General features: G+C 43.8%; 190 protein-coding genes, 3 pseudogenes and 1 riboswitch. Of the genes and pseudogenes, 30 read left to right on the forward strand and 163 right to left on the reverse strand.

Going from position 1 to position 230,686, the window contains the following annotated elements:
* Positions 1 to 209 precede the first annotated feature (209 nt).
* From GC097_RS05050 to GC097_RS05185, 29 genes are all read right to left on the reverse strand, one after another.
* Positions 210 to 422, reverse strand: a complete 213-nt coding sequence (locus tag GC097_RS05050) for a hypothetical protein (protein ID WP_171682265.1) — start codon at positions 420 to 422, stop codon at positions 210 to 212.
* A 29-nt stretch (positions 423 to 451) separates the two neighbouring features.
* The gene (locus GC097_RS05055; protein WP_171682266.1) at positions 452 to 1,198 is read right to left on the reverse strand and encodes a YwmB family TATA-box binding protein; all 747 of its coding nucleotides are present in this window, start codon (positions 1,196 to 1,198) and stop codon (positions 452 to 454) included.
* A gap of 86 nt (positions 1,199 to 1,284) precedes the next feature.
* A complete protein-coding gene (locus GC097_RS05060) occupies positions 1,285 to 2,808 on the reverse strand; it encodes an amino acid permease (RefSeq protein WP_171682267.1) in 1,524 nt (507 codons plus the stop codon).
* Between the two features lie 45 nt (positions 2,809 to 2,853).
* Positions 2,854 to 2,982 (reverse strand): hypothetical protein, encoded by a 129-nt coding sequence (locus GC097_RS34625; protein ID WP_281364241.1) that lies wholly within the window; start codon positions 2,980 to 2,982, stop codon positions 2,854 to 2,856.
* A gap of 35 nt (positions 2,983 to 3,017) precedes the next feature.
* The gene (gene eutC, locus GC097_RS05065; RefSeq protein WP_171682268.1) at positions 3,018 to 3,878 is read right to left on the reverse strand and encodes an ethanolamine ammonia-lyase subunit EutC; all 861 of its coding nucleotides are present in this window, start codon (positions 3,876 to 3,878) and stop codon (positions 3,018 to 3,020) included.
* A gap of 13 nt (positions 3,879 to 3,891) precedes the next feature.
* Entirely contained in the window at positions 3,892 to 5,253 is a 1,362-nt protein-coding gene (locus tag GC097_RS05070) for an ethanolamine ammonia-lyase subunit EutB (RefSeq protein ID WP_171682269.1), read from the reverse strand.
* On the reverse strand, positions 5,250 to 6,734 hold the full coding sequence (locus GC097_RS05075) for an ethanolamine ammonia-lyase reactivating factor EutA (RefSeq protein WP_171682270.1): 1,485 nt from the start codon (positions 6,732 to 6,734) through the stop codon (positions 5,250 to 5,252). The genes GC097_RS05070 and GC097_RS05075 overlap by 4 nt, the downstream gene beginning before the upstream one ends.
* 7 nt (positions 6,735 to 6,741) lie before the next feature.
* Positions 6,742 to 7,335, reverse strand: coding sequence for an ANTAR domain-containing response regulator (locus GC097_RS05080; protein ID WP_171682271.1), 594 nt, complete (start codon positions 7,333 to 7,335; stop codon positions 6,742 to 6,744).
* Positions 7,332 to 8,777 carry a GAF domain-containing sensor histidine kinase gene (locus tag GC097_RS05085; RefSeq protein ID WP_171682272.1) on the reverse strand — a complete coding sequence of 482 codons (1,446 nt, stop codon included), beginning with the start codon at positions 8,775 to 8,777 and terminating at the stop codon, positions 7,332 to 7,334. Before GC097_RS05085 ends, GC097_RS05080 begins: the two co-directional genes overlap by 4 nt.
* 26 nt (positions 8,778 to 8,803) lie before the next feature.
* Positions 8,804 to 9,232, reverse strand: coding sequence for a EutP/PduV family microcompartment system protein (locus tag GC097_RS05090; protein ID WP_446686393.1), 429 nt, complete (start codon positions 9,230 to 9,232; stop codon positions 8,804 to 8,806).
* Between the two features lie 16 nt (positions 9,233 to 9,248).
* Entirely contained in the window at positions 9,249 to 9,590 is a 342-nt protein-coding gene (locus tag GC097_RS05095; protein ID WP_171682274.1) for a BMC domain-containing protein, read from the reverse strand.
* Entirely contained in the window at positions 9,566 to 9,874 is a 309-nt protein-coding gene (locus GC097_RS05100) for a EutN/CcmL family microcompartment protein (protein WP_171682275.1), read from the reverse strand. The genes GC097_RS05095 and GC097_RS05100 overlap by 25 nt, the downstream gene beginning before the upstream one ends.
* 6 nt (positions 9,875 to 9,880) lie before the next feature.
* Positions 9,881 to 10,693, reverse strand: a complete 813-nt coding sequence (locus tag GC097_RS05105; protein ID WP_171682276.1) for a hypothetical protein — start codon at positions 10,691 to 10,693, stop codon at positions 9,881 to 9,883.
* Positions 10,694 to 11,488 carry a phosphate propanoyltransferase gene (pduL, locus tag GC097_RS05110; protein WP_171682277.1) on the reverse strand — a complete coding sequence of 265 codons (795 nt, stop codon included), beginning with the start codon at positions 11,486 to 11,488 and terminating at the stop codon, positions 10,694 to 10,696.
* A gap of 3 nt (positions 11,489 to 11,491) precedes the next feature.
* Positions 11,492 to 11,779: a BMC domain-containing protein gene (locus GC097_RS05115; RefSeq protein ID WP_145668697.1), complete on the reverse strand. Its 288-nt coding sequence runs from the start codon at positions 11,777 to 11,779 to the stop codon at positions 11,492 to 11,494.
* An 18-nt stretch (positions 11,780 to 11,797) separates the two neighbouring features.
* A complete protein-coding gene (locus GC097_RS05120) occupies positions 11,798 to 13,324 on the reverse strand; it encodes an acetaldehyde dehydrogenase (acetylating) (RefSeq protein WP_171682278.1) in 1,527 nt (508 codons plus the stop codon).
* A complete protein-coding gene (locus GC097_RS34630; RefSeq protein WP_216625651.1) occupies positions 13,321 to 13,818 on the reverse strand; it encodes a BMC domain-containing protein in 498 nt (165 codons plus the stop codon). Before GC097_RS34630 ends, GC097_RS05120 begins: the two co-directional genes overlap by 4 nt.
* A gap of 17 nt (positions 13,819 to 13,835) precedes the next feature.
* Positions 13,836 to 14,510, reverse strand: a complete 675-nt coding sequence (gene eutL, locus GC097_RS05130; protein ID WP_312875615.1) for an ethanolamine utilization microcompartment protein EutL — start codon at positions 14,508 to 14,510, stop codon at positions 13,836 to 13,838.
* Positions 14,511 to 14,653: 143 nt separating this feature from the next.
* Positions 14,654 to 18,802 carry an S-layer homology domain-containing protein gene (locus GC097_RS05135; RefSeq protein WP_171682279.1) on the reverse strand — a complete coding sequence of 1,383 codons (4,149 nt, stop codon included), beginning with the start codon at positions 18,800 to 18,802 and terminating at the stop codon, positions 14,654 to 14,656.
* Between the two features lie 80 nt (positions 18,803 to 18,882).
* Positions 18,883 to 20,226, reverse strand: a complete 1,344-nt coding sequence (locus GC097_RS05140; RefSeq protein WP_171682280.1) for an O-antigen ligase family protein — start codon at positions 20,224 to 20,226, stop codon at positions 18,883 to 18,885.
* 196 nt (positions 20,227 to 20,422) lie between these two features.
* Positions 20,423 to 20,980, reverse strand: coding sequence for a DUF6155 family protein (locus tag GC097_RS05145; protein WP_171682281.1), 558 nt, complete (start codon positions 20,978 to 20,980; stop codon positions 20,423 to 20,425).
* Between the two features lie 42 nt (positions 20,981 to 21,022).
* Positions 21,023 to 23,455, reverse strand: coding sequence for a TOTE conflict system archaeo-eukaryotic primase domain-containing protein (locus GC097_RS05150; protein WP_171682282.1), 2,433 nt, complete (start codon positions 23,453 to 23,455; stop codon positions 21,023 to 21,025).
* A gap of 728 nt (positions 23,456 to 24,183) precedes the next feature.
* On the reverse strand, positions 24,184 to 24,330 hold the full coding sequence (locus GC097_RS05155) for a hypothetical protein (protein ID WP_171682283.1): 147 nt from the start codon (positions 24,328 to 24,330) through the stop codon (positions 24,184 to 24,186).
* Between the two features lie 34 nt (positions 24,331 to 24,364).
* Positions 24,365 to 24,757 carry an iron chaperone gene (locus GC097_RS05160; RefSeq protein WP_171682284.1) on the reverse strand — a complete coding sequence of 131 codons (393 nt, stop codon included), beginning with the start codon at positions 24,755 to 24,757 and terminating at the stop codon, positions 24,365 to 24,367.
* Between the two features lie 118 nt (positions 24,758 to 24,875).
* Positions 24,876 to 25,745: an NAD-dependent epimerase/dehydratase family protein gene (locus GC097_RS05165; protein ID WP_171682285.1), complete on the reverse strand. Its 870-nt coding sequence runs from the start codon at positions 25,743 to 25,745 to the stop codon at positions 24,876 to 24,878.
* Between the two features lie 135 nt (positions 25,746 to 25,880).
* Positions 25,881 to 26,972 (reverse strand): Ger(x)C family spore germination protein, encoded by a 1,092-nt coding sequence (locus GC097_RS05170; RefSeq protein ID WP_281364242.1) that lies wholly within the window; start codon positions 26,970 to 26,972, stop codon positions 25,881 to 25,883.
* Positions 26,969 to 28,075 carry a GerAB/ArcD/ProY family transporter gene (locus tag GC097_RS05175; protein ID WP_171682287.1) on the reverse strand — a complete coding sequence of 369 codons (1,107 nt, stop codon included), beginning with the start codon at positions 28,073 to 28,075 and terminating at the stop codon, positions 26,969 to 26,971. Before GC097_RS05175 ends, GC097_RS05170 begins: the two co-directional genes overlap by 4 nt.
* 27 nt (positions 28,076 to 28,102) lie before the next feature.
* Positions 28,103 to 29,485: a spore germination protein gene (locus GC097_RS05180; RefSeq protein ID WP_171682288.1), complete on the reverse strand. Its 1,383-nt coding sequence runs from the start codon at positions 29,483 to 29,485 to the stop codon at positions 28,103 to 28,105.
* Between the two features lie 172 nt (positions 29,486 to 29,657).
* Entirely contained in the window at positions 29,658 to 31,556 is a 1,899-nt protein-coding gene (locus tag GC097_RS05185) for a leucine-rich repeat domain-containing protein (RefSeq protein ID WP_171682289.1), read from the reverse strand.
* Between the two features lie 111 nt (positions 31,557 to 31,667).
* Between GC097_RS05185 and GC097_RS05190 the strand changes: the two genes are divergently transcribed.
* Positions 31,668 to 32,351: a YHYH domain-containing protein gene (locus GC097_RS05190; RefSeq protein ID WP_171682290.1), complete on the forward strand. Its 684-nt coding sequence runs from the start codon at positions 31,668 to 31,670 to the stop codon at positions 32,349 to 32,351.
* 75 nt (positions 32,352 to 32,426) lie between these two features.
* Here GC097_RS05190 and GC097_RS05195 read toward each other — a convergent pair whose 3' ends face one another.
* The 12 genes from GC097_RS05195 to isdC form a co-directional block, all read right to left on the reverse strand.
* Complete coding sequence (locus GC097_RS05195; RefSeq protein WP_171682291.1) at positions 32,427 to 32,777, reverse strand: DUF805 domain-containing protein; 351 nt, start codon at positions 32,775 to 32,777, stop codon at positions 32,427 to 32,429.
* A gap of 149 nt (positions 32,778 to 32,926) precedes the next feature.
* The gene (locus GC097_RS05200) at positions 32,927 to 35,512 is read right to left on the reverse strand and encodes a metallophosphoesterase (RefSeq protein ID WP_171682292.1); all 2,586 of its coding nucleotides are present in this window, start codon (positions 35,510 to 35,512) and stop codon (positions 32,927 to 32,929) included.
* A 3-nt stretch (positions 35,513 to 35,515) separates the two neighbouring features.
* Entirely contained in the window at positions 35,516 to 36,781 is a 1,266-nt protein-coding gene (locus GC097_RS05205; protein WP_171682293.1) for a class I SAM-dependent methyltransferase, read from the reverse strand.
* Between the two features lie 304 nt (positions 36,782 to 37,085).
* A complete protein-coding gene (locus GC097_RS05210; protein ID WP_171682294.1) occupies positions 37,086 to 39,173 on the reverse strand; it encodes a TerD family protein in 2,088 nt (695 codons plus the stop codon).
* A 352-nt stretch (positions 39,174 to 39,525) separates the two neighbouring features.
* Positions 39,526 to 39,867, reverse strand: coding sequence for a DUF805 domain-containing protein (locus GC097_RS05215; RefSeq protein ID WP_171682295.1), 342 nt, complete (start codon positions 39,865 to 39,867; stop codon positions 39,526 to 39,528).
* A 435-nt stretch (positions 39,868 to 40,302) separates the two neighbouring features.
* Positions 40,303 to 46,575, reverse strand: a complete 6,273-nt coding sequence (locus GC097_RS05220) for an alpha-amylase family glycosyl hydrolase (RefSeq protein ID WP_171682296.1) — start codon at positions 46,573 to 46,575, stop codon at positions 40,303 to 40,305.
* A gap of 444 nt (positions 46,576 to 47,019) precedes the next feature.
* Positions 47,020 to 47,832 carry a class B sortase gene (gene srtB, locus GC097_RS05225; protein ID WP_171682450.1) on the reverse strand — a complete coding sequence of 271 codons (813 nt, stop codon included), beginning with the start codon at positions 47,830 to 47,832 and terminating at the stop codon, positions 47,020 to 47,022.
* Positions 47,798 to 48,568 (reverse strand): ABC transporter ATP-binding protein, encoded by a 771-nt coding sequence (locus tag GC097_RS05230; protein ID WP_171682297.1) that lies wholly within the window; start codon positions 48,566 to 48,568, stop codon positions 47,798 to 47,800. The genes srtB and GC097_RS05230 overlap by 35 nt, the downstream gene beginning before the upstream one ends.
* A complete protein-coding gene (locus tag GC097_RS05235; RefSeq protein WP_171682298.1) occupies positions 48,558 to 49,541 on the reverse strand; it encodes a FecCD family ABC transporter permease in 984 nt (327 codons plus the stop codon). The genes GC097_RS05230 and GC097_RS05235 overlap by 11 nt, the downstream gene beginning before the upstream one ends.
* A 28-nt stretch (positions 49,542 to 49,569) precedes the next feature.
* Positions 49,570 to 50,469 (reverse strand): heme ABC transporter substrate-binding protein IsdE, encoded by a 900-nt coding sequence (gene isdE, locus GC097_RS05240; protein ID WP_171682299.1) that lies wholly within the window; start codon positions 50,467 to 50,469, stop codon positions 49,570 to 49,572.
* 77 nt (positions 50,470 to 50,546) lie between these two features.
* The gene (locus GC097_RS05245; protein WP_171682300.1) at positions 50,547 to 54,734 is read right to left on the reverse strand and encodes an NEAT domain-containing protein; all 4,188 of its coding nucleotides are present in this window, start codon (positions 54,732 to 54,734) and stop codon (positions 50,547 to 50,549) included.
* A gap of 41 nt (positions 54,735 to 54,775) precedes the next feature.
* A complete protein-coding gene (gene isdC, locus GC097_RS05250) occupies positions 54,776 to 55,462 on the reverse strand; it encodes a heme uptake protein IsdC (RefSeq protein WP_171682301.1) in 687 nt (228 codons plus the stop codon).
* Positions 55,463 to 55,823: 361 nt separating this feature from the next.
* Here isdC and GC097_RS05255 point away from each other — a divergent pair, with 361 nt between their 5' ends.
* Genes GC097_RS05255 through GC097_RS05265 form a run of 3 tightly spaced genes read left to right on the forward strand, consistent with a single transcriptional unit; the run spans position 55,824 to position 58,552 of the window.
* Entirely contained in the window at positions 55,824 to 56,777 is a 954-nt protein-coding gene (locus GC097_RS05255; protein WP_171682302.1) for an ABC transporter substrate-binding protein, read from the forward strand.
* A 3-nt stretch (positions 56,778 to 56,780) separates the two neighbouring features.
* Positions 56,781 to 57,776 (forward strand): FecCD family ABC transporter permease, encoded by a 996-nt coding sequence (locus GC097_RS05260; protein ID WP_171682303.1) that lies wholly within the window; start codon positions 56,781 to 56,783, stop codon positions 57,774 to 57,776.
* Entirely contained in the window at positions 57,776 to 58,552 is a 777-nt protein-coding gene (locus tag GC097_RS05265; RefSeq protein ID WP_171682304.1) for an ABC transporter ATP-binding protein, read from the forward strand. The genes GC097_RS05260 and GC097_RS05265 overlap by 1 nt, the downstream gene beginning before the upstream one ends.
* A gap of 28 nt (positions 58,553 to 58,580) precedes the next feature.
* Here the strand turns inward: GC097_RS05265 and GC097_RS05270 are convergent, their stop codons facing one another.
* The 12 genes from GC097_RS05270 to GC097_RS05325 form a co-directional block, all read right to left on the reverse strand.
* A complete protein-coding gene (locus GC097_RS05270; protein WP_171682305.1) occupies positions 58,581 to 60,014 on the reverse strand; it encodes a sensor histidine kinase in 1,434 nt (477 codons plus the stop codon).
* Positions 60,005 to 60,706, reverse strand: a complete 702-nt coding sequence (locus GC097_RS05275) for a response regulator transcription factor (RefSeq protein ID WP_171682306.1) — start codon at positions 60,704 to 60,706, stop codon at positions 60,005 to 60,007. The genes GC097_RS05270 and GC097_RS05275 overlap by 10 nt, the downstream gene beginning before the upstream one ends.
* A 546-nt stretch (positions 60,707 to 61,252) precedes the next feature.
* A complete protein-coding gene (locus tag GC097_RS05280) occupies positions 61,253 to 62,125 on the reverse strand; it encodes a hypothetical protein (RefSeq protein ID WP_246293968.1) in 873 nt (290 codons plus the stop codon).
* Between the two features lie 5 nt (positions 62,126 to 62,130).
* Positions 62,131 to 63,342: a copper amine oxidase N-terminal domain-containing protein gene (locus GC097_RS05285; RefSeq protein WP_246293969.1), complete on the reverse strand. Its 1,212-nt coding sequence runs from the start codon at positions 63,340 to 63,342 to the stop codon at positions 62,131 to 62,133.
* A gap of 55 nt (positions 63,343 to 63,397) precedes the next feature.
* Complete coding sequence (glmM, locus tag GC097_RS05290) at positions 63,398 to 64,756, reverse strand: phosphoglucosamine mutase (RefSeq protein ID WP_171682309.1); 1,359 nt, start codon at positions 64,754 to 64,756, stop codon at positions 63,398 to 63,400.
* A 24-nt stretch (positions 64,757 to 64,780) separates the two neighbouring features.
* Positions 64,781 to 65,542 (reverse strand): sugar phosphate nucleotidyltransferase, encoded by a 762-nt coding sequence (locus GC097_RS05295; protein WP_171682310.1) that lies wholly within the window; start codon positions 65,540 to 65,542, stop codon positions 64,781 to 64,783.
* 22 nt (positions 65,543 to 65,564) lie between these two features.
* On the reverse strand, positions 65,565 to 67,394 hold the full coding sequence (glmS, locus tag GC097_RS05300; protein ID WP_171682311.1) for a glutamine--fructose-6-phosphate transaminase (isomerizing): 1,830 nt from the start codon (positions 67,392 to 67,394) through the stop codon (positions 65,565 to 65,567).
* Between the two features lie 37 nt (positions 67,395 to 67,431).
* On the reverse strand, positions 67,432 to 68,787 hold the full coding sequence (locus tag GC097_RS05305) for a nucleotide sugar dehydrogenase (RefSeq protein ID WP_171682312.1): 1,356 nt from the start codon (positions 68,785 to 68,787) through the stop codon (positions 67,432 to 67,434).
* Positions 68,788 to 68,824: 37 nt separating this feature from the next.
* Entirely contained in the window at positions 68,825 to 69,640 is an 816-nt protein-coding gene (locus GC097_RS05310; protein ID WP_171682313.1) for a response regulator transcription factor, read from the reverse strand.
* Positions 69,641 to 69,664: 24 nt separating this feature from the next.
* A complete protein-coding gene (locus tag GC097_RS05315) occupies positions 69,665 to 71,113 on the reverse strand; it encodes a glycosyltransferase family 2 protein (protein ID WP_171682314.1) in 1,449 nt (482 codons plus the stop codon).
* A 15-nt stretch (positions 71,114 to 71,128) separates the two neighbouring features.
* The gene (locus GC097_RS05320) at positions 71,129 to 72,298 is read right to left on the reverse strand and encodes a HEAT repeat domain-containing protein (protein ID WP_171682315.1); all 1,170 of its coding nucleotides are present in this window, start codon (positions 72,296 to 72,298) and stop codon (positions 71,129 to 71,131) included.
* A gap of 21 nt (positions 72,299 to 72,319) precedes the next feature.
* Positions 72,320 to 74,548 (reverse strand): hypothetical protein, encoded by a 2,229-nt coding sequence (locus GC097_RS05325; RefSeq protein WP_171682316.1) that lies wholly within the window; start codon positions 74,546 to 74,548, stop codon positions 72,320 to 72,322.
* A gap of 336 nt (positions 74,549 to 74,884) precedes the next feature.
* Between GC097_RS05325 and GC097_RS05330 the strand changes: the two genes are divergently transcribed.
* Positions 74,885 to 75,106: a helix-turn-helix domain-containing protein gene (locus tag GC097_RS05330; protein WP_171682317.1), complete on the forward strand. Its 222-nt coding sequence runs from the start codon at positions 74,885 to 74,887 to the stop codon at positions 75,104 to 75,106.
* Positions 75,107 to 75,196: 90 nt separating this feature from the next.
* Here GC097_RS05330 and GC097_RS05335 read toward each other — a convergent pair whose 3' ends face one another.
* Positions 75,197 to 75,379 carry a DUF4083 family protein gene (locus GC097_RS05335; RefSeq protein WP_171682318.1) on the reverse strand — a complete coding sequence of 61 codons (183 nt, stop codon included), beginning with the start codon at positions 75,377 to 75,379 and terminating at the stop codon, positions 75,197 to 75,199.
* Positions 75,380 to 75,669: 290 nt separating this feature from the next.
* Here GC097_RS05335 and GC097_RS34090 point away from each other — a divergent pair, with 290 nt between their 5' ends.
* Positions 75,670 to 75,825 (forward strand): hypothetical protein, encoded by a 156-nt coding sequence (locus GC097_RS34090; RefSeq protein WP_246293970.1) that lies wholly within the window; start codon positions 75,670 to 75,672, stop codon positions 75,823 to 75,825.
* Positions 75,826 to 76,037: 212 nt separating this feature from the next.
* On the opposite strand, the gene GC097_RS05345 is transcribed toward GC097_RS34090, so the two are convergent.
* The 7 genes from GC097_RS05345 to cysD all read right to left on the reverse strand — a co-directional run bounded on the left by GC097_RS05345 (position 76,038) and on the right by cysD (position 87,295).
* Positions 76,038 to 77,141: a slipin family protein gene (locus GC097_RS05345; RefSeq protein WP_171682319.1), complete on the reverse strand. Its 1,104-nt coding sequence runs from the start codon at positions 77,139 to 77,141 to the stop codon at positions 76,038 to 76,040.
* 325 nt (positions 77,142 to 77,466) lie between these two features.
* Positions 77,467 to 77,622 carry a hypothetical protein gene (locus GC097_RS05350; RefSeq protein WP_171682320.1) on the reverse strand — a complete coding sequence of 52 codons (156 nt, stop codon included), beginning with the start codon at positions 77,620 to 77,622 and terminating at the stop codon, positions 77,467 to 77,469.
* 173 nt (positions 77,623 to 77,795) lie between these two features.
* Complete coding sequence (locus GC097_RS05355; protein WP_171682321.1) at positions 77,796 to 82,691, reverse strand: S-layer homology domain-containing protein; 4,896 nt, start codon at positions 82,689 to 82,691, stop codon at positions 77,796 to 77,798.
* A 555-nt stretch (positions 82,692 to 83,246) separates the two neighbouring features.
* Positions 83,247 to 83,636 (reverse strand): hypothetical protein, encoded by a 390-nt coding sequence (locus tag GC097_RS05360; protein WP_171682322.1) that lies wholly within the window; start codon positions 83,634 to 83,636, stop codon positions 83,247 to 83,249.
* Between the two features lie 12 nt (positions 83,637 to 83,648).
* Complete coding sequence (locus tag GC097_RS05365; RefSeq protein WP_171682323.1) at positions 83,649 to 84,464, reverse strand: copper amine oxidase N-terminal domain-containing protein; 816 nt, start codon at positions 84,462 to 84,464, stop codon at positions 83,649 to 83,651.
* A gap of 247 nt (positions 84,465 to 84,711) precedes the next feature.
* A complete protein-coding gene (locus tag GC097_RS05370; RefSeq protein ID WP_171682324.1) occupies positions 84,712 to 86,370 on the reverse strand; it encodes a GTP-binding protein in 1,659 nt (552 codons plus the stop codon).
* Between the two features lies 1 nt (position 86,371).
* On the reverse strand, positions 86,372 to 87,295 hold the full coding sequence (gene cysD / locus GC097_RS05375) for a sulfate adenylyltransferase subunit CysD (RefSeq protein ID WP_171682325.1): 924 nt from the start codon (positions 87,293 to 87,295) through the stop codon (positions 86,372 to 86,374).
* A gap of 551 nt (positions 87,296 to 87,846) precedes the next feature.
* Here cysD and GC097_RS05380 point away from each other — a divergent pair.
* On the forward strand, positions 87,847 to 88,218 hold the full coding sequence (locus GC097_RS05380) for a hypothetical protein (protein ID WP_171682264.1): 372 nt from the start codon (positions 87,847 to 87,849) through the stop codon (positions 88,216 to 88,218).
* Here the strand turns inward: GC097_RS05380 and GC097_RS35205 are convergent.
* From GC097_RS35205 to GC097_RS05425, 9 genes are all read right to left on the reverse strand, one after another.
* Entirely contained in the window at positions 88,147 to 88,902 is a 756-nt protein-coding gene (locus tag GC097_RS35205; RefSeq protein WP_171682326.1) for a DMT family transporter, read from the reverse strand. The two genes, GC097_RS05380 and GC097_RS35205, sit on opposite strands and share 72 nt — an antisense overlap.
* The gene (locus GC097_RS05390) at positions 88,893 to 89,345 is read right to left on the reverse strand and encodes a hypothetical protein (protein ID WP_171682327.1); all 453 of its coding nucleotides are present in this window, start codon (positions 89,343 to 89,345) and stop codon (positions 88,893 to 88,895) included. Before GC097_RS05390 ends, GC097_RS35205 begins: the two co-directional genes overlap by 10 nt.
* A 32-nt stretch (positions 89,346 to 89,377) precedes the next feature.
* Positions 89,378 to 89,941, reverse strand: a complete 564-nt coding sequence (locus GC097_RS05395) for a radical SAM protein (protein WP_171682328.1) — start codon at positions 89,939 to 89,941, stop codon at positions 89,378 to 89,380.
* A 95-nt stretch (positions 89,942 to 90,036) separates the two neighbouring features.
* Positions 90,037 to 90,405, reverse strand: coding sequence for a hypothetical protein (locus tag GC097_RS05400; RefSeq protein WP_171682329.1), 369 nt, complete (start codon positions 90,403 to 90,405; stop codon positions 90,037 to 90,039).
* 47 nt (positions 90,406 to 90,452) lie between these two features.
* Positions 90,453 to 90,695, reverse strand: coding sequence for a hypothetical protein (locus GC097_RS05405; RefSeq protein WP_171682330.1), 243 nt, complete (start codon positions 90,693 to 90,695; stop codon positions 90,453 to 90,455).
* 135 nt (positions 90,696 to 90,830) lie between these two features.
* Entirely contained in the window at positions 90,831 to 91,115 is a 285-nt protein-coding gene (locus GC097_RS05410) for a hypothetical protein (protein ID WP_171682331.1), read from the reverse strand.
* Between the two features lie 338 nt (positions 91,116 to 91,453).
* Positions 91,454 to 92,590, reverse strand: coding sequence for an MORN repeat-containing protein (locus tag GC097_RS05415; protein ID WP_171682332.1), 1,137 nt, complete (start codon positions 92,588 to 92,590; stop codon positions 91,454 to 91,456).
* Positions 92,591 to 92,820: 230 nt separating this feature from the next.
* Positions 92,821 to 93,465 carry a DUF7986 domain-containing protein gene (locus GC097_RS05420; protein WP_171682333.1) on the reverse strand — a complete coding sequence of 215 codons (645 nt, stop codon included), beginning with the start codon at positions 93,463 to 93,465 and terminating at the stop codon, positions 92,821 to 92,823.
* Positions 93,466 to 93,814: 349 nt separating this feature from the next.
* Positions 93,815 to 94,096, reverse strand: coding sequence for a hypothetical protein (locus tag GC097_RS05425; RefSeq protein WP_171682334.1), 282 nt, complete (start codon positions 94,094 to 94,096; stop codon positions 93,815 to 93,817).
* Between the two features lie 254 nt (positions 94,097 to 94,350).
* Here GC097_RS05425 and GC097_RS35210 point away from each other — a divergent pair, with 254 nt between their 5' ends.
* Positions 94,351 to 94,689, forward strand: a complete 339-nt coding sequence (locus tag GC097_RS35210) for a helix-turn-helix domain-containing protein (protein ID WP_171682335.1) — start codon at positions 94,351 to 94,353, stop codon at positions 94,687 to 94,689.
* Between the two features lie 247 nt (positions 94,690 to 94,936).
* Here GC097_RS35210 and GC097_RS05435 read toward each other — a convergent pair whose 3' ends face one another.
* The 3 genes from GC097_RS05435 to GC097_RS05445 form a co-directional block, all read right to left on the reverse strand.
* Complete coding sequence (locus GC097_RS05435; RefSeq protein WP_171682336.1) at positions 94,937 to 95,524, reverse strand: ATPase; 588 nt, start codon at positions 95,522 to 95,524, stop codon at positions 94,937 to 94,939.
* Positions 95,517 to 95,693, reverse strand: coding sequence for a hypothetical protein (locus GC097_RS05440; protein WP_171682337.1), 177 nt, complete (start codon positions 95,691 to 95,693; stop codon positions 95,517 to 95,519). The genes GC097_RS05435 and GC097_RS05440 overlap by 8 nt, the downstream gene beginning before the upstream one ends.
* A 252-nt stretch (positions 95,694 to 95,945) precedes the next feature.
* Positions 95,946 to 96,842: a helix-turn-helix domain-containing protein gene (locus GC097_RS05445; RefSeq protein ID WP_171682338.1), complete on the reverse strand. Its 897-nt coding sequence runs from the start codon at positions 96,840 to 96,842 to the stop codon at positions 95,946 to 95,948.
* 163 nt (positions 96,843 to 97,005) lie between these two features.
* Between GC097_RS05445 and GC097_RS05450 the strand changes: the two genes are divergently transcribed.
* Positions 97,006 to 97,497: a nuclear transport factor 2 family protein gene (locus tag GC097_RS05450; protein ID WP_216625652.1), complete on the forward strand. Its 492-nt coding sequence runs from the start codon at positions 97,006 to 97,008 to the stop codon at positions 97,495 to 97,497.
* Between the two features lie 84 nt (positions 97,498 to 97,581).
* Here the strand turns inward: GC097_RS05450 and GC097_RS05455 are convergent, their stop codons facing one another.
* Both GC097_RS05455 and GC097_RS05460 read right to left on the reverse strand, forming a co-directional pair.
* Positions 97,582 to 98,148, reverse strand: a complete 567-nt coding sequence (locus GC097_RS05455; RefSeq protein ID WP_171682339.1) for a YdeI/OmpD-associated family protein — start codon at positions 98,146 to 98,148, stop codon at positions 97,582 to 97,584.
* Between the two features lie 88 nt (positions 98,149 to 98,236).
* Positions 98,237 to 98,701, reverse strand: coding sequence for a VOC family protein (locus GC097_RS05460; protein WP_171682340.1), 465 nt, complete (start codon positions 98,699 to 98,701; stop codon positions 98,237 to 98,239).
* A 100-nt stretch (positions 98,702 to 98,801) separates the two neighbouring features.
* Here GC097_RS05460 and GC097_RS05465 point away from each other — a divergent pair, with 100 nt between their 5' ends.
* Positions 98,802 to 99,713: a helix-turn-helix transcriptional regulator gene (locus tag GC097_RS05465; protein WP_171682452.1), complete on the forward strand. Its 912-nt coding sequence runs from the start codon at positions 98,802 to 98,804 to the stop codon at positions 99,711 to 99,713.
* A gap of 20 nt (positions 99,714 to 99,733) precedes the next feature.
* On the opposite strand, the gene GC097_RS05470 is transcribed toward GC097_RS05465, so the two are convergent.
* The 16 genes from GC097_RS05470 to GC097_RS05550 form a co-directional block, all read right to left on the reverse strand.
* Positions 99,734 to 100,219 (reverse strand): hypothetical protein, encoded by a 486-nt coding sequence (locus GC097_RS05470; protein ID WP_171682341.1) that lies wholly within the window; start codon positions 100,217 to 100,219, stop codon positions 99,734 to 99,736.
* A gap of 672 nt (positions 100,220 to 100,891) precedes the next feature.
* Positions 100,892 to 101,341: an SRPBCC family protein gene (locus GC097_RS05480; RefSeq protein ID WP_171682342.1), complete on the reverse strand. Its 450-nt coding sequence runs from the start codon at positions 101,339 to 101,341 to the stop codon at positions 100,892 to 100,894.
* Between the two features lie 14 nt (positions 101,342 to 101,355).
* Complete coding sequence (locus tag GC097_RS05485) at positions 101,356 to 101,730, reverse strand: ArsR/SmtB family transcription factor (protein ID WP_246293971.1); 375 nt, start codon at positions 101,728 to 101,730, stop codon at positions 101,356 to 101,358.
* A 109-nt stretch (positions 101,731 to 101,839) separates the two neighbouring features.
* Positions 101,840 to 102,481, reverse strand: coding sequence for an NAD(P)H-dependent oxidoreductase (locus GC097_RS05490; RefSeq protein ID WP_171682454.1), 642 nt, complete (start codon positions 102,479 to 102,481; stop codon positions 101,840 to 101,842).
* A 389-nt stretch (positions 102,482 to 102,870) separates the two neighbouring features.
* Positions 102,871 to 103,206, reverse strand: coding sequence for a cupin domain-containing protein (locus GC097_RS05495; protein ID WP_171682343.1), 336 nt, complete (start codon positions 103,204 to 103,206; stop codon positions 102,871 to 102,873).
* Between the two features lie 16 nt (positions 103,207 to 103,222).
* The gene (locus GC097_RS05500; RefSeq protein WP_246293989.1) at positions 103,223 to 104,215 is read right to left on the reverse strand and encodes an ABC transporter ATP-binding protein; all 993 of its coding nucleotides are present in this window, start codon (positions 104,213 to 104,215) and stop codon (positions 103,223 to 103,225) included.
* A complete protein-coding gene (locus GC097_RS05505; RefSeq protein ID WP_171682344.1) occupies positions 104,184 to 105,200 on the reverse strand; it encodes an ABC transporter ATP-binding protein in 1,017 nt (338 codons plus the stop codon). Before GC097_RS05505 ends, GC097_RS05500 begins: the two co-directional genes overlap by 32 nt.
* Before the next feature lie 45 nt (positions 105,201 to 105,245).
* On the reverse strand, positions 105,246 to 106,565 hold the full coding sequence (locus GC097_RS05510; RefSeq protein WP_171682345.1) for an aspartate aminotransferase family protein: 1,320 nt from the start codon (positions 106,563 to 106,565) through the stop codon (positions 105,246 to 105,248).
* A 13-nt stretch (positions 106,566 to 106,578) separates the two neighbouring features.
* Positions 106,579 to 107,766 (reverse strand): hypothetical protein, encoded by a 1,188-nt coding sequence (locus tag GC097_RS05515; protein ID WP_171682346.1) that lies wholly within the window; start codon positions 107,764 to 107,766, stop codon positions 106,579 to 106,581.
* On the reverse strand, positions 107,763 to 108,710 hold the full coding sequence (locus tag GC097_RS05520) for a succinylglutamate desuccinylase/aspartoacylase family protein (RefSeq protein WP_171682347.1): 948 nt from the start codon (positions 108,708 to 108,710) through the stop codon (positions 107,763 to 107,765). The genes GC097_RS05515 and GC097_RS05520 overlap by 4 nt, the downstream gene beginning before the upstream one ends.
* Before the next feature lie 25 nt (positions 108,711 to 108,735).
* The gene (gene nikC, locus GC097_RS34095; RefSeq protein ID WP_171682348.1) at positions 108,736 to 109,590 is read right to left on the reverse strand and encodes a nickel transporter permease; all 855 of its coding nucleotides are present in this window, start codon (positions 109,588 to 109,590) and stop codon (positions 108,736 to 108,738) included.
* A 15-nt stretch (positions 109,591 to 109,605) separates the two neighbouring features.
* Positions 109,606 to 110,595 (reverse strand): ABC transporter permease, encoded by a 990-nt coding sequence (locus GC097_RS05530; protein ID WP_312875621.1) that lies wholly within the window; start codon positions 110,593 to 110,595, stop codon positions 109,606 to 109,608.
* Between the two features lie 67 nt (positions 110,596 to 110,662).
* Complete coding sequence (locus tag GC097_RS05535) at positions 110,663 to 112,282, reverse strand: ABC transporter substrate-binding protein (RefSeq protein ID WP_171682350.1); 1,620 nt, start codon at positions 112,280 to 112,282, stop codon at positions 110,663 to 110,665.
* An 86-nt stretch (positions 112,283 to 112,368) separates the two neighbouring features.
* Positions 112,369 to 113,457 carry a M24 family metallopeptidase gene (locus GC097_RS34930; RefSeq protein WP_171682351.1) on the reverse strand — a complete coding sequence of 363 codons (1,089 nt, stop codon included), beginning with the start codon at positions 113,455 to 113,457 and terminating at the stop codon, positions 112,369 to 112,371.
* A 51-nt stretch (positions 113,458 to 113,508) separates the two neighbouring features.
* Positions 113,509 to 114,699, reverse strand: coding sequence for a M24 family metallopeptidase (locus GC097_RS05545; RefSeq protein WP_171682352.1), 1,191 nt, complete (start codon positions 114,697 to 114,699; stop codon positions 113,509 to 113,511).
* A gap of 258 nt (positions 114,700 to 114,957) precedes the next feature.
* Entirely contained in the window at positions 114,958 to 115,290 is a 333-nt protein-coding gene (locus GC097_RS05550) for a DUF3870 domain-containing protein (protein ID WP_171682353.1), read from the reverse strand.
* 762 nt (positions 115,291 to 116,052) lie between these two features.
* On the opposite strand from GC097_RS05550, the gene GC097_RS05555 reads away from it, so the two are divergent.
* The 3 genes from GC097_RS05555 to GC097_RS34650 all read left to right on the forward strand — a co-directional run bounded on the left by GC097_RS05555 (position 116,053) and on the right by GC097_RS34650 (position 119,576).
* Positions 116,053 to 116,208: a carbon storage regulator gene (locus tag GC097_RS05555; RefSeq protein ID WP_076338376.1), complete on the forward strand. Its 156-nt coding sequence runs from the start codon at positions 116,053 to 116,055 to the stop codon at positions 116,206 to 116,208.
* 645 nt (positions 116,209 to 116,853) lie between these two features.
* Positions 116,854 to 117,054 (forward strand): carbon storage regulator, encoded by a 201-nt coding sequence (locus tag GC097_RS05560; RefSeq protein WP_147947667.1) that lies wholly within the window; start codon positions 116,854 to 116,856, stop codon positions 117,052 to 117,054.
* Positions 117,055 to 117,212: 158 nt separating this feature from the next.
* Positions 117,213 to 119,576 (forward strand): flagellin N-terminal helical domain-containing protein, encoded by a 2,364-nt coding sequence (locus GC097_RS34650; RefSeq protein WP_281364243.1) that lies wholly within the window; start codon positions 117,213 to 117,215, stop codon positions 119,574 to 119,576.
* 88 nt (positions 119,577 to 119,664) lie between these two features.
* Here GC097_RS34650 and GC097_RS05575 read toward each other — a convergent pair whose 3' ends face one another.
* From GC097_RS05575 to GC097_RS05585, 3 genes are all read right to left on the reverse strand, one after another.
* On the reverse strand, positions 119,665 to 120,351 hold the full coding sequence (locus GC097_RS05575; protein ID WP_171682354.1) for a response regulator transcription factor: 687 nt from the start codon (positions 120,349 to 120,351) through the stop codon (positions 119,665 to 119,667).
* 21 nt (positions 120,352 to 120,372) lie between these two features.
* On the reverse strand, positions 120,373 to 122,514 hold the full coding sequence (locus tag GC097_RS05580) for an ATP-binding protein (protein WP_171682355.1): 2,142 nt from the start codon (positions 122,512 to 122,514) through the stop codon (positions 120,373 to 120,375).
* Positions 122,515 to 122,685: 171 nt separating this feature from the next.
* Positions 122,686 to 123,045, reverse strand: a complete 360-nt coding sequence (locus GC097_RS05585; RefSeq protein WP_171682356.1) for a MerR family transcriptional regulator — start codon at positions 123,043 to 123,045, stop codon at positions 122,686 to 122,688.
* Positions 123,046 to 123,164: 119 nt separating this feature from the next.
* Here GC097_RS05585 and GC097_RS05590 point away from each other — a divergent pair, with 119 nt between their 5' ends.
* Positions 123,165 to 123,803, forward strand: a complete 639-nt coding sequence (locus tag GC097_RS05590; protein ID WP_171682357.1) for a nitroreductase family protein — start codon at positions 123,165 to 123,167, stop codon at positions 123,801 to 123,803.
* A gap of 162 nt (positions 123,804 to 123,965) precedes the next feature.
* On the opposite strand, the gene GC097_RS05595 is transcribed toward GC097_RS05590, so the two are convergent.
* Entirely contained in the window at positions 123,966 to 124,556 is a 591-nt protein-coding gene (locus GC097_RS05595; protein ID WP_171682358.1) for a TetR/AcrR family transcriptional regulator, read from the reverse strand.
* A gap of 149 nt (positions 124,557 to 124,705) precedes the next feature.
* On the opposite strand from GC097_RS05595, the gene GC097_RS05600 reads away from it, so the two are divergent.
* The gene (locus GC097_RS05600; protein ID WP_171682359.1) at positions 124,706 to 125,650 is read left to right on the forward strand and encodes a ketopantoate reductase family protein; all 945 of its coding nucleotides are present in this window, start codon (positions 124,706 to 124,708) and stop codon (positions 125,648 to 125,650) included.
* Positions 125,651 to 126,839: 1,189 nt separating this feature from the next.
* Here the strand turns inward: GC097_RS05600 and GC097_RS05605 are convergent.
* From GC097_RS05605 to GC097_RS05625, 5 genes are all read right to left on the reverse strand, one after another.
* Positions 126,840 to 127,433: an ATP-binding protein gene (locus GC097_RS05605; RefSeq protein ID WP_171682360.1), complete on the reverse strand. Its 594-nt coding sequence runs from the start codon at positions 127,431 to 127,433 to the stop codon at positions 126,840 to 126,842.
* A gap of 21 nt (positions 127,434 to 127,454) precedes the next feature.
* Positions 127,455 to 127,874, reverse strand: a complete 420-nt coding sequence (locus GC097_RS05610) for a GNAT family N-acetyltransferase (RefSeq protein ID WP_171682361.1) — start codon at positions 127,872 to 127,874, stop codon at positions 127,455 to 127,457.
* A gap of 28 nt (positions 127,875 to 127,902) precedes the next feature.
* Positions 127,903 to 128,904, reverse strand: a complete 1,002-nt coding sequence (locus tag GC097_RS05615) for a hypothetical protein (RefSeq protein WP_171682362.1) — start codon at positions 128,902 to 128,904, stop codon at positions 127,903 to 127,905.
* Positions 128,905 to 128,988: 84 nt separating this feature from the next.
* Entirely contained in the window at positions 128,989 to 131,070 is a 2,082-nt protein-coding gene (yhhB, locus tag GC097_RS05620) for a cyclophane-forming radical SAM/SPASM peptide maturase YhhB (protein ID WP_171682363.1), read from the reverse strand.
* 81 nt (positions 131,071 to 131,151) lie between these two features.
* Positions 131,152 to 131,334: a hypothetical protein gene (locus GC097_RS05625; protein ID WP_171682364.1), complete on the reverse strand. Its 183-nt coding sequence runs from the start codon at positions 131,332 to 131,334 to the stop codon at positions 131,152 to 131,154.
* Positions 131,335 to 131,578: 244 nt separating this feature from the next.
* Between GC097_RS05625 and GC097_RS05630 the strand changes: the two genes are divergently transcribed.
* Positions 131,579 to 132,157 carry a site-specific integrase gene (locus GC097_RS05630; RefSeq protein WP_171682457.1) on the forward strand — a complete coding sequence of 193 codons (579 nt, stop codon included), beginning with the start codon at positions 131,579 to 131,581 and terminating at the stop codon, positions 132,155 to 132,157.
* Positions 132,158 to 132,494: 337 nt separating this feature from the next.
* Here GC097_RS05630 and GC097_RS05635 read toward each other — a convergent pair whose 3' ends face one another.
* From GC097_RS05635 to GC097_RS05650, 4 genes are all read right to left on the reverse strand, one after another.
* A complete protein-coding gene (locus GC097_RS05635; protein WP_171682365.1) occupies positions 132,495 to 132,833 on the reverse strand; it encodes a hypothetical protein in 339 nt (112 codons plus the stop codon).
* 171 nt (positions 132,834 to 133,004) lie between these two features.
* On the reverse strand, positions 133,005 to 134,474 hold the full coding sequence (locus tag GC097_RS05640; protein ID WP_171682366.1) for a helix-turn-helix transcriptional regulator: 1,470 nt from the start codon (positions 134,472 to 134,474) through the stop codon (positions 133,005 to 133,007).
* A gap of 65 nt (positions 134,475 to 134,539) precedes the next feature.
* Positions 134,540 to 135,520: a hypothetical protein gene (locus GC097_RS34105; RefSeq protein ID WP_246293972.1), complete on the reverse strand. Its 981-nt coding sequence runs from the start codon at positions 135,518 to 135,520 to the stop codon at positions 134,540 to 134,542.
* Positions 135,521 to 135,781: 261 nt separating this feature from the next.
* Positions 135,782 to 136,072 carry a hypothetical protein gene (locus GC097_RS05650; protein WP_171682367.1) on the reverse strand — a complete coding sequence of 97 codons (291 nt, stop codon included), beginning with the start codon at positions 136,070 to 136,072 and terminating at the stop codon, positions 135,782 to 135,784.
* 493 nt (positions 136,073 to 136,565) lie between these two features.
* Between GC097_RS05650 and GC097_RS05655 the strand changes: the two genes are divergently transcribed.
* Positions 136,566 to 137,003, forward strand: a complete 438-nt coding sequence (locus tag GC097_RS05655; protein WP_171682368.1) for a hypothetical protein — start codon at positions 136,566 to 136,568, stop codon at positions 137,001 to 137,003.
* Between the two features lie 4 nt (positions 137,004 to 137,007).
* A complete protein-coding gene (locus tag GC097_RS05660) occupies positions 137,008 to 138,294 on the forward strand; it encodes a DNA sulfur modification protein DndB (RefSeq protein ID WP_171682369.1) in 1,287 nt (428 codons plus the stop codon).
* 616 nt (positions 138,295 to 138,910) lie between these two features.
* Here GC097_RS05660 and GC097_RS34110 read toward each other — a convergent pair.
* The 12 genes from GC097_RS34110 to GC097_RS05720 all read right to left on the reverse strand — a co-directional run bounded on the left by GC097_RS34110 (position 138,911) and on the right by GC097_RS05720 (position 151,395).
* Positions 138,911 to 139,261 (reverse strand): hypothetical protein, encoded by a 351-nt coding sequence (locus GC097_RS34110; protein WP_246293974.1) that lies wholly within the window; start codon positions 139,259 to 139,261, stop codon positions 138,911 to 138,913.
* A 26-nt stretch (positions 139,262 to 139,287) separates the two neighbouring features.
* Entirely contained in the window at positions 139,288 to 139,659 is a 372-nt protein-coding gene (locus tag GC097_RS05670; protein ID WP_171682370.1) for a copper amine oxidase N-terminal domain-containing protein, read from the reverse strand.
* Between the two features lie 673 nt (positions 139,660 to 140,332).
* The gene (locus tag GC097_RS05675) at positions 140,333 to 141,490 is read right to left on the reverse strand and encodes a hypothetical protein (protein ID WP_171682371.1); all 1,158 of its coding nucleotides are present in this window, start codon (positions 141,488 to 141,490) and stop codon (positions 140,333 to 140,335) included.
* On the reverse strand, positions 141,483 to 143,318 hold the full coding sequence (locus GC097_RS05680; protein ID WP_246293992.1) for an AAA family ATPase: 1,836 nt from the start codon (positions 143,316 to 143,318) through the stop codon (positions 141,483 to 141,485). The genes GC097_RS05675 and GC097_RS05680 overlap by 8 nt, the downstream gene beginning before the upstream one ends.
* 404 nt (positions 143,319 to 143,722) lie before the next feature.
* On the reverse strand, positions 143,723 to 144,454 hold the full coding sequence (locus GC097_RS05685; RefSeq protein ID WP_171682373.1) for an MAE_28990/MAE_18760 family HEPN-like nuclease: 732 nt from the start codon (positions 144,452 to 144,454) through the stop codon (positions 143,723 to 143,725).
* 5 nt (positions 144,455 to 144,459) lie between these two features.
* The gene (locus GC097_RS05690) at positions 144,460 to 145,602 is read right to left on the reverse strand and encodes a DUF262 domain-containing protein (protein ID WP_171682374.1); all 1,143 of its coding nucleotides are present in this window, start codon (positions 145,600 to 145,602) and stop codon (positions 144,460 to 144,462) included.
* A gap of 1,031 nt (positions 145,603 to 146,633) precedes the next feature.
* On the reverse strand, positions 146,634 to 147,551 hold the full coding sequence (locus GC097_RS05695; protein WP_171682375.1) for a hypothetical protein: 918 nt from the start codon (positions 147,549 to 147,551) through the stop codon (positions 146,634 to 146,636).
* Between the two features lie 314 nt (positions 147,552 to 147,865).
* Positions 147,866 to 148,519 carry a metallophosphoesterase gene (locus GC097_RS05700; protein WP_171682376.1) on the reverse strand — a complete coding sequence of 218 codons (654 nt, stop codon included), beginning with the start codon at positions 148,517 to 148,519 and terminating at the stop codon, positions 147,866 to 147,868.
* 56 nt (positions 148,520 to 148,575) lie between these two features.
* The gene (locus tag GC097_RS05705) at positions 148,576 to 148,959 is read right to left on the reverse strand and encodes a hypothetical protein (protein ID WP_171682377.1); all 384 of its coding nucleotides are present in this window, start codon (positions 148,957 to 148,959) and stop codon (positions 148,576 to 148,578) included.
* Between the two features lie 173 nt (positions 148,960 to 149,132).
* Positions 149,133 to 150,188: a helix-turn-helix transcriptional regulator gene (locus GC097_RS05710; protein ID WP_171682378.1), complete on the reverse strand. Its 1,056-nt coding sequence runs from the start codon at positions 150,186 to 150,188 to the stop codon at positions 149,133 to 149,135.
* Positions 150,161 to 150,799 carry a leucine-rich repeat protein gene (locus tag GC097_RS05715; RefSeq protein ID WP_171682379.1) on the reverse strand — a complete coding sequence of 213 codons (639 nt, stop codon included), beginning with the start codon at positions 150,797 to 150,799 and terminating at the stop codon, positions 150,161 to 150,163. Before GC097_RS05715 ends, GC097_RS05710 begins: the two co-directional genes overlap by 28 nt.
* Before the next feature lie 17 nt (positions 150,800 to 150,816).
* Positions 150,817 to 151,395, reverse strand: coding sequence for a DUF1281 family ferredoxin-like fold protein (locus GC097_RS05720; protein WP_171682380.1), 579 nt, complete (start codon positions 151,393 to 151,395; stop codon positions 150,817 to 150,819).
* Between the two features lie 743 nt (positions 151,396 to 152,138).
* Between GC097_RS05720 and GC097_RS05725 the strand changes: the two genes are divergently transcribed.
* Positions 152,139 to 152,732, forward strand: coding sequence for a recombinase family protein (locus tag GC097_RS05725; RefSeq protein WP_171682381.1), 594 nt, complete (start codon positions 152,139 to 152,141; stop codon positions 152,730 to 152,732).
* Positions 152,733 to 153,224: 492 nt separating this feature from the next.
* Here the strand turns inward: GC097_RS05725 and GC097_RS05730 are convergent, their stop codons facing one another.
* The 6 genes and pseudogenes from GC097_RS05730 to GC097_RS05750 form a co-directional block, all read right to left on the reverse strand.
* A complete protein-coding gene (locus GC097_RS05730; RefSeq protein WP_171682382.1) occupies positions 153,225 to 156,089 on the reverse strand; it encodes a hypothetical protein in 2,865 nt (954 codons plus the stop codon).
* 351 nt (positions 156,090 to 156,440) lie between these two features.
* A pseudogene (locus GC097_RS05735) lies at positions 156,441 to 157,043 on the reverse strand (recombinase family protein).
* A gap of 717 nt (positions 157,044 to 157,760) precedes the next feature.
* The gene (locus tag GC097_RS35215) at positions 157,761 to 158,003 is read right to left on the reverse strand and encodes a tyrosine-type recombinase/integrase (RefSeq protein WP_376768363.1); all 243 of its coding nucleotides are present in this window, start codon (positions 158,001 to 158,003) and stop codon (positions 157,761 to 157,763) included.
* A gap of 618 nt (positions 158,004 to 158,621) precedes the next feature.
* Entirely contained in the window at positions 158,622 to 159,110 is a 489-nt protein-coding gene (locus GC097_RS05740; RefSeq protein ID WP_171682383.1) for a hypothetical protein, read from the reverse strand.
* A 281-nt stretch (positions 159,111 to 159,391) separates the two neighbouring features.
* A complete protein-coding gene (locus tag GC097_RS05745) occupies positions 159,392 to 159,691 on the reverse strand; it encodes a helix-turn-helix domain-containing protein (RefSeq protein ID WP_312875617.1) in 300 nt (99 codons plus the stop codon).
* Positions 159,692 to 159,791: 100 nt separating this feature from the next.
* Entirely contained in the window at positions 159,792 to 160,412 is a 621-nt protein-coding gene (locus GC097_RS05750) for a hypothetical protein (RefSeq protein ID WP_171682384.1), read from the reverse strand.
* 684 nt (positions 160,413 to 161,096) lie between these two features.
* Here GC097_RS05750 and GC097_RS05755 point away from each other — a divergent pair.
* From GC097_RS05755 to GC097_RS05765, 3 genes are read left to right on the forward strand one after another with little or no spacing between them, the layout of a single operon-like run.
* Entirely contained in the window at positions 161,097 to 162,476 is a 1,380-nt protein-coding gene (locus tag GC097_RS05755; RefSeq protein WP_171682385.1) for a tyrosine-type recombinase/integrase, read from the forward strand.
* Entirely contained in the window at positions 162,466 to 163,587 is a 1,122-nt protein-coding gene (locus tag GC097_RS05760) for a tyrosine-type recombinase/integrase (RefSeq protein WP_171682386.1), read from the forward strand. The genes GC097_RS05755 and GC097_RS05760 overlap by 11 nt, the downstream gene beginning before the upstream one ends.
* Positions 163,568 to 164,533, forward strand: coding sequence for a tyrosine-type recombinase/integrase (locus tag GC097_RS05765; protein ID WP_171682387.1), 966 nt, complete (start codon positions 163,568 to 163,570; stop codon positions 164,531 to 164,533). The genes GC097_RS05760 and GC097_RS05765 overlap by 20 nt, the downstream gene beginning before the upstream one ends.
* Positions 164,534 to 164,773: 240 nt before the next feature.
* Here the strand turns inward: GC097_RS05765 and mutT are convergent, their stop codons facing one another.
* The 8 genes and pseudogenes from mutT to GC097_RS05805 all read right to left on the reverse strand — a co-directional run bounded on the left by mutT (position 164,774) and on the right by GC097_RS05805 (position 179,048).
* Positions 164,774 to 165,160, reverse strand: a complete 387-nt coding sequence (gene mutT, locus GC097_RS05770) for an 8-oxo-dGTP diphosphatase MutT (RefSeq protein WP_171682388.1) — start codon at positions 165,158 to 165,160, stop codon at positions 164,774 to 164,776.
* Positions 165,161 to 165,173: 13 nt separating this feature from the next.
* The gene (locus tag GC097_RS05775; RefSeq protein ID WP_171682389.1) at positions 165,174 to 168,320 is read right to left on the reverse strand and encodes a DEAD/DEAH box helicase; all 3,147 of its coding nucleotides are present in this window, start codon (positions 168,318 to 168,320) and stop codon (positions 165,174 to 165,176) included.
* Positions 168,321 to 168,557: 237 nt separating this feature from the next.
* A complete protein-coding gene (locus tag GC097_RS05780) occupies positions 168,558 to 169,514 on the reverse strand; it encodes a hypothetical protein (RefSeq protein ID WP_171682390.1) in 957 nt (318 codons plus the stop codon).
* Between the two features lie 130 nt (positions 169,515 to 169,644).
* A complete protein-coding gene (locus GC097_RS05785; RefSeq protein ID WP_171682391.1) occupies positions 169,645 to 172,950 on the reverse strand; it encodes a UvrD-helicase domain-containing protein in 3,306 nt (1,101 codons plus the stop codon).
* Positions 172,943 to 175,816: a PD-(D/E)XK nuclease family protein gene (locus GC097_RS05790; RefSeq protein WP_171682392.1), complete on the reverse strand. Its 2,874-nt coding sequence runs from the start codon at positions 175,814 to 175,816 to the stop codon at positions 172,943 to 172,945. Before GC097_RS05790 ends, GC097_RS05785 begins: the two co-directional genes overlap by 8 nt.
* A 138-nt stretch (positions 175,817 to 175,954) precedes the next feature.
* The gene (locus GC097_RS05795) at positions 175,955 to 176,908 is read right to left on the reverse strand and encodes a helix-turn-helix transcriptional regulator (protein WP_171682393.1); all 954 of its coding nucleotides are present in this window, start codon (positions 176,906 to 176,908) and stop codon (positions 175,955 to 175,957) included.
* A gap of 158 nt (positions 176,909 to 177,066) precedes the next feature.
* Positions 177,067 to 177,309 (reverse strand): HIRAN domain-containing protein, encoded by a 243-nt coding sequence (locus GC097_RS05800; protein ID WP_171682394.1) that lies wholly within the window; start codon positions 177,307 to 177,309, stop codon positions 177,067 to 177,069.
* Between the two features lie 473 nt (positions 177,310 to 177,782).
* A pseudogene (locus tag GC097_RS05805) lies at positions 177,783 to 179,048 on the reverse strand (IS110 family RNA-guided transposase).
* A 195-nt stretch (positions 179,049 to 179,243) separates the two neighbouring features.
* Between GC097_RS05805 and GC097_RS05810 the strand changes: the two are divergent.
* Complete coding sequence (locus GC097_RS05810; RefSeq protein ID WP_171682395.1) at positions 179,244 to 179,600, forward strand: hypothetical protein; 357 nt, start codon at positions 179,244 to 179,246, stop codon at positions 179,598 to 179,600.
* A 166-nt stretch (positions 179,601 to 179,766) separates the two neighbouring features.
* Here GC097_RS05810 and GC097_RS33845 read toward each other — a convergent pair whose 3' ends face one another.
* The 10 genes from GC097_RS33845 to GC097_RS05860 all read right to left on the reverse strand — a co-directional run bounded on the left by GC097_RS33845 (position 179,767) and on the right by GC097_RS05860 (position 198,530).
* A complete protein-coding gene (locus GC097_RS33845) occupies positions 179,767 to 181,353 on the reverse strand; it encodes an HNH endonuclease (protein ID WP_216625654.1) in 1,587 nt (528 codons plus the stop codon).
* A gap of 205 nt (positions 181,354 to 181,558) precedes the next feature.
* Positions 181,559 to 181,777, reverse strand: a complete 219-nt coding sequence (locus GC097_RS05820) for a hypothetical protein (RefSeq protein WP_171682396.1) — start codon at positions 181,775 to 181,777, stop codon at positions 181,559 to 181,561.
* Between the two features lie 3 nt (positions 181,778 to 181,780).
* Positions 181,781 to 182,155 (reverse strand): L5-gp82 domain-containing phage-derived protein, encoded by a 375-nt coding sequence (locus GC097_RS05825; protein WP_171682397.1) that lies wholly within the window; start codon positions 182,153 to 182,155, stop codon positions 181,781 to 181,783.
* Between the two features lie 173 nt (positions 182,156 to 182,328).
* Positions 182,329 to 183,129, reverse strand: coding sequence for a hypothetical protein (locus tag GC097_RS05830; RefSeq protein ID WP_246293979.1), 801 nt, complete (start codon positions 183,127 to 183,129; stop codon positions 182,329 to 182,331).
* A gap of 12 nt (positions 183,130 to 183,141) precedes the next feature.
* The gene (locus tag GC097_RS05835) at positions 183,142 to 186,573 is read right to left on the reverse strand and encodes a DUF6079 family protein (protein ID WP_171682398.1); all 3,432 of its coding nucleotides are present in this window, start codon (positions 186,571 to 186,573) and stop codon (positions 183,142 to 183,144) included.
* A 2-nt stretch (positions 186,574 to 186,575) separates the two neighbouring features.
* The gene (locus GC097_RS05840) at positions 186,576 to 187,448 is read right to left on the reverse strand and encodes a DUF4007 family protein (protein ID WP_171682399.1); all 873 of its coding nucleotides are present in this window, start codon (positions 187,446 to 187,448) and stop codon (positions 186,576 to 186,578) included.
* Positions 187,449 to 187,478: 30 nt separating this feature from the next.
* Positions 187,479 to 192,548: an FtsK/SpoIIIE domain-containing protein gene (locus GC097_RS05845; protein WP_171682400.1), complete on the reverse strand. Its 5,070-nt coding sequence runs from the start codon at positions 192,546 to 192,548 to the stop codon at positions 187,479 to 187,481.
* Between the two features lie 3 nt (positions 192,549 to 192,551).
* A complete protein-coding gene (locus GC097_RS05850; RefSeq protein WP_246293980.1) occupies positions 192,552 to 194,120 on the reverse strand; it encodes a hypothetical protein in 1,569 nt (522 codons plus the stop codon).
* A gap of 9 nt (positions 194,121 to 194,129) precedes the next feature.
* A complete protein-coding gene (locus tag GC097_RS05855; protein ID WP_171682401.1) occupies positions 194,130 to 195,779 on the reverse strand; it encodes a hypothetical protein in 1,650 nt (549 codons plus the stop codon).
* Positions 195,780 to 196,238: 459 nt separating this feature from the next.
* Positions 196,239 to 198,530 (reverse strand): HelD family protein, encoded by a 2,292-nt coding sequence (locus GC097_RS05860; RefSeq protein WP_171682402.1) that lies wholly within the window; start codon positions 198,528 to 198,530, stop codon positions 196,239 to 196,241.
* A 243-nt stretch (positions 198,531 to 198,773) separates the two neighbouring features.
* On the opposite strand from GC097_RS05860, the gene GC097_RS05865 reads away from it, so the two are divergent.
* Positions 198,774 to 199,949, forward strand: a complete 1,176-nt coding sequence (locus GC097_RS05865; protein WP_171682403.1) for a site-specific integrase — start codon at positions 198,774 to 198,776, stop codon at positions 199,947 to 199,949.
* 229 nt (positions 199,950 to 200,178) lie between these two features.
* Here GC097_RS05865 and rlmD read toward each other — a convergent pair whose 3' ends face one another.
* From rlmD to GC097_RS05885, 4 genes are all read right to left on the reverse strand, one after another.
* Positions 200,179 to 201,681: a 23S rRNA (uracil(1939)-C(5))-methyltransferase RlmD gene (gene rlmD, locus GC097_RS05870; RefSeq protein ID WP_171682404.1), complete on the reverse strand. Its 1,503-nt coding sequence runs from the start codon at positions 201,679 to 201,681 to the stop codon at positions 200,179 to 200,181.
* Positions 201,682 to 201,755: 74 nt separating this feature from the next.
* Positions 201,756 to 202,742 carry a diacylglycerol kinase gene (locus GC097_RS05875; RefSeq protein WP_171682405.1) on the reverse strand — a complete coding sequence of 329 codons (987 nt, stop codon included), beginning with the start codon at positions 202,740 to 202,742 and terminating at the stop codon, positions 201,756 to 201,758.
* Positions 202,714 to 203,532, reverse strand: a complete 819-nt coding sequence (locus GC097_RS05880) for a sirohydrochlorin chelatase (RefSeq protein WP_171682406.1) — start codon at positions 203,530 to 203,532, stop codon at positions 202,714 to 202,716. Before GC097_RS05880 ends, GC097_RS05875 begins: the two co-directional genes overlap by 29 nt.
* A gap of 144 nt (positions 203,533 to 203,676) precedes the next feature.
* The gene (locus GC097_RS05885) at positions 203,677 to 203,967 is read right to left on the reverse strand and encodes a YerC/YecD family TrpR-related protein (RefSeq protein WP_171682407.1); all 291 of its coding nucleotides are present in this window, start codon (positions 203,965 to 203,967) and stop codon (positions 203,677 to 203,679) included.
* Between the two features lie 235 nt (positions 203,968 to 204,202).
* Here GC097_RS05885 and GC097_RS33850 point away from each other — a divergent pair, with 235 nt between their 5' ends.
* A complete protein-coding gene (locus tag GC097_RS33850) occupies positions 204,203 to 204,865 on the forward strand; it encodes an aminotransferase (RefSeq protein ID WP_216625655.1) in 663 nt (220 codons plus the stop codon).
* Positions 204,866 to 204,957: 92 nt separating this feature from the next.
* Here the strand turns inward: GC097_RS33850 and GC097_RS05900 are convergent, their stop codons facing one another.
* From GC097_RS05900 to GC097_RS05910, 3 genes are all read right to left on the reverse strand, one after another.
* A complete protein-coding gene (locus tag GC097_RS05900; RefSeq protein WP_171682409.1) occupies positions 204,958 to 206,043 on the reverse strand; it encodes a DUF3048 domain-containing protein in 1,086 nt (361 codons plus the stop codon).
* A gap of 430 nt (positions 206,044 to 206,473) precedes the next feature.
* Positions 206,474 to 207,043, reverse strand: coding sequence for a hypothetical protein (locus GC097_RS35420; RefSeq protein ID WP_446686392.1), 570 nt, complete (start codon positions 207,041 to 207,043; stop codon positions 206,474 to 206,476).
* Positions 206,992 to 207,792 carry a DODA-type extradiol aromatic ring-opening family dioxygenase gene (locus tag GC097_RS05910; protein ID WP_171682411.1) on the reverse strand — a complete coding sequence of 267 codons (801 nt, stop codon included), beginning with the start codon at positions 207,790 to 207,792 and terminating at the stop codon, positions 206,992 to 206,994. The genes GC097_RS35420 and GC097_RS05910 overlap by 52 nt, the downstream gene beginning before the upstream one ends.
* 227 nt (positions 207,793 to 208,019) lie before the next feature.
* Between GC097_RS05910 and GC097_RS05915 the strand changes: the two genes are divergently transcribed.
* Positions 208,020 to 208,880 carry an EamA family transporter gene (locus GC097_RS05915; RefSeq protein WP_171682412.1) on the forward strand — a complete coding sequence of 287 codons (861 nt, stop codon included), beginning with the start codon at positions 208,020 to 208,022 and terminating at the stop codon, positions 208,878 to 208,880.
* Between the two features lie 273 nt (positions 208,881 to 209,153).
* On the opposite strand, the pseudogene GC097_RS34655 reads toward GC097_RS05915, so the two are convergent.
* Positions 209,154 to 209,417, reverse strand: a pseudogene (locus tag GC097_RS34655) (phosphoribosylglycinamide synthetase C domain-containing protein); the annotation flags it as partial.
* 108 nt (positions 209,418 to 209,525) lie between these two features.
* Here GC097_RS34655 and GC097_RS05925 point away from each other — a divergent pair.
* Both GC097_RS05925 and GC097_RS05930 read left to right on the forward strand, forming a co-directional pair.
* The gene (locus GC097_RS05925; protein WP_171682414.1) at positions 209,526 to 209,717 is read left to right on the forward strand and encodes a hypothetical protein; all 192 of its coding nucleotides are present in this window, start codon (positions 209,526 to 209,528) and stop codon (positions 209,715 to 209,717) included.
* A 78-nt stretch (positions 209,718 to 209,795) separates the two neighbouring features.
* A complete protein-coding gene (locus tag GC097_RS05930; protein WP_171682415.1) occupies positions 209,796 to 209,996 on the forward strand; it encodes a bacteriocin class II family protein in 201 nt (66 codons plus the stop codon).
* A gap of 574 nt (positions 209,997 to 210,570) precedes the next feature.
* On the opposite strand, the gene purD is transcribed toward GC097_RS05930, so the two are convergent.
* From purD to purE, 12 genes are all read right to left on the reverse strand, one after another.
* Positions 210,571 to 211,830, reverse strand: a complete 1,260-nt coding sequence (gene purD, locus GC097_RS05935; protein ID WP_171682416.1) for a phosphoribosylamine--glycine ligase — start codon at positions 211,828 to 211,830, stop codon at positions 210,571 to 210,573.
* Positions 211,831 to 211,901: 71 nt separating this feature from the next.
* Positions 211,902 to 213,449, reverse strand: a complete 1,548-nt coding sequence (gene purH, locus GC097_RS05940; protein ID WP_171682417.1) for a bifunctional phosphoribosylaminoimidazolecarboxamide formyltransferase/IMP cyclohydrolase — start codon at positions 213,447 to 213,449, stop codon at positions 211,902 to 211,904.
* A gap of 47 nt (positions 213,450 to 213,496) precedes the next feature.
* Positions 213,497 to 214,108, reverse strand: coding sequence for a phosphoribosylglycinamide formyltransferase (gene purN, locus GC097_RS05945; RefSeq protein WP_171682418.1), 612 nt, complete (start codon positions 214,106 to 214,108; stop codon positions 213,497 to 213,499).
* Entirely contained in the window at positions 214,108 to 215,148 is a 1,041-nt protein-coding gene (gene purM / locus GC097_RS05950) for a phosphoribosylformylglycinamidine cyclo-ligase (protein WP_171682419.1), read from the reverse strand. The genes purN and purM overlap by 1 nt, the downstream gene beginning before the upstream one ends.
* Positions 215,149 to 215,215: 67 nt before the next feature.
* Positions 215,216 to 216,748, reverse strand: a complete 1,533-nt coding sequence (purF, locus tag GC097_RS05955) for an amidophosphoribosyltransferase (protein WP_171682420.1) — start codon at positions 216,746 to 216,748, stop codon at positions 215,216 to 215,218.
* Positions 216,733 to 218,976 (reverse strand): phosphoribosylformylglycinamidine synthase subunit PurL, encoded by a 2,244-nt coding sequence (gene purL, locus GC097_RS05960; RefSeq protein ID WP_171682421.1) that lies wholly within the window; start codon positions 218,974 to 218,976, stop codon positions 216,733 to 216,735. The genes purF and purL overlap by 16 nt, the downstream gene beginning before the upstream one ends.
* Entirely contained in the window at positions 218,954 to 219,649 is a 696-nt protein-coding gene (purQ, locus tag GC097_RS05965; protein ID WP_171682422.1) for a phosphoribosylformylglycinamidine synthase subunit PurQ, read from the reverse strand. The genes purL and purQ overlap by 23 nt, the downstream gene beginning before the upstream one ends.
* A gap of 68 nt (positions 219,650 to 219,717) precedes the next feature.
* Positions 219,718 to 219,957, reverse strand: a complete 240-nt coding sequence (purS, locus tag GC097_RS05970) for a phosphoribosylformylglycinamidine synthase subunit PurS (RefSeq protein WP_079414612.1) — start codon at positions 219,955 to 219,957, stop codon at positions 219,718 to 219,720.
* 29 nt (positions 219,958 to 219,986) lie between these two features.
* Positions 219,987 to 220,886: a phosphoribosylaminoimidazolesuccinocarboxamide synthase gene (locus GC097_RS05975; protein WP_376768364.1), complete on the reverse strand. Its 900-nt coding sequence runs from the start codon at positions 220,884 to 220,886 to the stop codon at positions 219,987 to 219,989.
* Between the two features lie 31 nt (positions 220,887 to 220,917).
* Positions 220,918 to 222,213 carry an adenylosuccinate lyase gene (gene purB / locus GC097_RS05980; RefSeq protein ID WP_171682423.1) on the reverse strand — a complete coding sequence of 432 codons (1,296 nt, stop codon included), beginning with the start codon at positions 222,211 to 222,213 and terminating at the stop codon, positions 220,918 to 220,920.
* A 26-nt stretch (positions 222,214 to 222,239) separates the two neighbouring features.
* A complete protein-coding gene (gene purK, locus GC097_RS05985; RefSeq protein WP_171682424.1) occupies positions 222,240 to 223,415 on the reverse strand; it encodes a 5-(carboxyamino)imidazole ribonucleotide synthase in 1,176 nt (391 codons plus the stop codon).
* Positions 223,412 to 223,897, reverse strand: a complete 486-nt coding sequence (purE, locus tag GC097_RS05990) for a 5-(carboxyamino)imidazole ribonucleotide mutase (RefSeq protein WP_171682464.1) — start codon at positions 223,895 to 223,897, stop codon at positions 223,412 to 223,414. The genes purK and purE overlap by 4 nt, the downstream gene beginning before the upstream one ends.
* Positions 223,898 to 224,023: 126 nt before the next feature.
* A riboswitch (purine riboswitch) is annotated at positions 224,024 to 224,125 on the reverse strand.
* Positions 224,126 to 224,436: 311 nt separating this feature from the next.
* Here purE and GC097_RS05995 point away from each other — a divergent pair.
* Together GC097_RS05995 and GC097_RS06000 are read left to right on the forward strand one after the other, a co-directional pair.
* Positions 224,437 to 225,513 carry a stalk domain-containing protein gene (locus GC097_RS05995; RefSeq protein WP_171682425.1) on the forward strand — a complete coding sequence of 359 codons (1,077 nt, stop codon included), beginning with the start codon at positions 224,437 to 224,439 and terminating at the stop codon, positions 225,511 to 225,513.
* 162 nt (positions 225,514 to 225,675) lie between these two features.
* Complete coding sequence (locus tag GC097_RS06000) at positions 225,676 to 226,770, forward strand: stalk domain-containing protein (RefSeq protein ID WP_171682426.1); 1,095 nt, start codon at positions 225,676 to 225,678, stop codon at positions 226,768 to 226,770.
* Between the two features lie 76 nt (positions 226,771 to 226,846).
* On the opposite strand, the gene GC097_RS06005 is transcribed toward GC097_RS06000, so the two are convergent.
* The 3 genes from GC097_RS06005 to GC097_RS34125 form a co-directional block, all read right to left on the reverse strand.
* Positions 226,847 to 227,119 (reverse strand): Fur family transcriptional regulator, encoded by a 273-nt coding sequence (locus GC097_RS06005; RefSeq protein ID WP_171682427.1) that lies wholly within the window; start codon positions 227,117 to 227,119, stop codon positions 226,847 to 226,849.
* Positions 227,120 to 227,195: 76 nt separating this feature from the next.
* Positions 227,196 to 228,665, reverse strand: coding sequence for a catalase (locus GC097_RS06010; protein WP_171682428.1), 1,470 nt, complete (start codon positions 228,663 to 228,665; stop codon positions 227,196 to 227,198).
* A gap of 376 nt (positions 228,666 to 229,041) precedes the next feature.
* Entirely contained in the window at positions 229,042 to 230,685 is a 1,644-nt protein-coding gene (locus GC097_RS34125) for a pectinesterase family protein (RefSeq protein ID WP_246293982.1), read from the reverse strand.
* Position 230,686: the final 1 nt, after the last annotated feature.

Genomic DNA, 230,686 nt, shown 5'->3' on the forward strand with positions numbered 1-230,686 from the left:
AGCAGCGAAAAGTAATATACCATACTGTGTTTCATTGTGCAACTCTTTTTTTAAATTATTTTTTCGAGCTGCTTTTCACCGGCTTGTCCTGCGACTGTCTTGCGGCCGGAATGACAATATAACATGTCCTGCAAGCGGAATGCAACTGTTTTTTTTCATTTGCACAACAAAAAAAACACCTGCCGCTTGAGCAAGTGTTAAGTCATGTTTTATCCATCCTGCACCGTATAGCTGTTGACGATCGCCGCTGCGAACGCAACACGGTTATTTCGAAAAAAGTGGAACAGTATGCGAGCCTCCGGAGATTCGTCATCATACTTGGGAAAGTTAAAGAAATCGTCGTCAGCCCATCCCTCACGTCGCAAGTTCTCAATGGATTCGGCAATAATGCCTGGAATGGCGGGTTTCATTATCGTTGACATGATCTCACTCCTCAGCGTTATTTACAATACTAGTACTCCATCGTGATAATCGGTGTGCCTGCTGTCAGCCGCCATTTCCCTGTGGTTGATTCCTGATGCAGGGCAAGTTGGAGATTCACTGTTTGGCTGCCGCTTTTGACGGATGTTTGAAACTCCCCAGAAGCCAGAGACAAGCTAATCGTCTTTGAATCGCTATAGCTTTCTACGATCTTGCCTTTAAAAGCTTGAGCAATCGCATGTACCAGCTCATCGGCACTATTTTGCCAGGACTGCTCGTTTACATATCCTTGCGCCATCACATTCCATTGCCCTTGGATGCCTAATTTCGCTAGTTGATTGCCCGCCTGCTCCTGCCAGTTCAGCAGATCGGATTGCTCAGCTTGCTCAGAAGCATCCATTCGCAGAACAACGTAACATCCGTTTGGGCCTTCTGGACTTGCTACGGTTAAAGTGACAACCGCACCGGGAGCTCCCTCCGTCTTCGCTGTATACACCGAATGAGAATTGGACTCGCCCAGTTTATCTTCTTGCGGGATTTCGAAGGCTTGAGAAAGTTTCTTTCCAGCCTCCAGTATATTTTGATCGCTACCAGCGCATGTTCCGTAGTAGCCCGTATATTTGAAGGTAATTTGCTGCTGACTCATCATGTACGGTTTAACCGTGTTTAAAAGGTGAAGCGCTTCTTGCCCGTTGCGGGCATCGGCATGACGAACCCAACCAAAAATAAGACCGATAAGAGAGAATAACATAATAGCTCGAACCCAATTTTTCTGCATATAAAAAGGCACCTCTTCACTAGAATCTTCAACTCTAGTAAAAGGATGCCCAAATCTAGCAAATGCTAAACGCTTCGAAGACTAAGCTATTCCAACTCTTTTTCCCGGCGCAAAATCTCTTCCATAGACTTATTAAGCGCGGCCTGCGGGCCTGGGAAGTGATTTTTGTAATAGGCCAAATCCATAATGACCAGGAGGATGAGCATCCCCGCTACGGCGTAACCAGCCATTTGGTTCGGAGGAATGACCATGATGATGCAAATAAAGAAGATCCAGAGCAGCGCAATAACGGAGATCAATGTGCTGTACGTTCCGAGATTCCAAGGCCCGAGATGCTTGGTTTGGAATCTTCCCTCGGCTTTTGCCCTCAGTTTCAGGTAAATCGGAATGCCATAAGCGACATAAAGGCCGACAACACTGACCGCCGTCAAGAACGCAATGGTCGTATACGTCGCATCCGGATTCACTATTTTGATGATATAGTCGATGAAAGCGAGCAGGAAGGACAGGATGATGGCCAGCCAAATGGCTTTGGCCGGGGTGCGGTATTTCTTGGAGATTTGCGCCCATTGCGAGCTGAGCGGCATCCCATTATCCCTGGAGAAAGCGTACATCATGCGGGAAAAAGAGGTAATAGAAGCGAGTCCGCAGAACCACATCGCCGCCGTGACGAGCCACAAAATGACAGAGCCGAACGTGCCGCCCAGCGCTTCACTGATGACATAGATGAACGCATTGCTGGAACCGGCAGCAGCACCGGCATCTTTGATAGACAAGGTAACAAACGCAAGCATAATGAAGCCGATGACAAACGAATAAGCGACGGATGTGAAAATCCCCCAAGGCGCACGTACGCGCGGGTTGATCGTTTCCTCAATGGTATGCGCCGAAGCGTCATAGCCCGTAAAGGTCCACTGCGCTTGCAAAAGCCCGATCAAAAAGGCAAACATATAAGGTTTATCGGAAAAGGTTTCGCCTACTTTGAACAAATACGTGACCGGGTTGAGGCTGCCTTTGGTGAAGAAGGCCAGAGACAAGACCAACACCGCTACCACGGCAATGTGGTACCAAGCGGAGAAGTCGTTAAGTTTCGAAACGATCCGAATGCCGATGTGATTCAAGATCCCGTGCGAAAGCAAAATGACAGTGAAGCAAATCAATACGGTGGTATTGTTGGACTCATAACCGAAGACGCTCGCAATTAGGGGATCGGCGAACAGCGCGACGGAATAATCGATGCCGGCCACAATGCCAATTTGCCCGATAAGATTGATCCAGGCGGTGTACCAGCCCCAGCGTTTATTCTTCAGAATAGCCGCCCAATGGTACAAGGCGCCGGCCGTCGGGATAGCCGAGGCCAGTTCAGCCATCACAGCCGCTACGCACATGACAAAAAATGCGACGATCGGCCACCCGAAGCCCATCATACCCGATCCGCCATAGGTCAATCCGTGGCCGTACAAGGATACTGCGCCAGTCAGAATAGAAATGATGGAGAATGAGATCGCAAAGTTGGAAAATCCGCCCATACTGCGCAGCAGTTCCTGGGCATAGCCGAACTTGTTCAAATCACTTTTGTCTTTGTCTTGATGATTGGAAGATACGCTCATCTTTACTCCTCCTCATCAGATCGTTATACATGTCCCAAACCCGTCTCATTTGCCCAAGAAGCTTTCATGCTTGCTTTCATCGAATTCGCGAATGCTCCGGTTTGCGATTTTAACGATCCACCCTGCAAACAAACACGTGATCACAATGATTACGATGCCAATCGCCAGCGCCATTCCGTCCCCACCTCCTTCGCCGAATGACTTTCTATTCAGATCTCCAGGTTGACGCCGCTCGTCTTTTGTTCAAGCATCTTGTTCACGATGGTGCCGATATGCGCGCCGCCCTCCAATGGAGGCGTACCTCCGCGATGAATGTTGGAAATGACCGTGCGGTCGCTCTCTACTGTGCCCTTGCGTGGTTTATAGCAAATGTAGGCACTTAATGATTTGGACGAAACGAGCCCCGGCCGTTCGCCGATCAACAGCACAAGCACCTCGGGCTGCACGATTTCGCCGATATGATCCATCACGGCAACCCGGCCGCCACGCACGAAAAACGGAGTACCTGTGGATAACTTATATGTACTTAGCGAGTCCAGAAGCGAAGGATAGACATCGCCTAGGTTGGCATCTACCGCATTGGCGCTCAGCCCGTCGGATACGACAATCTGCACCTGCGGATGCATGACGCACCTTTGCTGTATGAGAGCGATTCCCTCTTCGGTGACAATCCGTCCCATGTCAGGGCGTTTTAAGTAGTTTTCCGTGTTCTCATAGCGCGTTTCCACCGTAAACAAACCAAATTGGTCCAAAAGCGCTTGACTGGCTTCGCCATAAATGGAATCGACGGCTGCGGCATGATCTCGGCGAAATTTCAGCACTTCTTTGGTCAGAGCCCTAGTCCCCGTACGCCAAACACCGATTCGCGACGGCGTGCTGGCCAGCAGCTCGCTCATCCCTTCCTCCCATTTGGGATCGGGGACATGGGACTGCGGCTCCTCATCCGCCGGCTCAGCGAAAGACGGCGGAGGCGGGGATTCCTCCTCTTTTGACACAGAAACGGACAGCTTCTTCTCCAGCTCTGCCATTACCCGATCCACCAGAGCGTCGAGGGGGACAGCTTCTTTCATGCTTACACCTCTTTCACATAAATAGAGTCGGGTCCCCCGCCAGCGGCGTAAGCCGGCCGTTTTCCATAATGCCCATCCTCACCAGCCACTGTTCAAAGGCCGGAGCCGGCCGCAGTCTCATCAACTCTCGCAGAGTCGCGATATCGTGATAGCTGGTCGACTGGTAATTGAGCATGCAATCATCGGCCATAGCCACACCGATCAAATAATTGACGCCGGCAGCGGAGAGCAGCACCGCCAAATTGTCCATATCATTCTGATCCGCCTTCATATGGTTGGTATAGCAAACATCCACGCCCATCGGCAGCCCCTGCAGCTTGCCCATGAAATGGTCTTCCAACCCTGCGCGAATAACCTGCTTGCTGTCATAGAGATACTCGGGCCCAATGAAACCAACCACCGTATTGACGATAAACGGTTTATATTGTCGGGCAAGCCCGTAACAGCGCGACTCCAGCGTGACCTGATCGATGCCGTGATGCGCTTCCGCGGACAGCTCCGAGCCTTGACCCGTTTCAAAATACCACAAATTCGGCCCTGTTCCCGTACCTTCCCGAGCGATAAGCTCGTCAGCTTCGTTCAGCAGAGCGACGTCGATGCCAAAAGCTTTATTGCCGTCCTCCGTTCCGGCCAAGCTCTGGAACACCATATCGGCAGGAGCGCCTTGGCGAATCGCGCGCATTTGGGTTTTGATATGCGCCAAAACGCAATTCTGGGTCGGGATTTGCCATTTGTCCATGACCTCTTTGGTCATCTGCAAAATGTGCTTCACACTGTCCGCCGAATCGATCACCGGATTGATGCCGATCACCGCATCGCCGATGCCGTAGCTTAAAGCTTCATAAAGGGCCGCTTTAATGCCCTGTATATTGTCTGTCGGATGATTGGGCTGAGCCCTGCCGGCAAGCACGCCCCTTTGGCCAATCGTGATGTTGCAATGGGACGTGACTTCCATCTTGGAGGCGGCCTGCACCAAATCGAGATTGCTCATTAATTTGGCGGCAGCAGCAACCATCTCGCTCGTTAACCCCCGAGAAAGCCGGCGAATCTCCTGATTCCCCGTTTCTTGCCTCAGCAAATACTCCCGCAGCTCGGCCACCGTCCAATTGCGCACTTCAGCATAGATCTTCTCGTTCACGGCTTTCTCGATGATTCGCGACACCTCATCGGTTTCCGCCGGCAGCAGGGGATTGTTCCGAATATCCGACAGCTTCAAGTCGGCAAGCACCTCCTTGGCAGCGATCCTTTCTTTCGCATCCCTTGCGGCAATGCCGGCGAGCTGGTCGCCCGACTTCTCTTCGTTCGCTTTCGCCATCACTTCCTTTAAATCTTTGAATTGAAAAGTCGTGCCAAGCAGCGTCGTTTTCAAATTCACGGGCTGCTCCCCTCCCCTCTGCTCCTGCCTTGGAAGGCCAACGTTTTGACAACCACCGGAATCATGATGCCGGATAACGGCTCTCCCAGATCGATATAATCCCCGTGCTCGACACGGATCTGATCGATACAAATGATTTTCGGACGCTCTCCGCAGCGCCTCGACAGGGATTGGCCGAGCGCCTTGGCGATATCCGTTTCACAGATGACCACCATAGCTTCGCTATGAGGGAAATGGTGGCTGAAGCTCGCATACAGCCGGTCGGCTATATATTGAAGCGACGAATAAGTCAGGTGATGCGTTCCTGACAAAGCGAGTCCGAACGGAGTCGCATAATGATCTTGAGCGAACAGGCTTGCGCCGCTTCGCATGAGGGCGTCAAGCTGATCGGCAAGCCCTCCGTTCGGAGCCATCAGCTGGGGCGATAATTCAAGCTTGAGGATGGGCAAATTGCGGATCGGCAGCAGTGTCGCATCCAGATGCACCGTAGCGCCGCTGATCTCCGTGCTCTGCATCCCCGCGCCGATGACGGTCGCTCTGACAGTCTGATCGGCAAGGGTATGGCGAACGGGATACTCAGCGGCCAGCTCTTTCCAAGCATGAGCGAGAAGTGGCCCGATATCTTGGTGTGCGGCTGCATCCGCCAAGCTTAGGGGCGGCTTCGCTTCCGCCATGAGCAAACCGATGCCGCCGGATACCATCCATTCTTCTATAGAAGGAATGGATGCTAATGGCGAGCCAAGCATTAAAGAACGCAGCGCCGCTCCTGGATCGCGCCCGGTTAAATAGTCCATCATGCAGCGGCACATGGCTGTGCAAATTTCGCTCAACTGCAGGAGGCTGATTGTATCGCCGGGGTTAACGTTATATCCGCTAGTCATCAACCAGGGACGTATGGACGGCGACACCTCAAGGATCATGCCTGTGGAATCGATCCGGATGAGCCTGCCGCCGACGTGAAAGGTCTCCGTGCCAAGCAGCTTGCCCCTAAGGAAAATCGCCGCATTCGCCGTCCCGCCGCCGATGTCGATATTGGCCACCGCGCCTCGCAGCTGCTGGGAGCGCCGCTCTGCCCCGGCGCCTTTGCCGGCGAGCAGCCCTTCAAGATCTGCGCCGGCTGTCGCGACGACGAAATCCCCTGCGCGTTCGGCGAGTAGATGCAGGATGTGTTTCGCGTTCGTTTTAGTCGCCGTTTCGCCGGTAATGATTACGGCGCCGGATTTGACATCGGCCGGCCCGATGCCGGCCTGCTCGTACTCGCGAGCGACGATATCCCAAATGCGCTCCGCATGGATCTCATCGCCGCTGAGGAGCGGAGTTCCGTAAATGGGGCTGGCGTACAGCAGTTCCCGCTCCGTAATCTCAAAACGGGGCAGGCTTAGCGCCCCCGAGGCGCGCACGATTTTCAGCCGGGAAATGACCATCTTCGTCGTGCTTGTGCCGATATCGAGCCCGACGCTCGTAATCCACTGGTCAGCCATGTGTCGTTCACCCGCCTACGGACAACGTCTGGACACCATCCCGGAGAATGCCAGCAGCCAGCTTGGAAAGCGGGATGCGGGCCGACATGCTCACATCGCGCATTTTGGCGTAAGCCTCTTCCTCATTTAAAGCGTGCGTCTGCATAACGAGGCCTTTCGCTCTTTCAATGAGCTTGCGCTCCTCGATGGATTGCTTCAGGAGCTTGATATCCTGTTTCAGCGAGTCCATCTTCTCTTTCTGACTCAGCGCAATCTCGACTGCCGGCAGCAAATCCTCCTCCGACACCGGCTTGACGAGAAATGCGGCCACTCCCGCCTCCCGCGCTTCCTTCACCAGCTCCTTCTGGCTGTAGGCCGTCAGGAGCAGTACGGAGGTATCCTGCTGCAGCTTGCGGATAATATGGGAGGCTTTGATGCCGTTCATAACAGGCATTTTGATGTCCATAATCGCCAGAGCCGGTTTGACCCGGGCGATAAGTTCTACCGCTTCCTCGCCATTTTTGGCTTCGCCTGCGACGAGGTACCCGCCCTCTTCCAGCATTTCGCGAATATCCATGCGGATGATCGGATCGTCATCGACGACGACGATGGCATTTTTCATGAAGATTCGTCCTCCTTGGGCCGTATTTTGGATATCGGAAAAGTTAGCTGAACGAAAGTTCCCCGCTCATCCGTCATGATGTCGAGAACGCCGCCGAGATTTTCTTCCACCAGTGTCTCCGTAATTCTCAAGCCAAGATGGCCTTTCCTGTCGGAATGGTTCGCCGCTTTAAAGCCGATGCCGTTGTCGGATACACAAACCCGAATGAAGGTGTCGTGCTGCTGCAGAGAAACTTCGATATACCCGGCACGCCTCTCCCCAAAAGCATGCAGCACGCAGTTCTGCACAAGCTCATTGACAACAAGCGCAAGCGTCGTGGCGACATCGGATTGTAAAATAAGCTCATCCCCCGAAATGAGCGGGACGATCGTCTGATCAGGTTTAGACGAGGAGGAAACGATGTTTTTTATGATACGGTCTACCACCTCGTTAAAGTGGATTGTCTCCAATCCTTCATAAGCAAGCATTTCATGAATGACGGCGATTGAATTAATGCGGTTAATGCTGTCGCGATATACGCGCTCCACTTCTTCGAGCTTCGTTCTTCGCATCTGCAGGCGGAGCAGGCTGGATACGGTTTGCAAATTATTTTTCACGCGATGATGAATTTCTTTGATGACGGCGGATTTGATCACGAGCTGTTTTTCCTTCTCTTTCATATCCGAAATGTCGCGCAGCAAAATAATACCGCCGACTTCCCGCTGCTCCCTGCAAATGGACATAGCTTTCAGCTCAAAGGTCACATGCCCGATTTGCAGTTCCTGATGGATGAGCCCAGAACGGCCTAGGACGGCCAATTTCCCATATAACAGCTGGGTTAACGATGAGCCGTTAGCGGTGTCCGTCGTATGGCCGATTTCCTTCAGCATGTCGAGCGCACGCGGATTGGTGTAGGTGACCCGCTCCTTATCGTCAAAAACAATGATGCCTTCGTGCATCAGCGATTGCATACTGCCCTGCGACATCGCCACGGCCAGCAGCGTTTCGCTCAGCTGTTCCGTTGTCTCCATTAATCGGGACACATTCTTCTCCTGCTCAAGCTTCTCCGAAATGTCCTTCTCCATAATCAATGCGCCAATGACTTGGCCGCTTCGGGACCGGATCGGAACGACGTTCTGCTGGATCGCAATCTGCTCCTGGGAGATGCCCCGCGAGCCGATCACGGATTGGCCGGAAAGAAGGCAGAACATGACGGCGGGCTCATTTTGCGCAAAAGCATACTGCCCAACGACCGATGACTTGTACAAGGAGGAGCCTCCAGCTGGATGAGCCTCAGCAACCACGAGCGCCGAGCCTTGATCCGGGAGCGGACAGTCTATGAAGACATCCGATTCTGAAACTTCTGCAATCAGCGGAAGCTGGACCGCCATCTCTTGAATCGTTCGAGCGTCCTCTTCGCTCAAACGCGTATACATTTTGCACAATTCCATAATGGATGCCATGGGAAATCCCTCTTCATTTTTTAAGATCAGGATCGTACGATTTGCATAAGCTCTTCTTTCAGCTTGGCCATACCTTCGTTTGACACTGCGGACGTTAAAAAAATACCGCCTTCCGGCAGCGACTGCCTCAGAAGACCGATGGCCCGGTCTATATCTGCCTGGGGGTGATCGATTTTGGTCACCGCCCCTACAGCCGGGATTGCAAAGCCTTGTTCGAATCCGGGGGGAAAATAGCTCCTGTCCCGCGTGGCGTCCTGCACCAGCAGAACGGCTGCAGCCTCGTGCGAGGTCGCCATTAAAGTGCGGTAATACAGCGGATTCTCGCTGTACTCGCCAGGGGTATCGATCACCCAGTCCCGATAGATGAGGCTTTGCGTCTTGGAGGCGGGCTGGGACTCCCCGAATAAAGCTTTAATTAACGTTGATTTGCCTGCTCCGACGGCACCGATGATCATCACTTTTTTCATAACGTTACGACCTCGTGATCGGTGCCGTCGAAAATTTCAGCTTCTCCAGCAAAAACGCATTCACGGCAGCAATCGCCATCTCCACGGCAGCCACCTCCCCTGTGAGCACAAGCGATCCGGTGAACCGGTCCAAATAGCCGATGCTCACACCCGCCGCCTTGGTCGCCACGTCGGCGGCTATGATCGCCGTTTCGGTCGGCGTCAACGTGAGAATGCCAATAGCATTGCGTTCCTCAAGGCCGAGCTTCGTATACAAAACCGGATCGGGATTGGCAATCACGTGAGCCAGTGTCAGCTGCTTGCCGGGGACATATTCCTGAATCACTCTCTGCTTCTGCTCTTCCATGCTTCCTCCTCGGCTTCCTTCGCGACCTCGAAGCTGTCGACAATGCCGACGATCATCGCGTCGATGGGCACCATTTTATCCGTGAACAAGGTTCGGGCCGGACTCCCCCTGGATACGATCACACGTTCGCCAACCCCCGCTCCAATGCGGTCTGCGGCAATGATGGGCGTGCCGGCTTCGCTCTCTTTGAAATCCATGGGCTGGATCACGAGCAGCTTCAGGTTATCCATGCCCGCTTCTTTTTGCGTCGCCCATACGCTGCCGATGACTTTACCGTAAAACATAGGACCTCACCCTTCGGCCATGTATTCGATCGTGATGCCTCTATCTTTCAGCATGTCTTGCGCCAGCGCGGAGATCATCGTTTTCTTGCCAATCCGCAGCGTGCTTAACGACGGATTGCGGAGCTCCCGAGCGATCCATTCCGCCGAGACCAGTCTTCCTTCGTAGACGCAGGCAGAGGATGCAGGCGGCGTTGGCGATGCAGATGCGGCGGCCTCAATTTTAGGAGACCCTTGAGTTTCCGCACGTATTTTGCTAACGGCCTTTTCAGCAAGCAGCTTGACAGGGGCGAATTCGACGCCGTACATCTGAAGCTCCATTTTGTAATAATCCAAAAGATTGCGATACGGGGCGGGCAGCTCCAGCGTTTGCAGCGTCCGGCGATCCGCCCGTTTCAACCCTGAGATGTCCTCGCCGATGAGCACAAATTTATTTTGAACCAAGGCAGAAAAAATGATTTCCGAGACGATCGTCCCTTTCATGCCAAGGGCTGCTCTTGCCGCATTGTCCAAATCGATCTCCGGGATCACGATACCCTCGTACGAAAGCGGTACCTCTATAGGGGCTGGAGCGAACTCGTCAGAGGCAATCGTTTTGCCTCGGCCTCCGCATTCAATCTTATGCTTCCCCAGCCAGCAGGACGCTTCGCCGTCCAGAAACATAAGATCATGGTCAATGCCGTTAATATTTAATGTGATAAAATGATCGGTAAAAGCTTCATGCGACGTGCTGTCGTAAAACAGGTAGAGCAGCTTCGGCCTTGCAGCCTGCTGTCCCAAAAGCTCGCGAACGATCGCTTCGACCATTTGCTTGATCTCCACCTAAAGCCGCCTCCTTTCGGCATTCGTCATCATAATGTGCTTACGGATCAATTGGACCGTGTCGCCTGAACTTAAGTGGGCCGCATTCGCTTCATCCCTGTCAATATGAAAATCCAGCGAAAACTGCGGGCTCACTCTCACCGTCACATCGGCAAAAATGACCGGCCGCTCCCCCATGGCTTGCAGCATAATGCGGTCCCCGTGTTTAAGCTGCAGCTGCTGAGCCTCTTCCGGCGACGCATGCACGTGATTTTGCGCGATGATCAGCCCTTCGGGCAAGTCGATACTTCCTCTCGGGCCAATCAAGGTCATCCCGGGTGTGCCTGCGAGATCACCGGAGAGACGGACCGGGGGATGGATGCCCAGCTCGAATCCTTCCGTACGCGAGATTTCGGCTTGGGTCACTCCCCGTGCGGGGCCTAAGATGCGGACATGGGCGATGCTGCCTTTCGGCCCCGTGATCATCACCGTTTCGTGAGCGGCAAACTGCCCCTTCTGAGACAACTCGCGCAGGGGTGTCAGCTTGTAGCCGCTGCCGAACAGCGCATCGACATGATCGGAGGCAAGATGCACATGCCGGTTGGAGACGCCAACGGGGATGTGCGTGGTGGGCTCCGCCAAGTTCAAAAGCGTGTGGGCGGCTAGGCTGCGCTCTATACGCTGTAAAGGAATCCCCCGCTCCTTCAGGAAATCGGCGGCTGCCGGGGTCAGCTTATCCCCCTCCGTAACCGGAAACGGGTTCGGCAGCCCTTTGATCAACTGCGCGCGCAGCTGCGTTTCCGTAATAAGCGCCATATTTTACCCTTCAAGCTTGGGAAGAATGAACTCAATATCCGAATGCGGCCGGGGGATCACGTGCACCGAAACCAGCTCTCCCACCTTCTCCGCAGCCGCAGCGCCTGCATCCGTAGCCGCTTTGACCGCGCCGACATCGCCCCTGACCATAACCGTAACCAGTCCGCCGCCAACATGCACTTTCCCGACCAATCTCACATTTGCCGCCTTCACCATCGCATCTGCCGCTTCAATCGAACCAACCAAGCCCCTCGTTTCCACTAAACCTAATGCGGCCAATTCTCCTGCCATTGCGATCTCCTCCTTGGGTTAATTCAGTTGCATCTCGGAAAGGACGTTTCTGATAATCTGCGCAACTTCCTCGCGCGTAATGCCGAGCTGATTGGTGCTGATATTGGTACTGATACTGGTGCTGATCAGGCTGTCCGCCACTTTGTTGGCCAATTGGCTAGGATTGGAATCGGTTACAGATTCCTCTGGCCCGGGCATCTCCTTAATGCCAAAAGCAACCCGCTTCAAGTTCAGCAGATGCTGAGGCCCGATATTGTCCGATGTAATGTTATTGCCGAAGGTTCCGCAGCCTAGTGTCATGGAGGGGAATATTCCCGTCGTGGCACCGATGCCGCCGAACGTTGTGCCTGTGTTAACGACTATGCGCGATGCCGGCTTTTCCAGTCCGAACGCTTCAATGACGGTTAGATCTTCGGCATGTATGCCAAGCGTATGGCCGAGTCCCCCGAGCGTTAGCAGTTGGATGCACCTATGGCAGCCCTCCTGCCAGTCGTTCACCGTATAAAGGGCAAGCACAGGGCAAAGCTTCTCCATGGAAAAAGGGTGCTCGTGCCCGACCTCCGACTCTTCGGCGATTAATATTCGAGCCTCTTCCGGCACGGCGATGCCAGCCTTGCTGGCGATAGCCTGCGGTGAGCGGCCGACGACCTGCGGATTCATCCCTTTGTTGGCCATGAGAATGGAAGCGATCTTTTGTTTCTCTTGTGCATTTAAGAAATAGGCTCCCTGCCGTTTTAATTCTTCGATTAGGGCTGGTTTAATCGCTTGATCCACAACAAGCGCTTGCTCGGAAGCGCAGATCGTGCCGTAGTCAAATGTTTTACTTTGCAAAATGCGGCTCACCGCCCGCGGAATATTCGCACTGCGGTGAACGTACACCGGCACATTGCCGGGTCCGACGCCGTAGGCGGGTTTGCCGGAGCTGTAGGCGGCCTTCACCATGGCCGTTCCGCCCGTTGCCAAGATGAGATCCGTCCACTTGTGCCGCATCAGCTCTCCGCTCACCTCCAAAGACGGATGCGAGAGACAATGAATGAGCCCGGGCGGGGCTCCCGCTCTCTCTGCCGCAGCCCGCATCACAGCAGCCGACTCCTGCGAGCAACGCAGCGCCGACGGATGCGGGGAGATCACGATCGCGTTGCGGGCTTTCAGCGCGATCAGGCATTTGAACAAGACGGTTGAGGTGGGGTTGGTTGAGGGAATGATCGCCGCGATGGTGCCGACGGGCTGGGCGATTTCCCATACTTGCCTGGCCTCATCTTTGCGGATGATACCGACCGTCTGCATGTCCTTTATTGCCGAGTAGACGTCTCTCGCGACGAATAAATTCTTCGCCTTCTTGTCGGCAGCCTTCCCGAAGCCCGTCTCTTCCACGGCCATCGCGCCCAGCCGCTCTGCTTCTTGTTCCGCCGCTTGGGCCATAGCGGTTACGATCGCGTCGATTTGCGGCTGGGTCATTTTTTCCAGGAGCTTCTGGGCTGCCCTTGCCTCTTGAAGGTAGTTACGGACCTCCTGGATCGCCAATAAATCACTGTCCAGACTCATGTCGGCGGCTCTCCTCCTTTGGCAGCCAGCTCCGTGAACAGCCTGACCAATTCTGCCTTGCTAACCAACTGAATATCGCGACCGGAAAGCGGGAACTTTGGCGTGCTATAGGCGAGCTCCCGGAGCTTGGCTACTGTCATTGTGCTCCAGTGCGATGCCGTTACAGGGGGCGCTTCCGGTGCAGAATCAGATGCTTGGGGCTGCTCCTTCTGTTCGACGCCCTGCAGCATCGTATAAACCGAAGGGTCAGGGCGCGGAATCACCTGTGTGCCCAGCAGTTTGCCCACCTTTGCCGCTTGCGCTGCACCCGCATCCACCGCCGCTTTGACCGCTGCCACATCGCCCCATATATAAACCGTTACGATGCCCGCATCTGCCTTCTCGTACATCGTAATCTTCACATCCGCCGTTTTCGCTGCAGCGTCGGCGGCCGCTATCAATGCCGGCAGACCGTAGGTCTCGATCATGCCTAAGGACAACTTTGGTTCCTTCATTACGGGACACCCGCCTTTTAATAGCCTATTCTCTTCGGATCTCCTGCGATGCTTCGAACGGCTTCCGCAAACGCCTCTGCCGCCGCCGTACAAGCCGATTGACTGCCTGTCAGTAATCCTCCCGCAAAATTCGTCTCCGTCGGCGGGCCGTAGAATTTGCATAGTCGTACATCGGCGGCCTTCAGTGCAGCGTCCAGTCCGTAAACGGCTTCCAGCGGCGGAGCAATTAAATAGGCCAGCGGCTCGCCCTCCCCGATTCCCGCTTCTATGGAGAGATACGAGCCCGTGCGTGAAATCACATGCGCATAGTATGCATGCGTTGCCTCCGCATTAAGCGCGTAGAAGCAGGAACCGGTCTCCATCACTTGGATGGCGGCATCCAGCCCGCTTCGCACCTCATCCGGCGAGGCGCCGCCGATGATACCGATGAACTCGCCGGACAGCGGCCCCGACGCATGTCCGGATCCCGCATAAAACGAGCGGGCATACACCACCTCCACCGCTGCCTTCTTCGTCGCTTCATCGATTGCCGTGTAACCAACATCGTCGATGGACGAGGTTAAGAGGCCAAGGCTGCGGAGGCCGGGCTTCAGCTCCAACTGCTGCGCGAGCCCGGCGTCGACGTTCGGGATCATCCGGACGGCGAGCGGGACGGCGCGTATCGGTCTTTCGTTTGGGCGCTCTAGGCTCACTAGGCTCACTCCCTTCCCTTTTCGCCTCGGCGGATAGCAAAAAGGTGCCCCGGTTCGTAGAACGCTCGACGTTCTTGGACCTGAGGCACCTTTGCCTGTTTTATGCTTTTGTTAATGGATATGCGGGTGATGAGACAAATATGTTAGTTTGCCGGCCAAGCCGCGTTTTGAAGCAGTTTATTGATCAACAAGGCGGTTTCTCCGCGAGTTGCAGCGGCATCCTTTTCGAAAGAGAATCCGTTGCTTGCATTTAAAATGTTGCGTTTCAAAGCCAAGGCTGCCGAATCTACTGCCCAGTCATCCACTGAAAGGGATAATTCGCTCATGCGCAATAAATATCGTGCACGCTCCGACTCATCCAATTTCGTCGACGCATTAATAAATTTCAGCGCATTACCGATCATTGTAATTGCTTCTTGATGCGTAATGCTCTGCGCCGGGCGGAATGTTCCATCTTCATAACCACTGAGGAGACCAGAGCTCACTGCCGTATATACGGTTTGACTAAACCAATCTTCCGCGTTCACATCCGAAAACCCTTTATAGGCGCCACTAGTTGGCTTCAAACCCAAGCCTCTGACTAAAAGAGTTGCAAACTCCGCACGAGTCACACTCGCATCGGCACGGAAAGAGCCGTCCTCGAAGCCTTGAATCACGTTACTCGCCGCTAAAGACTCAATATCCGCTTTGGCAAAATAGTCATCTTTCACATCTGCAAACTGTTTTTGCGATTTAAATACGGTATAAATGGAATTGCCTTTTCTCCAAAGTGTTGCATATGCCGGTTTACCGTCTTTATCCAGTGTAAGGGTTAGCGGGACGGAAATCAGCGTTTTGGTTGTAGGATCCCATACAGCTCCGTTCAGCTTCTCGCCTGGATTTAACTTGAAGTCTTTTGGCAAAAGGATCATATGCCCTACAAACTCGGAAAATGAATCGATACTGGCAACGGTTTTATTATTGTCCATAAGAGAGAGTTCATAGGAAAGTGCTTTACCTACACTTGTTCCCCCGTTCGAAGCGATCGTTCTCTCCAGCTCTTGTTGGTTTGCCGTTGACAGCCCGTCAATACTGATCTTCAGACTCATCTTATCCGTTCCGCCGTTTGCTTTCAGTGCCTCTTGCAGCACAGCAAAAGGAATTCTTGCCGTCCCTACTGTCGTATTTACAACCAAGATTGTATCGGCCTGCTTGTCTTGTACGGCGTTAATCGAATCGGTATTGAGTTGGAAGTCGTAGCCTTCCGCATTCGTCTTTAAGTCGATCGGAATCTCACGTTTGCCCGCTTTGACTTGCTCTTCCGCCAGCTTCTTCATTTGATCCGGTTCGATGCTGGATACAATGCGGATGGTGCCGTTTTGATTGACGATGTCCCATTTGAATGACGCAGCAGGGCCCATTGGGCCACCTCCGCCTCCGCCTCCTCCGACAACAGGCTCTTTGTCGTAGGCTTTCTGTACTTTAAGGCTTGGGATTCCGCCGTTGCGTTGAATTGAAAAATACAAGTTGCCGGCTGTAGTACCTAATTGAGGCACACTGAAGGTAATCGAAGTCGCATTGCTTCCCACTGTACCAACTAAGAATTCAGTCAGCGAATCAGCATCACGGTATACACTTACCGTATCATTTGCCTGGAGTCCCGTAATGGTGATGGTGTCTGCCGTATCCGATTTATTGTTTGTGATATTGATCTGGCTAGGCAGCAACGACGGGCTGTAGATTCGATCGTTGATATCGATCGTTGACGGCATACTCTCCCCAGTTGACGTAACCCCATAGATAGCAAGCTTCGTTGCACCATTCGGTACCTTAGTGTTCATAGGAATACTTGTTGAATAGGATCCAAAATTATTCTTTGACAAGCTAATGATGGGCTCGATCTTCTGCAATTGTTCATTAACAAAATAAACATCATAGTGAGTAATTGTTGAATTCAAAGCATAATAATCAGCGTAGAAAAAAAAGTACCCTCCTATTTCTCCCGCTTCACCATCTAAATCCGTAAATATAATCTGTTGTATCCCTAGCAGTTGCCGATCGACAGGTAAGGTACTAGCCGTTTCTGCTGAAATGTTATCTGAGATACTGTATAGCCCCACATGCAATTTTTGGCCATCTGCATTTACCGCTCTAAGTGCAATCACCTTGGCACCCGCTGGAATTTGATTTTCTTGCATAGACACACTATATTGGTGCTTTCCTTTTTCAATCTGCGCAAAGCTAGCCCCAATTGGTTCAAATTGTGCTCCAAGGAATTGCACCTCGTAGCCTTTAATATTCGCTTCATTCAGCATCGGTGTCCAACGCAAGGTACCGTTTATGTGACCAGCGCGATTATCGGCGTCTTCAAAGTAATCATTTCCTAAAGTACCTGCGATTCGATCCCAGAATCCAAAGTAAACGCCCTCTGTGCTTTCCCCTTGAGCGTTCTTGCCAAAAATGCCGATTCTTTGCGCTCCGGCTGGCATAGTAAGGCCATTTGGAAATGTAATTTCATAGCTTGGCAAATCAATAGGCTGATAGGGACGTTTATAATTATTTCGCGGTATTTCCGCTATGGGTTTCAACTTTGAATTATTTGCATCCACAAAATATAGACTGTAAGACGTAGCCGGAGAAGCGCTCGTCGATGCATCATACCAAGAAATAGACCCACCTAAGCTCCAAAGTCTTGTATCTTGATCATCAAATTTCACATCCTGGAAAACTGGAGCCGGAATCGCTGAATTGCCTCCTGTATGAACTGGACTACTCGTTGTGTTATCGAAAATTTGCATACGGTACATCTCTGAACCTGTATGACCGGCTAAATCTTTAGGGTACAAATCAACATATACAGCACCTGCTGGCAATGAACTGCTCGGAATATCGACTTTATATCCAGTGTCTGTTGCTTCCTGCTTCGAAACGTTTATAGCTTGTCCTATTGCTCTGCCATTTATATCAGAAAAGGTTAGTGTATAGCCGGAATAGTTTGGCTCTAAAGACGTCATCCAAGACACTTTAGGATGAATTTGGCCACGAACTGGATCTTGATCCTCCAGAATGTTCCAGAAGTAAAAACCTCCTCCTCCTCCTCCTCCGCCAGTAATGACAGCCATAACCGTGATAGTACTATAAAAATGCTCTCCGTTATGTTTTATTCGAAAAGTTGCTGAACCTGGATTAAGGGCTGTAACTCTTTTAGTGGCGCTATCAAAAGTGAGTGCTTTAAGCCCTGAATCTGAGTAAGTTACCGATACAATTTCGTAATCCGTAACTTCCATAGTGGTTCCATCCGCGAGCTGATTAAATACTCTCAAGTCTTTGGTTTGTCCGACAGACATGATATCAGGACTCATCTTTAACTGTGGAGAAAAATTCCAAATTTGCACATTATCAAAATAAGATCCGGCATGACCTTCAAAATAATAGTCAATTCCGCCTTGATCGTTAAATTGCCCCTTTACACTACCAAGTACAACATCAAAAGAATAGGTTCCTTGTTCAGGCAGTTTAATTTCATTACCGTTACTTGATGAAGATAATCTCAACTCATACTTATGATCCTTTAGTAGTGTTTGAGAGGCTTCTAAGGTAATAACACTATTCAAATAAATCGCAAGCTGTTCATATCCTCTGTTCAGATAGCTTATGTTCAAATCCAATCCTGCGGTGACATCCCGCAAAACAAAGTCTGAAACTGCAATCTGTGTAAAATCTATCGCTGCTATATTATTAGCACTTGGAAGACGAAGCTGAATGGCATTTGAATCGCTAGCTGCGGGAGTAAAGCTCACAAGAGTACTATTGGGAGGAATCTTGGTATTAGCTCTAAAAGTTGATATGTATTGTTCACCTGGAATACGATAATAGCGAAGTTCAGGGATCTCACCGAAATAACGAACATTCCCGTTAAGATCTATTTCCTTGGTGAATTCCTGCGTAGTTTCACCATCGAAAGCTACGATTTTAGTAGGAGCCGTATCTGAGGTATATCCAAATTCATTGAAATTAACATTTTTCAACCTTTGATTCATTTTATCATACGGGAAGAAAGGACTGCCCATATATGACTCTTTCACCTTATCACCATCATAAGTAATGGTTGTTACGGATCCCTTATTCGTTATGTCTACAGACACCTTCGTTGGATCCTTTACGTAAACGTAACCTCTTAATCTCCCATCATCCGCTGTGTACATAAAAAAACCTTGGAAAGCATATGAGGCAGTGGGTAAAACGATTTGGAAAATAAATATTACAACTAAAACTAAACCAATATTTTGGAAAATATTTTTCCAAGACTTCATACTTTCGATCCACCTCTACCTTTTATGAGATAATTAGACAAAAATATTATATCACAAAAGATATAAGCATCTGTTCCATATTATTCCTTAATAAAATATCTTTTTATATCCTCAGATAGCGCAAGATACAGCTCTTCGCTGGGCGCAAGCTGTACAGCATGTTCAATTTGATTCTTAGCATTCAGATAATCATTGCGATCATTAGTTTTGTTTCCCAGCAAGACATATACTTTGGCCATTTCGTAATAAGACGAAGCCGCCCAAGGCATCATTTTTTGCACCCTGGAAAAATTTTTCACTGCCATTTGCAGTTCCCCGATAGCAACGTTGTTTTGACCTCTCACCTGAATGAAATTCCCTACCGTCACCCAACTTGTGAACAATAACATTGCTGCCAAAGAAATGGATACTATTGTTTTTGTAAATATGCCGGGTTGGAACACGATCACAGCTCTGCATGGACTCTCCCCTATAGCGTACTCAATAAGCATCAATAAAAGAGCGAACACTAGCAGGAAACTAAAATCAAAGTCAAAACCAGCATGCAGCAGCAGCACTGTGCCCGCAAGTAAAATACCCTTTATCCATAAGAGGGATGAGTTTGCCTCAGTTGGCTTCAAAGATTTAATAAGAATAAAACTTTTATAATAAAAATACAGGACAATGAAAATAAACAGCAACGATCCGAAAACTCCGATATCCAATGCTAATTGGAGATAATGATTATGGACAAAACGAACAAAATACGCCTCGGATTGATACTTGGATTGCAGCACACTCCACCCGCCACCGCCGGTTCCTAACCACCAATTGTCGGCAATCATAGACAGGCTATCTTTCCAATAAACAAGTCTCATTCGGAACTCAGAGGTTTCTGGCTGAATCGTTTTAAGCCTTGACCAAAAAAAGAGAACGTCTTTCTTTAATAGAGCTGTCACTATAAAACTAATAAGATGAACCCACACGATTTGCAGCCAAATGCTTCGTTTGCGAAACTCTTGAAACATAACTAATGCAATCAGAGACAATAACCATAGTACCCAAACCGCTCTGGAATACGTAAACATGAGTCCTGTCGCTTGAATAATCATAAGGGTAAAATCACTTTTACTAGCTTTCCTTACATAAAACAAGAACGTTATTAGTAAAGAAATCAACAAAAAAATAGCTAGTGCATTCGCATAGCCAATGGTCGATTCCAACCGGTTTTGCCTGTTCATCTGAAAAACAATGCCAACCACGACTAGGAATCCCCCCATATAAGGAAGCCATCGGAATACTTTCATCATCTGCTCTTTAGCGAGGGTAGAGAATAGAATAGAAAATGGAAGCAAGGCGGTTATTTTGATGGCCTCTAAAATGGCTTTTTCCATATCTGCCGCGATAAACACACTTGACCAGTAACCTAGAACGATTAGAAACAAAAATAGATGTACTAGGTGCAAGCGCACTTGTTTTAGCGTAAGGCTGCAGATCAGAAATGAAGCGCCCAGAAAAATATTGGCGAATAAATAATTCAACTCGTATAGATACCCTTGTTTGAGGATGCCAATCCCCAAAAAGAGGATAATGACGATATGGGAAAATTTGTGAATAGTGTTGTCCTCCGTTTAATTCTTGTTATTCAATTTCATCCTCATAATCAGCAGCGAATCCATAATATATCTCACATAGCTGATCATGAAACCCCCAACCCATTCCATCTGTATCATTAACAATTCCTAGCAATCTGTCTCGAAATCTGAAATACAATCCGTTGTCGTCAATTGTTTGAATTTTTTGAAGTGCATTGGCGTAAGTAGATTCCATACTATAATAATAGGATTCGTACATGTCGCCATATTCGTTCGCTAATTCGACACCTAATTCCACATAGTAGATCATCAAATCAATTGTTTTGACTTGGTTATTGCATAGTCTATCAAATTCTGTAATCGCCTTCTTCGCTTCTGCTAATTTCAATTTTGCTTCCCCGCGCTCAGGATAGAACTGGTGTAAAATCTTCTTTTTTGCTTCATCGAACAATTGATTCTCCGTACTTTCCGGATCCAGCAACATATGAATGTACTTTTTGACATCCGGACTGGATTTATAATTATCAACAATAATCGAGATTAAAGTATCCGCTCCATAAGATTTTAGTTCTTTCTTAAGCTGAGGTATTGTAAGCTTGCTCATGAACAATCACTATCCCTTCATTTGTTTGGAAATCTGATAATTCTACAACTCCATGCCGCTATATCCCATAGCCCGATACCCTTTTACCCTCTTCCTGTACATGCCCATAAGAAGCGGCACCTGGATATCAACATAGTCGTATATCTGCACGTCTTGTTTGTTCGCATGCGATCGGTGCAATCTTCCGGCGTACTGCTGCAAGCTCCCTTTCCAGGAGATCGGATGAACTAGAAATAACGTATCCAGCCTTGCATCATCGAATCCTTCTCCAATTAATTTCCCCGTAGCGATAAAGACCCGTTCTTCCGAATCAGGAATGTCAGCTATCCGCTGACGAATCTCCTCACGCTGTTTTTTGCCCATTCCGCCGCGTAGTACGATTACGTTTTTCGCGAACCTTTCTAGTTTTTTTTCAAAATACTCAACATGTGCCGTTCGCTCTGCAAGCAGGATTGGCGACCTACCTTGGTCTAAACATTTTAAAAGATCGTCAAATATTAAATCATTTCTCTTCTCATCCTCAACCAACAATTGGTAGATAGTCTGAATGGATGGGACTGCTTGTAAAGAGGGCAGTTGAAAAGATGTGTACCTTGGTATTACTTTGTGTTCAAACCCCCGTACGAAAGCTTGTGACTTCGCATCAATTCTAGTACGAATAGGACCGCACTGCATAAGTACTATTGGCTGTTGTCCATCTTGCCGAGTTGGCGTTGCCGTTAGGCCTACAACATACTTTGCATTTGCTTTTTTCAAAACCTGCTCAAAGCTGAAAGCTGATACATGATGACATTCATCAACAATTACCTGTCCATACTCTGTTAAATAATCCTTGATCTGGCCCTTATGATTCAAACTTTGAATAACGGCAATATCAATAACACCCGTACGTTTCTCCCTACCGCCACCGATGACACCGATCTCTTTTGCATCCAAATTTAGAAAAGTACTTAATCGTTCCTTCCATTGATCCATCAATTCACGGCGATGCACCAGCACTAGTGTGTTTACTTTTCTAGAAGCGATAATGGAAGCTGCCACCACCGTTTTTCCGAATGCGGTCGTCGCTGATAAAACTCCTGTATCATGGGCTAAAATCGATCTAGCCGCTGCATCCTGCAAAATAGAGAGCTTCCCGGTAAAGTTAACGTCAACCTCCACTCCCTTGTTTCTCTCATCTAAAATGGTTAATTCCGCACCATATTTTTCAAATAAATTGGAAAGCTGATTCAGACAACCTCTAGGGAGGGCCACATACTTACTAAAATCCTCTGCACAACCTATGACGCGAGGCTTCCCGTACGTTGATAAACGCATCGCTTGAGTTTTATAAAAATCAGGATTTGGAAAGGATGCAAGCCGAATTACTTGGTTGATCATCTGTGCGGACAAGCCTTTTTTCTCAATATAAATCATATTAGACAGAGTAATATGCACCTTCGATGGTACTAACATATCAGCTTTAACTTCATCAAAAACAATTTGCTGCGTATCCCATGGTCTATCCTCGTCTATTTCCTCGTCCCAAATTCCGACATTCAGAACATTTGAAGTCCTTGTTATTTCATGAACTTTACTTTCAACCTGAGACAACGTCATTTTTCTTAACCCTGACAAAAAACTCCATTGATCCTCATACGGAACTAAATTCTCGTCTACGAAAACGCTGTTCCCCTCTTTACGAGGAGCTCCTTGCAAGGGAAGGGCGATTAGATTTCCAAAACCTCCTTTTGGAAGCGTATCTTGATTAGGAAATAAACGATCGTAAGAATCCAGTCCAAGCTCATTTCTACTCTCCATCGTTTTGGTTAAAAGCGCACACCCTAATTTCCGAGCCAAGCTAGCTTCAATAGGCTGATCAAAAAATATCCATACATGCCCTCCGTCTCCTGAACGAGATCGCTCCAATGCAGCAGGTACTTGCAGCATCGTGCATGTCTCCATGACAGCAGCCGCATCCTGCTTCCAGTTTCGTTTATCAAAATCGATGGCCACGAACCAACAAGTCTCGTCTTGGAGCATGGGATATATCCCGATAGTATGGTTAATTTTTGCATCAAGATGATCAGATATGATTTCATCCGTAATAGGAATAAATTCTCTATGCGAGCAGTCTGCGCATTTGATTTGAGGCTTTTTACATACAAAAGACCATTCGTTTTTACACGCCGGCGAATATCCCGACTTCCCGGTTTTACTTTGCCATCTATTCGGGTACACATCTTCACGACCACGAAATAGGCTGCGGAATACTTCAATCTTTTCCTTCGGAGAAGAGTAATTGTGGATAGATCCTTTTTCAGCTTCGAACTTGATGACAGCCTCATTAATTACTTCCACAGGAGGATCGACAGAAGCTAGTGCAGAATTTTCTTTTGTCATATCAAAAAGTCTTTGCCTTAATTGAAGATTCTCTTGTTTTAACTGCTCTATCTCTTTCAGGGCAAGGTCGAGTTTTCTTTCCAGGCTCGTCATACTTCCTCCATTTAGAACGTTTGTAAGTCTAGTTTATCATAAAGAATTCATAAAAATTTACGACTAGATAAGAAAAACCCAGCCAGCGGCTAGGTCCTTGTCTAAAGCCATACATTTGAGCATAGGGAGGAATTGGATATTGGGGCTTTCGCTTTTTCATCACCCTTCGGACACAGCGGCCGTTATATTCGCGAAAAGCGTCGTGTCTCTCTGCCGACGGACACCAGTGTCCTTATTTTGCAATTTCGGGAAGAATTCAGTCCCCAAGTGAGCAAGTAACAGCACTGGTGTCCGTTACATGTTCGAAGAGGTTCCTTTCCATTGAACAAGGGCCTCTCAGTCCGCTAGTGAGGACAAAAACTGCTCTAACGCCATTACGTCTGCTGAAAATGACGGAGAAGGAAACATCCTGCGGCTTGCAATAAAAAGCAAACCTTCCCTCTCCACGTGATAACTGCAAAAGTGCAGGTAATTTGAATGCTCTAGTACGATTTCGCTGACTTTGATGTAAAAGTACAGGTAATTTCGGTGAATTGCGCCATTTTGGCCATTTCTAGTGAATTTACCTGTACAAATGCAGTTATTGATTGAACTGCACTTGAAGATGCTGATTTTGATGTACTTTCTACAGTCCGCATTGAAATTCTGACAAAAAAACCGTCCAACTCACAGTAGAGTGAATAGACGGTATTGTAGAAGCATATTTGATCAGAGGGATTCCTAGTTCTTTATTCCTCACGCGATCTGTTTACCTCTTCCAATAGTTCCCTTCCTCTTTCAGGGGACAGTGTCCCGGCTGCTTCAAGAAGATCATCAATGGAGTAATCATCATCTTGTGCTTCAACCGTTTGAGAATCGTTTTTTGGGGGAATCATGTTTATTCCTCCAATATAAAATATAATACGTTTATTATATCAACTTCTTCCCCACGCGTTTCCCCTTCGCCTTCTCCAAATTCCGACCAACCCTATACTTTACAATCCTGCTGATTAATTCATAAGGCATCGGCTTTCCTAAAGGAAATTGCAAAGTCCCTTTCGACGAATGATACTCTGCCACTTCATCCTGGAATTCATGAATCCCGTCCGGTGCAGGATAGAACCCGATATGATTTTTGAAAGCCGCAAAGTGCACCAGATTCCCATGAAGCTCAAAAGTAGGCATCGCATAACTGATCTTTTCCTTAGCATCCGGCGCGGACTCTTTGATTACGGCTCTTAGCGTTTGGAGTATTTCCTGAACCTCCGGCGAACATGCTGAGATATACTCATCGATGGATGTGTACGTAATTTTTTCTTTCATGGGTTCTCCTCCCGCGGATATCTAGATCCTGTTTATCATATTATTACCATAATATCACAGTTCCCCCTCCCCATAACAAAAAAACAGCCAACCCCCTAAAGGATTAGCCGCTCTATCATTACTGCTCCATCAGCTTATATTGAGGCTGCCAGCCTAATAATCTCTTCGCTTTCGCGTTGGAAATCAGCGACGTTCTTCCCTCGAGCGGAGAGCGAATATCTTTAACGCCGGGGAGGTATTTCTCCACCAAATCCCGGGTTAACCGATTCGACGAGCTGTCATCCGCAGCGATGATCAACGCCTCCGCGCCAAGCCCGTCCGCTTCAATGGCTTTGAGACAAGCCGAAGCAACGTCCCTTGCATCGATATAAGACCACAGAATGCGCAAACGGGCATCAGTATCATCGAAGTTGGCTTTCAGCTGCGCATAACTCTCGGGAACAAGAATATTGCCTAAGCGGAAACTAACCACCTGCATCCCCGTACGCCGATTGAACGCCTGTGCGGTTACTTCGTTCACGACCTTGGACAAGCCATAGCTGTCTTCCGGAAGCTGCGGATGCTCTTCGTCGATCGGAATATACTGAGGCTCGAAAAACTCGCTGGCAAAACAAATGCCATAAGACGACTCACTCGAAGCGAGCACGACTTTCCCGATGCCCAAGTTCGCAGCCGCCTCCAAAATATTGTAGGTGCTCATCACATTATTGCGGAAGCATACATCATTCGTGTGCGTATATGCCTGAGGAATAGCGGCAAAATGCACAATACCCGCCACTTCGCGCCGATTCCCGGTGCTAAATTGCGACAAGGCATTATGTACCTGCCCCAAATCATTGAGATCCGTAATGATCGTCCGACAAATCGGCTCCTCCGGAGCCTTCACGTCCAAATTAATAACATCATAATTATTTTCTACAAAATGTTTTAAAATCCACTGGCCCGCTTTGCCGCTGCCGCCAGTTACAATGATTCGTTTTTTCTCCATCAAACTTTAATCCTCCTTATTAGCACGTACCGCTGTTTGTATACCCTGCTATTATACAGGGAATGCAAAAGCCGCATAAGAACTGAAAAAGTTGTCAGTTAGTAACGTTGGCGTAAGTAGGGGTAAGGCCACTCTTCAGTCGAGAAACTCCAATCCTGTGTTTCTCATATCGATATGGAAGTCATAACTAATTTCCGCTGACTTGAACATTTCACTCCAATGTTCGTATTCCGACGGCTGCAGACGACTCCGAAAGCGATTTCCGAAGCCGAAGACGTCGGCTCCTTCTCGCTGGGTCTTCTCGAACATCGATTTGGCATGATCGTTCAAGTTGCCCTCCAACTCGGCAATAATTTCTGATTCATTCAGTTTCCGCTGACGGGAACTATCAATTAAGACCGTAACTAGCGAACAATCGATTTTGATGATTGGCTTCCCGTTCTCCAGCGAAGTAGCTACCCGGGTATGGTTGTGTACAATCCTTACATCCGATTTGCTCATCAACTCGACCTCAGAATCATGAAACCGGTGCGTGAAAATTTCGTACAAAAGCGATTCATCCTTGTCTATTTCCCCAACCATTTTACCGTTGACAATAATCGCATTGCCGCTAAAGCCGAATGAGTTTTTCTCTCCTTCGACTAATACTGGGATCAGATTGGCATGAAACGGATTATATAATTTGGCATAGACTTCCCACAGTTTCGTTTTGTTTTTTCTAGGGATGCCCCCCGCATATGGTTCAAAAAAAAGCTTGGTATAAATGCCTGAGAGTTCCCCCGTCGGGTTGGGACTGCTGAAAATCCGCTCCATATTCCCCCTGACCACGGCAACAACAGCATCTAGGGGAACGGAGCGCTCCCTGATTGCGAATTCCAAATAAGGAATAAGCCCCGATTTAGCCAACGATTCATCCAGCAGCAGCGCACGAGTAGAAGAAGTTTCCAGAGCTTTGGGAAGCTTGTATCTTAACTTGTTCATCGCATCGGGGACGGTAAACCCTTTCTGACTCATCGTAAAGAAATCTTTTTTCGACGTTTCCTGCGATGCCTTGGGAAGAGGAAATCGGAACCATACACGAAGGGCAGACTCCGGCGCTTTCTCCAGCCCTATTACGCCGACCATAAGGCGATTATCAATATCTTTGGAGTCCCAACATCCGGATCCTATTGTCATGGTTAGGAAGCACACGGCAGCTAACTTCCATATACGGTGCTTTCTCCTCATATCTCATTACCCTTTCCACCCCGACGTTGAGCAAAAGCCAGGACAGCCATGCCGAGCAAAGGAAAAACGAACATCATATACAGACGGATGCCAACCGTAATGAATACAATCTGTTCGACCGCTCTCCAAGAAGACAGGTATGTGGCCACTGAATAAACGACAATGAAGATAATTACGTAAATCAGGCCAGTTTTTGCTCGCGGCATTAGAGATTTGATCGTTTCTCCCAGGGCATGCAGTTGCAGAGCCATAATGAGCAGGACATAGAGCATGGTCACGGAGACAAAAATGGCAGTCATATTCTCAAATACGACCCAATAATGGTAGATGGAATCCATTTTAGAAACGAAAGGAAAGGTCAAGCGTTGGCTTAATTCCCTGCCAAAAGTCATAATCGGCAGATACACATAGCCTGCAATAAAGGGAAGAGCACAAAAGAGAGCAATAACGTAGCTTTTCCAGGCGCGCCTTGCTGACTGCATCCTGTAAGATCCGATCAGTGACGTAATCGTAAACCCCATCCACAGAAACGATCCGGCATAAAAGTGCTTGTCGAGGAGAAAATCCCCGTTCGTCCGAAGCAACGGTGTACCTAAAGTCCAGTCAATATCACTAAAACCGAGAATCAGCAGCGCCAATGTGCACGTAAGCGCCAACAGAAAGAAAACCCTCGCTGCCCGCACAATAGGCATCATTCCGGCCAAAGCGAGCGAAGCAGGAGCAAGGAGCATTCCATTCAGAAACGAAATCGGCGTGGTGGGCAGCATCGTCATCGTAATAATTTCCGAGTAGGCCCTCAGCATCACGATGAGCGCTCCGAACAGAAAAAGTAATGCGGGCAAACAAAGAATGCTCGCCCAAATGGTGCCTAGCGACGATCGTATGACCACTATCAGCTTGTTATCTTCCAGCCTGGCCAGCATTCTGCTGTAAAGCCAAGAGCTGAGCAGAGCGCCTGCGATCCATACGGCGATCGGGATCCAGTAAGCTCCTTCCGTACTGCGAATCAGGAAAGTCGGATAGATGAAACCAGCCGCGGCGCCTGAGAACAGCATTTGGATCACAAACATTTCATAGCCATTAATGGCGGAAGCATTTTTCATGAAAAGGCTCCTTTCTCGAAATTATGGCTAGGACGGCCCCAACCTTCTTTTCTTGGACCATAACGATGTGAGGTACGGAGCGCCGAACGATTCAAGACAGCTGAGATAGATGACTAGGCATACGAAGCAGAATACGATACCCAGGAGTCCAGCTATAGTAGCTCCAATCACGACAAAGTACTTTAGAATTCTCTGTACTAGTCCCATTTGGTAATCAACAACGATAAAATTGGTGATAGCCGTAGCCGCCACAACAATGACAAGCAGATGGCTGACGATATTGGCTTGGATGATCGCTTGCCCTAGGACCACACCGCCGACCATCGTAACAGTCGAACTTATCGTTTTAGGTAACCGTACGCCAGCCTCTGTTATGAAATCGATCACAATAAGCATCAGAAGCGTCTCTACAAAAACAGGATAAGGGACACCCTCACGGCTCGCAGCAGCGGCAAGACTAATCTCCAGGCGGTTCACATCAACGTTGACAGAGGTGAGCGCCACATACATAGCCGGAAGAAACAAATTAATGAGCATAGCCAAAAAGCGCAGCGTAAGGAGAAAGTAGGAAACGTATGGATTCACATATCTATCCTCGGGAGAATGCCAAAAATCTGTGTATACGGAAGGTACAATCAATGCGAACGGAGACCCGTCTATCATAATGATAATTTTGCCTGCCAGAAGAGCTGCCGATACACGATCGGGTCGCTCCGTGGAGACGGCCATTGGGAACAGAAACATCTTTTTTCTGGACATCAGCAGTCGCAGCAGTTGTGCGCTGTCCTGAAGGCCATCCGTTTGGATCTTCTCCAGCCTTTCTTTAAGGTGCGACAACAGATCGAGATCGACGGCATTCGAATATGAAAATACCGCAACTCGGGTGAGACTGGCCGTACCGACGATCGTTTCCCACATTTTTAATTGCGACGAACGAATTTGCTGCCTAATTAGTGCCGTATTGACGTCGAGACTTTCATTGAAAGCATTCATCGGGCCTTGAAGAACATTTTCTGTTATCGGCGACTCGACAGATCTATGCTGACTTACCGATAAATTCATAATCAGTCCGGAAGACGACCTTCCTTTGCATATAACGGCTGAACCGTGGCAGATTGCTTGCTCGCATTTTTTAAACGTACCTTCGCCAAGGCCAGTCCCACTGTAACGCTCAAGCCGCGCGGACAAATCTCCGGCGACATTGGTCCCGAGCAGAAAATCCAACTTTTGTGGGGAGCATAAAGATGAGATAAAACATAAATGCAATTCGGCAGCATGCTCGGTTCCGATCAACATCGTCGTATAATCGGCCGATTCCGCAAAAGCTTCATTTAAACGTTCGAATAAGGGCAAATCATCTGGTTGTTCATTTAAACCATAGACGGAAGTAAGAATATCAGACGTGGTCATGACCTCCCCAGCGAACCTAAATATGGTAGTCCAGTATTATTTTGCCCAAGTCCTGCAATATCATGTCATAAATGGCACCTTATATTTCTGGATAAGGGAATGCCAAACAAACCCCACCTGCTTAGGATGGGGTTTGTTATTTGTTGCTGTGATATCGAACAGATGCTTCGGTTTAATCTATTTCAATTGAAACTATTTTCCCAACTTCATCCCAAGTAACCGTCGCTCCCAAAGCTTCACTTACAAATCGAACCGGAACAAGCGTTGTTCCACTTCGAAGTAACGGAGCCGCATCCATTTTAACTTTTTGATCATTTATATATGCTTCAGTTCTATCCATACTTAACTTAATTGTTTTAGCTCCTTTCGTTGCAGTAATTGTACTGTTATCCTCGTCCCAAGATACTTCTGCGCCTAGAGCATTAAAAATACGACGCATAGGTACAAGAACATTACCGTTCTCTATTTGAGGCTTTTCTTCATCCCTAAAATATTGGAGTTCCCCAAGTAACTTGATCATAACTTGAGTGCCATATGTAATGACTACTCCTTGCGCTTGTTTAGTTCGAATGATGTTTAGCGATGTATCATCAAGCGGATTGTTAACTACATCAATTTCCCAAAGACCAGGATGATCTCTCAACGATTCAATATTTATGATGTTGTTATTCTTTAATGACAGTTTATCTAATCTATCCAAATTATATAGAGCAGAAATATCTTTTATCTTATTGAAACTTATATCTAAATCACGAAGTGATGTAAGGCTTTTCAAAGGAGATATGTCATCAATTTGATTGCCATACAAACCTAGAGTAACAAGCCTATCTAATTTACTAAGCGAACTAATATCATTAATTTGGTTATTCCCTAAGTATAGTACATCCAATCTTTTAAGATTCTCAAGAAAATGAATATTCGAAATGTTGTTATTCCCTAAAGTTAAAAAGGATAGTGTTGTCATTCTACTTAAAAGCGAGAAATCTTTAACGGGAACTCTGTCTAAGAAAAGTGTTTCCAGGCCCTTTAAGCCTAATAAAGGTGAAAGATCGCTAATCGGATTATAACCAATCATTAGACTAGTCAGGTCTGGCATGGATGAAATTGGTTTTAAATCTTCTATGTTGTTATTACTAATATCGAGTCTTTTTAAATTTGGCAGCTTTGCCAGCGGTTTTATATCAACTATGCGATTCTGGGATAAATCCAAGTTCGATATACTTTTCATATCTTGTAAAAAAGAAATATCCGTAAGTCCAAAATTACGAAGATCCAACCATTCAACTTTATTTAAATACTTCAATGAGGAGAAATCACTTACGGGATTCCCATCGAAACCAAGAATTCTAAGATTTGGCATATTCTTAACAACGCTAATATCATGGATAAGGTTATTATTTATGGACAAAGAAGTTAATCTCGATAATTTGCTTAATGGACTAATATCTTCTATAGCATTTCTGCCTATGTATAATGACCTTAGATTAGTTAACTCTGCAAGTGAAGAAATGTTTTTAATTTGATTGTCATAAGCCTGGATCGATTCTAGATTTTTTAATCCTTCTAATGGTGAAAGATCAACGACTTTGTTATTAAAAATGGATAAATCACGTAATTTAGATAAATTCCGGATAGGTTCTATGCTAGATATCTTATTGTTATATAGAGTTATATTAGTTAATTCCGTCAACTTGCTTAGCGGTGAAATATCTGTTATTTCATTATGATTGAAATCAATACTCTTGAGCTTCTTTAAATTTGCAATTGGTGCAAGATCATGAAGCTTATTCTCTTGAATGTATAGGGTTGTTAAGTTTGTAGCGTATTCCAAACCTTTTAAGCTCTTGATGCCAAGCCAGCTAGCACCACTAATTGTTTCTAGAGACTGCATGTCCTCTTCAGTAATAAGGCCTTCCAGTTTATTTAGTTGTTTTCTAACAACAGCCTCTAGCGCTGCATCTTCAATTTTCACCTCAATCGTTTCGGCTTTAGCAATCTTTGATTTTCCAACAAGGCTAATGAAACAAATACAGATTATGAGCATGATCAAATATTTTCTGCTTAGAATCACGGTAATCTCTCCTATGTTTATGACTTTGTTTCAAAGCTCATTGAACGCACTTGAAATATCTGGTACTATCACATAGGTATATAATACTATATTTTAGGAGATGAAGGGTGAATGAGGTTTAGACGAATCGGACTACTCTTATTGTCAATTATAGTGACATTGTCTTTATCACAATCCGTTTATGCACATTCAGGTCGAACGGACGCCAATGGAGGACATAATTGTTCAGCTAGCTCCAAGGCAAAAGGATTATGTTCTGGCTATCACTACCACAATGGCGGGTCTTCATCCGGAAGCAGTTCATCGTCATCTGGAGGATCAACATCCAGTATTAAACCAGCAGCCCCAGTAGAAACTATTCCAAGCGGACAGGTCAAAGTTGTAAAACCGACATACAATATTAACGTCAACGGTACCTCCATTCCTAATTCGTCTATTAAATATCCTGTTATCTCATATAAGGACATTACATATTTTCCAATGACATTTAAGTTTACTCAGGCGCTAGCTTTAGAGACGGTATGGGATGCGAACACTGGATTTGTAATTCGAAAGACTTCCAATAAAGCAGGAAGCCTTGAGCTAGACTACGGCTCTACAAGTACAAACCTGTACGCTAGTCAACCAGATTTTAATATCTATGTAAACGATGCGTGGATTGATAATGGTTCTGAGGAGTACCCGCTGTTGGTATTAAACGATGTGACTTATTTCCCAATGACATGGCGTTATGCCGTTGATGAGTTAGGTTTAACAATTAAATTTGACAATAACACTTTCTATATTTCTAAGTAAGGGAATGCCAAACAAACCCCACCTGCTTTAGGATGGGGTTTGTTGCTGTGATATCAGACCAGATGCTTCGTCTGCTTATGTGAATTGTTTGGGATTTGGACCATATTGGTTGTCACCAGGCTCACTGTCCAAGCAGTCAAATACGAGAAGAACAATACTACCGACCACTGGGATTAAACCAATCAAAATCCACCAAGCACTTCTTCCCGTATCATGGAGTCTCCGAAATGAAACAGCTAGCGATGGCAATAGGACAGCCAAAGAATAGATGCCGGTTAAAACGGATTTCAGTCCTAGCATGTACTCCAAAATTGCAAGTATGATTGCAACTATCGCATTGAAGAGCACAAACATCCAATACTCCTTGCGCCGCGCTCTTCCTGAAAATCCTACGTAATCTTTCAACACCTTTAAATACCAATCCATTTACTAGTCTCCCTTCATCCTTCAGAAATACCTATGCAAAACTCTTGTCGTCTTCATTTTACAGAATCTTGGTTGAATGTCGATAAAAAATCGCATAAGTCTCTACAAAGATTTGATAAAGTTCGACATTATTCTGGCTGCATCTCAACCTACAACCGAGGATCCATCTCCCTCTCCCCGGCAACCTCAAACAGCAGATTCGCAACAACTTCCTTATACTTGTCATTATCCGGTGCGATCTCGTCGAACCTGATCGAAAGCATTCGGTTCCCCAGACGATATTCATTCATTGAGGTGCGAAGCTTTTGATTTATATTCTTTTGTTTCATCAGCTTCTTGTATTTGTGCGGGAAACGGTAGTCATAGCCGTAAATGATCGACAAATAATCCTTATTTCGAACCTTCATATAAGGTGCTGCATTGGCTTGGATGACTTCAGGCTTGATCACGACGCCTTCCATATGGTTATCCACAGTTAGCCTGGAAAAGTAACACTCAGCCTTGTCATAGCGATCTGGATCGGCAAGATCTAGCAATAGAAACTCATCTTCCGACAAAAAGCTGTACACCTCCGAAGTCTTCCAATCCGGGACGGATTCCTTGCCATTTTCATAAACAATTTTCAACAAAGCAAAAGGCTTGTAGGCAAGCTCACCGTCTTCCGCATAGATCTCAAGTTGTTTTTTGTAAGTTTTGTACGCTTGAACATGCTGTTCCACTGGAACATACGAGCTCAGAATGTCATGGATATTCTTATAGTTTTGATAGATGTGCGCCCCATACTTGTCACTTAGCGCTGTCTTGGATATGTTGTACTGGTCCTTTTCAAACCCGCTTGCCCGATAATCAGTAGTTAACTTGCCCAATGCTTGCTCAAAGCCATTTTGCTGCAGAAAAACCAGTTCGCTCTCCAAAGCTTTCTCGATCGGCTTAAACTGCCTCTGAATCAGTCCATCACCGATCGCTTTCCACGGCAGCAGCTCACCGTCCAGAACGAGCATCGCGATCAGATTCTCTTCCATGTAACCACCAAACTTATGCAGCAGCTTCTCATAGATTTCCGTCAAATCGACCTGGTTAATGCGATAACCATTACGACTGACCGCAAAACACTGATCTATCTCCTTATTCAAGTAAATATTACAGCGTGAACCCATATACTTCGGCTGCAGTACTACCTGTGAAACGCCCCGCTCCGCAAAATAATCCAAGCCGCGACGCAAAGACTCCAAGTCCTGCGCATCCTCATCCTTATCAGCCGGAGACATCGTCCCTGAGATGAAGTTAACCTTATTCCGGGATACGTAATGCAGTCTGCGAATCTCATCCTCATCCAGATCTTGCAGCGACAATTTTCTCTCTTCGTGGAACAAAATCTGCAGCTCCTCCGTCATCACGGCCTGCTCGGACTTCTGTGATTTCATGAACGGCTTATATGAAATACTGACGGAAGTCAGCATATGACCATGTGCACTTCCTGTATCGATATGAATTTTGTTTTTGATCCGGAACGCATTCTTGGCCGCAACGTGTCCGAAAATGTGATACGGATGATTCTTCACCGCTTCATTTCGGAGAAAAACAAGCTGCTCCTCCAATGGTGCACTACGATCGATGCGGAAATTCCGCTGTTGACGAACCGAGTTCGCATCCAGTTTGCCGATATATTTGTTTTTGCACGGGGCATGTGTCACGTAAAAGGATGGATTATTCAAGCCATTCAATCGATAAAACGGCTTAGCGAGCGCCACCAGTTCATTAAACTTCTCAAGAAGCTCCTCATTCTGCGAAAGTACTTGTGTTGAATCGAAGTAGGTATCAAGCAGTTCTTGATCGACCCCGTTGATATCTCCCCGCATGAACTTATAAACAAAATTCTCATGATTCCCCATGACGAACAAGAAATGCTCCTGATTATCGTGCAGAAACTCAACCATTTCTTTCGTTTTCTTCCCCTTATCAATCCAGTCTCCTACAGAGATGACTTTCGTGTTCCGCACTTTATCTGTAACGACTAACTTGTTGTCCTCGATTTTGTAACCATGGCCCAGAAGAAGCGCTTTAAGTTCATCCACACACTCATGGATATCGCCAATGACAATATACTTCATATTTTGCGGAAGAATCGTTGAAAGGTATTCCTCTTGATCTTCAACAACCACTTGGTAGGCAGGGTTCGCCACACCCTCAGTCGCCAAGTAAAAATCCTTATAACGGACTTTATGAATCTGAGAGTAGCCTTCCCGAGAGAGCGAACCCAGCACTTCTTTTCTCAACCGATTAATGTGGCTTGTAATCAGCTTTTTCGAGCGATCCGAGGCATAGTAATCTTCACGCTTGCGGTAATCAAACAGAATAACTTCCAAGTTGTAGTTGTTGGCTTGCGCAATCTGCCGCACCTTGGCTCGGAATTCCTCGGCCAGCCCCGTCGTATCCACAACCACGAATTCCGCGTTGACCGGGAACGATGTGGCCATCTTTAGCTTCTCAAATAACAGATGGAACGCCTGCTCACTCGCCTCCAGCATCACTTGATCATACTTATCGTAGTCATAGCCCAGAACCTCTTGGCGGAGGCTGTCGGAAGATAAATACTGCACGTTTGCTTTTACATTCCTAGACTCATCAGTGAACTTCAATCCAGGAATCAGTACTTCCTTAGCAAAAGTCGTTTTCCCGCACTCGGTCGACCCGATCAGCATGAAAATCGTATGAACTTTGGTTTGAATCTCCATCTCCTACGCCCCCCTTTTCTTAAGAATAACGCCCTGTGTTGTCTGGATGTGATTGACCCCGTCCCCAATGGACACGAATTCATAGTCAAGCTTGGTTTCACGAATGACATCCATCAACCACTGTTGGAACGCGGATTGCCCCATCTCCCACTTATGATCATCATGCCGGAATCCCGACAGTTCATAGAACACATTAAAATCCGAGTTGGGCGTCGTAATGATAAAATTGTCAAAATCAACCTGCTCACAAATGTGCCGAATCAGCTCCTTGGCCTCATCCTCGCTCATATGTTCAATGACTTCCGTCAAAATAATATCGACCTGCTCACCGTTATAAGCCTCCAAGAAACGATCAATCGAGCTGAACGCAACGATATTGTCGATCTCTTTGGACTTGGCTTTCCGGGCAACCGTTTCGAGCAGCTCTTCATTTATATCAATCGCATAGTAGCTGTCTTCAATCTTCGCCGCGAAAGGAATCGCATAGAACCCTTCCCCACAACCAACGTCTAGGATGGACTTGTTAAAAGGGAGCGCGCGAGCAATATAGTTCCTCCGCTGCAGCCCCGTACCTCCATAGTCAAAACGAATATCGTACCGGCTCGTGCTCTCCAGCTTATTTTTGTAATTTCTGAAGCGATCTTTCGAAGACAGGAAATGACGAACAAACAAGCTGCGAATATAAAATGGCGCGTCGATCACATTGATACTCTTGATATATTTATCCAAAATGCTATCCGAAATATCGATAAATTCATTGCCAAACATGGCTAAAAACAAGCACAGCACACTCACGGCATGTATCAGATGATAGAGGCTTCGCCTCGTTGTAATCGTAAGCGAGTAGCTTTTGTGAGCTTGGTGCACGATTTCAAACGTAAAGTCTTTTAAGTACTTTTGGAAAAATTCCACATATCGCACCATTTCAATATGAATCATATTGATATGAAACGTATGCTCATACCCTTCCACATCCCGTTCGTCCTGTGCCTTAAGCGGAGCCGAGAAAAACTCATTAATTGCATTTAACGGAAATAAAGGCGTGTTATAGCGAGAAACATTAAGATATTCAAAATTCTCTTCTACGTTCTGTTTGTAAGAGATTTCATTATCCGCATCCTTGAAATACACATTGAACGTGGAGGCGTCCGTGTACCAGCCATATGCCATACCCTTCCGAATGGATCGGAGCAGTGCGCCGGATTCCGGATTCTTTTTGATGATAAAAGAAAGCTGCGGGTTGGTCGATCTTACTTGGACAATAGCCATCGTTATCTTCCCCTTGGGTATCAAAGTATAAAAAAAGGCCATGGACTCAAGAGTCCATGACCAGGTAAATACAGCTTACACAGAGAAACTAGCCGAAATGACTAGTTGAATCCGAGCACGCAAATACCAGATGAGCCGATGAGAGATGATTGATATATACAGTTATCCACACTGAAATTACTCTGTTCACTATGCTTGGAATTGAATGACTGGAATAAATTCATCTTCATCGTGCTCCTTTCGTTTTCATATTAGATATTGAAATATTAACTGCAACCCCATATATTGTCAACCAGAAAATCCCTCAAGCAATAAACTCAGCCATAATCCTACTAATATCAAAAGGAGTAATCCCCTCACTCACTGCAAACACCGTCTGCGCACTATCGGCATCTTCCACGATTCGACCTCTGGCCACAGCATGAAGCATAAATAAATCATACAAATTCGGCTTAATTAAGGAGGTCATCGCTTGCCCCATCAAGACCATTCCTTTTTGATTTCCCTCTATATTGTTATAAAAGTGAGGGTGCTTTTGCAGCGCTAAGTCGCACCAAATGATCTCCCGTTTCACCAGGTCCAAAATAACCGGAATCGCAATCCTTGTATCTGCAGCAATATCAATGCGATCCATCACTGTCGAAGGTTCAAAAATCTCTCCGGAATTAGGATACTTACGCATCATCCAGCCAGCAAAACATTCAGGCAAATCACAGTAAGGCTGCTCCGTAAAAGAGTTCAGCGAGGCAACAACATAACGTCCGCCATATTTAACGATAGAGGGAATATCCAAATCTATAAACTCGCATGCCCCAAAGGGTGCCGATGTAATATCCCCGCTATGAGCGGCGTTATATTTATTCGAGCGCAGATTCGTGTAGGAGATATGTTCGACATACTGCCAATGCTCATCATACATCACAGCAGAAAGGTCAATATCAACCCTTCCTGTATGTTTTCCGTTAACGTTCCCTTCTTTCCACCATAAGAAAAAGCGGATCGTGTCGCCTGCAGCCATCTCAATCCGGCTGCCACGAACAATCGTACGAAGCGCCTTACTTGCGGATCTTTGTGAAAATGGCATAACATACTGTCGCAATCTTACATCGACATACACATCTCCAAGTGAGGGAAGCTTGGCAAATCGACTGATTAACGTGTTTTTGCATGTTTGTACAATCGTTTCACACGCTGATCCTTCAATGTCAGGAAGGGTATTCGGGATAGCAACTGCTTTGGCAACATTCCCTTTCGGAAAGAACGTCCGCATGTCATGCCTTTCCTGCCTATGGCTAAAATGTGCCATAACTTGCAGCAGCACTGGCGTCGAGACGTTCATAGCTATTGCAGCAAACTTTTCAACAACTGGGGAGAAATCCTCATTGATTCTTAGCAAATGATCCAGCCGTCTAGCGAACTCTCCTGCACGATTTTTCAATAGGTCCGCAGCCAGACTTGTGTCTTGCATACGAAGCGCATGCTCAACCCTGCCACCAAATGTTTCAAAAGGTTTATTATTTCGAAGAATGTCGAAAGCTTCCTTGCAGCCGTTATATTTACTTTTATATTCAGCAGGGTGCAGGATTTCTCCGAGACGGATCCAGCGATTTTTATAGCGCAGCATATCCTCAACCCGGTTTCCGCATTGCTCGAGCAGTTCCAGCAGCAACCGCCTTTCAGGACGCTTAAACTTCCGAAACTTCGTGTTCGTTGCAAGACTTACATCACCATCCGACAGAGCGACAGCTAACCGCAGTACATCGGTTGCCGTTTTCATATATTTTGCGATGTGTTTGATGTTGGCCTTTTCGTATTTGAGCAGCGCACCAATGACAAACCCCACATTTTCTTTCATAGGGATTTCATCCGGCAGCACAGTACTAAGATCGTCAGACGTTGAGATTACCCATTCAATATCTTCCCTGTCCGATTCGGAGATCGAGCCCTTTGCCTCAATGAGATTACGAATAACTCGATCAAAATCTTCCGAGCTTCCTAAATCGATAACTTCCAAATCGACTTGATCCAATAGCGGAAATCTATCCAAGGCTACATGCTCAGGCAACTGAAACGTTAAATAGTGACACATAGCGTTTATGTAAAGCTCTGCCGTGCTAGCCAGCATTACTTGTTTTGGGAAGTCAGGATACATAGGTTTGAAAATAACATTCGCCCCTACGATTGATTTCAAATCTTTTGCAAGCTGATGATATAGCTCGGTAAACATTTCGATAGATAAGGTCTGAAGAACTTCCATAAGCTCTTTAGAAAAAGTAAATCCTAAGTACTCAATATTTTTCATTGCTGTTGCCATGTATGTTAGAGGAAGGCGGCTATGACCAGGATGTACAATGAGCTTCCTATTCCTTCTTAAATAAATGGTATTTCTCATTGCGGCATAACGCCTCCTCTTGGGATTTTAATAAAATCAGGTAACTTGCATCTCTATATCGACCAATGATTTAGAAGGAAGAGATGCAATAGCCTGATTATCTCTTCAGGAAAGCTGCCGCCCTAGATACCTGGGAAGTTGTAGAAGGAAGGGCGGCAATAGCCTGATGTGAGGTTATCATCCCATATTTTGGAGGGGGTGAACATGGCGAAAGTATTACGACTTTGTTATTTTGATTAACACTTTCAATATTTCTAAATAAGTGAATGCTAAATAAACCCCACCTATTTTAGCATGGGGGTTATTACTGTACCCATTAAATCAGGGCAGCAGCTTCGCTTCCTTATACGAATTACTTGGGATTCGGACCGTATTCGTTCTCATTAGGCTCACTATCTTGGCAGTAAAATACGATAAGAATAATAGCGCCAATCAATGGGATTAAACCAAGCAATATCCACCAACCACTTTTCCCCGTATCATGGAGTCTCCGGAATGCAACGGCCAAAGATGGCAAGAGGACGACCAACGAGTAGATGCCAGTTAAAACGGATTTCAGCCCCAATAAGGATTCCAATATGGCAAGGATGATCGAGACTATCACACTGAAGAGAACAAACATCCAGTACTCCGTGCGCCTTGCTCTTCCTGAAAACCCCACGTAATTGTTCAAAACCTTCAAATACCATCCCATGTTAAGTCCTCCTTTTTTCCGCCAGGAATTCCGCCTTGCCCTTATATGTATTTAAATGGGGGTTGTCTTGATGATTAAAAAAATAGGACCGTCGGGGAATTTTCACCCAGACGGCCCTTTTTGTATATCGGTAATCTTGTATTCATGACCACTTCCAGACGCTCCACTCTTCGGCAAGGTAAGATTCGCCTGATTGAGGGAACTCCATTCCCTTATTTCGGTGAAAAGCCGAAATAAAGGCGTCCGTGGGGAACTACAGGGTCTTATTTCGCCTCAATGCTCTATCGAGCTGATCGGAATGGTGCAATAGCGGACCCTAGTTCCCCTCCCATTGCCGAAGAGGCAGTTTCTAGCAAAATAGCGCCCTGTAGTTCCCCTCTTTTCCAGCGAGCATGGAGAATGAAGACTGGAAACTATCACTCAGCAGTCCCGCCATCATTTCCCAGCATGCAGCAAGTTCAGCAGCACCTGAGCACTCTCAGCCCGGGTGGTGATGCCGGCTGGAGCGAACTCACGCTCGCTGCGTCCTTGCATCAGCTTCAGCTGGAGAGCTGACTGCACGAAACTTCGAGCCCAAGGTGCAATGCCGGCCGCGTCGACAAAGCCAACAAGGCTGCCTGCTGCCGTGGCGTTTGTGCCCTTGTGGACGCCATAGGCACGTACGACCATCGCAGCCATTTCCTGACGGGTAATCGGAGCGTCAGGTGCGAATGTCGTACTGTCGCGACCGCCGACGATGCCGTTGCTGTAAGCGGCTGCTACCGCTGCCGAGTACCAAGCGCTGCTTGGCACATCAGAGAACGGAAGCGATGCTTCTCCTTTGGCGGACAGCTTCAACGCACGTACGAGCATAGCTGAGAATTCAGCTCGCGTCACTTCACGCTCGGGTGCAAACGCTGCAAGGGTGACACCTTCCACGACATGCAATGCGGCAAGTTCCTTCACAGCGTTAGCTGCCCAGTGTGCGGCAGGCAGATCATTGAATGATTTGTTGTATTCCAGTACGGCATATTTGCTGAAATGCGATACTTTTGCTTTCAGAACGCCATTTTCCCAAGTACCGCCAATATACGCGAGCTCTCCTGCATCGCTAACATAGTACACGCCGCTCAGTGGAAGATTGGCTCCATCCTGGACGTGGAATAGCAGCGTGACAGGTTGGTCAAAAGTCGGCAGTTTAAATGTTTTGCCGTCTTTCGTTAGGGCTGACAGGGTGAAATCGTACACGGTGCTAACAGGTTTAATGCTGGCTCCTGCCCTCTCGGCTCCCTGTTTAATCAGCTTTTGAGCGGCTTCGACTTCTACGGGGTTCACCGACAGTGAAAGCCCAGCGCCGTCTGAGCTTCCGTCCGGAATCAGGTTAGCCAGCGCTTGGAGCAAGCTGGATGGTACTTCGAGCGAGATGCCGCCTTGTTTAATCTCCAATATCTTGGAGCCTAACAGTTCAGCCGCATTAACCGGGAGTTTCACCTCACGCTCGCCTGAGCTCAGCTCGATGCTTACTTTGCCGTCCTTGCCGCTCTTTAAAGCAGCTTCATCGATCTGTTTCGTCGCTGTGGGCTTAACAACCGGTGTTGTTGCCGGCGTATCACCATCGCCATCGCTACCGCCTCCACCATTAGATGGAGCCGAAGATATACTCAGTATGAGTTCAACCGACTTCCCTCCGAAAGAAGCTGTAATTTTTGCATTTCCTTGCGCTTTCGCTGTAACTAGTCCTTCGTTCATAACGTCTGCAATAGTCGTATTACTGGAAGTGAATTCAACACCTGTCAGAGTCTTCTTAGAATCGTCCGAATATACACCTATCACCTGAAGTTGGCGTGTATCGCCAACCGTGAGAGCCGTGTTCACTTCACTCCAATGCAATTCATTCAATACCGGCTCCTGAGCGCTTCCACCCGATGTCCGCGTAATGTCCAGCGTAAGGGTCTTCGTAGCCTGACCTGCGCGTCCTTTATCTTCATACCATGGAAGAGCCAACGTTTCCGGTGTCGGTTCTATGTGCAATACGAAATGATTCGGTCCCGGTGAAAGCGGAATGGCATTCAACTCGACATTGCCTGCGGCATCCATGCTGTTCGGAGGAATCGGCTGCCCGTTAATGGAGAAGCTGACGCCGTAAGGCACGACTCCTTTCAACTTGAAGCTGCTTTCTTCCGTCGAATACGCAACGTTGCTGCCGTAAGTAATCCGCGGCATAGTCAGAATCATCGGCATGTCGACCCAGCGCAGCACGTAATCGTTCACGACCATCTGATTGCCGCCTTCATTTTTAATCGTCAGCTTCATATTCGTGACGGTCGAACTGTAAGCCCAGTTGCCGTAATCGGCCGTATCGCCCGGCGTCCGCGTGTGGGACGTGAAAGCTTCCGTCTCCCAAGTCCCGCGGGTATACTTGTATTCGATGGATTTGCCGGCCATCATTTTGAAACTGTACTCCACGACGCCGCGATCGGTTGCACCGCTGGGTACATGTAGTTTCGTCGAACTGGCATTCCAGCCATTAAAGCTGCCGGCAATGTTGATATCGTCGCTCGTCGGCGTGTAATCTGGCAAGTGCAAGCGCATCAGCACATCCACCATCACAAGCTTCGGCGTGACGGACTGCTTTTCCGAGAATGAGCGGTTATACGATTGGTCGAATGCCGCCACCTGGTACGTGTACAGCACATCGTTGCTCACGGCATAATCCGTATAGTCGGTGGCCGCAGCGGCAAGCGTAGCGATTTTCTGATAAGTCGCATCCGTAACCGATTGACGGTAAACGTCGAAGCCCGCGATACTGCTATCTGATGCTGTCCACTTCAAATACGAACGGTTCGATTCGACCGCGATAGGAGAAAGGATAGGTGCGGCAGGTGCCGTTGTATCGTTCGGGTCCCCATATACTTCAAGAGCGACCGTGGCAGATTGGGTATAATGTTCCCCGTTGTCCGTCGAAACTTTGGCAAAATAATGGTAAACGCCGGCTTCCGTCGGCTCAAAAGATCCCCAGTACATCTTGCTGCCTGACTGATCACTGTCATAGCGTAATTTCGTATCCTGAGCGGAAGCAGGGTCGGTACCCTCTCTATAGAAGCCAAGTCTCGCCAGCAAATTCGGCGCTTCCTTGCCAGCTAGAGCAGCATCGTCCGTTAGGCCCGGAATATTCACGTTCACCGTGATTCGCCCTGTCATTTTGCCTACGCCTAAATAAACGTTATCCGTTACTGTGCTTGGCGTTCCCAGAGATGCAATCCGGAATGCCGGCGTTGCGGCGACCATGTCGCTGAGGAAACTTTCGCCTGAACCAATGCGTGCCGTCACTGCGTAGTAATATTTCGTTCCGTTTACCACATTGACATCAAGATAGTTGAGGTCAGCGGTGGATCCGACAAGCTGCACGGCTCCGCCTTCAATGGCAGCACGGTAAATTCGATAAGATTCCGCTCCGTTCACACGGTTCCAGGAAAGATTCACTTTCCCCATATCGGCTTGCGCCTGCACGCCAGTTACCTGCGGTACCGCCTGCAGTTCATCATCCGAAACCATCATATAACCGGTTAGTGCCGGGACAGTCAAAGAGATTTTACCCGAAGCGACAACCGCCTTGGCACTTCCATAAAGTTGGTCAGTCAGAGCGAGCCCATCCGGCAGGAACCCGGCCACATCCGCTTCGATCAACTGCGAGGTCGCTCCCCGATTCACGACGAGCAGAGCTCCGCGGGAATCGTTCTTACGCGCATAAGCGATAACGGTTCCTTGCGAATAGACGGCTTTAAGGTCGCCGGTCCGGAACACGGCATTGTCACCACGGACTTTAGCCGCTTTTTGGTAAACGCTCAAAAGATTCTGGTAATCACCTGTTCCGCTGAACGTACCGTCCCCATTCGCCGCAACCCGTTCCCACGGGAAAAAGCGCCGGGAATCCGGATCTTTCGTACCGGTCAAGCCCACTTCATCCCCATAGTAAATCGTAGGAGCACCAGGGTAGCCCATTTGGAAAATGGCCGTCAGTTCCTGGAGCTTTTTCGCATTCGCGCTCGCTTCAGGGGCGATGACGAGATGCTCTTCCTCCCACTCCGGATGGTCGTATTTGGTAATGGAACGCGTCGTATCATGGGAATCCACGAGGTTCATCAGCGCTTCCCAAGCTTCTTTCGGATAATCTTCGCGGATTGATTCCAGCGCCTGATTGAACGCATCGGCATTGCCGCCTAGAAGGAAGCTTTGCAAAGCCCCGCGGAACCGGTAGTTCATAACGGAGTCAAACTGATCGCCAAGCAGAAACTTCGTGGCAACGCCCCACTCTTCGCCGATAATGACCGGCTCATCTATCGCTGTGCCGTTAACATTCGTGCGGCCTGCGGCCGATTTCACAGCTTCGCGGAACTTGCCCCAAGTGCCCGCCGACACATCCGGCGCCACGTCCAGCCGCCATCCGCTCGTGCCCATCCACAACCAGCGTTGGGAGTTCGCAAATTGCATAGCTTTTTGCGCTTCCGCCTCGGTTAATCCAGTCAGACTATGTCCAATGACATTGTCCCGGTAATGGATATTGTTCCACTCATGCTGCCCGGGAAGGGACAAGGTATCAGCCGGCAAATACTCGGTAGGCATCGTTTGCGGGTCTTTGGCATCCATCACCGGCAGCGAATCATAGCCCCACCAAGCATCATATTTATAATGCAGATTATCGTCGTCGCGGTCCTTCACTTTTTCATTCGTCACTGTAAACCAGGAGACATACCTGAAATCGTCTGGCCACTTGTAATTCTGGCCCGTCATCGGGTTGATCTGGCTCGTGAACGAGGCGCGAACAGCAGTTTCGGCCTGCTCTTGCGTCATGGAAGACGCGTTCATCTTATCGTAAACCGCTGCCCAATATTCGTAAGCGCCTATCTCTGGATATTTGCCGTACCGGTCAAAATAAATCGAATCGTCACCGACGTGATTAAACACACCATCGTTAATCACTTTGATTCCAGCCGTACGGGCCGCTTTCGTGAAGTTCTCGAATACTTGGTCCGAGGCTTCCCGGGTTTTGACGTAATCCAAACCGGAAGCCGGATCACCCGGCGTATTGTAAACCGGTTGTCCGAACATTGGATCCAAATGCTTGTAGTCCGTTGCATCATATTTGTGATTGGACGCCGCCCATGAGACGGGGTTCAAATAAACAGCCGTAATGCCCAGCGATTTCAAATAGCCAAGCTTCTGTTCAATCCCTTGAATGTCGCCGCCGTAAAATTCATTCGTCCAAGCCCCATCCGTTTTCGCATCCGGGTAATACGGTTTGTTCTCCGGTTTGGACCGGTCTGGATTCTCAGGCACAACGGAAGTCCCGCCCCAAACCTGAGCCGGTGTGGGATCGTTCGGCACGCCGCCGTCAAAATACTGGAGCTGCTGGCCATTCTTGCTCGTGCCATATTTGGGATCAAGGACACCGCGCGCGCCGTCTACCGTCTTAGCCCGGTTGTTATCCTTCGATCCATCAAAAAATCTGTCCGGGAATATCTGATACACAACCGCATTTTTCATCCAATCGGGTGTTTGGTAATCCGGTGCGTAAACCGTCAGATCATAAGGAACGGCGCCTTCATCCACAACCGATCCTGAACCGCCCCGGAGGCTGTCGTCGCCGTACTCGGCTTTTGACGGACCGTCGACAACAATGAATTTATAGCCCCAAATCCCAACCTTGTCTGCAAAATCTGCCCCCGGCACCGTAACTTCCCAGTATTCCTTGTCGGCTACCGTAGTGACTTTCTTCATCAGGTAGGCTTTGGATAAGCCATCGGGAGCGCTCAATTCCGCCTTTGCCGTCTGCAGGTCGCCCTTTGCCGCTGCGATACGGAGTGTGAGGTCCTGTCCGCCCGCCGGAATGGCGCCGAATGGCTTTTTGTACGTCACCGAACGACTGTCAAAAAAGAGGCTTTCCTTCTTGATTTGACCGTCAAAAGCACCATCTTGTGGCACATAATCATGAGTAAGCGCTTTCGTTTGAGCGGCATTATCAAAGGTAAAAGTGACATCAGTCTCGTCTACCGTTGCAATCTTCACATTGGATCCCGATGCCGTTCCGTAATTCGGCGCATCCCAATTGGGACCGAACACGATTTTGGCTTCATAGCTGCCGACCGGAATATGGCGCTGCAGCTTATACACCGTATTATTAAAAAGATAATCGACGAACATCTGGTTCGCTCCGCCCGGTGACCATTCGGCTTCTCCGAACAAAGGTTGAATGCTGCCTACAAGGCGTGGCTGCTCGTTCGAACCAAGCGCCGGCGTGTACGGCTGGATCCCAGCCACTCCGGGAAGTGAAATCCGCGCCTCGCCTATCTCATCGTTCACATAAAAACGAACCTCCGTCGTTTCTCCCAAGCTGAAGGCAAAGTTATTGCCGCTGTTTGCGTATCCGTCCCAGGAACCGCTTCTGACAATCTTAAATTCATAAGATCCGGCAGGAAGCTCTTTGGACAAAGCATAAAATTCGCCCGCCAAGTGCTTCATTCGGGTATCCGTCGAAGCGTTGTCCCAGCCTTGAAAGCTGCCTGCAACGACCCATTTGCTTTTTCCTCCAGGCTGCTCCGTGAATGGATCCGCTGCCGCAAGTACACGCGTTGAACCTGCGAACAGTCCAGTAAGCAGCTGCACGGTCAGCAAAAGTGCGGATAGTGCAGACAAAAACCGCGTACCTCGTTTTCGATGCCATAAGCCCATCGTTATGTATCCTCCTTAAATTTGGTAAAAAGAGCGCTTTCTTCAAAATATCATAGCATGCCCCTCTAACTACGTGAGTGTATAATATTGACAACCTGCCCGTATCTATGTGACTTGTTTATTTGAAGGAAACGGATTGTAGAGGCACTCGAGATATAAGAAAAACCGTCAGGGAATTCACCCTAACGGTCCTTTTTTGCGATTCTTTACTTTGCCGTGTGGGAACTCTATTCCCTTATTCCGGAAAAAAGCGGAATTTCGAGCGCCCGTGGGGAACTACAGGGTCTTATTTCACCTCAATGCCCTAACGATCTGCTCGGATTGGTGGAATAGCGGACCCTAGTTCCCTTTCCCTTGCCTTAAGGGCTATTTCTAGCAAAATAACGCCCTGTAGTTCCCCCTCCCTCCAGCGGGGCATGGAGACAAGAGGGGCTCGGATCTGCATCATTCCACCAACGGTGTGAGCTTTCCGTGTATGACTAATCTTCCTTCCGTGGAGTCAAGCGTGTAGTCGCAGGTTGACAGGGTAAGAATGGAATCGCTTGCTGTTAACTCTCCGTCAGTCTCATATAACGAGCGGTTCTGAATCGTATGCAGGAACGATGCATATGCAGCGTCATCGGCAAAATCGGTTTGAATATAGTTGAATTCAGTCGTCGTATAGTAAACTGCAAAAATATCCACCCGATAGGATTGATGCAAGCTTTCATATAAGAACGTCCGGTGTGATTGAAAAAACGCCGGGTCCAAATATTTCTTTAAATTCCCGAACATAGAGCCGTCCTTCATCCGGTGGCCATAAATAATGATGTTGCGTTCGTGTACGCTTGCATGATTCCGGAAATCCATGAATAGGCTTCCGGCAGCCACGGGCTCCCTTTCAAAGTTTCTGCCCAAATAGTAATCATTGTCGGATGCCTGAACGACAGGATAATTAATTTGGGTATCGCTGATTTGCAGCCATCCGACCGTATCCGGATTTCGCACAAGCAAACGATCGAATTTGGAGGGCTCCCGGTTCTGTCCTGACGCCAGCGCAAGCTGAGCCATAGGCCACCAACTTCCGGCCTTATATAGTTCCTGCGCCTCCTTCATAACTCTTGCGTTCTCGGAACTGGCCCACACATAGCCAATTAGCCTGCAGGCGCAGCCAATAAATACGACCAAACAGAGAAGTATCACAAGGTTAGACGACAGACTATGACTATTTTTCCTCAGCTTCCTAAATCCCGATAGGCACCATGTATAAACCCGCATCCTGATCATGTTTTACGATGACGTCAACTCCATAAACCGATTTGATCATAGGCTCCGTCATGATTTCATGTGGAGCGCCTTCCATAAACAATTGACCGTTTTTCATGACGATGAGCCGGTCGCTGTAACGAATCGCCTGATTCATATCGTGCAGCACCATGACTATTGTCAAACCTTGATCGACATTCAACTTTTTGATTAACTCCAAGATTTCGATCTGATAATACATATCCAAAAACGTCGTCGGCTCATCCAGAAATAAAATGGACGTGCGCTGAGCAATCGCCATAGCGATCCAGACACGCTGCCTTTCACCGCCCGACAATTGCTGCAGGGTCTTCGTGCGCTTGTCTTGAAGATTCGTGCAAGTCAGCGCCCACTCAATCGCCTCCTCGTCTTCCTCTCTCTCTTGCGTGAATAAAGTTCTATGAGGCAGCCGCCCAAAGCTTGTTAACTTTTCGACTGTTAAGTCGGAAGGAGCCTCATTGCTCTGGTGGACAACGGCCAGCTTCTTGGCCAGCTCTTTCGTTTTATACAGGTTTAGCTCTTTGCCGTCCAGAACGACCTGGCCGGTATGCGGCGCATAATTGTTCGACATCACCCCAAGAAGCGTTGACTTCCCGCAGCCATTGGGACCGATGATCGTCGTAATTTTGCCCATAGCAATTTCACTCGTCACAGATTTCAATTGATCATTCTTCTTATCGTAGGAAAAAGAGATATTGTTAATTTCCACGAATCTTATCACTCTTTCTCAGCATGAATATTAAAAACGGCCCCCCAATAACTGCCATGATAATGGAAGCAGGAATTTCGGAAGGTGCAAGCACCGTGCGCCCCAGCGTATCGGCGGATAAAACTAATAGCGCCCCGCCCAAAGCCGAGAAAGGAATCAAAATCTTATGATCCGATCCTACCAATAGACGAGCGATATGAGGAACCAGCAAGCCGACGAAAGCAATCATCCCGCCAATAGCGGTCGCTACCGCAGCGAGCAAAACCGCAACTACAGAAATAATTAAACGTGCCCGCGTTACCCTGAGCCCCAAATTTTGCGCCGATTTATCCTGAAGTGAAAGCATATTGCACCAAGCATATAAAAAGAAGGATACGACTAAACCGATTGACCCATAGATAAGCATCACATGGACGTCATTCCATGTCTTCATCGTAAAGATCGAAGTAACAGCCTGATTAATGCTGGTCACGGCATAGCTTCCGCGATAATTAAACGACTGTCCCAATCCCGTGAAGGTGGCATTAATGGCGAGACCTACTAAGATAATGCGGATCGGACTCAGACCGGATTTCCAGGAAAAGGAATAGACCAAGAAGCAGGCCAGCGCTCCTCCAAAAAAAGCAAACACCGGCAGCCAATAAAACAACTGCGGAAACAGCGTAACGAACAGCAGCGAAACGACACCCGCTCCAGAGGATATGCCGATTACCCCGGCGTCAGCGAGCGGGTTTCTCATCACAGCCTGCAGCAGAACGCCGGAAACGGCTAGTGTCGCTCCAACGAATAGAGCCACAATAATTCGCGGCAAGCGCAAATCCTTAATAATCTCTACTTTCTTGTTTGTCCCCATAAAAAGACCTTGTATAAATTCAAGACTGCCAACCTTGATACTACCTGAGGTTACGGACACTAACGTTACGATGAGAAGCAGGAGGATAACGACTACCAAGCTCCATCCGATTTTATTCATGTATTCTCGTCCTTTGTTCATCCCTATTTTATGGATACAGCATCTTCACAAGCTCATCCAAGGCTTCCGTAGCGGCAAGATTGCCCGTTGTTCCGAACAAATCCTCCTGCAAATCATAAACCCGGTTATGCTGAACCGCCTCGAAATGCTTCCATATATCATTTTTCTGGAATTCCTTATCGAACATTTTGATGACTTCATCCGGCAGCCCATGAGCCGCTCGTAAAATAATGTCCGGGTTCGCCTGCTGCAAATATTCGGTGTTCGATGCCAAATATTCAACTTTCTGTCCTTGCACCACATTAATACCGCCTGCCCGCTTAACAAGATCTCCGATATAGGAGTTCTCCGTCGCCACCAGATAGCTTCCCGGCACTCCCAGCAAAATGAGCACGCTTGGCTGCTTCTTGCCAGCAATCTTCTGATCGATTTCCTTTTGCTTGTCATTGTACTTAGCGACGATCGCCTGAGCCTGCTTCTGACGATTGTATTTATCGCCGAGCGTGATAATTTCTTTGTTCATTTTGTCCAGACTTGTGAGATTAAGAAAAGTCGCCTGGACAGCGGCATTTTTGAATACCGGCGCCAAATCATATTCTAATGTCGTCACCGACAGCACTTCTGTCGGATCCAATGATTTCACAACCTCCATATTCGGACTCATCGGATTCCCGACTTTGGGCACCCCGTCATAACGCTTGGGAAGCTCCTTCGAGCTAGTAGGAACGCCAGCCAACTCCATCTCCAAAGCGTCCATTATTTGTGCGGCCGCAACCGTAGTCGCAATAACGCGCTTATCGCTCTGCACGTCGGCAGCCGGAGCTGCTGTCTGAGAGGCAGCAGCGTTGTCCGAAGCCGTTCCCGACGAGCAGCCCGCTGTCATGACCAACATAGCGGCAAGCAGCATCGCTCCCATTCTTTTATTCATGCCCGATTCTACGTCCTTCCCCTTAAAAATTACAGAGGACACCAGTAACCTGGTATCCCCTTTCTTTCTATTCTTGACTACTTGGATTCAGCCTGCTTCAGCATCGCTAGAATCAAAGTAACTGCTTCCGCCCGGCTGGCGCTCAGGTTCGGAGCAAACGTATTGTTCTCACGACCGCTAATCAATCCGAGACGGTATGCTTCCGCTACAGAGGATTGCGCCCACTGCGGGATTTCATCTGCATCCGTAAATGTTAACGGGGCTTTGCCATCTGTGGACAAACCTAATGCGCGAACAATCATAACAACCAATTCAGAACGGTTAATGCTTCGATCGGCGCGGAACGAACCGTCTTCATAGCCATTGATGATCTTCAATCCGGCTACTGCCGCCAAGCTCGGCTTCGCCCAATCAGGAATGCTATCCAGGTCGCTAAATGTCAATGCACTGTCCACTGCTTTCAACTTCAACGCGTTGCTGAGCATCACGGCAAACTCGGCGCGTGTCACTTGACCGTTCGGACGGAACTCGCCGTTCTCATAGCCACTGACAATACCCAGCTCGATCGCTTTCTCAATAGCGGCTTTAGCCCAATGGCCTTGAATATCCGCCCATTTCTTTGCTTCCGGCTTATCGCCTTTGGCTTCATCATCTTTGTTGACGTAAGGTTTGATGTCGTTGCCATTAAAGATCAACTGCACATCGTAATCTCCTGTATAGTGACCGGCCCAGTCCATTCTGACTTGAGCATAGATTTTTGTTTCCGGAGCAAAATCCTTCACAGCAAATCGAATGATTCTGCTGTTCTCTGCTCCATTCGTACTAACGTTCTCTGCATCTGCAAGCGTTCCATCCTCTTGCTGGATTTTAAAGCCCGGCATCTCTTTGCTCTTCGTTAAAGTAAGATAAACGTAGCTTTTGCCATCAATAATCGTCAGCTTAGCAGGCTTCTTCACGAAATCATTCGTGATGGACTTCTGATCACTTCCGCGCAGCATCATATTAAAGTCAACTGCATAGTCGCCAGGCTGGTAGGCTTCACTTAACGGTTTTACAACTACTGGCTTGATTTCGCCAGGTGATTGTACGCGTACAATACTGCTCTTATCAAATGTAAGATCAACATCGTAAGAATGATTATAACCAAGTTCCGGCCAATTCACTTTCACCCAACCGGCTGTTTTGACCGTTAAATCAGCGACAGGGAATTGAATAACGCGCGTATTTTTAGCGTCATCTGAGCTTACAACATCTGTATCGCTTAAGCTGCCATCGTACGCTACTTGGAAACTCGTCGTTTCTTTGCTTTGTTTAAGCGTAAATGATACACGCATATAGCCGTTAGTCACGGTTAACGTACCAGGTGATACGACATAGTCCTGCATAACCGATCTTTCCGTTGTGCCGTGTTTAAGAATTTTATAATTAATACTGTAGGTGCCGTCTGCAATCCCATGGATATTGGTAGGCGGAGGGGAAGTCGGCGTGCCCGGTCCTGATGGGTTACCTGTCCCTGGTCCCGGTGTTCCAGGATCAACAGGATCAACAGGGTCCGTAGGGCCAACTGGGCCGGAGCCTGCGGACGTAGCCTCTTTAAAGCTGATTTGATAACTTGGATTCACCGTCTGACCGTTCTCTGTCACGGACAAAAACAGTTTATATGCCGCTGTTAAATCCGGCAGCTCATATTTTGCTTCTTGGGAAGCCGCCAACACGGTAACAAGGTCCGATCTTTTCATAGCAATCGCAGGCGAAATGTCCACTGTAGATTGATCCGGAAGAACCCGTTGCAGCTTCGTTATCGTTGTTCCGCTTTTCAGCTTAAAGAAGACGACATTCTTTCCGTTCTGAACGCTTAATCTGCTGGTGTCATCAAGATAGGAACTCACCGGCGTTTGAACACCGCCCAGTGCACTACCGTTCAGACTTACATTGTAATTGCCTTCTGAAAGCGGCTGATCGAGAGGGAAAATTCGTGTCACGCTGCTCGCATCAAAAGCAATTTGCAGAGGTTGATCTTCATGAACAACACCTGGAACATCAACCACAACTCTTGCATTCAGCTTCGCCGATACATCGTTAACTTCGAATTGAACGGTTCTCGTATCCTCGGCTTGGTTGGCATTCAGTGTCGTTGTTTCCACCAAAGTCCCGTTCCGTTCCGTCTTGAAGGACGTAATCCAAGAACTTTTCTTCAAAGTGAGGGAAATCGTCTTTTTCCCATTCTGAATCGTTAAGCGTCCGCTCGTTAAATCGGTATAGCTCTCCATCAATGACGATTCATTCGTTCCGTCTTTGAGCAGGCTAAATTTGATTTTGTATGACCCGTCATCAGGCTGCCCGGGCTGTGTTGGCTTTGGATTGTTCGTAATCACGGAAGCATCGAAAGCCGCAACTGCGGTTTGCAGTTTGGTTAAAGCGTCATCGACTTGCTTTTGCGTTGCATCAGCATTATTAGCCGTACTTTGCACTGTCGTAATCGCAGTCTGCAGAGCGCTTATCGCGCTAGCCGGGAATTGGCCGGTATAAACGCCTTCCTCCGCTTTGTCATGCTTATCTTGGGCGCTTGCAAGCGCTTGGTTCAGCTTCGTTGTATTCGCTGGAACGATGGTGATGGAATACGAAACATCATTTACTTTTAACTTGTTGCCCTCGCTGTTCACAAGCTCGATATTCGTCAACGTCACCGGCGCATAGGCCGATTGCGTGACCGACTTGGCTTTGAATTCAAGCATCAGATAGGCGTTGTTGGCATAAAAGCTTTGCCCATTGGCGCCTGTTAAATTCAGCTTGAGCTGCCCGGCAGCTTGATCGGTGTAAGCTAATGAGAAATTGTCAATCAGCGGCTTGGATTTGGCTTTGTCGAGCTCAAGCAGGTTCGAATCGTACGTCAGCGTCATTTCCTGACCATACACCTGTTGATATACAGTTTTGCTCACGCCTGTAACTCTGAAATTCAGATCCAATACTTGCTTCGGCTCCACAGTCGGCGCGCCGATTAACTCTGCGCTTGGCGGCTTTGGCACGATCCCGCTGGTATCGAATTTAAACAAGAAATTATTGCCGGCGTATTGCGGTGGCGCTATGGTGTTATGTACGTAAGCAAGGATATTGGACGAAAGATCCCTCACTTCAAACTCAATTACCCTCGTATTGGCTGCTGCATCTTGGCTTTTCACCACGGCATCAACCATCTGTCCATTCAATTGTGTCTGAATGACATCTGTATCCGTGCTCTTAAGCACCGTCATAATTATTTTTCTTTTCCCCTGCTGAACGGATAAGGTTGCAGGATTGACAAAATAACTTTTCATACTGGATTCTTTGCTTGGGTTCGTTGCGTTCAACGTTTGATAAGGAATGCTGTACACGCCATCTTCGATAAACGGCACGATATTGCCGAATTCGAATTTAAACTGGAAATCGTTTGTAGCGTATTGAGGCGGCGCTATAGTGTTATGCACCCTGGCAGCTATATTTTGAGACAAATCGGTAATCTCAAACTCAACTTCCCTTGTGTTAGCTGCCTTATTGGTGCTGACAACATTCATTTCCACGAACTGCCCGTTCGAGTCCTTCGTCTTCAGCGAGTCCGTATCCGAGCTTTTAAGCACAATAAACCGGATCGTCTTTTTCCCGTTCTCGTCCACCGTCAATTTAGCCGGTTTCACAAAATAAGATTCCATCGAAGACGTCTTCGTCGGGTCCGTTGCACTTAATGCAGAAAAATAAATGTGATACACGCCGGCGCTCACTTCACCCGGCTTTGGAGGCGTAATACCTGCTGTATCAAATCCGATTTGTAAAGGTTGCTCTTCATGAATACCAAACTCAGTGATGTCAACTTTTACTTTGGCGTTTACTCTGGCCGATAAGTCGCTTACTACAAATTGAACCGTTCTCTTATCTTCCGCCTGATTAATGTTAAGTGTAGTTGTCTCAACCAAGGTCCCGTTGAACACAGTCATAAACGATGTAATCCAGGAGCTGTGAATTAATGTGAAGGAAGCCTTCACATCCCCGTCTTTCACAGTTAAACGTCCGCTATTTGGATCGACGTAGCTCTGCATCATCGACAGTTCATTCGCACCATCTTTGTATAGATTAAATTTGACAGGGTAGTCCCCGTCTGGAAGCGCTTGATTACCGGCACTCACACTACTCGCATGAGCTACTGAATCTTGGCTCAGCGGGAAATGTACGGCGCTTAACAGCACAAAAAACATAAGAAAGATCGTTCCGACTTTCCTTAGTCGATTCTTCAAAATGATTACTCTCCTTCGTTCCTAAAATCGTTGTTCATAAATTAAAGCTTTACGAATTTGCGAATTAAAATAAATGATGAGATCAATAGCAGAGCCACCAGCACAGTAACCGGAGTCGTGTCCCCGGTTTGCGGATTCACTGCCACAGCCTTCTTCTGCTCCGCATTGACAGCGGGAGCGGTTGCGGGAGCGGTTGCGGGAGCCGAGCCTTCACTCTTCGTTTTTGGTGTTACGTTTGCTGCCTTGTCGGCCTTCGATTCAGCCGTGCTGAGCGCTTTCATGCTCTTCGCGTCAAAAGCAAACCGAATCGTATAATCATGATCGTAATCGACCGTTTTCACCGTCACATGGATCTTGGCCATGAGCGGATTCGATACATCCTTTACTTTGAACTGAACCACTCGCGTATCCTCTGAACTATCGCTGTTTACCACTTGAGTGTCCGCGAAGCCTCCGCCATTGTCCACTTTAAAAGACGTGACCCATGAACTATGATTCACCTTCATTTGCATGGTCATTTCGCCATTTTTCACGGTAAAAGTCGCTGGCTTCTCCCAATAATCGTTAGCCATGGAAGCAGAGTCATTATCCCCTTGCAGAACCGTATAGCCAATGGAATACGTCCCGTCTGCGAGAGCAGCAGCGGCTTTCGATGCAGGCACGTAAAGAATCACGGCAAAGATCAGCATCATCAGCATGGAAACCGGGATGGTTAGGCATTTTTTCATGTTCTTTTTCCCTCCTTTCGTCGATACAAATGAAAATAAAGATAATGATAATCATTATCATCGTAAAATCAAAAAAAAATAATAGGACCTCTATTCTATTACTTCACACACCTCCGTTTCCTAGTTGCATCCTAAAGATAGCGCAGACAGGGCGACTACAGAGAATGAGAATCATTATTAATTAATGTGTGCGGTTTTATCTTAACTTAGCTGTATGAAAATTGTCAATACATACTAAAACCCTCCTTTTATTCTGAAAAAGTTAGCATTGACATCCGATAATGATTTTCATTATCATTTAGTGGTTGATGTCCTACTCTATCCATTTTGTCATTTCTTCAAATTCCCGGAGGTTTCCTTAATGAAAAATATCCATTGCGTCTTATTAAGCACACTGCTGATCGGGCTGCTCTCAGGATGTGCCGCTTCTCCCCCGCAGAGCCCGGATAACAGCCAACAAGCAAGCAGCGGCTCCCTTTCAGTGACAGATTTTGCCGGCCGCAAAGTTACTTTCTCCAAGGTTCCGACCAAAGTTGCCGCTCTTAGCAATGGTGAAATGGATATTGTCTACGCACTCGGCGGCGAATTAGTGGGCAGACCTACATCCACTGCTCCTCTATCTAACAAGGAAGTGGCTAAAATCGAACAAGTCGGAACGCCTCACGGCATGGACTTGGAGAAAGTAGCGCTCGTCCAGCCGGATGTCATACTCGGCAATAATCCTTTGAACCTGAAAGACGTGCCTGCCATCGAGTCGCTCGGCTCCAAGATGATTTTGACAGACGCGAACAGCGTTGCAGAGATCCAAAAACAAATTGGGCTATTCGGCGAAGTGCTGGGCAAAAAACCGCGCGCCGACGAGCAAATTCTCGCCATTGATAAGAAGATCGGCGAATTACAAAAAAATCTGCCTGAGCAAAAGATACGCGCTTTGCTTGTTTACGGCGCGCCGGGCACCTATATGGCTGCGCTTGGCAACTCGCTAAGCGGTGATATTCTCTCCGTCGCAGGCGGGGAGAACATTGCGGCAGACTATCCAAGCCTGGATAAATACCCGCAGTATGCGCAGCTCAATACAGAGAAAATTATGAAATCGAACCCGCAGGTCATTTTCTTTATGGGGCATGGGGATACAGACAAAGTGAAGGAGGGCTTCTTGAAGGAGATGCAGCAGAACGCGGCATGGAACAGTTTGGACGCCGTTAAAAATAATCGTATTGAAGTGCTGCCGTCAGATTTGTTCGGCTCCAATCCGGGAACCCGCGTGATTGAATCCCTTGAGCTGATGCATAAGCTTCTCCTTTCTTCTAAATAACCTATGAATATACAACAGCGTAATACTAGAAGAAAACTTAGCTTTATTGTCGCTCCCATCCTCGTCGTTCTCGTGTCCTTCTACGGGTTAACTTACGGCTCCGTACATATTTCGCTCAGCGAAATTTGGGCTGTCTTCACAACGGAGGGATCGCCTCTGCACGAGAAAATCATTATGAATCTCAGGTTACCCAGAGTGTTGATCGGCTTGCTCGTCGGCGCATGCCTGGCTGCATCCGGAGCCTTGCTGCAAGGCGCGATGAAAAATCCGCTATCCGATCCAGGCGTAATCGGCGTCTCTGCCGGCGGAGGTCTTGCCGCCGTTGTCACCATGATTGTTTTTCCGCAATACAGCTATTTGCTGCCTATTGCCGCTTTTCTCGGAGCGTTCGTTACCTCCGTCTTTATTTATTTGCTAGCTTGGGATAAGGGCTCTTCACCACTCAAAATTATTTTGGCGGGCGTGGCCATCAACGCTCTTCTAGGGGCTGCGACAAGCGGGGTCATGGTTGTGTTCAGCGACCGTGTTCAAGCCATTTTGCCTTGGTTGGCGGGAGGACTAAGCGGGCGCAGCTGGCACCACTTGGCATTCATGGCTCCCTATGCACTCCTAGGTCTCGGTTTATCTGCTTTAATGATCAAGCCCTCCAATCTACTGCAATTAGGGGACCATACTGCGCAGCTGTTAGGCCAGAAAGTCGAACTTCAGCGGCTGCTTATTATTTTATTATCTTCCTTATTGGCGGGGGCTGCTGTTAGTGTAGCAGGCTTAGTGGGCTTCGTCGGCTTGATTGTTCCTCATGCTATTCGCCTGCTGATTGGGGATGATTATCGCTTTCTGCTTCCGTTATCCATTCTTGGCGGAGCGGCTCTCGTCGTTCTTGCCGATACGGTGGCGCGATCGTGGTTTGATCCGATTGAACTTCCGGTCGGAATTTTGCTTGCGGGGCTGGGTGCGCCGTTCTTTTTATACTTGTTGAAGAAACGGAGAATTATGTAATGTCTGCCATTGAAACGAGTCAGGTCCACCTCCATATTGGCGGTTTTCAACTTAAAAATGTGACTCTTTCTATCCCTTCTGAAAAAATCACAGCCATCGTAGGGCCCAACGGTTCCGGCAAATCAACTTTACTGCAAACGATGACTCGTCTATTGGTACCTGACCAAGGAGAAGTTCTCGTGCAGGATAAGCCTCTGCCTCAATATAAAACCATGGAGTTTGCCAAAACAGTCGCGCTCATGACGCAATCCAAGCACACCATTCCGAATCTAACCGTAGGCGAGCTCGTCGCGTATGGCCGTTCGCCATATAAACGGTTATTTGACCATTCGAATCAAGAAGACAAGGATATTGTTCAATGGGCCATGGAGGTCACGCATACGCTGCGGCATGAGAACCGCATGTTTCACACCCTATCGGGGGGCGAACAGCAGAAGGCGCGGCTTGCTATGGCACTAGCGCAAAAAACGAATATTATTTTACTCGATGAGCCGACTACTTTTCTTGATATTGCCCATCAGTTGGATGTCATGGAAATGCTCGTGAAGATCAATCAAGCTTATCGCATGACGATTATTATGGTGCTTCATGATCTCCAACAAGCCGCCAATTACTGCCATTACCTCGTCGCTATGAAGAAGGGTGAAATCCAGAAAACAGGAAACCCCAAAGAGGTCATAACGGCCGAATTTCTAAAAGATATTTATCAGATCGAGGCCAAGGTGAGGTTGGAAGATGAAGACTACGTCAACATTATGCCTCTTCGCAAATTGTAAAAAGACCGTCTGTCACACAGCATTCACGCTAGGTATAAAGCGGAATTCTCACTTCAAAGGCGCTTCCTTTCCCTATCTCGCTTCGAACGCGGATGCTTCCGTTGTGGAGCTCGACAAGCTCCCTGACGATAGCAAGCCCCAAGCCGGATGAGCCTTTATGCTTTACCGGTCGGCCTCTTTCCACTTTAAAGAAACGTTCCCAGATGAGCCCTTGATCCTCCGGCGATATCCCGATTCCGGTATCGGTTACCGTGATCAGAACGGACTTCTCCGACGGAATCGTGATCGCCTTCAACTCTATCGTTCCATTCTCGGTGAACTTGACCGCATTTTTGATCAAATTGTTCAAAATTTGTTCCAACCGGTCCGGATCGGCGTAAGCCTGCGGCGAATCTTCATCCATATAGCAGTCGATGACCGTCCCTCGGGCTTCGGCTTCCGGATGGAATTTGAAGGCCAGCTTGGACAGCATCGCCTGAACATCGACCGCCATCCATACGAGATCGATTTCTTTATTTTCCAGCTTCATCAAGTCCGTAATATCATCAACCAACCGGTTCATATGTAGGGTTTCGTTATACATAATTTCGTAATACTTCTCTCTCGCGACCTCTTCGATCAAACCATCCTGCAAAGCTTCCAAAAACCCCTGCATCGCCGTAAGAGGAGTACGCAGCTCATGCGAAACATTCGCTAAGAAATCATGCCGCATCTGGTTCAGTTTCCTCTTTTCCAGATCGACGCGTTCAAGCTGCTCCATCATGTCGTTGATCGTCGTCGCCAGCTCCCCGATCTCATCCTTGGAGTCGATTCGAATTCTCTCGCTGTAATCTCCGATGGCAATCTTAGCTGCCGCCTTGTCAATCTGTTGGATGGGTCGGGTAATCGACCAGGATAAATAGAAGGATACACCAAATGAGAAGAAAATACCGAGCAGCGTAACCCAAAGGATGGTTTCTCTAAGCTGAGCGATGGTCTCATTCATGCCTTTAAGAGGCGAATGCAGAACGATACCGCCGTATACGTTGTTGTCTTTTCCCCACGGGACAGCAACCGAAAGCATGCCTTCCTTGAGTCCCTCGAATTGATTCCATTTCGCAGGTTCACCGTTGATAACTTTATTGACCATATCTGTACTGACAACCTTGCCTGCGTTCACCTCATCCTTGGAGGAGGTAATGACGATGTTGCCGTTCTTGTCGAAAATCCAAATGCGCGTGTCAAAGACTTGATCAAAAAAATGCAGCAGCTCCTTAAAGCTGTCGTTCGGATTCATCTGATTTTGGATAGCGAGATTAACCTGCTTGGCCTGACGCATCATCTCGTTACCCTTGGAGTTGATTATGTATTCTTTAGCAAACAATGAAATCACGAGCCCCACCGCACAAAGCCCGAGGAGCACCGTAACGATGGAGCTTGTCAGCATTTTGCCGAGAATGCTTTTATTCGGTTTCAGGTACATGCTTCAACCTCAAATTTGTAGCCCACTCCCCATACCGTATGAATGCATACATTGTGACAGTGGCTTAACTTTTCACGCAGTTTTTTGATGTGAACGTCCACCGTTCTCATATCTCCCAAAAAATCATAGCCCCAAACCTGCTCCAGGAGCTGTTCTCTCTTAAACACGCTTCCCGGCGATTTTGCAAAAAATGCGAGCAGCTCAAACTCCTTGGGGCGCAAGTCGATTTTCGTGCTGTTTGCGATGACTTCCCGACGGGTCACATGAATGACCAAATCATCAAACTCATAGTGGGATGGCGCGTCAACCTCAATGGAGGGTTGTCCCTTCTGCATTCTGCGAAAGATCGCTTTAATGCGCGCCACCAGCTCCCTCGGGCTGAAGGGCTTGGTCATATAATCGTCCGCACCGAGCTCAAGACCGAGCACCCGGTCAAATTCATCGTTCTTCGCCGTCAGCATAATGACGGGTACATCGTAACGTTTTGTGATTTCCCGGCACGTCTCAAAACCGTCGAGTCCGGGCATCATGACATCCAGTATCACGATATCAGGCTTTAATTCCGCAAGCATGGCCAAGGCCGAGACGCCGTCAGGTGCTTCTATCAATTCGATAAGCTGCTGACGGAAATAGAGTCTTACTATTTCTCTCACATTCGGATCATCATCCGCGATCAACACTTTCCAGGGCACAGCGGTTCACACCTTTCTATGATCCTTATATAGGATTCTGACTCCACTTCCATTTTAAGTGGGTAGCCGCTGGATTATTTATACAGCTAGGATGAAATGGATGAACCGGGGATATCAAAGTTGCACTTTCCTATCTACAGCAAAAAGCCCCTTTCCCAAAAGTCATTGTACATGAAAGAGGGGCTTTTTGTATGCCTAAGGGGCTCCACAACCTAGCTCAAGAAGACAGCGATGGATGCCGGCGGCTCACATAATGAAAGGCCATCCCCAGTCATTTCTATGACTTGTGGGACAGCCTTTGTTAGTTATGCTTCTGCGATCAAAATAAGGGAAAAACTTCCCACTAATTGGACTACAGAAGCTTGTCAGACTCATTTAGCTGGAAAACCTCCCTCTATTTGCACCGGATTCGTAAGAATCTACGAAATCCGACCAAATTAACGGGAGGTTTTTCTTCTAAATTCCCTGTGAGGCCAACTTTCGATCCATTTAGCAGGAATTTTTCCAGTTAGCTTCCTTTGGGAAGCTAGCTCTCCGCCCCAACATCTACCACGAGGACAGTGCCGTCCTCTTCCATGTGTTGGGGGCCACACAAACATATACGTACCCGTTGTCCCATGCGATCTCCCCCTCTTGTCCTGGGGAAGAGGATGAGGCCGGCGTCATGGATTTCCGGATGCGGATGCTGTCGTCGCTGATATCAAGCTTTGTCTTGGCATCCGAATTCCCGATGCCAATGTTGCCGCTGCTGCGCATGATGGTTAGCGGATTGTCCAGCGGTTTGCCGTCATCCGCATAGCGGATAATTTGCAGATTGGAGCCAGCATTCCCTCCGGCTTCCTCGGAAGCATCTGCGCGCATCGCCCAGCGCGGAGTCGTTATATTCCCGTCAGCCGATTTAGCCCAAGTCAAATCGCGATTGATGCCCTCGGTTCCGGCAATGCGTAAAATGCCATCCATCACATTGAAGTTTGAGGAATGCGTGCGAATTTCAGCTACATCCTGATCGAACGGAATTTCCAGACGTGTAAACAGCTCGTTCGGGTTTTTACCATCAGGCGACATTGTCGTTTCAAATGACATATGATTATGATCGTGCTGTTCAGGGTCATTCGCCTTGGCATGAGAGACGATGGCCGTCTTATCTTTACCGTTCTCGTCCAGCCAGGATATAGCCGGCTTCGCCCGGTCTTTCGTCCACTGAAGCCGGATGAGATCCGACAAATGGCCTTCTGAGGAAATCCACTGCTTATCCGTAGAAAGGTGGAGCCTATCATTATGGGGGATTTCAATACCTCCCCCAGGTAAGGACGACTCCTTGAAGGTGTTGACCGTATCGCTGCCACTTGCGAGAACCATCCCTGAAATACCGAGAGCCGCACCAGCCAACAGTGAAACAACCAAACCCGGAATTTTCATTGAACTTATCCTCCTTTTTGAAATAATTCGATCCATCTCACGTAATCATGGATAGCGATTCCGGAATAGCTCGGATAGGGAGAGAGCTTCTCCTTGACCACTTGCAATTCCGCCTCCATGTTCATAGGGTTAAGCGCATAGAAGGTCGTATGATCGCCTTCCTTGCTGGGTAACGTATCAACCGCAACGACGGCTTGTTTCTTAAGCGTCGCCGCTTCCAAGATGATTGGTTTGGCCTTGGCGATAATTCCGTTACCGCCCAGAGCATTATTACGATAAGCCATAATGACGACACAGTCCGCCTTCTCCAGCAGCCAAGCGCTAAAGGAGTAGCTGGTTCCCGGAACCAAGTAGCTGTTTATCCAAAAAGGAATATCAAAGGCCATCGTCATGCTGCGATCGGCGCTTCTCACTTCCCTTTCAATGAGCCTGATCGTATCCATCCAACGTTCGAGCACCCAGGTCTGATTCGTTTTCCAAATGTCCAGCGTATACGGTTCAATATCAAAGTGGTATCCTTGGAAACGCTCCTGGGCGTCTACCGAAGCGTTATATTGGGTAACTGCCGCAATCCATTGCCGGATATAGGGATGATTATCGGCATAGATCCAATTCGATTTGCCGGCCAGCGCCTCAACCTTGATGCCCAGATCATTTGCTCTGCGGATAAAATTCCGGTAAACGTCCTGACCCGGATACGTTTTTTCATAGCGCAGATAAAGAGCAGTCAGCTTTTGGTTTGCCGCAAACTGGAGAATGCCATCACCATCCGTCTCAATCATCTTGCTGTCCCAGATCCAAGTTGCTCTTTGCGCTTTGTCAGACGACGTCACAAGCACCAAATTGCGCTCCCTCATCCAATCCACATCGGCACCAAGGCTCTCGCTTACCGCCCTAAGCGGAACCATGGTCCGGTCATTTTTAATGACTGCCGGCGCGTCCAGATCAACCATTTGGCCGTTGACCGAAGCATCGTTACGACCGATCGTTAATACCGCAGATTTGTACTGGTTACGAAGGGTCACCTGCTCCAGCAATCGATCCCATTGTACCTCGGCTCCCAATTTTTCAGCGATCTCTCTTGCCGGAACCATCGCACTGCCCGTCTGCTCATCGATGTACGGCTGCACATCCGCAAAGTCCATCTTTTCGCCGTTCACTTCCACATCAAGTTGGGTGATATGAGAGTATACCGGGATCAACATGGGTACGCTCAATAAAATCAGGAAACTTACTAAACATGCGATCGCCTTTCTCATATGTTCGAACGGATTAAACAACGCTATATTCAAGTTCTTCCTTTACCACCTCTACAATGCCCTCCACGTAGCCGGACAGCTCCCTTTCATCCGGGCCCTCCGCCATCACACGCACCAGAGCCTCCGTGCCCGAAGGCCGCACCAATACACGGCCGCGGCCGGCCATCTCGCTTTCAACATGCCGGATAGCCGCGTCAATTCGCCGGTTGCCTTCCAGCTTGTACTTGTTTTTCACCCGTACATTGACAATCAGCTGGGGAAATTTCACTACGGGCGCGGCGATCTCGGACAAAGGCACGCCTTCCTGAAGCATCGCCTGCATCAGCTGAACGGCGGATAACAGGCCGTCCCCCGTTGTCGAATAATCCAGCATAATGATATGCCCGGATTGTTCGCCGCCCAAGTTGTACCCGCCTTTCCGCATCTCTTCCATCACATGGCGGTCTCCAACTTTGCTTTTCAGCGATTCCAAGCCCCTATTATGCAGCGCTTTATGAAAGCCGAGGTTGCTCATGACCGTGGAAACGACGGTGTTATGACGCAGCTGGCGATGCTTAGCCATCTGAGCAGCAAGAATATATAGGATATGATCTCCGTCTACGATGTCTCCACGCTCATCGACCGCAATCAGCCGGTCTGCATCGCCGTCAAAAGCAAGGCCTGCATGGGCTTGATGCTCCAGTACGGCTTTACGGAGATGCTCCGGGTGCGTCGAGCCGCATTGTTCATTAATGTTCAAGCCATTCGGCTGATGATGAATCAGGACTGTCTCCGCTCCCAATTCGGAGAAAAGACGCGGGGCCAGCGAGGAAGCGGCACCGTTGGCGCAATCGAGCACGACCTTGCATCCTGCCAGCGAGCCGGAAATCGTGGACTTCAAGTAGCTCACATAGTCTAGGGCGCTCTGTGCGTCATCGCGCACGGTCCCAATACCGGACCCGACGGGACGCGAATCCCGGTTCTGCTTGCCCTGCAGGAGGGCCTCTACATCCGCCTCCCATTCATCAGGCATTTTAAAGCCGTCCCTGCCGAAAAATTTGATCCCATTGTCTTCCACCGGATTATGGGACGCCGATATCATCACCCCTGCATCCATCCGCGAATGCCGCGTGATATAAGCTACGCCCGGCGTCGGCAGCACGCCCAGCCTCACGGCATCGGTCCCGGCGGATAACAGTCCGGCGACCAAAGCCGCCTCCAACATGTGGCCGGAAATGCGGGTATCCCGCCCGATAACGACGCTTGGCCGCTTCCTCCCGCAGCTGCGTGACAGCATACTGCCTACGATGAGGCCCAGCTCAAAAGCAAGCTCCGGCGATAATTCGCGGTTCGCCACCCCTCTGATGCCATCCGTACCGAAAATAACTCCCATATCGAATCTCCTCCCCATGACTTATTAGGCAAACATCCCCGTTCGTGCATAGAAGACTCGATTCGCCTCTTCCAATTGTTCCGGCGTATTAATCCCCATAACCTCTTCCGGGTTCTCGAGGACAATCGCTTCAAATCTCTTCGGGCCGCCGGAAATGCCCGTCTGCCTCATCACCTTCACGATATCGGTCAAGTAGAACTCGTTCTGGGCATTGTTATTGGCAATGCCGGGGAGCGCACGAAACAAACTTTCATTATCAAAACAGAATATCCCCGTATTGATCTCGGTAATCCGTTTCTGCTCTGGCGTCGCATCCTTCTCTTCCACGATGTCGATCACCTCGCCGCTCAAAGGATCGCGTATAATTCTGCCATAGCCGGTCGGATCATGGACCATCGCGGTCAATACCACCCCGGAGCACGAGCCCTCCCCCTGGGCAGCAAGCAGCCGTTCGATGGTGGATTGCCTGATGAGCGGCGTGTCCCCCGTAAGCACCAGCGTCGAGCCGCAGCGATTTCTCAGCAGGGGTTCGCACTGAAGAACGGCGTGCGCTGTTCCAAGCTGTTCCGCCTGCTCGGCGTAAATCGTCCGCGTTCCCAAATACTTCTTTACAAGCTCCCCCTTATGCCCGATGACCACCATAATCTGGTTGACGGGCATGCTTTCCAGCTCCTTGACCAAATGTCCGACCATCGGTATGCCACCGACGGGATGAAGCACTTTGGGCAGCTCCGACTTCATCCGTGTGCCTTTCCCCGCAGCTAACAAAATAGCGAAAGCTTCCATGTGGATCACCCCCCAGTATCGTTTATTCGACCGTAACGCTTTTGGCTAAATTGCGAGGTTTATCAATATCGTTGCCCAAGGCCAAAGAGGCGTAATAGGAAATCAATTGCAGCGGCACGACCGCCAAAATAGGCGCCAGCAGCGGAAGCGACGGAGGAATGAAGCAAATTTCATCCACCGCATTAAGCAGACCCACATTGCCTTCAACTGTTATCCCCATGACATGGGCCCCGCGAGCCTTCACTTCTTTAATATTGCTGACCGTTTTTTCGTAAAGATCCATCTGTGTGGCAAGCGCAATAACCGGCGTACCCTTCTCGATCAGAGCCAATGTGCCGTGCTTCAGCTCTCCGGCCGCATAAGCTTCCGAGTGAATATAAGAGATTTCCTTTAATTTGAGAGATCCCTCAAGAGCAATCGCGTAGTCCAGTCCCCTTCCGATAAAAAACAGGCTGTCCGCTTCCTTGATCGATTCGGCAAACAGTTTCACCTCGTTGGCGTTCTCCAGCACCTTCTCCACTTGAACGGGAAGTGCCTTTAATCCTTGAACCAGCTCTGTATGAAGCTCTTTATCCAGCGTCTGTCTTTCCTGCGCCAAATAGATGCTGAACAAATAGAAAGCAAGCAGCTGAGCGGTATACGCTTTGGTTGATGCCACCGCAATTTCCGGACCGGCTTTTGTGGCAATCACATAGTCCGCATCCCGCGCAATAGAGCTGGTCGGCACATTGGTGATGGCCAGTATTTTAGCGCCTTTTCTCCTGCTTTCGTGCAGGGCGGCAAGCGAATCCGCCGTTTCACCGGATTGGCTGACGACGATTACCAGCGTTCTATCCGTTATAATCGGATCACGGTACCTGAACTCCGATGCGATATCAGGCTGGACCGGGATTCGCGTTAATTTCTCAATCATCGTGCTGCCGACGAGTCCAGCATGGTAGGCGGTGCCGCAGGCGACGATGAAGATTTTGTCCACGTCTTTGAACGCACCCGCTCCATGCTCTAATTCCGGGAAGCTGACTTCATCCTGGTCATTGATGCGTCCCAGCATCGTATTTCTAAGCGTTAACGGCTGTTCATGAATTTCCTTCAGCATGAAGTGTTCGAACCGGCCTTTCTCCACCTGCTCGGCGCTCCAATCGATTTGCAGCAGCTTACGGTCCGACGGCTCCCCTGTTTCGGCTTTCGTGATGAAGATGCGGTTACGAGTCATGACCGCTAGATCGCCATCCTCCAATATATACACCTTGCGAGTATGCTCAATTAAGGCTGAGATGTCCGAAGCAAGGAAGTTTTCGCCTAGACCTGCGCCAATGACAAGGGGACTGGACTGTCTGACCGCTACAAGCTTATCCGGCTCATGCTCGGTCATGACACCGAGTGAATAGGCCCCCTGCAGCTTCCGGATCACCATTCGCATAGCGGCCACGAGATCGCCTTGGTAATGTTCGGCGAGTAAATGCGCGATCACCTCGGTGTCGGTCTCGGAAGCAAACGTGACTCCTTTCAGCTCAAGCTCTTTTTTCAGCTCCATATAGTTTTCCACGATGCCGTTATGCACGACGGTAAATTTGCCCGACATATCCGTATGAGGATGTGAGTTCGCGTCCGACGGCTTGCCATGCGTTGCCCAGCGCGTATGACCGATGCCGGCCGACCCCTTCAAGGGCTGCTTGTTCAGCTGCCCCGATAAGTTCGCCAGACGTCCCTCCACCTTGCTAATCTTAATCTGGTCCTGCTCAAGCACCGCTATCCCAGCGGAATCATACCCTCTATACTCCAGCTTGCTTAATCCGTTCAACAGAATCGGCTGCACATCTCGTTGTCCGATATAGCCTACAATGCCACACATCGTTGTTTCTCCCCTCTATGTTGTGATGAGATTAAAATTAAACCCCTACCGCGAGTTTCACTTCTTGTTTATGAATCCCAGTACCCAGCTTATAAATATTATCGGCCTGAATGTCGGCAAACGCATTGCGCGTATCGATGATCGGCACGCCCAACTTCGCCAGCTCCATATTATTGAAGCTGCGGTGATTCGTGATCAGCACCATACAGTCATACTTGGCAAATGCAGTCAGATCATAGTCCACAGAGGGGACCATATGTCCATGCTTATCCAGGAAGGAACCAGCATGCGGGTCATAATAATCCACATGAGCTCCGCTTTCCAGCAGCAACTCGTACAGTTCAAGCCCCGGTGATTCACGGAGATCGTCTACGTCCGGCTTATACGCCATTCCCAGAATAAGAACCTTCGAATTACGGATGGACTTCGCATACATATTAAGCACCTGCGAAGCTTTATAACGGACATACTCCGGCATATTGTCGTTAATCGACTGAGCCAGCTCGATAAACTTGCTGTAGAAACGGAATTCTTTCGCCTTCCACGACAAATACATCGGGTCAAGCGGAATGCAGTGACCGCCGATGCCTGGTCCCGGGTGGAAAGGCATGAAGCCGAACGGCTTTGTCGACGCCGCCTTAATGACCTCCCAGACGTCGATGTCCATTTTGTCGCACATCATGGCCATTTCATTAATGAACGCAATGTTAATACTGCGGAAGGTATTTTCCAGCAGCTTGGACATCTCCGCCACCTTCGGAGAGGATACGGGAACGACATTTTTCACCACATGACTGTATAAGGTAACGCCAAGATCCATGCACGCTTCGGTCGTGCCGCCGATCACCTTCGGCGTATTATAGGTGTTAAAGTTCGGGTTGCCCGGATCGACACGCTCGGGTGAGAAGCAGAGGAAGAAATCCCTGCCCACCTTCAGTCCTTGCGCTTCCAGCTCATACTGAATCAGTTCCTCGGTAGTCCCCGGATAGGTCGTGCTCTCAAGAACGATCAAAGCCCCGCGCTTTAGATTTTTCTTAATTTCCAGGACAACACTCTTAATATAGGAGGTATCCGGATCCTGATTCTCGCTCAGCGGAGTCGGAACGCAGATGCTAATCGCATCCAGCTTTTGAACCGTATGGTAGTCGTCGGTCGGATTAAATCGCCCGGACTCGATCGCTTTCAATACCTCCTCGCTCGGAACGTCTTGAATATACGATTCGCCGTTTTGAAGCGACTGCACCTTGCGGAAATCCAGATCAATGCCATACACCGTAAACCCGCCCTTTACCATCTCCATGCATAGGGGCAGCCCCACATAGCCGAGACCGATCACCCCGACTTTAGCGGTCTTTTCCAGGAATTTAACTTTCAAATTGTTATATACACTCATCATGCTTCCACCCTTCCATTTTTTAATTTCTCGTTTACTACCGCAGACGGGAACCTAGTTTTTTGATCCGCCATTCCAACTCCGAAATGGAGAAAGGCTTCGTCACATAATCGGATGCGCCCAATTCAAAGGCGCGGTCCATACTTTTCGGCAGCTGCTTATCCGTAAGAACAATCACCTTTCCTTCACTGGAATAGTCCCTTTTGATCTTATCGATCAATTGATAGCCATCAAGAATCGGTAAGTTCAATTCCGTGATCACCAAATTTGGCCTCGTTTTCTCGAATTTCTCGAGCGCTTCACTTCCGTCTCTGGCCTCTTCCACCTTGTAACCGTTAATCTCAAGCCGCAGTTTGACAAATTCTCTGCTCACTTCGTCGGGGTCCGCGATCAGAATGGACGAGATTCCCTGCTGAACACCTTGATTCATAAACAAATGAATATCTCTGCTCACCCCTTTCGCTTGAAGTGCTGTGTGGAGCAGCTGCGATAGCGACTGTTCTGTCAGTTCTCCGCTTTCAGGGAAGTTGGCGACAACCATTTGCCCCTGGAGCAAGCCCTGCCGTTCCACAAATTCTTTGAGAACGAGCGATGCATAGTGGGTGTCGATCAGCTTTTGCTCGGCCAGAACGACCCCGAGAAGGCCGTTTGGGTCCAAGTAGAAGCATTGAAGAGGCATCTCCGGCTCAAAGCCGCTCATAAAGGTCTGCAATTGTTCCAACACCTTCTGGTTGACCGCTGAGCACGGAGCCAGAATAATCCCGCATGAGGCACCTTCTTCATATGAGACCTGGACTCGCCGGGCCAACTGGAAAATTGCTTCTTGAATCGGATCATGAACTAATACCGCCATCTTCTCCACTCCTCTTGTTTTCTATTATTTATTAAAATTAGTTCGGACCATCGTTCCCCATGAGTTGTTGTTGCGCAGGAACTGGATATGTCCGTTTAACCTCCACCACACGCCAATCTGCCGGTAACCTGCAAACATCAAGAAGGAATATAAGATCATTTTGTTTAAATCGCTGAGTTTCGGATAACGGCCGAAGGAAGTCTCTTCAATAAACAAGGCCCCCAAACTTAAGGAAAAGCAGGAAAATAAATTCACTAAAGAAAAGATGACCACAGTCTTCCAATCCGTCATGTTCAGCATCCAGTACCCTAAAATAGCCAGCATACCGCTAAGACGGAAGTATGGATTCAGCGTTTCGAAGACAATGTTATAAGGAAGCGTTAGCAGCCCAAAAATTTTATATTTCGGACGCAGCACCATATGTATGCCTTCCTCAATCATATTTTTCAGATTTCCCCGCCCCCAGCGCTTGCGCTGGCTGCTCAAAATCCGATAGGAATCAGGGGCTTGCGTCCAGCAAACGGCATCCGGGCAAAAGGCTACCCGATAAGGGATCTTATTTTCCAGACAATAGCGGTGAAGCTTGATCACAATGTTCATGTCTTCGCCGGGATAGCCTCCCCGGTATCCCCCGACCGCAATCACCTTATCTTTCTGAAACACCCCGAATGCACCTGAGATGATAATGAGACCATTAACGACGCTCCAGCCTATCCTTCCACCCAGAAAAGCTTTCGTATATTCGACGTTTTGCAGCGCCGGCAGTAGCTTGCGGGGAAACCGGACATCCTTGACTATACCGTCTTCTACTGTGCAGCTGTTGACGATGCGGACGTTGCCGCCGACGGCGATCGTTTCTTCGGGATTCTCCATATAGACCCGGGCAATCCTCGTTAAAGCATCCTTTTCCAGCAAAGAATCCGCATCAATGGTTGAGATGAGCCGGTAATGGGAAAGATTGATGCCCGCATTCAGAGAGTCGGCCTTCCCCCCATTTTCCTTATCCACTAAATAGAGATTGGGGTACTCGGGATTATGGTAAACCCCTCTGACCCTCCCTGTCCGAATGCGGCTTGAAAGCACAGGATGAATGAGTTCCATCTCAAACTCGTCGATCATGCGCTGCAAAGTGTTATCCTGCGAACCATCGTTAACGACGATCACTTCATATTCCGCATAATTGAGAGCCAGCAAGGACCTTGCGTTCTCGATAATGGTTAATTCCTCATTATAGGCGGGGACCAATAAGGATACCGGCGGGAGATGACTGGAGCTGGATAGCTTATTCATCCGGTTATACTGGATACCCCGCTTGATTGAGAAAATATGACGGATCGAAAATCCGAATATGAAATAATAAAGCAGTGTTACGAGAACCACATAAAATAGAGCAACATAGCTGTAAAATAATAGGAATTCTCTTAACCGGTCCAAGAATGAATCCGTAACTACTTGATAACCAAAAACCCACATGGATGCGCCTCCCTCCTAAACGACACGATAAATTCGTGTATGTTTGCGAAATATTTTGTCATAGGTGTACATCAATGTGTTATATTGCGTGAGCTTGTCCAAATGGTGCAGCTGCATGGAGAGATGCTTAAGCTCCTCATCGACCAGCCCCTGCAGGAATTCTCCGCGTTCCGTGCTTTGAGCCGCAGCTGCGCTCTCACAAAGCGTAACCATGCCTTCTTCTCCCATTTTGAGCATACCTTTGGCACACGCATAAACCACACGCTGATCGGCGTCTGCCAGACTGGTTTTCATCATTTCCACGTAAGCGGTATTTCCAATGTTCGCCAATGCCTCTAACGTCAATCTGCGAATGTCCAGATTCGGATGGCTCAGCAGCTTGCTAACCACATTCTTTGGAAGCAGGCGGGAGCTTTTCAAATACACATCCACCGCTTTTAATTGAATGTCCTCATGTTTGGAATCCATGAGCCGGAAAACGGCCGAGGCAGCTGCCGGGTCGGTGTAATCGTGCATCCCTATCAGCCCGATTTGGATGTAGGCCGGATTCTCATGGTTCACGTATTTCGTGTACAAGGAAACCGTCTCCAGCTCCGACTCGGCCATGATATCGACGATCAGCTCATAGCATTTCTTATTGTGCCGGAGCAGGAGCTGGACTATAGCTCCAAGGTCCTGCTGATTGCGGGCGCACTTGGCCACAGCCCGGGCCACAACAAACAGCGAGGAATTCAACGGATGCTCCTTTAACAGTTCCAGCAAAGCCGGCACCGCCTCCTTCACCCTCATACACCCCAAATGATAGGCGGCATCCAGCTTCACCGGATAAGAGCGGTGATTGAACCTTGCCAGATGATGCTGCACCAAGCCAAGATCTTCGCAAAGCCGAATCAGCTTGTGCCGCTGCTCGCCCGAGAAGCACTCCATCATATCGTTCAGCTTTTCCTGCATCGCCTCCATTTCCACCTTGTTCATCGTCCATGGAGGGACTCTTAAAGGCTCCACACCGTCAAGATTGGCTTGAACATAGGTCAAGTAATCCTTAAACTTTGTTTGAAACCGGTCGAAGAGCTTCCTCCTTTGGATATTTCTCAGCTTGATCGCATAAATGAATGCCATGCAAACAAGATTAAAAGCAATAATGATATATAACGCTTGTATGGCTACGTTAAGATTTGTATACACTTCATGAACTCCTCTCCTGCTTCAGCTGCCCGATTTATCGGTAACGGGACCGTTAATCTTCTGCATAGCCTCTTTCATGATCGAGTAGCTTTGTTTGGGTCGTTCCACATAATCGACCTTCTCCTCCCATCGCTGCCATGTGTACTTCGGCAGACGGGATACCGGATACGGCTCCGCCGAATCTTCCCGGCCCAGCACTTTATTGTCCTGTACAATCCATGGTACGATGCGAACTCCTTCCACCTGAGTCACCTCGAATTTGTTCCGGCTCGGTTGGTTGTAGTTGATTACGCTCAGAGAACTGGGATCGCTGAATCCAAGCAGCATCCAAGGAATACGCATTTCGAGCACCTGATCGTGAACCTGCCACATCGCCTTGGAGTTATAATCAGGGCGAGACGGATCGCTATAGCCTCTCTCTAGTCCCCCAACCTCCACATCGCCGAACGGATGGTCAAACCGGGAATCCGGATGCTCCAGAAGATAATTCACAGCCAGCTTCCATGGTTTGAAAATCCCCGAATCGTCCTGCTTTTCCTTCGGATCGATATCCGGCAATCCGGAACGCTCATATAATCGAGCATGAAGATCATAATTGGAGGCGATCATCATGCGGCCTTTATTGTCGTCAGACAGCTCAATAAGGGTTTCCAATCCTTCATCCAATGTGACGCCAGGAAGCTGTGGAGCATGACGATTTCCTCCGGCTATCGTATCCACTCCAAGATATACGCTTCGCCGGGATGGATCGAAGGGTTCGGATAGCTTGGCCATCAGGTAAAGATAGCCTTCGTCATGCGTGGCCCAGATCTCTTCAAACCCGGGAACCTGCATATCCAGCCGCTGCTTATCGTCTCCAAGCCGCTCCCAATCCGAGGCGTCTCCGTCAATGGAAATCTTATTATCCTTGCTGGGGAACATCCCTAATACTCCGAAAAAGGACTCATTAGTCAGCGTATTATACCAGTACGCGCGTCGATCCGCTTCATCATAGCGTTGGGTGTTCCACGTCTTTTTGAACCATTCATCCTGCCACGTGAACAGAATCGCCCCCGCATAGCCGGCCCCATGAATTTCCTGCAGTAAATCGGCATCAATCTCACCCTGCTGCTTCTCGTTATGACCGCCTTGATTGCGGCCAAGTGTTCCCAAGTGGGCTACACCCACAGAAGCAGGCACGCCGTATTCGGTGACCATGACCGGCATGTCGGGGTGAGCCTCTTTTAATTTATGCAAATACGTTGTGTAGCTGTCGATTTGTCCCTTACTGTTGGTCATTGTCTGAAAGGTGCTATCAAATGTAAAAAAATCCGGGTAATACGGATACACATGATACGAGGCGAAATATCCCGCCTCCCAATCGCTCGCCGCAATATGGGTAGGATCGGCGCTGACCATATCCTCTTCAACTAGCGGCTCTCCCGGATGCTTCAGCGGATCGGTGGTCACCCAATTGGCGAATGCGATCGGATGCTGCCAGCCGTACTGGATTTCCGTTTGCGCCGCAGTATCCATCATCAAAGCCAGCCACTTTTCAAAGGCCGTCGCTCCCGGTTTATTGCGGAAGTGTTTCCCTTCATAATCGGCGGTATCCGCGTGCAGCTCGTCGGTTCCCTTCACCATTTTGGGCTCCCACTCCGTGCCGACAATCCAACTCATGAGATAAGGGCCTGCATTATATTTGTACACACCTCCAGCTTTTCCCGAATGCGGCTCGGGTGTCAGTGTCGTTTTTCCATAAACCGCCGCAACCGCATCTTTAATTTCCTGCTCGAATTTCTGCTTAACCTGGGGATCATACGCATCCTGCCCTTCAATCAGCTGTTCCTCGGGACTCCATATGCCCTGAATAAAAAACAGCGGATTATTCTGATGCGCCCTATTGTATTTGACCAACGCTTCATAGAATTCGGGCATCATAATCGTATAGATACGGATGACATTCGCCCCCATGTCCTGGATCATTTTGAACCATCGCTCATAATCATCCTCAGAAATGGCCAATTCACCGGGAAAGTGTCCGGGGATGGTCGCCCCCATATTTACCCCTTTGGCGAAATAAGGCTTCCAGGCTTGATCGGCATACTCCTCCATGCCCGTTCCATTAGTCCTAAACTTCACATGTGTGCCGTCGGCAGTCGTCGTGCTTTCTATTTTAATAAAAACAGGACGCAGCCAATAAAAGAGCACACCGGCTATAATCGCAATGACAAAACCGAGCTTTAACGCGTATTTGAACCACTTGCGCATCCTATTCACCTTCGATAGTTTCTGAAAATTATGCTTTCTGGTTGTCATGTTACGGCAATTAGGGCTGTTTGTCTGTTTTCTATCTGTTAAAAATTGTTATCCATTCAAGAAAATTGTGTTCCTTTTTTAAATTTTGTTATCAAAGGTTAAACATTTATTAGAAAAAGACATAGAGTGTTAACTCTATGTCTGGCTTCTTCGTATTTCGTTTGGATTTCTTGCAAGATTACCACCTCGCGTCATTACGCATTCGCGTACCATATTTTAAAATATTAAATGGTACGTTATTGCGTATAGTCAACAACTAAAACTGATTACTCGGAAGGTGATCTGACCATGGCAAAAAAGGTAATCGTTAAAATATCTGAACTTACAAATAAACACAACATTTCCTTGCGCGAATTATCCAGGCTATCAGATGTTAGGCATGCCGCGTTAAGTGAGTTGGCAAATGGGAAACGGGAGAATATTAATTTTAACCATATTGTGAGGATCGCGGAGGCTCTGGAGATTCAGGATATACGGGAGATTGTTGATTTGGTTGAGGTTGATGAATAGACAACTCAAGTGAAATAAACGATGATAAAACCCTAGATGCATTTAAGCTTCTAGGGTTTCTGGTACTTCTCGCTGGACGAACCATCTCATTCACGACTTATCTTTTCCAAGCAATTCAATTACTTTATCAAGCTTCTTCCCCATTTCAACATCGTGTTTCTTCTTCCAATCAAAGTATCTAATGCCACTTATCAACGCAACAACTAACAATACTACCAAAAGTAACGAAATCAGTTGCATTAAACCAGTTACTACCGAAAACGAAAATCCCATCTAATATTCCCCCCTCAACATATAATCTTTGATTAAAAATTATTAATACTTTCGGATGTCTTTTATTATATCACCAGTTTACAAACTCAGGATATTAGTCTAGTCATAGAGGGTAAGTTCTTCCTCGAAGCGGCGTTCGACTTGTGGGCTCGTTTCTTCGGGATAGAGCCTATAAAAGCAAAAAAGAGAAGACCTGAAAACTTGGCCTTCCCGAAGATCACGACTGCTCTATTATTCGTTTTATATGGTATACTTTTAGCAAGAAATACTGTGAGCGAGGTGTATGTCCTATGCAATGGCAAGAAGTTCGCAATATTTATCCTGATCAGTATGTTTTGCTTGAAATCCTGACTTCCCACACAGAGAATAATGTTCAGTACGTTGATGAAGTCGCTTTGGTTAGAGCAATTCAAGACCCACATGAAGCAACTAAAGAATTATTTTAGTGCAGGGACAACAATATCGTCTACCACACCGGTCAAGAGAAGATAACCATTGAAATTAGGCATAACCCATTATATAGGAGTAGACGAAATGCAGATTGAATATGCTTATAATCTACTCCAAACATCTATGACCATTTGCTATAAAGGATGATCTTTGACTATCAACAATTTAGTGATTGATACCGGCGCAGCGCATTCCCCGCATCCCGCTATTATCTAGCTCCCCCAAGAAGTGAATTCAACTGTTCCAGCAGATTGTCTCTGCCCGTGAGCGAGATCGTCCCGATTTTCTCACAAATTTTCTCGAGAAACTCAAGCTCCTTCAAGCGGAATAGGGTCTGATTCTCGTCCATCAACTTAGCTGTGTTCAGCAGACTGCGAGTAGAAGCCGTTTCCTCACGACGGGTAATCAAATTTGCTTGGGCTTTCTTTTCCGCCAGCAGCACAGTATTAAGTATCTCTTTTATATCCCCAGGCAGAATAATATCCTTTACCCCAGCAGAAAAGAATTTGACCCCGTAATCCTCACTCTTTTCGTTCAGACGGGACAGTACAAATGCCGCAATCTCTTGCTTCATCCGCAAAAGGTCATCGAGTTTCAATGTCCCGACGTATTCACGCAGAATAAGCTGCAATAGAATATAAACCTGATCTTCGAAGGCTTTGATTTCCAGTGCACGCAGCGGATTAATAATCTTGTACTGGCAGACGAAGTTTAAGCGAAGCGTTACCTTGTCCTCCGTCATCATTTCCTGACCGGTCATATCCAACTGTTGCTGCCGTAAATCCACGGTTTTTATCGATGCTACCACAGGCCCCTTCCAGAAATAATATTTTCCTGGGGCAAGCTCCTTCTGCATGACGTTGTTATAAAAAAGCATCCCTGTCTCGTGACTGGCCACTTCGGAAACATAAAGATAGCCTGCAACTTTCGCAAATATGGCTCTATCTATTTCTGCACCAACCTCTGGTTGGCGAATATCGACTCGCGTAAAATCATGACGTTTCAGCACATTCCAGAAAGCGTATTTACCGACTGTCATAAGGGATACGAACTTTCCATCCTCATAATGAAGCACATACTCATGATCTTGAATATTGATAACGGTCAGCTCTTCAAGCAATCGTTCATCCTGAAGAAATAAGTTCAAATCCTTCCCCTGTACGGCAAATGGCTTAGTAACATTCAACAACACGATTTCATCGTCTGAAAATGGAGCGAGTCGATAAACACCAGGCTGCAGGTGCTTCACATAACTGCCTTTTTTAAACAGTAATCCTCGTTCGTCAGCTTTAACGATAATTTTCTTAAACATCATTTATCTCCTCATTTCATGGAACTATTGTCGTGTGTTGTGACCTTTATTAGGAAACCCTCCTGATCAAGAAGCGGAGCCAAGCTTAAGGTTGGAGGATCGGTACCTGCGTACGAAACTTTCTGATGGCGAGGCGAACCCCATTTCAGCCCGCGCTCACTCATCTTGCCATTATGCAGCAAAGTACTTTATCTCTGAACCGGTATCCACAGGCTGCAGAGCTGCTTTCTCAGTGCCTACTTGAAGCCAGGATGAGGGTTCCCGCTAACAGGTCTAATTTGTTCATCGCTCGATGGGAAGTCGAGTATTCTACCAGAATCGCTCATTATGCGATTGGGGAATCGAACCCCAAATAGTGGTTTCTTACCGATCCGATCGTACAGGATACCGCAACATACCATGTACGGCACTGCGGGATATCTCGATATCCCCGCCTCGTTACGACCGTCCGAACAAGAAACAATGTATGATTAAACGCCATCTGGCGCTTACCACCTTACTTCATGCCTTACAGGTTCTATCTTCGCTTATTTTCGAAATAACGAACATGGCGGAAGTATTACGACGACGCATAAACTTTTCCATTCCTCCCATCCGAGACTAGAACACCAAACAACCCTACATCATTGATGTAGAGTTATTTGATTTAAAAACTTATTTAACGTCGCTAATTTGTTTCAGCATACGTACGACAACTGTGACCACTTGGGCCCTTGTACTATTTTGAGACGGAGCAAAATGAGTATCATCTACGCCGTTCAGCAATCCGAGCGTTGTAGCCGCTGCAACGTATTGTTTAGCCCACTCACTCATGCTGCTTGCATCTACATAGCCGTTCGGTTGATCAGAAACAATATTGCTCAATTTTTTACCAGTAACGTTCAAATACGCGTTGACTATCATGACAGCCAGCTGCTCTCGCGTAACATTAGCTTCTGGAGAGAAGGTGCTATCGCTAGTTCCTTCTACGATATTCGCAGCATAGGCAGCGTTCACAGCATCCACATACCATGAATCTGCAGCTACATCTTCAAAAGCTTTGGTTGTTGCTTGAGGGGACAGGTTTAGTGCTTTCTTGAGAATTGTAACAAACTGCGCTCTAGTCATATTGCTGTCCGGTTGAAAGGATTGATCGTCCATACCGTCGATAATCTTTTTGCCGACAAGTTGCTCAATGTCTTTTTGTGCCCAGTGTCCTTGCGTATCCGTGAATGTTTTTACGGCCATTTCTATCTTTTCCAACACAGCATACTTCGAGAAGTGTGACAATGTAGCGGTAATTGTACCGTCACCATTTACCTTGCCCCCCATGTAAGTCCAAGTGTTCGTTGTTTCATCCAACCAATACACACCTAGATTCCTAGCGTCCGTTACCTTTGACTGGTCATAGTGGAATGTAGCCTCTATCGGCGTATCAAAAGTTGTTATAGCCTTGTCTTTTTCGCCTAAAGAAAACTCCAATACCGGGGACGCCGTAGCGAAATCGCCAAATATCTGAATATCATTAGATGCGATTGTAAGCTTCACAGTTTCAAATTTGTATGCCCCGCTTAAGGAGCTAACAGGAAATTTGAACTGAACATCGTTAGCCTTGATAACAATAGGCTTGCCTTTATTCGCTGCATTCTGAGCAATGTCTCCCTCGAAGCTAACCGTAGTAATATCGAGATGCTGTTTAACCGTAGCATCAAGTATAAGCTCCTTATTTGCTTCTTTGGCAAGATCGATCAACATATCCACATGAGCCGGTTGGAAGGCATAAGTCATTTTGCCGTTAGCGTCACGCGTAGGTAAGCTTACGCCACCACCGCCGACACCACCGCCACCACCGCCTCCAAGGGCAGCAGGTTCAGCTTTATATGCTTTTGCAATCTTTATACTTGGCAAACCGTCGCCATGCTGCACAGAGAAATACAGACTTCCCTCCCCGGTTCCTAACTGAGGAATGGTAAAGTTCAGTGAAGTGGCATTCGGTGCAACTGCTTGAAGTAAGAATGAGTTAGCTGATGCAGAATCGCGGTACACCCTAACGATATCTCCATAATTCAAGCCTGAAACAGTAATCGTATCAGAGGTTCCGGACTTATTATTCGTAATTTCAATTTGATCAGGCGTCAATGATGGCCCATACGCCCGATCAATTATGCTTGTTGTAACAGGCATGCTCATCCCTGTAGAAGAAACGGCATAAACTGCAATCCGAGTTGCCCCTAATGGAATTTGGGTATTCATAGGGATATTGGCCTCATAAATTCCTATTTCACTTTTTGGCAGACTGCTGATTGCTTTGAGCTTTTTCAGTTGTTCATCGACAAAATAAATATCAAAACGCGTCGTAGAATTGGAGCTCATACTAGAATTAAAGGATATGGTCCCTCCTATTTCCCCTACATCACCATCGTAATCCGTCTGGTTCACTGTCACCATTAAGGGTTGACTTTCCGTCGGCAGGGTAGAAATAGGTTCACTTGCTATATTATCGGTCAAATTATAAAAACCCAATACATACCGGTCATTTGCCGAATTCATTGCCCATAGCATCAGGCGCCATGCACCCGCTGGGATTTGCGTATCTTTAATCGAAAGGCTGTACCGTTGTTGCCCTTTGTTTACCTCCGCAAAAGGAGGGCCTATTGAGTCTAGTCTTGAATCTAAAAAGCTAATAAAATATTTGTTCACGGCCGTTTCATTGACAACAGGAATCCAGTGCAGTACGCCATCAATTTTTCCGGCGCGAGCATCCAGATCTTCAAAGTAATCACTACCAGGATCGGCGTCAATTTTGTCCCAAAATCCAAAATAGAACCCGTTTGGACTCTCACCTTGACTGTTTTTGCCGAAAATCCCGATCCTTACAGCTCCTGATGGAATTGCAGTACCGCTAGGCAATGTAATTTCATAAGACGGATTATTAAACCCTTGATTAAGACGAATGAGATTACTTCTAGTTACTTCAGCGATCGATTGCAGTTTAACATTGTTACCATCGACAAAATAAAGTGCATAGCTTGTTGCCGGGCCTTCTAACGAGGCTTCGTACCAATTAATCCAACCGCCGAAGCTTCCTTGAGATACATCTTCATCCAAACTTCTACCCAATAGAATGTTTGGAGTCGGAATCGCTGGATTCGTTCCTACAATAACCGGACTGCTTGTCGTGTTATCAAAAATCTGCATCCGGTACAATTCGGTTCCAACATTCCCTTTCAGGTCTTTCGGTCTCATATCCATATAAATTGCACCTGCAGGCACAATATTCTCAGCAACATCAACACGATAAGTTATTCCGGGCGATGTATGTTTGGAAACACTATAGACATTGCCAATTTGGGTTCCAGAAGCATTAGAAAATGATAATTGATAGCCAGAATACCTAGTTTCGTTTGGGTTATACCATGAGACCAGCGGATGAATTTTCCCCCTAATTGGGTTCTGATCTTCCAATGTGTAACTAAAGTAGGGGTATGGACCTCCTTCGCCACCGTCGGTTGGAGGAATATCAACATAATCCGAGAGCTCAACAGTAGCGGCGGAAGAGCTTTCTCCAATAGCATTCTTTGCATAAATGCCTAAATATTTTGCTCCCACAAGTATGTCCGTATTTGGAAGGCGGTAGGTATAGTAAGAGCTATTTGCATTATAAGGAACTTCCGTTATTTTATTTCCGATTTTATTTTTATTTTGATCTAAGAAATACACGGTGTAACTGGTTACGATGGAAACACTTGGTGTCGCATGCCAATTGATGTTCCCGCTTATTTCTCCTGGAATGGGATCGTTATCGTAAAAATTAACATCAGAAACTGCAAGCGATGGCGGATTAAATTCTGGTGCACTATCATGTAGAGCCTGCATAGAAGTGAATTTCTGTAATGTTTTCCCATCTTCAGAAACCACAACAATTTGGCCGTTTGGCAAGTTCAACACATTTTTCGCGATGAATGGCAGATGGTATTGCATGGTATACGAATCACGATTCCAAACCGAGTCTTTTGCGAAAATATCAGCTCCTTTAGCAGCAATAATTGCAGCCCCAAAATAACCTTTCCATGCCGGAATCGGGAGAAGCGTATTTTTATCCAAAAGATAACTCGCGTAATATAGATCATTTCCGTTCATCGTGATCACGCCTAGTGCGTTGCTGTAAGCTTGGGAGACTGCCTGTTGTGAAAAATTAGTTAGATCGAACTTAATTGCCGTACTTGTGGAATAATATTCCTCTTTCCCGAAGTATAATGCATTGTCCCCTAGACTAAGGATCATACGACCTGAATTAATGTTTGTAGCGTAATTAGCCCTAGTTCCGGTAACAGTATCAATGACCTTAATTCCCGGATTTGATGCGGTGTAGATCAGCTTTTGATTACCATATACAACTTGACTAACAAAATTGCCGACATCCCATGAATAGACAGCTCCGTTGACGCTTGTCTCAGAAAGTGTATCCACTTTCATAATTTGTGTCGCTGATGCATTGCCAATATATAGCTTGTCATGGTCAATAAATAATGAATTAGGGTTGGATCCTATGGTTCGGGTTTCTTGAACTGTCATGTCGCTTGTTCGAATCCTCATCAACTGATTGCTTTCCGAATAGATGGCAAACAGGTTTGCACCATCACTGCTGTATACGAGATCGGTCACCGACTTATCTAGTACCAGCTTTTGGCCGTCAGTCTGCCAAGATACCGGGGGAGTGGACGGCGCCAGATTCACATTAATAATTTGTATAACATTGGGAATGTTAGGGTTCCAACCATCTGATCCTGTATAAGAATAAACATGATTCTGACTATCCATTAAAATTTTTCTTGATGCCACAGGAAGTTCGGCAATTTGAGTAAATCCTTCCCGATCATAAACATAGCTATGGTCTGGCGCGGCATTTCCGGAATTAAACGAATGACTGGTAAACACCGTGTTGCCATGAACATACATCGCGTCTTCTTGATAGGTACCTTGAATAGAGGTTAAATCTGTATTTTTAAAGCGATAGCCTGCATAAAAAACCTGGTTCCCATCAACAATAACCTTTCTGGCCGGAAAACCAAAACCGTAACCATCACGATAATTAATTTTTGAAAGTGGCTGCAAAGTCGAAGTGCTATAAGAAAAAAGTTTGGAGCCAGTCGAGCCCGACTCGCCAATAAACAGAATATGGTTTACCGTGTCAACAGCGAGATCGGGTTCAGCATAATCCCCCCTTGATCCCGAATCCAGCATTGTCTCCGCTTGCGTTGTTAAATCGTATGATGCCACACCCGACGAGCGATATTCTGTATAGAACAGCTTGTTTCCGTCGATTGCCAGTTCGTAAGGCTTTATAGAAGTATTAATCGAGCCCACTACTTCCTTTTGAGCAATATCTACAATAGCAATAGCCTTTGTTCCTGACAAAGCGACATAAATCTTGCTGCCAGATTGTACTAAATCTGAAGGCGCAATGCCGAGCGTTACTTTCTTCTCTATCTGAAGGTCGCTCATTCGAATAAATAGTAGACTATTAGCCTCACTAGAGACAGCATAGATATATCCATTCGCTTCATCCATAACCCACTCCCTGATAGGATTGGTAAGCGTAAGCGAGGGAGATGTTTCAGTTCCTGCGTATGCTTTATTGACATTTATCCCAGGCAATATGGCAGATGAGAGAATCATAAAGATAGCCAATAGAACTATAGATATTCTTTTGCTTATTAAACTCCTGTACATTCTGGAATGCATGAAATGATCCTCCCATTTTGGACTTTGACAACTTTGATCTAAAGTTACTTTTGTCAGTAATATACTACAAATTATTAATAGAAATTACGAGAATACATCCCCCTATTCATTCAAAATCAAACTTTGCAGTTCGAATCCCTAGATAAGCAGGATTGTCTGCTCTACCAATTCTAATGACTTCGTTACATGAGCCAAATACCCTCTAACTTTGTAAAAATTTAATAATTCACCCCCCCATAAATCGACATTAGAAAATTACCACAATACAGAAAGTATGCGGCACCGTGGACACAAAAAATATCCCTACATCACTATTCACAATGATGCAGGGATACTATTTTTCAGAATATTCCCATTAGCTCTAAATGCCGTACTAGGGGTTTATTGATGAGTCTTTGTTCCCTCTTTCCCTGTATAGGGATTTACGTTTCCAACAGTACTCCAATTGTTATTAAAACTTGAATCTGGATGGGAACGATGATGAGCAGGTACAAACGTTCCATCGCGCTTGACATAACTATTTACAGAAACAACACCACTTGATTTATGCGATGTAGTTGAATAATGCTTGGTGCTGCTATGGCTGCGCACACTGCTCTTGCGACTTGTTGTATGATTTGTGCTTTTTTTGGTAGATTTTGATTTATGACTTGTAGTACTGCTTCGATGACTAGTGCTTGATTTGCTACTGCTTCCCTTAGCTAGTACCGTGTCAGCCATGCTAAACAGTAAGAGTGAAATAATGGAGCAATAAATTACAATTTTCTTCATCAGAGTCTCCTCCTAAAAGTTTTGAATTTTACCGTAAAACTCCCCAAATCTTGCGAATGACGAGTCCATCGTTTGTTTAGCAAGATTAAAGGCATTTGTCTCTTGAGATTGATATGTATCTAAAATAGAATCATCATTTGTTTTTATGTAAGTTGAAATTATCGTATATCCGCTTGAATACATGTTAAGTGCGCTTGTTAAATTATTGAATAATGAATCTACATCCGAAATATCAATTCCTTGGCTTGTTACAGTTTGTTTCAAGGCTAATATATCTTTTTGGGTAGAGGGTATAAGATCGTTTTTAAGGCTGTTTATAGAAGCCTGTGCGTTAGCAAGTAAACTAATTGCGTCTGGTTCTTCAACATTATCAATAACATCACCATACAGATTACTTATATTCATTACTTGCTTAGCTAAATCATTAATCTGCATATAGGCATTACTAATTCGACTGTAAAGTTTTAGTTTTGCAATGTCATCATCATACTTCTTCTGAGATATATTAGCTTGATCAGAAGTTTGCGCATTATTGGGAGCTGAAATAGTTTGCTTTGGAGTGGTTATACTCGCTGTATTAGTTTCACTATTCCATTCAACCTTTGCCCCTAAGGCCTCGGAAACAAAACGAATAGGTACTACTGTCCTTCCGTAAAAGTTTACCGCAGGTACGTCTCCTTGAACTTCTTTACCATCCACATTGACACTCACAACTGTAAAACCATTGTATACTGGTGCAGTTGCTGTAGCAGAAGAAACACATGCCGTTAGTAGCATAACAGTTGATGCTATAACTAATTTAATAATTTTTTTATAATTTTTTTTCATGTTGATGACAAATCCTTTCGAAGTACTATGGATTCTATTATACCTTAAAATGGAAGTTGTTGCATAGATACGACTGAAGAGTTGAGTTACATAAGATTAGATAAAAATTTAGCTTCTCCCCCCTACTGCGGAAAAAAAATATCCCCACATCACTATTCACAATGATGCAGGGATACTATTCTCCTACGTATTAATCAAATATTTCACAACTCGCTTCACAACATCACTCATCCCAGGCTTTTTCACACTATATCGAATAATCCATATCTTTGTTGTTAATCAAATACTTCACAACTCGTTTTACAACATCATTCGCATCCTCTTCAACGGAGGCCTTTCTTGCATCCGCATCTATTTCGATAAACGCATCGCCAAAAAGCTCCCGCGCTCCCGCGTACGCAGCATCCGCTGCTACCAACGCAACAAGCCCCGCGTCGTTCATCAATTTCGCCACTTCCGCCAAACGCTGAGGAGATTCTCCAGCACGGTTCTCGAGTAGCATCGTATGGTAACCTCTCGCAACCAAACGTTTCTCGACTTGCTTCGCAAGTGCTGCTGTCGCCGAAGCTGAGCCGCCAAACCAGATGGTTAGAGGATTTTGACCTTTTTGCTCGGCACGAACATCTCTCGTGACTTCTGCAAGCGGCTGCGTCCCTTTGTCGGAGTTTTGAAGTGCCGCATCGATAACGCCGCAAGCGGAAGTCATATTCGTAACGCGATCGATCAGAATAAAGCCGCCGATGCTTTTATTTAGTTCGAACGAATCGAACACGATATCATCCGAAAGCGAAAATTCGCATTTCGCCAACTCATTTTTAACCAACTGATGGGTTGGAACCGTATTGCCGGTATTAATATCGATTTTATGCTTAATGGCTGTTACCGTACCCGGCAGCACTTTCGTGCCCACTTTGACCAAATAATTTTTCCCCGGCGTCAGCACGGAGTCATCCATCCAAAGAATCGTTGCGCTAAAGCTATCCGCCTCTTGGATTTTACTATCCTTCGTGAAAACACAGCCGCGCGAAACGTCGACTTCCCGATCCAATTGGATGGTTACGGGTTGTCCGGCATACGCATAGTCCCGATCTTGGTCGGTCACGAGGATGCGTTTCACTTTCGCCTTCTCACGACTAGGCAGCGTCGTCAACTCATCGCCGACCGCGATGCTCCCAGCCTCGATCTGGCCTTGGAAGCCGCGGAACGTATGGTCCGGCCGGCATACCCGTTGAACAGGCATCATAAATTCTTTCGCATTGTCGTTCTGGTGGACATCTACATCTTCCAAATACGGTAGCAAAGCCTTGCCCTCGTACCACGGAGAATTCAGCGATTTCTTCGTTATGTTATCCCCTTCCGTTGCCGAAACCGGGATGACCTGAATGCTTTCAAAATGGAACTCTGCCGTTAGCTCGGCGAATTCTTGCTTAATCGCATCGAATTTTTTAGGATCAAAACCGACCAAATCCATTTTGTTGACAGCCAGAACAAGATGTTTAATGCCCATCAGCGCGCAAATCCGAGTGTGCCGCTTGGTTTGGGTAATAACCCCTTTCGTTGCGTCCACAAGAATGATCGCCAAATCCGCAAAAGATGCGCCTACTGCCATGTTGCGTGTATATTCTTCATGCCCCGGCGTGTCCGCGACAATGAAGGAGCGGTGGTCCGTCGTAAAATACCGATAGGCCACATCAATCGTAATCCCTTGCTCACGCTCAGCCAAGAGCCCGTCAAGAAGCAGCGAATAGTCAATTTTGCCGCCGCGGCTACCAAGTCTGCTGTCCAGTTCCAACGCTCTTTCCTGGTCGGCGAACAAAAGCTTTGCCTCATAAAGCATATGTCCAATTAAGGTGGATTTCCCGTCGTCTACACTTCCGCAAGTAATAAATTTAAGCAGACTTTTCATTTTAGAAATACCCCTCCCGTTTACGTCTTTCCATACTTCCCGCCGCCTCTTGGTCAATAACCCGGGTTGTCCGTTCAGATGATACCGCACCAAGCGTTTCCTCGATAATGGCATCCAGCGTATTCGCTTCCGACTCGGCTCCGCCAGTCAGAGGATAGCAGCCTAATGTGCGGAACCGCATCTTCTTCATTTCAATTTTCTCATGCGGCTCCAGCTTCATGCGATCATCGTCCACCAAGATGAGATGTCCGTCGCGTTCGATGACAGGTCTTTCTTGAGCAAAATAGAGCGGCACAATATCAATATTTTCTCTGCGAATATATTGCCAGATATCTTTTTCCGTCCAGTTGGAGATAGGGAAGACGCGGATGCTCTCACCTTTGTTAATTCTTGTGTTGAAAAGCTTCCACATTTCCGGCCGTTGGTTCTTCGGATCCCAGGCATGATTCTTATTCCGGAACGAGAAAATCCGCTCTTTCGCGCGCGACTTCTCCTCGTCACGTCTTCCGCCACCGAACGCAGCCGTAAATCCGTATTTATCCAATCCCTGTTTCAGGGCTTGGGTTTTCATAATATCCGTATATGCGGACCCATGATCGAAAGGGTTAATCCCTTGCTCAATCCCCTCCTGATTGGAGTGAACGATCATGTTGATGCCGAATTCTTTGGCCTTGCGGTCGCGGAACTCAATCATTTCTTTGAACTTCCACGTTGTATCGATATGCATGAAAGGAAATGGCGGCTTCTCAGGATAAAAAGCCTTCAGCGCCAAATGCAGCATCACCGAACTATCCTTCCCGATCGAATACAGCATCACGGGATTTTCACACTCCGCCGCTACTTCCCGGATAATATAAATCGCTTCAGCCTCGAGTTGATCCAGATGCGTCATTTCTTGTATGGAATCAAGAGTCATTTTTTGCATCGAAAGGTGCCTCCTTTTAATTCTTACTAAATCCATCGGTATTTTCTTATATACTATCAGATTCTAGCTTTTATGCAAAGTGGAAGAAAGTGAAAATTTCTATATTTCTATTATATTTCTCGAAATTTGTCGCAGTTTTTTTGAAAGCGTCGCTTTCATGTCGAAATAGTCACTGTATGGCGTTAAAATTCACTTTAATGTGATGGGATGGAAGGGTTCGGAAAAGCGTGGGAGCCCGGCCTCTGTTCATTTTATCCGTGCGAATATTAGATATTCTACCGTAATGAATGAAAGTTTTTTGCATAATTATTATTTTATATCGTTAAGCTTTATGCTTTCCAGTAAACTTTGAATAAAAGCGGCTAACTTCTGCTTCAATTGTTGATTTTCTTCATTCAATCGTTCAATTTTTTTTAGGGACAAAATAAACAACCCTATCTTACCGACAGGTGGTTTTGCGAGAATCCACAATGGCTACAGCTCATTTTGCAATAGGCAGACTCATGGCAAAGAAAGGTCGTAGGGAAGCGGTCGAACATTTGGAGTATTGCATGAAACTCGATGATGCATCGGTGCCCCAGGCCTCTCGACATCTTTTCTTTTATTATATGCATAACGGTAACAAGGCTTATGCAAGCCAAAGTATAGAGAGAGCTGTTGCCGCATCCGAACTGCAAGCTCATAAGAACAGGGAATCTACAACAGTAGGGTCTAAGGATGTACTTGTCGCGGAGCAGCCTAGTGAAGAGGATGTGGCGATAATAAGAAATGAAATGAGTAAACATGCGGCAATTGAGAGGGCACACATACTGAAGAAGAAGACTACGTACACGGTGGATAAAAAAATTTATCTAGTCATTATGGAATTCTCGCTGTTTCCGCATTTCCATCGATATACTCACCCTCTTCTTGCAAAGAAATGAAGAAACGATAGACACTACAGCAATAAATATAAATTCATAAGGAGTAACTTTGAAAAAACGAAAATTATCGATCGATGTTCCAATTAAAATAATAGGCAACAATGAGATTAGCTTAATATAAAATAAAGTGACAGATGGATTTACAGATGAACAGTATTTTTTGGAGATTGCATTTCCAATTGCAAAAAACAAAGTATTGCCTAGTACAAAAAGTATACCTATAAGATTAAAATCTCTAACTTCACTATATACAAACAAGAACCCCCCTACTACTGAGACAAGCATTAGCACCCATTGAGCTATAGAAACTTTTTCTTTGAGAAAAAAGAAAGAGATCATCAGAGCAAAAAGCACGTAGTTTCTTCCAAGCAGCGAAGACATAACAGGGTCAAGTAAATATAAACTAAGGTAGAGACATATCGTAGCAAAAGCATTTATAACTGAAATAACGATAAGTGGTTTCAATTTAGAAGTAGTAAACTTTTGTTTGGATAGTTTTAAAACGACTATTGCAGTAATTAACGAAACAAGAGTCTCAATCGCAGCTGCTTGAATGGGAGAGATTTCTTTCAACCCAATCTTAATAGCCGGGTACCATATTGCTGTTAAAGCGACAGATAGAATTGCAAATAATATGCCCTTTGTATTTGATTGTGAGTTTATCGTCAGTAGGATTACCCCCATTGCTTATTCATGAATAAACGTATCATAAAGATTTTTAACGTTTTCGCTTTCGAAAATATGTACTGCAATATCACTGTATTTTCTACCTTTACGGGTAAGCGTAAAAATACCCCATCTTTAGATTCAATAAGTTCATTTTCTTTCAACGCCTGGAGCTCATCGTTAAATATAACTTCTATGAATTCATTAAAAGTTAATTGATACTGACTTGTGTCTAAGCCAGGGTCTAACAATGAAAGTAGAACAAACTTCCTTTTTTTCTCTTCCTCATTAAATAAAAAGCCATCGTAAACAACATCCTTGAAATCACAAGTAATATAATTTTGTACAATTTCGTTAACGTACTTCCCTTGGACCTTATAAGGCAAACAATAATGGACATCAGGTGCATAGCTTCTAGAACCAACTCCAATACCTAATGTAGGTACTCCTTGAAACTCCATTCTTTGTTGTTGATACGTGGAAGTTTTAGTTTTTACATATCTAACAATTGTCTGGTTTGTACGCCAATACTAACCCTATCAAACCCAATTTCTTTAAGTGCTTTAACGTAATCGTTATTTAATTTATCTGGAGAACATTCTATGCAAGATTCTACATCACTTGACCAGTCTGTAAATTCTTTATGGAGTTTATTTTGTATTTTTTCCAATTGTTTGATTGAAAGAACGTTAGGTGTACCACCACCATAGAATAAGGACTTAATTGTGGGATTTCCTATGTATTCTTTATAATGATCAATTTGCCTGATGACTGCTTCCACATAATTATCAAGAAGATCGCTATCATTTTTACCTACTGCCATTTTAAAAAGATTACAAAACGAACATATTCTCTCACAAAAAGGGATATGAATATAAAGGTTTAATTCAGTAAGTCCTGGCTTCCAAATATCTTGAATTCCAATATGGTTCATAGTTCTGTACGCCTTTTTATGAGGATATCCATGTACATAACCTGGCCAAAAATCATTTTTAATTTGAAACTTAATAGAATTCGAGATAAATTCTTTACGATCAGTTGGTGAAATTGTTTGCATTTATTCGCCCCCATAAATTGATATATTCATCATAAATTGAATAAATTTACATGGGTTATTTTACCAATAATAGATTGACAAGTAAATGATTTTATTTACAATAAATTAATAACATTATAAAAAAGGCACCCGTAAGCTTGCATGCGGTTGCCTTCTTTTATAATCAAGCAATAAACAATCGATTCACACGTTTCGGCTTTAATATCGGGCAGCGTGTTCAGGATCGCTACAGCTTTACCTACATTTCCTTTTGGGAAAAATGTCCGCAGTTCATGCCTTTCATTCCTATGCTGAAAATGTGCCATCACTTGCAGCAGCACTGGCGTTGACACATCCGCGGCAATATCAGTGAACTTCTCAACCATAGGGAGAGCGATCTCACTGATCCTAAGCAAATGATCCAGTCGTCTAGCGAACTCGCCGGCGCGATTCTTCAATAGATCCACAGCTAAGCCTGCATCCATCTGGCGAAGCGCATGCTCAACCTTGTTCCCGCATTACTCTAGCAACTCTAACCGCAACCGCCTCTCTGGGCGCCTGAACTTGCGGGATACATAGGCCGGAACACGACATTCGCCCCTACCAGCGACTTTAGGTCATCCACCAACGGATGATACATGCCTAGAAACTCATCAACCGACAACGTTTGAAGAACGTCAATCAGCCTTTTGGAAAAGGTGAATCCTAAGTACTCTACATTTTTCATTGCTGTTGCGATGCATGTGAGAAGAAGACGGTTATGACCAGGATGCATCATGATCTTCCTATTTTTTCTTAGATAAATGGTATTTGGAGGGGGCGAACATGGTGGAAGTATGGCGACTTTGCTAAAATCGCTTATTTATTAAATGCAAAAAGCGCTGGCACTTCCCTGGCCAACGCTTCTTACTTATTTTCTTCTGTAGAACTTCGCCCAACTTCTAAGCATTTTTTCTTTTGAAAATCTTGACTGAAGTCTTACATTCGTTTCCCACTCGAGAATTGCCTGTTCTTTGGTCTGATAAAACCTGTAATCACATATATCCCAGGAACAAAACAACTTTCTGTAAGATCTCCCATTTTCAATAATCCCGTCATATCGTCTTACCGCTTTAGCTGCTTGTCGTTTGGCCCACCTGGTTCTCGGAGAACTATGATCCGTACAGACTGGTGATTTTTTGTAACTTCTGCTCATTGGTCTAACCTCCTTGGGGGAAGTTAGAGGCCGTCCAATTTCTTCATGTACTCACCTCTTTCATTTTCATGTTTTTAACTATTTATATATACTGGATTACTGTAATAAATGTTGCTGTACAACTTCCAATAATTCAAAAAACCTCCACCGTTTGGTGCGAGGTTGCTGGAGTTTAAAAAAGCTAGAAATCATCCAGTGAGGTTTTTGCACAGCGAACCCACCAACTGGGAAGAAGAAAAAAATCCTATTGCAAACATACCTGATTGTGCCAATTTAAGATAGTCTAAACTATATTCCTTTTCCATTGTTAAAGGATCAGATCAATCCAAGATATTCGTTTACTTCAGTATATCGCCCTTTGTCGGAATACGGACTCCCTGAGGCATATTAAAGGAAGATACACCAGAGGACTGCTGCACGCCAGGATTCCGTATCGTGATGCTGATCTTCAGATTGGTACTTCCCAAGTAGTTTGTTCCGTTGCCCGTTGGTATATTGTCTACAACTTCTCCTTCATACACAAGCTTGCCATTATCGTACATCTTGCCGGTTCCGTTGGCATTTCCATTCACGAAATCACCGTCGTATGCAATCGAGCCATTCATATAAAATTTGCCTTTACCCTGATAAATACCATCCTGATGTTCTCCATCATAATAAAGCGTTCCGTATTCGTAGAACTTGCCTTTCCCTGACATGACTCCAGATGTGAACTGACCTACATACTTATCCCGCTCATCGTCGGAAATAAATGTGCCCGTTCCGTTGTATGTACCGTTCTTGAACGTTCCCGTATATCTTATTTTTCCATTCGAATGGTATTCAGTTCCCGTTCCCTCAGGAATAACCGAATCTGAGGTAACCTGCCCAGCGTATTGCAGATAACCTTCGGGAGCATAAATTTTGGCATCCCCCAATTTATTATTCTCCGGACGTGTCATTTCCGAATACACGCTGCCATCCTCGTTGTAACCTATGTCCTGAATGACTCCATTTACTCTTTTTCCTTCTGAGCGCAGTTTCCCGTCTTCGAAAAACGTTTTGCCGACCAGAATTACTTTCCCATTCACGAATTCGCCTTCATAACGCTTTTGTCCGTTCGGGTAGTACGCTGCCCCTTGTCCATGCGCCACACCATTTACTACCTCACCTATATATTTGTATGTTTTATCGGACATTTTGACCGTCGTTTCTTTCACAGCAGCGCCAGGCTTATCCGCTTTGGCAGGCACTGACGATGCAGTCGCTGGCTTGCTGGCAGTCGCCGCTCCATTCTCTCCAGGCTTGAAGGTGCTGCCCGGCGCCGGTTCATTGGCAAGGACAGGTGAAGCGTTCTGACCAACAGGTATGGAGGCAGATGGTCCAGAGCTTACGTAGACAGGCTGGGCCGTGATTTTCTCATACAGGTTGTAGGCCAATGTTCCACTAATAGCAAGAAGAGAACCTAACAATAAAATAGCGAGCACATTCTTCATGTTGTCACCTCGAAGATTATTTAATTTTGGCTATCATCTACATGACGGAAATACATATATTTCCTACATAGACAATGACCTGTTTTCTACGTTAACATACTAGAGGTGATTTTGAAAGTATCAATGGGACGTTTTCCGTTCAACAGAAAAGCAAAGAAACCTCTCAACTTGAGAGGTTGTGAAGACCCTGTTAATCTCCTACATTGCTAATCAATCCGATTTCCTCTAATTCAATTTACTTTCTCAAACCTCATTAAAATCCCGTCCGAACGATTCAAATGAAAAAAGGTGATAAAGTTGTCCAGCGAGGTATCGCCGCTTTTCAGTTTCTTAATCATTTTCCGGCTTCGATTCAAAATGTAATCTTTATGATCAATGGAAAAAACAAATCCTAAGCCAGATGTCATGCTAAATCCCTCAAGATCGAGCACTCGTGTGTAAAGCAGGGGACTGCTTATTGTGTTATTGCTTAAACTAATATCAATGATTTTAATAGGCTCGTTTAAGTCATTCAAAATGTCATTTAGCATAAGCACTCCTTCCATCTTATCGACGTGTATGACCTCGTATAAGGAAGCTTTTGATTGCAGCATTGCCGCTATCATTTCGTTCTCGATCTGATTCTCTGAGGAATAGTTCTCTGCGAAAAGCGATAATGTACTCTTTCCAGCCCGAAATTTTTCATAAATATTAAAGTCATATAAAGCATCATACTCAGCCTCATGTTCCATAACCACCTTATTCTGGTTGTTAAGGATACCCAGAGTAAGAGCAGCTTGTTTGAAATCAGCTTCAGCAACGTAATCATCCAAAATTTTTGTATGTAGTTCTACTTGTGTTTGTCTATATTGCTTGTACCGCTCAATGTTGTTCAACGTTATTCCCCCATTCTGAATTTAGTTCCTTTTAATAACCGCGATGCTATCTGATCCCCATACTTAAGTAAAGGGGGGAAATCTTAAAGTAAATCTACCTAATAATTTGATTATTGTCCAATCTAACTGTTTAGATTAGAGGTAAATCAAGATGAGGGCTGTTTGACGCTTACGATATTACACCCCCATTATCTGTACTAACCAATTCAACCTTTTTATCCTTTTATTCCGCTGCGACCTGATTTGGTGAGCTTACTACTTCACTTCAGGCTTAAAATAATCTGATTTTCCACGCCCAGCGAACACTAATATGAGCCCTAATTATAAAATTATATAATTATTACTATATTTAACTTTTGTGCAACTCACTTGATTCAGCATTTAAACTTTTTAACTTATTTTCAAGAATTCCCTTCTCCAGTTTTAAATGAAGCAGCTCTGTATCCAAGTCCTGCCCGATTGTATGCACTGCGGTGACAATGTCCTCTGCTGTGAGGATATGAATAGAATCTGCGTTACGGGAGATATACTTTAAAATGATGTCGATGAATTCATGGCAGAGGCTGATTCTTTGAGTTAGGATGGATTCTTCTTGCAGGACCTCTTCGTATTTGGTTTGGATTTCTTGCATGGCTGCCACCTCCGATAAACTTTGGGTTACTTTAAGGACACCTTCTGTGTCTGAGTTAAATGCTAGTTCACTAAACTGTATGAGATACAAAGGCCAAGATAACTGCATTCCCATGAATATCCAGACACATTATGTGTCATATATATTTAATATATCGTATTATCCTTAAATCCTCAAGCATAAATGAAACTTATCGTGTCCATCATAGTAGCAAACGAATTATGTTACTTATAATGGTTTTGAGGTGATAATACGTGTTCGGCAAACGTCTAGCAGAACTTCGAAACAATAAAGGCATTAGTCAATATGAGCTTGCAACACAGATGAACCTATCACGCGGACAAATCGCTAATTATGAACAAGGCACTCGTGAACCTGATTTTGCAACGCTTATTGCATTGGCTGACTTTTTTGAGGTAAGCCTGGATTTACTTCTCAGTAGAGAATTGAAAACCAACGTAGAGCTAGACAATATTGCGTTTCTGACTGGGAGCAAAGAGAACCTAACACCAGAAGAAGCTGACTATTTAAAAGAGAGTCTTAACTTGCTTCGTAAGTATGAGTCGCAATTAGCAAAAAAGAATAAGCAATAAAACCCACCCTACAAAGGTGGGTTTTATTGCTTATTCTCGCCGATCGTTTCAAACTAACAGCGGAATTAAATTTACATGCACGGTATGAGGGAACATATTGCACATGTTGTGATCTGTTACACTTTGTTTCATTTCCAAATATCACCCAATAATTGCCCATAATTAGGCAATATCCATGATTGCAATAATCTATAAAGACGCTCCTTAAAAGAAGAAAAGAACAGCCCTAATTACACGGCTGTTCTTGTTACGGTTCCAGCTTCTGTACAATACACTCAATCCAAGATGGAATAGAATCCAATCGGTGGGTTATTGAACCATCGTCCGCACCTAGAATAATTCTTCCCTCCGATAAACTGTTATCAATCACAATTAAATGATCAATTAAATCAAGATGTGCGAGTAAATTTTGAATCGATGTTTGATGCCGCCTTATGATATCTTCAGAGGGGATATGATGTCCACCATTTTTCACCCGTACTGCCACTCTCTCAAGATTCAAATGATAATCGCCTAAACCGACATAAAACATTGTAACTTCAAATCCATTAGCCTTGGCATCACGCATAAGCCGGATGGCATTACCTCCAGCCAATGTAGTTTCAACTGAAAAATCGCGTCTATTCCGAATACACTCCTTGGCCAGTTTAATGGCTTCTTTCCCTGCAGATATTTTACGACTTTCAGGATGAATCGAATCGATTCCCCGCGCCAGAGCATCGGGATCAATATTCACACTGATTCCGAGCCGATCAACAATGAGGTTTCGAATCGTACTTTTTCCGCTCCCATTATTCCCAGCAAAAATGTACATGATCGGTAAAAGCTCATGCATGCGGGGCATCCTGCTCGGTAACTGGAATAACATGACCGTCATTGTATTCCTTTACAATCTGGCCCTCTACGGTTTTATAAACAATGTATGTCTCATTAGCTTTAGCATCCAACTTAGCGCGATCACCAGTAAGTTTGATAAGCTTTTGAAGATCTTTGATTTGATTCATGTTTTCACCGTCCTATAAGCTAAGTATCAGCATCTTGTTTTAATTATAACATATATAATTTTATAGCTTCTCCTATCTTACGTTAGCTAATAACAAATTGGAACATGGTACGATACCTTCGATCGTTCATCCCGAGTGTGGGATGAACAATAATGCCCTCATCCTTGAGCTCGCTGGCAACCGTCAGCATCCTTATTGGCACAAAAAATAAAAGTCCGCCCCAGCCCAACTCTCAATCAACCCATACTCCCCTTATCCCTGAAAAACAGTATCTTCAGCAGCGCCACGATGCCTCATCACCGAAGGAGAAACCCCATACTTCTTCTTCCAAACCTTCGAGAAGTGCGATACATTCTCAAATCCTGTAGCCAAACAGACCTCCGTTATGGATATTCCGGAATGGGTTAGCAGTTCCTTCGCCTTCTCTAACCGACGGTTGCGAATCCAATGAAATGCAGGTTCATTATAGATCTTCCGAAATTCCCGTTTGAAGGTCGATAAGCTTTTGCCGGACAAATAGGCCAGATCCTGAAGCGATACGGGGTTTAGCAGGTTCTTCTCCACCACCTCAACAATGCTTGTCGGACGCTGCTGCCTCAGCTGCATAATTTGGTTCAATAACCCTTGATCCGCATCCAATATATCAAAAAGAAGCTCCAGCATTTTCAGCTTAATTAATTCGTCTTGAATGCCCTCCGGCTCTGCAAAATAGGGCTTGAGTGAAGCCGTATAGCTTAACAGGCGCTCATTCACCGGATGAACAGCAGCCGCGGCAGGCGATACAGACTCGGAAACAGGTAGACTGGATATTTTCATAAAATCATGAAGTAATTCATCCTTCAAAAAGAACATCATGTAATCCAATATATGCCTCGAATCCGCTTCCCCATACTTCTCATACTCAACGACGATTCCTTTATGCAAGAGCGCCATTTCGTTTTTCCTTACCGTATACTCCTGATCACCGTATCTGACAATGTAGACCCCTTCCAGAACAACTAATAGGACATGCTCCTGCAGATACATTCTCCCAGTCTTGATATCCGAATAGGCGCATGCCCCCATGACCGACAATCCTTTCATCTTCAAAAAGCCAACACTGGCTAGACTCTGAGGCATTTTCACAGCCTTTTTAATTACTGACCCCATTCGTCTCACTCCTTATCTTAATAAAAGATAACATGAAGTCACCATGGCAATCCAATAGGGAGTCGCTGGAATTCGAGGTCCGTTCAAATGAGCCGAATTGACAAACAAAATGAGCTGCATGACAAAGCTTTGATAACTCAGCTCGGTTACTATGAGGATAGACGTGACTATAAAAAAAGGTGATGAAAAAATGGAAAATGTGAAAATACGATCCCTAGAAGAAATTGCTGACCGTGATGCGATACGTGACCTCATTGATGCATATGCCTATTGTGCAGACACGAGGGATGCTGAAGGTCAAATGGCACTATTTACGGAAGATACTCTTTTTAGAGTATTTATGGATGAACGTCAGGCGGAACCCTCCCAAATCGTTACTAGTAGGAAGGAATTAGCGCCTATTTTTGATAACTTAAATACGTATGTCTCCACCATGCATGTTAATGGCCAAAGTAAGATCATCTTGTCTGGTGATACGGCAGTTGGGACAACCTATTGTTTTGCTCATCATTTAACCATTGACGGCGATGGCAAGAAATTAATGGTAGCAGCTATAAGGTATAACGACGAATTCATAAAAATGAATAATCAGTGGTTTTTCAAAAAAAGAGATCTCAAGGTTGCTTGGGTTGAAACTAAACCTCTAAATAGCTAAAAGCCCCTTGCGCCATTTTGGCTTGAGGCTCCGTTGATGTGAAGGAATTGAGGATGGAAAGATTAAACTACTATCTTCCCATCCTTACTCCTCTAGGCGTCCATTATCATTCCATTGACCGTACATTTTGTTCTCTCTCGTATTTGTTATGAATTTGTCCAATCTGCTCTTAAACAATTCTGGCTGATGCTTAATGCTTTGTATCGTGTCGATTCGAACTCTTTTATAAAGATCCGGAAATGCCATGAAATTATCATACACTTGCTTTTCCTCTTTCAGCCTTTGCTCTATCTCTTCATCTATTCTAAAAGAATTGTGATCCATATCAGGAAGAACCCTTCTTCCTGCGTCTCTCATTAACCCCAACTTTTCGAGGCGGCGGACACGTTCTTTATTTAATTCCGTCCACGAACTTTTTTTACTTCTTGGAGACAACCTCTGAGCCAGCTCCGTTTCAGAAATTTTCTTTTTCACTCCATCGATCCATCCAAAGCACAAAGCTTCCTCGACCGCGTCCAAATATAACAACATATTAGGGGTAGGCGTCATACTAACCACGACCCAGCAAGACTTTTTCGTCTTTCCATTTTCCTGCAGCCAAAGCCTCACATCTTCTCTCGATTTTGCTGGAATCAGATTTTCAATTTCCATAGATAAGATACACGTCCTTTCTAAATTTTCTAAGTAAAATATACGTGAAAAAATGGTCTTCAATTGCAAGACCATTTTTGTGATTGAGTTACTTTTTGTTGGAAATGACTTTATCAAGAAACTTATCTGCGTCACTATTGAATTTCCACGAAATCCCGAACTTATCAACCAGCATTCCAAAGCACGAAGACCAAGGAGTATTGGATAACGGCATGATAACATAGCCACCAACCGATACATGATTAAAGTATTCTTCCAGTTTTTGTTTATCATCGATGACTAGACTAATCAGTACATTATTTCCTTTCACCAACTCACCTGTTACCGTCTTCATAGAAGGCAAAATATCCGACATCATGATTTTCCCGCCTGCGAATTCTATGGAAGACTCCATAATCATATTTAACTCATTTTCTGGCAGTGGATAGTTTGGATCTTGTGGGATATCGCTAAATTTAACTTTTTTTACTTCCGTTGCACTTAAAGCCTCCGAATAAAATTCAATCCCTTGTTCTGCATTTCCATCAAAGTTTAAATATACAATAGCTGACATAAAGCAATACCTCCTTTTTGTGATAAATGTAGTATAATCTACAAAAGGTGACAGCTTAATGTCACCATTCTTAAATAAAGTAGAAATAAGAGGAGGACATATGGACAAGGTTGAGAGACTTATTTCTATCATCATGATATTGCTGAAAAAAAATATCGTTTCAGCAACAGAATTCGCCCAATTATTTAACGTTTCCAAAAGAACTATTCTTCGCGATATGGAAACACTGAGCTTATCAAACATCCCGATCTACTCTATCAATGGAGTGCATGGTGGCTACGGTATTATGGATGAATACAAGGTTGATAAACGTCTTTTAAGCAGCTCCGACTTAGAAAATATATTAACTGCGCTCGGCGGATTGGAACAAATTCTAATTAGCGAAGAAGTTGAAATTACGATAAGAAAAATAGAGGCGATGATTAGCCCATTGTCTCTGGAAAATTCAATTCAACTGTCATTTTATGCTTGGGAGGGTCGGTCTGAGATTATTCACACCTTGAAGATCTGTCAAGAATCCATATTAAAGCGAAGGTTAGTTTCATTTGATTATATAGATAAAAATGGCACCACGACGAATCGAATTGTCGAGCCCTATCAGCTTCATTTTAGCGAAACGAGTTGGTATCTGAAAGGATTCTGTTTACATCGTATGAAGTATAGAACGTTTAAATTATCTCGGATCGATAAGCTTAATATGGATGAAAAAACATTTAACCCTAGGGAATTTTTAGTAGAACAAGAACGCGAAGCAAGTTATCAACCGCAACTAGTCGCTATTCAGGCATTGATTTCCCCTAGCATCAAAGATCAATTCATTGAAAGGTACGGTCGAAAAAGTATTGAAACCTATAGTTCTGAATTTTTATTAGCAACAATTCATGTCCCTCAAAACAGTACGGGTTTTCAATTTTTAGCAAGTTTCGGCACAAACCTAAAAATCGTAGAGCCCCAAACCTATGTTGAAGACTTTCGAAATTATTTAAAAGAAATGATGGATAGATATTGCTGAAAAGATCTGATTACCCGCCGTTACTCTGCATGCAGAATCTTCAAAATTTTTGGTTTGTCTAGTACAACCCACTGATTTAATTCATCGTAATCTTTCACTATAGCTCTTACTACATGTCTTGGGCAAAGCCACTCTTTAGGTGTATTCTGACTACATTCGTGATAATCAGCAACTCCAATAGCATTATATTTAAAGATATTCACAATAACACCATGAGGCAAGAAACATTCAATGTACCCCTCAATCTCCTTTCCAATTGGAAGTGCAGTTTTTGTATGCTTCCAATCGTCGTTAAAAGCTTTAAGATAATTAGACCATACTTTTTCAAATTCATCTTCCGTTATTCGTATATAGTGCGGGTCATTGTCATCAATTTCTTTATCTGCTAATGAAAAATGATAGGTTTCATGCTTTCGATTTGAAGCAATGTAACTACCATCATCATTAATAATAATCTGCCTGAAAGCTGTCCCTTCCTCGTCGACCTCAAAATACCATGTATCCATATTCGAGAATGCTTTAAGATATTTCAAATCACTTCTCTCTCCTTCCTTAAAATCGTGCTTTTAATTGTATCGTTCAAGTCTATTTCTTAATTTGGCGATTCCTTTTGCAAGTTCTTCACGATTCTTTCCACTCTTCATCCAGTTAGGAAGCCTACTTGCCAAGCTCTGATTTTTATTTGGAAGTGTTTCACGCAAAGATGAATTGATATACATGTCCAAAAAATCTAAATGATGTTTATTATATGCCCACAGTAATTTTCCACAACAATTCGTCCGTAACCAAAGATTCAAGCCCATAAAAGTTCCATTTCCCCATGTAAATAAATTCTTTCTCCTGCATCTCTAAATCTTGAATGAGTCATAAAATTTACTCCCTCTGCAATCTTTAGAAATCATTCTTTGTTGCTATCTTAGCGGTTCACCAAAAACTACATGAAAGTGCAAATGCTTGGAATCCTGATATTTACCTAGATTAGTAAGCACACGACATGACACGACGTTCGCCAAATTCTGCTGTCACATTATTATATCACCTAATTTACAAATTCAGGATAATAGTCTGGCGAGATTGAATTTGCTATTAACAAAAAAAAGCCCTCTAAAAAGGGCTTTTCAACATCTAGCATAACATCTAGCATTGTTATCGTATCGATACTAATAATTCGGAACACATCAATTAAAATAGCTGTACAAGCCGCCTTCTAAAGAATTTGTCCAACTATTATTGTGTTTTTTCGCTTCTTTCATCGTGGAGAACTCGGAATGCGTAATCACAAGCTCCGTCTTATTGTCCTTACCGACAAAGTCAATCGTAACAAGCGTTTCCTCCGAATCGTCTCCTTCATTCACCCACTTCCAAGTAAACGATAGCTTTTCATGCGGAACGATCTCAACATATCGACCTTCTAAAGTATGAACCTTGCCATTCGGAGCTTTCATATGAAAAAGGTATTTCCCTCCAACTGAAACGTCCATTTGTCCGATTGTCGTCGTAAAGCCTACTAGCCCCCACCATTGCTTTAACTGTTCTTCCTTCGTCCAAGCCAAGAACACTCTTTCCTTGCTCGCGTTGTATACGTGATGAAGCTTAAGGAAAAATTTCTCATCCTGCATTGATATCATGAATAGTGCCTCCGTTAGTCTTCTTTAGATTGATTATCCAAAAAATGTTCAAGGTTAAACACTTGCGCAGTCCAAAACTTCCTCAAGTCCATTAACCACTCGTGAGCATTGTCCACTACATTTGGATTTAGATAATAATACCGATACGTTCCTTCCTTTCGAACTGAAACTAAGCCAGCCTTTTCCAACACCTTCAGGTGTTTAGAAACGGCTGGCAGTGACATCTCAAAAGGCTTAGCCAAATTCATGACTGTCATCTCTCCAACGGCTAAACGTCTTATGATTTCTCTTCTCGTCGGATCAGAAAGCACTTGGAAAACATCATTTAATATCTCATCGTTATATTTAACCATACGTTTAAGTTTATGTAGATTTTTATCTAATGTCAAGCAGATATACCCTCAATTTCCAATTAGGTAGACAGCGCGATGCACGTAAAAAAGAGCCACACGGATCAGGGTTGGATACCTCAATCTCGTTGGCTCTTGTATGTAGCAGTTAGAAGCACAGAGCAACTTCGCGCGCTTGTTGAACTGCATTTTCTTTAATCTCTGAGGCATGATCGGGATTTACAGCCATACCTTCAACGAAGATGCTCTCAAAGCTAGGAACCTCAAAAAACTCCATTATGGCATTCAGGTGGCGATGCCCCATTTCAAAGTCCGCAAGAGCTGAGCCAGGTGATAATACACTTCCACTTGCTTGAATGTGAACCGCCTTTTTATCTCTCAGCAAACCAACTCGACCTATACCCGAAACATATTTGAAGGTTTTACCTGCAACGCAAATAGAGTCAATATATGCTTTCATAACAGGCGGAAATGAATAATTCCATATCGGATTTACAAATATATACTTATCTGCAGCAACGAATTGATCAACCAGTTCAACTAGACGACCTACTTTCGTTTTTTCTGCATCGTTCAATTTATCAAAACCACTGCCCGCCCCAAGCTTGCCCCAACCGCTAAAAACATCGGCATCAAGTTCAGGAATATCCATTTTATATAAATCAAGATGTATAACTTCATCGTATGGATTTGCGGATCGGTAAGCCTGAACGAATTCTTTTCCTACTGCCATGCTATATGATGTTTCATGATCATTCGGATTTGCTGTGATATATAATACGACTGCCATAATTAAATTACCTACCTTCAATTTTTTTAGGGAATAATCGTTAAAAAAACAAAGCCATAAACTTTTGTGACACGTCATAAACATTTTCTCCAAATCGTCTCCTTCATCCCACCAACTTCCCATTAAACGATAGCTTAACAATCAAGAGCACAATCAGTAATTTAATTAAAATATTATTTAACCGTTTGGTTATTTAACTAATAAGTTGAATATATAGCGGTTTTTATTTATTGTCAAGCTGAAACAGATCAAAGAGGAGCATGTCGGTGTTCAAGCTACTATATCGGACATATGTATTACCTTTACATTAAATAAAAAGGAACTGCCGAGGCAGCTCCTTATCTGTGTATACAATATTTTTATTAAGCTATCTATTTGATTCCGATTCACTACCGCCTCACAAGCACCCAAATCAAATGACATTCCTCATCACCCGGATTGTATACGGCATGGGCTTCGCCCGCCGGAATGAAGGCTGCATCTCCCGCACAAAGACTATACGCTTGATCCCCGATTGTGGTCGTCATCTGCCCCTTCACAACAATTGAATATTCATCCTCGTCGTGCGGTACTAAACCGCTTAAAGGCAGCCGAGCTTTTGGAGGCAGAACGAGCTTCCCGAAACGGCTCCTCCCTCCTTCGACAAGGTCAAATGGAAACAAGGTCTTTAGTTCAACGGCGGGAATGGGTTCGGCAGGAATGGAATTGCTGTGAACGATGATCATACTTTCTCACTCCTTTTCAATAAAGATGACACGCCACGTACTGACCAGGCTTCCATTCTTTTAACTCCGGGGATACACTTTGGCATATATCCATGCAGCTCACACAGCGAGTACGAAACGAGCAACCTGAAGGTGGTGCGCTGGGACTAGGCACATCTCCCCGCAAAATGATTCGTTCTCGGCTTGAACTTTCATGAACCTGAGGTACCGCTGACATTAAAGCCATCGTATAGGGGTGTTTCGGACTATCAAATAACGTCTTTTTGTCGCCCAGTTCCACAATTTTGCCTAAATACATAACGGCCACGCGATCTGAAATATGCTCCACTACGGACAAGTCGTGAGAAATAAACATATACGTCAAGGAATATTGCTCCTGCAAATCCTGGAGCAGGTTAATGACCTGGGCTTGGATGGAAATATCTAGCGCAGAAACCGGCTCATCGGCGATAATAAGCTTTGGGTTCAGCACCAAAGCCCGCGCAATGCCAATCCGCTGCCGCTGCCCGCCGCTAAACTCGTGAGGATAGCGGTTCATATAACTTGAGTTCAAGCCTACATTCTCCAGCAGTTCAGTCAATCGATCTTCCCTTTCTCCCTTATTCATCACACCGTTGACCTTCATCGGCTCGAGCAATGTTCGCTTTATCGTCCATTTCGGATTCAATGACGCGTAGGGATCTTGGAAAATCATTTGGATATGTTTGCGCACATCCCTTAGTTCGTTTGAAGAAAGGTTTGTGAGCTCGCGTCCTTCAAAATGAATCGATCCTTCTGTCGCTTGCAGAAGACGGATCACAAGACGGGCCATCGTAGATTTCCCACAGCCACTTTCTCCTACGATTCCAAGCGTTTCTCCTCTTCTGATATGGAAGTCAACACCGTCGACGGCTTTTACAGCCCCAACTTGCCTGGAAAAAACGCCTTTTTTAATCGGGTAATGTTTCTTTAACCCTTTAACCTCTAGAATCCGATCGTCAGGAGATTCCAATCTCATTGCGTTGTGCATCAAGTGAATCCCCTCCCTTCTCAATTAACCAGCATGCGGCCTGATTAGGCGCTCCATTGTCGATCAAAGGAGGGATTTCATGGTGACATCGCTCCATGACCGAAGCGCAGCGGCCTGCAAAACGGCACCCTTTTCCCCATTGACTTGGAGGCGGGACCTGCCCTGGGATGAAATGAAGCCGACGCTCTCCCTTCGCATGCTTCGGAAGGGAAGCCAACAAGCCTCTCGTGTACGGGTGCTGCGGGCGATCGAGAATGTCTCGAACGGGCCCCTGCTCCACAATTCTCCCCGCATACATGACGATAACACGATCGCATACTTCGGATACGACGCCAAGATCATGAGATATGAGCATCATCGACATCCCGTTTGCTTGCTGAAGCTCTCTCATCAGCTCTAGAATTTGCGCTTGGATCGTTACGTCGAGCGCGGTGGTTGGCTCATCGGCGATCAACAGCTCCGGCTTGCAAGCCATGGCCATTGCGATCATGACTCTTTGTCGCATCCCTCCGGACAATTGATGCGGGTGGGCCTTTATGATTTCCTCCATGCGCGGAATGCCAACCATTTGGAGCAGCTCTATCGTCCGCTCGCGAATTTGCTTTTTGTTCATCTTCGTATGGACGGAAAGGGCCTCGCCAATCTGATTGCCGATCGTATAAACGGGATTCAGCGAAGTCATCGGTTCTTGGAATATCATTGAAATTTGATTGCCTCGAATCTGCCTGAGCTGCTTGTTACTCATAGAGAGCAGGTTCGTCCCCTTGAACTTAATCTGTCCATGGCTCACTTTGCCGGGATGTTTGATCAGACCCATAATCGACAAAGACGTAACGCTTTTCCCACAGCCAGACTCTCCTACTACCCCAAGTGTCTCGCCTCTTCTGATCTGGAATGAGATCCCGTCTACAGCATGAAAAGATTGATGATTGGACTGGAATGTAGTCGTTAAACCTTGTACCTCCAGCATAACCTCATGATCCATCTTCCTCTTCCTCTCCGAAGGCTTTCTGTCAGGATGTCCCCATCGTTAGCATTGCAAGGAATCCGTCCGGATCGTCGCCAAACTTTGGTCCATGCAAGTAAGCAGCGTTTCCACTACCGCATCGTCATGTGCCATGGAAATCGCATGATGGAGCAAATAATTTGGCGAGCAGTAAATTCCTTTAGCAGCAAATTCCTTGATGAACTGCGCGTAATGTTCTTTATTCGTCGCCGCCGCTTCCCGATAATTGGTTGGCTGCTTTTCGGAGAAATACCAATGGAAGTGCCCGCCTCTACCTTTAATTACTGCCGGCACACCGTGCTTTTTCGCCAAATGATCAAACTCGCTGATTAAGCTGTTTGTACGTCGCTGTAAGGTCTCAAACACTTGCTGCTCCTCGTATAGCTCCATAAATGCCATGGAAGCGGCAAGAGAGACTTGATGACCGTTAAACGTTCCAATATAGGAGCATGTTCCTTTACCTGGCGTGACCGTATCAAATATTTTCTCTTTGCCGGCTATTGCAGCCAGCATATAACCGTTAGCAATCGCTTTGCCGAACGTAGCGAGGTCTGGGGTTACTCCGTAATACTCTTGCGCACCACCTGGAGCGTCACGGAATCCGGTTAGCAGTTCGTCAAACACTAGAACGATATTCAACTGATCGCACAGACGACGAAGCCCTTGCAGATATTCCTTTTTAGCAGGAATATAACCGATGTCAATCATGGTTGGCTCCAAGATTAGAGCTGCGATTCGATCTTGATTATCTGTCAGCAGCTTTTCGGCAACAGCCAGATCATTGAACGGAATGACAAGCGTGCTTTCCACGACTTCCTTCATCAGCCCTGACGTACCAGGCAGGGATTTCGGCGCTTCGTGCTCACCCGCTTTCATTAGATCCGGCCATGTGCTCACGTAGACGGCATCATGCCAGCCATTATAGGCCCCCTCAATAACGGCAACATGGGGCTTGCCCGTATAAGTCCTCGCCATCAGCATCGTATGCATTGTCGCTTCAGTGCCAGTATTCGTATAGCGGACTCGTTCCGCAGTTTTCACAATGGATAAAAACTTTTCAGCCGCCTGAATGCTCAGCTCGGTTTCCAATCCTGTTACAATGCCGCTAGACATGTAATGGGCCATTCTTTCGTTAAATGCTTGATCATTGTGGCCAAAAATAATGGCGCCGTTCCCCATAATGCAGTCAATGAAACGGTTGCCGTCTACGTCCCATACCATCGCTCCGTCTGCTTTTTTATAGTAAAGCGGGTGCGGGTTGCGAAATCTCGAATTCGAATGCACGCCGCCAGGTACGCTGGAATTAGCTCTTTCGTATAGCTCTTTGGATACTGAATAATTCATATTTGACACCTCTTTATTCAAATTGTTTAACGGTATCGGCGGAGAGCATGTTCGTGTACAGGAATTGATAGAATCGACTTCTTTCAGTCGGTGATACCCGATTGTAGATGTCGGCAACCGCTTCTTGACCTCGCCAATAGCTGTAAATAAAAGGTGCTCTCAATGTATGTGTAATAAATCGGAGACGAGTGGCAATCCAATCGTCATCGCCGAAAGCAAATTGCTTCAGGAAGTCCCTTACGTCCTCTAAAGGTTTGTTCTCACAATGAATCATATGAGCAGCATTGAGGCCGGCGATGGAACGAATCTGCTGATATATTTTGTAACAGAGGTCATCTTTGGTAGCAGCCCAATCAATGAAATGAATACCGTTATCAGCGATTCCCTCGAAAACGGAGCTGCTGGCTGTATTCGTAATAACTAGCGCAGCATCGAGAGGCAGCTCGCCTGCTTGAACACCCAATTCGCGAACTCGTATATGTGTCGTGTGTCCAGGGTAACACTCATGCGTCACCAGGTGCTTCAAGCCCTCGTACGTGTAAGACAAACTGCCATTCAAGTTCATTTTGCCATTTACATAATCGCAGTAAGCGTTATAAGGAACGCCGTAGACGAGTACGGGCGCTACTTCGACATCTTCAATCTGTGGAAACATGGTTTGCACGACCCGTTCCTTGCCAGCGGCCAATAGCTCTTTCAGCACGGACTCAACCTCACCGTTAGGAACGTGACGCGCCATTAACCAAGCACTTACTTTTTCGGACAAAGTCCCCTTGTACCCATTGTCAGCAAGAGCTGCATCCAATTTTCGATGTAAATGGTTCCTCTCTGAGACGGATACGGGATTCTCATTGACGTAAAGAAACCGTCTTACTTTTTCGCGAAAAGGAATTTGTAACCCGGAGCACCAATCGACTAATCCGAGCAAAGAACCGATTTGCTGCTGCATATAATTTCTGCGCGTTTCACTAACGATGCCCGCATACTGTCTGCCAAGGTCATGCAGATCGTCGGTTACTTGACGCCAATCCGAATACGGACGTGCGACCTCTTGGGTAAGATTGATCGGCACCAAGCCTTCGCGGTCGAAGGAAGCTTCCTTGCTATCCCCCTTCTCCGAGCGGTAAAGTTGATCCATCCCGAGCACAATCTGCGCGTAGGACTCAGACAATTTGAGGTCAACCGGGTCCCATTTCATCATAGGGTAGACTCGCCTTCTGCGGTATCCAAGTTGCCAATCATGAAGCCGTAGTCGCCTGGATTTACTTTTTGAACCAAGCCGCGCATTAAAATAACGATGTTTCGCTCAAAAGGAGTATGGATCACCTCTAGCTCTTCAAAGGTTTGAGGGTTATAAGTACGTGATAAAACTTGCTTGCCTTCAATAATGGAACCTACAGCGCTGAAGTCGAATTCAGGCACCATGACGCCCCCTTGGCGAGGTCGAATAATTTTGATTTCGGTTACCACAGTCTGCTTTGGAGGCGCAACAACTGGTTCAGGAATCATTTCCAAATGGCGCATACAATTCAATATGCCTTCAACCCCACGTTCGATATCCTTCTCAAAGTTTGGACCGCCGCCTACCTCAACCGTTACGCTAGGAATTCCTTTCGCTGCCGTATAGGTGACCGTAGTTCCTTCATAAGACTGGGAAGGACGATACAGCAAAGGGAAATTAAACGCTCTGGACAACGCTTCATCATTCTGAATATAGACGTAATCCACAATAGGAACGGCGCCGCCAGCGTGCAAATCAATATAAGCATCCAGCGTGCTAAGGAAATTTTCCACAATCGAATGTGCAAGCTGCTCGGTCACCCAGCCGTCCGGGTCGCCAGGGAATACGCGGTTCAAGTTCGTCATATCGAGAGGTGTATTTCGTGTCAACGATTCAAAGGCAAGCTGGTTAGCGACGGGTAATATTTTTACCGTTCCGGACAACTTTTGCTCATCAATACGCGCTGCAACTCGTCTCAAAATCTCCGCGCCGATAATCTCATCGCCATGAATGACCGCGGACAAGCCTAGAACTGGCCCCGGTTGCTTGCCGTGGATTGTATGGATGGGAAGCGTCACCTTGACCCCATTGGATAGGTGCGTGACAACAACCTCATTGAATTCGCGAGTTCCTGCTTTGCTCATCTCTTAGTTCCTCCTGTATATCCGGCTATTTGTTTTTCAGTTTCGTGTCTGTCAAATCACGCAACCCGTCACCCAGCAAATTAAATCCGAGTACGGTTATCATTATGGCAATACCGGGATAGATCGACATGAAAGGAGCTTCCCCGAAAAATTTCATTCCAAACGACAATGTCCACCCCCAGCTTGACTCCGGCGGCTGGATACCTAAGCCAAGAAAGCTTAGCGTCGCTTCTGCAACAATCGCCTGACCCAGTCCAAGCGTAGCAACGACAATTATCGGCGCCAAGCAGTTCGGCAAGATGTTGAAGAAGATAATGCGGAAATCGCTGGAACCAATCGTTCGAGCGGCTTGAATATACTCTTCTTCCTTAACGATGAGCACGTTGGCGCGCACAATCCGGGCATAGCTGGTCCAATAAATAAGCCCTAGCGCAATAATGACGTTTTTGATTCCCGGACCAAGCGCAGCGACAAAAGCAATGGCTAGCAATAGCACCGGAAAGGATAGCACGATGTCGACGAAGCGCATAATCATCGTGTCGATCCATCCTCCGTAGTAGCCGGAAATCAAGCCTAAAGTCACTCCGATGACGAGGGCAACGACGACTGCGATGAAACCAACCTCCAATGAAACTCTCGCACCGTATATGATTCGGGTATATAAGTCTCTTCCGAATTGGTCCGTTCCTAGCAGATGTCCTCCTTGTAAAGGCTTGACTAGCCGATCTTGGACGACCATTTCATAAGGATCATGGGTAGCAAGCAGAGGAGCGAAGATCGCCGTAAGGATGACAATACTAACGATTATTGCCCCGACTAGGGCTCCTTTGCTTCTTGTTACTGTCGAAAACCATACTCTAGTACTTACTTGTGGATGCACGAGCCTCCCTCCTTATTATTGCTGAATTTTCGGGTTTACGACGGCGTATAAAATATCCACAATAAGGTTGGTTATGGCGAACATGAAGGCGACTACGAATACCGTTCCTTGAATGACGGGAAAATCGCGCTGGCTTATTGCCGTAATAGCAAGGCGTCCGATTCCTGGCCAGGCAAAAATCGTTTCGGTCACAATAGCCCCGCCGAGCATCCCTCCGAACTGCAGACCTACAATGGTGATAACCGGAATTAGCGCATTGCGGAACGCATGCTTCATAATAACTTTAAACGTACTGACTCCCTTAGCTTCAGCCGTCCGCACATAATCCTCCTTCAGCACCTCCAACATGGTGGACCGCACCATTCGGGTGATCAGTGCAGCGCTCGTAATACCTAATGTAAATGCCGGAAGGAGCAGCTTTTTCAAGCTAAACACCAAGTCGTACACGTTCCCGGTCGAGACCGCCGTCTCCAACGCTTCTGTTAGCGGCTCTCCTCGCCCGAATGATGGAAGCCAGTTCAATTGAACAGAGAATGCGATAATGAGCAGCATCCCCATCCAGAACACCGGCATGGATACGCCAATTTGTGCAAAGAACATATTGGCATAGTCCAGCCACGAAAATTGCTTAACCGCCGATAGGATGCCAAGCGGAATGGCAATAAGCAGCGCAATGATCATTGCCGCAATAGCTAATTCCAGCGTGGCCGGCAAATGGGTCATGATTAACTTGGATACCGGTTCATCTTGAAAGATAGAACGGCCTAAATTGCCTGTTGCCAGATGCTTCAAAAAAACGAACAACTGAACATATAGCGGCTCGTTTAAGCCTAGAATATTGCGTAATCGCTCAACTTCACTCGGCGGCGCGTCCTGACCGAGCAAGACTAGCGCTGGATCTCCCGGAATCATATGAAGCAGAAAAAATACAATGACTGAAATGCCTAAGAGTACCGGAATTAGTTGCAGCATTCGCTTGCCTACGTAAGTTGCCAACAAGCCCACTCCTTCCACAAGATTACCTTGAAGAAGGAGAGATTCCACAGTGAAAGGAATCCCTCCTTCCCCGCTTTTACTTCTTGATCACAACGTCCTTCAGACTATACATGCTGCCTTTCGGATGCGCTTTAAACCCTGATACATTGTTATTAAAGACGACGTAGTAGCCTTGATACAGCAGAACGTCGTAAGCAACTTCATCCGTTACGATTTTGGCTGCCTCTTGGTAAATTTTTGTACGCTCGCCCTGATTCAGCGTCGTTCTTCCTTTTTCCAGCAATTCGTCCACTTTCGGGTTCACATATTTCCCATAGTTATTGCCGCTTTTCGAATTGAACTTGTCGTACATCGCTTTATCCGGATCTGTTAGATTCAACCAGCCCAACAAGGCGATATCGAACTTCTGTGCAAGCAGATTGGCGCTTAATGTAGCGAATTCAGTCGTCGATACTTTTGTATCAATTCCCACTTTTTTGAACTCATTTTGCAAGTATTCCACAGCTTGCATCCGGTTCGGATCTTCCGTGTGCGTGGATAAAGTAATCGTCAGCTTTGTACCGTTTTTATCCAAAATACTATCTCCATCCGAGTCCTTCCATCCCGCTTCCGCTAAAAGCGCCTTCGCTTTGGCTGGATCGTATGGATAGCCGGCAATGCTATCCGTATAAGCCCAAGAAGGAGGAATTAGAGGCGATTTACCCGGTTTATCCATACTTTGATACAACTTCTCTGAGATCGTATTTTTGTCAACCAGATAAGCAATCGCCTGACGTACCTTTACATCGGACAAAATCGGATTGGTCGTGTTAAAGTTCAAATATGTAAAACCTAGACCTTCGGTTGAGATGACGGTGAAATCTTTCTTCGACTGCATAGTTTTAATATCCTGAGGCGAAAGCGGCGTATGAACCAAATCAATATCCTTTGCTTGCAGCGCAGATACGCGAGTTGTATTATCGGGAATAATGTAATAAGTCACTTTCTTCGTCTTTGGAGCGCCGCCCCAGTATTTGTCGTTAGCTTCAAAGCTAATTTTGCTGTTCTTATCCCATTTTGTGAACTTATACGGGCCTGTTCCAATCGGCTTCGTAGACAGCGAGTCATCTTTCTTCTCGGCGATATGCTTAGGTACGATTCCAATATCCATGTAGCTCAGAAGAGGTGCATACGGCTGCTTTAGCGTAAATTTAACTGTAGACTCGTTCACTACCTCAACCTTGGAGATTGGCGAAAACAAGCTGGCATTTGGCGCCTTGAAGCTAGGATCGATTAACGTGTCGAATGTATACTTCACATCTTCGGCAGTGAAAGGTGTATTGTCGTGGAACATAACACCCTTGCGCAAAGTAAATATCCATGTGACCGGATCGGGATTTTCCCATTTTTCGGCAAGTGCCGGCTGAGGCTCCAGTTTGCTTGACATCACGATAAGGCCGTCATAAATCAGTTCCGCCGATCTTACAGCAGTAGTGTCCCGAGCCAGCCTTGAATCTAAAGTGCCCGCATCGACGTCCAGCCCTACTCTGATTTCATCAGCGCTGGCCTGTGTCGATTGCGCTGCTTGTGTTGACTGTGCCGATGATGTTGATTGTGCCGAATCCTTCGGCGTCGTCTCTTGATACGTGCATCCAGTCAATGTAAGACCTGCAATTAAAAGCATCGATACGAACGAACCGAACCCTTTTTTAGCCATGACCCACACTTCTCCTCTCATTTGTTCCAGATCTTCTCAGACATTCCATTCGCGCCTTGCTGCAATACCCGTCAAACGTTCCTTGCTCAATGTATATCGAAATAGGTCACCTCTTTCGGGCTTCGAGTAAGGAGTTCGCACCCATTGCTCGTCACCGCTACAATATCCTCTATGCGGATTCCGAATTCGTCAGGCAAATAAATCCCTGGTTCCACACTGAATACCATTCCCTCCTGGATTTCATCCTGATTATTGCGATGGAGGAACGGCCCTTCATGCAGCTCTAGTCCCAACCCGTGGCCGGTGCGATGTGTAAAATAGCGATCGTAGCCCCATTTGGTAAACTCTCGTCGAATCGAAAGATCGATCTCGGCAAATGATACGCCGGGCTTCACGAGGCTAATAGCTTGCTCCTGTGCAAATTGTACGATTTTATAAATTTCTTCGAAGCGGCTGTTCGGTTTCCCATAAAACAACGTTCGCGTAATATCCGAGCAATAGTGTCTGAACAGTCCCCCCATATCGATTACAACGGCCTGGTCCGGGAGCAAAACTGTATCACCCAATTCGTGATGTGGATTTGCGCTGTTTCGGCCAAAACCAATAATGGGCTTAAAAGAAAGCTCACTAACCTGATGCTCCCCAAAAAAGCTGCGGATCGTCTCCGCCACTTGCATTTCTGTTGCAGGAAGATGCTGCAACTGAATGACTTGATGCATAACCGCGTCCGCAATTCGAGAAGATTGCTGCAAAATTTGAATTTCCTCTGCATCTTTAATCTCACGCAGCTTTTCTACAACCGTGCTTTTCCTAATTTCAAGAGACGGCTTCAAGCTCATGGTGTCGATCAGAAAATGGCTAGGCCAGCTCTGATCAACGCCAAGCACCTTATTCCTCAAGCATGAGCCGAGCAGACGGATTGGATCATCCTCGTCTTTCCAAACGAGCAATTCAATCCCCTGCGGCAGCGTAAGTTGACCGACGAACATTTCATGAATAATGAGCTTAGGCGGAGCATTCAGATCAAGCAGCAAACAGCTCAATCTTTCACCCGTGTTAATCGCTTGCCCAGTTAAATAGTACATATTGTACTTTGAACTGACCAGAAGATGCCCGATCTCCGCCCCTTGCATAAGCTGCAAGCACTTTTTCACACGATCTGTAAACACATTCACTCGAATAATCCCCTTTCGTCCATCCTGATCTGTCCTATCCTAACAAAGTCTTCAATGACAGATCATCGATTCCAGATCTCGAGGATAATAGGTGAGCATTTCCATCCCGTTCTCTGTGACGAGAATCGTCTCCGCATGCCGGAACCCACCTAGCTCCTTCACATAGATACCCGGCTCCACTGAAAAAATCATGCCTGCTTGAAGAATCGTAGGGTCTCCTGTATCGAAGAACGGCGCTTCATGATTCCTTAAGCCGAGCGAATGGCCCGTGTGATGGCGAGTCAGGTGAGCGACGCCAGATTCTTGTAAAAAGCGCTGCACTTCTTTATCCACTTCCGATGCCGGTATACCGGCGCGAATCGTACGGAAGGCTACATTTTGCGCCTCGACCATAAGGTTAAAGTAGTGCTCCTGTTCTTTGCTTACTTCCTGCACGAACATGGTTCGCTCCAATTCGCTGTGATAGCCCCATACAGCCGCATCGGCGCCTGTTACAAGCGTGTCTCCCCGTTTTAAAGTGATACTCTGCGTAACCGCATGCGGAATAGCGGACATCGGGCCTACCTGACCGCGGAATACGGCAATCACATTCTGACCGTAGCCTCCATATGGCTTGTAATCGTTTCCAAGTGCATCTAGCATAATTAAGGATGCTTCATGACTGGCACGGCTTTCGATTTCAATTGCATCTACGCCCGGCTTGGCATACTTTTGCAATAATCGATGGGCGAGGTGCGACCATCTCAGCGATTCCTTAATCAGCTCAATCTCATTCGGTGATTTCACATACCTTGCTTCCTCGACCCAACCATACAGAGATACGAATCTCTTCGCGGTCACAAGATCGCTGATTCTAGGTCCTCGATATCCCATCGGCGAGCCGTATCCGTCCGAATCAAACCCGATTGTTTTAGATGCAAACTGGTAATCAATCAAAATATCCTTGAGATATTCCATCGGATGGCGAAGGCCGGGATACTCCGGATAGGAATGAACGAAATCTGCTCCGGCATATAGCTCGGCATGCTCATGCTCCAACGCAGGAACGAACATGTGAGACCGTCCGGAGGGATCAATCAATAGCCCCATTGGTCTTTCAGTAGGATGGAAATGAAACCCAGTTAAATAAAAAATGTCAATGGCATTAAATAAAATTGCACATTCCACATCGCTGGCATGAAGCCTTGAAATAAATTTGTTCCGGCGCTCCATAATTTCTTCTTTCGGTATCGCTAATAGCATGGTGACCCCCCTTTTTCAAATGAAAAATTGTTGAAATTGCACAATTCAGAAAACAAAAATACCAAGCGAAACTAATCCTCCTTATCAATCAATAAGGAAAGATGAGTCAGCTTGGTACTTAAGTTCTGAACGTATGAATAGGGGCTGCCTATTCACAGGAACTTAGGCTCGCTGTTCAATACATGTAATTGTTAATAACTTATGTATAAAAATATAAATGAATTTTCAAAAAATTTCAACTGTTTTGTTTCCAACTTGTTACTGCTTCATGGATTTATAGATCTCAAACTGATTGTATGCATCTAGAATGGCCATGATGATCGCTTTCTTTCCTAGTCCGAAATAGCGACTCTCGAACCTCTTAATCGGGGTCTCTACCCCTTCCTTCAGATCATGATTCACTAATATATCTTTGAGAAAGCCTGTACACATGTTCGTGATAAACGTGCTGGAGACATTAATAATCCGATCCGTTTCTGGGTCAATCTCAAAACCTATTCCCATGACACCATAAAGATTTTTCGCTGCCATGCCATCTGGCAAACGTGAATAACCCGTACAAATAATGGTATCCATGCGCCCACTGTTCAAAATGGAAGCCCCCTTCGAATCATTTGTCCTATCAAGCATTTCTTTAATAATAAATCAATATGAAATTGCTTTCCAGAGCTAATTTGGAGGGAGTGATTGAAGGTTGGTTGCATAATGATTAGTTATTTAAGGAGATGGGAATTCGTGTAAACTAAAATATCTCACATAAGCATTCGGAGCTAGATCGGCTTTGAGTATATCTTATGGGAGAGCATTATTTCTTATAGCTACCTTCCGCTACCTCATTTTTATATCACCAATTCACAAATTCTGGATAATAGTCTAGCAAGATTGAAAATTGCTATTAACGCAAAAAAGCCCTCTAAAAAGGGCTTTTCAACATCTAGCATTGTTAACGTATCGATACTAATAAATGGATTACCTTTCCCTATGACACTAACACTTAATATGAGAGGACAACCCACATGGACTGCTCACTCGTTGTTTCCTTTCCAAACCAACAAAGCTACTGACTCCACATGCATCGTATGCGGGAAGCGACCACTTCGCCACGGCATCTATTACAGTCGCTTAATATCGCATCGAACCAACGTTCTTACAGCCAATTATCTGTTTCTTTGGCATGCTTTATCTCGAGCGTGAACTTAAAGTTTTCTTTAAGTTTCATTAATGGGCTAATCTAGCATGATATAATTCAAGGAGAAAAAAAAGTTACTGATGCAGGAAGAAATACGGAAACCTCGATTGAACAAATTATGTTCAAATCACATAAAGATCTTTCACGGTAAAGGAGTGAGTCTGATGCTGGTCGTTGGAAGAAAACCCGGACAATACATAGTGATCAACGAAAAAATTATCATAAAGGTAATTAAAAGTGAAGAGGGGCACTTACGCTTGGCCATTGAAGCGCCAAAAGATATCTCTATCGTTCGCGGAGAATTGCTTAATCAAGAATAATCACAAGTATCTCGGTTTTTTCGTTTTGGCAGCTTTGAACTAGTCCAATAGCTGCAGTTCTCTTGCTTTGGAGATAACGGTCTTGGATATCCGTGGGTCTCTCTCGGCTCCGGTTGATGTCTTTCTCAGCCTCTACAACCAATTCCCCCTCTCTCCCCAACAGGATTATTCCCCTTTCGGCACCGGCATTACAGATTGCCAGTTCAAGGAAGTCCCCTAGCAAATCCAACTCTGCCTTATCCTTAGACACAATTTTGATACCTGCCGGAGAGTATCCATATCCAATTCCTTATCCATGGCATTCGATCCATAAAAAATTAATTAATAACTTTCAAAAAAGTTTTTCACAAAAAGACTAAACATTTTAAATAAATTGTCGATATATATATTAATCACATATCCGATTACTCATGGACGAGTAGATACGCATGTAGTTTCAAGGAGGAACATTTGAAACAGATGCCTATTTATTCGTCTTTTTGCTGTTTAAATGTCGTTTTTTGACAATTGAATATTTTATTAAATAATTACGAGACTTAGGATGAGCAAATAAGTCGCCGTCATTCTTCAGGAGGAAGAAGGGCAGCGACCTGTTTGCTCATTTTTTTTATGTCAATTTAATAAGCGGGATAAGGGGATGAGCCAATGCTCGTGTTAGGGAGAAAACCCGGAGAATATGTGCTGATCGACAACAACATTATGGTAAAGGTCATTAAGAGCGATGAAGGCCATTTACGCTTGGCGATTGAAGCACCAAAGCATATTTCTATTGTTCGTGGAGAGTTATGGGAAGAAAACAATATAGCCTTAGAAACGGCAAAAAAGGTCGAGGCCCCTGCCACTTAAGGACGAGTGGTGAAGTCAAGGAAGATAACAGTTTGACTTACAAATCCTTGTTTTGGATTAGCGCGCAATCCATCAATGACTTGTGAGTACAGGGTATGCGCTTCAAAGGATGCAAACGGATAGGCATCCTCAAACACACCACATGGAGGTAATGAGAAATGAGAATTAACCACAACATTGCAGCACAGAACACGCACCGCCAATTAGCAGGTAACACAGCAGCAGCAGGCAAATCTTTAGAAAAATTGTCTTCCGGTCTTCGTATCAACCGTGCGGGCGACGACGCTGCAGGTCTTGCGATTTCCGAAAAAATGCGAGCACAAATCCGCGGATTGGATCAAGCACAGCGCAACGCGCAAGATTCGATTTCCCTGATTCAGACGGCAGAAGGCGCGTTGACCGAAACACATAGCATCCTTCAACGTATGAAAGAACTCGCAACGCAAGCTGCCAACGATACGAACACTGCCGATGACCGCGGCGAAATTCAGAAGGAAATCAACCAATTGACGGCTGAAATTAACCGTATTGGCAATACGACCGAGTTCAATACGAAAAAACTGTTAAATGGGGACATTTCGGAAAAATCCGGTGTTGTAACGATTGATAAAACAACTAATCCTTTCAATGCGGGAACAACGACTATTTCGAATCCGGATTTAGATAAGAACAGTTCTCTGAAGGCAGGAAATTATACAATAGATGTTATAGACACTGTAACGAAATCCGCAACCCATACTGCTGATAATGCAATTAAAGACGTTAGCGTTGGGGCAAACTCAACTCTAAACAGCGGCGATTATGAAATTCGTATTGGCCAAACGCAAACGAAGAATGCATCGCTTGATACCCCAGCCGGCTCTGTAACAGGCGTTTCGATTGCTCCTACTTCTACTTTGGCTAACGGTGCACATGAAGTAACAATTACAAGAACAGATTCTGTTGCAACCGGCGCATTCACCGGTGCCAATACAGGCCTTACGGCCGACGGTATTACGGTTACAGGTAACAACCCAGTGTCTGGAAGCTTTGATGTAAAAACTGTAGGCGTTTTAGGTGCGGTAAACAATGGTACTGTTGGCCCAGGTGCCGCTGGTGCCCTTACTTTGAGTTTAGATAACCCTTCGGCACTGAGCAATGGAGTAGGATATCAACTTGCTTATGCAGATGAAGGCAACGGTATTTTTAGTGTTCAATTAATGGATACCGACGGCACTACAGCTTTAACAGACAAAGTTATTCTTGATAATAACGTACAAAATTATCAATTCAAGGCATTGGGATCAACCAATGACTTCGGGGTGAGCTTTAAAACCGCTACTGGGGTTAACACCACATTAACTGGAGCTAACGCAGGCGGAAATCACCAAACATTTGATGTAAGCAGCACAGTTACATTAAGTAAAGGCGGCAGCACTGTAGGTACTACATCTATTGCTGCAGGTGCTGCTGCAGGTAGTGTAACGATTGGAGATTTCACGATTGCCCACGGCGTTGGTAACACAATTAAAAATGGAACTGATAGCTTTACTGTCACTAATGATCTTGCAGCATCATTTGACGGCGGACCTGCAGTAACCTTTACTGCCGGCAGCACAGTTACCTTCGCAAACGGAGTAAGCATTGATACTCGTGCTGATAGTACGACGTATAGCGCTTCTAACACTTATGACCTTACCGTTGGTACCGCAACCGCTTATACGGCAACAGTCCACGATGCCAATGGTGGCGTTGTGGTTGGCACGCAAACCTTAACGGATGGCAGCACTTATAACCTAGGTAATGGCGTAGATCTTACGATCGGTACACTTACTGGCCCTACTACACATGCATTTAGCGTTACTGCCGCAACAACGAAAACCGCTAAGCTGACAAACACAACAACTGGTGATACGACTACGAAATCTGATATTGCAGCCAACTCCACGATCGATTTTGGAAATGGTCTCAAAGTAAATATGGGCGCAAAAACGAATGGTCAAGCCGCTTTTACAGTTGAAGGTGGCGTTGAGGACAGATCCTTGTCGATGCAAGTCGGAGCAAACCAAGGTCAGTCCTTGTCCATGAATGTTGCAGACATGCGTGCAAGTGCTCTCGGGATAACTTCTTCTGATGCATCTGCAGTAATTAAAGATACAAGTGGAAATGTGATTACGGGTGCTGCTTGGACAACTACGAAACAAAGCAATAATGGCACTGATAACGTTAATGTTGAGTACTCCCTTGATGTTTCGGATGCGACTAAGGCTTCTGCAGCAATCAAAGTACTAGACAATTCCATTAATGCTGTATCCGCCGAACGTTCCAAATTAGGTGCATACCAAAATCGTTTGGAGCACACAATTAACAACCTTGGAGCTGCTTCTGAAAACCTTACTGCCGCTGAGTCGCGTATCCGTGACGTGGACATGGCGAAGGAAATGATGGAGTTCACTAAGAACAACATTCTTTCTCAAGCAGCGCAAGCAATGTTAGCTCAAGCCAACCAACAGCCGCAAGGCGTACTGCAATTGCTCCGTTAATCAAAATCAACCTCCATCTCCACTTTATCAAAGGTGGAATTGGAGGTTGTTTTGCATGAAGTCTGGGATCCTCTCTCTCAAGCTCACACTAACTTCTGGCAACCAGCATATATCCGGCCCCCCGAATCGTAATGATTCTCTCAGGATTGACAGGGTCAGCCTCGATTTTTTTACGTAAATTACTGATGTGTACAGCGACCGTTCTCATATCCTCTAGACTCTCCATTCCCCAGATGAGCTGAAACAACGTATCGACAGTGACTACACGATTAACGTTTTGTGCCATATAGGACAGTAGACTGAACTCTTTTTTCGTTAAAAAAATGGGATTACTACCCATGATGACGGACTGTGCGTAGTAATCCAGCGTCAAACCCGGTAACTCCAGCAGTTGTTCCTTTCTGCCCGTCGACACTCTGCGAAGGTGAGCCTTGATCTTGGCCATGAGTACTCCTGGACTAAACGGCTTGGTCACATAATCGTCGCCTCCATAGGATAATGCGCTGATTTTGACCTCGTCCTCCTCACGGCTGCTCAGAAACACGATCGGCGCATTCGTGTAGCTACGTGCGTTCCTGCACCAATCAATGCCGTTTTCATTAGCCAGAAGTACATCCAGTACAATCAAATCCGGCTCGAACGACGCAAGCAGTTTCATAGCTTCTGTCCCGCTATAGCTGTAGGAGCATATGAAGCCCTCACGCTCGCAATAAACCTGAACAATCTCGCATATATTGGGATCATCATCGACGATCATAATTTTGTGCATGTCCATAACGCCGTCACCTTCTTTCTTCTACAATACAAGAATACAAGGAAGTGATACATAGAATATCGACCCCGTCTTGCCATCGCTCTCCGCTCGAATCGTCCCTCCATGCGCTTGTACGATTTCTCTGCAAATCGCCAGCCCGAGCCCGCTGCCCTCTACACCCTTCTCCACGCCCGGTCGATCATACTTGTAATTGCGATCGAAGATTTGCTCTAGCTGATCCGGAGGAATACCCATGCCAGAATCTTGCACGCTAATGATCGCATAGCGGGCATGATTCACCTCGTACACAGCTAGCGCAATACGCACCAACCCACCTCTAGAGGTGAACTTCATCGCGTTCGACACTAGATTAAATAACGCCTGCTCTAATCTTTGCGCATCCATTTCGACAACAGGCACGTTAGGGCGTTGATCTTCCACATCTCTGAAATCCAGCCTGAAATCCAACCCTGCGTCACGCACAACTAACTCATATTGTTCATAGAACCGGCGCAAGAAGTGAGCCACATGAACCTGCTCCATTCGGTACGAGACTTGTCCCGTCTCCAAATGCGACAAGAAGGACAACTCCTCGATCATGCGGTTAATCCTTATCGTGTTATCCCGGATATACTTTAAGTACTGTTCATTGCGCTCCGGCTTGACTCTGTCCTGCACAGCCTCGACATAACCAAGCATACTGGACAGCGGCATACGCAGATCATGCGTAATATAGGCAAGGAGCTTCTTCCTCCCTTGCTCGGAGTGAAGCAACCGGTCATACGAAGTGCGGAGATCATCATGAGCTGCGGATAAGTCATGAGTACGTTCCTGTACGATCACTTCCAAATTCATATTCATTTCAGTCAGCTTGTCGTTAGCGACCTGCAGCTCACGTGTAATCCTCTCTTCGTTTGATGCCGCCCTCGTAAATCTTGAAGAAAGCAGAATCATCTGTGCGATCGTAAACACCAACAGACCAAGCGGAGATGTATTTCCGATTCGTGACCATTCATTGTAATATAAAAAATCGTTGACGACAGTAACTAAAGCAACCACCGACACCAGCAGGAAGATTAGCGCTCCCTCCATGCGCCATATAGCCACTTTGACCAGCCCAACCATCAGATAAACCATATGAAGAACAACCATCACACCGATTATCAGTAACATTTTTGTATATAGAAGTGCAGGGGTCACCACAACAACGACACAGAATGCGCTGGTAACGATCCGCGTGCCAAGATGAAACCAACGCGACACATAATTCGGAAAAATGCTATCAAAGTACATCGTGATGATATAACCACTGCTGCAAAGAATCAGGTACTCGATCTTGAACTGCAATCCCCATGGAAAAGCTGGCCATATTTGTGTAATCATGAGCTCGCCGACCAACAAGGATCGGATACCAAACAACACGGTGAATAGACCAAAATACAATGGAGCCCTGTCTTTGCGTCGCAGTATGAACAACAGCAGGTGATACATACCAATCACCAGCAGGCTTGCGGTGATGAACGTTTCAGCGGCGATTCTCAGATTTGTCCTGACCGTTAACACATCACTGCCGCCCAACTCTATATACTTGGTGATGCCGCCTCGATTATGATGAAAATTGGCTACTTGCATAACCAGCTCCACCCTGTCATTCTCGGGCTGGAAGAACACCAGCTTCGTTGCCAGATGCGGGGTCACGTTACTCTTGTCCTGACCAACTTCACCAACTTCTTCCAGAAGTTTACCATTAACCCATAACTTATACGCATGAAAGATAGTAGGCATCCGCAGAGCAAGCCGCTCATTCCTATCCTGTTCGCTAAGTTGGATGACTACCCGAAAGGTTGCAAAGCCTGTACCGTTCAGCTGCTGACCATCTAACCGATAGCCTAGCCAGGAGCTCGGGATGCTGATCCAGCGGTCATGATTTCCGTCCCTTGCCGAACGAATCTGAATTTCCTCCGGTGACAGCAGCTCTTGCCAGTAGAACGCCCACTCCCCTTTTAACTTTAGCGGATTCTCACTGACATGAGCCTGCGTTAAATCCAGAATGCCTTTTTCACTTTGCAACTTAGGGGAGTCCGGTGCAGAGATAACGGCATAGCTTACAATCAAACCAACAACAACGGCAGCAGCTATATAAAGCAAGATAATACGAGAACCGTATCGGAGAATACCCCTCATGATGAAAACGACCCCAATCTACAAGATGCGCAATAAGTTAGTTAATTATCTAAACAATAACATCAATAAAGGAAAATGTGCCCTACAAATATCTACGAAGTGTTGAACACAAACATTACGATGAGGTCCTTTTTTGAACGTAAGAAAAACCGTCCACTCCCGGACGGTCCATTAACACTGTGTTTGAAAATTCGCTTTTCCTTCTAAGATCGCATGCAAAAATTTTTTCGACTTTCTCAATCGCTGCTGGACATCTTCAATTTCTCTAATTTTTTGTTCAACAATTTTTTTCTTTACCTCGTATGTTAAATTAAGTCCTTGATTGACTAGCAAGCATAGCTCCTCTATAGAAAAGTCTACGGATAAAAGTGCCTTCACATCATTTAGAAATTCAACAACTTCTTCGGAATAAATACGATAATTATTTACATCCCTTTTCACAAATGTGTCTGGAATTAGGTTCTTACGTTCATAGAATCTCAGTGTTGATATGGGCAGACCCGTTAATTTTGAAACATCTTTTATTTTCATAATGGGACCTCTTTTTATTCACTTGCTATAAACCTAGGTTTATAGTTCATAATGCGAATATGATAACAAACGACATACACAATGTCAAAAAATTCAACGTTATCAAAAGGAGAGCTTCTATGTTTAACCATATTCAAAATAACGATTTCGCCAGTATAGTCCAGGGACGACGTTCCGTTCGTCATTATGATGAGAACTTTAAAATATCGAAAGAAGAGTTAAACGAAATGATTTCGGAAGCCAGCTTGGCTCCGTCCTCCGCCAATATGCAGCCTTGGCGCGTAGTCGTGGTCGACACTCCGGAAGGAAAAGAAAAACTAAGGCCTCTTGTCCGGTTCAATACAGTACAAAACGATACATCATCGGCCATGTTATTAATTTTTGGTGATACCGAAAGCTATTTATATGCGGAAGAAATTTACAATCAAGCCGTGGAAAAAGGAAAAATGCCAGCTGAAGTACGAGATCGTCAACTCGGAACAATTCTATCGATGTATCCGACTCTACCAAAAGAACTCAAAATTGAAGTTGCAAAAATCGATAGCAGCCTCTTTGCAATGCAGTTAATGTTAGTAGCTCATGCACATGGGTATGATACGAATCCAATGGCAGGCTTTGAAGTTGACCAAGTAGCTAAAGCATTTGATTTAGATGAAGAACGCTATGCTCCAGTAATGATTATTTCAATAGGAAAAGCCAAAGAAGAAGGGCATGAGTCAGTTCGATTAAGTTCTGACAAGATTACATTTTGGAGGTAACTTCTGATTAAAGATTGCGACGACGGGAAGCGATAGTTCATCCAATACAAACAGCGGCAGCTTCGGACTTTATTTCCTCGTCCATGACTGCCGCTCACCGTATTTTTTTCATTGTCAGTAATATAGGAGTGTTGTTCGATCATGTGTTCAGTTAAAATCACCTTACTTTTTATTCGAATCAGGGCGCCGCGGATTGACCATGCCAAAGATATGATACGGTGTTATCCCATTTGCAAATAGGCTATCTACCAACTTGACCAATTCTTCCGACGATAGATCTTTGCCGTTGCGTATCCAAAGGCGAAACATAGATATTAATGTTGATATGTAAAACTCAATTATGTATGGTGCTAAGACATCATTTGTTGGAAAGTCCACAATCAATCTCTCAAAGGGAATTTCTCTTTTCAGGCGTTCAACAAAATGAACAGAACCATAGTCGCCCAAGAGGGCTTTAAGAACTGAAATTTCCTCTGCATTTTCCAAGCATTGAAGTGCATCTTGGAAAGTATGTGTAGAAAACTCTCTGCCTGCCATTTCCTCGTTAATGGATTTCAAGACACGCTCTTCAACGCAGTCCAACAACTCATAGATATCCGTAAAGTATTGATAAAATGTACTGCGATTATATCCTGATTGGTTAGCAATCTCTTGAATGGATATTTTTTCAATTGGTTTTTGGCTATATAAATCACAGAATACATTTATAAATGTTTGCCTTGTTTTGTCCGTAATTTCAGGTTGCTTATTCATTATTTACCTCCATTTTTCTGTTCAATTGATTATACGACAGATATTAAAAATCTGATGGTTGATGACCGTATAGTGAATCTATACAATAACATTATACAACACGTTGTTTGATCATTAACAAGGATTAATATATATTTTCAGGAGGCAATATGAGAATTTTATTCTTCGGTAGAGGTGTAATATCTACCCAATATGCTTGGGCTTTTGAAAAGGCAGGGCATACAGTTGAGTTTTACGTTAGAAAAGGGAGAAAAGAAACCTTCGGAAGCAACATAGAGCTTGAAATGTGGGACGCACGAAGAGGGAAACAGCTAATAAAAGAAAGCTGGAACGTCAAACTGCATGAGGAGATGAGCCCAAATTATGATCTCATTATTGTTAGTGTCAACACGGAACAACTTCCAGAAGCAGCACAATTACTATCGACTGCTGCTGGAAACACCCCTGTCCTAATATTCAATAACGTTTGGCAAGATTTGAAATCATCGATCTCACCATTGTCTATGAACAATGTTGTCTTTGGGTTCCCAGGAGGCGGCGGCGGCATCGCGGACAATAGGCTTAGAGGTGGCTTTTTAAAAATGCTATTTCTGGAAAAACCACGGGTAGGCACTGAACATATTAACAACAAGGTCAAAGAACTATTTGAAAGTGCCCATTTTAAAATTAGTTGGATAAAGGATATGCAAAACTGGCTATGGAATCACTTTGCCATGAATGCGGCTATAGAGACCGAGGTGTTAAAACTGGGAAGTTTTCCAGCACTCATGAATCATAGTGACTCATTCGCAAATGTTGGTAAGAATATGAGGGGAATTATCCCTGTACTTAAAGCAAGAGGTGCAAAGATTGATACGATTTCTCTACTGTTAACTAAGATTCCACCAGCACTTCTCGGTACGCTTTTTAACAAAGTTATTTTTGCAAAGGGCAGCTTACCACGACTTTTCATCGAATACAACAATAGTAAAGCAGGTTTTGCGGTACTTGAAGTTGTGAGAGAAGCAAAAAAGTTAGGTATACCTTTACCACGTCTTACTGTGGCATTTGAAAACAATGAACAACACAAAGCTATTGAAAATTCCATATCATAAAAATTTGCAGGATTCTCTGTCATCATGCGGATAATTTTGGCCTAAAACAAGGGGCGTAGCCTATTTAGGCTCGCCCCTCCATTCCATCAATAATACGCACTCCACATGCACCGTATGCGAGTCAAAAAGCGAGTTTTGTAGAGACTGTTATAGTCGGCTAAAGCCTTGATTTTACTGGGATTTTGATGTTCGTATTAAGTTCGCTTAGGCTCGTTTTGTTAGTTTAGGAGAGTGTTTTTCACCAATTTGACACCAACTTTTCAAATGGTAGAACGTAATATAGTTGTAATTTTCACATGCACCTATTAAGGATTTAAATGGGTTCATGTTTAAGAAATTCATGTATCTTCTTATGGGTGCATTTATATTTACAACATAATGTACATGTACCCATTCTGGGTACATCTATTTTAAAACCTATATAAATCAATACTTAAATGGGATTACATGTACCCAGAAGGATACGTGTTACTTTTGATGGAAAATTAGCGCCAATTTTCACACTCTTATCCCCAAATTATTACATGTTACCCAGAGCTGCCGAATGTGGATATAGCAAGGTTTTGAATGTTGTTCGTCACCAACTTCCACACCAATTTTATTTAGTCTTTAATAGGTGCATGTATAATAAATTGAGTTCATCCTTTAGTGGAATCATCATTAAAGAATTTACTTTCAGAAAAGTAATCATCGGTATCTTAATAACAGTTGCTTTGAGTGGTATTCTTCGATTCGAAGAGTAAATCAAGTATTATACCGGGTGAAAGAAACGAAAAAAACAACTAAGGAAGAAATTCACAATTCCTACGTTGGGTGTGTTCTTGTTTAGGTTAAATGACTAAAATCACATTACAGAACCTATGTACTTTTGCAAACTATCCTCAACACATTCTGCGGTTTTCGACATAAAATTTATTTGAAACTTTTGGTTTCAGAAAAAACAAAAATCAAAAAGCGCCGGCTTCCCCAAGCCGACGCTCCTCATTTACCACTCAAGACGGTTACCACCTCCGGACACAGCATGTAGCATGAATAAATCATACAGGTTAGGCTTTGATAAAGCCCGGTTTTACTGTGACCGTTAGCCGCGGCGTACGTAATGGTGCAAGTCTATTCGAAGCGCTACGTAAGTGTTAGTCACAAAAGTGTCCCCCGAAAGGAGATATGACCATGACTATAAGTTAAGCCCCTAGCTCTTTAATACATTTTTATTAACCCACTTTTCAAACTTTCTTAATTTATACGCATACACTAAATACATGAGAAAATTAAGATCTTGTATTTTAAGGCCATCTCGCTCAAATTTTCTCTTCATAGACTTAATTACATTGGTTTTCTTAATAATTAATGGTTTGCCCCGCAACCAATCCCACTCGTACAAATCTAAATAAATTTGTACACCATTAAATATATAGAAATTATTAAAATCATTATAACAGTGGATCAATAAATCGTTAAAATAATTGTTAAACTGGGCTCGAAAAATTGCATAATCAGCATTAATGTTTATGTTTCGAATTTCTTTATGCTTATTAAAATAGTTTACAAGGAACTCATCTTTATATCCTTCTGTGTTCATATTCTGATTTTCATCAGAAATAAAACATTCAAAACTATCTAGCTCAATTATGATTACTTTCTTATAAGTTGCGATTTTTTTTGAAAGAGTGCTTTTCCCTGATCCTGGCCTACCGGTAATAAATAAAATGTTATTGTATTGTTTCCAATCTAAAATATTACCTTCTATATCATCAAAATCAGAATAAACATTACAGTTTTGCATTTTATCAGCTCCGCCGAATTACTAACCATTCTTATCCGACTTTCCTCTCCACCTTAATACCAATTGTCCACTTCTAGAAATCTTTACAATTTTAAATCCGGCCCTCTCGGCAGCAACCAAAGAAGCTATATTTTTCTTGCTAATATTAGCATAAATTATCTGATAGGTGCTAAGCTCACAGGCTCTTCTAAAAGCGATCGTCCCGATCCCTTTCCCCTGGTTTTTTTTATTCAACATAACTGTAATAAGTGGAAATGTTTCTTTACTCTTTTTTTCGATTACTACATGACCTGCTCTGTTATCGATATAATAAATATGCCAGTAATTCTCCTTCTTCCCTGGAACTAAAGAAACTTCCGATTCTCTAGCTTTACTTTTTAAGACAGCCGACGACTCTTGATTATTCTGCTCTAAGTAGCCTTCATCTTTCTTTTTATCCATTCTGTTCCCTCATTATAAAACAAATATTTCACTTACTTTTAAAGAATGCAATTAAAGGTTCAATAAACGTATTTTTAGCTGCGATGAAATATTCTGAAGGAAAAAATCCAGGAGAGTAAGAAATGGAAAGTACTCTAACATCCTTGGTCCACTTAGAATTAATAATTTTTTCAAGTGTTTTTTGCATTAATTGAAAAACTTCATCTTTACTAGGATCTAGATTAATATTTTTTTTCCAATCTGAATCTTTATTATATCTATTTGAAAAATAATCAAGATCAATATCCAACCAAACATTCCCTAAATTTCCATTTATTACTGCAAGATCACCTATGTTCTGGTACTTCCATAGTCCCTTATCGTTATTCTCTACTTTTTCTAGGAATGTACGGGAGATTTGTTTACCTCCAATATTGAGGGATTCTACCTTCGGGTGTAGAGAATATATCGGTCCTCTATAATCTGACAGGGGTTGCTTTATATGAAATATAGATCCTGGCTCTGTCATTATTGCAAAAGCGGATAAAAAAGAGCCTATACCAATTACTCCATGTTCTATACATTTTTCAATAAGTTTTGCATCTTCAAACTTGATAACATCCTGAAATAACGAAGATTTGATTTGACCTCTTTTATAAAATAACATTGGAGCCATTAGGTCACTATGATCATCAATATGAATAATAGAATTAATTTTAAAATTATTATTAATCGCGCCAGTTGCAGCTAAGATTGCTTTGGAGTGGAACATAGACACAATAATATGTATGTTATCAGTCTTTTCAAAAATGCAATAATCGGGCAAACTTCCCACATTGTCCACTTTATAGTCCGAAAGCACTGAAATAAGATTCGGATCTACGTACCAAGCTAGATCTGTTGGCCAGTTAAGTTGAAAGAACCACTTTTCAGTGTCTTCAGCAATCATCTTAGGATACTTGTCTTCGAATACCTCAAATAACATATCCATTGCATCGTTAGGAGAAACTGCACTCTTCTTTTCAAAAGGAATTATGGGTAACCTTCTCATATAATAAATTCACCTATACTTGATTTTTTATGTGCTTTAGTATCTCTTCATCTATTGCATTAATACTAATGCACATAATGATTCTTAAAACAATAAACCTGGAGGAGACAATTTTATATCAGTGATATTTAGAGCTTGAGCTAAGCTTTCAACAAATGTGATGCCCTGCGGAGTAAGAAGTGCAAATTGAAGTAGGCTTGAGATTCCATATCTAGCTTGATCCTTAAATTTAATTGCATTTTTTAATGATTTCTCCTTATTAATTCCACTTAAATTAGCATGTGAAAGTGCATTCCAATATAAAGAGAGGTTTGTAAAAACAAAAGTACCATGCAAAAATCCGGATGAATCCCTGAATCCACCTCTCCACGGTGCTGGAAACCTTGGAAATTTATAATCAAAAAGCAGTGGCTCTTCTCCATCCAAATGATAAAGAACTTGATGTAAAAACTCATGGAGAATTGAATCAGCTAAGTCATCAGCATCCAGCAATTTCCCCCCTGCGGACGGCGCGATATAAATAACATTCGGGGCGGTATCATCACTAAATGAAAAGATCCCATTCTCATCCCCAACTTTAGACTTAACAAAAATCAAATCAGTCAGGAGATTACCCATCCCTTTAACTATAGCAGGGTTAAATTCTTCTAAATAAAGTTTAACCTTTTCTAGTAATTTTATTGCTTCTTGGACTTCAATAGATTCAAAGGATAAAACTTCAATTGTATCTTCAAACGGAGCAGTAAGCCATTTCTGGGAAGATTGGATATTAATTGTATCTAACCAAAATGGTCGGATTTCACAAACGTCTATCAAATCCAGCGATTTCTCTTTCTGCAGTGATTCTTTTAGTAAAATAGCTGCCGCTGAAATGGTTAGTTTATCGAGATCTTGAAGATTCATTATTTTTTTAGCTTTATTGTCGGTTGATAATCTCCATTGAGAACAGTTTTCTTCTATTTTTTCAAATTTGTAGTCTTTAAAAACTGGTATTTCATTGTTTATTACCAAAGACTCACTTAAAAGTGTACTCGCTTTGGATATAATTGAGAAAATTTCGTGACAGTAAACTGTTGGAGCATCTAGGCCCCTCTCTTCGTGATATCTATGTGGAATACTCCCACCACCACACGCCTCTAACGCTGGACATTGTGAACATTCCTTCGATATACCCTCACTACTTAACCTGAAGCCATGCTCTAAGATTGTCTCATGAACTGACAGTTCAGCTATAGAAGCAGTAAATACGTTTTTATCTAAAAGAGCTCCATTAGGCCGTGTAATCTTAAAAACATCATGATCAGAATAATGGCCATCTGTTTCAACCACAAGCAAGCAAACAGATCCAAATCCCATTACATCCGTTTGACTCGGCACTCCCAGTCGAGAGGCTAATATTGAGTCGAACCATCTTATAGGAATATAGGAATACTGCCTAAACCATAACTCGAAAGCTTCAAGAAGCCAATCTCGATAAATATGGGATGAGGAATCTCGACCTATAGGGGGATGACAGTGAGTTGCATCAGGAAGTAAGAAATCTAGCCTTGGCAAATTCATAGGACTAAAGAATTCAAATAAGTCCCTAGGATCATTGTAAGGATCAATAACGGCAATTACTCCTTGAAATAGCTCCGATTGCTTTTTTAAAAGATAGTTTAATCCTTGAAATGCATCATTAAATGTAGATTGACTATTATGATCTAACCTGTGTAAGTCATTGGAATTTTTCGGTCCATCTAAACTCATAGAAATTGATATCTTAGCATTAAATAAATCATCTATTACTTCATTAGATAGTAGTGTTCCGTTTGTTTGAACAGAAAAGTTTATTTTAATATTTTCATTATTTATTTGATTTCTAATGATATTAACTGCAGATAATAATGGACCAGACCCAAATAACAACGGCTCTCCACCATGGAATATAATGTCAAATTCATTTATTTGTTCAACTCCAAGGTATTCTTTTAATTTTTGTGAGAATTGTTTAATAACCTCTTCACTCATAATCTTAGGTTGATTCTTCCATGATTGATCGACATGATTGTATACGTAACAATAATCGCAATTGAGGTTACATCTTGAAGTAATTTTCAGTAAAGCAGCAGTAAATCTAGCTCTATACTTTGTTTTCAAGCTACTTTGGTCAACTTGTGTTACCATACTAATCCCCCAATATATCAAAATAAATAAGGGCCTTATTAGAGGCCCCTAGAATCATTTCTCATTTCCATTTATTTAAAATTAGCTGCGATTATGCCGATGATGCATGCGAGAATAATTAACAAAACCTTCCTCATTGTTACGCATATTAATTACGGAAGCTAGTCTTTTTAATGCTGGATTACTATTTAATTGGAGCACTGTTTCTGTAACATTCTTTTTAGTAGAATCTAAATTTTCTATTTTTTTCGCAGACTGTGTCATATAGAAACACCTCATACTTTTTTCCTTAAGTATAATTGGCATCAGTACATTAGTCAATGTCGGATGCGCCATACATAACTATTAGGACCTTAAATTATAATATTGCAAGTTTTTCTATCATACACAATTGCATTATGTATGATTGATAAGAATGGTTATTTAAAAGATCCTTATCCCATGTTTGTATCATCCATAATTTTGAAATAATGAGTTTATGAATGATGATATTGGAGGGATTCCGGTAATGGAGTTTGTGCAGCCGATTCGTGACAAAAACCAAATAAATACGATGAAGAAGATTTTGAAATCGGCAAGCCTTCGGGACTATTGTTTATTTACCTTGGGCATTAATTCAGGATTAAGAATTAGTGACCTATTGAAATTAAAGGTAAGTGATGTCATTGATATAAGCGGAGAGATCAAAGAACGGATTTATATACGGGAGAAGAAAACAAATAAGGTAAAGGATTTCCCGATTAGTAAGGTAGCTAATGAGGCTTTGAAAGAATACCTCACTAACCGAAAAGACCTTTCATATGATGAACCACTTTTCATTTCTCGGAAGCAATACACGGGTAAGGCTTCTCTCCAACGAGATCAAGCATATAAGATCATTAACAATGCAGCAAAATCCATCGGGATTAAGGACCGAATTGGGACCCATACCCTTCGAAAAACATTTGGTTATCATGCATACCAATCAGGTGTGGATATTACCCTGATACAAAAGCTCCTCAATCATTCAGCATCCAGTACAACGCTACGCTATATTGGTATAACTCAGGAGAAAATGGACGACGTGTATTTAAAGTTGAATTTATAGCCTTCATCCTAATCTCATTAGAAATCAGATAATAGATGGTAAGTGACGACATGTAACTTTGTTACTCCTAGTTTAAATTCATGAGAGTTCTTGTATTTAATATCCAAATAGTGGTTAAACTTGTTATGTAAATTTTTCAAGGATGAATAAAGGGACACATGTACCCATTTGGGATATCAGTGGAATTTCTGTATGCGAGTCAAAACGCGAGTTTTATAGAGACTGTTATAGTCGGCTGAAGCCTTGATTTTACTCGGATTTTGATGTTCGCACTGTGTTCGCTTAGGCTCTTTATGTTAGTTTAGGAGACCTTCAACAAAATCTTTAGTCTGATCAGTTAACTCTGAATATTTGGATTTGGTTTTACCAAATATTTACCAACAGTATCTATCATTACGATACTGGGATAATTAGTTTCACTAAACAACCATTTTTTTAATAAGCTTAATAAGTAACCTACCGACACTAATGTACGTAAAGTTAACTTTGCGTAGTATCTCTTACTACTGGAAGAAGTGTACTTTTGCTGATACTTATTCCATAAGCGTTTTTTATAGGTATGCTCGTAACCTAGTACTCCATCCATTGAAGGAGCACTTGCAACTAAATAATTAAGCTTAGTTATTAATTCTTCTACCTGACTACTTAACGATGCCTTCATAACTTTATTTGTCACTTCAAAACTTCAATGTCTACTTCAAAACTTATGTTTCGAACTAAATTTTACCAGAGATAAAAATGAATGTCTATGAATTTGGAACCTACTTACAATGAACATAAAGTATGGAATCACCACATAAATGATCTTTTGACGGCACCTCGGTAATATTGGCGTCAATTGAACGCGTTACAGGAGCTCTTTCGAGTCGCTCATATTCCAAAGTCGATAGACGTTGAATTGTTCATCTTCGTCTAACCAGCGTTTTTTCAGGGCATTCAAATTTTTAAGTTTCGGACCGCTTTTGGGGTCGCTGGAGGATAATTCCTTTTTCAAATGCTGAACCCATGCTTCAACATCGGATTCATTGAATACAAAGCGGTTTCCAGACCGTTTATGCGGTAACTTAAAGACATTAATTCCCCGATGTATATACTCTTTTGACACGTCGAGGTAATGCTTAAGTATCGTCGATGAAATTTCTTCCTTTTGGTATCTAGCGGAATACGCAATATCTCGTTTTCTCTGGCCGTAAATCGTAGCGCCTTCATAAACCCACTCTCGAATCCGCATAGCGTCGGTTTTGTTATACGTAATGTAAGCGATGTTGGGCAGCTTTGATTTTTTATCGTATTCGATGGCATAGTGGATCGATTGCGGTTTGATGCCTAGATGCTCAAAAATACGCTTATATACACCCCAAAGGAATTGATCATTACCTACTATGCTGAGTTCTAATTTTAAAGATTTACGTTTGTTTTCGCTTGTTATCCAGCTCCCATCTCCATCGATAATACCCCGGATGAGATGACGTTCCAACTCTGGACGAACAAGTGGATAATAGATCCGACCTGTCTTCCCTGGCATACAGCCAAGTGCACCCAGATCGTTGACCAGGCACTGACTAGTGGCATCTATAGTATAGTGCGGGTTATGCTTCGGGTTATTAGGAACGACATACATAATCTTATTTTTGTACTGAATAAGGCCTGCGATTTTTTCAATAATATCAAGGTCTGTTAGGCGCAGGCGCATACTGGCATACCCCTTCTCTGGCTGACAACGAATATTACCGTCAGTTGCCATGACGCCATAGACGTAAGCTGTGTTCTCATTACAAATGCCATTCATAAAGAAATAGTGATCGACACGCTTACGTAAAAGTTGGGTCATGTGCCGAGTACGAAGATTTAGATGCCCGTAGGAGCCTAACTCTTCTTTAGGAGCAATAAAAAAGAGATCACTTGAGCGAAAATCTAAATCAGAAATATGCAAGGTTCTCGTTGCTTCAGCTTGGCAAGACTTCTTGCAATATCGGGCGTCATGGTCCCATCTGGGTCGTGTAAATGGTTTTTGGCAGTTTTCACATTTATGCGTTACGTGAGGAATTGCTTCGGGTCGATAAACCCTTATCCCGACTTTTTTGAACGTACCCCATACAGATACTGGAGCGACGCCGCGTCTGCGGGAAATCTCGGCAACAGAAATTTGATTTTGCTGAAGATATTGCGACATTTGATCTGGCGTCATTTCGTAAGTCTGAATAAAGAAATCCAGGTTTCTCTGGTAGCGTTTCTCGCAAGCCTCACCACAAAATTTCTCTTCCTCGTTATCCAACTGTTTTTCGCAACCGAAACGTAAGCATTCCACGATAATCACCTTTCTACCAGCAAATAGTCATACTAAACTGACTCAATAAAAGAGAGCATCAATCGAATAATTATCTATTTCATTCTCAAATAATATGCCTGGTCGATAAACGGTTTTATTTGATCCAAATTCTTAACCCATTCTAATCTTATGTAGACTTCACCTGATGTTGGTGTTCTAGTTATAAATCGTCTTTGGAGCATTTGATTGATCTGCTCCTGCATTCGTTCAGCATGCAATTTATGTTTTCTCCCACCGAGATGAAGGACTAAACATACATCCCTTGCTTTAGTCATTGAAAGGAATTTAAATGAACATCCCTTACTTCTATATCCTATACAGTCTGTTCTCTCTGTTCCCTCAAGCTCATGATGATCAGCTACCTCATCTTTGTAATGAGATTCATGAAATAGATAGTGATGTAATTGTTTAGCTAATCTGCGCGCATCCATCTTAAAGTGACCAAAGAAGTATTCATTTGACATATCAGGGAAACCTACGGAATTATTATCACAAAATTGAATAAATTGATCAATTAAAAATGCAGTCAGCTTTTCTTCTCTAAAGGCAACATATTGTTCCGCAAAAAAATTACGAATGTCGATCCATTTAATTATGATTGGTTCGCTCTCGAACATTTGGCCTGCAGCAAATGTATCCTTATGTCCCTCTAGTTGATTTTTATCCAATTGATCGATCCCAGTCTTTGTCTCTATTAAAATACTTAGTGTCGCCGACAGAATTGCTCCATCTGGCCGTGTTTTTGTTTTAATGGAATTCGTATTTGAAACCCCTTCTGTTTCAGCGATTCCAATAATAAATCCTTTAGACGTACAGATATCTAACTTGCTCCCTACTTCATAAAGATAATCGTATTCCTCCACATTACATTCAGCACCGATAAACTGTGAGATAAAACGATAAGTCAGTAAAGAGCTTGAGTGCTCCAAAACATTTATCAATGCTTTCCTAACATTATTTTCGACCTGCTTAGAAGGCAAGTTCCCAGTTGAATCTCTCTTACCTCTATAATAGTGGAAAATGTTATTGTACATTTCAGTTGCTACACTCCTCTTGCCAACATATTTGCTTACTTGCAGCCTACTCTTTTAGATTGTATTTTGTTCGAAAGAATTGAACATGCCATTCAAAGTAAGCCTTCGTTTTATCACGCCATGCTGTGCACTCTCTGCCTTGTAACTTCAACAATCTACTTTACATAGATTCTAACTTTGCTGAACGAAGTAGAACTAACTCTCCTTCTTTAACTCCGATATATCCTTTTTCAAATAGATCGTCGAAGACCATCTTACACATTAATGCAGCAATGTTATGTTTATCAGCTCTTTCCCCAGGAAGACATTCGGATCTTTTTTTATATGAGCAGCCCACAACACATCCTCTGGATAAACTTCCCCACACATCACACAAGGAGCTTCAGTACAGCCATTCAGAAAATCTTTTCTGAGGTTTGTCTGCTCCTTACGATAGTTAGCTATATGCTGATCATCAAAGTCCCGCTCTACTGGCTCCTCAACTGGTGGTGGCTGCAAGAATTCCTGCTCGTCGATATGGCCAAATCCTTCGAACCATCCCGCTTCTATCACTCTATTGAGAAGCAACTGTGACGGACGTTCCGGGCTTCTATTTGTTTTTGTTATCCTAAGTGCTGTCCAGAGTGCTGGCGCTTCCGATCTTACGGGAAACGCTTGTTAGCTCGCAAAATAACACTAAAGGATACGGATAATTGCTCTATACGAACCAACCAATTACTTATCCGGAACACGTAATTTAATACAGATACATTTTTTGTAAAAACGAAAAAAAATAGTTGCTCGACTAACAGTTACTTCACATGTTGGTTTATTTTTACCTGGGAACGTCATTATCCCAATAAATAAGGTTTATGTGGACCAATAGCTGAACTACGAGAATTATGAAAACTCCACGACACATTCAGCGCGGAGTCCTATGGAAAGGGTGAGTCAATATGGGGGAGCCCTCCTGTTTGGCCAACAGTTACATAATTAATGCTAAAGGTATGTATGAATTTAGCATTTACTGTAAATGCTTTTAGCATAAAGATGAAAGGGTGAAACAATGAAGTATGGTCATCTTGAAACGCAGTTAATGTTTTCACGTTTGGGGGAGTCTTTAGGCTACCGGGCATCAAAAATCTATACTCCAAATTGCCCGACTGATGGAGTTTGGTTTGGGAGACATCCGTTTGACCGAACAAGAGAAGTTCCAGTTCTTGCCATTGAAGTGTTGGTGAGCGAGAGTCTCAAAATTATTCGTGGATCGATCCGTACTCTAGAACGCGTCTCTCCTCAAATAGCGATATTGTTGCTTCATGAAGGAGAAATTCTGGGCCAATGGTTAGCTGAAGGCAGTGAATCTGATATGTTGGACCGGCGAATGTCTGCTTTAAAACAAACCGTAGCAGACGAGATTACCCAGAGCTATCAACGGTTTGAGATCTGGAATGAACATTCCCTATGGTACTTAAACAAAATAAAAACGAAAGAGGTTAATTAGAGCTATGTCTATTGGATGTGTGGAACTAACGAATGTCGATTACCTTGGAAACAACCGGTATAAAGGTACGATACAACTCAAAACCTTGTACCATGCAATGAAACGACCATACGTGATGTATTGCCCTGCGACCCAGAGGGGGGAATATGATCCCGAGAATCCAGACTATGTAATAAGTGCGGACTATAATCATTTTCACTCCATCACGTATCCGTATCTTGCATTAGATGAGTCCAAAGTCAATGAAATGACGGTGCAATATCTTCGGAACCAACTTTACTGGTCGGATTTGATTTGGAATGCAAGGGTTGATGAAGATTTACCAACAAGTTTAGAGTACGACGAGAATCTTAGAACGCTTCGTATCTATAGCACAATCACGATGCCAGATAGCGCTCACAGACACCGGGCCTATTACCGGATTTTCGAATGGTGCAAAGAGCCGGAAAAAATCCCCAGCAAGGTGGAATTAACGCAAATTGGTGTAACGATTACTCGTTCGGAAATCGAATCGCTATTACAGACCTTTGACCCGAATAAAGCGGAATCAGTCACCGTCCACCACTTGAACCCTGAGAAAGAGGGGGAGTTGTTTCGCCAACTTAATAATACGACGAAAAAGGCAAATCCGGCCCAAGTTATTCGCGTGAATCCGGATATGAATGCTGTAACACGGACGATAAACCGACTATACAGTCAATGTGAGGTATTTAATCGTCTTGAAATCGAGGAAACCCGAACGACGATTCACAGTAAATCAAGGAAACTCGTACCAAACTCGACCCTTCAGGAGGCGATCAAACAATACGCAAAACTTTTAGCCGACCTGGAAACTCACGAGCCCGGGGCCTACCAGGATCTCTTGGATTGCATAACGGATTTCTTCAAAAGATTGTCGCAATTCTATCCTGAAATGAAACCGGGGGCTGATCGGGAGACTCGTTGGCATTCCCGTAAGATGGAGAGTTTCATCATCGAGAATGTCATGTTCCATGCGCTGTTCAAGATTGTGTTCGAGACCTGGAAAGCATTCAATAACAGATCGCAATCTTGGAAAAACGACCCTCTCTTCATTCGGATTGTGAATGGCCTAAGCAAAAACATCAGGTTGCCGGATCACTCCTTTGTCAATATTATGAGCCGGAGAAACCCAAATTGGGTAGGACGCATCGTTAATCACCAAGGACGCATCAGTAACAACCGGCCGAGTCAGGCAGCTGCATTCGATTACTTATCCGACGAAATCGGATTGACGACCTTGCGTAATCCAAGGGTTCGCCCAACCGCTTAACGTTAGATTAAGCTTCGTTTCTCCTTACCAGTCCCAAATAAATGATTACTGGGTGTGCGGGTTCACTTTCATTGGGGACCCTTTTTTTAATTCATCTATAGAGTGATACGCAGAACCCTGAACAACTTCCCAGAAATGAGTTTTGTAGCCTTGATTTTACTGGGATTTTGATGTTCCTATTAAGTTCGCTTAGGCTCGTTTTGTTAGTTTAGAAGAGGGTTTTTCATCAATTTTACACCAACTTTCAACCAGGTTTAACACCATTTTTTTACACCAATCGTTATTTCGATATTTACACGAAAATTTACACCAATAATGCCATTAAAGGCACAAAACTGGACATGTGTTCCCCAAAGAATATGAATGGGTTCATGCAAAAGAAACACGAATACCAATACTTTACAATGATAGCTGTACCCAGACATTCCCCTCATATTAAAATTTAATAACGTTGAAATATTATATCTGTTCTTTAAGCTTCATACTTTCTGGTAAACTTTGAAAATCCTGAATCGAGCTTTTATATGTAACCTTATAGGAAGAATTTCGAACGCTATAAAATTGTGATCCCGACTTGAATATAATTAACGTATCAATTCTTTTGTCCCAATCATGTCTATTTACATAAGTTGTATTGGAAAGCGTCGAATCCAAACAATTTCACTTGTTTTTCGTCGATGATATCATCATTTGAGATAGCTTCCTTCTTCTTAGCACGGTCCAAGTATTGAATCAAAGTCATGTTTTCGTCCACCTTATGCTCAGAAGAAATAAATAACATGGTGAAATTGAAATATCGCATAGCTAACTGGATGTTCTCAATATCCTCAACTGTAATGAAATCCTGTACCCTCTCACTCACTTCAAGTTGTACTTGATCGGCTCCGGCCATATTTCTCCATAAGCCATACGCGGTAAAGCGAAACTTAGCATCGATACTGGCATACTCTTTCTTGCTATAAATCAATACTATTCGTCTAGCTTCACTCCATTCTACCTTTGCTCCAACAAACTCTGAGATAAACCCTCTCTTAACTTCGGCGCTACGGATAAGGTGGTCAATTTATCATTCACTTTTGCGATAGGGTTGTCAATTTGCAATTCGATTTCAATGTCTTGTTTGTGACCTGTTATTGTGCGAGTATTTGCATCCCAAGTTATATCTAGACCCATTCGTTCAAAAACAGGCCTAAATTGAACAAGCGTAGATGAGTTTTCAATAAAAGGAGGAGCACTAAACTCTACTGGATTTGCATCAAGAGTTACTCGAATAGGATCATCTTCTGCTCTGGTATTCCCAGGATTAATAGTGAAAAGAGATATTATGAAAAACAGTCCTGTAAAATAATAAGATATTTTCGACATAGATACACTTCCTTACCGAAATAATTAACACGCTTTTAGTTTGCTCCGCGCATTTCATTGTTTAACTTTTTGAACACGATTACTGTCTTACACCATCTCATGTCCCATGTAATTGAATCATCGCATAAATATTAAAAAATCCATGAACCAAAATAATAGGAACAATACGCCTCTTTTTGGCAAAATAAATGGAGAAAATAAACTGCAATAGAACGGGCACCATTACAAGGTTATTAAGATTATATGATATAGGAGGATTGAAATTGCCTTATTATTTTCAAAATTCAAAAAGACCGTTCTCATCCTGAACGGCTTTTGGAACTGTCTTATCGTTAATTTTCTGCCCTTCAAACCTAATCTACTATATTTCTGGTTTAATTAATATTTGCTACCATTCCGTTTTAACCCGTTCACGGTTTCTCATAAGCTTTACGGACCATATTCTATCTTGGTCGCATAAGGTCCGAGTGCGTCCTCAATCAACCGAAGCCGTCCTTCTTATCTTTTGTATGAGAAAATAAGTCCCATTCAATAATCGATCATTCACCGGTGGGATAATACTGATATTTCACCACCCAAGTGATCAAGATAATTCAGTCACTTACGTGATCCATAAGGCAATGACCTTTAAACTTCTATTAAGCAACCTGAGACATCCTTTTGCGCTCTAAGACTATTTTCTTCTCCTTAAAACTTTATAATAGTTTGGGAAAACTAATTTCTGCGCTAGTCCAAGCTGAATCGCAACATCCCGAGTAAGCTTGGAAAGAACCCTCCGATCCTGGCTCTGGGGCTGGATATAATTTCCCAGCACCATTCTCGAGATCTCCTCCTCACTAGTAAACAATCTGGGGTGAGATCGGAATAGGCCTTGAATAAAATCGTCATTGTACACTACTGATTTATGTATAATTTCACTGATATAGTCTTTGTGGACTTTATACAATTCCTTCAGCTTAAAATCATGAATATTATGCCCTGCTTTCTTTTTAATAGTCAGGTCTGATCCTTTTCGAAAACGAAATCCAAGTGAGAACGTCTCGGGGTCAGCACGCAAAATACTCGTATAGTCAAGTTTGGCTCCCTGTTGTCCTCGAAATTTTACATAAAATTGAATATCGTCTTCGAAACCGTGAAGATAAGGATGCAGATGAGTATTAATAGAAAAAGCTTTCTTATGTTTCAATATCGAATTGCAAAAATAACAACTGGGTATCAGATTATAAAACGACAGGGCTAAAAATGGATAGGTTCCTTTATCATAAAAGTGGTCTAAGGTAGCTCTAATTTTGAGTGTCTCATCTTGATGAGAGTGAATATATTGACGATTGCAATAAGGACAGATAGATAACCGCAAACCTAAAGCCAAGTCATAAGCACACCATACGCCACTCTTAGTAAACGTTGTATAGTTAAAAATTTTCGTGAGCGAACGAAACAAATTGGATTGCTTTGTCTCTTTCCCCTCATCTTCTTTATTTTCATCAGCCTGCTTCTCTTTTTCCGCCTTCTTCTTCACATTACCATCGATTTCACTGAAGGAACGGAAAGGTAAATCTCGGTAGTTGGTCTCAATGTGATCGATAATGTCTTGCAGCTTCTTTGGCTCACCGGCGAGAATATCATCCATCTTAAGCCTTAAGTAACTAAAAAAACGAATGTATTTCTTCGACATATAATCTTGTTTTGTTGAAGGAAATGTAGGAATATCCAACTCAGCGGTTTTGAAGTGTACCTCTAGCCTTTTATTCATAAGATTTTTGGAAAAATAAGCTTTATGCCTGCTGACCAACTGGTCCAGCTTCGCTTGTTCGATGCCAATTCTAATCATCTAGCTTTCCTCGTTTCAGCTTGCGCAGCTCAGTCTCAAGCACCTGAATCCGATCCTCCAAGCTTATTGTTGCTGTAGATATTCGATCCTGCAGCAGTCCTATGAGTTTATGCCGCAAAATTGGCTCTCCTACTATACTAATAATATACTCTATTTTCTCCAGCTGTCGATTAACTTCTGTTCGGTTGCCATTCAGGAGTAAGTCAACCGTTTCATTAATTTTCAGCTTCGCAAATTCCCCTATCATCCCTTCCCTTAAAAAGAACGAATGGGATAGAAGAGAATGAATATTGGCTGCAAATGTCTGCCGCTGATCCTCTAAATCCAAAAGGACGCCGGTCTTTCCTTCGTGCTTATGCATAAAAATAATATGTGTGTCTGGTAGATCCGACAAGATAAAGGGCGAATTTGAGGTCATTATGATCTGTATGGTTTGAACTCCATAGCGTCCATACAAGCCTGGCAAAAAGGAAATGAGGTCTAGAAACAATCGCTTTTGCCACTGCGGATGAAGATACAATTCGCCTTCATCTATAAGAATGGTTAATGATTCGCCTAATACTGGAAGCGTCTCGCCGGATTCAACTACAGTATAAAATCTCGAGTACATATTTAACAGTGCTTTTTCCCCTGAGCTTAAATCCCGCCAATCGAATTCAAACATCGAAGTAGGGCTAATACATTTTTCCTCTATTGACATCAGCTCTTTAATAAGCTTGTCGTCCTCTTTGATTCTCAGGACAATTGCATCACCATAAAATTGCAATCTATTATTGGCGAAGCAGCGATCAAAGAAAAATAACAAGTCCCAAAGACCATTTATGAATTGTACTTGCTCAGAGGATGGGTTCTTCCCAAGCTGAAACTTAATTATTTGCAACCATGCGATTACCTTATCGTAGAGATGCTTCCTTTGCAAGGTTTTGAACTTTGGAAAATCATTATTCAAAAGTGTAGTTAGACCAATTGGCGTCATCCCGAGAAACAGTTGCTCCACAGTACGAACCATTAATCTTTGCATAAAGAGCTCTCTTCTATAAGCCGTATCATATGGAGCAGATTGGCTAGTTAATGGTACCTCACGAAGCTTAACGATCAGCTCCTTAACAAATTCGGTTACAGGAAAATTTTTTAGCTCGTGATACATCACTTCCACAGTGACATCCTTAATTCGAAGATAGATAACCTCGGGTAGTTGAAAACGCTTTTTGATAAGACGTGACTCTGGGCTCGACACAAAACGGATTTGTCTGTGAACTTCCTCCAATTTATGTATCTCCAACTCACTTTTACCTTTATAATAGTAGCCCGTTCGACCATCTTCTCTCGATAAATAATTGGTTGATATATTCCTTAATCCCCCCCGGTAATAATGCTCCTCCGTTTGTTGATCAAATACATTGGAATAATAAATTGCATTCAAATCATAATCGTCCAGCTTCTCAAGTGGCTTCACTTGTACCGTCGCAGGAATCACTTCCTTAATCGGACATGCTTTATGACAGAAAGCAATTATTTCCTCTTTTGGTCCACGGTAAACGAGCAACGCTGGGATATCTCTTTTTATCCACGGAGCCCCGAACAACTGTTTCATATAGTGAAGCAACGAAGATTTACCCGCTCCATTCTCACCTATAATGGCTGTTATATTCGAGATACGAGCAACTTTGCTCATCGAGCATGGCAAATCAAAAAATCCTTTTACGAACCGGGGGTTCTCCATTACCGTAAGCCTGCAGGCATCTGTGTCATATTCACACTGAAGCTCACCTCCGAGCTGGAAACCTTGTTTATGTATAGCTTTATATTCTCCAATCCAGACGTACATTAACTCCACAATTTTTCAGCCTTCTCTCAAAAATCTGAATAAAAGGGTAGAGGCCAAGCGATTCAGCCTCTCCCTAATTTCTGCCCAGTCTTAGCATATATTTTTTTCTATTGTACTTCGTGTCGAGCGAGTAGCGTTTTTTATCAACAACTTAGAACTGGCAGTCTTTTTTCACGTCTTCCGTGATCAGAATCGCTGGAAAATTTCTCAATTTTGATTTTCACATAATCTCCTTCGATAGCATTAAATCCCCGATTTGTTCTGTTCTCGTTGAATCATCCTTATTTTTTTGAGAGTCCATATAACCAGGAGTAGAATGTGATATTTGTAGCTTTTTTCAACTTCTTCGCAGATATGAAGAGTATCCTTAACCACTTGATTAAAATTAAAACCCAAATATACTATCACCTAACACTTGCAACTTGTTTATAGGCTTCAAATTGTTCTTCTAGTCCATGAAGCTTAGCTTCAAGATATTTACATAACTCTTTTGAGAAGCGATTAAAATATTCGATATGTTCATCTATTTGTTTATGCGTTATATTGGGAGTTTTGTCTTGATGGCTTATTTGATTTCTCTGATTTGTGATGTTATTGATTATTCCTTTTAAATCAATTACTTCTGTATCATCAAGCATAGATTCTTCGGCATCCGAATATAACACAATGGTTTCAAATATATTCTCTATCTCAATATTACTAAATAATTTCTCCATTTCTTTAGAACCATGTTTTCCATAATTAAACTTATTGGGTATGTACAAATCAGTAAAAGCAACTTCATTATCTGACCATAACTTTGCTAATTCTTTAAACACTTCAATCTTTTTTTCATTTTTGTTTTGATTATCAATAATATCAACTATATCCTTTATTCGAGTTATAGAATGCTTTATTTTTAATTGTTCTGATATTATAAGGTTAGCAAGACTCATAGAATTAATAAATTCAATATATTCTTCAACAACTTCTTCAACAAACACTTCAAATTTTGCGGTTAGAAGTAATAATGCACTTTTATTGAGGGCTGCATATTCATTTGGTGATTGTTCACATCTACTTGCAAGATTCGTTAATAATCTTACCTCTTCAAGAGCACTGTTAAATTTCAAAAAACTTTCGAGTCTATACGTCATGTGGATTACACCTTCATAACTTTATATAATTCATTTATCCATTTATTTAGACGATAGTCCAAAACTTTGGTATCAGAGGTTCCTTGTGTAATTGCTAAATTAAACTCCGGTTCATTTAATATATCTTTGTATAAAGATAATATTTTACCTTTGTTCTCTTTGATTTCTTCAAAAGTATACTGTTCAAAACTAATCATGATAACGTCCATGATTGACTTATTAATTTTTGTTTCATACCCATCACTATTTAGTTTTCTAAATGCTTTATCTCCAAAGACCTCAAATACAGCTCTAATTACGCTGTTAAATTTAACTCTCAGTTTTTCTACATTATCAAGCGATAAATTTTTATTGCTTTCGAAGTAAGAATTTAGATATGTCTTTACTGCTCCTTTATAGTTTCTTATTGTATTATTCGATCTATCAAAATTATTAGAAAATGCAAAGTAACGTAATATCATTTCACAATCTACCATTCTTTTGTGAGGTGATTTTAATCCTAAAATACTTAGAAATATTGGATTTTTAGCTAATTCTTTAATTAAGTTATTTAAATTCCCTCTATATAGACAATTTCTTAATTCTTGTTCATTTAGCTTTACAGAACCTGTATTTAGTCTCATAAAGATGTCATATTTAATTTCAGGATGAGAATCATTAAAAATCAAAATTATTCTTAAATTTCCATTATTCAACACCCTTGTTGCCTTGGGGTTAAGATCTTCATACCTTAAACCATTTAACTCAGTTAATATATTAAGGCCATTTAGTTTAAAGTTATTTTGATAGAATCTTCTTAAAGCATTTAATCGTTGTAAGCCATCAACAATATTCCAACTGCTATCATCTTCTTCTGAGGCGTAAATTACAGGGATTGGGATATTAAGTAATATTGATTCAATTAATAAAGAAGCTTTTTTATTATCCCAAACATAATTTCTCTGGTATTCGGGATTAAGTATTATATCCCTATCTCTAACCATACGAACTAAATCACTTACACTCTTGTCATACGCCTGAACTCTTAATTTTCTTTGCTCAGTTGGAATATCATTAATTGAATCTTCATCTTCTACTTCTAAGTCTAGAACTTTATCATCATATACTTCTTCCTCTGGTTCAGCACCAAAATATAGTACTTCATTCATGTCATACACCTCACAAATTAACTATGATACTGTGATTTTATACCAAAATATGACATAGGGAAAGCTTTTTTGGAGACTCTTGTAGATTCCATCATACAATATAACATCACCGTCGATTTGAAGAGCTTTTAGGAAAAACTCCAGTAATTCGTATTTTTAAAATACTAAAAACATTAATTAATGAAAGGTACCAAAATTGTGATATAATTTACCCCAACTTAACACCAAATAGTTGTTAAACCACTAGCCCCGTAAGTTCCATTGTATATAGAAAACGGCCTGTCTTAATCACTCAGTTTTTAAATAAATGCACCGTTTCACGGATAATTAAAGTCCTGCTACAAATCGATCATTTTCTCCATTTTTGAATCAACTTTTTGTAGCATGACTATGTTCATAATCTGAATAATGTCGTGACAGAAGAGCAGAAAAATAACAGGGGAAATCCAGGGTATTGCAGGGGATAGATTGAGGAAAACATGATAGGGATTATGATTGAGAAAACATTGATATATCAAGGATTATTGTGCCGCGGCGATGAAATCGCCGCTTTCTTGCATTGTCTCGTACTTACACTCTGACAATAAGAAAAACCGAATGATTCCAGGAATAACCCTGATATTCACTCGGTTGTTTTGGCTTTCTTTTCGGACTCCTGCTCATGCCTTTTTCCGTCTTAGCAGGTCTTTATTCGATTTTTGTCACAGGTTTATTGCGAATATCAAGGTTTTAATTGTTGTCTACATCATTTCGTACAAGCAACGCTACCGATTCCACATGTCTTGAGTGGATAGAAATGTTATTTTAATGATTTTTAGTGAACCTTACGTTCGTAGAAACATATCAACTAATTTATTCGTATGTGGGAACATATCAATCTATTATCCAAATGATATCATTCCCTAAACATACACCTAGTTTTATTGTCTATTTGAGTGTTGCCAATACAATCATATTAAGTGGTTATAAATTATGAATAATATAGCTATACCCTAATCCAGAGGTACACTATAAGTCATATTTTTCATTCGTTATCTATTTATTATCGTCAATAACCGTGCTGCTAACATCTCCCCCCTTTCCTGAATTAGGAAAACGATATTATTGATCCAATGAGCCAATTCTCCTGTCCTTAATTCTTTAACAGCAACTTCATTCCAATCCGTTAATTTGTTTCCTTCAAAATACACATCAATCATATTGATATCATTATAACTACTTAATTCTTTTTGCCAAATTGTATACGTCGAATCACTTTTTACGTTTTCAAGAAATAAATCTATTTGATCCTTCCCACATTTTGATTTTGCCTTAGGTACAGATGATTTAAAATTAAAACCAACGGGACCAATCATAAAATTTCCGATTGTATGAATATAGTTCGACCAGTCAATCAATGCCTGTAAAATTTCCGTCTCGACTGACGTTAATATTTCTTCATTAATTATTTCATCATAATTCGCAATAAACCATAAGTCCCTATCATTACTAGATAGCATCTGCTTTTTAATTCCTGGAACTAATCCTCCATTTTCAATACGATAATCGTGAGTATATAAATCAAACCATGACTTTTTAAATTTACTATTTAACAATTTCCGTATAAATATATTCAAATCCGTCTCTATAGAATTTATCGTATCTGTTTCTACATGTTCCAGATCACCAACTTTATTTATATAACTTATTTTTCTACCTTCATACCCTAATACTTCCCTAACATTTTGTCCATTTTCTAATAATAGACACCATATAGACATCGTTAGTTCCGTTCTATCACAATCGAATTTGGACGAATCAATTTTATATTCTTTAAATCCTATAATACCCGATGTAAAAATTGCACTTTCACGCTCATTTCTGAAATTGTAACCTACTATCTCCTCTAAAGTTTTTCCACGTACAAATTGTTTTACTAGCTTAAAATTAGGTTTAATTAATTTACTCATTAAACTCCGCTCCCTTTATATTAAAATTTTCATCATTTTATCTATAACGTTCTTCGAATTCTTTCCACAATTCACAACTCTTTTCACTTGAAACTTCTTGAATTATTTGCGAATCAAATAGTATCTGAAAGGTATTTGGATCAATATTTTTTTTAATATCGCCATTAAAAGGATCATTGATAATTCTAGGTAGTGTATTTGGCATAATCCATTCTGATATTATAGAACCACTTTTGACAGCGTGACACCTTTACCCATTCTTATGACCTCATCATGGTTCATCATTATTGGTCTTAGATGAGTGCCTTACTACACTATTTTATTGTATATTCTTTCCACTCAAAGCTACCGTCTTTTTGTTTTTTCTTTTCAAAACTAGAGTATTTGCGCGATACAGTATCATACTTCAAAACAGGTATTGTCTTGCTTACACGAGTATTACCGTCGATATAGTAGTGGCTTTGCTTGTCCCAATAAACTTTATGATAATCTGCTTTCCCGCTGATTGTAGATGTCGACACATGCCCTGCAATTATATCCTTATAGTACTTGCCAGTTGTGTGTGGGTATTTAGAGCAGAAATAGTAATCTTCCGTTCCCCATTTCCAAAATTCTTCTGCTTCTTCATCAATGCCAGCATGGACAAATATTTGCGTGTCTGTTTCATAATAATAAGGCAAGCCTTTAAGCCATTTTATAAGAGTAGGATCCTTAAATGTACTGGCTTGGGATTGTATGTCCTCAATTAACATTAACTCGTGATTCCCCGCGATAACAATTACTTTCTCTTTATATTTCTCTTGCAGTTCTTTAATAAAATATAGAATGCTCAAATCTTGTATACGAATGTCTATATAATCACCTAATAAAATCAACTGATTACCTTCGTTCAGATCGACTAAACTAAGCGTTTCTTTAAAAAGATCTAATTCTTCATGTATGTCGCTCATTGCATATATATACGCCACATGGATTCCTCCGTATCATTAATTTATTGGATATCAAAGCCTGCATTGTTCGACCGTTAAAGATTATCCTTAGATGTTGTTAGTGACTTAATCCACTCAACAACTTGCGGATAGGAAATCTTCTGATGGCTGAAATTAATCCAAATGTTGTCTCCATCCTTAACCCCGTTAGTTTTCTCTAATATGTCAAATAAGCTAGATCTACTGTTTAACCCAATGCTCGATAATAACCCGCTATCTCCCTTACGTCTTACTATGGAGCGGCTTTGTAGGAATTCCATAATATCAGCAAATGAGTCGTCTTTCCCCAAATATAGGTGTCCGTCCTGTCCATCGACTAAGTCTACATTTGCTTCCTTGCGAGCCATGTTTAGCTCAACCTTTGCTATGATGTTGTCCCTGCGCATGAGATCAAATTTCACTAGCTCTTTCTCTTCCAAAGATGTCCCTCCAGTTTCTTAAAACGCTCTATTTAAATCTCTAACTTCTTCGCAAGGATCTTCATTCTTAAAGTCATACGTGATAAGATTTAGGCCTTCAAAAAGTTCGTTACTCATAGTTCAAGCCTCCGTGTACTTATTTTACGCATAATAATGATTACCTTATTACCACTTCATAGCTTGCGATTGTACTTCTCTGATATCGCATTTGCAGCCTCCCGCAAACGTTCGCGTAGACTTACCGGCGCCACAATCTCTACCGATGTTCCGTATTGAAGCGCCCAATAAAACATGGCCATCTCGTTGACGGTGACAGTCGCCGTTACCGCATCCTCGCTGATCTCGGAGAATTGCACATTCGTTCCGAACCAATCCATGATATGCCCGATTATATTCCTGTTGGCACGTAGATCGGCACGAAATTTCACCCGCACACTCTTGCCGCCGTACATATAGATATGCTCTTCCATATATTTGGACAAGTCCAACCCATACTTATAACCCGAGATTTCATTCAAGGGGCGAATTTTCTCATCTTCAACCCGTTCTATCGCACACACATAATCAAGCCGGTAATTGTATAGCGAGTCACCTTTGTCATGGGCGCAAATCAGATAATATCTCCCGTTGGTAACGACGATTTCGTAAGGGCTAACCTTATATATTCTGGGTGCGCCGTCTTTTCCCAATACGACATGGTGCTTATTGTCCACTTCGTACTCGATAAATTGAAAGGTCACCTTGTCCCCCTTCGCAATCGCTTCATTGAGAACCTCGATTGTAAGCAGGAGCTGCTTATGTTGGTTTTCCAGTCGACCTACTGGAAGTTTTCGCTTGGATCGAAAGTATTTGCTGGATAAACCTTTTAGTTTCTTAACCAATTCAATGTTTTGTCCGAACGGAATATACTTTGAGAACAGCATACTGTCGATTAACATATGGAGTTCTGCATCGGTGATCTCGTGGTTGATGTACCAATTCGAATAGAGAAACTCATCCTCACCATTTTTCTTCCTGCGTACCGTTTCTGTATATTCAATGTCGTAGCCAAAATTAATTAGGTTCAGCAAATTCCTCTTTAGGGCATGGCGGTCAACCTTTACCTGATAGCTTTGATGGATCAATTCCGCAAGTTGTTGCTGCGAAAGCCGATGCTCGGCATCGCTGTACAGTTTAAGAATTTCAAGGATCATTAATACATTCATCTTTTTGGGATGGTCCGTTCCCATACGTTCACCTCGATATGAATCTGGGTTTGCATACCGCCATCTATCAATACATAATTGAACTCATTCTCTTCAGCAAACTCATGTCCGTAAGAATTCTCATAGCAATAGATGACAAATTTCAAAGGGTCGCAATTCTCGAAAATCATAATATTGATCCTCTCAACGCACTTAGGAATAAATATTTTGTCCGTTGCGCGAGGGACATCAATCAGATAAGTTTGGTCTTTATTAAACAAATATCCATTCTTACTTGAATATACGGGATTATTCATATCCACGATAACATGACCTCTGAAGAAAGAATCGTCACCAATCTTCGTCACACTGGCAGGAATGAAGATTTGCCCAATATCGGCCCATACGAACGCACAATCTGCAATTTCAGTCACGCTGCTTGGCACCAGATAGAATGGGCGTTTTCGTTGTGAAGGATAGGCCAGCAAGGTGGTTTTGTCCTTGTTAAATAATATACCATCCTCGCTAGAGTAATAGGAATTATTCTCGTCGACCTCAATTGATTGCAATCCTTCATTGCAGAATGCAGCTTCGCCTATGCTTATTGTATCGGCCGGAATCTTTATTGTTTGTAGCCAGCCGATTGCATTTATCAAACGCATTCCTGCCGATATCAGTCGTTATTTACGCGTTCATATGTGTTTTTTTCTTCGTTGAATTTGTACCAAGATGGTATTTTGCCGTCATTCGCTAAATCGAATGCTAACTCGTACGCTTCCTTTGAATTCGATTGGTAATAAGTATCTTCTAATATTTCGTTTTCTTTAAACCGATAAATCCCGCAGTTACTACTACCAAAAGCCTCATCAGCGAAACTATATTCGAGTGTCACATTTGGGAAAATCCAAGCTAATTTTTGTATAATATCTGGCACACCGTTCCAAGCGGTTTTAAAATATAAAGTATCTTTGGTGTTACGATTATCAGGCTGAGAATAAGCGTTCCATTTAGTTCCCCAGTGCAATCTTGCCCATCCCAATGCAATGTTATCTTTGCCCCATTTTTCTTTATCTGAAATGCAAATGCCCTTTATGTCTGATGAACTCCCGAATACCCATCTCGGCATTGGTGTAATCTTATTGAAGTCAATCGTGCCAATACCTACATTGTCGTATTTAATAAATTCCATTACTTCTGTGACTTGTTCCCCAGTACCAATGATTCTTAATTTATTTGAAATATGATTTGGCATGATCTTTTCTCCTTTTGAACGATATTTTCACCTTGATTGGTCAAGAATGTTTTGCATTGTAACTCTAACGTTTGGTGATCATTTCACTCTGGATGTTGCATACCCCGTTTTTTACGTCTCCTCTTATCATTTTCTATACTGCCGAGTTTTCACTAGGTTTTCTTTTTCAAGGAACACTAATCCATTAAGGTCATTATAAGAAAGATAGTGGTCTATTATCGCACCATGAAATCCGAATAAATGAAACAAATAGGTGAATAAGCGATATACCTTTATGTACATTCCGTCCTCCTCAACCAATTGTTGAGAAAGCAGGCATCCACCGTCCGCAATCTCCTTGTTCTCTGATGATGTCTTTGATTTTTGCGGGCTTCAGGCTACGGAAATAACCTGATTCGCTGACAGCAAGCACATGGCACATTTCCTTGACGGTCCATCGATCCCGTCATATACTGATGTAGGCATAAAGCTGGAATGCCTTTACCGCTTCCGGTCTTTTGCGAAAAACCAAGTACGTCCTTGAGAATTTCATTCGCTCGGCACAGCTCTGCGTTCTCTCTTTCTAACTCTATTTCACGTGTAGTCTTGCTAACGTCTGAATTGGCTCGTCCGCTGCCGATATGTGCTCCATCACCATGCAGGGTTCTTCGCTTTCGCCATTCATACAACGTATAGTAGATTACGTCTAGCTGCTCGGCAGTTTTCTTTACACCGATTTAATCACTCAATCTCACTGCCTTTGAATGCTTTGTCGTATATTTTCATTGTCGATCGTCACCCTCGTATACTTCCATTTTATTTCATACGAGGGTAGGCTATATAGCGAGAAAATAACAGGTACTCATAAAGAACGCCCTGAGCTGCAGCGCTTGCTTACGGATCTCAAACGCGGTGATACCCTCATGGTAACAAAACTAGACCGCTTTGCTAGGACAGCTGTAGATGGTATGACGATGGTTAAGGAGCTTCTGAGAAGGGGAGTTCGTATTCAAATACTAAACATGGGGCTACTTGAAGATACGCCTATTGGAAGGGCTATGCTCGCTGTATTCGCAGCAATGGCTGAATTCGAGAGGGACATGATCGTAGAACGTACTCAAGAAGGCAAGGCTGTTGCCAAGCTTAAGGAAGGGTTCAAAGAGGGCAGACCTAAACTTTATACTATACATCGCCTTAACGATGCTATGGAGAAGTTGTTTCGTGGTGATTCTTACAACCGAGTTGCAGCCAGCACTGGCATAAGCAAGTCTACGTTAATTCGCGAGGTTAACAAAAGGAAGGCGATGGCGCTTTCTAAGCAGCTTGTTACCAATAAAATGATGAGTGACAATAAATAAACAATAAAATAAGGAATCCTGACGACGTGACGGGTGGGAATAACGACGAATGTATCGGGGGCGAATAAACACAGGCGCTTGTAATTAAACAGTACATAATAAGATGTAAAAGCTGCAACGACACTCCGGGATCAAAAAATAAGAATGAATCTATAAACGGCAAAAAACCCGCCAATTAGGCGGGTTTTTCTTATGGAGGTGAACCGTGGATAAAGGTCGCTTCAATAAGTCGCGGTAGCTTGACTGGACTTTAGTAAATCATTAATGGACAATGGTCGAACTGTTGTCCCTATATTTTTACTATATAGCTAATTGTGTTAACAAATCCCTTCAAAGCTTATACTACAAGGTTTTTTTAATTTTCATTTGTTAACTTGTTTTAATTCAATGTATCACAGATTATCTTATTTTAAAGCTTTTGTCTACAATAAGGCTACAAAAATGGACAGGAGTTTCGAGAAAAATTAAAGAAACTTTCGTTGAACTCTCAGTTTATATTACTACATGATTAGTAATATTATTGATTGCATCAAAAAGTAATTTGAATCCTGAAAACACCTCTTCTCCTAATTCTTCTCTCTTCTCAATACTACGAGCGAACTTAGTTTTACTTGAGTTTTCATTAATTATTTCAAAATAAAACAAATCATTTAGATTGTCGTAGTCTGCTCCACTAATATATTTTTCGCTGTTCTTCACATAATCAAGACTGTTAATTTTACCTATACTCCTTTTTCTAATAATATTATATTCTTCTAGCAATTCTCTACTATATAGAAACTCGATTTCACCATTTTCATACTCTTCAAATTTCTTGTTAACATGGGGCAATAAAATTATATAGTATTGCCTGTTTTTATCTTTATCACTTTGATGCACTCTTACATACGAACCATCTATATCTTTCATTGATTTTTTAAAATCTTTTGCCACTCTTATACCCTTTTCATCATGATCAAGAATACTTATTATTTTTTTATCAGGTAGCATATCTGTAGGATATGAAGTTAAAAACTGTTTGATGTTATCTGCTCCATTAACAGCGTACACATCAAATGGAAGTTCAGTCTTCATTAGCTTCTTCCAAGCTGCTTGAATATGTATTTTATCAGTTTCCCCTTCTGTCAGCACAATAAAATCTTTTTGACTCGCAGTGACTTCTTCAAACTTCTTTGTGAACTCATCTTCTTCATTTGTGTCATAAAGTACAGTATCATTGTTGTGTTTTAAATAATTCAAGTTCTTTACAGATTGAACAGAATTGGTATATTGCTTCACACAAAATTCAATAAAAATATCAACAAAATCGGAGAAAACTTCGCCACAGTTTAGTTCAACTGTTTTTGTATCCTCAAATTTTTTGAAGAACAACATCCAATAACAACTTCCCCAGCACTGACTCTCTTTTCCATATTTCTCATTTACTAGCCCTATTCCATGCATCCCGTTATTTGTACAATATTTACTTTGTTTGCGACTTCCAGTATAAATTCCTTCGTTAAACTGAAAACAGCTATTATTCCGTTTCACTCTTTCATATGTACCAGTTGTATTACATGATTTAGACATATCGCACTTATTTGGCATTAAAGCCTCACATGGTAAGCAACCAGCACAAAAATAATAGTGACCAAATTTGTTGATACATTCTCTCAAAAAGACATTTAGTTTCTTATCCTTAAAATAGTCATTTACAATAAGGTTACCTAGGTTATCTTCCCTGTGCTCACCGGAGTCTTTTGCTAAGACCTCAATATATGAAGTAATCAATACATTCCTCAGATTTAGATCCCCATAAAAGCCAAACATATTAGAGTCCAATCTCCTCCAAAATGCCCCTCGAGTTCTACCATGTGAAATACTATAGTTCTTATTTAACGTCTCTTGAGCCTTGCGTATCATTATACCTAGTTTTTCTTGTATACCATTTTTATTTAGCATAAAGCCTTGTGTCAGTTGTTGTTTTAATTCTCCTTTATCTATATTATCAATGGCTACACCATAGTTATCATTCTGAAGTACAGAAACAAGAATGTTCTTAAAGTAACTTATATTATTAATGCGTGCAGTTTTTCTATCTAGTTTGTCATCAATTTCAAATGTCCCCATGAAATAAGAAATATTATTAAAGATACATTCTTTTCTATACTCAGCAACATCCTTGCTATAATGCTCTTTGAGAATATCGTAGAAATCGTCCTTAATTTTATTTGAGTTATTTCTCATAAAATTATCTTTTACTTTTTCTAGTTTTTCGTTATTCAATTCATATATTTTACTGCCGAATTGCTTCTGAGCATAAAGATCATACTTTGTATAAACGATTTGTGGAATAATACTCCGTTTTGCCTCAATTAAGGCATTAAACCGTTCGTTTGTACTAGCAGCTTTTCCATGCATAGGAGTAATAAAAATAACAGAATCTATATCTCTAAATTCACCATCAAGTATGTCGGTCAAGCGTTTTTTTATACTTTTTACTGTAATATCTCCCTTTGTATCTCCAGCATGATCTAATCCATATGTATCAACAAGTTTTATTTGTTTTATACCTACACTACTACAAATTTTTGCATAGTCCTCATTCAGCTTCAGTTCCACTGCGACACTTTTGACTATACCCGATAAAGAGTTCATATCTGTATCTTCCAATGACTCTCTCATTGTTGCTTTTTTTATACAGTACGTAAGAAGCAGTTTTGTATTTTCGTCCAAATTAAATCTCAGCTGAGGAATATCAATTTTGGGATTATTTTCAGTCAAACTATTTAGTGGTAATTGAAATAATTCAATAAAAAGAGTTGTTTTTCTTTTAATCTCCTCATATATATCCTCAAGTTTTTTCGTGATTAACAATAGAAACTGATCATAATCCTGTATTGTTTCTATATTTTCGCTTGTTATAAGAATACCCATGTTTTCTTCCAAGCTAAATTCGGTAAGATTAATAAACTCATCGTCCACCAAATTTTTATTAGATATTTTTCTTAAAATATCTTCCTTTTCAATTCTCCACATACTATCTCTTTCTGTTGGAGTTAATTCCATACTTTGTTTTATAATATAATCATTAACCTTATTTAAATCTAATGGATCCTTTGGTTTCAAATTGTATTTCTCTACAATTTTTTTGCATTGCTTCTCTGTAAACTCGTCCTTGCTATAAAAGCTAACAGTAATTCTGTTTGCATTATTCCCTTTATATGTAAAATTATAGAAGCCATCGCATCTTGTTGTTTGACCCTCTCCGCTAATATTCAACAGGTCCGCAGTGTCTTCATCGCAAAATGTGCGAATAAACGAGGACTTTCCGGATTCAGAGTCTCCTATAACTAAAAAACTTAGGCTATCTCTCATTAAAAAACCCTCCATGAATTCTTGAATTTATTAAATTAATTCGCATACCATATTAATCATGCTACATACTATAATTGTAAAAAATGTAACAGTACGTGATGTCTTAGTCTATATAATTGATAACCCTTGAAAGTTAGCAGTTTACTCGCAACATCGAAATAGCAAAGCATTACAAAATCCGAAGCTATATTACAATATTCGCCAAATTCAAACATACTCCTCCAGAACGATTGTTCTATACTGTTTGTTTAGTATTAGCAATTTGTTCTATATACTCCACATTTGATTAAAGCTATGATTAGATCCCATAATTACGGTCCGATCTATGTGTTTAGCAAAGCCATGTAAGCATCAACTTTTTTCATATTCCTTTACTCGACGATAAAATGTTCTATGCTTCATGTCTAGTTGCTTTATGGCACTTGTCGCCGTAATCGTACCAGATTTCCATTCTTTATACATCTGAATAAACACCTCATCAATTACAACCTTTGGGCGACCAAACTTTATACCGCGAGCCTTAGCGACCTCAATGCCCTGAGCCTGTCTTTGCCTGTTTTTCTTTCTCTCCTGTTCAGCCACGTAAGCTAATAAGCTCAAAAACTGGTCTTCCATCACTTTTCCGAAATCACCCATGGTTCTAAATTTACGAGAATCAAATAACGTCTTATTATCCAGACAAACGATATCCGCTTTCAACTCCCGCGTAATTTATTTCCATTCGGCTATAATTCCATCATAGTCACGACCCAACCGATCCAACGCATCAATGTATATTAAGTCACCTTTCCGGATCATTAGGCGCATGGCTTGATAGCACGGACGATTAAAATCCTTTCCGCTTAGTTTATCGACAAATATATACCTTTCATCAATCCCTATCTCCCGAAATTTCACAAGCTGTCTCTCAGGATTTTGATCTTTAGCTGACACTCGTCCATATCCCATCTCCATCTGTTTTTCCTCCTAGATTTTATGCCAGAACATCCATAATTTTAGTGGCACATGCCTAAAATAATTTAGGCATGTTTTGACACATAAAAACATGGAACTTAATATTATGCCAAAAAGCATGGTTTTAAGTCCTGACACAAGCCTAAATATGGTCTTTGCATTACCTACCATAAGTTGTTATCCATGCACCGCTTCACAATACATGTCCTTATTCCTTGATAAACATCAACCACTTAGGAGATAGGTGCGGAGTATCCAGATGCGAAGATCTGCACATCCGATCCTATGAAAGGCCCATGAATAAATTCATGGGCCTACTTGGGTTCACTATTTATGCAATCACTCATTTCCAGGATTCTCAAATCGGGATATGATCAGCTTTAGAGAGTGCGGATCATAATTCAGCAGCCCTAAACATCTCAGAGTTGTTTCTATCATTTTATGCCTCAACTGTCGATGAATAGTGTATAAATCGGAACCTTCCGTGTGCATCAAATAAGCCATAGTATACCTTAACCAAGGTCACACGGATACCCGCTTTACGACATACCAAGCTAATCAGATCGTCTAAGTACCCATTTGTTGTGAGTCTTTTGCCGGCTATAAAAAAGACATGCTCATTCCCTTGTTCTTGCCATTTGCGATGATGAGGATGACCCAAATATGATTGAAGATCATGTGTTAGCTGCTCAGACATTATCACTGTATTTACTGAGGTTATTTTTCCCCTGTCAACGTAAATAAGTTACGGTCGAAGTCGATTTGAGAAATCGTAAGCTCTCTGAGTTCCTTATTCCTTAGACCTGTACTAAGAAGTAAATAAGTCATGATGTAATACTGGCGAAAAAATGGATCCAGTTTAATTGCTGCTTTAAGTAATAATCTACACTCTTCTTTAGATAGTGGACGATCAAACAATTTTATCCCCCTATTTGAAAATATATTTGAAACCTTCATCATAGGATTGCGGCAGAAACAACATTTGCTATCGTTCTGATTTACGATAGCCTAGAGTATAATCAGAACGCAGGGCAGACAGGTAATGGTTAACTTTTGTGGGAATAAGTTTGGATTTTGCATCGACCTTCGCATTTTCCCTATAGTACAAAATACAGCAAACAGGCTAATGTCAGAGATAAATACCATTAACAGAATTATACGGACAAAGTACAATAGGTTGCCACCGTGTGGTATGTTTTGCTATTAGCGTCAATTTGTTCCGTGCTACCATCGAAATGCCACCCTTTACTCTCCACAAACTGAATGACTGCGTTTAGTGCAAATGCACACTGCCCTTCGTCATGGTATCTGCCTTTGCCGCATTTCGATCAGCCCCAGTTCTGTGAACGTTTGATAGCTTGCTTGCATACACTGCCTCCTCTGCGGCTCACAGAACAAACATCTATGGCGATCACATAGTCAAGCGTTTTCAAGTGCCTCAACTTCTTACTTAATCTCTAGTGGACATCTTGTCCGTTACCAAAAGCACAACTTATGTCGTAAACTGCAAGACATCATGTATTATTAGCAACAAACCGCAATATGAAACTGTGCAGAGACGTAGTTTTTGAATCATTTTTAAGCATTTATTAGCTCAAGCATTTTAGATATATTTACACCAAGAGTCTCCATTTTGTTGCGAACTTGCTTGAGATGTTCTAGCTCTTTATTTAGTCTGATATTTTCCTCATTTGCATCATGTAACTGTTGTTGCATATATTGAACTTCATGTGCCTGGGAATTTATAAAACTTAAAACCTGCTGCAAACTAAGTCCATTGTTATTTATGTAGTTGTCATCAACTAGAGGATTTTGAATGACTATTCTACTCGGCAAATCTCCACTCTTTTTCTGACTAAAGGAACGTATTTCATCACTGTGCTGTTTTCTTAAAACAGTATTAAATCTAAATGCACAAGCCCCATGTGTGCGTCCTATTTTGCCCGCAGTCTCTTCAAATGCCTTTTTTTGACTGCTGCCATTTCCTAGATGTTGCAAAACCGTTTGCAATAAAAATTGATCTTGTTCTGTAGACCAAACTTCGTGATTCGAACTTACTTGGCTCAAAATATATCATCTCCTACCTTCTATACTTTTCATTAATACTATTATTTCCAATCTTTCTATTTCTATTCGATTATAGTTCTACCGAATTAGCTTCTACGATAGAATCCTGGAAGCATAAAAGATCCTTTCTATATAAACTATAGAATAGAATCTTTTTTACAAATACCCGGGATTATCTAAATACACCGTGCCCAATGATAGAATCCAACGACTGATTCAATATTTACTCTGTCAGTTGTATTACCTTAATCCTTCCATGCGTTTTAAATTCTACTTTCTGATTACACGCCTCCTTTCTTGACCCACTCTTCAATGAGTTCACGATGAAACAAGATTCTCCGTCTTATTCTCACATAGGGAATTTGTTGTTCGCGGACCATTGCATAAATACAATCCATAGAAACTCCTAAGTATTCCGCAATTTCATTTACAGAGTATATCTTTTTTTTGTCTTCCTCTTCATTGAGTACCTTCTTCTCACGCATCATCACTTGCTTCTCCATCTCTAACTCGTCCATCCAAGCTTGCACTACGGAAAGAAGCTTTTGTCTAAGATAGCTTGTTGTATTATTTGTTTCCATATAATAACCTCCCATAATATAAAATCGACTAGTGATCCGTACAAACAAAAAACCTCCTTATAATAGGAGGTTTTCCAGAATAAATATTTACAAAATTCTGCTACAAATATAGAGCATTTAAGGAGGAAATGAAGGCCGATGGGCAAATTATAGGTTCTTTATAAAAGACAGTTATGATATATGAAGTCACAGTTGGGATATATCCAATACTACATTTAAAATGACTCAAAAGTTTGCCTAGATATTGGAATATAGTCCAGTCGTAATTAAACATTTCTACCATAAAACCACCGTTATAACACTCTATTCGCAAATACAAGGTTAAACAGCCTACCTTTAGAATTACACATTTCATATCGTGTTTTCTGGATTCGATACCATCATAGAGCAACTGAATTAATTCTCCTTCAGAACAAACAATTCCGAATGCCTCATCTAATTGATCAAAGGAATATAGGTTCCACTCGTTAGAGGGATTCTTATTTATCAACCATCCTGGTGGTACCCTAGTCAGAGCTGACAAAAATGAAACTAGATTTATATCAACACTGGCTCTCTTATTAACATGAATAAAAGTATTTAACTTAGTCGGAGTAACATCATAACTTTCTCCAATATCTTTCCAGGTAAAGTTCGTTGCACTTTGCGTTAAGAGAAGCCGTCTCCTTAGATGCATTTCACAAGAAAGCAATGTTTGGGGATACGTATCCATTTTCTTCATCAATAATGGGACCTCATACCAATAATCTTGACCATCGTCGTCGTGCTTTTTTATATACTTCTTTTCAGCATCCCTACGTACGATAATATCATCTGAAGTTTTATCTAGTAAAAACTCCTTAAAGTAACCATAATGTCTGGGTTCCCAATATGTAGGATTTAGTTTAGATCGCATACCATCACCATAATTACACGGTAAGGCATTCGAGATCCAAAAGGTATCCTACTACAAATTTGTAGTAAACTTATAACTTACCACATCTAGGAAACCCTTGTAGTACAAACATTCAGAGGGACACATGGAATATTTTTTTGCCAATAACACACCATCCAAACCAATACCAAAACACAATAAATAATAAATTAAGCGCAACTGCATTAGTTTATTTAACACATACTAACCTCTCTCTTTCGCTTTAACAAACTAAAGTTTTTGCATATTACAAAAATAATATTTAAATCAATGGAAATAAATGGTTTGGTTTGATAGTGAATTGTCAACAATAAAAATAAGCCCTTATAGGTGTGTTTATCCCTTATGATACAGTTCTAAATAGACAGAACTATACCAGTAGAATCCACCCATAGGGCTTACGACTTGTACAAGGTATTGCTTAACTAAATTAAGTATAGGCAATGTTGGAATGGTTGTAAAGAGTGAATTTATGATAAGGAGTTCAATCTCATGAACGTTGTGTCAAGTACTGTCTTCTCTCAGAGCCCTACCGTTGATCAACCGACTCTATTAGAATTTTTCTTCCAGCACCTAGAACGGAAATATTCACCGCGAAGTATCCAAAATCATCAACTCAATATCAATTACTTTATCTCTTATATGGTAACTACACATCTGCTAAGCCTCCAACAAGTGGTACTTGATTTGTTTTCCACGGCCGTAATGGGATATGAAGATTTTCTGAATAAGCAAGTCGATAGCAAATCTATAAGCAAAGCCAGAAAGAAACGCCTGCTCTCAAGCCTCACTATCTTTTGTTCTTTTTTGGACGAGGAGAACCTCAGTACAGTGAAATTCAACATTTCTAAGACAGTTAAGGCAAAAAAATCAAAAATAAAAATTCTTAAAGAGAAAAAAGGGGATAAAATTTCTCCCCCTCCTTCTAAGTTATTCACATACCGGCAGAATTGCTCGATATTCAATCATTATTTAGATGAAGTAGAACGACTAGATTTAAATTGCAAAAGAGAAAGGCAGTACAAAACATTATATTTCGTAGAATTCATTCGCTCTACTACATCATCAGATGTATCGATAGATGATAGTCTACGTCATTTAAGTTCACATCAAATCAAAAATTACGAAAACTATTTAGAGAGAAAGATTGAATTAGATGAAATTGAAGGGTGTACTGCTTATGTAAAACTAAGACATGCAAAGATATTTCTTGACCATCTATACCTTAACAATATCATTCCATTTAAATATTCCATCCCCCCTAAGTTTAAGCAACCTGCTTCACGTAGAAATTCTTTTGTTCGTGAAGAAGAAAGATATAAATTTGTGGAAGCCATCTGCAGTAACAGTTCGCCGCATCAAGTAAGAAATCTAGCAATCGCGAGCATATTGATCGATACCGGCTGCCGGCCTATTGAAATATGCAATTTAAAATTAGGGGATGTCTCTACTACCGAATGTACATTAACATTCTTCAGTGCAAAATCCCAATTCCGAAAGCTCCAAGTGAATAAAGAGGTAATGGCATTCTTGAAAGACTATCTAGAGATTCGTAAAAGTATAGCTGCTGATACTGACGCTCTGTTTTTAACTATTGAAAATAAACCCATAACGACAGAATCAATTGGTACCATTTTCAATAAATACAATAAGTTAGCCTTTGGAAAAAATGTATTCAGCGCCTACGATTTACGTCATACGTACGCAACATTAGCCCTGGATCAGGGTGAAGCATTAGAGACTATTGCAAAAACGCTCGGCCACAAAACTTGGGCCTCAACATTATATTACTACCACCGAAATGCAAATCGTTTAAAAGAAAATACGATTTCTAATAATCCGTTTAAGCAGGTGATTGGTTTTGGCCATTGAAGTTTTTTCGAACTATGATTATAAGGAAATATGTAATGAACTGGGTATCTCCTATCAAGATTTATTATCACTAATTAATAACAGCTCAAAAAAAGATCAAAACGATAATTTCCCTGACGTATCCCTATTGCAGGCGATTGTCCTTTTTAGAGATTACCTAGATAACCAATATGAACTTCAAAAGAAATCAAAGACAACGCTGAATTATTATTTCTCTTTCCTTAATCGGTTCGAGAAGTTCATCCAAGATAATCATCCCAACATTACGATCTCCTCAGTGACTGAAAATATCTTGCATGAATTCTTCAGTAAGTTTCATGGTCGAGAAAGCTCAGCATTGTCCCCCCGCACACAAAATACATACACATCTATCTTACGTAAATTTTTAGACTTCTGCTATAAAATGGACTATGTTGAGAAAGATTACCGCTACCGATTTACTTGGTCAAAGATCTCCCTCCTTCCAAAATACTTTCAAGAAGAACAGATTGTGGAGATACTCGCTTTGGCAAAGCAGAAGACTTATGGGTACCGTTACCATGCAATGATTTGCTTTCTACTTGGTACCGGCTGTAGGGTTGAAGAACTTCAACACGTTCGCGTCCAAGATTTTGACATTGAGAATGATCTAATTTTCATTCGTAAAGCAAAGGGAAATAAGCAACGATATATCCCCATGTATCCAGAACTAAAGAAGGTGATCCTGGATTATTTAAACCTAACACACGTCAAGGTATGGAGCCGAAACCATACTGGTTTCCTTTTCTGCAAAGAAGAAGTTGCTTGGAGCAATCGCGGAATACCTCTTGCGAAAAGCTCAATTCAGTATGCAGTATCCAGTATTCTGGAAAAACTCGGATACACTAAATTCTCTGCACATTCTTTCCGTCACACGTTTGCGGTCAGATGCTTACTAGCTGCTATGAAGTTACATGACCTTAGCCTAATTTTGGGCCATGAGGATCCGAAAACAACTTTTATATACACACAAATGCTTCCGCTAGATTTAAAGAAAGCTGTCGCTGATAAGTTTCCATTCGCATTTGAGAAACTTATCAAGCAAATATTGGAGTTTGATGATAAAAATGAGGATGTTAGCAAGAGAAATTGAAGAATTCGTAACTATCTCTAAAGTGTCCCTTGCCTCAAAAAATAAACACAAAAAACATCTACATCTTTTTATGACACACTTGACCGAAGTAGTCGGGGGGAAAGCAGAGGAGATCGACTTAGAAAAAATCTATCTTTTAAAGGATACCCGAGGCGAGGTAATTACCTGGAGACCAATTGACTCTAGGATTATCAACTCCTACCTTTTATCTTGTTACGACAAGGGATATCACTATATGGCGTCTGCACGAGATTCACTAAGTTCATTTTTTAAGTATTTAGAACGCACTTACGATTTTGCGAATCCACTTCGTCAAGAGCGATTAAATATCCTTGAATTTAAAAAGGATACTGGACGTCGGGCAGCCCTCTCCAAGCACGATGTGTTACGTTTTTTAAATAGTCTGATTACTCATAGTGATAATTTAAAACAAGATTTGATTCTATTTATACTGCTGCTAAGTACGGGATGTAGGATTGGCGAAGCGATTAGCCTTAAGGTCCATCAAATCAATTTCGGAGAAGATACCATTCGTTTGGATAAAACAAAATCCAATAAAGGAAGAACACTCGTACTTCGCTCTGAATTTGGAGCACTTCTCAGATTGTATTGTCAGAAACAGGGGCTGATAAACGAGGATTCTCTATTTTTAAATACAGATGGTTATCCTATAACACAAAATTTTGTCAATGATAGGTATCAAAATTATCTGAGAGAAGCTAAGATACAGACTTTACCTCTTTATAGTCTCAGACATACATTCGCTACACTCTTGTATGAACAAGGAGTTGATTTTCTCATTTTGCAGCAGCTCATGGGACATGATAACATTGGGACTACAGAGGGTTATGTACAATCAAATTCTATTCGTAATTCAGGGATTACTATAGAGGAAAATACAATGATGTTTAAGAATATATTCAAAAAGTATAGGAGCGGAGGGTGAACCTATTTTTCAAAATCACCCTCCACCTAAAAATTCTTATTAAAGAATCTCCGATGAGCAAATCTTTTAGCTTGAAAGGGTATATGTAAGCTAGTGTTTGCTATATCCTGTCTAGCACCAAGCTAATCATAGTTCGGTGGAACATGAAGAATTCCACCAGTTTTCGGATCAACTATGAACCAGTGCAGCCCCTATTTACTCTTATGGTGGAGCCACGAAAGATTGTTTGACATATCATTTTCATGTATCCATAAAAAGCTTCTCAACAAACTTCACATCCGCAGGCGCAAATTGAAATTCCCGCAATTCTTCTATCGTAATCCATCGGTACTCATCATGGTCCACCAGAGCAATTTCACCACTTACAAATCTTGCACTATAAGCAATCAATTGAATATGAACCGCCCCATACCAATGATCATTCACTCCAAAAAACTCATACGGTTCAATCTCAATGTTCATCTCTTCCTTCAGCTCTCTCACCAAACAAGCCTCCGGTGACTCGCCTTCCTCTAGCTTCCCACCTGGGAATTCCCACAGCCCTCCCTGAGACTTCTCAGGCCGACGTCGTGCTATGAGCAATAGCCCTTCTTCATTTTCTATAATCGCTGCAGCTACTCGAATCATTTCATCACACTTCCTATACGATACACTTATTAGCAGCCGGCACCATTACTGGCGGCATCTCTTCTTTTAACTGCCAGATGAAACTCATAGGCTTGCTGCCCTCATGTTTCACATATTCTGCTTCCCCTAGAAAAACAAATGGTGACGTATAATCATTCTCTTCCTTATATTCACGAACAAATAGGGCGATTCGGTTGCCGGTCTCTCGGTGATGAATATACCTTTGCGCTGTTTTTGTATCCTCTGATATCCGGCTCTGAGTCTGCCAGTGAAATAATCGCTCACTAATGGCATAGTCTTCATACAAAGTCGAAGGTGAAAAATCTTTATCCGATTTATTTAATGTGATAAAGAAAATATCTGTCTTCTTATCCTCAAAGTACTTTACACCTTCTCGAAAGGCTGGTGCCTTCTCTTCATTCCAAAGGCCAAATGCCGCTAATATCTGGTCAGTAGAATATTGGCAATGAATATCGATCGGACACGCGAATGGGAAATCATGTTTCTTATCGACGAAATCAATGTGGGCGAAGTTATATTTCAAAATATCAATAATCTCATCTCGAAATGCGGAATTAGATAAAATGAATTCAACTCCTGCTTCTATATCAACAAAACCTTGCTTCCTAGGCTCTGCCCGGTAAAAGATGTAATAAAATATATTTAGCATGAGTTGTTCTTCTTCTGTCATCGATTGCTTATCTTCCTCTATGTACGAAAGCATAAACTTCAATAACCTTCGAGAGTTAAGATTCAAAAGTGCAGGAATACGTTTTACCAATTCTGTTGGTGGAAGCTCAAAGGGCTCCAGCATGCCTGCCTCAACCATTAATCCCCTTAAGAATCTGTTACCGTTACGACCACCATATAGCTCAAATAAAGAAATTCCATGGTATTGGGTAAAATTCGTCAAAGTAAGCTTGAGTCCCGTATCTTCTTCAAAATACTTAATCTTATTAATTAAACTTCGACGATTAGTCGATGTTTGCTTCAAATTTCTTAAGATGTAATCCTTCGCTTGTTTCTCAAGTTGAATAAAGCTTCCCCTAGGTAAACTGGAGAATCCATTTTCCACATAATGCTGCACAGAGTGTTTCGTTTTCCCTAACAAAGAACGGAATTTCTCCTGAAAGTTATACTCCTTATGTGCTTGCCCAATGAAGTCTAGAACAGTAAGGCACTCTTTCCCCTCTGCCAAACGCAATCCACGACCAAGTTGCTGCAGAAAAACAGTCAAACTTTCTGTTGGACGTAAGAATAAAACGGTGTTCACTTCCGGGATATCCACGCCTTCATTGTAGAGATCCACTACAAAGATGAGCCTAATCTCCCCTCTAACAAGTCTACCCTTAGCCTGGCTTCGTTCTTGTTCACGAGAGTCACCATGTAACGCAATTGAGGGGATCCCCGCTTCATCAAATACTTTGGCCATATATAAAGCATGTTCGACACTCACGCAGAATCCTAAACCTTTAACCTCGTCCAAATCTGTTACGTACTTTTTGAGACTATTTAAAATTTGAGTAGCACGGATCTTATTGCTTGTGTATAGGCCCTCTAGCTCTCGTAGATCATAACCTCTGCGCGACCATTTCACTTGAGACAAATCCACGTAATCAGTTACTCCAAAATAATGAAAAGGTGAAAGTAATTTTCGATCTATTGCATCTGTTAATCGAATCTCAGCAGCAATGGTATAGTCAAAATAGGCTAAAATATCCTTCCCATCCATACGTTCTGGAGTTGCAGTCAAACCTAACAAAATTTCTGGCTGGTAATGGGTCAGAAGCTTTTGGTAGGAAGGCGCGGCAGCATGATGGAACTCATCCACGATAATAAAATTATAAAAGTCACTTGTCGTGATCTCAGCTAATTTCATCGAGTTAAAACTCTGAATACTTATAAACAGATGATCCACCGATTGTGCTTGGTTGCTACCTACATGAAGCTCTCCAAAATTAAGATCCTTTAAAATAAACCTGAACGTATCCCGGCTCTGCTTCAATATTTCCTCTCGGTGTGCAACAAAAAGTAGCTTCGCTCTCGGATTTTTCGCCCTATATCGCTTAAAGTCAAAAGCCGAGATCACTGTCTTACCAACACCTGTAGCTGCGACTAACAGATTTTTCATTCTTCCGAACAAAGTCCGCTGGGCTTTCAGCTTCTCCAAGACTTCCTTTTGGTAGTCATAAGGCGTTAGGTCGAAATGGAAATGAAGCGCTTCATGCTCATTAATTTTCTTTTTTCCTAGAGCTTCTTTAAGTTGAGTCTCATGTTCTACGTTCTCAGGAGAAAAAAGTTTGAACTCCCTATCATTCCAGTAGCTCTCGAAAGTGGCTTCGATCTTTTTGAGCACATCATATGAATCCTTTTCTGTTACCTTCAGATTCCATTCCAAACCACTAGTAAGAGCTGGATTCGAAAGATTGGATGATCCTACATAAGCTGTTGTAAACCCTGTGTCTCGCATAAACACATAGGCTTTCGCATGTAGTCGAGTCCTATCCGTATCATAGGATATCTTAATTTGAGTATTGGAGAGCTTGCTTAATTCTAATACAGCCTTGTAATCAGTTGCTTCCATGTAAGTAGTTGTAATAACACGCAGCTGCCCACCGCTAGAAGTGAATTGCTCTAGCTGCTCCATGAGACATCGAAGACCGCTCCATTTGATAAAAGATACTAACAGATCTATCCGATCGGCCGTCACGATTTCATGCTTTAATTCATTCATCATGTTAGGTTCCGAGTGAGAACCTGTAAATAACGAGCTTTGGGATAACGGTGTTGCCGGTCGAAGTACCTTCTCATTTTTAATACCACGAACATGATTAAGCTTTGAGTAGACGTATGTTAATACTTCCCCCTGCTCATCAAGCTGTAGCTCATTGTACTCCTCTTGCCCTAGAGCTTCTTTCAGTGTAGCGATAATCTCATTGCATGTTCTAACCTGAGCAAGTACGGCTTCTTCGTCACTACTTTGTTCCCGCACTGCTCTTAACGCTCTGCGTGTTACTGAAGCTAAGTAATTGGATAACAGCTTTCTAGCTTCCTCAGCATCTAGTTGCTCCTTGCCTATTTCATACAATGCCGGATCTAAGACCGACAACTGCTTCATCGTGATGTTATTTACGATCTGTTCGTAGAGTCCTTGTTTCATGGGTTCACCTCTCTAAAAAAGAGCACCACAAGGGTGCTCGGTTTCTGTTTGAGACTTATTCTGGCATTTATGGGCTGGCTTCTACACATTTACCTTTTAAAATACTCATCGACAGTTAAATTTGAGCGAAATTTGTTTTGTCTCTTATATGTCGTATTATCTACAAATATATTATAGTACTAAGAACATTCAGATGCATATATAGAGTATGACAAAAAGTGGTAATGCACCCTTCACTTAATCTGTTGACGGCCACTGAAAATCTCGTCTATAATAAGTATCTTTTAATTTCTTCAAATCGTATTCCCATTCATAAATTGCATGTGAATACTTCTTCGCACCGCCTTTTTGACGTTTTCTAGCTTTTACATTTGTTGCAATTACATTCGCTACTTTTTCTAACCCGAGTTTAGGTAGCGCCTCATTTTCTAGGATAGTCCACCTTTTTGTTCGATTACTATCTGTTATTTTATATCCCAGTTTATGAAGAGGACTCTCCTGGCTAAATTGGCTTCCAACTTTTTGGGAGCCTGGTTTTAAAGTTTCTACGGCATAAGTGCTCGGCCACTTAAATTCATGTTTTTTAGTTTCGTTTACAGGGGTTATTATCTTTGGGATGACCCCCCATTCATTAATTTGAAATTGATGACCCGGTACTTGTTTTTTTATTTCGACAATAGCACTCTCATTCGCACAGACATATTTACATACAGGACATGCCCAAGCGGATGTATGAACATAGCCTTGAATCTTTCCATATTTAAAAGAAGCAAGATTAATTTTTTCTGCTGTTAATGCTCCATTACAGCGGTAGCAAGTTTCAGCATCTGCAGGTTTTCTCCATATGGTTGCCATTTTTCTTAATCCTGGATATATTTTCTGAAGTGGCTGCTTTATCATAGTCTGTGGAGTTGATGATATTTGCGCTTTTGAATCATACTTTGGTTTTGATTCATAATTTGGCTTTAATATATGTTTTGTAGTTTGATTTTGGCGATACGCGGTCTTATGTAATGCCTGATTAGAAGCCCCCTTCGGACTTGTAATATCTAATTCATTAATCGGGGATTGATTTTTATTCGTTTCATCGTGCTTTTTGTGTTCATGATCTTGATAGGTTTTTAACTCTTTTTGTTTCAACAGATAAATACCTAAGATAACAATGACAAATACAATTACAATAACTAGAAACATCTTGCTCTCCTCACCTTAATAATAAATTCATTAACATCTCTTGACCTACCTAAAGGGACATGTATATGTACCTTTAGGTAGGTCAAGGGATGCACTGAAATAAATGGTAAATTGTTATGAATCAAATGTTCTATTTAGTTTTTAAATTCACATACTTCTGATGCCCTATAAAATAAAGCCCAGCTTCCTTCATGCTATAACCAAAAGTCCGCTCCCACTCGCTAGCATAAGCCATCACCTGAGGCCGATAAAAACGAACAAACGCATCTTCCTTACCTTCCTCAAAATGATCCGTCTTAAAATCCACGATCACCCAACCATCCTCTTCTTCAAAGAGAAAGTCGATCACACCTTCGATAAAAACTGTACCCGCAGCTCCTAGCGTCACACCTTCTTGCTGAGCCACTGCTACTTCTACATTCGCATTACCATCAACTGCGATACCATCTGCATTTTTCCTAAACATAAGCCTAACCTCATGCAGCCGCGTTTTAGCCCGAAGCGCTCTCTGCCACAGCTCACTCTCCGTAAATGCCGTCACTGCTTGACACGCTTCCTTCAAGTATTCCTCACTCAGCTTCTCCTGAGCAGCCAACATCTCCATGTAGGCAAGGAGCTGCTCTCCCGCCAACCCCTTACCAACAGCTTCAATGCCCATATGCACCAAGCTGCCAAACGCCATACCGCGGCCCTCTGACGACCATTCAGGCGTTTCGCCTGAGCTTTTAGTCATTCCAGTCACCGAAACACGGGCGTAGGATGGCTGTCCCAGCCGATCTACTTTCATCCTTCGATCCCTCAAAAATCCCTCAACATCAGGCTGTCCCGTATATTCAGCTCGATCCTCTGCTACAAACGCAGGAACCTCAAGCTCCGCTACCATATCCATCCCCAGCATTAGTGGACTCCACGGACATTTGGCCGGTTGCTCAGGATACTGGCTAATAACTAACATCTGCTTAGCGCGAGTAGCAGCCACGTAAAGCAATCTATCCTTTTCCGCATTCATAAACTCGCGTTCTTTAACATTCATCGCTTCCCAGCCCACCGGTTGGGCAAGCGTTTCATTCACAAAATCGTATTTCCGCTGAGAGATCGTAAAGTAACCAACTGCTGGGTCTACGGTCCGATCCACGTGCTCTTCCGCATCGTGATCCGTCTCGCCGCAGGGGCAAGCGAGGAACACAACCGGCGCTTCAAGCCCTTTGGCTTTGTGCAGATTCATAATACGCACAGCTTGATTCCGCCCCGCGTATAAGCTGGAAGTCTCAACTCCTTTTCCCGAGCTCCATTGTAACAGCATCTCTGTCAGCGGAGCCCAACCCGCCGCGCTATTGACCTGGTCGGACAATTGCTGTAAATGCTTGAGCATGGTTCCAGCCCTCGTTGCTCCCGCTTCACGTAAAGCCGTATGAACAAGCAACCCCATATCTTCCATCATTCGAGCCAATGCAGCCACAGCCGGTAAATTGCGAGTCCAACCGTAATAGGTTCGCAGCTTGCTAAGCACATCATAAACTGGCAGTGCTTCCTTCAAACTAGTCTCTGCTTCAGGCAAAGCCAAGTAGTGAAAAGGATGCCCAGCCTTTTTATATTCATATAATTCCTGATCGCTGATTCCAAATAGTTCTCCTCTTAACACAGATAAGAGTGCAACTTTATCCGAAGGATCTAACAAACTTGCGCATAGCTGCGCTAAGCTGAACATTTCAGGGTAAATAGCCGCACTGCCCGCAGTTTCAGCAGGGATTCCGCAGCGATCCAGCTCTTCTGCATATAGACTGATGAACTCCCTAGTTTTTAGCAAAATAAGAAAGTCATTAGGTACAGCCCTCCGAACCACATATTCTCCATTCGAATCTCGTTCCTGGATATTCAGACCATTCTTTCCACAGGCCCATGCTATGTAGGCTGAAACTCTCTTCGCATCCTCCATGGCAACAGCTGCTTTGCCTCCAGGGATCTTCGGATATGTCAGTGTATAGATTCCGTGAGATGCTTTTTTCTTCGCAGCAGGATTGGGGGCTTGCGTTTCCATTTTCACAAATGCCGCCTGCTGTTCGGTAGCCTCCTTAGGAAATTTGGATTCAAACTGGTAGTTCACGTAGTCGCCAATGGCTTGCACAGAACGGAAGTTGGCATGAAGCTGGAGCACATCACCGCATTCGGTAATTCTTCTTTTTACCTCGTTATAAATCGAAATATCCGCACGGCGGAATCGGTAAATGGATTGTTTGGGATCCCCGACGATGAACAAGGACCCGGAACGCGGCTGCAGCTTGCGCCAGTCTTTTTCCCCCTCATGGTTACCGGCACCTGTCAAAAGAAACATCATCTCCGCCTGAATCGGATCTGTATCTTGGAATTCATCCACAAGCAGCCGCTGGTACCGATTAGCAAAGTAACGTCTCACCGGTAGAGACTCCCTTAGAAGGACAGTAGCCTTCATCAGTAAATCTTGAAAACTAACAACTCCTGACTCCGCTCTTCTATGCTCTGCATAAGTAACTGCAGGCGCAACAAAATCAATGAGCTTCGGATACAGATACTCCCTCCATGATCTCAGGAAAGGAAATAGCACGGTAATTTGCCAATCGTGAAAGCGATCACGCATTTCTTTCGCTTTGGCTTTATCTGTCCAACGATTTTGCGTAACATCCAGCTTCTTATCAAACTCCATCGCCATTGAGAGCACTTGCTGGTCATTGTTCCAGCTCCAACTGCGCTCCTTCTGTTTGATGATGCGAAGTACTTTCTGCAGGGAGTCCCAACCTTTCTCCGGCTCACTACTCGGTAAATAAGGCCATGCTTCAGCAATTAATGGAGGAAGCGATAAACGAATCAAGTCAAAATCCGGCCGCGGCAACTCTATAGTCTCAATTTTAACATCACTGAACATGGAGACTCGATCATACACGGCTTTAAGTGTAGTTACATGGATACCATATTGGCGAAGTTCCTCGAGCCTGCTTCCCTGACCGCGTTCTTCCAGCTGCATCAGGTATTCATCCCAACAGCGGTTATGGAACTCTTCCTCAGCTTGCTCATCTAGCTCCTGAAAGGTTGGATCCAGTCCCGCTTCCACAGGACGCTCGCGCAGCAGCATACCGCAGAAGGAATGGATAGTACCAATAAAATTTACATCCAATTGTTCCATGGCAATGGCAAAACGCTGTTTTTCAGCTTGATCTGCCGTGCTGCCCAACGCCTTTTCCAAGGCTAACAGAAATCGCTCCCGAAGCTCATCAGCCGCTTTATTCGTAAAAGTAATGGCAGCAATCTGGTCCGCCCCCGCAGCACCTGTTCGAATCAGAGATACCATTCGTCCAACCAGACTCGTCGTTTTACCGGAACCTGCGCCTGCTTCTACCAATAAATTGGTCTCAAGGTCTTCCAATATACGGTTTCTAGCTTCCCAATCGTTCGGTCTAGTCAATGGCTTCCACCTCCAAGAGCTCTTTCAGCAGCGTCGCGTTTTTCGGATTTGCTTTTTTACCTTCCATAAACTCGGCATGATTGCCGCATACAGAAGCGTAATCGCAATAGCGGCATCTACTTGTTTCATGTGTAGGTGTGTAAATCCCCTGCTCCATGGAAGTAAGCAAACTTCTCATCAAATGACTTAGCTCGTTGCGTTTATTTTGCAAACGAACGACTTCACGTCCAATTCCTCTCGCTGTAGGAAAATAATACGCTGACTCCGTGACTAGAGCATCCTTGTCTATCCCTGTTTCCTTTAACCACTGCTCTGCTGCAAGTGCATACAAGGCATGCTGAAGCTGCGTACCTCCGGCGAAATATTCGTTCTCTCTATATTTTGACGGGCTCCCCGTCTTATAATCGATGATCCGGTATTGATTCGTTGCTATTTGATCAATGCGGTCAATGAATCCTTTGAGTGTAATGAAAGAATCGTCTGTCAGCTTAACCTGCAACGGCTCTCCGTCAACTGATAATTCCTGTTCAAAATATCGAGGCAACGTTGCCTTAGCTGCTTCCTCGTTATAAAACCACTCAACATCCTGACGTATATCGTCAGACTCTTTTTGTAAGATGTGTTGACTGGGGGCAGGAATCAGCCGTTTGTAATGTTCTAACTCTTCATCTGTGATTACATGCAGTACATGTTTGTCATGATCCGGCCGCTGTGAAGCATTTGATGTGACTCTCTTCAAATAATTATAAAAAATACGATGCAACAAATTACCTCGATTCGCCGGATCTAGCCAGCGCGTACGGTCATAGGCGGTTTCATTTTTAGGCCAAATCCCCAGCACATACCCGAAATAATACCTCATAGGGCATTCGGAATAACGTTCCAACTGGCTCGCACTGAAAGCACGCTTCCTAACATCTGAGGCTAACGATTCCGATTCAATTCGGCCATCATATGCCGTTATCGAATTCGAAATACGCTGTCTTACCGCATGTATACCTTTTTGTAAGAAAGGGTAAGACGTTTCCAGTGCATGCCGGCCGTTTAACATCCGCCCATGTTGATCGATCATTTCCCTTGCCCATAAATCTGAAGCATCTAATGGTAAAGCATGCGATAAATACCCCTCAGGCATACTCAGTGAGCCTTGTAAGACCGAATAGTCCGCATCTTGGAGCTTAGTCTTGTTACGGAATATCTGCAAATACTCAAATGCTGGACTTGAATGCTTCCCTTCCGATATCTTGTAGGACGAATAGCTCAGAGTGGCATTTCCAGTAATAGCTCCAAGCCTTGTAAGCTGCTCTTTTTTCAAGAGTCTGCTGCGTTCTGTAGAAAGTATAAGATCAGGGCTAACATTCTGCCTCTCCTCATCAAGCAAAACAGGATCCTGGCGAGGTATTACCGACCAGCTATGTTCATCCATTCCGACAATATAGGTAAAGGGCCTACCCGATAAACCTCCATTTGAAAGAGCTGAAATATGAATAGCTCCAGATGATGGGGTTGAGGTGGTCTTCACCCGAATACCTGATAGAAGCTGCTTCACATATTGCAAAGCAACATCTTTCCTCATGAGCGAAGAGGAGAGCCCTTCAATTGACAAGGTATCTACCATTCCTTCAAGCTCTTTTAGAACAAGCGCATCATCTTCATCCTGTATAGCCCCATACATCTTCATCACTTGCTGTAACCACTTCACGACTAAATAAGGACTCCACTCACTATCTTTCGGCAAGCCCGAGAACAAATCTGAAAATACTTTTTTAAGTTTCATCAACAATGATTTTTCTTGTTCAGATACATTTTCATCGAAGAGAATAAAATATCGGTCCTTACCCCATCCGATATTGAGAGCTTCTATAGTCCGGATCCATTCTGACGATCTAACGCCTTCATCCACATTGCGAAAGGAAATGCCACCTTCACGGAGCAATTCGAGGAAATCTGCAATCGGGAAGTCATTCTCAATCCAGTGCAACAACTTAAGCAAAGTACGACCCATACGACAATACTGCAAAGGTAATCCACTCGAAAATGTACAAGGAATCGCTATTTCTGATGCGAGCCCATGAATAGCCCCTGCGTAGGTCTCATAATTAGATGCAATAATTTCAACCTGATCAAGTGCAGCGTCATTAGAAAGTATTCTTCTCATCACTTCGCGCACTTCTGCCATAGCGCCAGTTGCATGGAAGAAAGCTGCTTTGCTTGCCAGAAAATCTGATTCATCAGAAGTAAATGGTAAGCTAAAGTCTACCCGTATTAATCGGTTACCGGTTATCTTCTCTAGGATTGTTCGTTGTGCTTTGCTAAGCAAGTCGTTTCCAGGCATAACAAAAACCGTATCGTCTACATTTTCTACTACGATCTCTGCAAGATGCATGAAATCTATAAAATTATGTTTATGTAATTTTTCTTCATAACGTTGTAGAACTGCTTTAACATATTGCCCTTTATTTTGTTCTACAAAGTGCGTAGGATCTAACTCTTTCGCCAAAACAAGCGCCTGCCTTAGATCCTCAATAGTACGCTGAAAACATGAAACCATTCCTGGGCTCAGATTTGCTTCTGATAAATAGTCGTTGTCTTCTTTCGCTAAGTCCATCAAGATCTGCTGAACAAGCCAGAACGACTGGCCGGATCGGATATAAGTCTTCTTTTGCTGGAAAAGCTTCAAAGCTGCCTGCTTTAATGCAAGGCTTTCTATGGTTTGAACTTCAACGTTCAATACATGACCATACACTTTACAAACTTGATGAAGCCACTGCTGCCCATCTGCAAAACGAGGTGCCAGGAGAATTTTTTTTGATAAAGGAGACTTTTGAAAGCTCTCTTGCAAGTTCCCAATAAACGTAGATGGCATGCATATCACTCCTCTATGTCATGTTAACAGCTCAATCTTATCAATAAGATGAGACTGTATGTTGTCATCGAATATGCGTTCTACATGAAAAAACCACTCCACAACGTTTCTACCGTCAGAATGGCTCGATCCATATTATCATTTATATACATTCATCCATGCTTGCAATTGTTCTTTCATGGTTTCCCTATACGATTTCGGCTCCAAAATCTCTGCATTCGGACCATATTGGTACACCCAGTTCAGAAACTCCCTATCGTGATTCAGTGTCACCTCAAAAATCAAGCTACCATCCGGTAAATCCCGCATTTTGGGTCTAACAAATAGCTCTTCTTCTTTGATATACCGAGCAATAACCGGTGAAAACTTAACCTTAAAATGAATATGCTCTTCACCGCGCTCAATGGACCAAGTGTTCTTCAAGTATTGTTTGATACTAAAATCGCCTTTACTGTATGTAAGATTCGTTACATCGACTGCTTTGAATCGGCTTAATCTGAATGTTCGAATGGCTTTGGCCTGGTGACAAAAACCAATTAGGTAAAAACGCTTATCCCTAGGAACTAAATAGTAAGGATCAATTAACCTTTTGGTTTCCGTATTTCTGCTTTGTGTATGATAAACGGCCTCGATTGTTTTGTGACTCAGAATAGCTTGGAGAATATCAAACAGAAAGTTCTGCGTTGTCTCTTCTTTATAAGCTGGCATCCCCATTTGGATCGCTTCGGTAATATTTTGAATAATATCTTTGTTACGGGACTTCTCCTTCAAATGAGTGGCCATTACTTTATCATAAGCCGTTTCAAACCCATCCGGCAGCTTATCTTTATCGACCACAGAAGGAAGCATAGAGAGAACCATTGCTTCTTGTTCCGTAAAATTCAAAGGATACATCGAAAAGTTCCCCATAAATGTGTAACCTTTGCCGTATCCTTCATTCGTAACTGGTGCAATGAGATCAAGTACACGAAGATCCCTATAAATGGTTCTTTCGGCAGTATCACATTTGATAGCAAGTTCTTTAGCTGTAATCCCTGGATTAGCCTGGATAGCATTAAGCATTTTAAATAATCGAATGACCTTGTCAATCATCGGTGTCTCTCCCTAGAACTAGAACTAAATTCCTATTTCTAGTACATTCGATTTTTTTTTTCAAAACCCTTTAAAAATGAATATATCTAAATTTAAGAACGCCATATTTCTGAAGCTTTGTAAATATGGTTTCATGAAAAATAAATCTAACAACTCTCCTAACATTTCATTATCGAAACTATCATACACACGGCCTGCGCTCCTGAATCCCATGGAACGGTGTGAGTACTGTTGGCAACAGAACCAATCTTTCCTATTAGTGCGATAACTGCTCTGATTGCTTCCTGATCGTAACGATTATCAGGCTCCTTAACGAGATGAATAACTTGCCCGGTCTTAATAAAATTAGAACCAAAATAATGCTTCATCCCCCTAACAGCTATGTAAACAGATTCTTTCATTCTCTTCGCTCTCCATAACAACCTACAAATATTATGCCATCCAGACAATTATTGTTCATTGAAAATAAAGTATTAGTTTTAGACTTGCAGAGGCAATAAACTCCCTCGGTATGATTTGATTTCCTCACGCAAGCTCGTCTATTCGCAGGATTTCATCCTTTAGATTTTGGTGATGAACGAAAGATAGCGAGATATATTAGGATGTGTTGTTAAAAAGGCATGCGGGAACAGAGGTGAAGTTAATTCACCCAATACATTCCAGATGATGCACGTATTCTCCACGATGCCCTTAGCGATTTTCACTCCCATGTCGGGGCGGGTCAAATGCCCTATCATTCGTCACATCTATCTAAGGGGTGGAGGTCGGTCTTTCTAACGGAATGGGTCGGAGCCCTTTTGTTTAACGTATCCCGATACTCCGTGCTTTCTTTGTCTCCTGCGAATACGCCAACTTGCGTGAGATAAGGTTTATGTTAAGCTGCTAATGCAAAGATTTTATCGGGTTTGTAAGCTACATCACTACGAGCCATTCCTACTAAGAGTCGAGCTAGCTTACCACATAGCTTCATGATAGACTTCATCTTTTTAAGCTTTTTTACCTGAACATTGTAGTGATGTAAGGCTTTAAATTCTTGGTTACTCATGACCATGCACATCGTAATTAAATAGAGAAAGTGACGTAGCCGTGGACGACCTCGTTTACTGAGCTTCAGTTGTCCCTTCCATTTACCCGAGCTTGCTTCGGTTATATTAAGTCCTGCATGACGGAGTAGAGCGTTCCCATGCGCATAACCTCGAAGATCTCCAGACTCTCCTAAAACACCAGCTAGAGCAATTGCACTTATTCCAGTAATGGCAAGGATTTTGCCTGAATAGGGGATACGTTCAACAACGTCCTTGGCTTCTTTTTCGATCCTTTGCAGTTGTTTAGTGGCTAAGTCATGCTCCTCAAGAAGCTGCTCTAGATGGAGTTTGTAAGCATGTGTCGCCTGCTTAGATCCAACCGTTTTCTTGGCAAGATCGATGAGTAGGTGAGCTCTTCGAACACCAGAATGGCGTTTCATTGATTTCTGCCATCCTTTAATGACATCGTCAGGACTTAGTTTACTTAGCTCAGTCGGGAGCGGAAAAAGCCGAAGTGTTAGCAATGCGCCCTTGCAAGTTAAGATCTTAAAGACTTGTCTCAGTTCAGGGAAGACAATGTCGACCCAGCGGTGGATTTGGTTAACGGCACTTACGAGTCGTTTAACGACCGTTTCTCGGTTAGCCATAAGCACTCGCAGCTCCTCGTATTCGGAAGAATGGAAGCGGACAGGGGAGTAGTAGCCGTTTTTCACCATGTCGGCAATAACTAAAGCATCTTTTTTGTCGCTTTTAGAGCGAGTATTGTCGCGGTTTTCTTTATTCTTTTTAACCAGGTGAGGATTAACAAGTACGGCTTCAATGGCTTTGTTTTTGAGCCACCCGGCAAGGCTTAGCCAGTAATGGCCAGTCGGTTCCATACCAACGATAACTTGAGATAATTTAAATGAAGCTAGCAAGTCGCGAATCCAACGGTCGAGGGACTTGAAACCATCCTCGTCGTTACTAAACACTTAAGGATTACCAAGAGCGACACCTCGAAAGTTAACCGCTCTGGCAACGTGGGCCTCCTGAGCAATGTCTACACCAACAACAATATGATGAAAGGTAATGTTTTCAATGAGTTGATTTTGCTTATCTTGTGATTTAAACTTCATAGTAGAGCGTCCTCCTGGATGATGGAATTAAAGGGCTTTTGACCCGTTGCGTACTTCCATCGTACCGAGGCGCTCGTTTTTTTACAAAGCTGAAATTTATCCATCTACAGGAATCTAACGGAAGTCTTTAAAAATATTTTGGATTTTTATGGTACAATCGGTCTATAAAATTGGTCATATTGGGAGATGTATATAATGAAGATTACTATGGAGATGAGTAAAGGTGCTTATGAAATAGCCAAAAAAGTATATTTAGGAAAAATGACAAGAGGCGAAGGGAAAGTTGAAATTAACAGAGTTACAGGTATGAATGAAGGCTCTGCACAAGCATTTATCACTATATTTCTGGCTATGATGAATGGAGAAGTATATAAAAGAGCATTTAATAATGATACAAATAAATATTTGCTTGAAAGTATTAGACAAGATTTTAGTGAAGGTTTTCACAAAAAAGCTTTAAATGCAGTACAGAAACATATAGATTACTACTCTACTTTAGGAAAAGGGAACTTAACTGGTTTACAACAAATTGTAAATCAAATGGGACATTAGTCTCGGTCTACCGGGGAAATGCAATAAAATAGCGGCAGACCAGGACTTTATTTCCTGTCCAAGCCTGCCGCTATTTCTATAACTTAGCCAATCTAACACTATTATTAATATACTTGATGCTTTCTAAAAGTGTAACTATGATGGTACTTTCATTTATTAGAACAAATCAATGCTTAAATACGAACGAATTATGCCATTTTAAAAAGTCTTTATTTGGTGCACAATCTTTGGGATAATAAATCATTTTGTTCTCATACTGCTCTAATATTATCTTTATTGTCGTCTCACAAAAATTTGATATTACAACTTTGTAATCTACTGAAATTGTTATGTAACCTTTATCAAACGCTTTATCTAATAGAACAGATAAGCATATCCCATTTGATGGATCAAGACGAGTATCTTTTCTTTGAGCCCACGGTATAATATGCGAGGCAACTAAAAAATCCTTTGAACTGATGCCGGTTATCGCACATCTATACCCATAATTAAATTTCACCTTGTCCGCGAATACTTTATGACCTACTCTTCGCTTTTGAATCCCAACATAGTCATCAACAAAGAAATCCATCATTTGTTGTCTTTGAAGCATTTCAATTTCGATGTCCAAATCTTCAAGATAGGTTTCTTCAAGATCAATACTTGCTATATTAAGAAGTCCGATAAAATCATTCTTAGTAATTTTAGTCAGCCTGTTCTGTTTTATAAAATATTCGCTAAGTACACCTTTATCTTCAAAGTTCCACTTGAAACTTTCAAGATCCGATGCATGAATTAGGAACGGTATTGGTTTAATAATTTCTGCACGTATTTTATTAGAGCTCAAAAACTCAATTGACTTAATCTTTCCAAACCCAAAGAAGTTAGATTCATTAATCCCAGATGACTTTGATGATCGCCTGAAAATAAAGAAGTCACCTGTATGCACTTCATTTAAGTCATTCGACTCCCATTCATAAAACCTAAAATCTACTTCTCTAGACTGCTCGTCACTATCAGAGTCAAAAATAAAATATTGGGTTGTTTCCAATTCAATTTCTTCCCTAACTATATCAATAAGTTTATTGTTCGGATTGACAAAAGTTGAATTAGATTCCTCCCAATTTTCCTCGACACCTAGAAAAAGGATGTTATATCTTGTTTCATTTACTTTCTCTAGTCGAAGAATAATGCCTAATACACTTTCCGGCACCCCGCTTTGATATGCACTAAATTGACTTGGATAACTCTCCCTCAACATTTTTGAAAACTCTTTATCCCAGAATAATCTTGTTCGTGCAGTTTTTCTATTCTCCATAATAAAATGAGCTTCAAATTTCTTTCCTCTATGAACAAAAACAATGTCTCTTTTTTCACCGTGAATAATGTTATCTAAATTAAAAAAAGATCTAATTTCTTTTGGTATCCCGGTTCCTCTATGTAAAAACGCGGATTTATCGAGTTGCTTTTGTGCTACTGAATCTGATATTACTGTCCAGGAAAAAGAAGAAACCATTTCTTTTATTGCTTTTACTTCAAATCCAAGCCCAATAAGAAACGTATTTGATTCATCTCCACCACTGAATTCACTTGATTCTAATTCATTTCCATTAGCATATCTATTAGCGATACCAATAACATACTTTGGTGGATATTCTTTACCATCAAATATAAGTGCAAACTTAGTAGGTCTTCTATTATCAGGTATTCCATACGAGTCAATTTCTTCAATAGCTTTCAATATGTGCTGCCTATTAATATTCTTTGGAATCATATAATCGAACCCTTCTACGAGTTAACTTAAATTAATTCTTATAACTATAGTATATTTCATTGCCGTCGTATTTAGATAGATTGTTAATGATATTATAATTACGCGGGGAAACTAGAGTAGAAACTAAAGATGACTATTTTTTCGTAGTCAGTTTCAAAGCATTTAATTATTAATCAAAATAAAAAAAAAAAGACCCTTGGGTCTGTTAAAAAAGCGAATCTGCTAAATACCAATCCTGATCTTTTTTATACCAGACAGTAGAGTTCTGTCCCTCTTCCTCGTTTGTTACTTTTAACATAATTCCCTCGTGTTCCTCATCCCACGCAGTAAAATAAATCGCATGATTATCCCTGCCATCGTATGTGAGATTATAAAATAAGAACTGGTCCTCAATCTGAGCAATCAGCTTTTCTTTTGAATTCATTACTTAATCTCCCTCTAAATAAAAGATTGATTTTCCAATACAGAACACTCTTTTTGCTCGAAGAACTTCTTTACCGGAATCTATATCAATAAAGCTTTCACAAAGATAAGGGTTGTATTTAGCCTTATTATAGTGCTCCAGATCTAATTCTGTCGGAATCGTTGAAATTTTATCACCAATAATAAACGCATGAACATTTTTCCTTTTTTCCCTTAGAACTCTTTGTCTTCCTTTTTGGCTTACTTTAAACAACACATTCTCTAATAAAAGCGAATGTTCATGTGCAACAATTTTTCCTGTTCGATGATCTTTTACCGATAGACAGCGTTTATGAAGATTGTAGTAAATGGCAACTTTTTGATGGCCTTCATTGTTCATATTCTCACTCAGCCCATGGAAATTTTTTTATTAGTATGGCTCCATGCACTATATTCAATACTTTCCAAGTGGGTTCCTGAGGAATAATTTTTTCATATTGTAATTTGTTTGACTAATCGCGATAAAATAGAGCAAAAAAAAGACCGTCGAGAAGACTCGACAGTCGATTTTGTTCAAATTGTACATACACAAGGCACTGTATCATCCTTTTGTTTCAAAAACTTCGTTATGCCTTCACGATCCATTTGTTCTCTATATTGCCTTAGTGTGAAAGGCCCACCATCTTTTTTCAGAATCGAAACATCTTTTTCAAAGTTTTCTCTAAAGCGTTCTTCCATTTCTTCTTGAAGCTGGTATTGATTTGGCCATATTTTATATAACTGTGCATAGTGCTCATATCCACCTCGAACACATCTTCCTCCACAATTCGCATGGGAGAAACCAAGATCGTACATCCGCGGCAGCTTGATTCCCCAATCTTCCTGAATAATCTTTTTAACATTCATATCTTTAATAAATGTATCGATCATTGGAAATCTTGTTTCAATTGGTTCAAGCGGATAATGCTCATAAAACTTTGTGAGGTTCTCTGCACGATGCTTTTCATGAGGACCAATTCCAAAATAGAGAATTGGTTCTAATTTTTCTTGATCTCTTAACTCCTCTAAAAAAATCAAAGTTTGACGCACCTTAAGCTCTTCAGAACATTTAGCTAGTCTAGAATTACCCAAAAACCGATCGTCAATGAATACCTCTTCTGGAGTTCTTCCATCCGTACGATAAGTAATATCAACTCCAATATAATCCGAGATCTCGTTCATAAAACGATAATTATCTTCATCTTCCCAAAGTGTGTTGGTAAAAAATAGAATACAATTATCTTTGCCATGGGTTTGCACCATATTATAGGCTACATATGCCGAGGCAGCCCCGCCGCTGAACATGGCTACATGTACTGGTCTTCTAAGTGTCATTTCCCTTCCCCCTTAGTTAGCAATCTCCTCAAGAAGTTTCCATACCAAATATTTAAGTTCTTCTTGAGGAATTGTTCTTCCCGCGCTTTTAATAAGCTGCTTTGCATTATTTAAAACAACTTGGGATTTATGCGATAATTCAACCTTAGTAATCGAACCAATTTGATCATTTCCATCATGGATTTGGATCAGATGATCACTTTCAATATTTGATTGGAGTTTCTCCCATTCAGTCTTCAAATGAGCTAAAAACATTTCATGAGTGGTATCTGACCATTCATGCCGTCTTACGCCAACTAACTGCTCAGTTAAGTCGTCAATCCAAGATTCCTCATTGCCTTGTACTAGAGCCTTAATTAATTTATTAGACTGTTTTAAAGAAGTATGTTGAGTTTGAGCCCACTCTACTAAGCCATCCCGACTAGTGAATCCGGTAGTCGAATAGATAAACTCCATTATACCATTTGCATGGTTTTTAAAAGAACTTTCAATTTCTGTTTTTATTTTTTCTAGATTTGAAAAACCATCAGACGAATAGCTGCAATATAATAGATCTAGCGCTTTATGAGGATTTACCTCACTTAACCTAATAATACTTTTTAGCTCTATTGCATCTTCCGACATCTTCTCTGATATTTGAGTAATTCTTGGAAGTGATCTTAACCATACTAACAGAACATCACTTCTTAAGAGACGACGCTCAGAATAATTACTTTCGTGATCCCCAAATAGATTTGTGAGCTGCTTACAGAATTGTCCCATTTCATTTGACATTTCATAATACTGATACAAGTAGACTTCATCGTTTTTCATCATCTCATATATGACTTCTGCATCCATATTTGAAACGAACATATCGTTTGCAAAAAACAATAGTTGATCCCAGTGATCTCTTAATAAAGCTACTAAAAGGATCGGAATTACAGGTTCTCTAATCCCATAAGGAGGTTTTTTTAATATTCCTGTTAGATCAGAAAGCTTACCATTTTTGTTATCATTAATTTGTTTAATTAAAGCAACACGAAGCTCCATTAATTCCAGAGTGGGTATTTCATCCAAATTTTTGAGATCAATAAAATTATTCTTTAACGTTGTAGCGTAAATTAAATAGTCCGGCCCTTGTCCTACAATACCAATATTATCATCCTTCTCATTCACAAGTATATTGTTTAGAACATTAATAGCTGCACGATACTGAACGTTATTAAGCTTCTTTCTGTTAAAAGAATCATTTCTGATCTCTGGTGTTTTTGGATATAATTCTTCCATAAGTAGACTTAACCATTGTTCTAAAATCATTTCACTCTTAATCGTAACCGTCGTACCATTAATTATCCATTCAATATCATTTGAGAATTTCGTGAATTGTTGTAGGTATTGATTAATTTGATAAATAATATCCTCTTTTATTAAGAGCAACTCATTATTAACCCTATTGTCTAAAGAGATAAATTCAGAATCTAGCAATAACTCATTTACAATCGCAAATTGTTTTAATGATTTCTCAATCATTTTTGTCGTAAAGATAGGAATTCCGGCAATAGCATTTAACGAGCTGGATGTTTTAATAATTTCAATAACAGACTGACGATGACGTTCATCCTCTATTAAAACGTAGAATATTATAGCATCTGACGAATAATCAGAGGTCAAATTACTCTGATCATTAATAAGATCCGAGCTCCAGATCGGAACCACATTAGCAAATCTTGTTATACTTTTCTCATCGTTATAATCTCTTGCTAAGTAGAAGCGTTTAGATATGTTCTCTTTGATAATAGCCAACTTCTCAGCCTTAGTTTGAATAAGAATTTCTTCTTTATCTTGAATAATTCTATTTATATCTACCGAACTTCCATCGTTTATTTCCCAATTCCCCAAATTTCGATTAAATCTTAAAGACTTTCTTTGAGTTAACAACTCTAATACTCTAGACAATTCCTCTTGTGAAACTCCTAGAGCCCAACTCAATAATTCGTCAGATATAGGGTATTTAGATTGAAAACTCACTAAATTCCACAATGTTATAAATTTAACAATCCGTAAGCCAAGATAGGTTTCATTTTCTGAAATCTTTTGCTTTACTTTTTTATACAGTTTGATAGGTTCGAAAATATCATCATGATAATTTTCATGTTCATGATAAAAATAATCTAATAACTTATCAACATAATACCAACCTGAGTCATACTCTATATGTTTCTTTAACCCAAACGGTTCAATATCTTCTAAGAAAGTGAAAAGAGTTCTTTCGTTTTGTGAGAGTAAATTAGATAAATTAGGAAGCAAACCTAGTGTAGCTGGATGAATAGGTCGCATTCCATTAATAACCATATTTTCAATTTCGGTATCGGTTAATGTTGGAAACATGGGGTATTTTTTAAGTCCCATTAACACAGTTCCTACGTCCGGCAAATCTGCCCTAGAGTTAATTCCCATCTCAATCATAGCCCAATGAGCTAATCGTATAAATGAAACAGAATCACTTTCTATGTAGGCCATACGGTAGCGTTTTTCAATCCTCTGTAGCTCTTGTTTTATTTCCTCTTCATATATAAAAGAATATTGCCGTAAATTGCGATGTGTAATCAGTAAGACATGTAGAACATCTGATGCATTTGCCAGTTCCGCTAAATCCTGCAAATCTTGCATTGTCTCATGTATATTAGCCAACCCAAGGGTTTGAAGGTATCTTCCGAATTCATCATAGACTAGAAAAATTCCCGTATCTAGTTGCTCTAGTGCGCCTAAAATAAATTGGATCTGTTCAACAAAATTATCTTCATATTCGACAATTAACTCAGAACCAGAGGTTAGATTAGGATAAATTGATCTAAACCAATTTATCTCCCTTTTATTAAAGGTTTTAATTTTTTCTTGCCAATCATTTAAGCTCTTCTCTGCTTTTTTTAGATACTCAAGAAAATCTCTATAAGTATTTGGATACCTCTCTTGCCAAAGAGCAATTGTTTCAAGAATTTTACCAGATTCATTCGGTAGTATTATTTGAATTCCATGATTTCTTAAAGTTCTTAGTATTGATTGAATAACAGTATTTCTAAATTTCCCTTTAACCCCGTTTATCACTACAGGTAAATACTTTTTATCTAGCTTTTTTATTTGGACTAAATCTTGATGAATTGAAGCATCAACACTTTCGTACTTGATAAGCAGAGAGTTAAATGTTTCATCATCGAGCGATTTAGCAACAATACTTGAAACAATATTACCCAAAAAAGATTTACCCGTGCCATATGGACCAATGACCATATGTGAGTGTGATCCTTCTCTAGTCAAAAAGCCCTTAAGAAGACTTGATATCGCATCGGCATGTGAAGGTGTCGGCATATATTTTTTAAATATCTCTGTATTACCTAAATCAAGCTGAATATTGATACTTGACTTAAAACTTAGCATTTTTTTTTGATCTATGTTAGTACTCAAGCCTACACCTCCTTAGATGCATATTCATTCTTCAAGTACTCTAAGGGAGTAATCTCTGGCCAACGAATAGTATCAATACGGTTTGTTCTAACAAACCGTATTGGATACTTAGGATGCTGAGTTAACAATTCTAGAGCACTTACGATGTTATTTCTTTTAAAATTAAATACTCTGCCCCACAGGCCAGGTAAATGTTGAATTTGCTCAACTGATAGAGAATCAATATTATTGATTTTTCCATAATCAAGTAAACAATACATAAGTGCTGGCAGTCCAATTTCTTCAATAGTAGGACTATTTTTATATATAATACCCTCTCGTTCACTTAATAATTGTAGTTGTTGGATTGGGCTCTGAATAACCTCCTCAGGGTCAGAATCTTTCTTTGATCCTGAGGTATACAGTAAGATTAAACAATCAATATCTCGTTTTAAAGAATTATCTGAAACAGTCTTACTTTCATTTTGCATCACCCAATTTTTCAATGAATTTTTCAACTCATTGATAGAGATTGCATTTTCGCCAACTATATTAAAAAACCAATACCAAGTAGTTGCGGGTTCTCTATTAGACACAAGATGATAGTGTAGTAAGCTAGCAGTTTCAGGATATCGAATAAAACGATCGTACTGATAGAAAATAGAAGCGAATTCAGTTAACTGATGGACCGTCTTCTTCTCTAAATTACGTCCCTCTTCAGCTATTTTCATTGATATAGTCCAGTATCTTGCGGACTTTATCATATTCTTCCCCAATCCTACTTTTTCAAAGGCAGCATCATCATAGAAGAAGCGTGGGTCTTCTTTAAGACTACGTATCATTTTTGACATCCAGTTTGGTCGTAAATAGAAACTTTGGTGTTGCCCATAACCCATGAAATATTCAATTCCTTCCGGCAAGTAGGTTTAAAGCAATGATGTAATATAGTCAGCAGAATCAATTTCTTTCTTTTCAAAGTACTTAAGTAACGAGCGTTTAACAATAGTTGTCAAAAAGGGGCTCTTTCCCCTTTTAATGACGGGAGCATCTGTTTTGGCTAGAAAGTCTCCTTTACCAGCTAAGCGTTCAGCACCTTCTTCACCTAGTATAATTGTTGAGGCATGGTGATCCGTTGCTCTTAAAGCAAGTCTTGCTCCCAAGTTGTTTCGAATATTTGTTGGTACGATATCCGCTTTAGGATTTTGGGTACAAATAATTAGATGAATACCAGCGGCTCTTGCTTTCTGTGAAAGTTTTAATATAGCTGTTTCTACTCGTGCAGAGATTGTTTTTTCTTGCATCATAAAATCAGCAAATTCATCAAATACAAGAACAATTCTTGGTAAAGATTCATCCATTACTTCTTTATACTGTTCGATGCTTGTAACAGTCTCACGAGCAAAGAGAGTATATCTTTTTTCCATTTCGACAATTAGATTCTCCAATACATCGACTGCCTCATCGATCTCAGTTATAACCTCTCTTGTATGCGCTCGGTTTTGGTAAACAGTAAACTCTACTTTCTTAGGATCAATAAAGATAAACTGCACATCCGCGGGAGAATACAAACACATCATTCCTAATATGATTGAATTCAGTGTCACACTTTTACCGCTACCAGTTCTTCCACCGGTTAACAAATGTGGTGTGTCAGAACTTGAAAAATCCAAGTATAAAACATCATTGATTTGATCAATACCAAGCGGCGCAATCAAATTAGTACCATTGATCTTATCTCCTAATTGCAGTCTAACCATTTTCATAAAATGCTCAAAATAAATCGTTTTAGGTTTCGGACGGATAATATCAATATTAATGCCTCTTGAATCAATAAAAATATGTGGCGCTGTATCTAGACCTAGCCATAGCTGGATATCATGTGCTCGATTTGTAATTTTACTCGCCGTCATACCTCTTGGTAAATCTAAAATAATCCGAACAACACTAGAACCAATTACAGAATCCTTTATCGTTATCGGGACATCATTCTGGTTGAAATTTATTTTCAATTTGCGTATATAATGATCTTTTAACTCCTCGATTTCCGGGTCTTCTTGTTCAGGAAGATTTTCATGTCCTACAAGAGCAATAACCTCTGGAAAAGTTTCGGAACCTACCTCAGAAACCTCATTTAGTTTCTCTTTTGGTTCTTTTTCTATTTCTAGTTCTTTTTCTGTTTCCTGATCTTCATCTTCGAGCCTTCCTGCTTCTATTTCTGGAATTTCAACTTCTACTTTCTCCAAATCTTCATTGGCTCTTTTCTCAATATCAACATATTGCCTTACTATTTGCTCCATTAACTCCTCAGGCTTAGAATTCAACTCAACAAAAACTGGTTCTATGGATTCATTATTAACGCCTAATGCATTCAGAATGTACGTCCGGTTATAAATTCTGTTGGAGTACTCGCCATCCAATGTTTCATGTAAAATTCCATTCTCAAGAGTTTCAAATGAATATGCGTTAAGATTTGAAGTATACACAAATGTATCGATAGCGGACTTAATCTCAACATCAATTTGATCTAAAGAAACATACTGCAATTCACGTAAAAGATTTGCATGCTCTGGTGAGAATGTTTTCAATTCAATTAAATGATGAAGTAACTCCTTCCTCCATAGATCGGCATCCATTTGTTCACTATTAAAATTAAATAATCTTTGATATAGATTTTCACCAGTGGTGATTTGCTTTATAGCGTCAAAGCGTTCTGCTTCAAACAGATTATGATTAATTAACTTTAGTTCTATAATGTCAAAAATAATTTTATACCTGTTTTCATTTCTACTAAATTTAGTCAGAACCATATCGGGTCTTCTTTGATTGGAGACAAACCACGGCAACTCATCGCAAATAGTGTAGATTTCCAAGCTGCCATCTTCTATTTTCCTCGCCTGAATTGCGAGATATGTAGCCAACATCTCGTGAGAAAACTTTCCTGGGCCTATGGCTTTTAATACAATTCCTCCAGCAATTTCCTTTACAAGTTCTACCGCTTCAATAACCTTTTCACGGTCAATCTGTTTGTTCTTCAAAAGAGAAACGAACTTTTTGTAAAGCCGATCGTAATATGCATGGTCTATGGAGGAATTAGAAAGTTTACGAATATATTTAGAAGAAGATAAAATAATCTTATACTTTTTATTGGTTCCTACTTTAGACTTAAATTGTATTACCTGAGCTTTCGGAGATGCTTGACGTAACAATGATTTATCCAAGTATCTGTCCATAATAAGGGACCAATTAAATTTGTCATGCATAAAATCAATTAGGAAGTTTTCCTTAATATTTGTTAAAGAAATAATGCTTTTCAGTAAGTACAATTCGTCCTTTGAAGGCATTGAATGCGTTTCTAAGATGAACTGAAGTTGATAGAAGTATTGCATTGCTTCTGGAAGATGTTCACTTACATATGAAATTCTTTTTATTGATTCATCTTTATTTAGAGGGTCTTTATAGATGGTTTCAAACCAGTTTTTTGAATCTTTCGCTTGAGTTTTTTCTAGGCGATACTGCACCTGATTACTTTGGCTGAAGTAATCAATTAATACTGCAATATCGGCATCTTTCATGCACTTTTCTATATCACTAGAGATTTTATTAATATCGCTTTCGGCAACAACATTAATATTTACTTTGGGAAATTTGGTATTCTCTCCAACACTTGTGTACTCTTCTTTTTGCAATAACCAACCATTTAGATGTTGATGCAATTTTGCCCCATGAGCTACACTATGGACTGTTATATTTAATTTCTTTATATTGGTCGATTTGAATAAACTATCAATAGTTCTTGTTATCAACTCGGCGTTAGAGCAGTACAAGAATAGCACATCAAGACAGTCTGTAGCATATGGGTATACCTCAGTGTAATTTTTAACCGTTTTTATAAATTCCGACGAAAAGGCTTCAATTAATTGTTCCGAGTTATCGACAACCGAATTTAGGAGAAACTTTCCTTCTCCCATTAATTCACTGCGTTCGACTAAGTAAGTACCTACTTCACTATCATTAACAAAATAGTGAGGTGCCAAAGATGAGGATTGTTCGAAAACATGTTCTAAATATAACTCGGTATTTTCTACTGAAAAATTGCCCGCCCTTACGCTACAAAACCAATGTTCTATTTCTTTTCCGACCTTCTCTAACCGCTTTAAATAAGAAATAAAACGAATCGGATGGAAAATCGTAACAATACGTTCTTGTACTGCGCCAATTTGTCCCTTCTTTACTTTCAATTCATCATGAACACCAATTACATTAATATATTTTAAGATATGACGGCTGACTGTAACAGAATCAAAAACATGTTTCATTAGCTCTTCCAAATTTACAATAAGCTCTTTATAATCAACTGACGCAATTCCATCACTTATCGCTTGTTTCAGTATTTCTTGATAGTAATTAGAAAAATCAACAAATCTAACTAGATTTTCTTCTATATTAGGTTCTTTCGCAGTTAAATAATGTTGAACTTGTGACTTTATTTCCGTAACTACGTTAATAACTTCCGGCTCGTTGTCTGCATAGATACGAAAATATGGCAAGTTACCACTTTCAATTTCATTAATTGTTGCAAGTAAATTGTTTGTATAACCAGACAATTTAAAACTACAAGCCTTTAACTTCTGCTCACCATTAATCAATTGTAATTCAAATTGAACTTCTTGATCCTTATCAGGATTTTCAGAAACATTTAAAGAACTATGTTCGAATTTAACTAACGGAATCAATTGTTCAATATTTAAAAGATGAATTTTCAAGAAATCAATAGTATCCTCATTTAATTTCCCATTTGTCACTTTTAAAATAAAATGACAATCTTCTTGCAAATCATCCGTATTAATTTCTTCTATTATCCGAAAAGCTTCGTAGCGAATAGCATGGAAAACGTCGCTGTACTCTGATGGATGTAGCAGCCGTTCAACAAATTTATTGACCTGTTTAAAAAGTGGAACAGATAAATGATTTTCAAATTCATCTACGAATTCTTGTATGAGTTCTGGGTTCTCTTCTGCAGCAATTGCTTTCGAAGCTTCATCAATTAACTTTATCTGATCCTTATCAAAATTATCTTTATGATCAAGTAATGCCTTCACAACCTTATCTTCTAATTTCCCAGGTCCTCTTTCTTTGTAATTGAATACAGTTTGAACAGTTTCCAGGTCGTATTTCAAAAATTCACTACTTTGCCTATCAATAAAAAGAATAGCCTCATTTCGGAATTGTTCTGGAGTTACAACCATCCATAATTCGTCTTTAGGATCAGACCCAGCTATATAATTGTCTAAACTTGCTAGAAGTTTATCACCATCTAAGTTTCTGCCGCTATTTTGAAGATGGGCTAGCTGATAATTTTTACGCAACCTAGTTAGACTAGTCTTTTTTATAGTCAAACGACTATCTCTAAAAAGGTTTACACACGGTAAGTTTTTCTGAATACGGTCATAAATAGAATCTATAGTATTTTGACTTATTTCCGTTAAAAAATGCAGCATATTTTGAAGTTGCGGTTCTGCAAAAGTATTATACATCTCAAAGAATAGTCTTAAAGAATCTACTTCTTGAGAAAAGACAACGTTCTCTTCAACAAGTATTCTATACAATACTTCTAGTCCTTCTTTACCAAGAAGTCGGGCTTCATCAATTCCAAACATATTCTCTAAGCTCTGAGCTTCAGCAGTAGCCTCATTAAGAATTATTATTAATGCTTGTTTAGATTTAGTATTATTTCTTAACCAAGTAGATGTTTCAACATGGTTACATTCAAACATTGGAAATCCTTGAACCGGCGTTATTGTTCTAATAATTGGTTCATAATATTGATTTAATTCATTATTTTCTTTTAGCTCGTTTAACAAGGAAGTAATATTACTTTCATTAAAACCACTAATTTTAATAAAAAGCTTTTCAGAATATGCTGCTGATTGTTGAACAAAAAACTCTTTTAATAGGGCACTAACCCATTTCCCAGCTAACCCATTGGCATCTAACATTTGCTATTCACACTCCCACGCCTCATATGGATTACGGATCATCGCTGTAGCATCCGAAAATTCTATCAATAAACCATTTTGTTTTAACTTATCACGTAAATGTTTTTCATTTTGTTGGAAGTACCGGATATTCAACTTGGATCTCTCGTACAATCCACTATTCTTTGCCTGCGCCTCACCGATAACAAAATTGTATTTTTTGTATAATAAATCAAGAAATTCACTAAACTCAATGCTTTCCTTTGGATTAACGTTAACATAAACTAATGTTTGTAAAAAATAATCTGAAATAATATATCTATAACTATTACCTGTTCGATAGTTTGCGATTCCACCATCTCTAGCTAGTATTTTAGTGATTCCCAATTGGTTTTTCTTCATTTGTTCGGTTACTGCTTCCTTAATAACTTCATAAACTTTCTTTTTTAGATCACTATATTCTTTTGATTTTATCAAAGCTGATGATATTTGTTGCTTTCTTTTTGACCCTAGCTTCGAAAGTCCTAATTTCTTCAGAAATAGATCTGGATCCTCTTTCCAATCTAAAAAATCCCTCAAACCTTCTTCTTCATTACCAATCACTTTATTAAACTTATTTTCGAACTCTGCCTCGAAACCAAATTTTACTAGCGACTCATGATCTGCAAACGTTTTTGATGACAACAAACTAATATGTTGATTTGCTCCATCCATGCAATCAAAAAAGAATATATTTTTTTCTGCCGCTCCCACTCTGTCAAACATGTAGCGCATAAGATGAAAGCAAATTTGACTATTTAATAATTGAAAAAATTCATTTATATCTATATTTAGGGAAATTAGTGCTTTTATTTCTTTTGCAAATTCCACATACAAGTTCAAATCTAGTGCCGGTAACCAAGGGACGTTATCGTCTCCACTATCCGATTTAAGCTTTAATGGTTTTGCATCTTCATCTTCATCTAATGCTGCGTTAAGTTTATTAACAACCTTTTCTATTACTTTATTTGCTTGCAACAATTCTTTAAATCTTCTTTCAATGAACTGTCGGGTTATATGGTCATTTTCTGTACCATAAGCAAGCATCAAATAATATAATTCTCCGCCTCTGGCAAAGAAATTTCGTTCAAAAGAAATTGAATTCTTGTTTGTTCTTAACTCAAAAAATAATAAGGATTCGTGTAACGGATATAGCATCTTTACAAACCATGATCTATCCGTTACTTTCCCATTTGCATTATAGATAATAACTTCAAGATTGCGTAAAAAATCTCTTAACACCTCAACGTCATCTTCATTATCAAGAGTCTCGTAAATTTTACGTTTATGTACTTCATCTAATATGACAGTATCTCTTCGACTACCTTCCTTTGCTCCCTCAAAAATAAACTTTCTTAGACCTATCGCTTTTTTACGATCATACTCACTAGCATTTAAGTTGTATTTTGTACCATACAAAACATTTAGAAATTCTAGTACATATTCAGGACCTCTCTGCCCTGTTGTAAAACGATGCCCCCAAATATTTGCTGCAAGCTGAGAAGTAAAATCATTAGTCATTCTAATAGATGCTTCATTAACAATTGTAGTCATAGTAACCTCCTACTCATTATCGCAAATAGTAATTTCATAATTAGAATAGGTGCCTTCATTTGTATTTAATTTTAGAACCGAAAGCGTATATTCATCCCTAACGCTAATCTTGATTAGGTCGTTTTTGAAAGTATTTATTAATATCTCAACTTCTTGCTTCAACGTAGTGAACATACCACCATTGGCTAATCTCATCAAATATTCAAAAAGCGTGAGCCCCATCTCAATGTATGCTTGATTCGACACAGAAATTTTAAACTTGGAGGGCAGATGGTCGATATCTTCTCTCTGTCTTTCGCTAGTTAGAGTGATATGATTATGTAAAAAAGTTTGATGAATTAACAAGTTCTCTGTAGTTGCAAATAATTGTGCAGTTCCACTGTTAGCAACTAATTTCTTTGAGAACGCTCTATTTAAACCGCTAATAAGTTCCTTTTTAATTGAAGACTGTAGGGCTTTATTGTTGAAAAGCATGTTAAATTCTCTGTAGTAATCAAATGGAACTAGATGTAACCTAAGCTTTTCGTTATTACTTAATGTTTCGAAAAAGTACTTACGTCTTAAACGAGGCATCCATACTTCAACTAGTGAGTTATCAATGTTCGCATCATGACTTCTGTATATTTCAAGCTGCTTCTTAAAGTATCCGAATAACATATCTAGTTCGTTATTAAACAGTTGACTATGGTCTGCTTCAAGCTCCTCATCCCCACTGATATCACCGTTTAAAATGAAGTCATCAATGAGTGAGTGTGAAAAGTTCCCTGGGTCCAAGGGTTTTAAATTTTGTAAAGCTCCCATTTCGTTCATAGCTTCGCTAGGTATACTGTGTCCATAGAAATTTTCATAATATGCTTTATTTGCCTGGTGTTCAATCTCCTTAAAATCAGCTTTAAATATTTCTTCACAAGCAAGACCACCTGTAATTGTATAACTTAAGTGTATTAGAAGCTCCCGCATTGTAATATGTACACCACTGTAATCTAGTATTCGATACTGCTCTACAAGTCGTTTGTGAACCTCTTTTTTGGATGTGTGATTATGGTTTAAGAAGATGATACATTGCCGATTCTTTGAACATTCCAAACATGTTTCCCAGTTTTCCTCTTGATTCCATTCTTCTAAAATCCGCTCTACATATGTTGACGATGTTACATCTTGTAGATTTATTAAGGTCAAAGAGTTATCATTCTTATCGTTTGATAAGAATCTATCTGCTACCCATTTACTCAAGCTTTTTAGACTTTCGTACTGAGATAGAAACTTTGTTAATTTCCCTTCATTCGCAGCAATTAGGTAATATATCTTTTCATAATGATTATTCTCAATGTAAGATTGCAAATGAGTTAGTTCTTGAAGAATGACGTTCTCTTTAAGCTCAGACAAATCCTTAACAATGCGTATTCTTCCATTGCTAAAAGGGACTTCAATAATCCCCTCAGTTGGCCAGTTATCTAAGAACGAGCCTGTAAAATGATCGTGAACCACCCTAGATAGTTTCGTTTTACCATCACCAGCATTTCCGGACATAATTACACTATGAGGACCATTGTTAAATATGCCGAGTAAATATGCCTCAATTTTTGTTGGAATAGTAAAATTATATTGTGAAGCACCATCGGAATACTCGTCATAGATTTTTGAATGATTGGGAGACATCACGTTATACTGCTCTAAATACTTTACGAAATGATTAGTGTGCAATCGAGATCACTGCCTTTTCCCATTATTGAATATTAATTTGAATACTGGTCAATTTTCAGGCATATAAAATAACGCGATATCGTTTGGAGTATACCGCGCTCAAAGCATAACTTTGATGAATAGACTCTGACTGTTCTTTGAAGTATTTATTGTGTTCGACAGCGTCCAAGAATCCTCCTCTTTTTTAAAATGATTAACGATTTTCCCTCTATTTGTATATTGAATGTAGCTCGACTTATAGAACCTTGTTGTCAACCATTACTTTCATTCTATAGGAACGGAGATATCATACTTCGTTCGCCTGTCAAAATATTCACCTTTAGATTCACATAGTGCAAAAGCCACATAATCATAATATCATAAAGAATTAGCACTATTTTGTCAGCGAATATCTGTTCTACATCGATATCATTATCATAATAAACCCTCTAGGATATCCTGCTGATCGCTCTTCGAATCCCTAATTAGAGGCTCGAGAAGTGGACTCGGTTCTCCATAATAGAAAATATGGAGTTCCTCTTGCGGGCGTGTCATGCTGATAAAAAGCAGCTTCGTATCGAGCGGAGTAGCAGTAAAAGTCTTCAAGTTGGCATTTGGAATGATGACTGCATCAAATTCAAGCCCCTTCACCAAAGATGCTGCAATAAATATAATCGGCTCCTTCAGCAAATCATTTGGATCTTCCACTAGTTGTATATTGTTCATTCCTTGGGTTTCGAATTGATTGAAAAGTGCCTTTGATAACTTAGGGTCCTTACTTATAATCGCGATTTTGTGATACCCCTTGTTATCAATTAGCTGATCAAGTGTTATTCTGATCTGAGAGATAAGTTCTCCCCCATTGTTTACTTTTTTGAGTGTTGGCACCGTACCATGGCGATTTATTGGATTTATACAAGGGAGGCGTAAATTCGACGCATTAATCACACTATTAGCTGTTGACATAATTTCGAATGTGGATCTGTAACTAATTGTTAAATCTAGACTTCTACCTCTACCTTCAAACACTTCCATCTTAAGCTCATCCCAGTTTTGCATCCCTAGGTCTCCGTATACGCTCTGTGTGATATCCCCGAGTACTGTCATGGACTTAGTCAACTTCATTAGTATACTAATCTGAAAAGCACTCAAATCCTGCGCTTCATCAATCATTAAATAATCGTACTTTTCATCTAGCCCATACACCCTCATGTGTAATAGAAGTAGAGCTGCTATGTCATCATAGCCGATCCTACGAAGGTTATCACGGTTAGGGCCTGAACTTGCTATATCCGCCGCTAGCTCGTTACTCAAACTATGGTCAAATCCTTGTAGCAGCGCGTCATCCATCAAATCCATATACAGCTCTATCGGCTCAATCGTCTTCCATTCCTTGAAAATACTTTCTACTTGAGAAAACCACTCGTCCCTCAACTTTTTACTCCTGAATTCACTCGACTCTTTCAATGCTTTCTTTACTCGAGCATGCAGCTCTTCTGTTTCTGGAATATGAAAGACCCATTCAGACGAGGCAGTGATAAGCAGACCCTCAAGAATTTTATCTTGTTTTTGTAATTCAAGCTCCACCCAACTCTTAATTGATCTGATCGTCTCCGTACGACGTTGGTTAAGGGGCAAATGCTTATAACCGTTATAAATTTGCAGGAATTGTTCGTTAGGTTCAATTTTTTCGCTAGTAAAAGTGGATAATCTCAGTTCTTTTGGTCGGAAAAAGTTTTCTTCTATATGATCAAGATAACGTTCAATCAACTTTTTAAATTTCATCGACCCTTTGTAGCGATGTGTATTATTTTCTCCACTTAAATCAGATTGAACTATCGCTTCGCTCAGCCATTCTTGCGGCGTCTGGATGTAGTCTATTTGTGGCAGCCATCTCTTTGCTAAGTCAATAAAAGTGTTTTGTTGAACGTTATCTAATTCCAGTCCGGGCAAAATGTTTTTCATATAACTGATAAAAAGGCGGTTCGGTGCAAGAATCATAATATTTTCAGGCTTAAGTTGTTTTCGATATTGATAAAGAAGGTACGATAGACGGTGTAAAGCGATGCTGGTTTTTCCACTACCTGCGACACCTTGAATAAGAACAGGCTCCTGGATCCCCAAGCGAATTGCCTCATTCTGCTCTTTTTGGATCGTAGCAACGATCTTACGCAGTTGATAGTCCTTGCTTCGGTCAGATCCAAATCGTTCAAAAAAATCATCAACTGGCATTCCTGAATCATCAGAATCTTCACCAGGGGGCGGTGAATACGCATCACTGCGTACTTCGCTAATGTTTAAAATTTCTTTGTTCTTAATATTTAGATTGCGTTTTCGTCTTACCGTTACATGATATCTTTCTCCGGTTTCAGATTCATATGATGCCTCTCCAGTGCCACCATTAAAGCTGTAGTAAACATCGTTCAGAGGATTTCTCCAATCAATAACAAGCTCTTCTACTTCTGATTTAGCAACAGCTGTTTCTCCCAAGAGATATGTTTCTGAGGACTGCTCACCTGCAAAGACTATCTCCAATTTTCCAAAATAGGGTGAAGGTATCGCATCACGATAACCATTAATTCTTTTCATCAAGGTTTGCTGAATTTGGTAATCGACCCTATCTTCAGGCTTTCGCACTCGAGATTCTAGATCACTTACAATCAGTTCAATTTGCCCGATAATATCATTCAAATGTCCCTGTTCTGTCTTCTTCCACTGTTGATTCATCCTGATCCCTCTTACTCCTCGTGCCTAAAGTATTAGCTTATCTAGGACTTTCGACATAAAACCCCATTTTCCTCCTTTCCCCTAAAATGATAGAATTATGAAAGGTAAAAACATACATTAACTCTTTGTATAAGAAAACTTTGATTGGGAAAAGTATACGTTTGCAGTTAATGAAAGTATCCTTCGGATTATTTAAGGGAATATTATTAATTATTATTTCTTCTGATTCGGGGGTATTACGGGATGGCTAGTTTAGAAAAAAGAGGTAAAAATTCATGGAGATTAACGGTTAGCGTCGGAAGAGATGCAAAAGGTAAATATATACGTCACGGCAAAACAGTCCATTGTCGGACAAAAAAGGAAGCTGAAATTGAACTTGCCAAATTCGAGGTTGAAGTCCAAGCTGGAGCTTACATCGCACCTGAGAAATTAACGCTCCACGCTTTCGTCGATGAGTGGAAAGATAAATATGCAGTACAAGAACTTGAACAAAAGACATTATCCATATACCTTCGAATTTTAAACAAGCGCATTCTTCCTGTTATTGGACATTTACGGTTGGATCAGGTTAAACCTTTGCATGTCGCGTCCTTAATAAGTGAACTGGGTAAAGAAGGAAATAGACAGGATGGAAAAGATGGTAAGCTTTCTTCCGGGACCATTCAGTACGTATATCGAGTTTTGAAAAATATCTTCACAAGAGCGGTAGAGTGGAGAGTTATTAAATTTAATCCTGTTGCAGATGTGAAGTCACCCAAAGTGGTGTATAAGGAAAGTGAAGTATACGATGAAGATGAAATTCAGTTATTGTTTGAAGCATTAGAAAAAGAAGCTTATCATTGGCGCATGATGATCACCCTTGCTTTAACCACAGGACTTCGCCGCGGTGAATTAGTTGGCCTTGAATGGAAAAACGTTGATTTGGAACAAGGCACGATCTATGTAAAACAAAGCATCTCCGATTTCATTAATGGTACTCCTGTTATCAAAGAACCGAAGACTAGAAAGTCTACGCGTAAAATCAACCTTTCTGATGCAGTTTGGGAAGAACTGAAACAATATCATGAGTACTGTATGCATCAATGGGGTGAATTACAGAAAACCAGAGATAACGATCATTTCTTTGTATTCTTTAACCAGTACGGCAGAGCATTCTATCCGGAAAGCCCATATTTGTGGTTTCGCGGCTTTTTAAAGAAGCGCAATTTAAAATACATCAAATTCCATGATTTACGTCATACCTCTGCCACTTTGTTGATCAACCAAGGTGTCCATGCCAAAATTATTTCTGAACGTCTGGGACATGCCAACATTACGACAACGATGAACATCTACGGCCATGTTTTATCGAAGGCTGATAAAGAAGCTGCAAATAAATTCGATTTAATCATTCCATTTAAAAATCGCAAAGAAGCATAAGGAAGAACCCAAACGATTGCTGTACTAATCGTTTGGGTTCTCTTTCTAATGACTATAACAGTTTATTCAAAATATGCCCACTTTTAGGCCTTTTTCGGGTGATTTCCGCTGATTTCGGCTCATTTATGTTGAATTTTTACACCAACTTTACACCAATGGCCAAAAAATCACTAAAAATCGTTGCTGTATTACTAATTTCACAAAGCTGTTTCATTGGAAAAACCCTTTATTAATAAGGCTTCTCAGCATCTGTTTCATTTCGTACAAGCAGCGCTACCGACTCCACATGCACCGTATGCGGAAACATATCCACCGGCGTCACCTCCGCGACGCCGTAGCCCCCATCAACCAGTACGCGCAAGTCGCGAGCCAGTGTCGACGCGCTGCACGACACATAGACGACGCGGCGCGGCTGCAGCTCTAAGATCGTCGCGAGCAGCGCGGCGTCGCAGCCCTTGCGGGGCGGGTCCACCACGATCACGTCCGGGCGAATGCCCTGACGTGTCCACTCGGGGAGGACCACTTCCGCAGGGCCCGCTTCGAAATGCACGTTCGTCATGCCGTTCAACTCGGCATTCTTCCGTGCATCCGCGATCGCCTCTTCGACGATCTCAACGCCATAGACCTGTCCCGCGCGCTGCGCCAAGAACAGGGAAATCGTGCCGATGCCGCAATAGGCATCGACGACGACTTCATCGCCGGTCAACCCGGCGTATTCAAGTGCCTTCCCGTACAAGACTTCCGTCTGGACGGGGTTCACTTGAAAGAAAGATCGCGCGGAAATTGCAAATTTCACATCGCCGATATAGTCATAGATGACCTCGCTGCCCCACAGGACGCGAGTCTCATCCCCAAAAATAACATTCGTCTGCTTCACATTAATGTTATGACAAATGCTCTTCACCGCAGGCAGAGCCTCGCGAATGCCTGCCACCCACTCGTCCACACGCGGAATCGTGCTGCCGTTGGTCACCAAGACGACCATGATCTCACCCGTGCGGAAGCCGACTTTGACGACGACATGGCGCAGCAGTCCAGCATTACGAGCCTCATCGTAAGCACGAATGCCCAGTCGCGCGCCGATCTCCTTCACCCGAGCGACGACCTCGTCGTTCGCCTCATGTTGGATCAGGCACTCTTCCATATCAATGATGCGATGGCTTCCCTGCGCATAAAATCCGCCAATGAGGCCGCCGCGCTCTTCCCCAAAAGGAACCTGCGCCTTGTTCCGGTACCGCCATGGATCGGCCATACCCAGCGTGGGATGGACAACTATCCCTTCATCACTTGCAGTCGTCTCTTCCGTTCGCCCAACAGGCAGTTCCCCCGCCACGGCCAGCTTCCCAATACGCTGCAAGTTATCCACGACCTGCTGCCGCTTCACGCGAAGCTGCGCCTCATAACTCAGGTGCTGCAGCTGGCAGCCGCCGCACTCCTCATAAATGCCGCAATCCGGCATAACACGCTCGGCACTCTCTTCCACCAAACGCAGCAGCCGCGCATACCCATACTGCTTCTTCACATGCTCAACCCGCACAAGCGCACGCTCACCCGGCAGCGCACCAGCGACAAAAAGGGTAAAGCCGTTCACACGGCCTACCCCTTCCCCATCATGGCTGATCCCGATGATCTCAGCTTCATATTGCTGTCCAATCTGCACCGGCAGATCCGCCATCCAGGCCGGCGCCGCTTTCGGAGCGGCGACCTTCGTTCTTCTATCTTTTGTTCTCATAAGCCCTCACTTAATTCCCAACTATAATTAAATCGATTTGCTTTATAATTGTTTTTCCACTATTCTTCTATACCCTACTGATGCCACTCATGCTCATCATCCCCATGCCGATCCTTCAATTGGAACGGCGTGGTCAACGTCTCAATCAGCTTCTTCTTATAAATCGACTGACCAGACTGATCGACGATGATCTGTAAATGACTCTTCAAATTCGTCATTACGCAAGGCAGCGTGCCGCCGAATTCCCCATCCAAGTTCAGCTGGACGTAGTCCGGTGAATTAATCTCGATATGATTCGTCTGAAAATAAATCAGATTCGGGTCGCTTAAGTGCTCCCCGCGCAGCGCGAGTGTGACCACTCTGATGAACTCCGCAAGGTTGCACTTGCGTAGGATGAGGACATCGAACAGCCCATCGTTCATGCTTGCTTCCGGAGCCAGCTTCTCGAAGCCGCCGACGGAGTTGGAGTTGCCGACAAGGAACATCATGACTTCATCATGGAATTCCATATCGCCTGCTTTCACATACAGCTCGATAGGCTTGAGTCTAGGCAGTTTTTCGAGTCCCTTCATATAATAGGCCAATTGGCCGATCATGGTTTTGAGCTTGCTCGGGACTTCGTACGTCAGCTCGGTCATCGAGCCTCCGCCGGCAATATTAATGAAGTAACGGTTGTTGATTTTGCCTACGTCAATGTCGGTCGTGTACCGCTGAATGATCAGGTCGCAGGCCTGCTCCAGATTTTTCGGGATGCCAAGCGCGCGGGCAAAATCGTTGGTCGTCCCCAGCGGCAAAATGCCCAGCGGCGGACGGCCCTCTTTCTCGGCCATGCCGTTCACAACTTCGCACAAAGTGCCGTCTCCTCCTGCGGCGATAATGAGGTCAAAGCCGCGCTTCACGGCCTCAGCCGCAGCAAGTGTGGCGTCCCCTTCGCCGATTGTCGCGTGAGCGGATGTTTCGAAGCCGCCGCGCTCTAGGCGCTGAAGAATTTCTGGCAGGCGTTTTTTCATTTCTTCCCGGCCGGAAGTCGGATTATAGATCAGTCTTGCTCTTTTGACCATTGTGTCTCATCACCTGTTCACCGTCTGGAATTGCGGAAGCGATCTGCTTCTCCATCCATTTGGAAATTAGCGGACTTGGCAGCAGCGCCCGTCCATTGTATTTATATGCAAATCCCTCCAAACGTGAAGGGATCACTTGACCCGTAAAATAACCCTCACTTAAAAAAAGCGGCGCCACAATAACCGCATGTCCAGGCTTCTTATGCATCCACGCTGTCATCTTGGCAGACACTTGATCCGGCAAAAGCATGGCAACATCCGCCTCTTCATAGCCGCCTAACGCTTTCAACCGCTCTGCGAGCTGCTCCAAGCCTTGAAGCCACTTTTGATGAAAGCCTTCTTCCTGACTTCCGTGCCCGATCAACAGGAGGATTTCCTGACTTGGCGACTCGGATAACTCTTTAATTTTCGCATAAATAATTTCAGCAACAATGACAGGGTCGCCATCCATCGGCGATGTGAAATGAATGCGCGCCGTGATGTCGAAAGGCACCATATCCGTCTCCAGCAGCGGCTCCCGGGTAACCCCTAGGGCGTAGCTGATTTCATCAATATGTGTACTCCCAGAGGACACGAAAAGGGGAATGACGATAATATCCGACACACCTTGTGCCTCTAAGCTATAAATACCGTCTTGAATTAAGCGGCCTTCCACCAGCTCTAGATAGGAGGAATAAATAGGAATGTCTGTCGGTAAGTTAACCGCAGATACGGCTTCATCGACCAGCTCCACCCAGCCTTTATCCTTAGATCCATGGCTTATGACCAGGACACCAACCTTGCTCGTCATATTTTCCCCACCCGTTCTAACCATGCTTACAATCCTATGCTAACGAATGTGTTCCCACATGTCAATTGAGCTCTCAATAAACACGAAAAATCCCGCATTACGCATCGTAATGCAGGATCTTGAACTCTTTAGCAACATTAATAATTAACGGTTTAAACGATCTAATGTCAGCACATAGCCATCATTCCCATAATTCAAGCAGCGCTTGACTCTGGAAATCGTAGCCGTAGATGCGCCTGTTTCCGCTTCGATCTGATTGTACGTGCAGCCCTTGCGCAGCATGCGGGCAACTTCCAAACGCTGGGAAAGCGATTGAATTTCATTCACGGTGCACAAGTCGTCAAAAAAGACGTAGCACTCCTCTATATCCTTAAGGGTCAGTATGGCCTCAAAAAGTTGGTCTATGGCTTTATCATTCAATTTTTTTAATTGCATACGTTATCAACTCCTGGTAGTCATGCATGTTAGCTTAATATAGTAAGCTCCAGAGTATCATTCGACACGGCGAGAATAAATCCTTCCTTTAGGATTGCGAAACGTTAAAATTTCTATGCGTTAATGAACTGAATTGAGACAAATATCTAGGACCCGTGACATTCGTCCATACCAACGGTAGGCAAGTGACATATCCTGTAGGAGACAAATCTGATAAAAAGGATCGTGAATCCCAGTGAGTAACCCTAGACAATTCATAGGCAATGGCACTAGTCGTCCTGAAGTGCATACAAGAAGCCTCACAACGCTGCCTCCGCAAAATAGTGATAATCGCGCATTAACTCAGTATCCCGGCTTAGGTGGCAACTCGTTCTCGGATTTCGCACAAGGCGGCGGTCTTCCTACTCCTTTCGAAGGAGGCGGCGGTTTCTTTGGAGGCCCTGCCGGCGGCGGGGGCGGGGGATTTTTCGGAGGTGGCGGTAACGCTGGCGGCGGTGGCGGATTTTTTGGCGGTGGCAATCCAGGCGGCGGTAGTGGTGGTGGCGGTGGCGGCAATTTTCTCAGCAACCTCTTAGGAGGTGGCGGTGGAGCGTCAGGCGGGAGCTCTAACCCGCTGAGCGGTCTCAATATGAAGCAAATCTCCGGCTTCGTGGAGCGAATGGGTGGCATTGACGGCATTCTCGGCACGATGGGCAAGGTGCAGAAGTTCATGTCCAGCTTTCAACAAATGGCACCGATGGTGAAAACAATCTTTGGCGCTTTGGGCAAAGGCAAGGTCGCCTCAGAAGACGCCATTGAAGTCTTCAAACCGAAACGCAAACGGCGTAAGAAATCCGGGACAGCCAAAAGACGCAGTGGCGGCTCCAAATCCGGAACAGGCAAACGCAAACGCAGATAACATCAAAAATACAGCCAAATCGCACATGAAGCCGCCTCGTCTTGGTTCAAATACCAGGCGGGGCGGCTTCGCGTGCGTACAGCTTGTGCTGCTTACTCCATTTTAAGCACCGTACCCTCCGGTACGATCTGCACCCACGTGTTGCCCGGCAGCAGCGGCACTTCTTTACCGCCTTCCGCGTAGGCGCGCAGCATGCCGTTTTTGCGTTCCCAAGTAATCTGTTGGGATTTCCCCTCTTGCAGGATAACGCCCTTGCCGGGTCCGAACACGTCGACCTCACGGCGTCCCTCTTTATCTACGATTTTGTGCTTGCTTTCCAGCACGAGCAGGTTTTTGGCTTGCAGCTGCTTGCCGCTCTCCTTGTCGAGATGGGGCTTGCCCTCCATGCTGCGCATGTACACACCCTCTCCGGCATTGTATTCATAAGATACGAAATACCCTTGAATATAAGGAACGAGGATATAATGCACGGCAGCGCCGGTAAGTTTACTTTGACCATCATCCTTGGCAAAAGTAAGCAGCGGTCCGTTCCACTCCGTACGGAATTTGCGCGCCGCGGCGCCCTGCTTCATTTTATCCACAGAGGTATAAAGATTGTGCGGGGCTTTGCGATCGGTCGAGCGCCAGTAGTAGGCGCCATCGCCATACACCTCATCGAGATGAGCCAGCTTGCGGCCGGCCATCATATCCATCGCTTCCTGGCTCCAGCCGGCGTGAACGATAACGGCATCGAGCGCGTCGCCGATCTCTACAAAATAAGGCCGGATGCTGCGCACAGGACCGATCGTTGCGGCCTCATGGCTCTGGAACACGGAGACGAATCTAGTAATCTCGCCCTCTGCGAGAATCTCGTAGACGATGTCTGCTTGATCCAGGCCGGTTTGGGGCCTGGCTTGCGGCGCATTTTCGACCATGACCATAAAGGGCCGGCTCTTCACTTCTGTGGCGGAAGGAAGCCCGGTCAGCGGGAATTTGTAGGGCTGCTCGGTCTCCACGGCTGTGACGGCAGGCTTTGTGTCAGGCGTTGGAGCCGATGGTGTTGCTGCTGCGGTGTCAGGGCTTATCGTTGGCATGGACGCAGGCGTATCACTGCAGCCGACTATGGTTATGACAGAGCAGCCGAGGACAAGCCAGGCGCTGAGAGTTCTTCGGCGACGGGAAAGGGACAATGATTTCATCAATAGGCACCTCTTCTCTTGTTCTATCGTTCTATGAAATGTATATGCTAGGCAGTAGTCATGTAGAAGACTTTTTGGCTGGGCGCATCCAGCGCCTGCTAGCTTTGCACATTGGAGGCTTGCTGCAGACACACACTTTCATCCCCTGCATACTTCGCACGTTGGAGGATTCACGGTAATTAGGTATAGTAGAGTGCAGAGCAGGCAAGTGGTAAACTGAATAATAGTTGTGTAAAGCACAGAAATAGTGGAAGTACCAGCATATTCATGCTGAGACGGCCTAAAAAGCCCTCTCACACGCGGAAAAGTAGCTATGCCTTACTGAGAAGGCCTAAAAGGACGTCTCACACTCAAAAATAGTCGAAGTCCCCTCATTTTCATGCTGAGACGGCCTAAAAGTCCCTCTCACACGCGAAAAAGTAGCTATGCCTTACTGAGAAGGCCCAAAAGGACGTCTCATGTCCTTCACTTGTTGAAGTTTCAGCAGGTGGTACGTTAATCTCCATGAAGGAGGCATCGCCCCATGACTAAGCCAACCAAAGCCGTCATACTGTTCGACGGCGTCTGCAACCTGTGCAGCGGAGCTGTGCAGTTCATCCTGCGGAATGACCCGAAGGGCCACTTCCGCTTCGCGTCCTTGCAGTCGGCTGCCGGACATCAGCTGCTCGAGCAGCACAGGCTGCCCACGGACAACATCAGCACGATTGTGCTGATTGAGGACGGGCGCGCCTACACCCGCTCCACGGCAGCGCTGCGCATTGCCCGGCGGCTGCGTGGCGCATATCCGCTGGCGTATGCCGCCATCGTCATTCCGGCTCCGCTGCGCAATCTCGGCTACGCCTATGTGGCGCGTAACCGCTACCGCTGGTTCGGCAAGGCTGAGCATTGCATGCTGCCGAAGCCTGAGTTCAAGCAGCGTTTCCTGGAATAGCGCCGCACCGGCATGGCTTACTCCAGAAAGCGCTGCGGCTTTTTCATGCCGCCGAACATCCAGCAGCACAAGCTGAGCGTGCCCATTTGGAAGCTGTGATGAAGCAGCTTCGCCCAGCGTGCGCCGTCTGCGGCCCCAAAGGCAAGCAGCAAAGGCGCAAAATGCTCCGGCGTCGGCACCGCCTCCGAAGCGTAAGGCGCTCTTTCGTCGTATCTCACGAGCGCGTCGAGATTCCACGTTTCGAGCTGCTCCGCCAGCCACTCATCGAACTCCACCGCCCAGAGCTGCGGCACCGGATTATTCCGGTCCAATCGGCGCAAATTGTGCACGGTGCCTCCGCTGCCCAGAATAAGAACATCCTTTTCCCGCAAGGAGCCCAGCGCCGCACCAATGCGATAATGCTCCTCCGCCGTCAACTTCGGATTCACCGACAGCTCCACCACGGGAATCTGCGCATCCGGGTACATGATATACAGAGGCGCCCAAGCCCCGTGATCCAGACCGCGCTCATCATCTAACTCGCAATATATCCCCTCATCTTCAAACAACTGCTGAATATGCAAACTCAACATCAACTCGCCTTTTGCCGGATATTTAATGTCATAAAGCTTTTCCGAAAATCCCGAAAAATCGTAGATCGTCTCCGGATGGATGGCTGAGCTGATTTTCTGCACGGGACTTTCCCAATGCGCGCTGAATATCACAATTGCTTTGGGGCGAGGTATGCCCTTTGCCAGCTTCTGCAAAAACTCGGTGTATGCATGCTGCTCAATCGCCAAGCTTGGAGTTCCATGCGCAATAAAGAAAGCTGGCAGCATAGCGAATCACTCCCTCATTTGGAATGGAAACTTTTTACCAATATACTACATTATTCTCTTCTAGATGAATTAACGCAACTTTATCGAGAACAAAAATGTTCATGGACACACTTCCAGGTTAGCTGTAAAATTGCAAACAAATTCCACATCATCAAAAACCCACAACAAAGTATGGAAATACAGGTTTAAATCTATGGATTTTCTGAATTTGGTTTGGAGATGGTTCTTTGGTTATCGTATCGATCTTGCTTGTTATTGCTTCCGGCCTCGCTCATGCCATTTGGAGTTTGTTTACGAAGAGAAGCCGCAACAAAAGCGTCTTCCTGTGGTCTATCATCATGGTAACCGCCATTATTTTGCTTCCCACTCTGATCAGAGAATTATGGCTTCGACCTTTATCTTTACCTGCCTACGGGCTCCTGCTATTGTCAGCAGGTTTGCAAAGCAGCTACGCTCTACTATTGTCGCGCACTTATAATATGGGAGATCTGTCGCAAATTTATCCAATTATGAGGGGCACCAGCATCTTGCTCATTCCTGTTATTGGTATCCTGTTCCTTCGTGAATCCTTAACGTTATACGGCTGGCTGGGACTCCTTTGCATGGTCGTCGGCTTCGTTACACTCAGCGGCATCTTCTCCGGCAAGCAAGCTGTTGCGGCCTTCGGCGGGTCGGTCAAACCGTTTCTGATGGCTCTTTGCGTTGGCGTTTGCGTGACCTGCTGTATCCTGGTCGATAAACTGAATCTGCAGTATATTTCAGCTATCTCCTTGCTGGAAGTGACAAATATCGGGTTCGTCGCGGGGCTGACGCCAACCGTGATCGCTTCGAAACAACTGCGTCTGGAATGGAAACTGAACGGCAAAATTATTTTGCTAGGAGCTATCTTGAACCCCGGGTCTTATTTGTTATTTCTAATCGCAATGAAGTATGCGCCAGTCACCCATCTCTCTCCGATTCGGGAGATCGGAACCGTGTTTGCCACGATTTTGGGCATTGTGATCCTCAAGGAAAAGCAAGGCAAGAAGCGGATCACCTGCTCTGTTTTAATAACGATAGGTATCTTGTTAATTGGCTTTTGGGGCTAATTCACTGCCATCACACCATTCTCTCCTAATACACGCAGCTATGCATGAAACACTGGGCCACTGCCAAAACTAACCTAAAGGCAATCCAAGGAGGCAATCGCATGAACACCCTCTGGAACTTCATCGTAAATCACTGGATCTCGCTGGCGCTCATCATCGGCGTCCTCCTGGCCATCTGGTATGAGTATAAAAATAAAGACAAATATATCCGAGGCGGGAGAGATAAGTAACCTCCACCCTCCTGCATATAACAAAAAACACAGCCCTTTCCCTCAAGAAAGCTTTCATCGCAATATCCGTCCGGTAATGCTTCCCGCCAAAATGAATCCGGTCCGCATCCGCATAAGCCTTCTGACGTGCTTCAACGATATCTTTCCCGATACCGGTAATGCCGAGCACACGTCCGCCGTTCGTAACGATCTGCCACTTCATACAGCCACCCTTGAACGGTTCGCCCTCTTTACCATCGCGATTCCGTTCTCGTTCGCTACGTGAATGGAATCTTCGTTTTTGATTGAGCGCCCCCTCCCAATTCATGACCCTACAACTTTTTATATCCTATATGGGATATATTTGTAAAAAAAAAGAATGCTAAACTTATTGTGTAAGATGATCTGTAATAATCTGATATCGGGAGGTTTAGGTATGAACGTTGGAATTGCATTAAATGAGCAAGAAATGTGTAACATCAATGGAGGAGAAATAACAATTGGGCAAGCTGCTTATGCAGTGCTCTCTCCCCCTATTGGTGTTCCTTTGTTAGTCATCCAACACTTGAAAGACGTTTATCAAAATGAATACAACAGAGAGTACGAGTATCGTAAAGCAAGAGGATAGTTTTACATTAAGATCATACGCTCTGAATATTCTGTTACCACGTCAATGATGATCTACCGAAAGGTGATGAACAAAATGATGAGTACAATTAACGTCAAGAATATGAGTGAGTTAAACTCGGAAGAACTAATGAAATATGATGGTGGAAACCCGTTTGCTTTACCTGCACTTATTGTTGCTGGTGCAGCACTGTACGTTACTACTAGAAACTACATTGAAACTAGAGCAAGAGAAGATGCGAGAAGAGATTCTTGTGTAAACGAAGGATATTGTAAATAAAAGTATATTGCATTAATTTATCAGTAGTACAATTTAGTATGCTAAATTGTACTACTATTTTAATTTTCACTTTGATCCTATTGAGGTGTGGAAATGAAAATTATTAATTTAATAACTGCTCTGCTCCTATTCCTTTCGTCTGTCATGTGTCTGCTTACTGGATATTTGGAATCAATCGGTAGCCGAGTTTTCTATGTTTCATTATCAGTATTGTTTTTATCTTTATCAATTTATCACTTCTTTCTGTACTTACATTCTTTAAAAGATAAAAATCGGATCGAGTAGGGGGAGGCGGCTAGCCTCGCTTATAGGTGAGTCGAAGGTTATCCTCCTACGAGCATTCGCTCCAGCAAGTCGTTCTCGTCTTGCCTTGGATCAACTTTGCCTGCCAAATAAGGGAACTCTAGGACACTATGTAGGGCAATAGTGGAACTACAGCGTTCCCTTATTTCCGCGCGAGGCAACCGAGGTATCTCCTCGATCACTCCAAAACATATAAAGGATATGTAAAAAAGAGCTAAACGCATACAAGCCGCTTAGCTCCTTTTCATTCCACATGTAAGATCTACATCTTCTATTTCAAAGCTTTCATCGCAATATCCGTCCGGTAATGCTTCCCGCCAAAATGAATCCGGTCCGCATCCGCGTATGCCTTCTGACGTGCTTCAACGATATCTTTCCCGATACCGGTAATGCCAAGCACACGTCCGCCGTTCGTAACGATCTGCCCGTTCTCCAAAGCCGTTCCCGCGTGGAACACTAAGGAATCTTTCACGTTCTCAAGCCCTATGATCGGCAAGCCCTTCGGATATGGCCCCGGGTAACCGCCGGAAGCTACGATCACGCACACCGCCGCGTCCTCGCTCCATTCGATTGGCTGATCCGCCAACGTTCCGTTGTTGATGGCAAGGAAAATATCGAGCAGATCCGTTTTGAGGCGAGGCAAAATCACCTGCGTCTCCGGATCGCCGAAGCGCGCGTTGAATTCAATCGTTTTCACGCCGTTCGGAGTCAAAATCAAACCCGCATACAGCACGCCCTTGAACGGACGGCCCTCTTTGACCATGGCATCAGCCGTTGGCTGTACGATGTTCGCAAGAGCTTCCTGCACGATGGACTCAGGGATATGCGGCAGCGGGGAGTACGTGCCCATTCCGCCTGTATTCGGCCCTCTGTCGTTATCGAAGACAGGCTTATGATCCTGCGAAGGTACCATAAGACGAACGGTGGAACCGTCCACGAAAGCAAGCAGCGACATCTCTTGACCGGTCAAGAATTCCTCAATGACCACGCTCGCGCCGGATTTGCCAAACACTTGATCCACCATAATATCGCGGAGCGCCTCTTCGGCTTCTTCCATCGTTTGCGCAACGGTCACGCCTTTGCCGGCAGCTAAGCCGTCGGCTTTGATCACGATAGGCGCCTTTTGCGAACGCAGGTAAGCAAGCGCAGGCTCGTACGCGTCAAAAGTTTCATAAGCCGCCGTAGGAATGTTGTATTTTTTCAGAAGTTCCTTCATAAATACTTTGCTTCCCTCAATGATCGCGGCATTGGCGCGAGGTCCGAACGCTTCGATTCCTTTGGACTCCAAGTGGTCCACCAAACCGGCCGCTAACGGATCGTCTGGAGCGACCATCACCAGGTCAATGGCCTGCTCCTTTGCAAATGTGCTGATCTCTTCAAACTGAAGCTCCGTAATCGGCACACATTCCGCCAATCCTGCAATGCCGCCGTTCCCCGGTGCGCAGAAAAGCTTGCTGATTTTCGGGCTTTTGCTCAGCGCCCATACGATCGCGTGTTCGCGACCGCCCCGTCCAATTACTAATACACGCATCTTTGCCACCAGTCCCTTTCATAGGGAATGCCCACGGTCCGGACCCGAATCGTGAGCATTCTCCGTTGTTTTTAGTGTTTAAAATGACGTACGCCAGTCATGACCATTGCGATTCCGTTCTCGTTCGCTACACGAATGGACTCTTCGTCTTTAATCGATCCACCCGGTTGAATAACGGCCGTGATGCCTGCTTTCGCAGCCATTTCCAGCGTGTCGCCCATTGGGAAGAAAGCATCTGAGGAAAGGACGGAGCCTTTCGCTTTATCGCCCGCTTGCTCGATCGCGATTTTGGCTGCGCCCACACGGTTCATTTGACCCGCTCCCACGCCAACCGTCATGTCGTCAGCCACGAGTACGATGGCGTTAGATTTAACGTGCTTAACTACTTTCCATGCAAAAAGCAGCTGTTTCATTTCCTCTTCGGTCGGCTGACGCTCGGAAACAACTTTCAGATCCGCTTCCGTCAGTTGGTAAGCATCGCTATCTTGCACGAGCATGCCGCCCTCAACCGTTGTAACCACTGGCTCCGCTTTGCGGCCAGCAACAGTATCTAAGCCGACTACCTTAAGCAGACGGATATTTTTCTTTTTAGACAGGATATCTAACGCTTCCGGTGTAAAATCAGGCGCAATGACGATCTCCAGGAAAATCTCATGCAGCAATTGCGCTGTCGCTTTGTCAATCGCGCGGTTCGCTGCTACGATGCCACCGAAGATGGACGTAGGGTCAGCGGCATACGCTTTTTGGTAAGCTTCCAGTACGCTCGTCCCGATACCTACTCCGCAAGGATTCATGTGCTTAACCGCAACAACGGCAGGCTCGCTGAATTCTTTCACGATTTGAAGCGCCGTATTAGCGTCATTGATGTTGTTGAAGGATAGCTCTTTGCCGTGAAGCTGCTCAGCCGTTGTGATGTTGCCGGCAGCGGCGTTCGGCTTGCGGTAGAAAGCCGCGCTTTGATGCGGGTTCTCTCCGTAGCGAAGCTCCTGCATTTTCTCGTACGTTACTGTGTAACGCTCTGGGTAAGGCTCGCCCATTTGCTTGGACAAGTAATCAGCAATCAAAGCATCATAAGAGCCTGTGTGACGGAACACCTTGGCCGCAAGACGTTTGCGCGTTTCAAGCGTTGTATCGCCAGTCTCTTGTACTTCTTCCAGCACTTTTGCATAGTCGGCAGCATCGACAACAACGGATACGAACGCATGGTTTTTGGCTGCTGAACGAAGCATGGTCGGTCCGCCGATATCGATATTTTCGATGGCGTCCTCGTAAGCGACATTCGGCTTCGCAATCGTCTCGGCAAAAGGATACAAATTCACGACAACCAGATCAATATAATCCAGGCCGAGCTTCTTCATGCTTGCTTGGTGCTCTTCGTTGTCACGAACGGCAAGCAGACCGCTGTGAACAGCCGGATGAAGCGTTTTGACACGGCCGTCCATGATCTCAGGGAAGCCTGTTACCTCGGAAATACCGATAACTGGTACCCCTTTATCCTTCAACAAACTTTGCGTACCGCCAGTAGATATAATCTCAACGCCCAGCTTCGCAAGCCCGCTCGCGAACTCAACGATCCCCGTCTTATCGGACACGCTGATCAGTGCTCTTTTGATTGCCACGATTCTTCCTCCCAGAAAATGAATTTATCTATTTAACGTGGTAAAACCTACAGCCGCACGCCCACCCTGCGGCCATCCAGGCTCACGCGATCCTCGCGCAGCCAGCGAATGACCTGCGGCAGCAGCACGTGCTCTGCGGCATGAATCCGCTCTGCGAGCGATTCCGCCGTCTCGTGCTCGTGGATCTCCACGGCGCGCTGCGCAATGATCGGGCCGGAGTCCAATCCGCCGTCCACGAAGTGCACGGTAACGCCGGTTTGCTTCACGCCGTAGTCAACGGCCTGCTCAATCGCGCGCACGCCCGGAAAAGACGGCAGCAGCGATGGATGGATGTTGATCATCCGGCCAAAAAACGGCTCGACCAGCACATTCGTAATAATACGCATGTAGCCCGCCATTACGACCAGATCAACCTGCCGGTCCTGCAGTTCTTTCAAAATAAGAGCCTCATAGGCCTCACGATTCGCATATTCCTTCGGACGGAACGCGAACACAGGCACTTTCGCTTCCTTGGCGCGCTCCACCACGTAAGCCTGCGGACGGTCACAGACAAGAAGCTCGATGCTGACATCAAGCTTCCCCTTCTGTACCTGATCCACAATCGCTTGGAAATTCGAGCCGCTGCCCGAAGCGAAAATCGCTACTCGATAAGGCTGCATTACACCACAGCTCCTTGGAATGTCACTGCACGCTCGCCTTCCGTAACAACGCCCAAACGGTAAACTTTCTCGCCTTGCGCTTCCGCAGCGGCAATTGCCTTCTCCGCATCGTCCGCATTTACGATAATGACCATCCCGATCCCCATGTTAAACGTACGGAACATGTCGTTGTTCGAAATGCCGCCCTCACGCTGCATCAAAGAGAAGATCGGCAGAATCGGCCATGAGCCGTATTGAATTTCAACATTTACGCCGTCTGGCAGAACACGCGGAATATTTTCGATAAAACCGCCGCCAGTAATATGCGCCATGCCCTTGATCGCCATGTCTTCAAGCATCGCCAGAATCGGCTTCACATAAAGCTTAGTAGGCTCTAGCAGCACGTTGCCCAGCTTATCGCCCAGCTCTTCTACATGACCTTGAAGCGTGTACCCTTTCTCTTCCAGCAACAGTCTGCGCACAAGAGAGAACCCGTTGCTGTGTACACCGCTGGAAGCCAGACCCAATACGACGTCTCCGGGACGGATTGTCGTACCGTCGATGATCTTTTTCTTGTCGACGATTCCAACCGTAAAGCCGGCAATGTCATACTCCCCATCCGCATACATGCCCGGCATTTCCGCCGTTTCGCCGCCGATCAGCGAGCAGCCGGACTGCGCGCAACCGTCAGCGATCCCTTTGATGATCGACTCAATTTTCTCTGGAACTACTTTGTCACAAGCGAGATAGTCAAGGAAGAAAAGCGGCTCTGCGCCTTGAACGATAATATCGTTCACACACATCGCAACCGCGTCGATCCCGATCGTATCATGCTTATCCATTGCAAAAGCAATCTTCAGCTTCGTGCCCACGCCGTCCGTACCAGATACGAGCACAGGCTCCTCATACTTGTCTTTGTTCAAGCTGAACAGCCCGCCGAAGCCGCCGAGGTCAGTCAACACTTCAGGACGGAAAGTCCGTTTGACGTGTTTTTTCATCCGTTCTACTGCTTCGTTACCTGCCGCGATATCGACTCCGGCCTTTTTGTAAGCATCCGACACTTCGCAACCACTCCTTATATTTGTCTATGTCTATGTAGAGGGCAGCCCGAGGGCCGTCCCACTCTCCTTAATCGCAAGCACAACCAACCTTCGTAACATCCACAATTTCCGTTGGGTAGGTATTATCGAAGCAAGCCGTACAGTAACCGCTACTCGCCCCGGACGATCCTTGACCGATGGAATCCAGCAGCCCTTCTTTGGTCAGAAAATGCAGAGAATCGGCGTTGATCGCTTTGCGAATTTCCTCGATAGAGTTCATCGCGGCGATCAGCTCTTTCCGATCCGGTGTATCGATGCCGTAAAAGCATGGATTCATAAAAGGCGGCGAAGAAATCCGTACGTGCACTTCCGTTGCGCCAGCTTCCCTAAGCAAATTAACAATTCTTAAGGACGTTGTTCCCCGAACAATGGAATCATCGATCATGACAACCCGCTTGCCTTCAACCACTTTGCGAACGGCGCTCAGCTTCATTTTGACCCCTTGCTCACGCAGCTCTTGGCTTGGAATAATGAACGTCCGGCCCGTGTAGCGGTTCTTGATCAGACCCAGCTCATAAGGGATACCCGTTTGTTCCGCAAAACCGATTGCCGCAGAAATGCTTGAATCCGGCACGCCTGTCACAACATCGGCATCGACGAAAGCTTCCATCGCCAGCTTTTTACCCATCCGCTTACGGGCGGAGTGAATATTCACTGTATCGATGTCGCTATCCGGACGGGCAAAATATATATATTCCATCGCACAAATCGCGCGTCGGCCGCTCTCCGTGAACTGCTCGGTACGGAAACCGTCGCGATCCAGCACAATGAGCTCGCCTGGCTGAACATCACGGAAATACGTGGCTCCAACCGCATCGAATGCGCACGACTCGGAAGCGAACAAGTAAGCGTCGCCCAGACGGCCGATCATGAATGGTCGCAAACCGTTCGGATCGAGCGCAGCAATCAATTTATCTTTGGTGATAATCAAGAAGGCAAAACCGCCGATTACCTGCGTCAAAGCATCCTTGACCGCATCCACGATATCGTCATGCTCCGAACGGGCAATCAGATGCGCCAGCACTTCCGTGTCGCTAGTCGTTTGGAAGATCGAGCCCTTGCGCTCAAGCTCACGCTTAATAATGTTGGCATTATCGAGGTTGCCGTTCGTCGCAATCGCAAGGTCGCCCTCCCGATATTTGAACACGAGCGGCTGTGCATTCGCCAGCTTGCTTTCGCCTGCTGTCGAGTACCGTACGTGCGCAATCGCCGTGGAACCCGTCAGAGGCGACAGATTCTCGTTCGTGAACACCTCTTTGGCAAGTCCCATCCCCCGGTAGTAGTTAAACTTGCCATCTTCAACCGTACAGATTCCGGCACTTTCCTGACCGCGGTGCTGCAGGGCATGCAGCCCATAGTAGCACAGAGAGGAAGCATCGGGATGACCATACACCCCGAAAACGCCGCACTCTTCATTCAACTTGTCAAACAATCCGCCATGGCCGCCGACACCTTCGTTGAAGTACTCCCCTGTCCAAAGCTCATGCTGCTGATCCCCCAGGTTAACCAGGGGAGCAGTAGGAAGCTTTAGGGCCTTGGATTGTTTTATGCCATTAGACATGGAATCGCATCCTTCCAGACTTTCGCCAGCTCGTTTACCGGAGACTGGAGACGCTGTTCGTTGTTGATTTTAACGGTCAAATCTGTCCCTGTGACAGTTCCGATCTCTTGGTAAGGCACGCCTTGCGAAGCAACCCAGTGCTTAAGAGCGTCCGCTTTGTCTGGGGATGCACTTAGCAGAATACGGGATTGGGATTCGCTGAACAATGCGAAGTCAGGGCGAAGCTCGGAAGCTACGTTAACCTCAGCGCCTACGCGGCCGCTGATGCAGCTTTCCGCCAAAGCAACGGCCAAGCCGCCTTCGGACAAGTCATGCGCAGAAGCGACAAGACCTTCTTGGATCGCTTTAAGTACTGTGTTTTGCAGACGTTTTTCCACCGCCAGATCAAGCTCAGGAGGACGGCCTTCGGTAACGCCGTGAATCACATATTGGAATTCGCTGCCGCCGAGTTCCGCTTTCGTCTCGCCGAGCAGGATGATGATGTCGCCTTCTTTTTTGAAGCTTTGCGTCGTGATGTGGTCGATGTCATGCACCAGACCTACCATTCCGATAACCGGAGTCGGGTAGATTGCGCCTTTGGCGTTCTCGTTATAAAGAGAAACGTTACCGCCGATAACCGGCGTATCCAAGTAGCGGCAAGCTTCCGCCATACCGTCTGTAGATTTTTCCAACTGCCAGAAAATCTCAGGCTTATCCGGGCTTCCGAAGTTCAGGTTATCCGTAACGGCAAGAGGCTCGGCACCGGAGCAAACGACGTTGCGCGCTGCTTCGGAAACGGCGATCCGTCCGCCAACTTCCGGATCCAGATACACATAGCGTCCGTTGCAGTCGGTTGTCATCGCAAGACCTTTGCGCGTGCCGCGAATGGTCACAACCGCTGCATCCGAACCCGGACGCACAGCCGTATCCGTACGAACCATGTGGTCATACTGGTTGTACACCCACTCTTTGCTCGCTACCGTCGGGGACGCGAGCACCGATTTCAGCGCATCCGTCAGCTTCGTTACCTCTGGGTAACGCGTCGTGTCGATCGCTGCGCTTGCTTCGTAATAAGCCGGAACCTTGCTCGGCTTATTGTAAACCGGGCACTCGTCGACGAGTGCGCCGACCGGCATGTTCCCCACGACTTCACCGTGGTGGATCAGCTTCAGGTAACCGTCGTCGGTTACCTTGCCGACTTTCGCGCAGTGCAGACCCCAGCGCTCGAAAATACCTTTCGCTTGCGCCTCATGCTTCGGCTCAACAACGAACAGCATGCGCTCTTGCGACTCGGACAGCATCATTTCATATGCGGTCATGCCTTCTTCGCGCTGCGGAACTTCATCCAGGTAAAGCTCCATGCCGTTGCCGGCTTTACTTGCCATCTCCGCGCTGGAGCAGGTAAGACCTGCAGCGCCCATATCTTGAATTCCGAGCACGATGCCGGAATTGATTAACTCTAAGCACGCTTCCAGCACGAGCTTTTCCATGAACGGATCGCCCACTTGCACCGCCGGGCGCTTCGCTTCGGACTCCGCCGTCAGCTCCTCGGAAGCGAACGTCGCGCCGTGGATACCGTCGCGGCCTGTTGCCGGACCGACGTAGAAGACAGGGTTGCCTACACCTTTGGCAACACCGCGTTGGATTTTGTCGTGGTCGATGAGACCTACGCACATGGCGTTAACGAGCGGATTCCCCTCATAGCTCTCGTCGAACATCACTTCGCCGCCGACAGTCGGAATCCCGATACAGTTGCCATAACCCGCAATACCGGATACAACGTGCTCGAACAGGTATTTGACGCGGTCATTTTGCAGCTTGCCGAAACGCAAAGAATTTAATAAAGCCACCGGGCGTGCGCCCATGGAGAAAATATCACGAATAATACCGCCCACACCTGTCGCCGCACCTTGATAAGGCTCAATCGCTGAAGGGTGGTTATGACTTTCAATTTTGAAAACAACCGCTTGGTTGTCCCCGATATCGACGATCCCTGCGCCTTCGCCAGGTCCCATCAGAACGCGAGGTCCTGTAACCGGGAATTTGCGAAGCACAGGCTTGGAATTTTTGTAAGAGCAATGCTCGGACCACATAACGCTGAATACGCCGATCTCCACATAGTTTGGATTACGCCCAAGGAAGCCGCAAATTTTGGCAAACTCTTCGTCCGTTACGCCCATTTGCTTGTAAATTTTCTGTTCCACGATTTGTTCGGCTGTCGGTTCCTTAGCGGATAGCTGCTGCGTCATGTTTTTCCCTCCAAGCGCTTAGAATTGATGTGAACATTTTCTTGCCGTCGGCGGAGCCTAGAATCTCATGAATGGCGCGCTCCGGATGGGGCATCATACCTACTACGTTGCCGGCTTTATTGCTAATTCCCGCAATGTCGTCAACGGAACCGTTCGGATTGCTGCCTGCTTCATAACGGAATACGATTTGATTGTTTTCTTGCAATTCTTTCAATGTAGCATCGTCACAGTAGTAGTTGCCTTCACCGTGTGCGATCGGAATATTGATAAGCTCGCCTTCAGCGTAATCGCGCGTGAAAGCCGTTGTGTTGTTTTCCACTTTCAAAATCGTATCGTGGCAGCGGAATTTCATGCCGTTGTTGCGCAGCAAAGCTCCTGGCAGCAATTTGGCTTCCGTCAATACTTGGAATCCGTTACAAATACCTAGAATGTATTTGCCTTCTTCCGCAGCTTTAGCCACAGCTTTCATCACATTCGTGAATTGCGCAATCGCTCCGCAGCGCAGGTAATCCCCATAAGAGAATCCGCCCGGCACGAGGATGCAGTCGTATTTGGACAAATCGTCCGCCGTATGCCATACATAATCAACCGGCTGTCCGATCGTATCTTCTACTGCCTTGTAGCAGTCAATGTCACAGTTTGAACCCGGAAATACAAGCACCGCAAAATTCATGACGTTTCCTCCTTCTAAGCGTTTTGCCTTTGGCAAAACTTGCTTCGTAAGCATTCACTTTTGTTCTATTACGCCAACTCGTAGCGATAGTCTTCGATGACAGTGTTCGCCAACAGCTTCTCGCACATCGCTTTCACGCGTGCTTCCGCTTCTGCTTTATCCGTTGTACCAAGCTCTAACTCCAAATATTTACCGATGCGCACTTTGCCAACTTCCTCAAAACCCATGGAATGAAGAGCTCCTTGCACCGCTGTTCCCTGAACATCCAAAACGTTCTGCTTAATCGTTACGTAGACCGTTGCTTTCATTTCAATTCTCCTCCTCGTATGTGCTTGCTCTAATTTTCTGAATCGACCAAACGGTGCAAAATCTCTTTGTAACGGTTCGACGTTTCTTCCACGACAGACGCCGGAAGCTCATCCGGCTCGCTGTTTTTATCCCAACCCGATCCCGCCAAATACGTGCGGACCGGCTCTTTGTCCATGGAATCGATCTCGATATCCAAGGCATATTTATCTTCCGACCAATAGCGCGAGGAATCCGGCGTGAAAATTTCATCGATAATAATCAGATCGCCCATATAAAAGCCAAACTCAAACTTCGTATCCGCTAAAATAATGCCTTTACGCTCGCACATGGAATGAGCCAGGGAATAAAGCATGATGCTGCGCTCTTGCAGCGCGTACGTCAGCTTTTCGCCAACCAAATCAATCATTTGTTCAATGGAGATGTCCTCATCATGACCTACATCATTTTTCGCCGCTGGCGTGAAAATAGGGTCCTGCAGGCGTTGGTTCTTGCGCAGTCCTTCAGGCAGCTTACGGCCGTTGATTTCGCCGGTTTTCTCATACTGTCTCCAGCCGTTGCCTGTGATGTACCCGCGAACGACACACTCGATGGAGATGCGCTCCGCTTTTTTCGCGACGATGATACGCTCTTTCAGAAGCTCTCTCGCTTCCGCATCCGGAATAATATCGTGAAGGAGCTCCACATCCGTGTGCACGATATGGTTGTCCATATAACCGCTCGTAATGCCAAACCAATACTTGCTCAGCGCGTTTAGCACGTATCCTTTATCCGGAACACCCGGCTTCAGAATGTAATCAAACGCCGAAATCCGATCCGTTACGACGATCAGGAAGTTTTCCCCCAGGTCATACAGTTCACGTACCTTCCCTTTGTGTACCAGAGGCGCCTTAACGAGCTCAACCGCTGAATCAAGGATTTTACTTGCCACAGACAACACTTCCCTTCTCCCAAAGTTCCTGCTATTTCAAACCTAAACGGTCAAAGATCGTAGCGACGTGCTTCAAATGCCAGCTTGGATCGAAGCAATCCGTAATTTCAGCCGGGCTGAGCACTTCTGTGATCACCGATGCATTCTCAACGATTTCACGGAAAGAACGCTGTTCTTCCCAAGCTTGCATCGCTCTTGGCTGCACCGTGTCGTACGCTTGCTCACGCGAAAAGCCTTTGTCGATCAGCTTCGTCATCACGCGGCCGGAGAAAGGCACATCGTACGTGCTGCGCATGTTGCGCTTCATGTTCTCAGGGAACACCGTCAAGTTTTTGATGATGTTGCCAAGACGGTTCAGCATGTAGTTCAGCAGCTGCGTAGCATCCGGCAGGATCACACGCTCAACGGAGGAGTGCGAAATATCGCGCTCATGCCAAAGCGTCACGTTCTCGTAAGCGGAAATCATATGCCCGCGAATGACACGGGACAGACCCGAAATGCTCTCGCAACCAATCGGATTGCGCTTGTGCGGCATCGCGGAGGACCCTTTTTGACCTTTTGCAAACGGCTCTTCCACCTCGCGGAACTCACTCTTTTGCAGCGCGCGGATTTCGGTCGCGAATTTGTCCAGGGACGTAGCAACTAGCGCCAGAGTAGCCATGTACTCAGCATGACGGTCACGTTGAAGCGTTTGTGTCGAAATCGGAGCCGGTTTCGTGCCCAGCTTCTCGCACACATATTGCTCTACGAACGGATCGATGTTCGCGTAAGTGCCTACGGCGCCAGAGATTTTACCGAATTGTACGCCATCAGCGGCAAAACGGAAACGCTCCAGGTTACGCTTCATTTCCTCGTACCAAAGCGCCATCTTGAGTCCGAACGTCGTCGGCTCGGCATGCACGCCATGCGTTCTGCCCATCATTGCCGTATCTCTATGTTCAATCGCTTTATTGCGAAGGATTTCAATGAAGTTTTGAATATCTTTGTCCAATATTTCGTTCGCTTGTCTTAGCAAGTAACCAAGTGCCGTATCTACAACGTCTGTAGAAGTTAATCCGTAATGTACCCATTTGCGCTCAGGCCCTAACGTCTCGGACACCGCTCTTGTAAAAGCAATAACGTCATGACGCGTCTCTTGCTCGATTTCGTAGATGCGGTCGATGTTGAAGCTTGCGTTCTCGCGCAGCACTTTCACATCTTCTTTGGGGATTACACCCAGCTCAGCCCAAGCCTCGCAGGATAAAATTTCAACTTCGAGCCATGCTTGAAACTTGTTTTGTTCCGTCCAGATGCTCGCCATTTCGGGGCGTGTATAACGTTCTATCATTTTGCCGTTCCTCCAATAATGTTCATTTACTTACTTTCCCAAATCCTGGTGCGTTCTATCCAAGTCAGTGCGTGCTGCACATCGCTTGCCAGCAAATTAATGTGTCCCATCTTGCGTTTCTCTTTCGCTTCCTTCTTCCCGTACAGATGAACCTTGGCGCTGACGCCTAAGTCTGTATCCTCCAAGAAGCCGGGCTGGTCGATAAGACCGTTAAGCGGTTCGATATGCTCGCCGAGCAAATTCACCATAACAACAGGTGTCAAAAGCTCGGTTGAGCCTAAAGGCAAGTTGCATATCGCTCGAACATGCTGCTCGAACTGCGACGTCCGGCACGCTTCCATCGTGTAATGACCTGAATTGTGCGGGCGCGGCGCAAGCTCGTTGACATAAAGCTGACCGTCTTTCGTCAGGAACAGCTCTACGGCGATCAATCCGATGACGCCAAGTCCTTCGGCGATTCGCGTCGCCAGCTTCTCGGCTTCCTGCTGCACGTCTTCCGGAATGCGGGCAGGTACGATGGATTGATGCAGGATGTTATGTACATGTATGTTTTCCGCCGCAGGGAACGCCTTCACTTCACCGCGAGGGCTTCTTGCTGCAATGACGGATAATTCTTTGTCAAAATGAATAAATTGTTCGAGAACGAGCTCGGTTCTGGCCCGGCTCAAGGTTTCGTAGGCTTCTTCCGCTTCATCTATAGAGCGGATGACCCATTGGCCTTTGCCGTCGTAACCGCCGGTTGCCGTCTTGAGTACGCATGGCGTGCCGAACCTCGCTATCGCTTCCTTCAGTTCAGCTGCGCTCTTCACTTCCGCATAAGGAGCAACGGGGACGCCCGCCGCTTCAATCGCCCGCTTCTCGCGAAGACGATGCTGCGTCGTGTATAAAAGCTCGCTTCCTTGAGGAACATAGGACTCATTCATAAGAATGCTTGTCACGTGAGCATCCACGTTCTCGAATTCGTACGTGATGACGTCGGACAGGACCGCGAGCTTCCGCGCCGCTTCGACGTCGTCGAAGTTCGCTTGAATCTGTTCGTCCGCGACTTGCCCGCAAGGCGCATCCTCTGTGGGATCAAGCGTTACGAAGCGATACCCCATGTTGCGGCCGGCCAAGGCCAGCATGCGGCCTAACTGCCCGCCGCCCAAAACGCCGATCGTGCCGCCAGGCTTGATGACCTTGCCACCTGCTGTGTCGGTCATAACAGGTCACTGCTTTCCATCACCGTCTGCGCGACGCGCTCGCGGCGTGCTCTGACCCTCGCTTGCAGCTCAGGATCGAAAGCGCCCAGAATTTGCGCAGCCAAGAGGCCTGCATTCGTTGCGCCCGCATGCCCGATCGCCACCGTCGCAACCGGAATGCCGCCCGGCATTTGCACGATCGAAAGCAAGGAATCAAGACCGTTCAGCGTCGACGTTTTGACGGGAACACCAATAACCGGAAGCTCCGTTTTGGCTGCTACCATTCCTGGTAGATGCGCCGCCCCGCCTGCTCCGGCAATAATCACCTGAATGCCGCGGCCTGCCGCTGCGGCTGCATATTCGAACATAAGATCCGGTGTTCTGTGTGCGGAAACCACCTTTTTCTCAAAAGGCACTCCCAGCTCTTCCAACATGTCGCATGCGTGCTTCATCGTTTCCCAATCCGACTGGCTTCCCATTATGACACCAACACGTACCGTCATCACTAACCCACTCTCTTTTGTATGGTAAACCCCTTAAACCAAAAAATGCCCAGTGTTAGAATACATGATTCTATCCGCTGGACAGCAAAAGAACCGAATGCAAAAAGACCATCGTCTTCCTATGGTTTCCCTCATTCGCTTCCTCGTAGTCCAAAAATTCACGGTTTTTGGGTAGAAACTTTCAGGCCTTATCCCTGATTTTATACGAGTCGATTCGACATTTTCAATTAGTGCGGCTCTAATTCCCGCTTCCCTAGTTTACTACCAACTGACGTGTGATGTCAATTTCAAAAAACGAACGATTTTTAACTTTTTCTTATAAATAGTTCGCTTTTGGGGGCTATTTTTCCAGTACGCACCAGTTTTAACCTCTATTTCTGATTTCACTCTCACATTGGCGTTATGCTTGTTCGGTTTTCAGGGCATATCCTGAACAATCCTTCCTATTATTTCGACATTATTCGATGAGAGTTAAACCATAATACGTATCCACCGTCTAATTATAAAGAAGAATTCCAACTCTAAAGGAGAGATTTATGATGAAAAAAAGCATGCCTACCTTACTGAAAGTCACTTTGGCTGCAGCCCTGCTAGCCGCTGCTAGTCCAGCCCTCCTCCTGCCACAGGCGACCGTTCATGCGGAGACAGAAAGCGACTGGTTCGAGATTAAGCTTGCCCCTCTGAAAATACAGATCGGAGATCAACTTCTGGACGTGCCGGGCGGCAAATCGGCGGAAGGCGACACCTACGTCGGACTTGCTTTTCTCAGCAAACAGCTTGGCTTGACAACAGCCTGGGATGAGGCTACGAAGACCGTCACCGTCAGCAGCCCTAACAAGAAAATGAGCATGCATAATCAAGATACGAAATATTCCTTGGATGGCCGCGAATTTTACAAAACATTGCCTCCTGTGATCGTGGACGGAACCACCTACTTGCCGCTGCGTTTGCTCCTTGAACAAATGGGCTACCAAATCGGATACAACGATGAAAGCCATGTCGTCACGATTACTAAAATTCAAGAAAACGAACTCACATTGACGAACAAGTCAGAATCGAAAAAGATTACAGACAACCAGGAGATTACGATAAACTATCCGCAAATTGAAGGATGGGCAAATTCCGCGGCAAGCGCGAAAATTAACGCATTCATTCAAAGCGAGATAGAGAAATATAAAGATGCCGCCAACAAAGGGTTAAGCAAGAACGGCAACGAGTATCCCTATTCTTTCGATGTTAATTATCAAATAACGTATAATCAGAAGCATAAGCTCAGTCTCTACTTTGAAGTATATTCATTTACAGGCGGCGCCCATGGGTCCACTACCCGGGATTCTCATACGTTCGATCTGGATACGGGGAATGAGCTGAGTCTTCAGCAGCTGACATCGAATAACGCTAACTACAAGACGATCATCAACGAAACGATTAAAAAGCAAATAAAAGAGCAAGATTATGCACTCATCGAACCCTTCGAGTCCATCCGTGACGATCAGGGCTTTTATTTAAAAGATGACACGGTGGTCGTATACTTTGGCCAGTACGAATACGCTCCTTACGTGCTGGGCATTCTTGAATTCCCGATTCCGCTATCGGCTTTTGCGGCGGCAAAATAAACATGGCAAAGCGCCCCAATCGACTACCCGAGGCTTGATCCTCTTTGTAGCAAGCGGGTCGCTTTTTTTGCGTTCTTTTTTCGACAAATTCTAATCACGCTATAACTTTTCTACTTTTCCATCGTCTAACTAACTAGAATGTATCCATAAGGAGAGATTGCCATGAACAAGAAGACATTCTCAATGAAAATCACATTGGCTGCTGCCCTTATATTAGCCGTAAGTCCAGTTGTCCTCCCACGGCAAGCTGTCATCTATGCAGAAACGTCTAGCACAGGTTTCGACGTCAAGCTCGCACCTATCCAAATCCAGATCGGTGATCAACTGCTAGATGTGCCGGGCGGCAAAACAAAGGATGGTGACACCTATGTCGGCCTAGCTTTTCTCAGCAAGGAGTTGGGCCTGAAGACCTCGTGGGATGAAGCGTCTAAGACAGTCACCGTCAGCGGGCCTAACAAAACCATGACCATGCACAATCAAAATACGGAATATGCACTGAATGGACACACGTTCTACGCGGCTTTGCCTCCTGTCATTATCAGTGGAACCACTTACCTGCCACTGCGCCTGCTTCTTGAGCAAATGGGCTACAAGATCGGTTACAACGATGCAAGCCGTGTCGTTTCGATTGCCAAAATTCAAGAGAACGAGCTTAAGCTGACGAACAAATCCGAGTCGCAAACGAAAACCGATAATCGGAGTATTACCCTGCAGTATCCTCAGATCGAGGGCTGGGATCATTCAGCTGCCAGCGCGAAAATCAACGCCTTCCTCCAAGCGGAGGTGGAGAAATATAAAGCGGCAGCCATCCAGCAATTAAGCGACCTTACCGAGGATACCGACACCACGATGCCTGATTTTCCAAAAACGTTCGATGTGAATTATCAAATCACTTACAATCAGAATCATAAGCTCAGCCTCTACTTTATTGTTTACACATTCTCAGGCGGCGCGCACGGTTTCTATTCCTGGGATTCCCACACGTTCGATCTCGATACGGGAAATGAGTTAAGCCTTACGCAAGTTGTTTCCAATAACGCTAACTACAAAACTATCATCAATGAAAAAATAAAAGAGCAATTAAAAGAGCAAGATTACGAACTGATCGAACCGTTCGAATCCATTCGTAACGATCAAGGCTTTTATTTAAAAGATGACACAGTAGTCGTATACTTTGGCCTGTACGAATACGCTCCTTACGCGCTGGGCATTCTAGAATTCCCGATTCCGCTGTCTGCTTTTGCAGAGGCGAAATAAACATGGCAAAGCGCCCCACTCGTCTACGCGAGGATAGATCCTCGTTGTAGCGAGTGGGGCGCTTTTTTTCAGCTGCTCATGAGCTCAGCGCAGCTTCATACCGCATGGAGCTTCCGACCACAGCCAGCTCCTTCACCAAACCTAACTGCTTGAAAACATGCAAAGAGCTGTGCACCGTCATCGCGTTAATCGTCGGATATTTGACGATTAGCGCTTCACAAATTTCTTTAACCGTTGTGTAACTGCCCTGTTCATATAAATATGCCAATAACGCGTATCTCTGCGGGGTTAAGGGAATGTTCTTGGCGCGCATCCGCTGCAGCGCTTGGTTCAGATCATGCTTAGCCATCGTGGAAACCTCCTCTGCGATTTATGATCTATAAATGAATGAATGATCTATGATTGCCGGCGCACATATGTGCCTCTTATCGGTTCAAATGCTGCAAGTATCCTGAAATGTCAATGCCCAGGCCGGTTGCCAGGGCCATCCCCAGCTTGGCGTCGGCGCGATAGAAATTGCAAATCGCCATCAGCTTCGATTTCTCATGTACAGTTGAGAGGTCGCCAACCAGATTTGAAATGAAGTTCGACTGCTCCTGCTCGCTGAAGCTGCGGAACGTGTCACCGGCTTGGGCAAAATCGTTCGTTTTGGCGATTTTTTGCCGGGCTGCATAGCCTTGCAGCGGCATTGAGCTGTCGCGGTACGCCGGAGCCTCCTTCGGAGCATCGGCATAACGAGTCGGCTCGTAATTTACGCTGCCGGACTGCGGCTTCATTTGCATAGCGCCGTCGCGCTGATTGTTCTGTACGGCAGCATATGGGCAGTTGACCGGAATCTGCAGGTAGTTGACGCCCAGCCTATGTCTTTGCGTGTCGGGATAGGAAAACAGACGGCCTTGCAGCAATTTGTCTTCGGACGGCTCAATTCCCGCTACCAGCACACTCGGGGCGAAGGCCGCTTGCTCAACTTCAGCGAAAAAGTTCTGCGGATTGCGATTCAGCGTCATCGTCCCCACTTTGTGTAGAGGAATGACGTCTTCCGGCCATACTTTCGTCGGATCCAGCGGATCGAAATCGTACGCATCCAGATCCTCCGGCTGAAGAAGCTGTACGTGCAGATCCCATTTCGGAAAGTTGCCGCTCGCGATGTTGTCATACAAATCTCTAGTCGCATGGCTAAAATCTTCCCCTTGAACGGCTGCTGCTTCCGTTTTGGTCAAATTGCGCACACCTTGATGCGGCTTCCAGTGATATTTTACATACACGTAATTGCCTGCGGCGTTAATCCATTTGAAAGCATGAACGCCAAAACCGTTCATCTCCCGGTAGTTAGCCGGCGTGCCGTAATCCGAGAAGACCCAAGTCAGCATATGCGTGGACTCCGGCGTGAGTGACATGAAATCCCAATAACGGTCCGGTGTCTGCACATTCGTGTCAGGTGCCGGCTTCAAGGAATGCACCATATCCGGAAACTTCATCGCATCACGGATGAAAAATACAGGAAGATTATTGCCGACCAAGTCGTAATTGCCTTCTTCCGTATAAAATTTAACCGCGAAGCCGCGCGGATCGCGCGCCGTTTCCGGCGAGCCCTGCCCGTGGATAACGGTCGAGAAGCGGACGAATACCGGTGTTTCTTTGCCGGCTTCGCCGAGGAACGCAGCTTTGGTGTAGCGGTTCATTGCTTGCTCAACCTTGAACGTGCCGAAAGCTCCCGCTCCGCGGGCATGCACGACGCGCTCCGGAATGCGTTCCCGGTCGAAATGCGCAATTTTCTCAAGCAGATGGTAATCCTCCAGAAGAGTAGGTCCGTGCTGACCTGCCGTTCTGGAGTTCTGGTTGTCGCCTACGGGAGCGCCTTGATTAGTCGTTAAGTAATTGTGGTTTTGAGTCATCTATATAACGTCCTCCTCTTGCTATAATAATTTCTTATTTATAATAATTATAATATAGTATTTATTTTATTTTAAGTGATAATAATTGTCAATGGCTCAAGGCAAGAATTTCACCGAGCCCGCTGAATAACAGGAAAAACTACCACTAATTCGATATGTACCTGCCAATCAGCATATTTACATGGAATTTCTCACGTTAATATCATGTTACTTACCCAAAATCGGATGTTTCGAAGCAAGTTAACAGGAGATTTTTCCTGTTAACTGCCCAATAATGCCCCAACCCCCTTGAAATAACTGGAGTTTTTCCTGTTAACGCAATCAAAAAAGCCGATAAACCCAACCGCACATGCGATCGAGTCTATCGGCTTCACATCTATTCTTTAATCAGCCCTGCAAGTGGCAAACCTAACTCCTTTATGCCTTCAACAATTAAACGGGCGATTTCAATCGCCCCCGCTTCCGAGAAGTGCGTGTCATCCGTTACGCCGTCCGGATAATTGGCCTGTTCCCCAGGCCGCAGCCAGAGGAACAGCGCTTTGGCCCGCTCTGTTCCAAGGGACAGCAGCAGATTCCTGCTCTTTTCGGCCAAGTCAATGAGCGGAGCTTCCAATTCTTCGGCCAACCGTTTGACCGAAGCCGGATACTCCCCGTGCGTATCGGTAAAGTTCCCCTGTACATCGAAGCTTCGCCTCTGCACGGAGGTAATCAGAATCGGCAAAGCCCCTCTGGCCCGAGCTCCATCCACATACTGTCGCAAATGATCCAAATAAGTTGTATGCGGATCTGTGTGTCTTGCTTCATCCGGTTTCTGATCGTTATGGCCGAACTGAATAAAGAGATAATCACCGGGACGAATCCTGCTCCAAATGGCGGCCAAACGTCCTTCCGCGATAAAGCTTTTGGAGCTTCTGCCTGAAGAAGCTGCATTACATACAGTCGCACCACTTCCAAACCAGCGCGTGAGCACCTGTCCCCAACCCATTCGCGGGTAAAAGGAAGCCGTATAATCGGACATAGTGGAATCCCCTGCCAAGTAGATGGCTATACGCGGCTCGGCCAAAGCCGCCCGCGGACTCCATCCGTCCCGACCTGCCAGAATCCGGTCAACGTCATAAGCTTCTGCCTCCTGCTCCGTAAGCTGCTTGGACCAATCCACCCGCATGCCCGTGTCCGCGCCGGGACCATGATTCCCATACTCCGCGAAAGCGAGAGCCTCCACACTTTCCCGCTCATTCCAGCGGTCCCAACCTGCCTTCTTCACATGCTGCCCCAACCAGCAGTGCACGAATGCCACCTTCGCGTAATTCCGCCAAGGCCTTCCAAGCCCAACCGATTCAACAGGCGCTTCTCCCGTCAGCTTGCAGCCAATAAACACATATCCGTACATAGCGTCCTCCGGTGTGGACGCCGCCGTAACCCAGCCTTTGCCGGAAGATACAATTTCACAATCCAGAAATACCGCCGTCGCCGAGCCAAAAATAAAATCCACATCGCCTCGAATATAACAGCGCTCATAGTACTGCCGAACAGCCCGCGGCGGCATGCCGTCACGCGGTCCCCCGAAGCTGGAACGATCCCGCGGTTTGGGCGGCAGCGGCCCCGTAAATAACGTATCTTGATGCCCAAGGAATCGGCAATCCCGGAAAATGACCTTGTCTCCGTCCACATAGGCGGCCAATGCTTGCCCGACATCCTCCCCTTTTCCTGCCGTATTCTCAAATGTCAGATGCTCAATCGTCACATCGTCCGCGCCGATAAAAGCCGTATAGGAATGAAAGGTGTGATACGGCTCACCACTCGGAAAAAGCTTTTTCGCATAATCCCCGTAAGTGACAATCGTCGTTTCTGCCGATTCCCCAATCAAGCTTAGGCGCCGCTTCGTGATATGCAGCTTTTCTTCATAAACGCCGCTTCTCACGAAAATGACCGTTTCTTCCTTCCTCTCATCGGCAATGCTATCGATCGCTTCCTGAATACGGACATAATCACCGCTTCCGTCTGCTGCTACTATGATCATC

It is taken from the genome of Paenibacillus planticolens (genome assembly GCF_013141725.1).
In the GTDB taxonomy this organism is placed as follows: Bacteria; Bacillota; Bacilli; order Paenibacillales; family NBRC-103111; genus Paenibacillus_E; species Paenibacillus_E planticolens.

Excerpts from the sequence above, each read along its gene's own strand:
- GC097_RS05170 (WP_281364242.1), bottom strand. The coding sequence starts at position 26,972 with ATGAGGAGAAAGCACCGTATATGGAAGTTAGCTGCCGTGTGCTTCCTA.
- GC097_RS05120 (WP_171682278.1), bottom strand. The coding sequence starts at position 13,324 with ATGAGTCTGGACAGTGATTTATTGGCGATCCAGGAGGTCCGTAACTAC.
- purS (WP_079414612.1), bottom strand. The coding sequence starts at position 219,957 with ATGAAAGCAACGGTCTACGTAACGATTAAGCAGAACGTTTTGGATGTT.
- GC097_RS05605 (WP_171682360.1), bottom strand. The coding sequence starts at position 127,433 with ATGCAAAACTGTAATGTTTATTCTGATTTTGATGATATAGAAGGTAAT.
- GC097_RS05825 (WP_171682397.1), bottom strand. The coding sequence starts at position 182,155 with ATGAACAATGAAGGCCATCAAAAAGTTGCCATTTACTACAATCTTCAT.
- GC097_RS05575 (WP_171682354.1), bottom strand. The coding sequence starts at position 120,351 with ATGGACATGCACAAAATTATGATCGTCGATGATGATCCCAATATATGC.
- GC097_RS05380 (WP_171682264.1), top strand. The coding sequence starts at position 87,847 with ATGAAACTCGATGATGCATCGGTGCCCCAGGCCTCTCGACATCTTTTC.
- GC097_RS05435 (WP_171682336.1), bottom strand. The coding sequence starts at position 95,524 with ATGCATGAGCTTTTACCGATCATGTACATTTTTGCTGGGAATAATGGG.
- GC097_RS05535 (WP_171682350.1), bottom strand. The coding sequence starts at position 112,282 with ATGGCTAAAAAAGGGTTCGGTTCGTTCGTATCGATGCTTTTAATTGCA.
- GC097_RS05560 (WP_147947667.1), top strand. The coding sequence starts at position 116,854 with ATGCTCGTGTTAGGGAGAAAACCCGGAGAATATGTGCTGATCGACAAC.
- GC097_RS05410 (WP_171682331.1), bottom strand. The coding sequence starts at position 91,115 with ATGAGCAGAAGTTACAAAAAATCACCAGTCTGTACGGATCATAGTTCT.
- GC097_RS05765 (WP_171682387.1), top strand. The coding sequence starts at position 163,568 with ATGTTAGCAAGAGAAATTGAAGAATTCGTAACTATCTCTAAAGTGTCC.
- GC097_RS05860 (WP_171682402.1), bottom strand. The coding sequence starts at position 198,530 with ATGAATCAACAGTGGAAGAAGACAGAACAGGGACATTTGAATGATATT.
- GC097_RS05780 (WP_171682390.1), bottom strand. The coding sequence starts at position 169,514 with ATGTTTCTAGTTATTGTAATTGTATTTGTCATTGTTATCTTAGGTATT.
- glmS (WP_171682311.1), bottom strand. The coding sequence starts at position 67,394 with ATGTGTGGCATTGTAGGCTATATCGGACAACGAGATGTGCAGCCGATT.
- GC097_RS05675 (WP_171682371.1), bottom strand. The coding sequence starts at position 141,490 with ATGATTAGAATTGGCATCGAACAAGCGAAGCTGGACCAGTTGGTCAGC.
- purD (WP_171682416.1), bottom strand. The coding sequence starts at position 211,830 with ATGCGTGTATTAGTAATTGGACGGGGCGGTCGCGAACACGCGATCGTA.
- GC097_RS06010 (WP_171682428.1), bottom strand. The coding sequence starts at position 228,665 with ATGACTCAAAACCACAATTACTTAACGACTAATCAAGGCGCTCCCGTA.
- GC097_RS05660 (WP_171682369.1), top strand. The coding sequence starts at position 137,008 with ATGTCTATTGGATGTGTGGAACTAACGAATGTCGATTACCTTGGAAAC.
- GC097_RS05880 (WP_171682406.1), bottom strand. The coding sequence starts at position 203,532 with ATGACGAGCAAGGTTGGTGTCCTGGTCATAAGCCATGGATCTAAGGAT.
- GC097_RS05840 (WP_171682399.1), bottom strand. The coding sequence starts at position 187,448 with ATGGGTTATGGGCAACACCAAAGTTTCTATTTACGACCAAACTGGATG.
- GC097_RS05480 (WP_171682342.1), bottom strand. The coding sequence starts at position 101,341 with ATGATATCAATGCAGGATGAGAAATTTTTCCTTAAGCTTCATCACGTA.
- GC097_RS05405 (WP_171682330.1), bottom strand. The coding sequence starts at position 90,695 with ATGCATCCTGGTCATAACCGTCTTCTTCTCACATGCATCGCAACAGCA.
- GC097_RS05775 (WP_171682389.1), bottom strand. The coding sequence starts at position 168,320 with ATGAAACAAGGACTCTACGAACAGATCGTAAATAACATCACGATGAAG.
- GC097_RS05165 (WP_171682285.1), bottom strand. The coding sequence starts at position 25,745 with ATGGAGAAAAAACGAATCATTGTAACTGGCGGCAGCGGCAAAGCGGGC.
- GC097_RS05055 (WP_171682266.1), bottom strand. The coding sequence starts at position 1,198 with ATGCAGAAAAATTGGGTTCGAGCTATTATGTTATTCTCTCTTATCGGT.
- GC097_RS05520 (WP_171682347.1), bottom strand. The coding sequence starts at position 108,710 with ATGAGCAAAGCAGGAACTCGCGAATTCAATGAGGTTGTTGTCACGCAC.
- GC097_RS05085 (WP_171682272.1), bottom strand. The coding sequence starts at position 8,777 with ATGGCATCCATTATGGAATTGTGCAAAATGTATACGCGTTTGAGCGAA.
- GC097_RS05280 (WP_246293968.1), bottom strand. The coding sequence starts at position 62,125 with ATGAAAATTCCGGGTTTGGTTGTTTCACTGTTGGCTGGTGCGGCTCTC.
- GC097_RS05160 (WP_171682284.1), bottom strand. The coding sequence starts at position 24,757 with ATGAAAGAAAAAATTACGTACACATCCATCGATGAGTATATCTCAGCA.
- purF (WP_171682420.1), bottom strand. The coding sequence starts at position 216,748 with ATGTCTAATGGCATAAAACAATCCAAGGCCCTAAAGCTTCCTACTGCT.
- GC097_RS05545 (WP_171682352.1), bottom strand. The coding sequence starts at position 114,699 with ATGCTATTAGCGATACCGAAAGAAGAAATTATGGAGCGCCGGAACAAA.
- GC097_RS05490 (WP_171682454.1), bottom strand. The coding sequence starts at position 102,481 with ATGGCAGTCGTATTATATATCACAGCAAATCCGAATGATCATGAAACA.
- GC097_RS06000 (WP_171682426.1), top strand. The coding sequence starts at position 225,676 with ATGAACAAGAAGACATTCTCAATGAAAATCACATTGGCTGCTGCCCTT.
- GC097_RS05235 (WP_171682298.1), bottom strand. The coding sequence starts at position 49,541 with ATGAATAAAATCGGATGGAGCTTGGTAGTCGTTATCCTCCTGCTTCTC.
- purB (WP_171682423.1), bottom strand. The coding sequence starts at position 222,213 with ATGATAGAACGTTATACACGCCCCGAAATGGCGAGCATCTGGACGGAA.
- GC097_RS05725 (WP_171682381.1), top strand. The coding sequence starts at position 152,139 with ATGCTTTGTCGTATATTTTCATTGTCGATCGTCACCCTCGTATACTTC.
- GC097_RS05295 (WP_171682310.1), bottom strand. The coding sequence starts at position 65,542 with ATGGAAGCTTTCGCTATTTTGTTAGCTGCGGGGAAAGGCACACGGATG.
- GC097_RS05655 (WP_171682368.1), top strand. The coding sequence starts at position 136,566 with ATGAAGTATGGTCATCTTGAAACGCAGTTAATGTTTTCACGTTTGGGG.
- GC097_RS05690 (WP_171682374.1), bottom strand. The coding sequence starts at position 145,602 with ATGAATGAAGTACTATATTTTGGTGCTGAACCAGAGGAAGAAGTATAT.
- GC097_RS05175 (WP_171682287.1), bottom strand. The coding sequence starts at position 28,075 with ATGAAAAATGCTTCCGCCATTAATGGCTATGAAATGTTTGTGATCCAA.
- GC097_RS05345 (WP_171682319.1), bottom strand. The coding sequence starts at position 77,141 with ATGTTTAAGAAAATTATCGTTAAAGCTGACGAACGAGGATTACTGTTT.
- GC097_RS05455 (WP_171682339.1), bottom strand. The coding sequence starts at position 98,148 with ATGGAAATTGAAAATCTGATTCCAGCAAAATCGAGAGAAGATGTGAGG.
- GC097_RS05205 (WP_171682293.1), bottom strand. The coding sequence starts at position 36,781 with ATGGCTATTGTCCAAGTAAGATCGACCAACCCGCAGCTTTCTTTTATC.
- GC097_RS05400 (WP_171682329.1), bottom strand. The coding sequence starts at position 90,405 with ATGGATGCAGGCTTAGCTGTGGATCTATTGAAGAATCGCGCCGGCGAG.
- GC097_RS05830 (WP_246293979.1), bottom strand. The coding sequence starts at position 183,129 with ATGACACTTAGAAGACCAGTACATGTAGCCATGTTCAGCGGCGGGGCT.
- GC097_RS05510 (WP_171682345.1), bottom strand. The coding sequence starts at position 106,565 with ATGAATTATTCAGTATCCAAAGAGCTATACGAAAGAGCTAATTCCAGC.
- GC097_RS05315 (WP_171682314.1), bottom strand. The coding sequence starts at position 71,113 with ATGTGGGTTTTTGGTTATCAAGTAGTTACGGATTCATTCTTGGACCGG.
- GC097_RS05595 (WP_171682358.1), bottom strand. The coding sequence starts at position 124,556 with ATGAATAAGCAACCTGAAATTACGGACAAAACAAGGCAAACATTTATA.
- GC097_RS05390 (WP_171682327.1), bottom strand. The coding sequence starts at position 89,345 with ATGGAGTTTCAAGGAGTACCTACATTAGGTATTGGAGTTGGTTCTAGA.
- GC097_RS05200 (WP_171682292.1), bottom strand. The coding sequence starts at position 35,512 with ATGGAGATTCAAACCAAAGTTCATACGATTTTCATGCTGATCGGGTCG.
- GC097_RS05795 (WP_171682393.1), bottom strand. The coding sequence starts at position 176,908 with ATGATTGACAAGGTCATTCGATTATTTAAAATGCTTAATGCTATCCAG.
- GC097_RS05440 (WP_171682337.1), bottom strand. The coding sequence starts at position 95,693 with ATGAATCAAATCAAAGATCTTCAAAAGCTTATCAAACTTACTGGTGAT.
- GC097_RS05395 (WP_171682328.1), bottom strand. The coding sequence starts at position 89,941 with ATGCAAACAATTTCACCAACTGATCGTAAAGAATTTATCTCGAATTCT.
- GC097_RS34105 (WP_246293972.1), bottom strand. The coding sequence starts at position 135,520 with ATGTACAATAACATTTTCCACTATTATAGAGGTAAGAGAGATTCAACT.
- purN (WP_171682418.1), bottom strand. The coding sequence starts at position 214,108 with ATGCAGCCTTATCGAGTAGCGATTTTCGCTTCGGGCAGCGGCTCGAAT.
- GC097_RS05720 (WP_171682380.1), bottom strand. The coding sequence starts at position 151,395 with ATGCCAAATCATATTTCAAATAAATTAAGAATCATTGGTACTGGGGAA.
- GC097_RS05060 (WP_171682267.1), bottom strand. The coding sequence starts at position 2,808 with ATGAGCGTATCTTCCAATCATCAAGACAAAGACAAAAGTGATTTGAAC.
- GC097_RS05710 (WP_171682378.1), bottom strand. The coding sequence starts at position 150,188 with ATGGGAACGGACCATCCCAAAAAGATGAATGTATTAATGATCCTTGAA.
- GC097_RS05155 (WP_171682283.1), bottom strand. The coding sequence starts at position 24,330 with ATGATTCCCCCAAAAAACGATTCTCAAACGGTTGAAGCACAAGATGAT.
- GC097_RS05865 (WP_171682403.1), top strand. The coding sequence starts at position 198,774 with ATGGCTAGTTTAGAAAAAAGAGGTAAAAATTCATGGAGATTAACGGTT.
- eutC (WP_171682268.1), bottom strand. The coding sequence starts at position 3,878 with ATGAAAGAAGCTGTCCCCCTCGACGCTCTGGTGGATCGGGTAATGGCA.
- GC097_RS34630 (WP_216625651.1), bottom strand. The coding sequence starts at position 13,818 with ATGAAGGAACCAAAGTTGTCCTTAGGCATGATCGAGACCTACGGTCTG.
- GC097_RS05210 (WP_171682294.1), bottom strand. The coding sequence starts at position 39,173 with ATGAGAAATACCATTTATTTAAGAAGGAATAGGAAGCTCATTGTACAT.
- GC097_RS05875 (WP_171682405.1), bottom strand. The coding sequence starts at position 202,742 with ATGGTCAAAAGAGCAAGACTGATCTATAATCCGACTTCCGGCCGGGAA.
- GC097_RS05500 (WP_246293989.1), bottom strand. The coding sequence starts at position 104,215 with ATGCACAACGCAATGAGATTGGAATCTCCTGACGATCGGATTCTAGAG.
- GC097_RS34125 (WP_246293982.1), bottom strand. The coding sequence starts at position 230,685 with ATGATCATAGTAGCAGCAGACGGAAGCGGTGATTATGTCCGTATTCAG.
- GC097_RS05215 (WP_171682295.1), bottom strand. The coding sequence starts at position 39,867 with ATGGGATGGTATTTGAAGGTTTTGAACAATTACGTGGGGTTTTCAGGA.
- glmM (WP_171682309.1), bottom strand. The coding sequence starts at position 64,756 with ATGGGAGTTATTTTCGGTACGGATGGCATCAGAGGGGTGGCGAACCGC.
- GC097_RS05325 (WP_171682316.1), bottom strand. The coding sequence starts at position 74,548 with ATGCGCAAGTGGTTCAAATACGCGTTAAAGCTCGGTTTTGTCATTGCG.
- GC097_RS05370 (WP_171682324.1), bottom strand. The coding sequence starts at position 86,370 with ATGAAAAGTCTGCTTAAATTTATTACTTGCGGAAGTGTAGACGACGGG.
- GC097_RS05810 (WP_171682395.1), top strand. The coding sequence starts at position 179,244 with ATGAAGATTACTATGGAGATGAGTAAAGGTGCTTATGAAATAGCCAAA.
- GC097_RS05910 (WP_171682411.1), bottom strand. The coding sequence starts at position 207,792 with ATGCTGCCAGCTTTCTTTATTGCGCATGGAACTCCAAGCTTGGCGATT.
- GC097_RS05335 (WP_171682318.1), bottom strand. The coding sequence starts at position 75,379 with ATGGGATTTTCGTTTTCGGTAGTAACTGGTTTAATGCAACTGATTTCG.
- GC097_RS35215 (WP_376768363.1), bottom strand. The coding sequence starts at position 158,003 with ATGATGAAGGTTTCAAATATATTTTCAAATAGGGGGATAAAATTGTTT.
- GC097_RS34090 (WP_246293970.1), top strand. The coding sequence starts at position 75,670 with ATGCAATGGCAAGAAGTTCGCAATATTTATCCTGATCAGTATGTTTTG.
- GC097_RS35205 (WP_171682326.1), bottom strand. The coding sequence starts at position 88,902 with ATGGGGGTAATCCTACTGACGATAAACTCACAATCAAATACAAAGGGC.
- GC097_RS05220 (WP_171682296.1), bottom strand. The coding sequence starts at position 46,575 with ATGGGCTTATGGCATCGAAAACGAGGTACGCGGTTTTTGTCTGCACTA.
- GC097_RS05190 (WP_171682290.1), top strand. The coding sequence starts at position 31,668 with ATGAGGTTTAGACGAATCGGACTACTCTTATTGTCAATTATAGTGACA.
- GC097_RS05685 (WP_171682373.1), bottom strand. The coding sequence starts at position 144,454 with ATGACGTATAGACTCGAAAGTTTTTTGAAATTTAACAGTGCTCTTGAA.
- GC097_RS05330 (WP_171682317.1), top strand. The coding sequence starts at position 74,885 with ATGGCAAAAAAGGTAATCGTTAAAATATCTGAACTTACAAATAAACAC.
- isdE (WP_171682299.1), bottom strand. The coding sequence starts at position 50,469 with ATGAATAAAAGAATGGGAGCGATGCTGCTTGCCGCTATGTTGGTCATG.
- GC097_RS05855 (WP_171682401.1), bottom strand. The coding sequence starts at position 195,779 with ATGTCTCCCAATCATTCAAAAATCTATGACGAGTATTCCGATGGTGCT.
- GC097_RS34650 (WP_281364243.1), top strand. The coding sequence starts at position 117,213 with ATGAGAATTAACCACAACATTGCAGCACAGAACACGCACCGCCAATTA.
- GC097_RS05465 (WP_171682452.1), top strand. The coding sequence starts at position 98,802 with ATGGACAAGGTTGAGAGACTTATTTCTATCATCATGATATTGCTGAAA.
- GC097_RS05845 (WP_171682400.1), bottom strand. The coding sequence starts at position 192,548 with ATGTTAGATGCCAATGGGTTAGCTGGGAAATGGGTTAGTGCCCTATTA.
- srtB (WP_171682450.1), bottom strand. The coding sequence starts at position 47,832 with ATGCGGGTTTATACATGGTGCCTATCGGGATTTAGGAAGCTGAGGAAA.
- GC097_RS05355 (WP_171682321.1), bottom strand. The coding sequence starts at position 82,691 with ATGGATGAAGCGAATGGATATATCTATGCTGTCTCTAGTGAGGCTAAT.
- isdC (WP_171682301.1), bottom strand. The coding sequence starts at position 55,462 with ATGAAAAAATGCCTAACCATCCCGGTTTCCATGCTGATGATGCTGATC.
- purK (WP_171682424.1), bottom strand. The coding sequence starts at position 223,415 with ATGACCGACACAGCAGGTGGCAAGGTCATCAAGCCTGGCGGCACGATC.
- GC097_RS05925 (WP_171682414.1), top strand. The coding sequence starts at position 209,526 with ATGAACGTTGGAATTGCATTAAATGAGCAAGAAATGTGTAACATCAAT.
- GC097_RS05755 (WP_171682385.1), top strand. The coding sequence starts at position 161,097 with ATGAACGTTGTGTCAAGTACTGTCTTCTCTCAGAGCCCTACCGTTGAT.
- pduL (WP_171682277.1), bottom strand. The coding sequence starts at position 11,488 with ATGGCGCTTATTACGGAAACGCAGCTGCGCGCGCAGTTGATCAAAGGG.
- GC097_RS05615 (WP_171682362.1), bottom strand. The coding sequence starts at position 128,904 with ATGAGAAGGTTACCCATAATTCCTTTTGAAAAGAAGAGTGCAGTTTCT.
- GC097_RS05850 (WP_246293980.1), bottom strand. The coding sequence starts at position 194,120 with ATGACTACAATTGTTAATGAAGCATCTATTAGAATGACTAATGATTTT.
- purE (WP_171682464.1), bottom strand. The coding sequence starts at position 223,897 with ATGACGGTACGTGTTGGTGTCATAATGGGAAGCCAGTCGGATTGGGAA.
- GC097_RS05750 (WP_171682384.1), bottom strand. The coding sequence starts at position 160,412 with ATGAAGAAAATGGATACGTATCCCCAAACATTGCTTTCTTGTGAAATG.
- GC097_RS05515 (WP_171682346.1), bottom strand. The coding sequence starts at position 107,766 with ATGATGAAATGGGACCCGGTTGACCTCAAATTGTCTGAGTCCTACGCG.
- GC097_RS05305 (WP_171682312.1), bottom strand. The coding sequence starts at position 68,787 with ATGAGTGTATATAACAATTTGAAAGTTAAATTCCTGGAAAAGACCGCT.
- GC097_RS05310 (WP_171682313.1), bottom strand. The coding sequence starts at position 69,640 with ATGGCGGTATTAGTTCATGATCCGATTCAAGAAGCAATTTTCCAGTTG.
- GC097_RS05630 (WP_171682457.1), top strand. The coding sequence starts at position 131,579 with ATGGAGTTTGTGCAGCCGATTCGTGACAAAAACCAAATAAATACGATG.
- GC097_RS05580 (WP_171682355.1), bottom strand. The coding sequence starts at position 122,514 with ATGAGGGGTATTCTCCGATACGGTTCTCGTATTATCTTGCTTTATATA.
- GC097_RS05255 (WP_171682302.1), top strand. The coding sequence starts at position 55,824 with ATGAAAAATATCCATTGCGTCTTATTAAGCACACTGCTGATCGGGCTG.
- yhhB (WP_171682363.1), bottom strand. The coding sequence starts at position 131,070 with ATGGTAACACAAGTTGACCAAAGTAGCTTGAAAACAAAGTATAGAGCT.
- GC097_RS05505 (WP_171682344.1), bottom strand. The coding sequence starts at position 105,200 with ATGGATCATGAGGTTATGCTGGAGGTACAAGGTTTAACGACTACATTC.
- GC097_RS05100 (WP_171682275.1), bottom strand. The coding sequence starts at position 9,874 with ATGTTTTACGGTAAAGTCATCGGCAGCGTATGGGCGACGCAAAAAGAA.
- GC097_RS05050 (WP_171682265.1), bottom strand. The coding sequence starts at position 422 with ATGTCAACGATAATGAAACCCGCCATTCCAGGCATTATTGCCGAATCC.
- GC097_RS05790 (WP_171682392.1), bottom strand. The coding sequence starts at position 175,816 with ATGCCATCTACGTTTATTGGGAACTTGCAAGAGAGCTTTCAAAAGTCT.
- GC097_RS06005 (WP_171682427.1), bottom strand. The coding sequence starts at position 227,119 with ATGGCTAAGCATGATCTGAACCAAGCGCTGCAGCGGATGCGCGCCAAG.
- GC097_RS05610 (WP_171682361.1), bottom strand. The coding sequence starts at position 127,874 with ATGGATAAAAAGAAAGATGAAGGCTACTTAGAGCAGAATAATCAAGAG.
- GC097_RS05600 (WP_171682359.1), top strand. The coding sequence starts at position 124,706 with ATGAGAATTTTATTCTTCGGTAGAGGTGTAATATCTACCCAATATGCT.
- GC097_RS05260 (WP_171682303.1), top strand. The coding sequence starts at position 56,781 with ATGAATATACAACAGCGTAATACTAGAAGAAAACTTAGCTTTATTGTC.
- GC097_RS05415 (WP_171682332.1), bottom strand. The coding sequence starts at position 92,590 with ATGAAGAATGTGCTCGCTATTTTATTGTTAGGTTCTCTTCTTGCTATT.
- GC097_RS05180 (WP_171682288.1), bottom strand. The coding sequence starts at position 29,485 with ATGACCACGTCTGATATTCTTACTTCCGTCTATGGTTTAAATGAACAA.
- GC097_RS05730 (WP_171682382.1), bottom strand. The coding sequence starts at position 156,089 with ATGAGAGATAGCCTAAGTTTTTTAGTTATAGGAGACTCTGAATCCGGA.
- GC097_RS05445 (WP_171682338.1), bottom strand. The coding sequence starts at position 96,842 with ATGGGGTCAGTAATTAAAAAGGCTGTGAAAATGCCTCAGAGTCTAGCC.
- GC097_RS05590 (WP_171682357.1), top strand. The coding sequence starts at position 123,165 with ATGTTTAACCATATTCAAAATAACGATTTCGCCAGTATAGTCCAGGGA.
- GC097_RS05680 (WP_246293992.1), bottom strand. The coding sequence starts at position 143,318 with ATGTACGTCTGGATTGGAGAATATAAAGCTATACATAAACAAGGTTTC.
- GC097_RS05900 (WP_171682409.1), bottom strand. The coding sequence starts at position 206,043 with ATGAAATCATTGTCCCTTTCCCGTCGCCGAAGAACTCTCAGCGCCTGG.
- GC097_RS05470 (WP_171682341.1), bottom strand. The coding sequence starts at position 100,219 with ATGGATACATGGTATTTTGAGGTCGACGAGGAAGGGACAGCTTTCAGG.
- GC097_RS05745 (WP_312875617.1), bottom strand. The coding sequence starts at position 159,691 with ATGGAAACAAATAATACAACAAGCTATCTTAGACAAAAGCTTCTTTCC.
- rlmD (WP_171682404.1), bottom strand. The coding sequence starts at position 201,681 with ATGAGAACAAAAGATAGAAGAACGAAGGTCGCCGCTCCGAAAGCGGCG.
- GC097_RS33845 (WP_216625654.1), bottom strand. The coding sequence starts at position 181,353 with ATGATTCCAAAGAATATTAATAGGCAGCACATATTGAAAGCTATTGAA.
- cysD (WP_171682325.1), bottom strand. The coding sequence starts at position 87,295 with ATGCAAAAAATGACTCTTGATTCCATACAAGAAATGACGCATCTGGAT.
- GC097_RS05145 (WP_171682281.1), bottom strand. The coding sequence starts at position 20,980 with ATGAGCAAGCTTACAATACCTCAGCTTAAGAAAGAACTAAAATCTTAT.
- GC097_RS05075 (WP_171682270.1), bottom strand. The coding sequence starts at position 6,734 with ATGGCTGACCAGTGGATTACGAGCGTCGGGCTCGATATCGGCACAAGC.
- mutT (WP_171682388.1), bottom strand. The coding sequence starts at position 165,160 with ATGATTCGAGTAGCTGCAGCGATTATAGAAAATGAAGAAGGGCTATTG.
- GC097_RS05695 (WP_171682375.1), bottom strand. The coding sequence starts at position 147,551 with ATGAGTAAATTAATTAAACCTAATTTTAAGCTAGTAAAACAATTTGTA.
- GC097_RS05495 (WP_171682343.1), bottom strand. The coding sequence starts at position 103,206 with ATGATCATCGTTCACAGCAATTCCATTCCTGCCGAACCCATTCCCGCC.
- GC097_RS05625 (WP_171682364.1), bottom strand. The coding sequence starts at position 131,334 with ATGACACAGTCTGCGAAAAAAATAGAAAATTTAGATTCTACTAAAAAG.
- GC097_RS05820 (WP_171682396.1), bottom strand. The coding sequence starts at position 181,777 with ATGAATTCAAAAGAAAAGCTGATTGCTCAGATTGAGGACCAGTTCTTA.
- GC097_RS05195 (WP_171682291.1), bottom strand. The coding sequence starts at position 32,777 with ATGGATTGGTATTTAAAGGTGTTGAAAGATTACGTAGGATTTTCAGGA.
- GC097_RS05265 (WP_171682304.1), top strand. The coding sequence starts at position 57,776 with ATGTCTGCCATTGAAACGAGTCAGGTCCACCTCCATATTGGCGGTTTT.
- GC097_RS05150 (WP_171682282.1), bottom strand. The coding sequence starts at position 23,455 with ATGACGAGCCTGGAAAGAAAACTCGACCTTGCCCTGAAAGAGATAGAG.
- GC097_RS05360 (WP_171682322.1), bottom strand. The coding sequence starts at position 83,636 with ATGAAGAAAATTGTAATTTATTGCTCCATTATTTCACTCTTACTGTTT.
- GC097_RS05425 (WP_171682334.1), bottom strand. The coding sequence starts at position 94,096 with ATGCAAGAAATCCAAACCAAATACGAAGAGGTCCTGCAAGAAGAATCC.
- GC097_RS05995 (WP_171682425.1), top strand. The coding sequence starts at position 224,437 with ATGAAAAAAAGCATGCCTACCTTACTGAAAGTCACTTTGGCTGCAGCC.
- GC097_RS05800 (WP_171682394.1), bottom strand. The coding sequence starts at position 177,309 with ATGAAAGAATCTGTTTACATAGCTGTTAGGGGGATGAAGCATTATTTT.
- purL (WP_171682421.1), bottom strand. The coding sequence starts at position 218,976 with ATGACGCAGCAGCTATCCGCTAAGGAACCGACAGCCGAACAAATCGTG.
- GC097_RS05670 (WP_171682370.1), bottom strand. The coding sequence starts at position 139,659 with ATGTCGAAAATATCTTATTATTTTACAGGACTGTTTTTCATAATATCT.
- GC097_RS05460 (WP_171682340.1), bottom strand. The coding sequence starts at position 98,701 with ATGTCAGCTATTGTATATTTAAACTTTGATGGAAATGCAGAACAAGGG.
- GC097_RS05080 (WP_171682271.1), bottom strand. The coding sequence starts at position 7,335 with ATGAAAAATGCCATCGTCGTCGTCGATGACGATCCGATCATCCGCATG.
- GC097_RS05885 (WP_171682407.1), bottom strand. The coding sequence starts at position 203,967 with ATGCAATTAAAAAAATTGAATGATAAAGCCATAGACCAACTTTTTGAG.
- GC097_RS05090 (WP_446686393.1), bottom strand. The coding sequence starts at position 9,232 with ATGATCATCGGTGCCGTCGGAGCAGGCAAATCAACGTTAATTAAAGCT.
- GC097_RS05585 (WP_171682356.1), bottom strand. The coding sequence starts at position 123,045 with ATGAAAATAAAAGATGTTTCAAAATTAACGGGTCTGCCCATATCAACA.
- GC097_RS05115 (WP_145668697.1), bottom strand. The coding sequence starts at position 11,779 with ATGGCAGGAGAATTGGCCGCATTAGGTTTAGTGGAAACGAGGGGCTTG.
- GC097_RS05270 (WP_171682305.1), bottom strand. The coding sequence starts at position 60,014 with ATGTACCTGAAACCGAATAAAAGCATTCTCGGCAAAATGCTGACAAGC.
- GC097_RS34625 (WP_281364241.1), bottom strand. The coding sequence starts at position 2,982 with ATGGCGCTGGCGATTGGCATCGTAATCATTGTGATCACGTGTTTGTTT.
- GC097_RS05555 (WP_076338376.1), top strand. The coding sequence starts at position 116,053 with ATGCTGGTCGTTGGAAGAAAACCCGGACAATACATAGTGATCAACGAA.
- GC097_RS05350 (WP_171682320.1), bottom strand. The coding sequence starts at position 77,622 with ATGGCGTTTAATCATACATTGTTTCTTGTTCGGACGGTCGTAACGAGG.
- GC097_RS05135 (WP_171682279.1), bottom strand. The coding sequence starts at position 18,802 with ATGAAGTCTTGGAAAAATATTTTCCAAAATATTGGTTTAGTTTTAGTT.
- GC097_RS05095 (WP_171682274.1), bottom strand. The coding sequence starts at position 9,590 with ATGGAAGAGCAGAAGCAGAGAGTGATTCAGGAATATGTCCCCGGCAAG.
- GC097_RS05365 (WP_171682323.1), bottom strand. The coding sequence starts at position 84,464 with ATGAAAAAAAATTATAAAAAAATTATTAAATTAGTTATAGCATCAACT.
- purQ (WP_171682422.1), bottom strand. The coding sequence starts at position 219,649 with ATGAATTTTGCGGTGCTTGTATTTCCGGGTTCAAACTGTGACATTGAC.
- GC097_RS05930 (WP_171682415.1), top strand. The coding sequence starts at position 209,796 with ATGAGTACAATTAACGTCAAGAATATGAGTGAGTTAAACTCGGAAGAA.